At 55.5% G+C, this 230,686-nt stretch carries 202 protein-coding genes, 1 tRNA gene, 3 rRNA genes, 1 other RNA gene, 4 pseudogenes and 1 other annotated feature (2 of these 212 cut by a window edge); of the genes and pseudogenes, 139 read left to right on the top strand and 72 right to left on the bottom strand.

Features of this window, described 5'->3' with window-relative positions:
• Positions 1 to 226: the end of an anti-sigma factor family protein gene (locus AC3WS9_RS05405; RefSeq protein WP_492487167.1), read on the top strand. The gene continues 563 nt to the left of window position 1, outside the view; 226 of the gene's 789 nt are visible here — the last part of the coding sequence; its start codon lies beyond the left edge, outside the window; it ends in the stop codon at positions 224 to 226.
• Here AC3WS9_RS05405 and AC3WS9_RS05410 read toward each other — a convergent pair.
• The 3 genes from AC3WS9_RS05410 to AC3WS9_RS05420 form a co-directional block, all read right to left on the bottom strand.
• Positions 221 to 772, bottom strand: coding sequence for a YceI family protein (locus tag AC3WS9_RS05410; RefSeq protein ID WP_492487169.1), 552 nt, complete (start codon positions 770 to 772; stop codon positions 221 to 223). The two genes, AC3WS9_RS05405 and AC3WS9_RS05410, sit on opposite strands and share 6 nt — an antisense overlap.
• 1,223 nt (positions 773 to 1,995) lie before the next feature.
• Positions 1,996 to 2,352, bottom strand: a complete 357-nt coding sequence (locus AC3WS9_RS05415; protein WP_285150805.1) for a hypothetical protein — start codon at positions 2,350 to 2,352, stop codon at positions 1,996 to 1,998.
• 149 nt (positions 2,353 to 2,501) lie between these two features.
• The gene (locus AC3WS9_RS05420; protein ID WP_492487172.1) at positions 2,502 to 6,524 is read right to left on the bottom strand and encodes an Ig-like domain-containing protein; all 4,023 of its coding nucleotides are present in this window, start codon (positions 6,522 to 6,524) and stop codon (positions 2,502 to 2,504) included.
• A 454-nt stretch (positions 6,525 to 6,978) separates the two neighbouring features.
• On the opposite strand from AC3WS9_RS05420, the gene AC3WS9_RS05425 reads away from it, so the two are divergent.
• On the top strand, positions 6,979 to 7,842 hold the full coding sequence (locus tag AC3WS9_RS05425) for a LysR family transcriptional regulator (RefSeq protein WP_285144904.1): 864 nt from the start codon (positions 6,979 to 6,981) through the stop codon (positions 7,840 to 7,842).
• Positions 7,843 to 7,868: 26 nt separating this feature from the next.
• Here the strand turns inward: AC3WS9_RS05425 and AC3WS9_RS05430 are convergent, their stop codons facing one another.
• Positions 7,869 to 8,483: a helix-turn-helix domain-containing protein gene (locus AC3WS9_RS05430; protein ID WP_285144905.1), complete on the bottom strand. Its 615-nt coding sequence runs from the start codon at positions 8,481 to 8,483 to the stop codon at positions 7,869 to 7,871.
• Between the two features lie 251 nt (positions 8,484 to 8,734).
• Between AC3WS9_RS05430 and AC3WS9_RS05435 the strand changes: the two genes are divergently transcribed.
• The 9 genes from AC3WS9_RS05435 to AC3WS9_RS05475 all read left to right on the top strand — a co-directional run bounded on the left by AC3WS9_RS05435 (position 8,735) and on the right by AC3WS9_RS05475 (position 19,437).
• Positions 8,735 to 10,792: a hypothetical protein gene (locus tag AC3WS9_RS05435; RefSeq protein WP_492487175.1), complete on the top strand. Its 2,058-nt coding sequence runs from the start codon at positions 8,735 to 8,737 to the stop codon at positions 10,790 to 10,792.
• An 18-nt stretch (positions 10,793 to 10,810) separates the two neighbouring features.
• Positions 10,811 to 11,938 (top strand): hypothetical protein, encoded by a 1,128-nt coding sequence (locus AC3WS9_RS05440; RefSeq protein ID WP_492487177.1) that lies wholly within the window; start codon positions 10,811 to 10,813, stop codon positions 11,936 to 11,938.
• 150 nt (positions 11,939 to 12,088) lie between these two features.
• On the top strand, positions 12,089 to 13,036 hold the full coding sequence (locus tag AC3WS9_RS05445) for a hypothetical protein (protein WP_492487179.1): 948 nt from the start codon (positions 12,089 to 12,091) through the stop codon (positions 13,034 to 13,036).
• 174 nt (positions 13,037 to 13,210) lie between these two features.
• On the top strand, positions 13,211 to 14,200 hold the full coding sequence (locus AC3WS9_RS05450; protein WP_285154511.1) for an Ig-like domain-containing protein: 990 nt from the start codon (positions 13,211 to 13,213) through the stop codon (positions 14,198 to 14,200).
• Between the two features lie 58 nt (positions 14,201 to 14,258).
• Positions 14,259 to 14,621: a putative holin gene (locus tag AC3WS9_RS05455; protein WP_282494207.1), complete on the top strand. Its 363-nt coding sequence runs from the start codon at positions 14,259 to 14,261 to the stop codon at positions 14,619 to 14,621.
• 10 nt (positions 14,622 to 14,631) lie between these two features.
• Complete coding sequence (locus AC3WS9_RS05460) at positions 14,632 to 14,877, top strand: hypothetical protein (protein WP_282494208.1); 246 nt, start codon at positions 14,632 to 14,634, stop codon at positions 14,875 to 14,877.
• Between the two features lie 213 nt (positions 14,878 to 15,090).
• Positions 15,091 to 18,306, top strand: a complete 3,216-nt coding sequence (locus AC3WS9_RS05465) for a molybdopterin cofactor-binding domain-containing protein (protein ID WP_492487182.1) — start codon at positions 15,091 to 15,093, stop codon at positions 18,304 to 18,306.
• Positions 18,307 to 18,318: 12 nt separating this feature from the next.
• Positions 18,319 to 18,777 carry a (2Fe-2S)-binding protein gene (locus AC3WS9_RS05470; RefSeq protein ID WP_492487184.1) on the top strand — a complete coding sequence of 153 codons (459 nt, stop codon included), beginning with the start codon at positions 18,319 to 18,321 and terminating at the stop codon, positions 18,775 to 18,777.
• Between the two features lie 81 nt (positions 18,778 to 18,858).
• A complete protein-coding gene (locus tag AC3WS9_RS05475; protein WP_492490302.1) occupies positions 18,859 to 19,437 on the top strand; it encodes an NTP transferase domain-containing protein in 579 nt (192 codons plus the stop codon).
• A 170-nt stretch (positions 19,438 to 19,607) separates the two neighbouring features.
• On the opposite strand, the gene AC3WS9_RS05480 is transcribed toward AC3WS9_RS05475, so the two are convergent.
• Positions 19,608 to 21,080, bottom strand: coding sequence for a nucleobase:cation symporter-2 family protein (locus tag AC3WS9_RS05480; protein ID WP_282494212.1), 1,473 nt, complete (start codon positions 21,078 to 21,080; stop codon positions 19,608 to 19,610).
• Positions 21,081 to 21,551: 471 nt separating this feature from the next.
• Between AC3WS9_RS05480 and ygfT the strand changes: the two genes are divergently transcribed.
• Both ygfT and AC3WS9_RS05490 read left to right on the top strand, forming a co-directional pair.
• The gene (gene ygfT, locus AC3WS9_RS05485) at positions 21,552 to 23,492 is read left to right on the top strand and encodes a formate-dependent uric acid utilization protein YgfT (protein WP_492487186.1); all 1,941 of its coding nucleotides are present in this window, start codon (positions 21,552 to 21,554) and stop codon (positions 23,490 to 23,492) included.
• On the top strand, positions 23,489 to 23,956 hold the full coding sequence (locus AC3WS9_RS05490) for a 4Fe-4S dicluster domain-containing protein (RefSeq protein WP_492487188.1): 468 nt from the start codon (positions 23,489 to 23,491) through the stop codon (positions 23,954 to 23,956). Before ygfT ends, AC3WS9_RS05490 begins: the two co-directional genes overlap by 4 nt.
• Before the next feature lie 52 nt (positions 23,957 to 24,008).
• On the opposite strand, the gene ssnA is transcribed toward AC3WS9_RS05490, so the two are convergent.
• Both ssnA and ygfK read right to left on the bottom strand, forming a co-directional pair.
• Positions 24,009 to 25,343 carry a putative aminohydrolase SsnA gene (gene ssnA / locus AC3WS9_RS05495; protein ID WP_492487190.1) on the bottom strand — a complete coding sequence of 445 codons (1,335 nt, stop codon included), beginning with the start codon at positions 25,341 to 25,343 and terminating at the stop codon, positions 24,009 to 24,011.
• On the bottom strand, positions 25,340 to 28,444 hold the full coding sequence (gene ygfK, locus AC3WS9_RS05500; RefSeq protein ID WP_492487191.1) for a putative selenate reductase subunit YgfK: 3,105 nt from the start codon (positions 28,442 to 28,444) through the stop codon (positions 25,340 to 25,342). Before ygfK ends, ssnA begins: the two co-directional genes overlap by 4 nt.
• A gap of 405 nt (positions 28,445 to 28,849) precedes the next feature.
• On the opposite strand from ygfK, the pseudogene AC3WS9_RS05505 reads away from it, so the two are divergent.
• Positions 28,850 to 29,629: pseudogene (locus AC3WS9_RS05505) on the top strand (XdhC family protein); the annotation flags it as partial.
• Positions 29,630 to 29,646: 17 nt separating this feature from the next.
• Here the strand turns inward: AC3WS9_RS05505 and arcC are convergent.
• The 5 genes from arcC to ygeW are packed head-to-tail and all read right to left on the bottom strand — an operon-like array spanning position 29,647 to position 35,762.
• The gene (arcC, locus tag AC3WS9_RS05510) at positions 29,647 to 30,579 is read right to left on the bottom strand and encodes a carbamate kinase (protein ID WP_492487193.1); all 933 of its coding nucleotides are present in this window, start codon (positions 30,577 to 30,579) and stop codon (positions 29,647 to 29,649) included.
• Positions 30,576 to 31,997, bottom strand: coding sequence for a dihydropyrimidinase (gene hydA / locus AC3WS9_RS05515; protein ID WP_492487195.1), 1,422 nt, complete (start codon positions 31,995 to 31,997; stop codon positions 30,576 to 30,578). Before hydA ends, arcC begins: the two co-directional genes overlap by 4 nt.
• A gap of 53 nt (positions 31,998 to 32,050) precedes the next feature.
• Positions 32,051 to 33,262: a YgeY family selenium metabolism-linked hydrolase gene (locus AC3WS9_RS05520; RefSeq protein WP_282494219.1), complete on the bottom strand. Its 1,212-nt coding sequence runs from the start codon at positions 33,260 to 33,262 to the stop codon at positions 32,051 to 32,053.
• Positions 33,263 to 33,316: 54 nt separating this feature from the next.
• Complete coding sequence (gene dpaL, locus AC3WS9_RS05525) at positions 33,317 to 34,516, bottom strand: diaminopropionate ammonia-lyase (RefSeq protein ID WP_492487197.1); 1,200 nt, start codon at positions 34,514 to 34,516, stop codon at positions 33,317 to 33,319.
• Positions 34,517 to 34,574: 58 nt separating this feature from the next.
• Positions 34,575 to 35,762 carry a knotted carbamoyltransferase YgeW gene (gene ygeW / locus AC3WS9_RS05530; protein ID WP_285144921.1) on the bottom strand — a complete coding sequence of 396 codons (1,188 nt, stop codon included), beginning with the start codon at positions 35,760 to 35,762 and terminating at the stop codon, positions 34,575 to 34,577.
• 474 nt (positions 35,763 to 36,236) lie between these two features.
• Between ygeW and AC3WS9_RS05535 the strand changes: the two genes are divergently transcribed.
• A complete protein-coding gene (locus tag AC3WS9_RS05535) occupies positions 36,237 to 38,006 on the top strand; it encodes a sigma 54-interacting transcriptional regulator (RefSeq protein ID WP_492487200.1) in 1,770 nt (589 codons plus the stop codon).
• A 253-nt stretch (positions 38,007 to 38,259) separates the two neighbouring features.
• Positions 38,260 to 38,805, top strand: coding sequence for a fimbrial protein (locus AC3WS9_RS05540; protein WP_492487202.1), 546 nt, complete (start codon positions 38,260 to 38,262; stop codon positions 38,803 to 38,805).
• A 192-nt stretch (positions 38,806 to 38,997) separates the two neighbouring features.
• On the opposite strand, the gene ssrA is transcribed toward AC3WS9_RS05540, so the two are convergent.
• Together ssrA and smpB are read right to left on the bottom strand one after the other, a co-directional pair.
• Positions 38,998 to 39,361, bottom strand: a transfer-messenger RNA (tmRNA) gene (ssrA, locus tag AC3WS9_RS05545).
• A gap of 99 nt (positions 39,362 to 39,460) precedes the next feature.
• Entirely contained in the window at positions 39,461 to 39,943 is a 483-nt protein-coding gene (gene smpB, locus AC3WS9_RS05550; protein ID WP_282494223.1) for an SsrA-binding protein SmpB, read from the bottom strand.
• 162 nt (positions 39,944 to 40,105) lie between these two features.
• On the opposite strand from smpB, the gene AC3WS9_RS05555 reads away from it, so the two are divergent.
• Positions 40,106 to 40,543: a type II toxin-antitoxin system RatA family toxin gene (locus AC3WS9_RS05555; RefSeq protein WP_282494224.1), complete on the top strand. Its 438-nt coding sequence runs from the start codon at positions 40,106 to 40,108 to the stop codon at positions 40,541 to 40,543.
• Complete coding sequence (locus AC3WS9_RS05560) at positions 40,533 to 40,820, top strand: RnfH family protein (protein WP_492487204.1); 288 nt, start codon at positions 40,533 to 40,535, stop codon at positions 40,818 to 40,820. The genes AC3WS9_RS05555 and AC3WS9_RS05560 overlap by 11 nt, the downstream gene beginning before the upstream one ends.
• 62 nt (positions 40,821 to 40,882) lie before the next feature.
• Here the strand turns inward: AC3WS9_RS05560 and bamE are convergent, their stop codons facing one another.
• From bamE to nadK, 3 genes are all read right to left on the bottom strand, one after another.
• On the bottom strand, positions 40,883 to 41,224 hold the full coding sequence (gene bamE, locus AC3WS9_RS05565) for an outer membrane protein assembly factor BamE (RefSeq protein ID WP_015960091.1): 342 nt from the start codon (positions 41,222 to 41,224) through the stop codon (positions 40,883 to 40,885).
• Between the two features lie 137 nt (positions 41,225 to 41,361).
• Entirely contained in the window at positions 41,362 to 43,023 is a 1,662-nt protein-coding gene (gene recN / locus AC3WS9_RS05570) for a DNA repair protein RecN (protein ID WP_492487206.1), read from the bottom strand.
• A gap of 85 nt (positions 43,024 to 43,108) precedes the next feature.
• Complete coding sequence (nadK, locus tag AC3WS9_RS05575; protein WP_015960089.1) at positions 43,109 to 43,987, bottom strand: NAD(+) kinase; 879 nt, start codon at positions 43,985 to 43,987, stop codon at positions 43,109 to 43,111.
• A 121-nt stretch (positions 43,988 to 44,108) separates the two neighbouring features.
• Between nadK and grpE the strand changes: the two genes are divergently transcribed.
• On the top strand, positions 44,109 to 44,702 hold the full coding sequence (grpE, locus tag AC3WS9_RS05580; protein ID WP_282494227.1) for a nucleotide exchange factor GrpE: 594 nt from the start codon (positions 44,109 to 44,111) through the stop codon (positions 44,700 to 44,702).
• A 49-nt stretch (positions 44,703 to 44,751) separates the two neighbouring features.
• Here the strand turns inward: grpE and AC3WS9_RS05585 are convergent, their stop codons facing one another.
• A complete protein-coding gene (locus AC3WS9_RS05585; protein ID WP_100779245.1) occupies positions 44,752 to 46,041 on the bottom strand; it encodes an HlyC/CorC family transporter in 1,290 nt (429 codons plus the stop codon).
• Positions 46,042 to 46,059: 18 nt separating this feature from the next.
• Positions 46,060 to 46,851 carry a cytochrome C assembly family protein gene (locus tag AC3WS9_RS05590; protein ID WP_282494228.1) on the bottom strand — a complete coding sequence of 264 codons (792 nt, stop codon included), beginning with the start codon at positions 46,849 to 46,851 and terminating at the stop codon, positions 46,060 to 46,062.
• Between the two features lie 166 nt (positions 46,852 to 47,017).
• Here AC3WS9_RS05590 and ffh point away from each other — a divergent pair, with 166 nt between their 5' ends.
• The 7 genes from ffh to AC3WS9_RS05625 all read left to right on the top strand — a co-directional run bounded on the left by ffh (position 47,018) and on the right by AC3WS9_RS05625 (position 52,481).
• Positions 47,018 to 48,379: a signal recognition particle protein gene (ffh, locus tag AC3WS9_RS05595; protein ID WP_154128876.1), complete on the top strand. Its 1,362-nt coding sequence runs from the start codon at positions 47,018 to 47,020 to the stop codon at positions 48,377 to 48,379.
• A 148-nt stretch (positions 48,380 to 48,527) separates the two neighbouring features.
• Entirely contained in the window at positions 48,528 to 48,776 is a 249-nt protein-coding gene (gene rpsP, locus AC3WS9_RS05600) for a 30S ribosomal protein S16 (RefSeq protein WP_014171249.1), read from the top strand.
• A 15-nt stretch (positions 48,777 to 48,791) separates the two neighbouring features.
• The gene (gene rimM, locus AC3WS9_RS05605) at positions 48,792 to 49,331 is read left to right on the top strand and encodes a ribosome maturation factor RimM (RefSeq protein ID WP_100779247.1); all 540 of its coding nucleotides are present in this window, start codon (positions 48,792 to 48,794) and stop codon (positions 49,329 to 49,331) included.
• 31 nt (positions 49,332 to 49,362) lie between these two features.
• A complete protein-coding gene (trmD, locus tag AC3WS9_RS05610; RefSeq protein ID WP_282494229.1) occupies positions 49,363 to 50,130 on the top strand; it encodes a tRNA (guanosine(37)-N1)-methyltransferase TrmD in 768 nt (255 codons plus the stop codon).
• Between the two features lie 44 nt (positions 50,131 to 50,174).
• Entirely contained in the window at positions 50,175 to 50,522 is a 348-nt protein-coding gene (gene rplS, locus AC3WS9_RS05615; RefSeq protein ID WP_095282974.1) for a 50S ribosomal protein L19, read from the top strand.
• 129 nt (positions 50,523 to 50,651) lie between these two features.
• Positions 50,652 to 51,056 (top strand): DUF2946 domain-containing protein, encoded by a 405-nt coding sequence (locus AC3WS9_RS05620; RefSeq protein WP_492487211.1) that lies wholly within the window; start codon positions 50,652 to 50,654, stop codon positions 51,054 to 51,056.
• Between the two features lie 57 nt (positions 51,057 to 51,113).
• Positions 51,114 to 52,481 (top strand): PepSY-associated TM helix domain-containing protein, encoded by a 1,368-nt coding sequence (locus tag AC3WS9_RS05625; RefSeq protein ID WP_492487213.1) that lies wholly within the window; start codon positions 51,114 to 51,116, stop codon positions 52,479 to 52,481.
• Positions 52,482 to 52,485: 4 nt separating this feature from the next.
• Here the strand turns inward: AC3WS9_RS05625 and AC3WS9_RS05630 are convergent, their stop codons facing one another.
• From AC3WS9_RS05630 to AC3WS9_RS05645, 4 genes are all read right to left on the bottom strand, one after another.
• Positions 52,486 to 52,971, bottom strand: coding sequence for an OmpA family protein (locus AC3WS9_RS05630; protein WP_285144988.1), 486 nt, complete (start codon positions 52,969 to 52,971; stop codon positions 52,486 to 52,488).
• 15 nt (positions 52,972 to 52,986) lie between these two features.
• Complete coding sequence (dgcN, locus tag AC3WS9_RS05635) at positions 52,987 to 54,207, bottom strand: diguanylate cyclase DgcN/YfiN (protein WP_492487215.1); 1,221 nt, start codon at positions 54,205 to 54,207, stop codon at positions 52,987 to 52,989.
• Positions 54,200 to 54,646 carry a regulatory sequestration protein YfiR gene (gene yfiR, locus AC3WS9_RS05640; protein WP_492487216.1) on the bottom strand — a complete coding sequence of 149 codons (447 nt, stop codon included), beginning with the start codon at positions 54,644 to 54,646 and terminating at the stop codon, positions 54,200 to 54,202. Before yfiR ends, dgcN begins: the two co-directional genes overlap by 8 nt.
• Positions 54,647 to 54,880: 234 nt before the next feature.
• Positions 54,881 to 55,255, bottom strand: coding sequence for a DUF2799 domain-containing protein (locus tag AC3WS9_RS05645; protein ID WP_492487218.1), 375 nt, complete (start codon positions 55,253 to 55,255; stop codon positions 54,881 to 54,883).
• Between the two features lie 212 nt (positions 55,256 to 55,467).
• On the opposite strand from AC3WS9_RS05645, the gene aroF reads away from it, so the two are divergent.
• From aroF to AC3WS9_RS05660, 3 genes are read left to right on the top strand one after another with little or no spacing between them, the layout of a single operon-like run.
• Positions 55,468 to 56,538 carry a 3-deoxy-7-phosphoheptulonate synthase AroF gene (aroF, locus tag AC3WS9_RS05650; RefSeq protein WP_282494236.1) on the top strand — a complete coding sequence of 357 codons (1,071 nt, stop codon included), beginning with the start codon at positions 55,468 to 55,470 and terminating at the stop codon, positions 56,536 to 56,538.
• 10 nt (positions 56,539 to 56,548) lie between these two features.
• Complete coding sequence (gene tyrA, locus AC3WS9_RS05655; protein WP_492487220.1) at positions 56,549 to 57,670, top strand: bifunctional chorismate mutase/prephenate dehydrogenase; 1,122 nt, start codon at positions 56,549 to 56,551, stop codon at positions 57,668 to 57,670.
• A gap of 60 nt (positions 57,671 to 57,730) precedes the next feature.
• Positions 57,731 to 58,603 carry an SMP-30/gluconolactonase/LRE family protein gene (locus AC3WS9_RS05660; protein WP_492487222.1) on the top strand — a complete coding sequence of 291 codons (873 nt, stop codon included), beginning with the start codon at positions 57,731 to 57,733 and terminating at the stop codon, positions 58,601 to 58,603.
• Here AC3WS9_RS05660 and pheA read toward each other — a convergent pair.
• From pheA to bamD, 4 genes are all read right to left on the bottom strand, one after another.
• On the bottom strand, positions 58,600 to 59,760 hold the full coding sequence (gene pheA / locus AC3WS9_RS05665) for a bifunctional chorismate mutase/prephenate dehydratase (RefSeq protein WP_282494239.1): 1,161 nt from the start codon (positions 59,758 to 59,760) through the stop codon (positions 58,600 to 58,602). The two genes, AC3WS9_RS05660 and pheA, sit on opposite strands and share 4 nt — an antisense overlap.
• 30 nt (positions 59,761 to 59,790) lie before the next feature.
• Positions 59,791 to 59,916, bottom strand: a sequence feature (Phe leader region).
• Positions 59,868 to 59,915, bottom strand: a complete 48-nt coding sequence (gene pheL, locus AC3WS9_RS05670; protein WP_261628237.1) for a pheA operon leader peptide PheL — start codon at positions 59,913 to 59,915, stop codon at positions 59,868 to 59,870. It overlaps the preceding feature by 48 nt.
• Before the next feature lie 103 nt (positions 59,917 to 60,019).
• Entirely contained in the window at positions 60,020 to 60,361 is a 342-nt protein-coding gene (gene raiA / locus AC3WS9_RS05675) for a ribosome-associated translation inhibitor RaiA (protein WP_095282963.1), read from the bottom strand.
• Positions 60,362 to 60,630: 269 nt separating this feature from the next.
• Positions 60,631 to 61,368, bottom strand: coding sequence for an outer membrane protein assembly factor BamD (bamD, locus tag AC3WS9_RS05680; protein ID WP_095282962.1), 738 nt, complete (start codon positions 61,366 to 61,368; stop codon positions 60,631 to 60,633).
• Positions 61,369 to 61,498: 130 nt separating this feature from the next.
• Between bamD and rluD the strand changes: the two genes are divergently transcribed.
• The 8 genes from rluD to AC3WS9_RS05720 all read left to right on the top strand — a co-directional run bounded on the left by rluD (position 61,499) and on the right by AC3WS9_RS05720 (position 72,915).
• Complete coding sequence (rluD, locus tag AC3WS9_RS05685; RefSeq protein WP_282494240.1) at positions 61,499 to 62,479, top strand: 23S rRNA pseudouridine(1911/1915/1917) synthase RluD; 981 nt, start codon at positions 61,499 to 61,501, stop codon at positions 62,477 to 62,479.
• Positions 62,476 to 63,207 carry a purine nucleoside phosphorylase YfiH gene (gene yfiH / locus AC3WS9_RS05690; protein ID WP_285150021.1) on the top strand — a complete coding sequence of 244 codons (732 nt, stop codon included), beginning with the start codon at positions 62,476 to 62,478 and terminating at the stop codon, positions 63,205 to 63,207. Before rluD ends, yfiH begins: the two co-directional genes overlap by 4 nt.
• 129 nt (positions 63,208 to 63,336) lie before the next feature.
• Positions 63,337 to 65,910, top strand: coding sequence for an ATP-dependent chaperone ClpB (gene clpB / locus AC3WS9_RS05695; protein WP_282494242.1), 2,574 nt, complete (start codon positions 63,337 to 63,339; stop codon positions 65,908 to 65,910).
• A gap of 456 nt (positions 65,911 to 66,366) precedes the next feature.
• Positions 66,367 to 67,907, top strand: a 16S ribosomal RNA gene (locus AC3WS9_RS05700).
• An 85-nt stretch (positions 67,908 to 67,992) separates the two neighbouring features.
• Positions 67,993 to 68,068, top strand: a tRNA-Glu gene (locus AC3WS9_RS05705).
• A 216-nt stretch (positions 68,069 to 68,284) separates the two neighbouring features.
• Positions 68,285 to 71,190: ribosomal RNA gene (locus AC3WS9_RS05710) — 23S ribosomal RNA — on the top strand.
• Positions 71,191 to 71,286: 96 nt separating this feature from the next.
• Positions 71,287 to 71,402: ribosomal RNA gene (rrf, locus tag AC3WS9_RS05715) — 5S ribosomal RNA — on the top strand.
• The 16S, 23S and 5S rRNA genes sit together here with 1 tRNA gene alongside, the layout of an rRNA operon.
• Before the next feature lie 217 nt (positions 71,403 to 71,619).
• Entirely contained in the window at positions 71,620 to 72,915 is a 1,296-nt protein-coding gene (locus tag AC3WS9_RS05720; protein ID WP_282494143.1) for an MFS transporter, read from the top strand.
• On the opposite strand, the pseudogene AC3WS9_RS05725 reads toward AC3WS9_RS05720, so the two are convergent.
• Positions 72,912 to 73,055 (bottom strand): annotated as a pseudogene (locus AC3WS9_RS05725) (YfiM family lipoprotein); the annotation flags it as partial. The gene AC3WS9_RS05720 and the pseudogene AC3WS9_RS05725 sit on opposite strands and share 4 nt — an antisense overlap.
• A 172-nt stretch (positions 73,056 to 73,227) precedes the next feature.
• On the opposite strand from AC3WS9_RS05725, the gene AC3WS9_RS05730 reads away from it, so the two are divergent.
• The 4 genes from AC3WS9_RS05730 to AC3WS9_RS05745 all read left to right on the top strand — a co-directional run bounded on the left by AC3WS9_RS05730 (position 73,228) and on the right by AC3WS9_RS05745 (position 75,850).
• Positions 73,228 to 74,454: a tyrosine-type recombinase/integrase gene (locus AC3WS9_RS05730; protein WP_492487227.1), complete on the top strand. Its 1,227-nt coding sequence runs from the start codon at positions 73,228 to 73,230 to the stop codon at positions 74,452 to 74,454.
• Positions 74,451 to 74,675 carry a helix-turn-helix transcriptional regulator gene (locus tag AC3WS9_RS05735; protein WP_492487229.1) on the top strand — a complete coding sequence of 75 codons (225 nt, stop codon included), beginning with the start codon at positions 74,451 to 74,453 and terminating at the stop codon, positions 74,673 to 74,675. Before AC3WS9_RS05730 ends, AC3WS9_RS05735 begins: the two co-directional genes overlap by 4 nt.
• Positions 74,676 to 74,722: 47 nt before the next feature.
• A complete protein-coding gene (locus tag AC3WS9_RS05740) occupies positions 74,723 to 74,977 on the top strand; it encodes a helix-turn-helix transcriptional regulator (RefSeq protein ID WP_492487231.1) in 255 nt (84 codons plus the stop codon).
• 285 nt (positions 74,978 to 75,262) lie between these two features.
• A complete protein-coding gene (locus AC3WS9_RS05745) occupies positions 75,263 to 75,850 on the top strand; it encodes an HIRAN domain-containing protein (protein WP_492487233.1) in 588 nt (195 codons plus the stop codon).
• Positions 75,851 to 75,879: 29 nt separating this feature from the next.
• Here the strand turns inward: AC3WS9_RS05745 and AC3WS9_RS05750 are convergent, their stop codons facing one another.
• Complete coding sequence (locus AC3WS9_RS05750) at positions 75,880 to 76,059, bottom strand: YlcI/YnfO family protein (RefSeq protein WP_492487234.1); 180 nt, start codon at positions 76,057 to 76,059, stop codon at positions 75,880 to 75,882.
• A gap of 190 nt (positions 76,060 to 76,249) precedes the next feature.
• Here AC3WS9_RS05750 and AC3WS9_RS05755 point away from each other — a divergent pair, with 190 nt between their 5' ends.
• The 18 genes from AC3WS9_RS05755 to AC3WS9_RS05840 all read left to right on the top strand — a co-directional run bounded on the left by AC3WS9_RS05755 (position 76,250) and on the right by AC3WS9_RS05840 (position 88,776).
• On the top strand, positions 76,250 to 76,561 hold the full coding sequence (locus AC3WS9_RS05755) for a host cell division inhibitor Icd-like protein (protein ID WP_492487236.1): 312 nt from the start codon (positions 76,250 to 76,252) through the stop codon (positions 76,559 to 76,561).
• Complete coding sequence (locus tag AC3WS9_RS05760) at positions 76,554 to 76,889, top strand: hypothetical protein (RefSeq protein WP_492487238.1); 336 nt, start codon at positions 76,554 to 76,556, stop codon at positions 76,887 to 76,889. The genes AC3WS9_RS05755 and AC3WS9_RS05760 overlap by 8 nt, the downstream gene beginning before the upstream one ends.
• Before the next feature lie 5 nt (positions 76,890 to 76,894).
• On the top strand, positions 76,895 to 77,155 hold the full coding sequence (locus AC3WS9_RS05765; protein WP_492487240.1) for a hypothetical protein: 261 nt from the start codon (positions 76,895 to 76,897) through the stop codon (positions 77,153 to 77,155).
• Complete coding sequence (locus AC3WS9_RS05770) at positions 77,152 to 77,424, top strand: DUF4222 domain-containing protein (RefSeq protein ID WP_492487242.1); 273 nt, start codon at positions 77,152 to 77,154, stop codon at positions 77,422 to 77,424. The genes AC3WS9_RS05765 and AC3WS9_RS05770 overlap by 4 nt, the downstream gene beginning before the upstream one ends.
• Complete coding sequence (locus tag AC3WS9_RS05775) at positions 77,414 to 78,772, top strand: helicase RepA family protein (RefSeq protein WP_492487244.1); 1,359 nt, start codon at positions 77,414 to 77,416, stop codon at positions 78,770 to 78,772. The genes AC3WS9_RS05770 and AC3WS9_RS05775 overlap by 11 nt, the downstream gene beginning before the upstream one ends.
• A 336-nt stretch (positions 78,773 to 79,108) precedes the next feature.
• Positions 79,109 to 79,321 (top strand): hypothetical protein, encoded by a 213-nt coding sequence (locus AC3WS9_RS05780; protein ID WP_492487246.1) that lies wholly within the window; start codon positions 79,109 to 79,111, stop codon positions 79,319 to 79,321.
• A 98-nt stretch (positions 79,322 to 79,419) separates the two neighbouring features.
• Positions 79,420 to 79,725: a phage tail assembly protein gene (locus tag AC3WS9_RS05785; protein ID WP_492487248.1), complete on the top strand. Its 306-nt coding sequence runs from the start codon at positions 79,420 to 79,422 to the stop codon at positions 79,723 to 79,725.
• Positions 79,726 to 79,873: 148 nt separating this feature from the next.
• Positions 79,874 to 81,712 carry a phage tail tape measure protein gene (locus tag AC3WS9_RS05790; protein WP_492487249.1) on the top strand — a complete coding sequence of 613 codons (1,839 nt, stop codon included), beginning with the start codon at positions 79,874 to 79,876 and terminating at the stop codon, positions 81,710 to 81,712.
• Positions 81,713 to 81,723: 11 nt separating this feature from the next.
• Positions 81,724 to 81,972 (top strand): hypothetical protein, encoded by a 249-nt coding sequence (locus AC3WS9_RS05795; RefSeq protein WP_492487251.1) that lies wholly within the window; start codon positions 81,724 to 81,726, stop codon positions 81,970 to 81,972.
• A 233-nt stretch (positions 81,973 to 82,205) separates the two neighbouring features.
• Positions 82,206 to 83,411, top strand: coding sequence for a phage major capsid protein (locus AC3WS9_RS05800; RefSeq protein ID WP_492487253.1), 1,206 nt, complete (start codon positions 82,206 to 82,208; stop codon positions 83,409 to 83,411).
• A 56-nt stretch (positions 83,412 to 83,467) separates the two neighbouring features.
• Positions 83,468 to 84,019: an HK97 family phage prohead protease gene (locus AC3WS9_RS05805; protein ID WP_492487255.1), complete on the top strand. Its 552-nt coding sequence runs from the start codon at positions 83,468 to 83,470 to the stop codon at positions 84,017 to 84,019.
• Complete coding sequence (locus tag AC3WS9_RS05810; RefSeq protein WP_492490303.1) at positions 84,019 to 85,224, top strand: phage portal protein; 1,206 nt, start codon at positions 84,019 to 84,021, stop codon at positions 85,222 to 85,224. The genes AC3WS9_RS05805 and AC3WS9_RS05810 overlap by 1 nt, the downstream gene beginning before the upstream one ends.
• On the top strand, positions 85,208 to 85,759 hold the full coding sequence (locus AC3WS9_RS05815) for a hypothetical protein (RefSeq protein ID WP_492487257.1): 552 nt from the start codon (positions 85,208 to 85,210) through the stop codon (positions 85,757 to 85,759). The genes AC3WS9_RS05810 and AC3WS9_RS05815 overlap by 17 nt, the downstream gene beginning before the upstream one ends.
• A gap of 51 nt (positions 85,760 to 85,810) precedes the next feature.
• Positions 85,811 to 86,116, top strand: coding sequence for a head-tail connector protein (locus tag AC3WS9_RS05820; protein WP_492487259.1), 306 nt, complete (start codon positions 85,811 to 85,813; stop codon positions 86,114 to 86,116).
• The gene (locus tag AC3WS9_RS05825) at positions 86,116 to 86,469 is read left to right on the top strand and encodes an HNH endonuclease (RefSeq protein ID WP_492487261.1); all 354 of its coding nucleotides are present in this window, start codon (positions 86,116 to 86,118) and stop codon (positions 86,467 to 86,469) included. The genes AC3WS9_RS05820 and AC3WS9_RS05825 overlap by 1 nt, the downstream gene beginning before the upstream one ends.
• The gene (locus tag AC3WS9_RS05830; protein ID WP_492487263.1) at positions 86,466 to 86,609 is read left to right on the top strand and encodes a hypothetical protein; all 144 of its coding nucleotides are present in this window, start codon (positions 86,466 to 86,468) and stop codon (positions 86,607 to 86,609) included. Before AC3WS9_RS05825 ends, AC3WS9_RS05830 begins: the two co-directional genes overlap by 4 nt.
• Before the next feature lie 128 nt (positions 86,610 to 86,737).
• Positions 86,738 to 87,091, top strand: coding sequence for a phage terminase small subunit P27 family (locus AC3WS9_RS05835; RefSeq protein ID WP_492487264.1), 354 nt, complete (start codon positions 86,738 to 86,740; stop codon positions 87,089 to 87,091).
• 11 nt (positions 87,092 to 87,102) lie between these two features.
• Positions 87,103 to 88,776, top strand: coding sequence for a terminase large subunit (locus AC3WS9_RS05840; protein ID WP_492487266.1), 1,674 nt, complete (start codon positions 87,103 to 87,105; stop codon positions 88,774 to 88,776).
• Positions 88,777 to 88,866: 90 nt separating this feature from the next.
• Here the strand turns inward: AC3WS9_RS05840 and AC3WS9_RS05845 are convergent.
• From AC3WS9_RS05845 to trxC, 5 genes and pseudogenes are all read right to left on the bottom strand, one after another.
• Positions 88,867 to 89,064: pseudogene (locus tag AC3WS9_RS05845) on the bottom strand (YfiM family lipoprotein); the annotation flags it as partial.
• Positions 89,065 to 89,107: 43 nt separating this feature from the next.
• The gene (gene pssA / locus AC3WS9_RS05850) at positions 89,108 to 90,463 is read right to left on the bottom strand and encodes a CDP-diacylglycerol--serine O-phosphatidyltransferase (RefSeq protein ID WP_492490304.1); all 1,356 of its coding nucleotides are present in this window, start codon (positions 90,461 to 90,463) and stop codon (positions 89,108 to 89,110) included.
• 110 nt (positions 90,464 to 90,573) lie between these two features.
• Positions 90,574 to 93,237, bottom strand: a complete 2,664-nt coding sequence (locus AC3WS9_RS05855; RefSeq protein ID WP_492487268.1) for a bifunctional acetate--CoA ligase family protein/GNAT family N-acetyltransferase — start codon at positions 93,235 to 93,237, stop codon at positions 90,574 to 90,576.
• Positions 93,238 to 93,272: 35 nt separating this feature from the next.
• Positions 93,273 to 93,971, bottom strand: a complete 699-nt coding sequence (gene tapT, locus AC3WS9_RS05860) for a tRNA-uridine aminocarboxypropyltransferase (RefSeq protein ID WP_285146923.1) — start codon at positions 93,969 to 93,971, stop codon at positions 93,273 to 93,275.
• 69 nt (positions 93,972 to 94,040) lie between these two features.
• Positions 94,041 to 94,460 carry a thioredoxin TrxC gene (gene trxC / locus AC3WS9_RS05865; RefSeq protein WP_100779268.1) on the bottom strand — a complete coding sequence of 140 codons (420 nt, stop codon included), beginning with the start codon at positions 94,458 to 94,460 and terminating at the stop codon, positions 94,041 to 94,043.
• A gap of 206 nt (positions 94,461 to 94,666) precedes the next feature.
• Between trxC and AC3WS9_RS05870 the strand changes: the two genes are divergently transcribed.
• Positions 94,667 to 95,767 (top strand): tRNA/rRNA methyltransferase, encoded by a 1,101-nt coding sequence (locus tag AC3WS9_RS05870; RefSeq protein ID WP_282494148.1) that lies wholly within the window; start codon positions 94,667 to 94,669, stop codon positions 95,765 to 95,767.
• An 86-nt stretch (positions 95,768 to 95,853) separates the two neighbouring features.
• Here AC3WS9_RS05870 and ung read toward each other — a convergent pair whose 3' ends face one another.
• Positions 95,854 to 96,543 carry a uracil-DNA glycosylase gene (gene ung, locus AC3WS9_RS05875; RefSeq protein ID WP_492490305.1) on the bottom strand — a complete coding sequence of 230 codons (690 nt, stop codon included), beginning with the start codon at positions 96,541 to 96,543 and terminating at the stop codon, positions 95,854 to 95,856.
• A 314-nt stretch (positions 96,544 to 96,857) separates the two neighbouring features.
• Here ung and grcA point away from each other — a divergent pair, with 314 nt between their 5' ends.
• Entirely contained in the window at positions 96,858 to 97,241 is a 384-nt protein-coding gene (gene grcA, locus AC3WS9_RS05880) for an autonomous glycyl radical cofactor GrcA (RefSeq protein WP_100779271.1), read from the top strand.
• A gap of 52 nt (positions 97,242 to 97,293) precedes the next feature.
• Here grcA and srmB read toward each other — a convergent pair whose 3' ends face one another.
• Positions 97,294 to 98,625, bottom strand: coding sequence for an ATP-dependent RNA helicase SrmB (gene srmB / locus AC3WS9_RS05885; RefSeq protein ID WP_285146921.1), 1,332 nt, complete (start codon positions 98,623 to 98,625; stop codon positions 97,294 to 97,296).
• A gap of 131 nt (positions 98,626 to 98,756) precedes the next feature.
• Between srmB and trmN the strand changes: the two genes are divergently transcribed.
• Positions 98,757 to 99,494 carry a tRNA(1)(Val) (adenine(37)-N(6))-methyltransferase TrmN gene (gene trmN / locus AC3WS9_RS05890; RefSeq protein WP_492487272.1) on the top strand — a complete coding sequence of 246 codons (738 nt, stop codon included), beginning with the start codon at positions 98,757 to 98,759 and terminating at the stop codon, positions 99,492 to 99,494.
• Here trmN and nadB read toward each other — a convergent pair.
• Positions 99,479 to 101,098 carry an L-aspartate oxidase gene (gene nadB / locus AC3WS9_RS05895; protein ID WP_282494151.1) on the bottom strand — a complete coding sequence of 540 codons (1,620 nt, stop codon included), beginning with the start codon at positions 101,096 to 101,098 and terminating at the stop codon, positions 99,479 to 99,481. The two genes, trmN and nadB, sit on opposite strands and share 16 nt — an antisense overlap.
• 324 nt (positions 101,099 to 101,422) lie before the next feature.
• On the opposite strand from nadB, the gene rseD reads away from it, so the two are divergent.
• The 12 genes from rseD (at position 101,423) to acpS (ending at position 110,838) form a co-directional block, all read left to right on the top strand.
• The gene (gene rseD, locus AC3WS9_RS05900) at positions 101,423 to 101,527 is read left to right on the top strand and encodes a rpoE leader peptide RseD (RefSeq protein WP_228483504.1); all 105 of its coding nucleotides are present in this window, start codon (positions 101,423 to 101,425) and stop codon (positions 101,525 to 101,527) included.
• A complete protein-coding gene (rpoE, locus tag AC3WS9_RS05905) occupies positions 101,524 to 102,099 on the top strand; it encodes an RNA polymerase sigma factor RpoE (RefSeq protein WP_095282946.1) in 576 nt (191 codons plus the stop codon). Before rseD ends, rpoE begins: the two co-directional genes overlap by 4 nt.
• A gap of 31 nt (positions 102,100 to 102,130) precedes the next feature.
• Entirely contained in the window at positions 102,131 to 102,784 is a 654-nt protein-coding gene (gene rseA / locus AC3WS9_RS05910) for an anti-sigma-E factor RseA (protein ID WP_095282945.1), read from the top strand.
• Positions 102,784 to 103,737 carry a sigma-E factor regulatory protein RseB gene (gene rseB, locus AC3WS9_RS05915; RefSeq protein ID WP_282494152.1) on the top strand — a complete coding sequence of 318 codons (954 nt, stop codon included), beginning with the start codon at positions 102,784 to 102,786 and terminating at the stop codon, positions 103,735 to 103,737. The genes rseA and rseB overlap by 1 nt, the downstream gene beginning before the upstream one ends.
• Positions 103,734 to 104,210, top strand: coding sequence for a SoxR-reducing system protein RseC (gene rseC, locus AC3WS9_RS05920; RefSeq protein ID WP_282494153.1), 477 nt, complete (start codon positions 103,734 to 103,736; stop codon positions 104,208 to 104,210). Before rseB ends, rseC begins: the two co-directional genes overlap by 4 nt.
• A 185-nt stretch (positions 104,211 to 104,395) precedes the next feature.
• Entirely contained in the window at positions 104,396 to 106,195 is a 1,800-nt protein-coding gene (gene lepA / locus AC3WS9_RS05925; protein WP_282494154.1) for a translation elongation factor 4, read from the top strand.
• 16 nt (positions 106,196 to 106,211) lie between these two features.
• Complete coding sequence (gene lepB, locus AC3WS9_RS05930; protein WP_282494155.1) at positions 106,212 to 107,174, top strand: signal peptidase I; 963 nt, start codon at positions 106,212 to 106,214, stop codon at positions 107,172 to 107,174.
• A 221-nt stretch (positions 107,175 to 107,395) separates the two neighbouring features.
• On the top strand, positions 107,396 to 108,076 hold the full coding sequence (rnc, locus tag AC3WS9_RS05935; RefSeq protein WP_095284345.1) for a ribonuclease III: 681 nt from the start codon (positions 107,396 to 107,398) through the stop codon (positions 108,074 to 108,076).
• On the top strand, positions 108,073 to 108,978 hold the full coding sequence (gene era, locus AC3WS9_RS05940; protein WP_282494156.1) for a GTPase Era: 906 nt from the start codon (positions 108,073 to 108,075) through the stop codon (positions 108,976 to 108,978). Before rnc ends, era begins: the two co-directional genes overlap by 4 nt.
• A gap of 10 nt (positions 108,979 to 108,988) precedes the next feature.
• Positions 108,989 to 109,699, top strand: coding sequence for a DNA repair protein RecO (gene recO / locus AC3WS9_RS05945; RefSeq protein ID WP_492487277.1), 711 nt, complete (start codon positions 108,989 to 108,991; stop codon positions 109,697 to 109,699).
• Between the two features lie 27 nt (positions 109,700 to 109,726).
• Positions 109,727 to 110,458 (top strand): pyridoxine 5'-phosphate synthase, encoded by a 732-nt coding sequence (pdxJ, locus tag AC3WS9_RS05950; RefSeq protein ID WP_285146916.1) that lies wholly within the window; start codon positions 109,727 to 109,729, stop codon positions 110,456 to 110,458.
• On the top strand, positions 110,458 to 110,838 hold the full coding sequence (gene acpS / locus AC3WS9_RS05955) for a holo-ACP synthase (protein WP_285146913.1): 381 nt from the start codon (positions 110,458 to 110,460) through the stop codon (positions 110,836 to 110,838). Before pdxJ ends, acpS begins: the two co-directional genes overlap by 1 nt.
• On the opposite strand, the gene AC3WS9_RS05960 is transcribed toward acpS, so the two are convergent.
• Positions 110,835 to 111,095 (bottom strand): YfhL family 4Fe-4S dicluster ferredoxin, encoded by a 261-nt coding sequence (locus tag AC3WS9_RS05960; protein ID WP_015960043.1) that lies wholly within the window; start codon positions 111,093 to 111,095, stop codon positions 110,835 to 110,837. The two genes, acpS and AC3WS9_RS05960, sit on opposite strands and share 4 nt — an antisense overlap.
• 56 nt (positions 111,096 to 111,151) lie before the next feature.
• Positions 111,152 to 112,000, bottom strand: coding sequence for a MurR/RpiR family transcriptional regulator (locus AC3WS9_RS05965; protein WP_285149774.1), 849 nt, complete (start codon positions 111,998 to 112,000; stop codon positions 111,152 to 111,154).
• 116 nt (positions 112,001 to 112,116) lie between these two features.
• On the opposite strand from AC3WS9_RS05965, the gene murQ reads away from it, so the two are divergent.
• From murQ to tadA, 4 genes are read left to right on the top strand one after another with little or no spacing between them, the layout of a single operon-like run.
• Complete coding sequence (murQ, locus tag AC3WS9_RS05970; RefSeq protein WP_282494162.1) at positions 112,117 to 113,010, top strand: N-acetylmuramic acid 6-phosphate etherase; 894 nt, start codon at positions 112,117 to 112,119, stop codon at positions 113,008 to 113,010.
• A 13-nt stretch (positions 113,011 to 113,023) separates the two neighbouring features.
• A complete protein-coding gene (locus tag AC3WS9_RS05975; protein ID WP_285146911.1) occupies positions 113,024 to 114,385 on the top strand; it encodes a PTS transporter subunit EIIC in 1,362 nt (453 codons plus the stop codon).
• 3 nt (positions 114,386 to 114,388) lie between these two features.
• Positions 114,389 to 115,024 carry a phosphatidylglycerophosphatase C gene (yfhb, locus tag AC3WS9_RS05980; protein ID WP_285146910.1) on the top strand — a complete coding sequence of 212 codons (636 nt, stop codon included), beginning with the start codon at positions 114,389 to 114,391 and terminating at the stop codon, positions 115,022 to 115,024.
• 24 nt (positions 115,025 to 115,048) lie between these two features.
• On the top strand, positions 115,049 to 115,588 hold the full coding sequence (gene tadA, locus AC3WS9_RS05985) for a tRNA adenosine(34) deaminase TadA (RefSeq protein WP_492487281.1): 540 nt from the start codon (positions 115,049 to 115,051) through the stop codon (positions 115,586 to 115,588).
• Here tadA and mltF read toward each other — a convergent pair.
• Positions 115,476 to 117,041: pseudogene (gene mltF, locus AC3WS9_RS05990) on the bottom strand (membrane-bound lytic murein transglycosylase MltF); the annotation flags it as partial. The gene tadA and the pseudogene mltF overlap by 113 nt on opposite strands.
• 251 nt (positions 117,042 to 117,292) lie before the next feature.
• Between mltF and purL the strand changes: the two are divergent.
• From purL to glnB, 5 genes are all read left to right on the top strand, one after another.
• Positions 117,293 to 121,180: a phosphoribosylformylglycinamidine synthase gene (purL, locus tag AC3WS9_RS05995; RefSeq protein WP_492487283.1), complete on the top strand. Its 3,888-nt coding sequence runs from the start codon at positions 117,293 to 117,295 to the stop codon at positions 121,178 to 121,180.
• Positions 121,181 to 121,751: 571 nt separating this feature from the next.
• Positions 121,752 to 123,185, top strand: coding sequence for a two component system sensor histidine kinase QseE/GlrK (gene qseE, locus AC3WS9_RS06000; RefSeq protein WP_282494172.1), 1,434 nt, complete (start codon positions 121,752 to 121,754; stop codon positions 123,183 to 123,185).
• Positions 123,182 to 123,946, top strand: a complete 765-nt coding sequence (gene qseG, locus AC3WS9_RS06005; protein ID WP_492487285.1) for a two-component system QseEF-associated lipoprotein QseG — start codon at positions 123,182 to 123,184, stop codon at positions 123,944 to 123,946. Before qseE ends, qseG begins: the two co-directional genes overlap by 4 nt.
• Positions 123,943 to 125,280 (top strand): two-component system response regulator GlrR, encoded by a 1,338-nt coding sequence (gene glrR, locus AC3WS9_RS06010; protein WP_282494174.1) that lies wholly within the window; start codon positions 123,943 to 123,945, stop codon positions 125,278 to 125,280. Before qseG ends, glrR begins: the two co-directional genes overlap by 4 nt.
• Before the next feature lie 80 nt (positions 125,281 to 125,360).
• The gene (gene glnB / locus AC3WS9_RS06015; RefSeq protein WP_002914032.1) at positions 125,361 to 125,699 is read left to right on the top strand and encodes a nitrogen regulatory protein P-II; all 339 of its coding nucleotides are present in this window, start codon (positions 125,361 to 125,363) and stop codon (positions 125,697 to 125,699) included.
• Between the two features lie 105 nt (positions 125,700 to 125,804).
• Here the strand turns inward: glnB and hmpA are convergent, their stop codons facing one another.
• Positions 125,805 to 126,983, bottom strand: coding sequence for an NO-inducible flavohemoprotein (gene hmpA, locus AC3WS9_RS06020; RefSeq protein WP_492487292.1), 1,179 nt, complete (start codon positions 126,981 to 126,983; stop codon positions 125,805 to 125,807).
• Positions 126,984 to 127,287: 304 nt separating this feature from the next.
• Between hmpA and glyA the strand changes: the two genes are divergently transcribed.
• Positions 127,288 to 128,541, top strand: a complete 1,254-nt coding sequence (gene glyA, locus AC3WS9_RS06025; protein ID WP_095282924.1) for a serine hydroxymethyltransferase — start codon at positions 127,288 to 127,290, stop codon at positions 128,539 to 128,541.
• Between the two features lie 92 nt (positions 128,542 to 128,633).
• Here glyA and AC3WS9_RS06030 read toward each other — a convergent pair whose 3' ends face one another.
• Positions 128,634 to 129,056: a DoxX family protein gene (locus tag AC3WS9_RS06030; RefSeq protein WP_285149780.1), complete on the bottom strand. Its 423-nt coding sequence runs from the start codon at positions 129,054 to 129,056 to the stop codon at positions 128,634 to 128,636.
• Between the two features lie 171 nt (positions 129,057 to 129,227).
• Between AC3WS9_RS06030 and AC3WS9_RS06035 the strand changes: the two genes are divergently transcribed.
• Positions 129,228 to 129,722 carry a DUF2569 domain-containing protein gene (locus tag AC3WS9_RS06035; RefSeq protein ID WP_492487294.1) on the top strand — a complete coding sequence of 165 codons (495 nt, stop codon included), beginning with the start codon at positions 129,228 to 129,230 and terminating at the stop codon, positions 129,720 to 129,722.
• A 90-nt stretch (positions 129,723 to 129,812) separates the two neighbouring features.
• On the opposite strand, the gene chiQ is transcribed toward AC3WS9_RS06035, so the two are convergent.
• The 5 genes from chiQ to AC3WS9_RS06060 all read right to left on the bottom strand — a co-directional run bounded on the left by chiQ (position 129,813) and on the right by AC3WS9_RS06060 (position 136,507).
• Positions 129,813 to 129,995 (bottom strand): ChiQ/YbfN family lipoprotein, encoded by a 183-nt coding sequence (gene chiQ, locus AC3WS9_RS06040; RefSeq protein ID WP_282494177.1) that lies wholly within the window; start codon positions 129,993 to 129,995, stop codon positions 129,813 to 129,815.
• A gap of 27 nt (positions 129,996 to 130,022) precedes the next feature.
• A complete protein-coding gene (locus tag AC3WS9_RS06045) occupies positions 130,023 to 131,441 on the bottom strand; it encodes an OprD family outer membrane porin (protein ID WP_492487296.1) in 1,419 nt (472 codons plus the stop codon).
• A gap of 72 nt (positions 131,442 to 131,513) precedes the next feature.
• Positions 131,514 to 133,706, bottom strand: a complete 2,193-nt coding sequence (locus tag AC3WS9_RS06050; RefSeq protein ID WP_492487298.1) for an alpha-galactosidase — start codon at positions 133,704 to 133,706, stop codon at positions 131,514 to 131,516.
• Positions 133,703 to 135,094: an MFS transporter gene (locus AC3WS9_RS06055; protein WP_285149784.1), complete on the bottom strand. Its 1,392-nt coding sequence runs from the start codon at positions 135,092 to 135,094 to the stop codon at positions 133,703 to 133,705. Before AC3WS9_RS06055 ends, AC3WS9_RS06050 begins: the two co-directional genes overlap by 4 nt.
• A gap of 213 nt (positions 135,095 to 135,307) precedes the next feature.
• Positions 135,308 to 136,507, bottom strand: coding sequence for an ROK family protein (locus AC3WS9_RS06060; protein ID WP_285149785.1), 1,200 nt, complete (start codon positions 136,505 to 136,507; stop codon positions 135,308 to 135,310).
• Positions 136,508 to 136,622: 115 nt separating this feature from the next.
• Between AC3WS9_RS06060 and AC3WS9_RS06065 the strand changes: the two genes are divergently transcribed.
• The 4 genes from AC3WS9_RS06065 to AC3WS9_RS06080 all read left to right on the top strand — a co-directional run bounded on the left by AC3WS9_RS06065 (position 136,623) and on the right by AC3WS9_RS06080 (position 143,474).
• On the top strand, positions 136,623 to 139,895 hold the full coding sequence (locus AC3WS9_RS06065; protein WP_492487301.1) for a DUF5107 domain-containing protein: 3,273 nt from the start codon (positions 136,623 to 136,625) through the stop codon (positions 139,893 to 139,895).
• Between the two features lie 70 nt (positions 139,896 to 139,965).
• The gene (locus AC3WS9_RS06070) at positions 139,966 to 141,408 is read left to right on the top strand and encodes a sugar porter family MFS transporter (protein WP_285149787.1); all 1,443 of its coding nucleotides are present in this window, start codon (positions 139,966 to 139,968) and stop codon (positions 141,406 to 141,408) included.
• Entirely contained in the window at positions 141,408 to 142,253 is an 846-nt protein-coding gene (locus tag AC3WS9_RS06075) for an aldose 1-epimerase (RefSeq protein ID WP_492487303.1), read from the top strand. The genes AC3WS9_RS06070 and AC3WS9_RS06075 overlap by 1 nt, the downstream gene beginning before the upstream one ends.
• A gap of 72 nt (positions 142,254 to 142,325) precedes the next feature.
• Entirely contained in the window at positions 142,326 to 143,474 is a 1,149-nt protein-coding gene (locus AC3WS9_RS06080; RefSeq protein WP_285149789.1) for a 3-phenylpropionate MFS transporter, read from the top strand.
• Here the strand turns inward: AC3WS9_RS06080 and csiE are convergent.
• Positions 143,469 to 144,746 carry a stationary phase inducible protein CsiE gene (gene csiE, locus AC3WS9_RS06085; protein ID WP_492487305.1) on the bottom strand — a complete coding sequence of 426 codons (1,278 nt, stop codon included), beginning with the start codon at positions 144,744 to 144,746 and terminating at the stop codon, positions 143,469 to 143,471. The genes AC3WS9_RS06080 and csiE overlap by 6 nt on opposite strands.
• 125 nt (positions 144,747 to 144,871) lie before the next feature.
• Between csiE and AC3WS9_RS06090 the strand changes: the two genes are divergently transcribed.
• Both AC3WS9_RS06090 and AC3WS9_RS06095 read left to right on the top strand, forming a co-directional pair.
• Positions 144,872 to 145,510 (top strand): DUF1007 family protein, encoded by a 639-nt coding sequence (locus AC3WS9_RS06090; protein ID WP_282494187.1) that lies wholly within the window; start codon positions 144,872 to 144,874, stop codon positions 145,508 to 145,510.
• Complete coding sequence (locus AC3WS9_RS06095) at positions 145,501 to 146,481, top strand: nickel/cobalt transporter (protein ID WP_492487308.1); 981 nt, start codon at positions 145,501 to 145,503, stop codon at positions 146,479 to 146,481. The genes AC3WS9_RS06090 and AC3WS9_RS06095 overlap by 10 nt, the downstream gene beginning before the upstream one ends.
• 61 nt (positions 146,482 to 146,542) lie before the next feature.
• Here AC3WS9_RS06095 and suhB read toward each other — a convergent pair whose 3' ends face one another.
• Positions 146,543 to 147,349, bottom strand: coding sequence for an inositol-1-monophosphatase (suhB, locus tag AC3WS9_RS06100; RefSeq protein ID WP_282494189.1), 807 nt, complete (start codon positions 147,347 to 147,349; stop codon positions 146,543 to 146,545).
• A gap of 135 nt (positions 147,350 to 147,484) precedes the next feature.
• Between suhB and trmJ the strand changes: the two genes are divergently transcribed.
• The 11 genes from trmJ (at position 147,485) to sseB (ending at position 156,227) form a co-directional block, all read left to right on the top strand.
• Positions 147,485 to 148,219 (top strand): tRNA (cytosine(32)/uridine(32)-2'-O)-methyltransferase TrmJ, encoded by a 735-nt coding sequence (gene trmJ / locus AC3WS9_RS06105; protein WP_285146889.1) that lies wholly within the window; start codon positions 147,485 to 147,487, stop codon positions 148,217 to 148,219.
• Between the two features lie 202 nt (positions 148,220 to 148,421).
• Positions 148,422 to 148,913, top strand: a complete 492-nt coding sequence (gene iscR, locus AC3WS9_RS06110) for a Fe-S cluster assembly transcriptional regulator IscR (RefSeq protein WP_282494191.1) — start codon at positions 148,422 to 148,424, stop codon at positions 148,911 to 148,913.
• Positions 148,914 to 149,033: 120 nt separating this feature from the next.
• Positions 149,034 to 150,248 (top strand): IscS subfamily cysteine desulfurase, encoded by a 1,215-nt coding sequence (locus AC3WS9_RS06115; protein WP_492487311.1) that lies wholly within the window; start codon positions 149,034 to 149,036, stop codon positions 150,246 to 150,248.
• Between the two features lie 22 nt (positions 150,249 to 150,270).
• Entirely contained in the window at positions 150,271 to 150,657 is a 387-nt protein-coding gene (gene iscU, locus AC3WS9_RS06120; protein WP_005120408.1) for a Fe-S cluster assembly scaffold IscU, read from the top strand.
• 13 nt (positions 150,658 to 150,670) lie between these two features.
• Positions 150,671 to 150,994, top strand: coding sequence for an iron-sulfur cluster assembly protein IscA (gene iscA / locus AC3WS9_RS06125; protein ID WP_282494193.1), 324 nt, complete (start codon positions 150,671 to 150,673; stop codon positions 150,992 to 150,994).
• Positions 150,995 to 151,070: 76 nt separating this feature from the next.
• Positions 151,071 to 151,586 carry a co-chaperone HscB gene (gene hscB, locus AC3WS9_RS06130; RefSeq protein WP_492487314.1) on the top strand — a complete coding sequence of 172 codons (516 nt, stop codon included), beginning with the start codon at positions 151,071 to 151,073 and terminating at the stop codon, positions 151,584 to 151,586.
• Positions 151,587 to 151,601: 15 nt separating this feature from the next.
• On the top strand, positions 151,602 to 153,452 hold the full coding sequence (gene hscA / locus AC3WS9_RS06135; protein ID WP_492487316.1) for a Fe-S protein assembly chaperone HscA: 1,851 nt from the start codon (positions 151,602 to 151,604) through the stop codon (positions 153,450 to 153,452).
• A 1-nt stretch (position 153,453) separates the two neighbouring features.
• Positions 153,454 to 153,789, top strand: a complete 336-nt coding sequence (gene fdx / locus AC3WS9_RS06140) for an ISC system 2Fe-2S type ferredoxin (protein ID WP_282494196.1) — start codon at positions 153,454 to 153,456, stop codon at positions 153,787 to 153,789.
• A gap of 11 nt (positions 153,790 to 153,800) precedes the next feature.
• Complete coding sequence (gene iscX / locus AC3WS9_RS06145) at positions 153,801 to 154,004, top strand: Fe-S cluster assembly protein IscX (protein ID WP_100779311.1); 204 nt, start codon at positions 153,801 to 153,803, stop codon at positions 154,002 to 154,004.
• A 63-nt stretch (positions 154,005 to 154,067) separates the two neighbouring features.
• Entirely contained in the window at positions 154,068 to 155,354 is a 1,287-nt protein-coding gene (gene pepB / locus AC3WS9_RS06150) for an aminopeptidase PepB (RefSeq protein ID WP_492487318.1), read from the top strand.
• 96 nt (positions 155,355 to 155,450) lie between these two features.
• The gene (sseB, locus tag AC3WS9_RS06155) at positions 155,451 to 156,227 is read left to right on the top strand and encodes an enhanced serine sensitivity protein SseB (RefSeq protein ID WP_285146882.1); all 777 of its coding nucleotides are present in this window, start codon (positions 155,451 to 155,453) and stop codon (positions 156,225 to 156,227) included.
• Positions 156,228 to 156,245: 18 nt separating this feature from the next.
• On the opposite strand, the gene AC3WS9_RS06160 is transcribed toward sseB, so the two are convergent.
• The 4 genes from AC3WS9_RS06160 to AC3WS9_RS06175 form a co-directional block, all read right to left on the bottom strand.
• Positions 156,246 to 157,016 carry a MurR/RpiR family transcriptional regulator gene (locus tag AC3WS9_RS06160; RefSeq protein ID WP_492487320.1) on the bottom strand — a complete coding sequence of 257 codons (771 nt, stop codon included), beginning with the start codon at positions 157,014 to 157,016 and terminating at the stop codon, positions 156,246 to 156,248.
• Complete coding sequence (gene sseA / locus AC3WS9_RS06165) at positions 157,016 to 157,861, bottom strand: 3-mercaptopyruvate sulfurtransferase (protein ID WP_492487322.1); 846 nt, start codon at positions 157,859 to 157,861, stop codon at positions 157,016 to 157,018. Before sseA ends, AC3WS9_RS06160 begins: the two co-directional genes overlap by 1 nt.
• Before the next feature lie 88 nt (positions 157,862 to 157,949).
• Positions 157,950 to 159,317 carry a 6-phospho-alpha-glucosidase gene (locus AC3WS9_RS06170; RefSeq protein WP_492487324.1) on the bottom strand — a complete coding sequence of 456 codons (1,368 nt, stop codon included), beginning with the start codon at positions 159,315 to 159,317 and terminating at the stop codon, positions 157,950 to 157,952.
• Positions 159,318 to 159,328: 11 nt separating this feature from the next.
• On the bottom strand, positions 159,329 to 160,873 hold the full coding sequence (locus AC3WS9_RS06175) for a PTS transporter subunit EIIC (protein WP_492487326.1): 1,545 nt from the start codon (positions 160,871 to 160,873) through the stop codon (positions 159,329 to 159,331).
• A gap of 281 nt (positions 160,874 to 161,154) precedes the next feature.
• Between AC3WS9_RS06175 and AC3WS9_RS06180 the strand changes: the two genes are divergently transcribed.
• From AC3WS9_RS06180 to AC3WS9_RS06235, 12 genes are all read left to right on the top strand, one after another.
• Complete coding sequence (locus AC3WS9_RS06180) at positions 161,155 to 166,104, top strand: alpha-2-macroglobulin family protein (RefSeq protein ID WP_492487328.1); 4,950 nt, start codon at positions 161,155 to 161,157, stop codon at positions 166,102 to 166,104.
• A 1-nt stretch (position 166,105) separates the two neighbouring features.
• Positions 166,106 to 168,430, top strand: coding sequence for a peptidoglycan glycosyltransferase PbpC (gene pbpC / locus AC3WS9_RS06185; RefSeq protein ID WP_492490306.1), 2,325 nt, complete (start codon positions 166,106 to 166,108; stop codon positions 168,428 to 168,430).
• Between the two features lie 155 nt (positions 168,431 to 168,585).
• Positions 168,586 to 169,017 carry a nucleoside-diphosphate kinase gene (gene ndk / locus AC3WS9_RS06190; protein WP_107703118.1) on the top strand — a complete coding sequence of 144 codons (432 nt, stop codon included), beginning with the start codon at positions 168,586 to 168,588 and terminating at the stop codon, positions 169,015 to 169,017.
• Between the two features lie 165 nt (positions 169,018 to 169,182).
• Positions 169,183 to 170,349: a dual-specificity RNA methyltransferase RlmN gene (gene rlmN / locus AC3WS9_RS06195; RefSeq protein ID WP_282495513.1), complete on the top strand. Its 1,167-nt coding sequence runs from the start codon at positions 169,183 to 169,185 to the stop codon at positions 170,347 to 170,349.
• Between the two features lie 298 nt (positions 170,350 to 170,647).
• Positions 170,648 to 171,661: a cytoskeleton protein RodZ gene (gene rodZ, locus AC3WS9_RS06200; protein WP_492487331.1), complete on the top strand. Its 1,014-nt coding sequence runs from the start codon at positions 170,648 to 170,650 to the stop codon at positions 171,659 to 171,661.
• Positions 171,662 to 171,687: 26 nt separating this feature from the next.
• Positions 171,688 to 172,806, top strand: coding sequence for a flavodoxin-dependent (E)-4-hydroxy-3-methylbut-2-enyl-diphosphate synthase (gene ispG / locus AC3WS9_RS06205; RefSeq protein ID WP_282495511.1), 1,119 nt, complete (start codon positions 171,688 to 171,690; stop codon positions 172,804 to 172,806).
• Positions 172,807 to 172,897: 91 nt separating this feature from the next.
• On the top strand, positions 172,898 to 174,172 hold the full coding sequence (hisS, locus tag AC3WS9_RS06210; RefSeq protein ID WP_282495510.1) for a histidine--tRNA ligase: 1,275 nt from the start codon (positions 172,898 to 172,900) through the stop codon (positions 174,170 to 174,172).
• Positions 174,173 to 174,185: 13 nt separating this feature from the next.
• Entirely contained in the window at positions 174,186 to 174,806 is a 621-nt protein-coding gene (locus tag AC3WS9_RS06215) for a YfgM family protein (RefSeq protein ID WP_285146872.1), read from the top strand.
• 10 nt (positions 174,807 to 174,816) lie between these two features.
• Positions 174,817 to 175,995: an outer membrane protein assembly factor BamB gene (bamB, locus tag AC3WS9_RS06220; protein ID WP_285146871.1), complete on the top strand. Its 1,179-nt coding sequence runs from the start codon at positions 174,817 to 174,819 to the stop codon at positions 175,993 to 175,995.
• A 110-nt stretch (positions 175,996 to 176,105) separates the two neighbouring features.
• A complete protein-coding gene (gene der, locus AC3WS9_RS06225; RefSeq protein ID WP_100780837.1) occupies positions 176,106 to 177,581 on the top strand; it encodes a ribosome biogenesis GTPase Der in 1,476 nt (491 codons plus the stop codon).
• Between the two features lie 73 nt (positions 177,582 to 177,654).
• On the top strand, positions 177,655 to 178,686 hold the full coding sequence (locus AC3WS9_RS06230) for a Gfo/Idh/MocA family oxidoreductase (RefSeq protein WP_492487335.1): 1,032 nt from the start codon (positions 177,655 to 177,657) through the stop codon (positions 178,684 to 178,686).
• 42 nt (positions 178,687 to 178,728) lie between these two features.
• On the top strand, positions 178,729 to 178,944 hold the full coding sequence (locus AC3WS9_RS06235; RefSeq protein ID WP_285146869.1) for a zinc ribbon domain-containing protein: 216 nt from the start codon (positions 178,729 to 178,731) through the stop codon (positions 178,942 to 178,944).
• A gap of 121 nt (positions 178,945 to 179,065) precedes the next feature.
• On the opposite strand, the gene xseA is transcribed toward AC3WS9_RS06235, so the two are convergent.
• Positions 179,066 to 180,439, bottom strand: coding sequence for an exodeoxyribonuclease VII large subunit (gene xseA / locus AC3WS9_RS06240; RefSeq protein WP_492487337.1), 1,374 nt, complete (start codon positions 180,437 to 180,439; stop codon positions 179,066 to 179,068).
• Between the two features lie 159 nt (positions 180,440 to 180,598).
• Here xseA and guaB point away from each other — a divergent pair, with 159 nt between their 5' ends.
• Both guaB and guaA read left to right on the top strand, forming a co-directional pair.
• A complete protein-coding gene (gene guaB, locus AC3WS9_RS06245; RefSeq protein WP_282495504.1) occupies positions 180,599 to 182,065 on the top strand; it encodes an IMP dehydrogenase in 1,467 nt (488 codons plus the stop codon).
• Positions 182,066 to 182,127: 62 nt separating this feature from the next.
• Positions 182,128 to 183,705, top strand: a complete 1,578-nt coding sequence (guaA, locus tag AC3WS9_RS06250; RefSeq protein WP_285146928.1) for a glutamine-hydrolyzing GMP synthase — start codon at positions 182,128 to 182,130, stop codon at positions 183,703 to 183,705.
• A 132-nt stretch (positions 183,706 to 183,837) separates the two neighbouring features.
• On the opposite strand, the gene AC3WS9_RS06255 is transcribed toward guaA, so the two are convergent.
• Positions 183,838 to 184,008, bottom strand: coding sequence for a YfgG family protein (locus AC3WS9_RS06255; protein ID WP_282495503.1), 171 nt, complete (start codon positions 184,006 to 184,008; stop codon positions 183,838 to 183,840).
• 368 nt (positions 184,009 to 184,376) lie between these two features.
• Between AC3WS9_RS06255 and AC3WS9_RS06260 the strand changes: the two genes are divergently transcribed.
• Positions 184,377 to 186,614, top strand: a complete 2,238-nt coding sequence (locus AC3WS9_RS06260; protein ID WP_492487339.1) for an EAL domain-containing protein — start codon at positions 184,377 to 184,379, stop codon at positions 186,612 to 186,614.
• A gap of 10 nt (positions 186,615 to 186,624) precedes the next feature.
• On the opposite strand, the gene ppx is transcribed toward AC3WS9_RS06260, so the two are convergent.
• The 4 genes from ppx to purM all read right to left on the bottom strand — a co-directional run bounded on the left by ppx (position 186,625) and on the right by purM (position 192,138).
• Positions 186,625 to 188,166: an exopolyphosphatase gene (gene ppx / locus AC3WS9_RS06265; protein ID WP_282495501.1), complete on the bottom strand. Its 1,542-nt coding sequence runs from the start codon at positions 188,164 to 188,166 to the stop codon at positions 186,625 to 186,627.
• A gap of 3 nt (positions 188,167 to 188,169) precedes the next feature.
• On the bottom strand, positions 188,170 to 190,230 hold the full coding sequence (gene ppk1, locus AC3WS9_RS06270) for a polyphosphate kinase 1 (RefSeq protein WP_282495500.1): 2,061 nt from the start codon (positions 190,228 to 190,230) through the stop codon (positions 188,170 to 188,172).
• A gap of 232 nt (positions 190,231 to 190,462) precedes the next feature.
• A complete protein-coding gene (gene purN, locus AC3WS9_RS06275) occupies positions 190,463 to 191,104 on the bottom strand; it encodes a phosphoribosylglycinamide formyltransferase (protein WP_492487341.1) in 642 nt (213 codons plus the stop codon).
• Complete coding sequence (purM, locus tag AC3WS9_RS06280; protein ID WP_282495498.1) at positions 191,101 to 192,138, bottom strand: phosphoribosylformylglycinamidine cyclo-ligase; 1,038 nt, start codon at positions 192,136 to 192,138, stop codon at positions 191,101 to 191,103. The genes purN and purM overlap by 4 nt, the downstream gene beginning before the upstream one ends.
• Before the next feature lie 270 nt (positions 192,139 to 192,408).
• On the opposite strand from purM, the gene AC3WS9_RS06285 reads away from it, so the two are divergent.
• The 4 genes from AC3WS9_RS06285 to AC3WS9_RS06300 all read left to right on the top strand — a co-directional run bounded on the left by AC3WS9_RS06285 (position 192,409) and on the right by AC3WS9_RS06300 (position 196,856).
• Positions 192,409 to 193,839 (top strand): 6-phospho-beta-glucosidase, encoded by a 1,431-nt coding sequence (locus AC3WS9_RS06285; protein WP_282495497.1) that lies wholly within the window; start codon positions 192,409 to 192,411, stop codon positions 193,837 to 193,839.
• 215 nt (positions 193,840 to 194,054) lie between these two features.
• On the top strand, positions 194,055 to 194,681 hold the full coding sequence (upp, locus tag AC3WS9_RS06290; RefSeq protein ID WP_023308769.1) for a uracil phosphoribosyltransferase: 627 nt from the start codon (positions 194,055 to 194,057) through the stop codon (positions 194,679 to 194,681).
• Between the two features lie 87 nt (positions 194,682 to 194,768).
• Entirely contained in the window at positions 194,769 to 196,058 is a 1,290-nt protein-coding gene (gene uraA / locus AC3WS9_RS06295) for a uracil permease (protein ID WP_095282874.1), read from the top strand.
• Between the two features lie 96 nt (positions 196,059 to 196,154).
• Complete coding sequence (locus AC3WS9_RS06300) at positions 196,155 to 196,856, top strand: DnaA inactivator Hda (RefSeq protein ID WP_282495522.1); 702 nt, start codon at positions 196,155 to 196,157, stop codon at positions 196,854 to 196,856.
• A gap of 69 nt (positions 196,857 to 196,925) precedes the next feature.
• Here the strand turns inward: AC3WS9_RS06300 and AC3WS9_RS06305 are convergent, their stop codons facing one another.
• The 3 genes from AC3WS9_RS06305 to celB are packed head-to-tail and all read right to left on the bottom strand — an operon-like array spanning position 196,926 to position 200,632.
• The gene (locus AC3WS9_RS06305) at positions 196,926 to 198,353 is read right to left on the bottom strand and encodes a leucyl aminopeptidase family protein (protein ID WP_492487344.1); all 1,428 of its coding nucleotides are present in this window, start codon (positions 198,351 to 198,353) and stop codon (positions 196,926 to 196,928) included.
• A 2-nt stretch (positions 198,354 to 198,355) separates the two neighbouring features.
• Complete coding sequence (locus AC3WS9_RS06310; RefSeq protein WP_492487346.1) at positions 198,356 to 199,309, bottom strand: glycosylasparaginase; 954 nt, start codon at positions 199,307 to 199,309, stop codon at positions 198,356 to 198,358.
• A 3-nt stretch (positions 199,310 to 199,312) separates the two neighbouring features.
• A complete protein-coding gene (gene celB, locus AC3WS9_RS06315; protein ID WP_285158461.1) occupies positions 199,313 to 200,632 on the bottom strand; it encodes a PTS cellobiose transporter subunit IIC in 1,320 nt (439 codons plus the stop codon).
• Positions 200,633 to 200,790: 158 nt separating this feature from the next.
• Here celB and AC3WS9_RS06320 point away from each other — a divergent pair, with 158 nt between their 5' ends.
• Positions 200,791 to 201,615, top strand: coding sequence for a transposase family protein (locus AC3WS9_RS06320; protein WP_492487348.1), 825 nt, complete (start codon positions 200,791 to 200,793; stop codon positions 201,613 to 201,615).
• On the opposite strand, the gene arsC is transcribed toward AC3WS9_RS06320, so the two are convergent.
• Positions 201,612 to 201,971, bottom strand: a complete 360-nt coding sequence (arsC, locus tag AC3WS9_RS06325) for an arsenate reductase (glutaredoxin) (protein WP_492487350.1) — start codon at positions 201,969 to 201,971, stop codon at positions 201,612 to 201,614. The two genes, AC3WS9_RS06320 and arsC, sit on opposite strands and share 4 nt — an antisense overlap.
• A gap of 12 nt (positions 201,972 to 201,983) precedes the next feature.
• Positions 201,984 to 203,447: a beta-barrel assembly-enhancing protease gene (gene bepA / locus AC3WS9_RS06330; RefSeq protein ID WP_492487352.1), complete on the bottom strand. Its 1,464-nt coding sequence runs from the start codon at positions 203,445 to 203,447 to the stop codon at positions 201,984 to 201,986.
• Positions 203,448 to 203,668: 221 nt separating this feature from the next.
• On the opposite strand from bepA, the gene AC3WS9_RS06335 reads away from it, so the two are divergent.
• Entirely contained in the window at positions 203,669 to 204,730 is a 1,062-nt protein-coding gene (locus AC3WS9_RS06335; protein WP_282495490.1) for an AI-2E family transporter, read from the top strand.
• Positions 204,731 to 204,814: 84 nt separating this feature from the next.
• Here the strand turns inward: AC3WS9_RS06335 and bcp are convergent, their stop codons facing one another.
• Positions 204,815 to 205,285 (bottom strand): thioredoxin-dependent thiol peroxidase, encoded by a 471-nt coding sequence (gene bcp, locus AC3WS9_RS06340; protein WP_100779347.1) that lies wholly within the window; start codon positions 205,283 to 205,285, stop codon positions 204,815 to 204,817.
• Positions 205,285 to 205,845, bottom strand: a complete 561-nt coding sequence (locus tag AC3WS9_RS06345) for a glycine cleavage system transcriptional repressor (RefSeq protein ID WP_282495489.1) — start codon at positions 205,843 to 205,845, stop codon at positions 205,285 to 205,287. Before AC3WS9_RS06345 ends, bcp begins: the two co-directional genes overlap by 1 nt.
• Positions 205,846 to 205,990: 145 nt before the next feature.
• On the opposite strand from AC3WS9_RS06345, the gene dapA reads away from it, so the two are divergent.
• The 6 genes from dapA to ypfH all read left to right on the top strand — a co-directional run bounded on the left by dapA (position 205,991) and on the right by ypfH (position 212,501).
• Positions 205,991 to 206,869 carry a 4-hydroxy-tetrahydrodipicolinate synthase gene (dapA, locus tag AC3WS9_RS06350; protein WP_282495488.1) on the top strand — a complete coding sequence of 293 codons (879 nt, stop codon included), beginning with the start codon at positions 205,991 to 205,993 and terminating at the stop codon, positions 206,867 to 206,869.
• 16 nt (positions 206,870 to 206,885) lie between these two features.
• Positions 206,886 to 207,920 (top strand): outer membrane protein assembly factor BamC, encoded by a 1,035-nt coding sequence (gene bamC, locus AC3WS9_RS06355; RefSeq protein ID WP_492487356.1) that lies wholly within the window; start codon positions 206,886 to 206,888, stop codon positions 207,918 to 207,920.
• A gap of 108 nt (positions 207,921 to 208,028) precedes the next feature.
• Complete coding sequence (gene purC / locus AC3WS9_RS06360) at positions 208,029 to 208,742, top strand: phosphoribosylaminoimidazolesuccinocarboxamide synthase (RefSeq protein WP_095282862.1); 714 nt, start codon at positions 208,029 to 208,031, stop codon at positions 208,740 to 208,742.
• Positions 208,743 to 208,862: 120 nt separating this feature from the next.
• Positions 208,863 to 209,732 (top strand): KPN_02809 family neutral zinc metallopeptidase, encoded by an 870-nt coding sequence (gene ypfJ / locus AC3WS9_RS06365; protein WP_282495486.1) that lies wholly within the window; start codon positions 208,863 to 208,865, stop codon positions 209,730 to 209,732.
• 26 nt (positions 209,733 to 209,758) lie between these two features.
• The gene (locus tag AC3WS9_RS06370) at positions 209,759 to 211,732 is read left to right on the top strand and encodes a tRNA(Met) cytidine acetyltransferase TmcA (protein WP_492487358.1); all 1,974 of its coding nucleotides are present in this window, start codon (positions 209,759 to 209,761) and stop codon (positions 211,730 to 211,732) included.
• Positions 211,733 to 211,805: 73 nt separating this feature from the next.
• A complete protein-coding gene (ypfH, locus tag AC3WS9_RS06375) occupies positions 211,806 to 212,501 on the top strand; it encodes an esterase (protein ID WP_492487360.1) in 696 nt (231 codons plus the stop codon).
• Between the two features lie 68 nt (positions 212,502 to 212,569).
• On the opposite strand, the gene AC3WS9_RS06380 is transcribed toward ypfH, so the two are convergent.
• From AC3WS9_RS06380 to AC3WS9_RS06390, 3 genes are read right to left on the bottom strand one after another with little or no spacing between them, the layout of a single operon-like run.
• Positions 212,570 to 212,782, bottom strand: a complete 213-nt coding sequence (locus AC3WS9_RS06380; RefSeq protein ID WP_492487362.1) for a YpfN family protein — start codon at positions 212,780 to 212,782, stop codon at positions 212,570 to 212,572.
• A 25-nt stretch (positions 212,783 to 212,807) separates the two neighbouring features.
• Positions 212,808 to 213,935 (bottom strand): succinyl-diaminopimelate desuccinylase, encoded by a 1,128-nt coding sequence (gene dapE / locus AC3WS9_RS06385; RefSeq protein WP_492487364.1) that lies wholly within the window; start codon positions 213,933 to 213,935, stop codon positions 212,808 to 212,810.
• A 10-nt stretch (positions 213,936 to 213,945) separates the two neighbouring features.
• The gene (locus tag AC3WS9_RS06390) at positions 213,946 to 214,293 is read right to left on the bottom strand and encodes an ArsC family reductase (protein WP_282495482.1); all 348 of its coding nucleotides are present in this window, start codon (positions 214,291 to 214,293) and stop codon (positions 213,946 to 213,948) included.
• A 390-nt stretch (positions 214,294 to 214,683) separates the two neighbouring features.
• On the opposite strand from AC3WS9_RS06390, the gene ypfM reads away from it, so the two are divergent.
• Positions 214,684 to 214,743, top strand: coding sequence for a protein YpfM (gene ypfM / locus AC3WS9_RS06395; protein WP_100780840.1), 60 nt, complete (start codon positions 214,684 to 214,686; stop codon positions 214,741 to 214,743).
• A gap of 114 nt (positions 214,744 to 214,857) precedes the next feature.
• On the opposite strand, the gene acrD is transcribed toward ypfM, so the two are convergent.
• Both acrD and narQ read right to left on the bottom strand, forming a co-directional pair.
• Positions 214,858 to 217,971, bottom strand: coding sequence for a multidrug efflux RND transporter permease AcrD (gene acrD / locus AC3WS9_RS06400; protein ID WP_282495481.1), 3,114 nt, complete (start codon positions 217,969 to 217,971; stop codon positions 214,858 to 214,860).
• Positions 217,972 to 218,101: 130 nt separating this feature from the next.
• On the bottom strand, positions 218,102 to 219,793 hold the full coding sequence (narQ, locus tag AC3WS9_RS06405) for a nitrate/nitrite two-component system sensor histidine kinase NarQ (protein WP_492487366.1): 1,692 nt from the start codon (positions 219,791 to 219,793) through the stop codon (positions 218,102 to 218,104).
• Positions 219,794 to 219,971: 178 nt separating this feature from the next.
• Here narQ and aegA point away from each other — a divergent pair, with 178 nt between their 5' ends.
• The 3 genes from aegA (at position 219,972) to AC3WS9_RS06420 (ending at position 223,755) form a co-directional block, all read left to right on the top strand.
• On the top strand, positions 219,972 to 221,948 hold the full coding sequence (gene aegA, locus AC3WS9_RS06410) for a formate-dependent uric acid utilization protein AegA (protein WP_492487368.1): 1,977 nt from the start codon (positions 219,972 to 219,974) through the stop codon (positions 221,946 to 221,948).
• Positions 221,949 to 222,014: 66 nt separating this feature from the next.
• On the top strand, positions 222,015 to 222,587 hold the full coding sequence (gene nudK / locus AC3WS9_RS06415; protein WP_285146844.1) for a GDP-mannose pyrophosphatase NudK: 573 nt from the start codon (positions 222,015 to 222,017) through the stop codon (positions 222,585 to 222,587).
• Positions 222,588 to 222,711: 124 nt separating this feature from the next.
• Entirely contained in the window at positions 222,712 to 223,755 is a 1,044-nt protein-coding gene (locus AC3WS9_RS06420) for a DUF1176 domain-containing protein (protein WP_492487370.1), read from the top strand.
• 136 nt (positions 223,756 to 223,891) lie between these two features.
• Here the strand turns inward: AC3WS9_RS06420 and AC3WS9_RS06425 are convergent, their stop codons facing one another.
• Entirely contained in the window at positions 223,892 to 224,578 is a 687-nt protein-coding gene (locus AC3WS9_RS06425; protein WP_492487372.1) for a helix-turn-helix domain-containing protein, read from the bottom strand.
• Positions 224,579 to 224,962: 384 nt separating this feature from the next.
• Between AC3WS9_RS06425 and AC3WS9_RS06430 the strand changes: the two genes are divergently transcribed.
• From AC3WS9_RS06430 to AC3WS9_RS06455, 6 genes are all read left to right on the top strand, one after another.
• Positions 224,963 to 225,526, top strand: coding sequence for a fimbrial protein (locus AC3WS9_RS06430; protein ID WP_285146841.1), 564 nt, complete (start codon positions 224,963 to 224,965; stop codon positions 225,524 to 225,526).
• A gap of 74 nt (positions 225,527 to 225,600) precedes the next feature.
• On the top strand, positions 225,601 to 226,137 hold the full coding sequence (locus tag AC3WS9_RS06435) for a fimbrial protein (RefSeq protein WP_285146840.1): 537 nt from the start codon (positions 225,601 to 225,603) through the stop codon (positions 226,135 to 226,137).
• Between the two features lie 56 nt (positions 226,138 to 226,193).
• A complete protein-coding gene (locus AC3WS9_RS06440; protein ID WP_285146927.1) occupies positions 226,194 to 226,847 on the top strand; it encodes a fimbria/pilus periplasmic chaperone in 654 nt (217 codons plus the stop codon).
• A gap of 4 nt (positions 226,848 to 226,851) precedes the next feature.
• The gene (locus AC3WS9_RS06445; protein ID WP_492487374.1) at positions 226,852 to 229,464 is read left to right on the top strand and encodes a fimbrial biogenesis usher protein; all 2,613 of its coding nucleotides are present in this window, start codon (positions 226,852 to 226,854) and stop codon (positions 229,462 to 229,464) included.
• Positions 229,464 to 230,501, top strand: a complete 1,038-nt coding sequence (locus AC3WS9_RS06450) for a fimbrial protein (protein WP_492487376.1) — start codon at positions 229,464 to 229,466, stop codon at positions 230,499 to 230,501. Before AC3WS9_RS06445 ends, AC3WS9_RS06450 begins: the two co-directional genes overlap by 1 nt.
• A 21-nt stretch (positions 230,502 to 230,522) precedes the next feature.
• A protein-coding gene (locus tag AC3WS9_RS06455) for a fimbrial protein (protein WP_285154409.1) crosses the window boundary here: on the top strand, positions 230,523 to 230,686 show its 5' end (the start). The gene runs 376 nt beyond the window's last position; 164 of the gene's 540 nt are visible here — the first part of the coding sequence; its start codon is at positions 230,523 to 230,525; the stop codon falls past the right edge of the window.

A 230,686-nucleotide genomic window follows, 5' to 3' on the forward strand; every position in this document is an offset into this window, starting at 1 on the left:
CACGGCGATCGCTCAGATCGTCTGGATGCATGCGGATTTCGGGCCGATGGCGCTGTGCATTTCCCCCCTTGAGCAGGGGGATGTGACCGATATCAGCAACGAACAGCGGCACGGGATGAATGTTGCCTGGTGGCGCGACAGGGACTATCAGTTTGTGCTGATTGGTCGCAACCCGGCGACGCAGCTTAAAGCCAGCGCGCGTCAGCTGCAGCTGGCGCTGCTATGAGGCGCTGGCCTGGATCTCAATTTTGATATTGATGCGGTCATCCACCACCATCGCGAATTTATCCATCTGATAGGCGGATCGCGAGATGGCGGTGGTGGCGTGCAGAGAGATGGACTCCTGCGCTTTGTGCTCTTCTAGCGTTGCCTCCAGGATCACCGGGCGGGTAATGTCCCTGACCTTGAGTGAGCCAAACACCCTGAAACGCCCGTCGCCCAGCGTGACGATTCGCGTGCTGTTGAACTGAATCGTGGGGTAGCGCGCGGCATCGAAAAACATATCGCTCTTGAGCTGCCAGGTGAGCAGGCGGTTGGACGCCACCAGCGTCGAGACGGGGATGGTGACCTCGATGCGATCGCTGAACTCATTCTTCGGATCCAGGGTGACGTTCCCGGTCACGCCGTTGAGATTGGCCCAGGAGAGGATTCCGCCGAAGGCGCGCCACGAGAGGGTAATGGGGGTGTTCTCGGTATTGATGACATAGCTGACCGGCTGCGCGTAAAGGGCAGGAGAGAGCAGGGCGAGCACAAATATCAAAGAGCGAATCATCGGGCGGATCTCCAGTATGCGGGCAAGGGGTAAACGCACGGGGAGGGAGATTTATTCGGGGTGAGGGGAAATAAAGTTGAAACTTTCGCTGTTTGCGCCGGGTGGCGGCTACGCCTTACCCGGCCTACGAAACCCTCCGAACTGGTCTTTGTAGGCCCGGTAAGCGCAGCGCCACCGGGCAATTCAGGCCGCAGCGGTGTTTGCGCCGGGTGGCGGCTTCGCCTTACCCGGCCTACGAAAACCATCCGGTCTGGCTTTTGTAGGCCCGGTAAGCGCAGCGCCACCGGGCGAATTGAGGCCGCAGCGGTGTTTGCGCCGGGTGGCGGCTTCGCCTTACCCGGCCTACATAACGCTCCGAACTGGACTTTGTAGGCCCGGTAAGCGCAGCGCCACCGGGCGAATTGGGGCCGCAGCGGTGTTTGCGCCGGGTGGCGGCTACGCCTTACCCGGCCTACGAAACCCTCCGAACTGGCTTTTGTAGGCCCGGTAAGCGCAGCGCCACCGGGCGATTGAGGCCGCAGCGGTGTTTGCGCCGGGTGGCGGCTACGCCTTACCCGGCCGACAAAAACCTCCGAACTGGCTTTTGTAGGCCCGGTAAGCGCAGCGCCACCGGGCAATTCAGGCCGCAGCGGTGTTTGCGCCGGGTGGCGGCTTCGCCTTACCCGGCCTACAAAACTCTCCGGACTGGCTTTTGTAGGCCCGGTAAGCGCAGCGCCACCGGGCGAATTGGGGCCGCAGCGGTGTTTGCGCCGGGTGGCGGCTACGCCTTACCCGGCCTACGAAAACCATCCGGTCTGGCCTTTGTAGGCCCGGTAAGCGCAGCGCCACCGGGCAATTGGGGCCGCAGCGGTGTTTGCGCCGGGTGGCGGCTTCGCCTTACCCGGCCTACAAAACCCTCCGAACTGGCCTTTGTAGGCCCGGTAAGCGCAGCGCCACCGGGCAATTGGGGCCGCAGCGGTGTTTGCGCCGGGTGGCGGCTTCGCCTTACCCGGCCTACAAAACCCTCCGAACTGGCCTTTGTAGGCCCGGTAAGCGCAGCGCCACCGGGCAATTGGGGCCGCAGCGGTGTTTGCGCCGGGTGGCGGCTACGCCTTACCCGGCCTACGAAACCATCCGGTCTGGTCTTTGTAGGCCCGGTAAGCGCAGCGCCACCGGGCAATTCAGACCGCACCGTCCTGCAAATAAAAAAGGCCGCGATGGCGGCCTTTTCGGGGAGAGATAACTTACTCGGTGACTTTCTTTTCCAGAGAAGATGCGCCTTCTTTGGTTTTATTCCAGCCTTTCTCGGTCCCTTCTTTGGTGGCATCCCAACCTTTCTCGGTACCTTCTTTGGTTTTGTGCCATGCCTTCTGGGAATCCTCACTCACCTTGCTGCCAAAGCTCTCGCTTTTGCCTTCAGCGGCGTGCTGGTTTTTGAGCTTCAGCTCTTCACCTTTGTTCTGCTCTTCATGCAGTTTTTGCTTCGCGTCGTTAGCGTTCGCTTTCGCGGCGGCAACGGTGTCGTCGGTTGCGTGTGTGGTTGCGGCAAAAACAGGGGAAGCCAGCAGAAGTGCAGATAATGCGATGATTGTCTTTTTCATAATATCCTCAATTCACGTTATTCATGTTATGAGCGTGATTAAGGATGGCACGAGCGAAGCGGCATGGCTTTAGGATAAAACTGTAAGTGGATCAACGGGGTCTGAGTCTGGCGTCCGCCCACTCTGCGAACGCCAGTCTTCTCTGCTGCTTAGAACGCCAGGCACACCTCGTCCATATTGTCGGATGGGATGTTCTCGTTCACGTAGCCATCACGCCAGTGGACGAAAATGCGGGTTTCGTGAACGCCATCCTCCGCCGCCCACATCGACTGGGCGGTACTGGCCGTCGACCAGTTGCTGTAAGTGCTCAGATCGCCCCATTCTCCCCACAAACTGCCGACCGCGCGCACACCCTGACTGCTGGGGGGCACATCGGACAGTAATTTGTAACCCGGGATGGTCATGCCTTTATTGAGACAGTCCTGATCGGCGACCGTCGGATCTTTCGATGACCGCGCGATGTTAGTAAACCAGTGATCGAGGTGCACGACATAGGTGAGCGGCTGCCCCTGGCCGGATTTTGGCGTGGCCGTCAGGGTCACGGTTTTCATGTCGACGGTCGGTGGCGACACCATAACGTACTTACCGGGCGTGCTGTCCGGGCGTAGCCAGCTGTTATCACTGGTGTAGGTATAGTTGGCGTTGTTCGCCGTTGTACCGCCGATCTCCAGCGTAAAGCTCCCCGAGAGGAAGCCGGTTTTCGGGAACCCGGCGTCAGGGGCAAAACTCTTGCCGTTCGCGGTCAGGGCGGTGATCTGATCCTGGGTAAACTCCCCGGTGGTGCTTTTCCCGGCATCCAGCGTGTAATCGGCGGATTTCGCCGTCACCGTCACCACTTCCGGCGTTACATCCGTTTCTGTGACCTCTGCTTCGCCGTTCCCATCCGTATTCACCGTGGTGGCGCTCAGCACGCCATGACCCGTGGTGCTAAAGGTGACCGGTGAATTCTGTACCGGCGCCCCTTTTTCGTTGGTCACCGTCGCCGTGAAGTAGATCTGCCCGCTGCCGTCCGCCCTCTGCGGGCTGCGGTATTGCTGGATCGCCGTCACGCTGTGCGAGGTGAAGCTCACCGTCTGCGACGCCGTGGCCTGGTTGGCGAGGGTGGCGGTGATGTTCACCGCTTCCCCGACGGTATCAGTGACGGTCACCTGTGACTCACCGGTGATGTTCGTCTGGCTGGTCGGCTCAACGGAAGCCGTGGTGGTACTGGTGCTCCAGGTGAGGGTCTGGTTCGCCAGCGTATGGCCCAGCGCATCCGTGACCACCGCTTTGACCACGTCTGCTTTTTGTCCGTCGGCTAACTGCCCATCTTTAAGCATCGCAAGCGTCACTTTGGCGGAGGCGACATCGGCGACAAACTGACTTGCCACACTTTTATGCTCGCCGTTGGCCAGGGTGGCGGTGAGATTAACCGACTCGGCAATGGCATCCATGTAGTCCACGCTGGCTTCGCCGTCTTTATTGGTCTTGCTGGTGGCGGGGGCGGTGACTGAGGCGCTGTCGAACGTCCAGGTCACCACGGCATCTTTCACCGGGTTATTGTGACTATCCATCACCACGATTTTTGCCGTGTCAGGCGTTTTGTTATCCGCCGGGCTGCCGTCCTTCGTCACCTGCAATGAGGTGATGAGCGCGTGCTCGCTGTCTGCGACAAACACCGAGTCCTGAGTTTCAGTGGCGCCATTTTTCAGGGCCACCTTCACGCCTACGGTCTCGGCTTTGGTGTCGGTGAGGGTGATTGAGGCTTTACCGGCGGCATCGGTGGTGCTTTCCGGCGCTGACCCGACCGCCGTGCCGGAGAGCGTCCAGGTCACTTTCTCACTCGCGACCGGGTTGTTAAAGCTATCGGTCACGATGACCGTGGCGCTGTTGTTGGCGGTACCGTTCGCTACCGCGCCGCCGGTGACGGTGTAAGTTTTAATCTGCTCGCTGTTGGCATCCGGGACGAAGAGCGACGCGGTGCTGGCTTTTTCGCCGTTGGCGAGCGTGGCGGTCAGCTGGATGGTTTGCGCGATCTTGCTGGTGTAGCCGATCTGCGCTTTACCCGCGCTGTCGGTGGTGCTGGTACTGGCGGGCAGGAAGGTGGTGCCCTGCGGGGTCGCGCTCCAGGTGACCAGCTGGTTAGCGAGCGGATTGCCCTGGCCGTCAAGCACCGTCACCTCTGCGTGGTCGGCATCGGTGCCGTTCGCCAGCGCGCCGTCCTTCGTCACCTTGAGGTCGTGTAACGTCGCGCTTTCGCTGTCGGCCACGAAGGTCGCCTGCGTCTGCTTGCTGTCGCCGTTGCTGAGCGTGGCGGTGAGCTGCACGTTTTCTGCTACCGTGTCGCTGAATGAGACGCGCAGCTCTCCTTTGTCATCGGTCTGGCCCGGCGTCGCCGCGCGCGCTTTGGCTGGTGCGCCAAACGCGACCGTCGATTTGTCCGCTTTCACCGTTACCGGCTGGTCTTTGACCGGATTTCCGGAGGGATCTTTTACGGTTATCAGCGCGCTGTTTTGCGTTTTGCCATTGGCGGGGCTGTTATTGACGGTGACGCTAAAGTCGGTGATTTTGGCCTGTTCGGCGTTGACGACAAACAGCAGCGTTTTCTGGTCGGACAGATCGCCCGAACTGACCGACAGAACGGATTCACCCGGCACCAGGGAGGTGGCTTTGACGTGCGCCAGCCCCTCGGCATCCGTGACCGCCTGAGATTCCGCGATCTTCGCCGGGGCCTCAAGCGCCCAGGCGACTTTCGCGTTCGCCACCGGATGATCGTTGATGTCCGATACGCGAACGGTGGCATCGTCCGTCGTCTGGCCGTTGGCGAAGCTGCCGTTTTTATCCACCGTCAGCACCAGTTTCGCCGCTTTGACCTCGTTAAAGTGCGACGGCAGAGTGGTGGAGGCGCTGCCGCTGGTGGCGGTGACGTTAACGATTTCATTCTGAGCATCAGAAATATTAATCGTCATCATCCCCTCGGCATCCGTTGAGCCGGCGGTTCTGTCCAGCTTCGCGTTGCCGGATGTGGACCAGGCCACAGGCGCGCCTTTGACCTTATCCCCTTTGGCATCCAGCGCCTGGACCTGGAGCGTGTTCTGCGCCAGACCATCCGCCGGGCTGTAATCCGTGAGGGCCGTCATCAGCAGGGTGGTCACGCCCTGAGTCTCTTTCTTCTGATATTGCATCACGATCTGGTTGTTACGCTCGACCACATCGTAACGGCTTCCCGCCAGGCTGCGCTGCAGCGCCACGTTGTCCGGGGAGAGCTGATAACGCCAGTCGTGGCCAAAGTCGAATCGCATATCGACCTGAAACTGCATATCGTTCATGTCGTCCTGACCGCGGCGATAGTTGGTGCCCACGGTGATCAACGGAACGGGGGTGTAGTTCACGCCGAGGGTGACGGCAGACGGATTTTTTTGCAGGTCATCTTTATCAAACAGTGCCACTTTATCGCCGTAGTACTTTTCATAAATGACTTTTGCGCCCAGCTGCGGAAGTGCGGGGAGATATGCTTCGGCCCGAATATCAAAGCCATCGGCAGGTTTTTCGTTGTAGTCGTCAAAGTCGCGGGAGCTGTGCCACTGGGTGGTGCCCAGATAGCCGTTGGCCGAGAGTTTCAGGAAGTTGGTCCAGGCTTCTGCCCCGAACCCCACGCGGCGGTTTTTGCCGGTCATGTCATCATCAAAGAAGGCGTTGCCGCCCAGCATCCAGTTGTCGAGATAAAAAGTTCGCACCCCCATCCCGAGGTTGGTCGTCAATCGATCGTCGGGTTTACGCAAACCAAACTGGCTGAACAGCATCGATTTTTTGTCATCGTAAAGCGGAACCAGCAGATCCAGCGAGCTTTGATCCCAGTTGCCGTCCTGGTCGACATTCAGCTGTACTTTCGCTGTGCCAAACTGGCTGAGCCACGCCTGCGCGGAGGACGACGCCGAGGAGGTGACGCCGGAGACCAGGTTGCCTTTAGCCTGAGAGAGGCTTTGCTGGAGATTATTTGCCGCCAGCGTGCTGGCCACCTGATTAATATTGTCGCTCAGGGAGGCGTATTCCTGCCCGTCATCCTTGACTTCCCCGGCGCTGGCAGGAAAGACGGTAAAAAAAGGAAAAATAATCTGTAGCGCAATTTGCGTCCATATCAGCCACTGCCGAATATAGCCCGCCGGAGTCGGCGGGATTCTTTTTTTATACATGCGAATATAACCTATTTACAAGAATCACTGCGGTGAGTTGGATAAAGCTTTTGCCAGAGCGGAGGCTCAGAGAGACATTGTTTAATGCCACGTCGATAAATACAGTTGTCTTTAATAAAATATTAGCCCCGCCATTTTCACCACACTATTTACCACACTGACCTGCAATAAAAAAACGCTACATGACGCACTTCCAGATTTGAACGTGAGATGTTTAAAATTATTTCCGAGAAGCCAGGTTAATCCGCGCGACATTAACGATATCCGAAAATTCTTAGACCGGTCCAATCTTGCACCGGTTTGGGCAGAAGTTGCTCATATAACCTGGACTAACATGATAATTTACATTTATCAAAGGCACAGAGAGAAAATAAACAGCATTTGCTATTCCATCACACATCAATATGATGATGCGGACTGCAATGAATTTTAGGGTAGATAAGGGGAAAGACTGATGCACTTCTTATTAACAAAGAAACTGAAATATTTCATGACGGTAATGGAGAAGCGATGTCTAAACAAAGCTTGTGAAGAACTTTTTATTACACGTTCACCTTTGGGTAAAACGATTAACGAACTCGAAACACTCTTTGGAGAAAAACTATTTATTCGCCAGCATGGGCTGTTTAAGCCAACGGAATATGCGCTCGAGATATACGAGCAAACCGAGCCTTTATATCGAAAGATAATGCATATTGAAGACCGGCTGGGGACCACGCGGAAAAAGAATGTCACACAGATTATCCTTGACAGCTCGTTCCCTGATAACCCCGCAGATATTATTGAGTCCAGCCTGAAAAAGAGCCTGTTACCTTATCAACTGAGCCGCAGGAAAATTACACAAGAGGATTTTGATGCCGGAGAGTTGGGCCACAATACGTTGATCGTCAGTAACCATCATTTTCCCGTTCCGCCAACCGTCGTCGCCCAGAGCCACAGCAGCAGCGCGTTATTATTGATAACCAACAGCGAGCTCAAAAACGACCCGGAAAAACTGGCAGAGATACCGCTGCTGGTCAGGGAAAATATGGTGACCAGCGCGCAGATGCGTCTGTCCGGGGTGCTGGAGAAGGCGGTGCATTTCACCCCGCGGATCCGCGGTGTCAACGGCTCCATCCTTGACTTCCTGCTGATGTCAGCCAACGGCACGGGGTACATGCTGTTGCCGCTCACCACCTGTGAGATGATGAACATCAACCGCAGTCATACCATCTTGCTCGATGACATCAGAATAACCACCTACTTTTATTCGCGCCGGAGCGCTAAGCACAACGAAGAATTAACTAATATCATCAAGCACATTAGCAAATTGTTCTAATAACGATCACGAGCGCTCGTGTTAATTTAGAATTTATTTGGCAATTTAGTGCACCCGGTTAACTTACCGCGCACAATCGTGATATAGCCTCCTTTCCGTAATTCATTCAGAATCGCCATCACTCCGCTTTTTGCATAACCCGTTCTGACCACAATATATTGACAAACATTCTCTTTCTGACATAACGCAGGTTGACTGTTTAGTTTTCCCAAATAGAACTTCACGCTGTCATAGACGCTGCCGTGGGTCATCATCTCTATTTTAGAGTAAAGTTGCCAGGTGCTGTATTCCAGAATCTGGACCAGGCTATACCAAAGGTCTTTCTCGCCGATGTATTGATAAAAATCGCTACGTCTGCAGGTGATATAGGAAAAGTTACTGTCCTGGCTAAGACGCATCTTATTAAATACGCCAGAGGAGCAGATTTTTATGATGTAAGGGCCTTCAAAAGAAGCCATGATAATGCCATCTTTCTCACGAACCAGTGAAATATACCCTTCAATAACCATTAATACGCAGTCGTCATCGAGCAGCGTCCGGTCGTTTTCGCCTGGATTGTAAACGCTAATTTTTGTCGTCAGATGGGTGTTATTAATAAAGTGGTTGATTATATCGTTGACATGCTTTCGGGGAATATTCATCAGGCTTCCGGTCGTTGAGTATCCTTGAAAACATTCTATCGGAGAAAATCCGAAAAGCGACAAAAAGCACGATGTGATAAAACCGCTAAGATGTAAGTCAATATTACAAAGATTGCCAACTCTTACACTCATCGAAACGGTAGCTGTGCAAAAAATGCATTTCTCGCTATTCATTTCTGCCCCATTCGTCCTCTCCTGAATCCTTATAGTGCCTCTGTCACGAACTCATCATTTTCCTAAAAGGGATATTTATGCCTGTAAAAACTTTATATGCGCCATCATTTCCGCAAATGGAAAATGATGGCGTGATCAACCTGGCCGAGCTCGCCACATCGGGTGTGCTTATTAATATTGCCGAGTATGAAAATGCGGCACCGGGTGATTTTCTCGAGCTGTGGTTTGAAAGCGTGGCCATTGATTCCATTGGTCTTGGCGAAGGCCCGATGGGGCAATATTTCCCGTGGCCGTCGGCGATCAACCCGCAGGCCGCGCTGTTGCTCCCCGACGGAGTCTACAAGGTGCAATACAACCTGGTGGACGCGGCGCAAAACAGCTTCTGGTCGAACATCGGCAAAGTGATTATCGACAGAACCTCCACCGGCACGCTGCCTCCGCCACTCTTCCCGGAAGCGGGGGCCGATAACAGCCTCGACTACGACGACGCCATGAGCGGCGGCGGCACCCCGGTCACCATCCCTAACTATCCTGGCATTGCCGTGGACGATAACGTCACCCTGTTCTGGGTCGGGACGCGCGACGGAAAAGTGATTCAGGAGAGCATCACCAGCGTTTCGCATACGGTTCAGGAGAGCGAGCTGGGCGGGTTCAACGTCACCATCAGCACGGCGTTTATCATTCCGGAAAATATGGACAGCGCGCGCGCCTGGTATGTCGTGACCCACACGGACATCCGCAATGAGCGCTCGGAAAACGGCTTCGTCAACATCAATACCTCCAGCGGCAACACTCTGCCGCCGCCGGTCTTCATTGAAGGTGACGATGAGTGGATCGATGCGGACGAAGCGGCCAGCGATAACGGCACGCCGGTGCAGATCCCTTCTTATCCGGCCATCAGCGTGGGCGATACGGTCACTACCCACTGGCAGGGCTACTCGCAAAATGGCGATCCGGTCGCCGGGACGGATTGGCAGTTTATTACTCTGGTGAAAGAGACAGATCTCAGCGGCGGCTTTGTGGTTAACATCCCGACCGCGGAGATCCTGCCGATCGGCATCGGATACGGCATCTGCTACTACAACGTGCTGTTTGCCTCCGGTGAGCAGGGCAGTTCCCTCGCCGCCGAAATTGGCGTCGACGTGACCCATAGCCTCGAACTGCCGGCTCCGACGGTGCCGGAAGCCCTGGATGACGGCGTCATCACGGAGACGGATGCGATGAGCAACGGTGGCACGCCGGTCGATGTCAGCTATCCGTCGATGGCGGAAGGGGACAGCGTCAGCCTGTTCTGGTCTTGCTATACAGGAACGGATATCACGCCGGTGCCGGGCACGGTCTATTCCGCCACCCGCAGCGTCACGGCGGATGAAGCCCGACTGCAGACAATGACCTTCACGGTGCCTTCGAAATACATCACCCCAACGGGCAAAGGTTACGCCGTCGTTAACTACACGGTGAACTTCCACTCCGGCGGGATTGGCTACTCCGACGACAGCGTGGCCAACATTGATACCGAGGGCGATGTCATCACCGGATCAAGCTATCTCGGCGGCTCGACCGGCTACGCGCCGTGGAATAACACCGTGATTCAGGGATGCTTCGTGAAGTATCTGGCGATGGACAACGGCGTGCCGCTGCGCAATGTCGCCGTGGAGTTCAGCCTGTTCGGCAATAACTACTTCACCAACAACAAACTTAAAACCATCACCATCAATACCGACTTCCAGGGGTATGCGCAAACCAATATCTCCGGGAGCGACACGCTGAACAACACCATTACCGCGCAGATTATCGGCAGCTCAATTCCTGCTTCCACGGTGGGCTTTGAAACCGAGCGCACCAACGATATTACCGTCCCACTCCTGACCAGCGAACCTTATATCCCTGGCACCGGCAATCGTGAATTCAAACTGTCCGTCAGTGAAGAGGCGGGCAACTTTACCCTGAGTACCAATAACAACGCCGATATTTATATCGATGGAGTGAATAAAGGAGGTCTCGTTACCGACCTGAACGTCAATGTCAGCAGCCCGGTGATATTCAGTATTACCGCAAATAATCTTAACAACACAGCAATTACCGTCTCTCGGGTGAATCCTTCCGACGGCAGCTATTGCACTTATTATTTCTAATCTCAAGAGAAGATAAAAATGGATGAATTAAAAGCAAGCGCAAAGATCCCTTCTTTACAGGCGCAGATGCAGTGGATGGCGGGTACGCCGCAAACCAGCTCAACCTCCACGTCACGCATGCTGTATAACTTTAACAACGCCAACAATACGCTCAACCGTGAGCCGGGCGCTATGCCGGGCGTCGTTGAAGCCAATACCGCTCAGCAGGAATCCACTATTTGCGACCCGCAAACCGGTAAATGGGTTTTATTCTTCGACGGCAATAATATCTATGATGGCTACCATAATCTGGTTAATCCGGATTATAAGCTCGATACGCTGGATCACACTTACCTGACCAGTATTATTGCGCCGAGCTGCTCGGAATCCATTCCCACCTATTATGTTTTCTATGTGGATCGCTCAACCAAGCATCTCAACTATGCCATTGTGAATTTCCCGTTCGGCCTGGGCGGGAAAGCGAACTGGGTGGGAACCCAGTCGTTGAATAATGACAATGGCGTGGCGACGCCGTTTGGCCTGGCCTGTGTGAACGAGAATGAGTTCTGGGTCTTAACCCTGGCCAATGCGAACACCATGGTGGCTTACAAGTGCGATACCACCGGCGTCAGCACCACCGCGCCGGTGCATATCATGCTCTCGCCGTTCTCCAGCATTACGGCCGCCGTGGACTGCAAAACCAGCTCGATTGTGACCTTCGGCAATAAGATCGCTGTCACCGTCAATAACCAGATCATGGTGGGCGAACTCAAAGTATCGACCGGTTTCTCGGTTATCAATCAGGCGCTGGTCAGCAATTCAACGGCCACCCTGACACCTGATTTCAACGCTTCCGCGACCAAGCTCTATTTCCTGAAAAAGCTGGATAGCGCCAAGAAAAACCAGGTGTGGGTGTATGAGATTGACAGCCAGGCCTCTTACTCTGCTGATTCCAGCTATGTGTACGGCTATCAGTATCTCTCCCTGAAGCTGGCGCCAAACGGCACGGTTTACGGCACGAACCTGTTTACCAGCATCGACCCGGTATTAACCATCACCGAAATCCCGGAAACAGGGGCAATTGAAGTGACGGAAATGCTGAACCAGGACATTAACAGCTCCGCGACCTTCGGCAATATTCAGTATCAGATCAACGCCCTGAAATAAGCGTCCTCACCCTTGCCATTCGGTAAGGGTGATTTTTCATTCCAGTAGAAATGAGAGGATATTATGACTTTTAATTCTGAAACGTATCAGCAATATTGGTTTCCTGGCAGCGCTAATCACCGCAGTATTTTTGACTTCACGAATGATGTGATGCAAATAGAATCTCCGGGGTTCCCGCTGGTTCCGGTGGATTCGGATAACTTCGGTAATGTCATCACGCTGCCGGGCGGCACAGGATATTATATTCTGGGTAAATACCTGATGGATTCGACGTTTAAAACTGTCGCCGATGCCAGCGGGTTATTTGATAGTCTGCCTGCCAATGTGGCTAACTGCGCCTTTGCGCCCGATGCCAGCGCGGCGGATGATGCCCACCTGTATTTCATCGACAGCGTTGGCCTGAACTACGCCCATATCAAGCGCAATCTTATGAATGACTCCTCGGTGGACGCGAAGGCCATTATCGCGCTGCCCGTCGAGGCGATGATCAGTTCGCCGCTGAGTATTGTGGGTGATACCGCCAACGGCGGCTGCTGGCTGTTCTACGTGGCTGAAAAAGAGGGCATGTACAAGCTGGTGAATGTCTATTGCAAAGATAATCAGGTGGTGAGCCACAGCGCGGTCTTCCTGCCGTGCGGCGGCGTCCCAACCTGTATCGATATCAGCAAAAACAACATCGCTATCCAGCGGAATAATGCCAGCCTGGTGTACGGTCAGTTCACCATCGCCGGTAACGTGCTGGATGTTCATTTGACTGAATCGGTGACGGGTTTGAGCACCGTATTTATCCAGAGCGCCTTCTCCGTCGACGGGAACACGCTATTTTACGTCACCGAGGAGGATAAAAAGCACGTGCTGAATGCGCTGAATCTGACTACCGGCGGTGTGACCAAATCCTTCACCACGGGGAAATATATCGCCCTGAAGCGCGGCCTGGATAATATTATCTATGGTCTGTCGGTGAAAACGACCAGCTCTTCCACCGTATTAACCGTCACGCCTAATACGGCGGCGGATGATTTTAGCGTGGCAGAGTTTTTCTCATCGGTAAACGGGGGCTATTTCCCATCGACCGGCTGGAGTAATAATCCGTTCTAAATATGACTGCCTTTCTTTAGCCGCTGTTTTAATCAGCGGCTTTTTATTGCGCGCTATTCAGAAAACTATTTATTGCCCGTTGGGTGACTGTATTAAGCGCAACGCTGTGCGGTGTGGCTGTTTATTATGGACCCCGATACAGATGGTATCGTTTATATTAATAAGGTAAATAGTATGGCTAACACCGTTTCAAAATTAAGCGCCACCCCAAACCCAATTGCTAACGATGGTTCTCAGGTCTCTACCGTTTCTGCAACCATTTTGACCGATGGTAAACCTGCGGTAGCGGATATCGTTGTGAACTGGGCTGCTGTAGGCGGGGCGCTCTCTGACGTGACATCAAAAACTGATACATCAGGTATCGCTAAGATCGACATTACCGCCACCGTTGGTGCGAGTACCGTCAGCGTGACGGCGACCACTGCGGATGATCTCGTGGGCCGCAAATACGTCATCAACACCTATACGCCGCATGTTGCGCCGACAATCACCAATGCTAACGCCGATGATTTATTCACTCTCGATCATTACGATCTGCAATTTGGTGTGCAGGCGGAAATTCCAATTTACGACAATATTGAACTCAACCAGATTGTCACTTTCTACTGGGGCGAGGCTGACAGCCGTGAATTTATTATTACCGACACGGTGCATCCGCCATTCATTATTGATGTGACCAACGAAATGTCGCCAGATTGCCTTAAAAATGGCACTTACAGCGTCTATTACTCTTCCACGACCCAGTCCGGAAATACGGTGAACTCTTCACCGGTGCCGGTTGTGGTTTCCGACGACGGTCAGGTTATGCCAAGTCTGGCTAAACCGGTGGTGGCTGATGCCGATCCGTGGATTAACATCAGCGACGCGGGCGACGGCGTTGACGTTGAAATTCAGTACTCAAGCATCGCGGCGGGTGATTCTGTCACCTACTTCTGGTCAGGCTTTGACGAGCAGGGCCGCCTGATCACCCAGACTGAAGCCACGGGCAACGCCGCGGTTGTCGACGGACAGACCAAAGTGGTCTTCACCGTGGATAATCAGTACTTCTATCCAAATGGCGCCGGCTATAAAGGCTACGCCGAAGTCTATTACACCGTTCAGCCTGCGGCGAGCACCAGCGTTCTGCTTTCTCAGACACTGTCCTGCCTGGTTGACACTCAATAATCACCCTAATCATCGTCCCGGCTTAGGCCGGGACTGACTCATTTAAAGGGGAACTACTATGGATTTGTTGACTTCTCTTTCGTCACTTCCTTTTTGGAATGAGATGCCGATGACATTATTGACTCAATATGAAAGTATTTCGTTACTGGCCGGAGCGGCCTGCGGCGCCATTATTTATACCGTTAATATCAAATATGTGAGCTTTTGGCAGCGCAGCGCTTATTTCGTGGTCTCCTTTATTTTAGGCGTCAGCTGTGCCGAAAGCACAACCAACCTGTTAAACAAAGGCATGGATAAATTTATCAGCCCGGCACCGGAACTGAACAAAACATTTACCGCCGCATTAACCGCAGCCATCGCCGTCAGACTGATTAATACCATCATTGATATTTTACTAAAACGCTTAGCAGACAAAAAATAAAGGTGTCATCATGGATTATCTCGCTCTCTATGAAATAACCGCGCTGCTGATTATTCTTATCCGATTGATTACCCTACGCAGAAATCACCCGGTAAAACTCAGCGTGCTCAGTGTGACCTACTGGCTCGCTATTGTCGTCTGTTGCATGTTAATCGTGAGATTGCTGGACGGGCGAATAGTGGCAAGCCGGGCGCAGCTGGCTTTTATCGTGCTGTTTGGCGTGATTGCCTGGGTTGATAAGATCTTAAAGAACTAACCTCCTTCCCGATAGAGATAGTTTTATCATAGTGATACGCGTTTTCTCCATTTGATAGGGGCGCGTCGTGCCCCTCGATCCCCCGTTACCCCCTCGCACGATTTTTTCTGAATTGACTTCACAGAACACCATTCAAATTCCCTCTGCCACGAGAGATGGCACAGCCATTGCTTCATCACCCTATCTTTTTTCTGTTAGCGGAGAGGAAACAACATGGAAACATTGCTGGTTGGCAATGAGGTGCCGCGGGTAGACGGGCTTGCGAAGGTGAATGGCAAGGCCGTGTACGGCGATGACATCAGAATGAAGAATATGCTGTATGGCGCATGTCGATATGTCGATATTCCCGCCGGGCGAATTGATTCTGTGGATTTGTCGGAGGCGGAAAAGGTCCCTGGGGTGATAAAAATCGCCACCTGGAAAGATATTCCCGGTCAGCGCAGCCTGGGCGTGATTATTCCCGACTATCCCCCGATTATCGATCGTGAAATCGCCTATCGCGGCGATGTGATTGCCGTGGTGGCTGCCGAATCTTATGAAGCCGCCTGTCTTGCGGTCGACAAAATCAAGGTAACTTACACCCCCTGGGAACCGATTACCTCTCCCGAAGAGGCGATGAAACCGGGAGCCCGGCTGATTCACAGCGAGCTGGACAGCAATATCATTAATCACCATCACACGGTGAAAGGCGATATTGACGCCGGGTTTGCCGCTTCCACGCGCATTTTTGAACGTGAATATGAAGTCGGGTTCCAGGAACACGGCTATATCGAACCGGAATCCATCACCGCGTATCTGGATGATAACGAGCAGATCATGACCATTTCCGGCTCGATTCAGAATGCGCACCGTATTCGCGGCATCGTGGCCAAATATCTCGACCTCCCGCAGGCCAAAGTGAACGTGAAACGCTCGGTACTGGGCGGTTCGTTTGGCGGCAAAGATGACATCATTGATAACCTGGCATGCCGCGCGGCGCTGCTGGTTCATCTGACGGGACGTCCGGTGAAGTTTACCTACAACCGTGAACAGTCGATGCGGGAAAGCTATAAACGCCACCCCTACAAAATGAAATACCGCATCGGGCTCGACGACGACGCCCACATTCAGGCGATGAAAATCGAGATTATCGCCGACGGCGGTAGCTACTCCGGACAGACGGTGTTTGTGACCTGGCGCAGCTCGGTCCAGGCGGCAGGCCCGTACAACATTCCTAACGTGCGCGTCGATGTGACGGGCGTCTATACCAACAATAACTACACCTCGGCCTATCGCGGCTACGGCGCACCGCAGGTGATTTTTGCCAACGAATCCCTGATGGATGAAGTGGCGGAGATCATCGGGTTGTCGCCGGTGGAATTCCGTCTGCGCAACGTGTTGCAGCAGGGTGATACCAGCATGGCCGGGCAGGTCTTCGATAAACACAAGGTTTCCGCCGAAGAGGTTCTGCAAAAATCGCTGATTAAGGCCGAGTTTGAAGCGAAGCGGGCGCACTACCGGGAGCTCAATGCGCAGGGCGGCCCAATTCGCTACGGCATCGGGTTTGCCCTAAGCCATCGCGGCTGCTCGCTGGGGGCGGAAGGGCTGGATGCGTCGTCAGCGCTGATGCAGGTGAATGCGGACGGCAGCGTTAACATCTCCACGTCGGTGTCGGAGAACGGGCAGGGGCTGCAAACCACCATGTCGCTGCTGGCGGCGGAAGCCTTTGGTATTGGGCTTGATCGGGTGATGTTCAGCGAACCGGCGACGGCGATGATTGCCGATGGCGGCTCGACTGTTGCCTCGCGCGGCACGCTGATGGGCGGACAGGCGATTCTGAGCGCGGCGAATAAGATCAAAAAACGCATGGCGGCGGCGATCAAAGAGACGCTGAAAGCCGGAAGTGATGAGGATCTGGTCTGGCGGGAAGGGCGCGTGTTCCATCGCCATCATCCTGAGCACAGCCTGAGCTTCCAGCAGGTGGTCGACATGACCAAAGCCACCGGCGCGAATCTGTCATCCTACGGCTGGCACGTGGCTCCGGATATTCACTGGGACGAGGAAAAAGGGAGCGGTAGCCCGTATTTTACCTGGGTTTACGGCTGTCAAATCGCCGACGTGGCGGTGGACACGCGCACCGGCAAGGTGACGGTGAATAACGTCGTGGCGACCCATGACGTCGGCAAAGTCATCAACCCGGTCGGGTTTGTCGGCCAGGTTTATGGCGGCGTCCTGCAGGGGATGATCGGCTACGGCATGCTGGAAGATTTCAACACCGAGCACGGCGTGGTGAAGTCGGAAAACTTTGATACCTACCTGCTGCCGACCATCAAGGATATGCCGCACATCGACGTTATCGCCGTTGAGAACCATGACAACGCTGGGCCGATGGGGGCAAAAGTGATCGGCGAGCCGGTGCTGGAGCTGGGTGCGGCCGCGTTAAACAATGCGGTGAGTTTTGCCATTGAACGCCACAACCGCACTCTGCCGCTGACGCTTGAGCAGGTCAGACTCGGTTACAACCTGAAAAAACCGGAACGTCAGAGCGAGCTGATGCTCGACTCCGAAGAGAAAAAGCAGATCCACCGTCTCAATTCCGTTTCGTTAAAAATCCCTCACACCCTGGAAGAGGCGCTCACTCTGCTGGCTGACACTAAGGCTGTGCCGATTGCGGGTGGTACCGATGTGCTGGTTCAGGCGCGCATGAAATCAGAAGGCGTGCCGCTGGTCAATATCGCGGCATTGCGGGAGCTAAAAGAGATAGCTGATGTGAACGGCGGCGTGTCGGTCGGGGCGGGCGTTTGCTTTAGCGACCTGGTCAAACATCCGCTGATTCAGGCGCGCTATCCGCTGCTGGTCACGGCCTGTCGCACGGTTGGCTCACTGCAGCTGCGCAATCGCGCGACTATTGGCGGCAACATCGTCAACGCCGCGCCGTGCGCCGATTCGCTGCCGCCGCTGATTATCTACGATGCAGAAGTGGAACTGCGCAGCCTGCGGGGCGTGCGCCGCATGCCGGTCAGTCAGTTTGTCACCGGCGGGTATCGCACCTGCCTCGAACCGGACGAACTGGTGACGCATATCCATCTTCCGGCCCCGATGAAACAGCCGCTGACTACGCGGTATCTGCAGCTGGGGCGGCGGAACGCCCTCAACATCACCCGCCAGAGTTTAACCGGCCAGTTCCACGTGGATGCGGCGGGGATCATTCAGGTCTGTCGGCTGGTGGATGGGGCGCTGATGAGCAAGCCGCAGCGTTTGACGGTCGTCGAGCAGGCCCTTGTGGGGCAACGTCTGACGGCTGACACCATTGCGCATGCGGAGCAGGTGCTTCATACCCTGATCGAAGGCGCAATTGGCGGGCGCTGGTCTGCCCCGTACAAGATTCCGGTATTTATCGATATGTTCCGGCAGATGCTGCTGGAAGTGATGACAGAGCAGAGCAAATAAGGAGCCATGACCATGAATCATATTGAGCTTATTGTGAATGGCATTCGCGTTTGTCGTGATGTCGAAGACAACCAGCGCCTGATCGATTTTCTGCGTGACGACCTGCAGCTGACGGGCACCAAAGAAGGGTGCTCCGTCGGGGAGTGCGGCGCCTGTACGATTGTTGTCGATGGCAAATCGGCGTGCTCATGCCTGCTGCTGGCCGCCCAGTGCGACGGGGCAGAGATTGAGACCGTCGAAGGGCTGTATCGCGATCCGGTCGGCAAGCGCCTGCAAAATGCCTTTGTCCGCCACGGCGGCGTGCAGTGCGGCTTTTGCACGCCGGGCGTGCTGATGAGCACCAAAGCGCTGCTGGACGTGAACCCCACTCCTGACGATGACGAGCTGAAAGAGGCGCTGGAGGGCAACCTCTGCCGCTGCACCGGATATCAGCCGATCATCACCTCCATTAAAGCCGTCCTGAAAGGGTAAGTCGAACCGACACCGCCGCGCAGGCGGCGGTGTAAACGGAGGAGAAGAAGGGTGAGTACCAGGCAAACAAAAGAGTGCGTCATGCTGGCGGCGGGTCTCTCCAGCCGGATGGGAAAGTGGAAACTGATGATGCCCTGGGGCGACGGGACAATCCTTGATAGCGCGCTTGCCAGCGCGTTATCGTTTTGCGATCGCGTGATACTGGTGGCCGGACATCGCGGCAATGAGCTGGCGCTGTACTACCAGGATCATCCGCGCATCGACGTTATCCAGAACCCTGACTACGAGGCGGGGATGTTCTCCTCCGTTCAGTGCGGGGTGGCTGCGGTGACCTCTGCACGCTTTTTCCTCGCGCTAGGCGATATGCCGGAAGTCACTCCCGACGTTTATCGCACCCTGTGGTCTGGGGGAGATCGGGACGTCTGTTTGATCCCCGGACACAACCGAGGCAAAGGGCATCCCATTTTGTTGCCCCAGCGAGCCATAGCGCTGATCGCACACGCGCCGGAAGGTACCACGCTAAAAGACGTAATCAATCAGATCGAAACGCACGTGGTGAGTGTGGGAGAGCAGGGCATTCACTGGGATGTCGATACGCCAGCGCAGTATTCGCAGGTCGCGCAATGGAGTGGTCGAGCCTGCACGATGACTTCAAAGTAATCTTTTTCTGCATCGCCCCGGTGGCCTGCCTGCCGGGGCGTTTTTTTTGGCTCGTTAAAAGAGTAACCCGAAGCTGAAGCGGCTGCTCAGCCCCAGGTCGATGGCCTGCTGAACGGCGGGAACCGCCAGCAGCGCCAGAATGATCGCCGCAACAAAAAGTCGCGTTGCCATCACTTCTCTTCCTGCTGCAGGAGCTGCTGCTCTTTTTGCACTTTGCGCAGCAGGAGCCACATCCGCACGGTTCTCACCGCCATATTACGCGCCGCCGAGCTGGGCGGGAGCGGGTCTGGCACCAGTGCGTCGTGGGAGACGCGGAAAGGCACACTCCCGTTTAGCGTCAGGTTGGCGACAATCGCCGTCAGCGTCCCGATGGTGATCCCGCTGTGCAGGAACAGCTGAACCATCGGCGGGAACTGGCTAAACAGATTGGGCACCAGCACCGGCATCATGCCGAGGCCCAGGGTCAACGCCACCACCATCCCGTTGTTGTTATTGCGGTAGTTCACCTGCCCCAGCGTGCGAATGCCGGACACGGCCACCATCCCGAACATCACAATCCCCGCGCCGCCGAGAACTGGTTTCGGGATCAGCACCACCAGCGCCGCCATTTTGGAGAAAATGCCCATCAGCACCAGAATCATTCCCGAGACGGAAACCACATAGCGGCTGCGAACGCCCGTCAGGCCGATCAGCCCGACGTTCTGCGCAAAGGCGGCGTAGGGGAACAGATTGAAGAAGCCGCAGAAGGTGGTCGCCAGCCCGCAGGTGTTAAGGCCATTGCGCAGCATCACCGCATCCACTTTTTTGCCCACGATATCGCCCGTCGCCATCATCGACGACATGGTTTCCACCATCACGACCACCATCACCATCGACAGCAGCGCGACGGGGATAATGTGAAACTCAGGCTTCGCGAAGGGCATCACCGTCGGCAGGTGGATCCACGGGGTGGTATGGACGAGGCTGAAATTGAGCGGCTTGAAGAAACTCCAGAGCACAGTACCGATTACCAGCCCGATCAGCACGGAGGTGTTTTTAATCACCCCTGAGGCGAAGGTGTAAATGTTGAGGATAATCACCAGGGTGATGGCCCCCATCAGCAGGCAGAACAGATTGCCGAATCCGGGCATTTCGCTTGAGCCGCCGCCAATCCAGCCTCCCGCCACGGGCATAATTGACAGGCCGATCAGCGTGACGATCCCGCCCATCACCACTTTCGGGAAGAAGCGGACCAGGCGGCTAATCCAGGGCGCGCAGCAGAGAATGAAAATCCCGGAGACAATCACCGCGCCGGAAATCCCGCCGATGCCGTACTGCTTGCCGATCAGCACCATCGGGATCAGTGCGGCAAACGTACACCCCTGAATCAGCGGCAGTTTACAGCCCAGCCACTGGGTCGCGCCCATGGACTGAATGATGGTGGCGATGCCGCAGACAAACAGATCGGCACTGATCAGTAGAATAATATGTTCGGGGGGAAGCCCCACCGCGCTGCCCACCACGAGCGGCACCGCCACCGCACCGGCGTACATCACCAGCACGTGCTGCAAACCGTAGAGGATCATTTGGGTTATGGGCAGAATTTCGTCAACCGGAGCGGTTGATCCTGTGGCTCGTGGAGCCGGAATGGCCATGTCTTTCATAAAAAGGTTGTCTCCTGTACGACCCCAGCACACCAATTGGGTTGAAAGCTGAAGTTACGATTCGAAGGCCTTAGCCTCCCTGCGCTGATGAGATCACCAGCATGTTGCGCACACGGAGAGTGTTATGCGTAAGCTGTGCCAGAAATGAATGCGCAAACCCGTGATGAATATATTCTGTGAATTAAATCACGCGTCGTTGGAAATAATGAAATGCCCTGAAATAAGTTTGCGAGGCGAATTCCAATACATACTCTCTGGCGATATCACATTGAGAAGAATTATCTCTCATAATGGTATGGTCATCGCAGATAGCGTCCATATTTTCAAAAGGTTAACGTTTTAAATATTCGGGTTGTCGAGCGAGTTTTTGATATGGCTCGCAAAATGGCGTTTCGAAAAATCCCTCAACCAAACATCGCCTGATAATTGCATAGCGTCCCTGAGTCATTTCAGAATAATAAAGGGAAGCAAATGAATAAATTTATTGTCGCGGATGCGGCGAATTGTATTGGCTGCCATGCCTGCGAAGTCGCCTGCGTTCTCTCCCATCACCAGGATAGCTGGCCGCAGCAGCGAAGTGATTTTCTTCCACGCATTCATGTCATTTTTAAGCGCGGTGCCAGCAGCGCCACCACCTGCCATCACTGCAATGACGCGCCCTGCGTCGCCGTTTGCCCTACCCAGGCGCTGTTGTTCGCCAACGACAGCGTGCAGTTCCGCCAGGAGGCGTGCATCGGCTGTAAAAACTGCGTCATCGCCTGTCCGTTTGGGGCCATTGAGATGGTGGCGAACGACGAGTCATCGCCGCTGCTGGCGCAAAAATGCGATCTGTGCAGTGAAAATGCCTCCGGGCAACAGGCCTGCGTGGCGAACTGCCCGACGCAGGCGCTGCGCCTGGTAGACGAAAAGGCGCTTAACCAGCTCAGGCGCGATCGGCAAATCCGCTCGGCGCTGGGGCAACAGCAGGAGCCGCATCACGGCATCCGACGCCAGGAGATGTTGAACAAACCGCCGCGCATCGGGGCGAAAAAGGTCGATGCCGAACAGCGCAAACAGCATTTCGACGAGATTTACCGCCCGCTTGCAGAGTGCGATGCCGGATATGAAAGCGAGCGCTGCCTGAGCTGCGCGCAAAAAGCCTGGTGCAACTGGACCTGTCCGCTGCATAACGCGATTCCGGATTTCATCCGCCTGGTGAATGAGGGCAAAATTATTGAGGCCGCCGAGCTGTGTCATCAGAGCAGCTCGCTGCCGGAAATCTGTGGCCGGGTATGTCCGCAGGATCGGCTCTGCGAAGGGGCCTGCACGCTGAAAAACGAAGGTGGATCGGTGGCGATTGGCAATCTTGAGCGCTATATCACCGACACCGCCCTGGCGATGGGCTGGCGACCACAAATCGGCGAAGTGGTGCCGCGCAAAGAGCGGGTGGCGGTGATCGGGGCCGGGCCTGCGGGGCTGGGCTGTGCCGATATTCTGGCGCGCGCGGGCGTGCAGGTGGATGTGTTTGATCGTCACCCGGAAATTGGCGGGCTGCTGACCTTTGGCATTCCGCCTTTCAAACTCGATAAACATATTCTTGCGGTGCGGCGCGAAATTTTCAGTGAAATGGGGATTCGTTTTCACCTTAATCAGGAGGTGGGCCGCGATATCGCTTTCAATGAGCTGGTGGACAACTATGACGCCGTGTTCCTCGGCGTGGGCACCTACGGCCTGATGGCCGCTGGGCTGGAGGGGGAAACGCTGCCGGGCGTCATTCAGGCGTTGCCTTTCCTGATCGCCAGTACCCGCGAAGTGATGGGCCTCGAAGAGGTGGCGGAATACCCGCTGACCGAAATCAAGGGCAAACGCGTGGTGGTGCTCGGCGGCGGTGATACGGCAATGGACTGCCTGCGTACTGCCATCCGCCGGGGGGCGGCCAGCGTCACCTGCGCCTATCGCCGCGATGAGCAAAGTATGCCCGGCTCGAAGAAAGAGGTCGGTAACGCACGCGAAGAGGGCGTGGAGTTTCAGTTTAACGTGCAGCCGCGCGTTATCCAGTCCAACCGCAAAGGCCAGGTGAGCGCCATTGGGCTGATCCGCACAGAAATGGGCGAGCCCGGCCCGGATGGACGCCGCCGTCCGCAGCCGGTGGCCGGGTCGGAATTTGAACTGTCTGCCGACGTGCTGATCATGGCCTTTGGTTTCCAGGCGCACGATATGCCGTGGCTGCGCGGGAACGGGATCGCGCTCGACCGCTGGGGGCAAATTTGCACCGGCGGGAAAGATCGCGGCACGACGCAAACCAGCAACGACAAGGTTTTTGCGGGCGGAGACGCCGTTCACGGCGCGGATCTGGTGGTCACGGCGATGGTGGCCGGACGTCAGGCGGCGCAGGAGATGCTGACGCTGTTTAAGCGTAAGGAGGAAGCATGACGCGTTTTATTTTTGCCAGCCCGGAAGCCTGCATTGGCTGTCGGACCTGCGAACTGGCCTGCGCGCTGGAGCACGGCGCGCCGGGCGGTAAACTTCAGCCGCGACTTACCGTGCTGCGCCTGGATACCCTGAGCGTTCCGGTGATGTGTCATCAGTGCGAGAACGCACCCTGCGTGGCGGTTTGCCCGAGCGGAGCGTTATCGATGGGGAGAGAGCGGGTTGAAGCCGATGCCGGAAAATGTATCGGCTGTCAGCGCTGTGCGGTGGTTTGTCCGTTTGGCGCGATCACCATTGAGATTAAGGCTGGGGAATTACCGGCGATGGTGAAATGCAGTCTGTGTGCTGGCAGGGAGCGCGGCCCGGCCTGTGTCGAAGCCTGTCCGACGGCGGCGCTGAGTCTCATGACTGAACAGCAGCTGGTGGCGCTGCGACAAAAGCGCCAGGCCGATACCGTCAGTTGGTGAAGGCTGGCGCGAAAAAATCCCCCCGCTGCGTATCGCCGGGGGGATTTTTTTATCAGGACAGGTTATCCATCCGCGCCCAGAGTTTCTTCGCCACCCTTCGTGCTTCGGCGAAGATCGGTTCGCAGTCGAAGGTAAACTGCCGATTTTCATAGATCATCACGCCGTTGACCATCACACCACTCACGCTGGCAGACCCCATGCCGAAGGCGATATGCCCGGCGATGTTTTCGGCAATAAGCGGCGTCGGAGGCTGATAGTCACACACCGTCAGATCCGCTTTGAAGCCCGCTTCAAGGCGGCCAAAGCGAGCGTTGAAGTTGCGGTTCAGCAGCTCGTTGCCGTTGCTCAATGCGCGGGCAAAGCTGTCCGGCCACAGCGGCCCGCCCGCGTCGCGGTGTTTGAAGAAGGCAAACTTCATCTCCTCAAACATATCGGAGCCAATGCCGTCGGTCCCTAACGCCAGATTGCGTATTTCGAGTAAATGTTGGTTATACCCGACGTGGTTGTTCATATTGGAGCGGGCGTTGTGCACCAGAAAACCGTCGCTGGCATTCAGCAGCGCAATATCCGTTTCGGAAAGATAGAGGCCGTGGGCGACCAGCGTTTTGCTGTCGAGCAGGTCGAATTCGGCGAGGCGCACCAGCAGATCTTTCCCGTAGCGGTGATGGCTGTGCGAAACGTCATACCCGTCTTCGGCGGCGTGAATATGCAGGCCGCGCCCGGTGATTTTGAGCGCTTCTTTCAGCATTCCCAGCCCTTCATCGGGGACGGTAAAGGGCGCGTGAGCCCCAATGTGCGCCTCAACCAGATACGGCTGCTCGCCTTTTTTTCGAGCCGCGTCGATCTCCCCGGCGAAGCGAATGTTCTCTTCGACACCGGCTACCAGCTCTTTGGTGCCGCCGTTACGATCGGTAGTTTCGAAACAGGTCATACCGCGCAGGCCGACTTTCAGGAAGGCGTTACGCAACTGGCTGAGTGAACCGCCGATGTAATCAGGCGAGGCGTGGTGATCAATCACCGCGGTACAACCGCTGCGCACCGCCTCCAGCGCGCAAATCAGCCCGCTGTAGTAGAGCGACTCTTCGTCCAGCGCGCGATCGAGACGCCACCACAGGTTTTTCAGCGTTGAGATAAAATCCGGGCAGGGAGGGATCGTCGCCTGAATGCCGCGCGACAGACCCGAGTAGAAGTGATTATGCGCGCAAACCATCCCCGGCATGACGATTCGCCCGTTCATCTCTTTGCTTTTCGCCTGCGGATAGCGCGCGGCGAGCGACGGACCGACCTCCAGAATGACGTCGTTTTCAATGGCGATGTCGACGTTTTCCCACACTTTCGCCGGATGCAGCTGCACGCCCGTCGCATTTTTCAGAATGATAATACTCATACTTCAACGCCTCCCAGCAGATAGCTGTGGTGCTGATGGACATGGCTGATGATGCGACAGAGCGCGCTCAGCTCCGGTGGAACCTCGGTGAACTGGCTGTCCTGGCCGATCGCGAGCTGCCAGGTTTGGTCGTTCTGCCGGACGTGTACGCTGTGGTTGTCGACGAAGAAACCGGGGTTGCTGCTGTGCAGAAAATCCTGCATCAGGCTGAACACCGTAACTTTGTCTTTGTACGGTTTTCCCTGCCACGGACAGAACTGCGCGCAGTTCCCGCATTCGTTGCAGTACGCATCGAGATGCAGCGTCTGATAGCGGTTCTGGAAGCCCGGTACGGCGATGGAGACGTTGGCGCGGTTCGGGCAGACGTCGACGCACTTACTGCAGATATAGTTGCATTCGAGACAACGGCTGGCCTCCTGGGCAACAAACGCATCGCTGTCGTCTTTGCTGATTTCAGCGATGGCAATCGCCCCTTTGCGCTGATAAACCTGCGCCGGATCGACGTTGTTCCAGTGTTTGTTGGCGTGAGAACTGGCGATATTTTCCCGCGCCAGGATCACGTCCGTCGCCCGCCGGGCATTGCCGATGGCGGCGACGATGGAAGACGGACCACGCTGGACATCGCCAATCAGGAACACGCCCGGTTTGCGGGTCTCCCCGTCGGCATTGACCTCTGGCCAACCCTGTGCGTCCAGCGGAATACCCATCGCGGCCAGCGCGTCGGTGTCCTGCTGTTCCCCGATGGCGGTGATCAGCGTATCGACCTGCATGGTGCGGGTTTCAGCGGTGTCGACCGGGCGGCGACGGCCTTTTTCATCGGGTTCGCCGAGCGTCATCACCCGCACGACAAGCGTCCCATCGGCGTTAAATTGCTCCGGATTGCTCAGGAACTGGAAGGCGACGCCATCATGCAGGGCTTCTTCATACTCTTCCCGCCAGGCCGGCATCTCCTGCTGTGAGCGGCGATAGACGATGGTGGCTTTTTCTACCCCCGGTACGCGCAAGGCCGCACGGGCGCAGTCCATCGCCGTATTCCCCGCGCCGACAATGGCCACGTGTTTGCCGAGATGCAGAGTATCGCCGCGGTTAAATTCGCGCAGGAAGTCGAGGGATTTGCGCACGTTCGGGTTATCGCCGCGCAGCTTCACGCCGCTGTTTTTGTTGGTTCCTGTGCCGACCAGCACATAGTGGAAGCCCTGCTGCTGGAGTTTTTCCACGCTCAAATGCGGGTCGCAGCCGTAGACAATTTTCACCCCGTGGTCGACCACAAAATCGATGTCATGCTGGATGAGTTCGCCCGGGATGCGGAACTGAGGAATGATGTTTTTGACCACGCCACCGGCGTTCTCTTCGCGTTCAAACAGTGTCACCGGATGTCCGGCGCGAGCGAGGAAGTAGCCCGCCGCCAGCCCCGCGGGACCCGCGCCGATCACGGCGACCGGATGAAGTGAACCGGAACCCGCGGGTTTGTGCCAGCGACGCTGATACTCCTCCCAGCCTTTTTCGAGGGCGATTTTTTTCAGTTCGCGGATGTTGAGTGCGCTGTCGTAATCGAGGCGCGTACAGTTGTACTGGCACTGGTGATCGCAGATATGACCGGTGATGGCGGGCAGGGCGTTGCGTTGATAGATCAATTCGAGCGCGTCGGCATATCGCTGCTGCCCCAGCAGGCTGATGTATTCCGGAATGTCCTGCTTGATGGCACAGGCGTTGACGCAGGGGGCGACGTAGCAATCGAACATTGGCAGCGGTTCGGCGACTTCAATGCGGTCCTCCGGCTTCCAGCTTTTCTGGGTATAGGCCATGGTCGTCGCTTTTTCGGCCAGCGCGTTCAGGCGCGCGACGTCAATCTGCGGCATCTCCCAGCAGTTGGAGGACTCCAGCTCATGCAGGCAGGCGGTCAGGCGCAGGTAGCCGCCGGGTTTGAGCAGATCCGTCGCCATGGTGATCGGGCGAATCCCGGTTTCGAAGATCTCGCGGATATTAACCTGGCTGGCCCCGCCGGAGTAGGAGATGGGCAGCTTGCCGTCGAACTCGCGCGACAGCAGCGCCGCAACGTTGATCGCCAGCGGGAACAGCGCGCGCCCGGACATGTACATTTCACCGCCCGGCAGCGCGCCTTTGTCGTTGAGGGTGCCGAGGGTGTTGGTGAGTTTCACCCCGAAGCCCAGCGAGCGCGTTTTGGCAAGGGAAACCAGGCGGTTGAGCATCTCCAGCGCCCGGTCAATTTTGAGATCGTGCTCGAAGGATTCTTCGCTAAGTTTGATATACCCGAAGCCGCAGGCGTCGAGAATTTCGCGCACGCGCGGGTAGCCTAATAGCGTCGGATTGAGCTTCACGAAGGTGTTGAGGTTTTTCTCTTCCAGCATGTAGCGGCAGATGGCTTCGATTTCATCCGGCGGGCAGCCATGCATGGTGGACAACGTGATGCTCTGCACTAACTTGCCCGGAATGCGCTGGGCCAGCGTCGCAAGGTGATATCGCTTCGCTGCCGGATTGACGCGATTAATAAAGGACTCATCCTGCAACCAGCGGGTGAGTGTGTTGCGATATTCGGCAAATTTAGGCTGGGCGGAGGCATCGATCATATTATCGATAAACTGCTGCATCGGCGGCTGCTTAATTCCCTCGAGGTTATACCCGACGCTCATATTGAAAATAAAGGATTTGCCATTTTCGACGGGAGTGAGGGGGAACAGTTCTTCCAGCAGATGCAGAATAAACCACGCCTTGAGATATTCATCCCAGGCTTTCAGAAGGGTGAATTCCGTTGACCATTCGGTGTTAAAACATTCGTCTTCCGCATCGATGCAGGGTTTTTCCAGTTCCAGGCGGTCGAGTATTTGCACGGTTTTCAGTTCGATAAACCGCCCGCCGGTCAGCCAGGAGGTAATGATATTCTGCGCCAGCTGGGTGTGCGGCCCGGCGGCGGGGCCGACGGGAGTTGCGCAGTTTTCGCCAAACACGCTCAGGCTGTGCGGTGCTTTCTGCTGATAAAACTGCTGTTCTGGAATACCAAAAATGGAATGCTGGCTCTGGTATTCATCAAAAATGCGCGTCAAGAGTTCCTCAAACGGAACGGGACGCATAATATCCCCCATAACCTTCTCCTTAATTTGTCAGAAAGACATTGCTCGTGTTGTGATAATTCCAGTGAATGAGGAGAAGGAGAGCAATAATCACACCACCTGTTAGCTCACGGCCCGTGATTGAATAAATTTGTGAACCAGATCGAAAGTCGGAGGCAATAGGATAAATAATTCCCCGATGCCTGATGCGAATTAAAATCACTCTTTTTTAAGCCGAGGTTTTATTTCTCAAAAACAGAAGTGAGCTATCAGAATGATAATAGTAAGCACCGAGGGATTATCGCGGCAGGACGAAAAGGGGACTGAAAAGGCAAATAAGCCGACGATGCTCACGCTTTAGCACGTCAGGGATGAAATCAGCACAAACCTTGCATGGCAAAAAGGATTGAGATCAAAGGAATAATCATCGAGGTCGTTATGAATATTTTCGCAGAAGCCGCACGGCTTGAAGATCAAAACCGGGCGTTTGCGCTGGCGCAAATCGTCGACAGCCGCGGCTCTACTCCCAGACATTCCGCCCAGATGCTGGTCCGCGATGATGGCTCTATCCTGGGGACCATTGGCGGGGGAATGGTGGAGCGGAGGGTGATTACCGAAGCGCTGGAGGCGATGCAGGAGAAGGCCTCGAGAATGTTTCACGGGCGCATGGCGCGCAACGGCAGCGACGCAGTGGGGTCTGACTGTGGCGGGGCGATGTCGGTTTACATCAGCGTGCATGGCCTGCGCCCGCGTCTGGTCTTGATCGGTGGCGGTCACGTGAATCGGGCGATTGCGCACGGAGCGGTGCTGCTGGGTTTTGACGTTGTGGTGGCGGATATTCACGAAGAGAGCCTGAACCCGGACTACTTTCCGCCATCGACCACTTTGCTGCATGCCCCCACGTTCGGAACTGCCGTTGAACAACTGGCGATTTGCCCGGAAAACTTTGTGCTGATCGCCACCAATAACCAGGATCGCGAGGCGCTGGATAAGCTGATTGTGTTGCCGGTGGCCTGGCTTGGGCTGCTGGCCAGTCGGCGCAAGGTGCAGGTGTTTGTCCGCCAGATGCGGGAAAACGGCGTGGCGGAAGCGGATATCGCCCGTCTGCGCGCTCCGGTGGGGTATGACATTGGGGCCGAAACGCCGAATGAAATTGCCATCAGCGTGCTGGCGGAACTTTTGCAGGTAAAAAATCAGGCCCCTGGGGGCCTGATGATGGCAGAGGCGGTTGCTGATTAACCTTCGATAATCGTCCCGGTTTTACCTTCAATGCCCTCTTTGGCTTTGCTCAACATAGTAATGAGCGCCTGACGACCGGGACGCGAACGGGCGAAAGAGGCGGCCGCTTCCACTTTGGGCAGCATGGAGCCTTTGGCGAAATGCCCTTCGGCAATGAAGCGCTCGGCATCGCTCAACGAAAGCTTCTCTAACCACTGTTCGTTAGGCTTACCAAAGTTGATGGCAACCTTCTCCACGGCGGTGAGGATAATCAGCATATCGGCGTCGATCATCGCCGCCAGTCGCGCGCTGGCCCAGTCTTTATCGATTACCGCGCTGGCACCGCGCAGATGGTTGCCCTCACGAATCACCGGAATTCCGCCGCCACCGGCGGTGATCACCACCTGACCGGCGTTCATCAGCGCTTTTACCGTCTCTTTTTCGATAATATCCAGTGGCTTCGGCGAGGCGACGACTCGGCGGTAGCCGCGCCCGGCGTCCTCTTTCATGGTATAGCCCTGGCGGGTGAGCGCGTCGGCTTCGTCTTTGCTGAAGAAGGATCCGATGGGTTTTGTCGGGTTGCGGAAAGCCTCGTCGTTGGCATCCACTTCCACCTGAGTAATCAAGGTGGCGACTGGAATGGGCATGTTGCGACCGAGCAGCTCTTCACGCAGGGCGTTTTGCAGATCGTAGCCAATGTAACCCTGACTCAGGGCCACGCAGACGGACATCGGCAGCATCGGGGTGTGGGCTTCGGTTCTGGCGGCAGCTTCGAAGGCGAGATTGATCATCCCTACCTGCGGACCGTTGCCGTGGGTGACCACCACCTGATGACCCTGCGCGATCAGGTCCACAATCGCCTGCGCCGTTTGCTTCACGGCCTGCATTTGCCCGGCAAGATTGTCGCCCAGGGCATTCCCGCCCAGGGCGAGAACAATTTTTTTACTCATTGATTCCTCTCATTGAAATGTGTTCCCGTGGCGGGAGCGTGCTTAGCGGAAAAAGGCTGACGGCGGATAAAGCGGCCCTGTCCGGCACTGCCGGTAAATTTACCGTTGTGATAAATCACCCGGCCTCGGGAGAGGGTCTGGCGAATCGCGCCCTGGCAGATAAAGCCTTCCCACGGTGAATAGTCGGCATTGTCGTGCAGCATCTCGTGGCGGATGGTGGTGGTTCTTTTCGGATCGATGATCACCACGTCGGCATCCGATTCGGGGGCGAGCAGCCCTTTCTGCGGCCACATGCCAAACAGTTTTGCCGGATTGGTGCTGGTCAGGGCGACGAAGCGCTCCGGCGTAATACGCCCGGTCATCACCCCGTTGGAGAACATCAGCAGCAGGCGGTTTTCAACACCCGGCAGGCCGTTCGGGCAGCGGCTGAAATCACCACCGGAGATCTGCTGGCGCTGGGCCATCGAGAAGGTGCAGTGATCGGTCGCCACCACGTCAATTCCACCATCGGCAATGCCGCACCACAGGGCGTCGTTGTTGCTGGCATTACGCAGCGGTGGGCTGAGAATAAACTTCAGCGCGTCGTCGCGTTCATAGCAGCGGTCGTCGAGCAGCAAATATTGCGGGCAGGTTTCGACCCACACCGGCTGATGACGAGCGCGGGCGAGGCGTAAATAGTCCAGCCCCAAACCGTTGGAAAGATGCACGATATACAGCGGCGCGTTACCTGCGAGCTGGGCAAGATTGATCATCCTGGCGATGGCTTCGGCTTCACACTCCACCGGACGGCTCAGGGCGTGATAGCGTGGGGCGGTTTTCCCGGCGGTGATAAACTCGGCGCGTTTTTGCTTGATGGCCGCGTCGTTTTCCGGATGGACGGTGGCGAGCGCGTGGGCGCGGTGCAGATGGTGCAGCGCCTGTAAAACCTCGTCGTCGTTCAGTTTGTACTGATAGGTCAGATAAAGTTTAAAACTGCTGATACCCGCCTCAACCATCATCGGAATTTCATCGAGAATGGCGGCGTTAATGTGCTGGATGACGCCGTGAAAACTGTAGTCGATCACTGCTTTGTAGGCGGCGTAGCCCTGATAGGCCTCAAGCTGATGACGCAGTCGACAGCCCGACGGGCCAAATCCCATATGATCGACAATGGTGGTCGTCCCGCCACAGGCGGCGGCGCGGGTGCCGGTGAAAAAATCATCGCAGCTGCGTGCGAGGCCGGTATCAATATTAAAGTGGGTATGAACATCGACCCCGCCGGGCATGACGTAGCACCCCTCGGCGTCAATAATCTCGCAGGTCGGCTCAACCTCAATACGTGGGGCAAGGCGTTTAACCCGACCCCCTTCGATCAACAGATCCTGCTTTGCCTGTCCGTCGGCGTTGACGACAAGGCCATTTTTAATCAACAGGCGCATAGAAAACCCCAGACTCCCGCCGTGGACGCGGCGGGAGGTGATGCGAAAAGCGATTATTCGGTTGCCAGCCAGCTCAGCGGGATAGCGGCATACATGGCGGCGCAGGTAACCAGGTGTGATTTCCAGGTTTTCTCGTTCGGCGCGTGCGCTTCCGGCTCTTTGCCTGGACCAAAGCCGATCACCGGAATGCCGTGACGGCCCATGATCGAGACGCCATTGGTGGAGAAGGTCCACTTGTCGACGACCGGCGCTTTGCCGAACAGGCCTTCATAGGCGTTGCTCAGGGCGCGGACGGTGAAGTGATTCTCTTCCACTTTCCAGGTCGGGAAATAGCACTCGGTAGGGTAGACCAGACCGGTCCATGAAGGACGGTCGTAGTTGTACATGGAGACGACTGCACCGGCTTTTTTGACCGCTGGCAGGGCGCGGATCTCTTCCAGCGCGCCTTCCCAGGTTTCGCCCCAGGTCAGACGGCGGTCGATGGAGACGGCACAGCTGTCCGCCACCGCGCAGCGGCTTGGCGAGGTGAAGAAGATTTCGGAGACGGTGAGGGTGCCTTTGCCGAGGAATTCATCGTTGCCCAGGTTGTGCGAAAGCCCCTGCAGATCGTTGAGGATTGGGCCCATTTTGAAGATGGCGTTGTCGCCGCGTTCCGGCGCAGAGCCATGACAGCTGACGCCCTGAACGTCGACGCGAATTTCCATGCGTCCGCGCTGGCCGCGATAGATCTGGCAGTCGGTGGGCTCGGTACTGACCACGAACTCCGGGCGGATGCCGGACTGTTCAATGATGTATTGCCAGCACAGGCCGTCGCAGTCCTCTTCCTGCACGGTGCCGGTCACCAGCAGGGTGTACTCATCTTCCAGCCCCAGATCCTTGATGATTTTCCCGGCGTAGACCATGGAGGCCATGCCGCCTTCCTGGTCGGACGCGCCGCGCCCGCCGATCAGTTCATCAGTTTCCATGCCTTTATACGGGTCAAAGTTCCAGTTTTTGATGTTGCCGATGCCGACGGTATCGATGTGAGCATCCATTGCCACCAGACGCGGGCCGTGGCCGATATAGCCGAGCACGTTGCCCATCGGGTCGATTTCCACTTTGTCGAATCCGACTTTTTCCATCTCTTCTTTGATGCGGTGCACGACGCGCTTTTCATCGCAGCTTTCGCTCGGGATGGCGATCATGTCGCGCAGAAAACGTGTCATATCGTCCTGATAATGTTTTGCTTTTTCAGTAATCAGTTTGAAAGGAATTTGCTTAGCCATTGAGTTGTTCTCCAGTCCTTGTTTTCCCGTGTTTCGGGATGAAATGAATATGCGTTACCGCGCTGCCGGATGTTTGCCTTCCCAGACCACTTCCCGGTAGTGCTTCGCGTCTGTGTCGCCTTCGGTACTGATCGCCAGCACCACGGAGTGACTGTCCAGCCCGAGTTTTTGCATTAGCGCATCGCGGTCGGGATGGCAGTGAATGACGGCAAGTAGCCCCACGCCGACGGCCCCGGATTCACCGGAGATAATGGCGGGGTCGTTGCCGAGAGGATTGCCCAGCACCCGCATCCCCAGCGCCGCGACGCTGTCCTGGCAGGAGACGAAATGGCTGGCGCAGTTGCGCAGGATCTCCCAGCCCAGCGGATTGGGTTCACCGCAGGCGAGGCCCGCCATAATGGTGGCCATATCGCCGCCAACATTGACGATGTCGCCTTTCACGCCGGAGCGATAAATGCAGTCGGCCTGGTCCGGCTCAACAATGACTGAGGTCAGCTCATGTGCGCCGTAAACGTTGGTCAGATAACCGAGCACACCGCCGGCCATCGCGCCAACACCGGCCTGTAAGAAGACGTGTGTCGGGCGGGCAATCCCCAGGGAGGACATCTGGTCGGCCGCTTCGTCGGCGAGCGTCGCGTAACCCTGCATAATCCAGGTCGGGATTTTGGTGTAGCCTTCCCACGCGGTGTCCTGCACCACTTCCCAGCCGTTTTTTTGTGCCATCTGTAGTGTGAAGCGGACGGTATCGTCGTAGTTCATGTCGGTGACGATGCACTGCGCGCCGAGGCGAAGAATGGCATCAACGCGCTCCTGCGCGGAGCCTTTCGGCATGTAGATCACCGCATTTTGCCCAAGCTGTTTTGCCGCCCAGGCCACGCCACGTCCGTGGTTGCCATCGGTAGTCGTGGCGAAGGTCATCTTCTCTTTGATACTGTTTTTCAACGTATTGAAGGAGAGGGCGTTGATATCTAGCTGGTATTTTTCACACAGCAGTTGGGCGATGGCGTACGAACCACCTAGCATTTTGAAGGCGTTGAGGCCGAAGCGCTGCGATTCGTCTTTGACCAGAATTTTGTGCACACCGAACAGGGCGGCCAGGTCATTCAGGGCATACAGGGGGGTTGGCCTGTAACCGGCTATTTTTTGATGGAACTGACGGGCCTGCTGCGCCTGCTGGCGAGAGAACAGCGACGAGTGTTCCCCGGTAAAAAAATGGTTGTCGGCAATATCCATCTTCATTGAGAAAGTAGACATAGGCGATCCTTCTCCCTGGTGTAAAAGAGACGGCTGGCGGGTCTGCCAGCCGGGTGAATTATTTGATGCGTTTCTGCCCTTCGCTGAGCAGCTCAGCCAGAAGCTGGCCAGGTTTGGCGTATTTGCGGCACAGGATCATTGAGGCGATGATGTAAGGTTTCCAGCTCGCCTCTTTGTAGGTGGCGATACGGTATTTTTCGAAGACCGCTTCGGCCACTTCACCTTCGGCACATGAAACGCCGGTGATATCCGCAGGCAAACAGTGCATGTACAGGGCATCGCCCTCGTGGGTTTTCGCCATCATCTCTTCGGTGCAGTGCCAGTCTTTGTGTTTAGCATTTTGCGCCAGGCAGGCTTTCTCCAGGGCTTTCAAACCGTCGTGATCGTTGGCACGCAGCAGCTCGGTGCGTTTTTCCATGACCTTGTAAGGGGCCCAGGATTTCGGATAAACAATGTCTGCGTCTTTGAAGGCTTCGGCCATATCCGTCACCTGACGGAAGCTGCCACCCGAGGCTTTGGCGTTGCTTTCGGCCACTTCGAGCACTTCTGGGATCAGGTCGTAACCTTCCGGATGTGCGAGAGTGACGTCCATACCGAAGCGGGTCATCAGACCGATAATCCCCTGCGGCACGGACAGCGGTTTGCCGTAGCTTGGGGAGTAGGCCCAGGTCATGGCGATTTTTTTGCCTTTCAGGTTTTCCAGCGAGCCGAAATGCTCGCGCAGCCAGGCCAGATCGGCCATCGATTGGGTCGGGTGGTCGATATCACACTGCAGGTTGATCAGCGCCGGACGCTGCGGCAGAACGCCCTGCTGGTGGCCGTCATCCAGGGCTTCGCCGACTTCACGCATATAGGCGTTACCCGCCCCGAGATACATGTCATCACGGATCCCGATGGCGTCCGCGCAGAAGGAGATCATGTTGGCCGTTTCGCGAACCGTTTCCCCGTGGGCGATTTGCGATTTCCCTTCGTCGAGATCCTGCTGAGCAAGGCCTAACAGGTTTAACGCCGAGGCGTAGGAGAAGCGGGTGCGCGTTGAGTTATCGCGGAAAACGGAAATCCCCAGTCCGCTGTTGAACACTTTGGTGGCGATGTTTTCGGCGCGCAGCCCTTTGAGCGCCGCGGCGACATCCAGCACCTGTTTCAGCTCATCCGGAGATTGCTCCCACGTCAGCAGGAAATCCTTCTCATGGAGGTGAGAATTAAGCTGATTGATATCCTTAATCAATTCGTTGACAGTTTTCATTTTCAATCCTGATTGTAAGTAACGAGCTTAATGATTGCTGTGCGGTCGGATGTGCGGGGGTACCGAAATAGCGACAGCCAGCGCTAATGCACAACAAGCAATTAGTGCGCCAGATCTAAATTGCAGAACTGTCAGGCGTGAAAGGGTGATGATTTTGCGAAGCTAATCACGAATTTGTTTGAGATGAATGTAATACCAGGCGAGAGAGTCAGGAGAAGGTTTAATGGCATTGCAATGGGGCCGGGTTGATCAAGTGAAATTAGGCTGAGTGTCTTCGCGAAATTGATAAAAGGCCGGTGCTAAATATCATAATGATATGAAAATGTGATAAGGGCTGCATATTTTTGGCTACGAAGCGGGAAACAAAACTCTCTATGTCAATTCCTGCTAAAGAGAGCGTAGTATCATTGTGGAAAAGACGTGGCATGACGCTTTCGGATATGTCGCCCGATGCACAATATGAAAAGGTTGATTATGACTTCCTCTAATGCACCCTCTATTCTTATGCAAATTCAGCCTACGATTCAACAGTTTGCAAGGATGCTCTCAAGCGTGCTGCAGCTTGAGGTGGAGATTGTTGATAATACTTTGTGTCGGGTCGCCGGAACGGGGGCGTATGGTAAATTTCTGGGGAGAAAACTCAGCAAAAACTCCCGGTTATTATGTTACATAATAGAAACAAAAAAAGAGAAGGTGGTGACGCATTCGCGTTTCGATCCCCTGTGTACCGATTGCTCTCATAAAGAGAATTGTAAAGAGAAGGCGTTTTTGGGAACGCCGGTAATATACCAGGATCAATGTGTCGGAGTCATTAGCCTGGTGGCGCTGACCTGCGAGCAGCAGGAGCGAATTAATGACAATATTCAGGCGTTTTCTGATTACGTTCGACATATCTCTTCCATATTTGTCGCACGACTTTTACAAGATCAGGCGGGCAGCGACAATATTCAGAAGCTCTTCACCACTATGATTGAAAATATGGACCAGGGCGTTCTGGTGGTGGGGCGCGATCAGAAAGTCATCTGTGCGAATCAGGTGGCGTTAAAGATCATGGGCGCCACGCACAACAATATTATGGGAAAAAGCATCCATTTCAGCCCTCTGACTTTTGAAGGTAACTTCAGACACGGCCACATGCAGCACGTCATCTCCATTGAGGATAAGAAGGAGCTGATTATCGGCCAGCTGCATGCGGTGCAGGATCAGTGGCTGTTTTTGATGGCGTTTCATCAGTCTCACTCTTCTACTGATTTGAATCATGTTCAGGAGGGGCCGCAGATTGAGGCGATGGTGGGAGAGTGCCCGCCGATGCGGCAGTTAAAAACGCTCATGAGCCGTGTAGCGCCGAGCCCTTCCAGCGTAATGATTGCCGGAGAGAGTGGCACCGGTAAAGAGGTGGTCGCCCGTGCGATTCATAAGCTTAGCGACCGCCGGGACCAGCCGTTTATCGCCATCAACTGCGCCGCTATCCCGGAACAGCTGCTGGAGAGCGAACTGTTTGGCTACGTGAAGGGCGCCTTTACTGGCGCGCTCGCGAACGGTAAAACCGGACTGATTCAGGCGGCAAATCATGGGACGCTGTTCCTCGATGAGATTGGCGATATGCAGCTGTCGCTGCAGGCAAAACTGCTGCGCACCATTGAGTCTCGGGAGATTCAGCCAGTCGGGGCCAGCCATCCGCTGCCGGTGGATATCCGCATTATTTCGGCCACCAATCAGAATCTCGAGCAACTCATTAGCAACGGAAAGTTTCGCGAGGATCTTTACTACCGCCTGAACGTTATTCCGCTTAATCTGCCGCCGCTGCGTGAGCGGCAGGAGGATATCGAGCTGCTGATCCACTATTTCCTGCATCTGCATACCCGTCGCCTGAACCTGGTCTATCCCGGCGTCGCACCCGACGTTATCGCCTTTCTGAAAGAGTACCAGTGGCCCGGCAACATTCGTGAATTGAGCAATTTGATCGAGTACCTGGTGAACGTCGTGCCGTCCGGCAGCGTGATTGATATTTCATTACTGCCGCCAAATCTGGTGAGCAGCAGGAGAGTGGCCGAAGCTCAACTGCCTGGATCGAGTACGACTTCCGAGGATGAGAGCGTGACAGTGTTGGAGGAGATGGAGAGGCAGATGATCCGTGGCGCGCTGAGTCGTAACAGCAATAAAAAGCAGGCTGCAGATGAGCTGGGGATTGGGATTGCGACGCTGTATAGGAAGATTAAGAAGTATGAGATGGCAAATTTGTAAGAGACCGTTCTCGTTCAGAGATCTTTAACGCAAGCGCCCGTTCGGGCGCAATAACTCTTTAGCCAAAAATAACCTCCCCTTTATTTAATCCAGAAATGGATCAAATACCCGCGTCCGTAAGACACACAATCACCGCAATATTATATTCTCGGATTCGGTGTAAACGCCTTTGAATTTAATAGGGAAATACATTGTGTAGCAAGATTTAGTGTATTTCGCCTATTATTAAAAATTAAATATATAAGGACTGTATATGAACAAGCGAATTTTAGGTTTAGCCATTTCAGCACTGTTTTTGATTGCGACGGCACATGCTGAAGATATAGATACATCTGCCACCATCGATATTGCCGGTAATGTCACGGGAACTCCTGACACCAGCGCGTCGTGTACGGTGAATGTCTCCAAGGCACTGGTTAATCTAAGCACTGATGTGACAAACCTGCGCGAGCAGGGCGTAAAAACGACGCCAGATGAAGGGGTTTCACTGTCCGTAACCGGTGATCAGGGGTGCCACAATTTGCTGCTGGATAGCCGCATTGCCTATAAATTTGTCGGGACTGCCGATGAAGCAACCGGGAAAGTTCTGGCAAATACCGACACAACCGAAGGGGCCGCTCAGGGTGTCGGCGTCGGTGTTTACGATCAGGAAGGTAATGTGGTGAATGTGAACACCGATTATTTCCGCGCCAATCTTTATAATACGATTGTTGGGCTGGGCCTGGTGAAATTATCCGGGCAAACGCCAACTCAGGGCACAGTGAAAAGTGCATTAACGATCGAAATATTACGCCTGTAGTGGTGAATTGATTATTGGTGACGGTGTTATTTGACATAACCGTTAATGCTCTATGAAGTGCCAGGCTGAGTTGCGATGAGATTCGGTTTTAAACTCTCGTGACAGATTTTAGCCACAAAAAAGCCCGCAGGCTTTCGCGTGCGGGCTTTCAGGACTTCGTATCAGGCTCTGGTGACCTTCAACCAAGAATTTTGGTGGAGCTGGGGGGATTTGAACCCCCGTCCGAAATTCCTACATCCTCGGTACTACATGCTTAGTCAGTCTTTACATTCGCCTGGCACCTGCGGATTGACACGCCACTACCAGACTAGCCTGATTAGTTTTAACACTTCAGCCCCAGGCAGGACATCCGTGCGATCTCTTTTGGGTTTGACCTCTCTTTGATCCCCGTCTTAAGAGCGGAAGCTAGGGAGAGAGGGCTCTTAGCAGGTTATTAAGCTGCTAAAGCGTAGTTTTCGTCGTTTGCGACTATTTTTTTGCGGCTTTTTACGAGGCAAACCGCCCCTCGGCATGCACCTTGGGTTTCGCAAATCCCGTCGAATCCAGAATCAGCCCCAATGTGTTGAACTCAGTATACCAGAACTGGCATCGGTGATGCCAGCGTGGAACGATAAGTTCTTAAATCACTGCGAAAAGTACAAAATTCAGGCAGAAATTATCGGCCTGCGTGCTTCATGATACGCGCTTTGTCGACCTGCCATTCACGGTCTTTCACATCGTCACGTTTGTCGTGCTGTTTCTTACCTTTTGCTACGCCAATTTTCACTTTGCACCAGGCGTTCTTCCAGTACAGAGACAGGGCGACGACGGTGTAGCCTTCGCGGTTAATACGGCCAAAGAGTGAAGCCAGTTCGCGCTGGTTCAGCAGCAGTTTACGCGTGCGCGTTGGGTCGCAAACATAGTGCGAAGAGGCGACGGCCAGCGGTGTAAAGTTCGCACCAAACAGGAAGGCTTCGCCATCAATCATGATCACATAGCTGTCGCTGATGTTGGCTTTCCCTGCACGCAGGGATTTGACTTCCCAGCCCTGCAACGCAAGGCCAGCTTCGAATTCTTCTTCAATGAAATACTCATGGCGGGCACGCTTGTTCAGCGCAATGGTTGCCGAGCCAGGTTTATGTGCTTTTTTCTTCGTCATAAGTGTCGTGAAGCCATAGGTAATCTGAGTTCAAAAAGTAACCTCATTGCGATTGTGTCCTGTGAGGTCCAACGCGCTATCTTAGCACGAGATAAGCCTTAGCGTTTTTTTAACAGGGGATAAATGTTATTATTTGTCCGTTGTGTGACCATGGAAAATGCTATGCCTCAGATTAGTCGTACTGCGCTTGTCCCCTACAGTGTGGAACAAATGTACCAGTTAGTGAATGACGTTCAGTCCTATCCGCAGTTTATTCCGGGATGTACCGGTAGCCGGGTGCTGGACGCTGGCCCGACGCAGATGACTGCTGCGGTAGATGTGTCTAAAGCAGGGATCAGTAAGACGTTTACCACCCGAAATACGCTGACCGATAATCAAAGCATTTTGATGCATCTGGTGGACGGCCCGTTCAAAAAGCTGATGGGGGGCTGGAAGTTTACGCCACTGAGCGCAGATGCCTGCCGCATCGAGTTCCATCTGGACTTTGAGTTCACTAATAAGCTGATCGAACTGGCGTTTGGCCGCATCTTTAAAGAGCTGGCCTCGAACATGGTCCAGGCGTTCACTGTCCGCGCCAAAGAGGTTTACAGTGTCGCCTAAAATAACGGTGGAAGTGGCGTATGCTCTGCCGGAGAAGCAGTATCTGCAGCGCGTGAAGCTGGAAGAAGGTGCCACCGTTGAAGAAGCGATTCGCGCCTCTGGTTTGCTGGAGCTGCGCAGCGATATCGATCTGAGCAAGAATAAAGTGGGGATCTACAGCCGTCCGGTAAAACTGACGGATGTACTGAACGATGGCGATCGCGTTGAGATTTATCGTCCGCTGATTGCCGATCCTAAAGAACTGCGCCGCCAGCGCGCGGAGAAAGCTGCGAAGTAGTACGAAACAGCGTAAGAAACAAAAAAGGTGCTCAGTGAGCACCTTTTTGCATTTCTGAAACCTTACTCTTTGGTGAGCGCCGGTTTGTTGTCGATGTTGGTCAACACACCGCTGCTGTTGAAGGTCAGGGTCAGCGTCTGCTGAGTCACGCCTTCATGGCCAGGCTGCTGGCGGAAAACATAGAACCAGGTGTTGGTGCCGAATGGATCGGACATCATCGGGGTTCCCAGTGCATAAGCGACCTGCTGTTGTGTCATGCCGACACGAACTTTAGACACATCGTTAGGTGTGAGGTAGTTCCCCTGGTTGATGTCAGGACGGTAAACCACTCGCTCCAGAGTGGAACAACCTGCGGTCAACATCAGAAGAACCGCTGCGACAGCGGTCAGCGTTTTACAGCGCATGTGATTTGATTCCTTTTCGGGCCCGAGCAATACGCGGCTCATATGTTATATGCCGATGATAATAGACCTTGCCCCACTTTGAAACCGGTCTGACGGCGTTTTTGTTGTTCTGTATGACCCTGAGATCCCGAAAAAGTTTATGCGGCCAGCAGTTCTTTCGCATTCGCCAGCGTGTTGCGCGTCACTTCGCTGCCGCCGAGCAGCCGCGCCAGCTCTTGCAGGCGCGCCTTTTTATCCAGCGGGTGCATGTGGGTTTCCGTCATTTCACCATCGGTTTCTTTGCAGACATAGAAATGATGATGCCCACAACCCGCCACCTGCGGCAGGTGGGTCACGCACATGACCTGAGTTGACTCGCCCAACTGACGTAACAGTTTGCCAACGACGGCAGCGGTCGGGCCGCTAATCCCCACGTCCACCTCATCGAAAATCAGCGCCGGAGTTTCCATTTTACGTGCGGTGATCACCTGAATCGCCAGGGCGATACGCGACAGTTCACCACCCGAAGCGACTTTAGAAATTGCCTGTAACGGCTGGCCGGGGTTGGTGGTCACGCGAAACTCAATGCGGTCCGCGCCTTCGGCGGTCAGATGATTGACTTCAAATTTGACGTCAATGGTAAAGACGCCGTGCGGCATCGACAGCGCATGCATACTGTCGGTGATGTGCTGGCCCAGCTCCTGCGCATAGTGCTGACGCACTTCGTGAAGCTGCTTCGCCGTAGCCAGCGCCTGCTGATGGTGAACATTCACCGCCAGAGAGAGCGTTTCCAGCGAGTCGGCCTGATCGTCCAGCTGCTGCTGTTCATCCAGCAGTGACTGGTGATAGTTCGGCAACTCTTCCGGCGTGACGTAGTGCTTACGCGCGAGTGAGATCTGACGGGAGATACGTTGCTCCAGCTCAAACAGACGATTCGGATCGAGGTCCAGGCGTTCGCAATAGTGACGTAATTCCTCTCCCGCTTCGGAAATCTGAATCGCCGCTTCTTCCAGCATATCGAGTACGCTGGACAGTTTGCTGTCGAGACTGACCAGTTCAGTGACCTGCTGGCGCACGATATAGAGCTGGCTTTGCAGGTTGATATCTTCGCCATCAGCCAGCAGATTCAGCGCCTGTTGGCTGGTCGAAATGAGATGACCGCTATTCGCTAGCCGTTTGTACTCTTCGTCAATCTGCTCAAATTCGCCCGGCTGTGGGTTAAATTCATTGAGCTCTTTCAGCTGGTAGTTCAACAGCTCAGCGCGCGCGGCCCGTTCCTGGCTTTGCTGCTGATGCAGTGCCAGTTCGCGGCAGCTCTGGTGCCACTGGCGATAGTGCTCGGCCATCAGCTGAGTGAGCGCGTACTCACCGGCATAGCCATCAAGCAGGGCTTTTTGTTGTTCAGGTTTAATAAGCTGCTGATGCGCGTGCTGGCCATGAATTTGAATCAGAAGCTGACCCAGCTCGCGGAGCTGAGAGAGGGGCACCGCTGTGCCGTTGATAAAACCACGGGAGCGCCCATCGCTGCTGATGACGCGGCGAAGTAAACACTCACGTCCATCCTCGAGTTGATTCACTTCGAGCCAGCGCAGCGCGGCAGGGGTATCTTTTAAGGAAAAGCGCGCGCAGAGATCGGCGCGATTAGCGCCCGTACGCACGATGTCGCCTTCTGCGCGACCGCCGAGACACAACCCGAGCGCATCAATGGCAATAGATTTACCTGCACCGGTTTCACCGGTAATGGCCGTCATTCCACTCTGAAAGTCGATCTCAAGCTCACGAACAATGGCGAAGTTGCTGATGGTCAGTTGTGCCAGCATAATTGTTTTCCTGTATGAAAAACCATAACTGTATTTTCATACAGTATAAACTGGTTTTATATACAGTAAAGTGCTGGATGCGAATTTAGAACAATTTTTTTGACCAGCCAAGCTTCGAGCTTAATGTGTTGAAATAGCTGTAGTCTTTTGGGTGAATCAGATTCAGGTGGTAATCGCAACGCCGGATCAGGACATCTTCTCCCTCCTGAATCGGCAGGGCAATCTGGCTGTCGCAGCTGATTTCAAGGTCGTTTCGGCGGTGCGAGAAACGCAGACGAATGGTGCTGCTGCTGTTAATGACCAGCGGGCGAGCCGAAAGGGTATGCGGGAACATCGGTACCAGGGTGATGGCATCCAGCGAAGGTGTCAGAATCGGTCCACCAGCAGAAAGGGAATAGGCGGTAGAGCCGGTCGGCGTGGAGATAATCAGGCCGTCTGAGCGCTGAGAGAAGGCAAAGACTTCGTCGATATAAACTTCGAACTCAATCATATGCGCGACTTTGCCCGGGTGCAGAACCACTTCATTTATGGCCGTGCTGATCCGTTTTTGGCAGTCCTGCTGGCAAACCTGCGCTTCGAGCAGAAAGCGTTTTTCGCTGATGTAGTGACCATCCAGGACATCGGCCAGCTGTTGGTGAGCGTTGTCGGGGTCGAGGTCGGTCAGGAAGCCCAGGTTGCCACGGTTGATGCCGATGACTTTGATGTCATAGCGCGCCAGCGTGCGGGCGGCTCCGAGCATGTTACCGTCACCGCCGACCACGACGGCGAGATCCGCCTGCTGACCGATCTCCGCCAGCGTACCGGTCTTCACATTTTTAAGCTGCAGTTCCTGCGCAATTTGCTGCTCCACCATCACTTCATAACCTTTCGCGCACAGCCAGCGATACAACATTTCATGTGTCGTCAGCGCGGTAGGGTGACGTGGATGTCCGACAATCCCAATACACTTGAAATGATTATTCATTTTCTGGAGGTCCTTGTGCCGAATGATGGTGACAATATGCTTTGTTCCCTTGAATCCCGGAAACTGATCCCCATAATAAGCGAAGTTAGCGAGATGAATGCAGAAAAACGCGGAGAAATTCATGAGTAGTAAAGAACAGAAAACGCCTGAGGGGCAAGCCCCGGAAGAAATTATCATGGAACAGCACGAAGAAGTTGAGGCTGTAGAGCCGGATGCTTCTGCTGAGCAGGTGGATCCGCGCGATGAAAAAATTGCGAATCTGGAAGCTCAGTTAACTGAAGCCCAGAATCGCGAGCGCGAAAGCGTGCTGCGTATCAAAGCGGAAATGGAAAACCTGCGTCGCCGTACTGAGCTTGACGTGGAGAAGGCGCATAAGTTCGCGCTGGAGAAATTCGTCAACGAGCTGCTGCCGGTGATTGATAGCCTGGATCGTGCGCTGGAAGTGGCTGATAAAGCCAATCCGGACATGGCGGCGATGGTCGAAGGCCTCGAGCTGACGCTGAAATCTATGCTCGACGTGGTGCGTAAGTTCGGTGTGGAAGTGGTTGCCGATACCAACGTGGCGCTGGACCCTAACGTCCACCAGGCGATTGCGATGGTGGAATCTGAAGAGGTGACGGCAGGCAATGTGCTGGCTGTGATGCAGAAAGGTTACACGCTGAACGGTCGTACGATCCGTGCCGCGATGGTGACTGTCGCGAAAGCGAAGGCGTAATTTGCCTCTGTAGTGCCGGGTGGCGCCTGCGCTTACCCGGCCTACAACATTACCGTTCGGCCACGCTATCCCGCAGCGGTTTGACCGGGATAACTTTCACCTGTTTGATCATATTGTCCTGCACGTCCAGGATATCAATATCGTATTGGCTGATGCGCACACGGGTGCCAGACGCCGGGATCTCTTCCAGTGCTTCCAGAATCATACCGTTAATCGTGCGAGCGTCGTCTTCCGGCAGGTGCCAGTTGAAGGCTTTGTTGAGCTCACGCACATTGGCGCTCCCGTCGATCAGCACCGAACCGTCGTTTTGCGGCGTGACCTCTTCGGCAAGCGATGGCGACATTGACGTCGTAAAATCACCGACAATCTCTTCCAGAATATCTTCGACCGTTACCAGCCCCTGAATATCGCCATACTCGTTGACCACCAGGCCGACTTTCTTTTTATTGCGCTGGAATTTTACCAGTTGGGTACTCAGCGGTGTGCCTTCGGGAATGATGTAAAGCTCATCGGCAGCGCGGAGCATCACCTCTTTGGTGAACTCTTTTTTCTCGGTCATCAGGCGATAAGCTTCGCGCACGCGCAGCATGCTGATAGCGTCGTCGAGTGAGTCACGATAAAGCACGATGCGGCCATGCGGGGAGTGGGTCAGCTGGCGGACGATGGCTTTCCAGTCGTCGTTGATATCAATCCCGACGATTTCATTGCGCGGCACCATGATGTCGTCAACGCTCACTTTTTCGAGATCCAGCACCGACAGGAGCATGTCTTGATTGCGGCGAGAAATCTGCGAGCGGGATTCGTGCACGATGGTGCGCAGTTCGTCTTTGCTCAGGGCACTGCTGATCACCACGTCGGCTTTAATGCCGACCATCCGCATCAGCAGGCGCGTGACCATGTTCAGCAGCCACACCAGCGGCATCATCAGGATCAGCAGCGGTCCCAGCAGGAAGCTGCTCGGATAGGCGACTTTCTCGGGATAAAGTGCGGCAATGGTTTTTGGCAGGACTTCGGCAAACACCAGCACGACGAAGGTCAGCACGCCGGTGGCGATGGCGACGCCCGCGTTGCCGTAAAGACGCATCCCGACGATGGTACCCAACGCAGAGGCGAGAATATTGACCAGGTTGTTGCCGATCAGCACCAGGCTAATCAGACGATCGGGTTTACGCAGCAGCTTTTCGACGCGTCGGGCGGCACGGTTGCCCTGTTTAGCGCGATGACGTAACCGGTAGCGGTTGAGGGTCATCATGCCGGTTTCCGAACCTGAGAAATAGGCGGAGATAACCACCATGACGATCAGCGTAACGATCAGCGTGGTGGTGGAGATGTGTTCCAGGGGGAACTCCTTTGTTGCTTAGCCGACGAACTGCTGTATGACGCGACTGCCAAAATAGGCCAGGGTCAGGATGCCAGCGCCCGCTACGTTAAACCAGACGACGCGACGACCGCGCCAGCCCTGATGATAATGGCCCCATAACAGGACAATATAGACAAACCACGCAATGATGGAGAGCACCGCTTTATCGATATTCTCAATGCTGAACAGATTCTGCATATAAAACAGACCCGTACATAGCGTCAGCGTCAGTAGCACCACACCGATCTGCGTGATGTGGAACATCTTACGCTCAATGACCATCAGCGGCGGCATTTCCTGGTTGAAAACCAGTTTTTTGTTTTTCAGCTGGTAGTCGATCCACGCCAGTTGCATTGCGTAGAGCGCCGCAATGATCAGCGTCGCGTAGGAGAAGAGCGACAGACCGATGTGCACCATCATGCCCGGTGTGGTTTCCAGGTGGGTGATGAATTCATTGGGGACGAAAGTGGCGAACGCCAGGTTGATCAGCGCGAAAGCGTAGACAATCGGCAGTAACAGCCAGCCGCGATTCTTGGAGGCGACAATGGTCATCACCGTACAGATCATCAGACTGACCAGCGAGCCAACGTTAAGAACGCTCAGGTTTTGTACGCTGCCATCGCCCGGAATAATGCGCGATTCCAGCGCAAACGCATGGCTGACCAGGGCGATCACTGCCGACAAAATAGCCATGCGCCGCCAGCCGCTGTTTTTTTGCAGCAGGCCAGGAATAATCAGCGCAAGGCTGCAAGAGTAGGCAACAAGGGCGATCAGTGCGAAAACAGGCATATAGGCGTCGACAGTTGTCTTAATAAGAAAGATAAGCAGTATAACGTTACGTGACGCGCGCTCCAACCGTTGCATAACAACAAAGACGCCTTCATGTTATACTCCGGCAAAATTCTATGTACGTGTCGCTGTCGCGACCTAACGTTTCTACCTCAGGCGAGAGACAATGTTTGATAATTTAACCGATCGTTTGTCGCGCTCGCTGCGCAACATCAGCGGCCGTGGGCGCCTTACCGAAGACAATGTGAAAGAAACGCTGCGCGAAGTGCGCATGGCGTTGCTCGAAGCCGACGTGGCGCTGCCCGTTGTGCGCGAGTTCATCAGCCGCGTAAAAGAGAAAGCGGTTGGTCATGAAGTGAACAAGAGCCTGACCCCGGGTCAGGAGTTCGTCAAAATTGTTCGCAACGAACTGGTTGCGGCAATGGGCGAAGAGAACCAGGTCCTGAACCTGGCCGCGCAGCCACCTGCGGTGGTGCTGATGGCCGGTCTGCAGGGTGCGGGTAAAACCACCAGCGTCGGTAAGCTGGGTAAGTTCCTGCGCGAAAAGCACAAGAAAAAAGTGCTGGTGGTCTCTGCCGACGTCTATCGCCCGGCGGCGATCAAACAGCTTGAAACCCTGGCAGAGCAGGTCGGCGTGGACTTCTTCCCATCCGACGTTGCCCAGAAGCCAGTGGATATCGTCAATGCTGCGCTGAAAGAAGCGAAGCTGAAATTCTACGACGTGCTGCTGGTGGATACCGCCGGTCGTCTGCACGTCGACGAAGCGATGATGGACGAGATCAAACAGGTTCACGCCGCGATTAATCCGGTTGAAACCCTGTTTGTTGTCGATGCGATGACCGGCCAGGATGCGGCGAATACCGCGAAAGCGTTTAACGAAGCGCTGCCGTTAACCGGCGTCGTGCTGACTAAAGTGGACGGTGACGCCCGCGGTGGTGCGGCGCTCTCTATTCGTCATATCACCGGTAAGCCGATTAAATTCCTCGGTGTCGGCGAGAAAACCGAAGCGCTGGAGCCGTTCCACCCGGACCGTATCGCCTCCCGTATTCTCGGCATGGGCGACGTGCTGTCGCTGATCGAAGATATCGAAAGCAAGGTTGACCGCGCGCAGGCTGAGAAGCTGGCGAGCAAGCTTAAAAAAGGCGACGGTTTCGATCTGACCGACTTCCTCGAGCAGCTCCGCCAGATGAAAAACATGGGCGGCATGGCAAGCCTGATGGGCAAACTGCCGGGCATGGGCCAGATCCCTGATAACGTGAAAGCGCAGATGGATGACAAAGTGCTGGTGCGTATGGAGGCGATCATCAACTCGATGACGCTGAAAGAGCGTGCGAAGCCTGAAATCATCAAAGGGTCGCGCAAACGCCGCATCGCCGCCGGTTGCGGCATGCAGGTGCAGGATGTTAACCGCCTTCTGAAACAGTTCGACGACATGCAGCGCATGATGAAGAAAATGAAGAAGGGCGGAATGGCGAAAATGATGCGTGGCATGAAGGGCATGATGCCCCCAGGCTTCCCGGGCCGCTGATTGGCCTGGCTTGCCTGCCATTTACAGCTGACTGAGTAACTGTTGATTGCATTTTCCCCAGAAATCAGTAAAATTTTCGGGCTTTTAATATGACACTGGGCTCCGTTCCTCGATGGGGCCCTGTGTTTTATTCACACAAGAGGATGTTATGGTAACTATTCGTTTAGCACGTCACGGCGCAAAAAAGCGTCCGTTCTACCAGGTTGTTGTGACTGACAGCCGTAATGCACGCAACGGTCGCTTCATTGAGCGCGTTGGTTTCTTCAACCCGATCGCTAGCGGTTCTGAAGAAGAAACCCGTCTGGATCTGGATCGTATCGCTCACTGGGTTGGCCAGGGCGCTACTGTTTCCGATCGCGTTGCTACGCTTATCAAAGCAGCAAACAAAGCAGCTTAATCTGTCACGGTGGTCATGATGAGCAATAAAGCACCTGTTGAACCGATCGTATTGGGAAAAATGGGTTCTTGCTACGGTATCCGTGGTTGGCTCAGAGTGTTTTCCTCCACTGAAGACGCTGAAAGCATTTTTAACTACCAGCCCTGGTTTATCCAGAAAGGTGGTAAGTGGGAAGCGGTCGAGCTGGAAAGCTGGCGTCACCACAATCAGGATATCGTGATCAAGCTGAAAGGCGTTGACGATCGCGACGCGGCGAATCTGCTGACCAATTGCGAAATTGTCGTCGATTCATCGCAGCTGCCTTCGCTGGAAGAGGGTGATTACTACTGGAAAGACCTTATGGGTTGCCAGGTGGTCACCACTGAAGGCTATGGCCTGGGCAAAGTCATCGACATGATGGAAACCGGGTCAAATGACGTTCTCGTCATTAAGGCAAACCTGAAAGATGCATTTGGCATCAAGGAGCGGCTGGTTCCGTTCCTCGATGGGCAGGTTATCAAGAAAGTCGATCTCACTACGCGAACTATCGAAGTAGATTGGGATCCTGGTTTTTAAATTCTCCGGATAAACGGTAAAAGACGGCGCTATGTGGATTGGCATAATTAGCCTGTTTCCTGAAATGTTCCGCGCGATTACTGATTACGGGGTAACTGGCCGGGCAGTAAAAAAAGGCCTGCTGAACATCGAAAGCTGGAGTCCTCGTGACTTCACGCATGACCGGCACCGTACCGTGGACGAACGTCCTTACGGCGGCGGACCGGGGATGTTGATGATGGTGCAACCCTTACGGGATGCGATCCATACAGCAAAAGCCGCGGCAGGTGAAGGCGCGAAGGTGATTTATCTGTCACCTCAGGGACGCAAGCTTGATCAAGCGGGCGTAAGCGAACTGGCCACGAATCAGAAACTGATTCTGGTATGTGGTCGCTATGAAGGGATAGATGAGCGCGTAATTCAGACCGAAATTGATGAAGAATGGTCAATCGGCGATTACGTTCTCAGCGGTGGTGAGTTACCGGCAATGACGCTGATTGACTCCGTTGCCCGGTTTATTCCGGGTGTACTGGGCCATGAAGCATCAGCAACAGAAGACTCTTTTGCTGATGGATTGCTGGACTGTCCACACTATACCCGCCCTGAAGTGTTAGAAGGGATGGAAGTACCGGCGGTATTGCTGTCGGGGAACCATGCCGAGATACGTCGCTGGCGTTTGAAGCAGTCGCTGGGCCGAACCTGGCTTAGAAGACCTGAACTTCTGGAAAACCTGGCTCTGACTGAAGAGCAAGTAAGGTTGCTGGCGGAGTTCAAAAAAGAGCACGCACAACAGCAACATAAACATGATGGGCAAGCGTAATACGCTCCCGATATATCAGTTTACCCAGGATAAGAGATTAAATTATGAGCAACATTATTAAGCAAATTGAACAAGAGCAGATGAAGCAGGACGTACCTTCATTCCGTCCGGGTGATTCCGTGGAAGTGAAAGTATGGGTTGTTGAAGGTTCCAAAAAACGTCTGCAGGCATTCGAGGGCGTGGTTATCGCTATTCGTAACCGCGGTCTGCACTCTGCATTCACTGTTCGTAAAATTTCCAACGGCGAAGGTGTTGAGCGTGTCTTCCAGACTCACTCTCCAGTAGTTGACAGCATTACTGTCAAACGTCGTGGTGCTGTACGTAAAGCTAAACTGTACTACCTGCGTGAGCGTACTGGTAAGTCTGCTCGTATTAAAGAGCGTCTGAACTAAGACTCGCTTAAGCAACATCCTGTTAAAAGGGCTGGCCGCAAGGTCGGCCCTTTTTTATCTAAATCCGCTCCGCTTGTTAACCCTCTCGTCATAAATCATTTACAATACCCGCTCTCTAGCGGAGGGTAAGTGAAGAACGCACTGCATCAGTCAGCCTTGAAACGCGCAGCGGCCTGGACCGCGCTGTTTGCGATCCTGCTGATCGTGGTGGCACCTCTCATTTCCATTTCGCTGCAAAAAGATCCCATGAGCGCGATGCCAGGGATGCACCATGATATGAGCCAGGTGTCGATGGCAGAGCATCATGGCGAGACGTCGCACTCAATGCCGCTCGATCACGCCGAAGCCTGTGGCTATTGTGTGCTTCTGGCCCATGTGCCGGGCGTGATGCTGGCGCTGATTGTGCTGCTGTGCGCGGTATTGCTGCGCCAGCGCGTGAAACCACCGCGACAGGCGGTCAGTCACTGGCATTTTTTCCCCTGGTTGTATCCTGATACCCGCGCTCCGCCGCTGCTGTCTGCTTTTTCCCTGTAAACCATAAAGAATGCGCTTTTGCGCATCGATAACGTTTTGCCTGCACAAAGGAAAAGTATGACTGCTATTACGCCACGCGCAGCATGGGGAAACCTGCTGCGACGCCTCCATTTTTATATCGGGTTGTTTGTCGGCCCGTTCATTTTTTTCGCTGCGCTGACGGGGACGCTCTATGTGGCGACGCCGCAGCTCGAAAATCGGCTGTATCAACATGCGCTTCATACCGACACCGTCGGGGAAGCTCAACCGCTGGCTGAACAAATTGCGGCGGCAGAAAAAGCGATTGGGAAAGACCTGCGCCTGCAGGCTGTCCGCCCGGGGATGATAGCCGGGGAGACCACGCGGGTGATGTTTGCCGACCCGATGCTTGGGCCGTCGGAAAACCGGGCGATTTTTATCGATCCCGTGAGTCTGGAAGTCCGCGGTGATATGACAGTCTACGGCACCAGCGGGATTTTGCCGCTGCGCCAGAAGATTGATTATCTACACAGCTCGCTGATGCTGGGCGATGTCGGGCGTTTGTACAGCGAGCTGGCCGCCTCCTGGATGTGGATCGCTGCACTCGGCGGGATAGCGCTGTGGTTTTATACCCGTCCGAAGCGGCGTATTAATAACCGATTCCAGAACCGCCGTCGTGTGCACGTCGCGCTCGGCTGGGGGCTGCTGGGCGGAATGTTACTGTTTTCAGCCACCGGGCTGACCTGGTCGCAGTGGGCGGGTGGAAACGTCGATAAGCTGCGTACGGAGATGAACTGGCTGACGCCGCAGGTCAACACTCAGCTGCGCGGTCCTGCGGCAGAAGCCGATCCTCACGCCGAACATCGCGGGCATCACGACGGGATGATGATGCCTGAAATGGCGATGGATCTGACGCTGTTTGATAACGTCCTGCACGCGGCGAGAAATGCCGGGATTGATGCGAACAAGCTCGAAATCCGCCCCGCGAAAAGTTCAGACAAGGCATGGACCGTCACTGAGATCGACAGGGGCTGGCCAACGCAGGTCGATGCCGTGGCCGTTGATCCGCACTCGATGCAGATCCTCGATCAGACGCGTTTTGCGGACTTCCCGCTGATGGCAAAACTAACGCGTTGGGGCGTGGATTTCCATATGGGGATCCTGTTTGGCCTGGTGAATCAGCTGGTCCTGATCGTCTTCGGCGCAGCGCTTTGCGTGTTGATCGCATGGGGATATCGGATGTGGTGGATGCGTCGTCCGGCGCACGCTGCCGGGAATCCGGTGCTCACGCTGTGCCAATGCTGGCTGGCACTCCCCGCCAGCGGGCGAGGAGTGACACTGTTTATCAGCGTGATGCTGGGAATGATGATGCCGGTGATGGGGTTCAGTCTGGCCTTTTTCGTGCTGATTGACTGGCTGCGCTGGCGCGCGCAGTCGATTCTGTCCCTGTCTGAATCCACCAAATAATGGCCTAAGGCGTGCTGATGACTACCGCAACGCGGCGGTTTTCAGCGCGTCCTTGTGAGGTTGCGTTACTGGCGACCGGGTACTTTTTACCTAATCCCTGCGTGGTGAGGTTGCTGCGCGGGATATTGGCCCCTTTCGCCCAGGCATCTGCCACGACGTTAGCACGTTTCAGCGAGAGAGATTCGTTGTAACTCTCTTCACCGTAGTTGTCCGTATGTCCGTCCATGCGCGCGTGGACCAGGCCCGTTGCGGCCAGTCTGGTCGCCATGGTCTGGATCTGCTGCTCGCTCTCAGGTCGTAGCTGGTATTCGTTTTTACCAAACAGGATTTTGGCCGACAGGCCGAGGGACCAGTCGCCGTTCATTTCGTTAAAACCGTAGGATTTCATCGCCGCGATCTGTTCTGCGTTGAATTTACCCTGAGGCGGGGCCTGGCAGCCTGCCAGAATCGTTGAGGCCAGTAAGACTGGAGCGAGATATCGCCTTAACATAACGTGTTCCTTTTTTTACGAAATTAATGTCGGACGCTGGTGTTTCACCTGATACATATTGCGGTCGGCTTGCTCCAGTAATGCCTCAACGGAGGTATTTTCCCACGCCAGAGCAAAGCCTATGCTGAGTGACATTTTTGCCGTATGCCCGTTGTGCAGGTCGTAGGGCAGAAGGAATTTCTGCGAAAGCGCAGTGCAGATCTGCTTAACGTCTTCCGGGGAGTGAATGCCGTAGAGGATCATGGCAAATTCATCGCCGCCCAGACGGTAAGATTGATAACGTTTCCCGCCAAACTCCACCATACGGCTGGCCACTTCAATCAGCACGCAATCGCCCGCCGCGTGACCCCAGGTATCGTTGATCTGCTTAAAGTTATCGCCATCCAGGAACAGCAGGGCGGAATTCATTTGGGCGGAAGAGTCGTTCATCAGCGCCGCAATGCTGCTGCGAAAAGCGGCGCGGTTCGCCAGCCCGGTCAGCGGATCGTGCATCGCCGTGCGCATCAGCTGTGCGTTTCGCGCCTGTAGTTTGAGCTGCCACTCTTCCATTTCATCGAGCAGGCTGTTGAAGTCCAGACCAAAACGGTGAAACTCTTCGATGCGCTCGTCTTCTACACGACGCGCGAAATTACGGTTCGTTTTGACGTCATGCACCACGTCGGTGATGTTTTGCAGGGCCGTGACGATCCCGTCATGCAAAGAGCGGGTGATGGTCAACGCCACAAAGGCGGCGAAGAGAATACATCCCGTCAGGACGGCAAATGAGGTCAGGATGAAGTGGCTGATCAAGCTGTCGCGCGCGGTAATGCGAACTTCCCCGATAACCTTGCCGTTATGCATGACGGGCTGGGTTGCCGGGACAGGGAACAGCCAGCGGCTGACCAGGGGGCTCAGCGTGTCGGTATTCTCGTCAGGGTTCCACGACCAGTAGGCAAACTGATTACGGCGGGCGTCGAGCACCTCGGCGACGGAAAACTGGCCCTGTTTCCCCAGCGTCGCGAGCGTTTCGCTGGCGGCAGTCGCATCATTAAAGACTAACGACGCTTCCAGGCTGCGGCTCATGGTGGCGCTGGTTAATTCGAGATTTTTTTGCGCATATTGTTTCAGCGTCACAACCGAAGCAATACACAATAATAACCATATTAGCGTCATGGTGATAACCACGCTAATCATGCTAATACGCTGCAGCGTTCTTTTAAACGTTGGGCGTGGCGTTGTAGAAAGTTCCTTATTCATGCTTCTTATTCCGGGCAAGCATTAACACATCCGGATTCACTCTTACGCCACTGCGAGACAGGGCATCCAGATTGACGGAGAATCTCACTGTTTCTTCATTAATTATCAGGCAGAAAGCACTGCCAATAATGCATTTCGGGTTTTGTTCGGCGATTAATAGTAACGCCCGGCCCTGATAATTCCTGAATAATTGAAGTTGATTAGCAGGCGATTCATTTCCAAAATAAACGGCATCGCAGGTGGCATTTAATGCCTCAGTCTCATTGTGAACAATCAGCGGAACGTAGGGTAACGCCGCAGAGTCGCTGTCGCTGAGCGCCTGTGTAAAACGGGACGACGAGAAGATGCAGAGCTTGGGCTGGCCAGAAAGCGACGGCCAACGGGTGTAGCTGACGATGCCAGAAACGATGGAACGCACTGACTTGTCTTTTTCTGTCATGGCTGCCGCGAAAGTCTGTCCGCCGACAAGGCATAACATGAGCGCCAGAATGAGGTGGCACAAAGGGAACGTAAAAAAATGTCTCACCAGAATCCGCCATACCGCTCTGGAAATATATGTCCTTAAATATTGCGGGCAGAATACCATTGTTTACCTGAACAGTCATTATGTGGAATTTTTGGTGACTTAAGTTAAATCTTATTCGCAACTAAATGAAATGGTTATGTTATTAAATTAATTAAGCCGTGAGCCGCGCATCCCTTCATCCATTCCATTTTGCCAGGATTTGCGTAACAGGTCTGCATTTTCTGTCGTATCGCAGCTTGCAGGAAATACTTTCCCGGATACTCCCCAGGCGTAGACAAAATCCTCAGTGCATATTTTTTTCTGCCCGTCGGCATAGCCACGCAGGTATTCGTTACGATCAACGTCAGGATCGTTGAAATTATCGGCGAGGGTTTCGTTACTTTTGATCGACACGCCATTCATGGCATCTTCTTTACCGGCCGTGAACCAGCTGGTGCCCGTCCAGGTGGGCTGGAAGGTGTAGGGGTTAATCTGACAGCCTGTCAAAAATAGTGCCAGCAAGGCGAAAACCGTTGGACGCATAATCATTCTCCTTTTTCTTGAGCATAGCCTGGCAAGAGAGAATCGTTGTGTAATTTTAAGTTTACGGATTAATCGAATGTTTTTTGCCTTAAAGCGCCCATTGTAACGTAATGTTTACGTATTTTGGATTGAAATCTTTACTCGATGTGATATTGTGTGTTCACCTCATCGAGGAAACCACTATCGCAAACGAGCATTACAGGATCGCCATCATGCAAAAAGACGCGCTGAACAACGTACATATTACCGACGAACAGGTTTTGATCACGCCCGATCAGTTGAAGCAGGAATTCCCGCTGAGCTCTGAACAGGAAGCGCAGATCGAGCACTCCCGCCAGACTATCTCCAACATCATTGCCGGTCGCGATCCGCGTCTGCTGGTGGTATGCGGGCCTTGCTCCATACACGATCCTGAAACCGCGATTGAATACGCTCGTCGATTTAAAGCATTAGCAGAGGAGGTCAGCGATAGCCTCTACCTGGTCATGCGCGTCTATTTTGAAAAACCTCGTACCACCGTGGGCTGGAAAGGGTTGATTAACGATCCGCACATGGATGGCTCGTTTGATGTGGAAGCCGGTCTGAAGATTGCGCGTCGTCTGCTGGTGGAGCTGGTGAACATGGGGCTGCCGCTGGCGACTGAAGCACTCGATCCGAACAGCCCGCAATACCTGGGCGATCTGTTTAGCTGGTCCGCGATTGGTGCGCGCACCACAGAATCACAGACTCACCGCGAGATGGCCTCTGGTCTGTCGATGCCGGTTGGGTTTAAAAACGGCACTGACGGAAGTCTGGCAACGGCGATCAACGCCATGCGCGCTGCGGCGATGCCGCACCGTTTTGTCGGGATCAACCAGGCCGGCCAGGTTTGCCTGCTGCAAACTCAGGGCAACCCGGATGGTCACGTGATCCTGCGCGGCGGCAAAGCACCGAACTACAGCCCGGCGGATGTTGCGCAGTGCGAAAAAGAGATGGAACAGGCGGGACTGCGCCCGGCTCTGATGGTAGATTGCAGCCATGGTAACTCCAATAAAGATTACCGTCGCCAGCCTGCGGTAGCGGAATCCGTTGTCGCGCAAATCAAAGATGGCAACCGTTCGATTATCGGTCTGATGATTGAGAGTAATATCCACGAGGGTAATCAGTCATCCGAACAGCCGCGCAGCGCCATGAAACACGGCGTTTCCGTCACGGATGCGTGCATCAGTTGGGAAGCGACTGACGCGCTGCTGCGTGAGATCCACAAAGATTTGAACGGCCAGCTGGCGACGCGTCTGGCTTAAGAGGTTTGTTATGGTTGCAGAATTGACCGCACTACGCGATCAAATTGATGAGGTGGATAAGGCGTTGCTGGATTTGCTGGCGCGCCGGATGTCACTGGTTGCTGAAGTCGGGGAAGTCAAAAGTAAATACGGTTTGCCGATTTACGTGCCAGAGCGCGAAGCGTCGATGCTGGCATCCCGACGTCACGAGGCCCAGTCGATGGGCGTTTCTCCCGATCTGATTGAAGATGTCCTGCGTCGCGTGATGCGTGAATCCTACTCCAGCGAAAACGATAAGGGCTTTAAAACCCTCTGTCCGTCGCTGCGTCCGGTGGTGATCGTCGGCGGCGGCGGTCAGATGGGGCGTCTGTTTGAGAAGATGCTGACGCTTTCTGGCTACCAGGTGCGCATTCTTGAAAAAGAAGACTGGGCGCGTGCGCCAGAGCTGATGGCCGATGCGGGCATGGTGATCGTCAGCGTGCCGATTCATGTGACCGAAGAGATTATCGGCAAGCTGCCGCCTCTGCCGGAAGATTGTATTCTGGTGGATCTGGCCTCCGTGAAGAACGGACCGCTGCAGGCGATGCTGGCAGCCCATAACGGACCGGTGCTGGGCTTGCACCCGATGTTCGGTCCGGACAGCGGCAGCCTGGCGAAACAGGTTGTGGTTTACTGCGACGGTCGTCAGCCGGAAGCATACCAGTGGTTCCTGGAACAGATTCAGGTGTGGGGCGCACGTCTGCACCGCATCAGCGCGGTAGAGCACGATCAGAACATGGCCTTCATTCAGGCGCTGCGCCACTTTGCGACCTTCGCTTACGGCCTGCATCTGGCGGAAGAGAACGTGCAGCTGGAGCAGTTGCTGGCGCTCTCCTCGCCGATTTACCGCCTGGAGCTGGCGATGGTCGGGCGTCTGTTTGCCCAGGATCCGCAGCTGTATGCGGACATTATTATGTCGTCAGAGAATAATCTGGCGCTGATCAAACGCTACTACCAGCGCTTTGGTGAAGCGATAGCGCTGCTGGAGCAGGGCGATAAGCAGGCCTTTATCGACAGTTTCCGCAAGGTTGAGCACTGGTTCGGCGATTACGCGAAGCGCTTCCAGAGCGAGAGCCGAACCCTGTTACGCCAGGCGAACGATAGTCGCCAGTAATCCGATGATGTATATACTAAAAGCCAGCACTGCTGGCTTTTTTCATTTTGGGGATTTGTCATGGCTGAACCGCAGGTTTTATTCGATTACACCGGGCACTTACCGGAATGCCCGACCTGGAGCGAGAGCGAGAATGCGCTCTATTGGGCCGATATTCTGGAAGGCGAAATCCATCGCTATCATCTCTCTTCTGGTCAACACTCTGTTCTCTCCTTCCATGAAGAGGTCGGCTGTTTTGCCTTACGCGAAAAGGGCGGGTTTATCGTCGCGATGCGTAACGCGATCTGGCTGACGGATAAGCATGGCCTGCTCCAGCGTAAAGTCTGCGATAACCCGTCGAATCCTCAGCTGGCTCGTTTTAACGATGGCGGAACCGATCACCTCGGGCGTTTTTATGCCGGCACGTTTTGGGGGCCGGGCGATTACAACGGCGCGATGCTGATGCGCATTGATAACGACCTGACGCCGAAAGTGATCCAGTGTGATATTCACGGGCACAACGGCCTCGCGTTTAGTCCGGACAAACGGTGGATGTTCACCTCCGACACGCCGAATCGCGTGATCTACCGTACTCCCCTGAATGAGCAGGGCGAGCCGGGGACGCGTGACGTTTTTCGCCGGTTCGGGGAGGGCGAAGGAATTCCTGATGGGGCAGCGATGGATGTCGAGGGCTGTTACTGGAGCGCGTTGTTTGATGGCTGGCGTATTGCGCGATTCTCACCGCAGGGCGAACAGCTGGAAGAGTATCGCCTGCCGGTGCGTTGCCCGACGATGGTCTGTTTTGGCGGCAATGAGATGAAAACGCTGTTTATCACCACTACGCGCGAAAATATGGATAGTCAGGAAGTGGCGGACTATCCGCTCTCCGGGGCGATCTTCACCCTGCCCGTCAGCGTGGCAGGGATGAAGAAAAGCCGGTTTGTCGAACGTTAAACCGGATCGACCGGCACCACGTTTTCGCCCGGATAGCAGCCCAGTACTTTCATTGAGCGGGTGATTTCGCCCAGTTCGCGCAGGGCGTTCTGCATGGACGTTGATTTCAGGTTGGCCTGGATATCGAGATAGAACATCTCTTCCCACGGATTTCCGTTAATCGGACGGGATTCCAGCTTGGTCATGATCAGATTGTGATTACGTAACACCAGCAGGGCTTCAACCAGGGCACCTGCCTGCTGGCCGGTTGCCATCAGCAGCGTTGTTTTCGCCGGAACCTGATCGGACACATCAATCGCCTTACGCGCCAGTACCACGAAGCGGGTAATGTTCTGCGTCTGGTTCGCGAGGTTGCGCTCCAGAACCTGCAGGCCATACAACGCACCGCCCGCTTCGTTGCCGAGCGCGGCAACACGTGGAGAGTTCGCCTGCGCCACCTTTTCCATCGCCGCTGAGGTGCTCTCGGTGTACTCAATTTTCCAGTGCGGGTAGCGATTCAGGAACTGGCTACACTGCTGGAACGGCTGCGGATGGCTGTAGACCGTATCAATCTGGCTGAGATCGGTTGAGCCAGAAACCAGTACGCAGTGATCAATCGGAATGTTCAGCTCGCCAACCAGCGACAGGCTGGTGTGCTGGAGCAGGTCATAGACATCGTTAATGGCGCCGGAGCTGGTGTTTTCGATCGGCACGACGGCGTAGTCCGCTTGTCCGGTTTCGACCTGATTAAAGATATCGGCAAATTTCGCGCAGCCGCTTTCAATGAACTCTTCGAAATGGCGGGCGGCATACTGGCGCGCCGCCAGATGCGAGTAAGAGCCTTTTGGTCCGAGGAATGCCACGCGCGCGGAGTGCGGATTGGTTTTATTCAGATGTTGTTGCAGCAGCGCTTGCTGGGTCAGGACGGAATCTTCGATGATCAGCTGGAACAGGCGAGTGATGTAGTGGGCATCAAGATGGTGTGCTTTACCCAGCTCGATCAGGCGCTCCAGCAGATCGCGCTCACGATCGATGTCGCGCACCGGGCGGTGGGAGTCCAGCTTGGCTTTGCCCACTTCGACCGCGAGGGTACGGCGTTCGGCCAGCAGCGCCAGCAGTTTTTCATCCAGTGCGCTGATTTTTACTCGCAGATCCAGTAACGGGTTTTCCGATGTCATAGCGTTGCCTATTTTCGTTTATTGTTATCAATAAAAAAGGCCCCCCGGTGTGGGAGGCCTTGTTGTTCGTCTTCGCATTCTTTATCACACGACGAAACGCCTCCCATTCAGGGGAAGGTAAAAAAGAATGCGAAGAAAAACGGAGTGTGTGTCATGAGTTCATCCTGTGATTGAGACCTTTAAAGTACCCGTACTGTTTTCATCCTGTCAATAAAAAACGCGCCCGGAGGCGCGTTAGCGGGACACTCAATTTAAAGGATTACTCTTCTTCAACTTCTTCGGCATAGCTTGCGTCTTTCACCGAGGTGGTGGCACGACGGGCTTCGCCTTTGTGTTGCACTTTATTGAGCTGCCGTTCCAGCTTGTTGATCAAATCGTTGATAGCGGTGTACATATCTTCGTGTTTCGCGCTGGCGACCAGATGGCCGTTAGGAGTATTGATAGTTGCGTCAGCGGTAAAACCCTGTGGTTCCTTAGACAGAATGATATGCGGGTTAATCAAATGAGTTTGCCATTTATCCAGTTTGGCGAGACGGTCTGCGACGTGCTGGCGGATTGCCGGAGTAATTTCCATTTGTTTACTGGTAATGTTCATTGTCATAAATTTTACCTCTTGTCTTTCCGTCTTGGTGATTCCAGCATACCTGTCCTAATGTCAAAATGTGTGATCTAAATCACGTTATTTTGTCACTTTTTGTCAAGGAAGCTTTTTTGTGAGGAAAGACAGGAACAGGCGAATTTTACCTTGTCGAACTCAGGAATTGCGGCCATAGTTGATAGGATTGGTCGGTACGAAACCGCTTCTGCGAGTGACCATAATGGATAAAAAAACGGCAGCCCTTGGGCTGCCGTTTTGCATTTGGGGAACGATCAGGTATTGCTGCTGTTAGCGGCAATGATCTTCGCGACTTTTTCAGCCTGCGCGTTCATCTGCATCTGACGGTATGCGTTTTCCATCAGCTTCAGGCCATCGCGAGTGGCCTGGGTATCCGGGTAATCACGCAGCATGCCTTCGACGCGGTTAACCACGGCAACCCATGCACCACGACGCGTGTAATACTCCGCGACGGAGTACTCATATTTGGACAGGCGATCTTTCAAGAACACCAGACGCTTGGTGGCATCGGTGATGTACTGACTGTTCGGATAGCCACGCACCAGCTTGGAGAAGTCATTGAAGGCGTCACGCGCGTGCTGCGGGTCACGGTCAGAACGATCAACACCGAAGAAACCCTGCAGGGCACTGTCATCCAGAGCCATGTTGGTTAGGCCGCGCATGTACATGACATAATCGATGTTCGGATGAGTCGGGTTCAGACGGATGAAGCGATCGATGGCAGCCTGAGCCAGCGGCAGATCGGCATTTTTGTAGTAGGCGTAGATGAGATCTAATTGTACCTGTTGGGAATACGGACCAAATGGATAACGATTATCCAGCGCTTCCAGTTGCGTTATCGCCTGTTTCCAGTTACCGTCCTGCAGTTTTTGTTGTGCAGTCGCATAGATTTCATTCGGCGGATTGTCAGGGACCTGTTCATTTGAACCGGAGCAGCCCACCAAAGCCAGGCTCAACGTGGCCGCTGCCACCAGATATTTCATGCGCGTCATGACGTTTTGACTTTCCTCAAATGTTTGTCCGGGAGAATCTCTTTCCTGCTCCCGATTAAGACCAGCTACAATAGCACACTATATTATACGGCAAAGCCGTAAAACCCAACGTTAAACGAAGAAGCAGTCTATGGCACAACGAGTAGAACTCACCGCAACAGTCTCCGAAAATCAGCTCGGTCAACGCTTAGATCAAGCTTTGGCCGAAATGTTCCCTGATTATTCGCGTTCACGCATAAAAGAATGGATTCTTGACCAGCGCGTGCTGGTTAACGGCAAAGTATGGGACAAGCCAAAAGAGAAAGTGTTAGGTGGGGAAGCCGTCGCCATCAATGCTGAAATAGAAGAAGAAGTCCGCTTCGAGGCGCAGGATATCCCGTTAGAAATCGTCTATGAAGATGACGACATTCTGGTGATCAACAAACCGCGCGGCCTGGTCGTGCATCCTGGCGCCGGTAATCCTGATGGCACCGTACTGAATGCGCTGCTTCATTATTATCCGCCGATTGTTGACGTACCGCGTGCGGGCATCGTTCACCGTCTGGATAAAGACACCACCGGTTTGATGGTGGTCGCGAAAACCGTTCCTGCCCAGACCCGTCTGGTGGAGTCGCTGCAGCTGCGTGAAATCACCCGTGAATATGAAGCCGTGGCGATTGGTCACATGACGTCCGGCGGCACGGTAGAAGAGCCGATCAGCCGTCACCCGACCAAGCGTACCCATATGTCGGTGCATCCGATGGGGAAACCTGCGGTAACGCACTACCGCATCATGGAACATTTCCGCATTCATACGCGCCTGCGTCTGCGTCTGGAAACGGGCCGTACTCACCAGATCCGTGTGCATATGTCCCATATCACCCATCCGCTGGTGGGCGATCAGGTTTACGGTGGCCGTCCGCGTCCGCCGAAGGGCGCATCGGAAGAGTTTATCAGCACCCTGCGTAAATTCGACCGCCAGGCGTTGCATGCAACGATGCTGCGTCTCTACCACCCGATCACCGGTATCGAAATGGAATGGCATGCGCCAATCCCACAGGATATGGTCGATCTCATCGCTGCGATGCGCGCAGACTTTGAAGAACATAAGGATAAAGTGGACTGGTTATGACCAAACTGATTGTCCCGGAGTGGCCAATTCCTGCAGGCGTGGCAGCCTGTAGCTCAACCCGTGTGGGTGGCGTGAGCCACGATGCATGGGCGTCATTGAATCTGGGGGCTCACTGCGGTGATAACCCTGAAGACGTTGAAGAGAATCGCAAGCGCATGTTTGCGGCAGGGAATTTGCCGTCAAAACCCGTATGGCTTGAGCAGGTGCACGGCAAAGACGTGTTGAAGCTGACGGGGGAACCCTATGCTTCTAAACGTGCCGATGCGTCCTACAGCAATACGCCCGGGACAGTCTGTGCCGTGATGACCGCCGACTGTTTGCCGGTTCTGTTTTGCAACCGTGCGGGCACCGAAGTGGCCGCAGCCCATGCCGGATGGCGGGGGCTGTGCGCGGGTGTGCTGGAAGAGACGGTCGCCTGCTTTGATGATGCTCCAGGCAATATCATCGCATGGCTCGGTCCGGCCATCGGTCCGATGGCTTTTGAAGTCGGCCCTGAAGTGCGGGAAGCCTTTATCGAACAAGATCCGCAAGCCGTCAGCGCGTTCCAACCGACAGGGGATAAATATCTGGCCGATATCTATCAGCTTGCCCGTCAGCGTCTGGGCAATGTCGGTGTGACGCAGATCTTCGGTGGCGATCGCTGTACCTTCACCGAAAAGGGTGATTTTTTCTCTTATCGTCGCGACAAAACCACAGGTCGTATGGCAAGTTTCATTTGGCTGATATAACCTAACGAATCAAGACGATCCGGCACGCGCCGTTTTCTTTTCGCATAATTCAGGTCATTAACCTTGAATAATTGAGGGATGACCTCATTTAATCTCCAGTAGCAAATTTGACCTGTTATGGGAGGAGTTATGCGTCTGGATCGTCTTACTAATAAATTCCAGCTTGCTCTCGCCGATGCCCAGTCTCTCGCACTGGGGCACGACAACCAATTTATCGAACCTCTTCATTTAATGAGCGCCTTGCTGAATCAGGAAGGGGGATCGGTACGTCCTTTACTTACGTCTGCTGGCATTAATGCTGGCGAGCTGCGCACGGCTATCGATCAGGCACTGAGCCGTCTGCCACAGGTGGAAGGCACCGGTGGGGATGTTCAGCCTTCTCAGGATCTGGTGCGCGTGCTGAATCTTTGCGACAAGCTGGCGCAAAAACGTGGGGACAACTTTATCTCGTCGGAACTCTTTGTTCTGGCGGCGCTTGAATCACGCGGTACGCTGACCGATCTGCTGAAATCATCCGGTGCGACAACCGCCAGTGTGACTCAGGCGATTGAAAAAATGCGTGGAGGTGAAAGCGTGAACGATCAGGGAGCCGAAGACCAACGTCAGGCTTTGAAGAAATATACGGTCGATCTGACTGAGCGTGCGGAACAAGGCAAGCTCGATCCAGTGATCGGTCGTGATGAAGAGATTCGCCGTACCATTCAGGTACTGCAGCGTCGTACCAAAAACAACCCGGTACTGATTGGGGAACCGGGCGTCGGTAAAACCGCCATCGTCGAAGGTCTGGCCCAGCGTATTGTTAACGGCGAAGTGCCGGAAGGGCTGAAAGGCCGCCGTGTGCTGGCGCTGGATATGGGTTCGCTGGTGGCGGGTGCAAAATACCGCGGTGAATTCGAAGAGCGTTTAAAAGGCGTGCTTAACGATCTGTCGAAACAGGAAGGGAATGTCATTCTGTTCATCGACGAATTGCACACTATGGTTGGTGCCGGTAAAGCCGATGGCGCAATGGACGCCGGGAATATGCTGAAACCGGCTCTGGCTCGCGGTGAACTGCACTGCGTCGGCGCAACTACGCTCGATGAGTATCGCCAGTACATTGAAAAAGACGCCGCGCTGGAACGTCGATTCCAGAAAGTGTTCGTGGCTGAACCGACGGTGGAAGACACCATCGCCATCTTGCGTGGTCTGAAAGAGCGCTATGAGTTGCATCACCACGTGCAGATTACGGACCCGGCGATTGTGGCGGCTGCCACATTGTCTCATCGCTATATCGCTGACAGACAACTGCCGGATAAAGCCATTGACCTGATTGATGAAGCGGCATCCAGCATTCGCATGCAGATAGACTCGAAACCGGAAGAGCTCGACAGACTCGACCGCAGGATCATTCAGCTCAAGCTTGAACAGCAGGCGCTGAAGAAAGAGTCTGATGAGGCGAGTAAAAAACGTCTGGATATGCTCAATGAGGAGCTGGACGACAAAGAGCGTCAGTATTCCGAATTAGAAGAAGAGTGGAAAGCTGAGAAAGCGTCGCTTTCGGGCACCCAGACGATCAAGGCTGAGCTTGAGCAGGCGAAAATTGCCATTGAGCAGGCGCGTCGCGTGGGCGACCTGGCGCGTATGTCTGAGCTGCAGTACGGTAAAATTCCGGAACTGGAAAAACAGCTGGAGATGGCGACGCAGTCAGAAGGCAAAACCATGCGTCTGCTGCGTAATAAAGTGACGGATGTGGAAATCGCCGACGTGCTGGCGCGCTGGACGGGGATCCCGGTTGCCCGCATGCTGGAAGGTGAACGCGAAAAACTGCTGCGGATGGAACATGATCTCCATCACCGTGTCATCGGCCAGGATGAAGCCGTCGAAGCGGTATCGAATGCGATTCGTCGTAGCCGCGCGGGTTTGTCCGATCCTAATCGTCCGATTGGTTCGTTCCTGTTCCTGGGGCCGACCGGTGTGGGTAAGACCGAACTGTGTAAAACTCTGGCGAACTTTATGTTCGATAGCGACGACGCGATGGTGCGTATCGATATGTCCGAGTTTATGGAGAAACACTCCGTCTCGCGTCTGGTCGGTGCGCCTCCAGGATATGTCGGATATGAAGAAGGGGGTTACCTGACTGAAGCGGTTCGTCGTCGTCCTTATTCCGTCATCTTGTTAGATGAAGTGGAAAAAGCGCATCCGGATGTTTTCAACATCTTGCTGCAGGTTCTGGACGATGGTCGTCTGACTGACGGGCAGGGGAGAACGGTCGATTTCCGCAACACCGTGGTGATCATGACCTCCAACCTGGGTTCCGATTTGATTCAGGAACGTTTCGGCGAGTTGGATTACGGTCATATGAAAGATCTGGTGCTGGGCGTGGTTAGCCATAGCTTCCGTCCGGAGTTCATTAACCGTATCGATGAAGTTGTTGTGTTCCACCCGCTTGGGGAAAAACACATTGCTTCTATCGCGCAGATTCAGTTGCAGCGTTTGTATAAACGTCTCGAAGAGCGTGGGTACGAGATCCATATCTCCGACGACGCGCTGAAACTGTTGAGTGCGAATGGTTACGATCCGGTTTACGGGGCGCGTCCTCTGAAACGTGCTATCCAGCAGCAGATCGAAAACCCACTGGCACAGCAAATCCTTTCCGGGGAGCTGATTCCAGGGAAAGTCATTCGTCTCGAAGTGAACGAAGACCGAATTGTGGCCGTGCAGTAATTCACAAAACCTGAAAAACGAGCCCTCCGGGGCTCGTTTTTGTTTAAAAACCAGGCGAAACTCAATGTCTGGGATATGATTTGCCTGGAAAGTGAGCAGTCAGTCATTATTTTCTGATTTACACTTGCAGCCTCAGAATAACTCCCTATAATGCGCCTCCACTGACACGGAACAACGGCACGCAAGCCGCCGTAGCAGCAGGGGTTCAGCGATGAACGCCGACAGAGAAAAGCGAAATTAAACGCTTGACTCTGAATGAGGAAAACGTATTATACGGGACCTCGCAACGGTGAGCGAAAGCCGCGTTGCACTGCTCTTTAACAATTTATCAGACAATCTGTGTGGGCACTCAAAGTGACATGGATTCTAAACGTCGAAAGACGCTAAATGAATACCAAAGTCTCTGAGTGAACATACGTAATTCATTACGAAGTTTAATTCACGAGCATCAAACTTAAATTGAAGAGTTTGATCATGGCTCAGATTGAACGCTGGCGGCAGGCCTAACACATGCAAGTCGAGCGGTAGCACAGAGAGCTTGCTCTCCGGGTGACGAGCGGCGGACGGGTGAGTAATGTCTGGGAAACTGCCTGATGGAGGGGGATAACTACTGGAAACGGTAGCTAATACCGCATAACGTCGCAAGACCAAAGAGGGGGACCTTCGGGCCTCTTGCCATCAGATGTGCCCAGATGGGATTAGCTAGTAGGTGGGGTAATGGCTCACCTAGGCGACGATCCCTAGCTGGTCTGAGAGGATGACCAGCCACACTGGAACTGAGACACGGTCCAGACTCCTACGGGAGGCAGCAGTGGGGAATATTGCACAATGGGCGCAAGCCTGATGCAGCCATGCCGCGTGTATGAAGAAGGCCTTCGGGTTGTAAAGTACTTTCAGCGAGGAGGAAGGCATTGTGGTTAATAACCACAGTGATTGACGTTACTCGCAGAAGAAGCACCGGCTAACTCCGTGCCAGCAGCCGCGGTAATACGGAGGGTGCAAGCGTTAATCGGAATTACTGGGCGTAAAGCGCACGCAGGCGGTCTGTCAAGTCGGATGTGAAATCCCCGGGCTCAACCTGGGAACTGCATTCGAAACTGGCAGGCTAGAGTCTTGTAGAGGGGGGTAGAATTCCAGGTGTAGCGGTGAAATGCGTAGAGATCTGGAGGAATACCGGTGGCGAAGGCGGCCCCCTGGACAAAGACTGACGCTCAGGTGCGAAAGCGTGGGGAGCAAACAGGATTAGATACCCTGGTAGTCCACGCCGTAAACGATGTCGACTTGGAGGTTGTTCCCTTGAGGAGTGGCTTCCGGAGCTAACGCGTTAAGTCGACCGCCTGGGGAGTACGGCCGCAAGGTTAAAACTCAAATGAATTGACGGGGGCCCGCACAAGCGGTGGAGCATGTGGTTTAATTCGATGCAACGCGAAGAACCTTACCTACTCTTGACATCCAGAGAACTTAGCAGAGATGCTTTGGTGCCTTCGGGAACTCTGAGACAGGTGCTGCATGGCTGTCGTCAGCTCGTGTTGTGAAATGTTGGGTTAAGTCCCGCAACGAGCGCAACCCTTATCCTTTGTTGCCAGCGGTTCGGCCGGGAACTCAAAGGAGACTGCCAGTGATAAACTGGAGGAAGGTGGGGATGACGTCAAGTCATCATGGCCCTTACGAGTAGGGCTACACACGTGCTACAATGGCGCATACAAAGAGAAGCGACCTCGCGAGAGCAAGCGGACCTCATAAAGTGCGTCGTAGTCCGGATTGGAGTCTGCAACTCGACTCCATGAAGTCGGAATCGCTAGTAATCGTAGATCAGAATGCTACGGTGAATACGTTCCCGGGCCTTGTACACACCGCCCGTCACACCATGGGAGTGGGTTGCAAAAGAAGTAGGTAGCTTAACCTTCGGGAGGGCGCTTACCACTTTGTGATTCATGACTGGGGTGAAGTCGTAACAAGGTAACCGTAGGGGAACCTGCGGTTGGATCACCTCCTTACCTGAAAGAACCTGCCTTTGTAGTGTCCACACAGATTGTCTGATGAAAAGTAAATAGCAAGGCGTCTTGCGATTGAGACTTACACGTCCCCTTCGTCTAGAGGCCCAGGACACCGCCCTTTCACGGCGGTAACAGGGGTTCGAATCCCCTAGGGGACGCCACTTGCTGGTTTGTGAGTGAAAGTCACCTGCCTTAATATCTCAAAACTGACTCTCGAGTCATGTTTGAGATATTTGCTCTTTAAAAATCTGGATCAAGCTGAAAATTGAAACGACACGCTGCGTCTGTTCTCCGTAATAAGAACAGAATGACGGTGTGTTCGAGTCTCTCAAATTTTCGCAACACGAGATGTTTTACGAAACATCTTCGGGTTGTGAGGTTAAGCGACTAAGCGTACACGGTGGATGCCCTGGCAGTCAGAGGCGATGAAGGGCGTGCTAATCTGCGATAAGCGTCGGCGAGGTGATATGAACCTTTGACCCGGCGATACCCGAATGGGGAAACCCAGTGTGTTTCGACACACTATCATGTCATGAATACATAGTGGCATGAGGCGAACCGGGGGAACTGAAACATCTAAGTACCCCGAGGAAAAGAAATCAACCGAGATTCCCCCAGTAGCGGCGAGCGAACGGGGAGGAGCCCAGAGTCTGAATCAGCGCGTGTGTTAGTGGAACGGTCTGGAAAGTCCGACGGTACAGGGTGATAGTCCCGTACACAAAAATGCACACGCTGTGAACTCGAAGAGTAGGGCGGGACACGTGGTATCCTGTCTGAATATGGGGGGACCATCCTCCAAGGCTAAATACTCCTGACTGACCGATAGTGAACCAGTACCGTGAGGGAAAGGCGAAAAGAACCCCGGCGAGGGGAGTGAAAAAGAACCTGAAACCGTGTACGTACAAGCAGTGGGAGCCTCTTTATGGGGTGACTGCGTACCTTTTGTATAATGGGTCAGCGACTTATATTCTGTAGCAAGGTTAACCGTATAGGGGAGCCGAAGGGAAACCGAGTCTTAACTGGGCGTTAAGTTGCAGGGTATAGACCCGAAACCCGGTGATCTAGCCATGGGCAGGTTGAAGGTTGGGTAACACTAACTGGAGGACCGAACCGACTAATGTTGAAAAATTAGCGGATGACTTGTGGCTGGGGGTGAAAGGCCAATCAAACCGGGAGATAGCTGGTTCTCCCCGAAAGCTATTTAGGTAGCGCCTCGTGAACTCATCTTCGGGGGTAGAGCACTGTTTCGGCTAGGGGGCCATCCCGGCTTACCAACCCGATGCAAACTACGAATACCGAAGAATGTTATCACGGGAGACACACGGCGGGTGCTAACGTCCGTCGTGAAGAGGGAAACAACCCAGACCGCCAGCTAAGGTCCCAAAGTCATGGTTAAGTGGGAAACGATGTGGGAAGGCACAGACAGCCAGGATGTTGGCTTAGAAGCAGCCATCATTTAAAGAAAGCGTAATAGCTCACTGGTCGAGTCGGCCTGCGCGGAAGATGTAACGGGGCTAAACCATGCACCGAAGCTGCGGCAGCGACGCTTATGCGTTGTTGGGTAGGGGAGCGTTCTGTAAGCCGTTGAAGGTGTCCTGTGAGGGATGCTGGAGGTATCAGAAGTGCGAATGCTGACATAAGTAACGATAAAGCGGGTGAAAAGCCCGCTCGCCGGAAGACCAAGGGTTCCTGTCCAACGTTAATCGGGGCAGGGTGAGTCGACCCCTAAGGCGAGGCCGAAAGGCGTAGTCGATGGGAAACAGGTTAATATTCCTGTACTCGGTGTTACTGCGAAGGGGGGACGGAGAAGGCTATGTTAGCCGGGCGACGGTTGTCCCGGTTTAAGCATGTAGGCGGAAGGTTTAGGTAAATCCGGACCTTTTTTAACGCTGAGGTGTGATGACGAGGCACTACGGTGCTGAAGTAACAAATGCCCTGCTTCCAGGAAAAGCCTCTAAGCATCAGGTAACATCAAATCGTACCCCAAACCGACACAGGTGGTCAGGTAGAGAATACCAAGGCGCTTGAGAGAACTCGGGTGAAGGAACTAGGCAAAATGGTGCCGTAACTTCGGGAGAAGGCACGCTGGTGTGTAGGTGAAGTCCCTGCGGACGGAGCTGAAACCAGTCGAAGATACCAGCTGGCTGCAACTGTTTATTAAAAACACAGCACTGTGCAAACACGAAAGTGGACGTATACGGTGTGACGCCTGCCCGGTGCCGGAAGGTTAATTGATGGGGTTAGCTGTAAGGCGAAGCTCTTGATCGAAGCCCCGGTAAACGGCGGCCGTAACTATAACGGTCCTAAGGTAGCGAAATTCCTTGTCGGGTAAGTTCCGACCTGCACGAATGGCGTAATGATGGCCAGGCTGTCTCCACCCGAGACTCAGTGAAATTGAACTCGCTGTGAAGATGCAGTGTACCCGCGGCAAGACGGAAAGACCCCGTGAACCTTTACTATAGCTTGACACTGAACACTGGTCCTTGATGTGTAGGATAGGTGGGAGGCTTTGAAGCGTGGACGCCAGTCTGCGTGGAGCCGACCTTGAAATACCACCCTTTAATGGCTGGTGTTCTAACGTAGACCCGTAATCCGGGTTGCGGACAGTGTCTGGTGGGTAGTTTGACTGGGGCGGTCTCCTCCTAAAGAGTAACGGAGGAGCACGAAGGTTAGCTAATCCTGGTCGGACATCAGGAGGTTAGTGCAATGGCATAAGCTAGCTTGACTGCGAGAGTGACGGCTCGAGCAGGTGCGAAAGCAGGTCATAGTGATCCGGTGGTTCTGAATGGAAGGGCCATCGCTCAACGGATAAAAGGTACTCCGGGGATAACAGGCTGATACCGCCCAAGAGTTCATATCGACGGCGGTGTTTGGCACCTCGATGTCGGCTCATCACATCCTGGGGCTGAAGTAGGTCCCAAGGGTACGGCTGTTCGCCGTTTAAAGTGGTACGCGAGCTGGGTTTAGAACGTCGTGAGACAGTTCGGTCCCTATCTGCCGTGGGCGCTGGAGAATTGAGGGGGGCTGCTCCTAGTACGAGAGGACCGGAGTGGACGCATCACTGGTGTTCGGGTTGTCATGCCAATGGCATTGCCCGGTAGCTAAATGCGGAAAAGATAAGTGCTGAAAGCATCTAAGCACGAAACTTGCCCCGAGATGAGTTCTCCCTGACCCTTTAAGGGTCCTGAAGGAACGTTGAAGACTACGACGTTGATAGGCTGGGTGTGTAAGTGCAGCGATGTATTGAGCTAACCAGTACTAATGAACCGTGAGGCTTAACCTTACAACGCCGAAGATGTTTTGGCGAAAGCAGAGACGAGATTTTCAGCCTGATAACAGATTAATCAACCGGCCAAAGCGGGTTGATAAACAGAATTTGCCTGGCGGCTTTAGCGCGGTGGTCCCACCTGACCCCATGCCGAACTCAGAAGTGAAACGCCGTAGCGCCGATGGTAGTGTGGGGTCTCCCCATGTGAGAGTAGGGAACTGCCAGGCATCAAATAAGTGAAGAGGCCATCCGGAAGGATGGCCTTTTTGCGTTTTTGTCGTTAAATACCATTCCTCGAACTCCTCCTAATCGCTTATCCTGCTAAGTAAATGTGTGATGTAAATCACAATGTTAAATATAACAAAAATATAACATTTCATTTACTAAATGATTGGGGCATTCAGCGCCCAACACGCTTAAGTCTTATGGCAGGAGCACAGTAAAATGGCCGAAAGCATCACATCGAACGGGACGCTGGCTGACAGTGATACCCGACGCAGGGTATGGGCGATCGTCAGTGCCTCATCGGGTAATCTGGTCGAATGGTTCGACTTCTACGTTTACTCATTTTGTTCCCTCTATTTTGCCCATATCTTTTTCCCGTCCGGAAACACCACGACTCAATTGCTGCAAACCGCAGGGGTATTTGCTGCCGGATTCCTGATGCGCCCGATTGGCGGCTGGCTGTTTGGCCGTATTGCAGACCGGCAGGGGCGTAAAACCTCCATGCTGATCTCCGTTTGCATGATGTGTCTGGGATCGCTGGTGATCGCCTGTCTGCCAGGGTATGACACTATCGGTACATGGGCACCCGCACTGTTGCTGTTGGCTCGTTTGTTCCAGGGGCTCTCCGTCGGTGGGGAATACGGTACAAGCGCGACGTATATGAGTGAAGTCGCCGTTGAAGGACGTAAAGGTTTTTACGCTTCCTTCCAGTATGTCACTTTGATCGGCGGACAACTGCTGGCCATTCTGGTGGTCGTTGTTCTGCAGCAAATCCTGACCGATGAACAGTTACATGCCTGGGGATGGCGAATTCCGTTCGCGATGGGGGCCGTTCTGGCTGTCGTCGCGTTGTGGCTGCGTCGTCAACTGGATGAAACCTCGCAAAAAGAGGTGAGGGCACTGAAAGAAGCCGGATCGTTGAAAGGATTATGGCGTAACCGGAAAGCCTTTGTGATGGTATTAGGGTTTACCGCTGGCGGTTCCCTGAGTTTCTACACCTTCACGACGTACATGCAGAAGTATCTGGTCAACACCACCGGGATGCACGCGAATGTGGCCAGTGTTGTTATGACTGCCGCACTGTTTGTGTTTATGCTCATTCAGCCATTGATCGGTGCGCTGTCAGACAGAATTGGGCGGCGGACATCAATGCTTATCTTTGGCGGATTATCTGCCCTTTGTACTGTCCCAATCCTGACCGCGCTGCAACACGTTTCCTCTCCCTATGCCGCTTTCGCACTCGTCATGGTGGCGATGGTGATCGTCAGTTTTTACACCTCGATCAGCGGAATATTAAAAGCAGAAATGTTCCCCGCTCAGGTCCGTGCGCTAGGTGTGGGATTGTCTTATGCCGTGGCGAATGCACTCTTTGGCGGCTCGGCGGAATATGTCGCGCTAACACTGAAGTCGGTCGGCAGTGAAAGCACCTTCTTCTGGTACGTCACTGTGATGGGCGTGCTCGCATTTATTGTCTCCCTGATGCTACACCGCAGAGGGAAAGGGATCCGTCTTTAATAGTGAGCCAGTTGCCACACCGCATAGCCGGTTGTGGCACCTGCGACATCCCAGGCAAAATCTTTCCAGCTCCAGCCGCTCCCCGCAGGGCGGCTATCCCATAACTCTTTTGACGCGCCAAGACTGACAGAGAACATGAGCATACAACATATGCAAAACAGGGATTTAAGGGCGTCCGGATTTGTTCGTTAAGTCGTTGATTAAAAAATATATTGTGATAATTAACGTTCGAATATGATCGCTCTTGTTTGCCCTGTTTCGGGTCACTGTGTATTGCAGTGTGTATTGCTTTTGTGTTTGCGAGGAAAGGAAATGGCAGCGGAAAATAAGCTGAGCGAGAAGCGATTAAAAAGCCTGCTGGGTAAGTCACTGGACAAACAGCAGATGATTTCCGACGGTCGCGGAATGTCGGCCAGGGTGAGTAAAAACGGGGCTATCAGCTTTGTGATGTTTTACCGGTTGGGTGGCAGGGATACCGCCCCGGTGTGGTTGACGCTGGGAAAATACCCGGATATGCCGCTGAAAATGGCGCGTGAGAAGCGCGACGAGTGCCGGACGTGGTTAGCGGAGGGGATCGACCCGCGCCACCGTATCGGCCTGATCACCGAGGAATCACAAAGGCCGGTCACCGTAAAAGATGCGCTGGAATACTGGCTGGAGTATTACGCCAAACCGAAGCGGCGCACCTGGGAAATCTGCGAACAGCGATTTGAACGCTACATTTACCGCCGTATTGGTGATGTGCCATTAACGCTGTGCACGGCTGCTATGTGGGTGAAGTGCTTCGATGAAGTGAGAAAAACAGCGCCGGTGGCCGCCGGGCATACTTTCCGCGACGTGAAGCAAGCCCTTAAATTTTGCCGGGTACGCCGTTACGCCATTTCCAATGAGCTGGAGGATTTTACCGTTATGGATATGGGGGAGCGTGCGAAAAAAAGAGATCGCGTGCTCACCGCTGACGAAGTGCGCGATGTTTGGTATTGGGCGAACGTCGAGGAAGGCAACGACAAATTAACCCCCTTAAACCGGGTAACGCTGGTTATTTTGATGGTGTTTGGCTGCCGTGGCCGCGAGTTGCGGGAATCCACCTGGAGCGAGTGGGATTTTGAAAACTGGATCTGGACGGTACCCAAAGAGCACAGCAAAAACGGGCGTGAGATTACTCGACCGGTGCCGCCGCAGATCAGGCAGTGGCTTGTTAACCTTCGGGCCATTGCTGAGGAGGAAGGGACCGAACGATTATTAAACGGCGATTTTGCAAAGCAAACCGTTATGAGCACGGTGGGATGCCGATTTTATCGCAAGTTCAAGCATGAAAAACCGTGGAGTCTGCATGACCTGCGCCGCGTTCTGGCAACCAACTTGAATGATATGGGGGTAGATCCTCATGTTGTCGAGCAACTGCTGGGGCATGCCTTGCCGGGTGTTATGGGTATTTATAACCGCAGCCAGTACATGGTTGCCAAGCTCGACGCGCTAACCCGCTGGGTGGATTACCTGAATGGGCTGATTGAGCCTTTAAAATTGAGGGCGGCATGATGTTTAAATTTATGAGCAAAGAGGAGCTGGAGTTAATGCCGGAGTTAGACCGGGTGATCCGTGAGCCGGAATGTTTCTGGATGACTGGCATTCCTGCATCTACTCGCGCCTTTATGGAGAAGCGGGGGGAGTTTCCTAAACACCTTATTCTCGGGCCTAAAATCTGCGCCTGGCGGCTTTCCGAAGTACAGGAATGGATAAAGACCAGGCCAACCAAATAAATTAAACCAATCAGCAAACAGAACCCACCAGACCGGTGGGTTTTTTTATGGGAAAAAATCAGATGAAAAAATATATCGAACCGACCGACGAACAGCGCCGCAATGTTCTCACCGCTTACGGCGTGCCATTTGATCGCATTATCCGGGAAAAAGAGCGCCGCCAGATTACCGCCGTCAGTCGTACAACAGCATGGGAGCTGGAGCAGGAAAGCGCCTACCCGCAGCGCCGAAAAATCGGCAAGGCTGGCACCGGCTGGCTGTTAAGTGATCTGCTTCACTGGATGCGCACGTTATCAGAATAAATCACCAAAAAATGAGGATTCCCACGACGATCGGATAACACAAAATATCGCCAAACAGCACAGTGACAGGAAAAAAAAGCCCCGTAATGGGGCTTTGCTTGATGGGTGCTTGATTCACTCAGCTAAACTTTTAGCCGAGTGAACTGCGCCGTTGCCGCAGTTAGATGCCGGGGTATACGGCACCGCCGCCGACCCCAGATAATGCTGGTGGTATAGTTAGCACACAAAATATGCAAAACCCTATTTATAAAGGTGGTTAAATATGCTTTTTTAACAGGGGGTTATATGCGCTATAGCTGCGAGATCGCCGGAATACATGCCGAAAATGAAGACGGTACAGAAAGAAAAAAAATTGTCCGTAAGTATCTCGATCCGGAGGGGGATCGATATGCAAAACCCGTATTAGTACGTGAAAAAAATAACCGGCACGATAAAAACGCCATTGCGGTTTACATTGTGGTTAATGGAATTTGGGATGATAAAAATCTGCAAATAGGTTATCTCGACCGCGAGACGGCTAAAGAAGTTGCTTATTTTTTGGATGCTGGTGGAAGGGTGAGTAATGTTGAGATCGGTCGAGTATGGTTGCCTGATAGCCCACATGCCAATCCTTATGTACATATACGATTTGAAACGAGCTGGAGCCAGGAAGATATTAATCATCAGCAGGAAGAAAAGCGCCGTATTGAACGCGAAAGAAGGGAGGCGCGAAGGCTGGCAAAATTGGAGGAAGAAGAACGCGCAGCGCGTGAGGAAGAACGGCGAAGGGCCGAGCCTGTAGGGATGAAAGCCGTTGGTGAGGTTTACGGAATAGGGCCATACATCTGGCTTATCGTGATCATCTTCCTGATAATTTGTTACTCATTATCATAAGACAAGGCCGGGGAATCCCGGCCTTTTTCTTACTCCGCATCCTGCTTTTTACGGCGCTGGCGTCGCTTTATCTCACCCTGCATTGCAGTAACGATAAATTGCCCGGTTGTTTCACCTTCCAGCTTTACATCCTCCATACCTTCTACAACTTCATGAGGTACTCGTGAGGCTAATTGTGTTGATTTGTTATTGCTTCTACCCGTTGCCATGTCTAGCTCCTAATCAATCAGGTGCTAACCACTATAGCAGAAAAAATAATAAAAAAAAGCTTGCAGGTGCTCACCACCTTGGAATATTGTAGGTGCTCACCACCTGTATAGGTGATTGAAAAGACGAAGCCCGGCAGTGCGCTAACACTGGCCGGGCCTCTAACCACAATCCAAACAGAGAGTAAAAATTATGGCTTGTATACAGCATACCGAAACCCGCCCGAAATTTACATGGCTATTCCCGGGTAAGCCAAAAGGTGAAGATTTCACCGGCGCACCTGTAACCCTGCGCACCGAAGCAGACGACGAGCAGACAGCGCGTGACGCGTTTCCCGCTTGGTGCCTGACGTTCGCCGCGAAGATCCGCACCGATTGCCCTGTTACCTGCAGCTGGGTAGCCGGTCATGACAGGTGCTTTTCCTGGATGATTATTGGCAATGAGCACGATCCGGAAGAAATGGTCCGTCATTTTGAAAGCCTCAAAGGTGATCACCATGACTAAATCACTGTTACCGCCTGGCCAGAAAATCCGTGTGCTGACGACCATCGAGAATGGCGTGGCCAGCGAAATGCTGGTGAGGGAATCTGAAATCGTGGCATCCATCCCGGCATTTGTCGAACTGGCCGCAAAAGCTGGGCTGATCGTCACCAAGGCAGAGCAGATAGAATCGACTGCCGCTGCGCTCGAGCGCGCTAACGAAGCGCGAGAAATGCTGTGCAAATGGAGTGAATCCATCACCGATAAGGCGGAAACCATCGTAATTTGGGAAATTATCGAATTGGTGAGCGAGGCTATTTCCAGTCTGAAAAAGATTAATATCGAGGAATAAAAACCATGATTAAAAAATTATTCCGGCGTCTCGCTGGTGGCCGCGCTCACCCAAAAATCGTGTTTACCTGCCGGGGTATTAAATCGGAACTCGTGGCGACGGTGAATATTCACAAAGAAAACCGGTTCAACCTGGTGACGCTGCTCAACCTGCCGGGAGTCCAAATTGATTTCGTGAGCTGGCGCACCTGGCGGATCACCAGCACAGCAAAAACGCAGGAGCTTTCCCGCGTCCATAACAAATTAATCAGCAGGGGAATGCTATGAGCAACGGACCGCAAAAAATCGAAGTTAACAGTCGCTGGGTAGACGGCTGGGGCAAAAAAATCACTGTCATTGAGTCTGACGGGTTCCGCATCCTGTTTTTGCGCGATGGTTATGCGCACCCATGCCGCATGACGGATTACCGCTTCACGCGGGAATTTAAACACCTGCCGAATGAGTCGGCGGAATCGGCAGACGCAGCGAAAGAAAACGTTCTGGAAAAAGTCCAGCAACTGAAAAGCAAATTGCAGGAGGCGAAAAATGCTGGCTAAAAAATTCCCCGATGCTGTTTTCACCTGCCTGTATCGCTGGATGCAGCACGGCGGCGAACTGGACCGCCTCACACTATCGGCAGCCATTAAGCAGACCGAACCGGGGGAACCGGTGGGCGAGCTGGTGCGTCAGCTGGAGACGATCCGCCAGGAGGGTTACAACTACATTCTTGACGAGGGCTATCTTGATGCCATGCGCCCGGAGCGCGCGCAACAAAAGCGCCTCACGCTGGTTTCTGATTTTATCGGCGCTGACGCGGCCGCCGGGCTGCTGACTGACGACCGCATCACGGCGTTATTTCCGCCCGTTCCCGCTGGTGGCAAAAAAACAACGCTGCCGCTGAGCGTGGGATCCAACGGATATGATCGCGAACTGGCTTACACCATGAAGGGCTATTTGCCGGCTAACAGCCTGTGCAGTATTTACGGGCCCAGCGGGAGCTACAAAAGCTTTCTGGCGGTGTCGTGGGCCTGTCATATTGCCGCCGGGCATAAGTGGGCGGGGAGGGCGGTTAACGGCGGTTCTGTGCTGTACGTGGTCGGTGAGGGGGGCATAGGTATCCCGCGCCGTATCCGGGCCTGGGAGAACATCCACAACAATACGAATCGCCTTACCAATCTGTATCTGGTAAACCGTCCTGTGTTCCCGGTAAGCAAAGACGAGGTTAGTGAGGTGATCGCCGCTGCGCGTGATATCAAAGCCGCCACCGGGCAGCCAGTGGGCTTTATCGTTCTGGATACCCTTGCCCGTTGCTTTGGCGGTAATGACGAGAACGACGCTCGAGATATGGGGGCTTTTGTTCAGGGCTGTGACGCAATCAAACAGGCGACGGGCGCTACGGTGCTGGTGGTCCATCACTCTGGTAAGGATGGCAGCAAGGGGGCGCGAGGCTCGAGCGCGTTCCGGGCATCCCTCGATGCGGAGTTCAGTGTAAGGCGTGAGGGTGAGGGCGGGGCTATCATTCTGGCCTGCACCAAAATGAAAGACGCGGAGGAACCACAGGAGGCCGCTTTTGACCTGCGCCCGGTGGAGCTGTTTACCGATTGTGATGGTGAGCTGGTTGTGTCGCTGCTGGTGCATGACGTGCCACGCGAGGCGCGTGATATTGATCCCGCGCTGGTGGAGGTCAACAACCTGACCGGGAACCATGCGGCGCTATGGCAGTGTATCCGCAGCCGTAAGGCCAGAGGTGAACCGTGCAACCGGGAGGTACTACGTGATGACATGATCGCAATGGTTGGAGAGAACGGGCGCAAAGGCTTTAACCGCTGGATTGAGAAACTGGTGCGTGATGAACTGGTGGAGATAACCGCCGGTGGTGAAATTATCATGCTGGGCAGGGAGTAAAAAAGTGCGCGGAAAGTGCGCGAGGTGCGCGGAATTAATCAAAAAGGCCCACTTTGCGCACTTTTTGCGTATATACACAGGAAAAGTGCGCGGAATGATAAAATTACTCCAGCAACCCGCGCCACTGCTGGTTTTTCAAGGTGCGCACTAGGGGGTATTTTGCGCACCTAAGTGCGCGAATTTAAAAGTGCGCGGAAAGTGCGCGAGGTGCGCGGAATGGCCGGGAGAAATCCCGGCTTTTTTACATCCGTGTGATGGTTATCGTTTCTCATGGTTGATAAATGAATGTTTATCGGAAATACTAATTATGTGATTCCATACAGTATCGAGGTCGCTATGAGCGAGAAGAAAAAGAGCCTAACAGTAATGCTTGATCCCGAAATCACAGCACACCTGATGATCGCTCAGGAGCTAACGATTGAAAAAATGAAATCTGGTGGTGTGTTTGGTCGGGCCGCCGTTCCATCGCTGGGCTTTATTGCCCGTCAAGCGCTCCGCACCGCGTTAAAAATCCCGGATAGCAAGAATGACGATCCCTATAAAAATTGAAGGCGTGATGGCTGATGTATCGGAACTGATACGCGGCCGCCAGCCAAATCCGCTTTACCAAAAACCCAATGACATTTTAATAACTGGAGCAAGAAGCAATGAAAACCAAAGAAACCGCAGCGGAAACCATGGACCCAAATACAATCATTCTGAAAAAGCCGGTAATGGCACACGGTGAGGAAATCACAAAGATCACCCTGCGCGAGCCTACCGGGGAAGATATTCAAAAACATGGATTCCCTTTTACTGTAAATAATGAAGGGAATGTAATTTTAATCGGAAGTAAAACAATTGATTATATCAGTACCTTGGGGGCCATTCCTCCTTCGGCGGCAAAAAATATGTCAGCTAGTGATATCAATGATTCAGCATGGGTAATTGCTGGTTTTTTCCTACAGGGCTGATGGCTGACGAATTATTGTTCCGCTGCATGGTATGCGCTAGATTTTGGCGCATATCACCCCTGGACATATTAAAAGAGCCACTGTCAGCTATTTTTTTTCTAGAAGAAAGTGCAAGTAAAATACTTGAATTAGAAAAAGGAAAATAAAAATGTCAGATAGTTTTCAATTAAAAGCGATCATTACTGGCGTTGATAAATTAACTCCTACAATGAGGAGGATGAATAAACAATATCAAGCCGCCTTAAATGAGATGCAGGCAAAAACAAGAGCACAACGATCCAGTGCCGTAAAAATGACAGAAAATATAGCACTAGGAACCGTTGGAGCTATGACCGCTGTTAGTGCTGCATTTGCGAAACAAGAAACGGCAGCAACCGATCTCAAGATTTCCATGATGAACGCCAGTGGTTCGGTTGGCGTTGATTTTGACAAGCTGAATAAAAAGGCTGTCGAGTTTGGTAATAAGCTGCCGGGGTCAACGGCTGATTTTCAGGAGATGATGCAGACGCTTGTAAGCCAGGGCGTGCCAGCGCAAAAAATTCTTGATGGCGTGGGCGAGGCCGCTGCTAATCTGGCGGTGGTTCTGCATGAAGCCCCGAAAGAGGCCGCGCTGCAAATGGCGCAGCTACAGGATGCCACAAAAGCCACCGGGGAGCAGATACTAAACCTTTCCGATATGGGTCAGCGTATGGCATTCCTGGGCGTTTCTATGGACTCCACTGTCTCATATTTCAGTAGTGCATCATCAGCGCTGCAACTCATATCAAAAGACGGCGAAGCCGCTGCGCGTGCGCTAGCCCCCCTTACTGTAGAGCTCAGTAATGCTTCTATTGAAGCTGGGGCGGCTGGTAATGCTACCCGTAAAATGATGAACGCCACTCTTAACACAAAAAAAATAAATCAGGCCAACCATGCGTTAAAAAAACACGGCATTCATCTGAATTTTGTTAGCAAACAGGGTAAATTCCTCGGTATTAAAAACTTCATTGCTCAGGTAGAAAAGTTAAATAAATTAAGCGATACAGCAAGAACCGCAGCACTAGGTAAAATATTTGGCGATGATGCCGAAACCATTAGCGCATTAATGGCAGTAATGAAAAATGGTGTTAAGGGTTATGAAGAAATTCAGAAAAAAATGCAGGATCAGGCAAGTTTAAATCAGCGTGTTGATTCCAGTCTGGACACCTTAACGAACAAATTTGACGCGATGAAAGGATCGGCTGAGAACGCCGCCGCTTCAATCGGTAAGGTTTTCGCCCCTCAAATGAAGGATGCTACTGGATATTTAAACGATTTTTCCGTTGCTCTTGATGATGGTGTAAAGAAATACCCAAAAGCGGCGAGAGAATTTGGTGATGTAGCAGTGTCTATTACCGGCGTTGCTGTTGCCCTGCGAGCTGTTAAGTTTGCTATGGGGCTTTTGGCGCTTAACCCATATACAGCTACAATTCTTGCGCTTGCTGGCGCTGCCGGTTACTTAATAGCGAACAGAGAGGAGTTATCTCAGATTTATGATAAAAATAAAAAAACGTCGAAGACAGCAGCGGCAGCGCAAAAGGTAACTAAAAAATATGCTTTCGGAGAAACAAAAAAAGTAGAGCCACTGGTATACGATCCTTTTGGGTTCAACCGTCCCCGATCGCCTCAGACTAGTGGCATGGGGATAATGCCTACTGGCGAGATAAATAAATTAATACCTTACGGGCTATTCGACAAAGTAAAAGGATTTGCTTCTGATGTGGGAATATCCACCGGCGCGTTTCCTTACGCGCTTACAAACCGTGCAAGCGCTCCAGGCTATAACTATGGTGGGGATGTTAATTTATTAGGTGGAGGGCAAAAATTAATTCAAAGTGAAATGGTTGTTCGCTTCGAGAATGCGCCGCCTGGAATGCGAGTTTCAGAGGTGAAAACCAACGCACAAAACTCAACCGTCAGAACGGATGTTGGCTATAGCCCATACAGTTTAATGCGCGGCAATTATTAGCGAGAATAAAAATGAACCACAAAGAAATTGCAGAATTTAGAAAATTTCACGGTGTAGGTGATTTTGTTCAAAACATGAACACGGAAGAATACAAAGACGCACTGGAAAAAGATGCCGTGGTGCAGGTAGATCCGCATGGCTTTATTGTCGAATCGTTTTCCGGCATGTCTCTTGCTGCTGACGAAGAACAATTAAACTTATTGATTGCTTATCTTGAGGGGATGCGCACTGCCGTAAACGGAAAAAAGCTGTCAGCCTAATGTAAATTAATCGTTCGATATTGTTTGTTATCTATCGGATATAGATTATCTACATTAGTGGTTGTTGTAATATTTATTAACCTGTTTTATTAATTAATGTGGCACTCAGACGTGAGCCGCCACTGATCGCCCGGCTTCCTTTCCCGCTCTCGCGGGTTTCCTTTTCCGGGCGATCATCCCTCCTTTCCGCGCTGGTTTCACGTCTCAATCCCTAATTGTCATGAGAAACCAGAATGCAAAAACTAATTGAATTACGCCGTAAAAAATCAGAGCTAGCGACACAGTTGCGATCCATCCTTGAAAAGGCTGATACCGAAAAACGCAGCCTGACCACCGAAGAACGCACCCAATTTGATGATCTGAAAAAGCAGGCCGAAGAACTTCGATCAGATATCGAGCGTTACGAAGTGCTGGCAGAAGAAGAGCGCGAACAGGCTGCTACCAAAAAGCCAGGGGAAACCCGCAGCGGCGGTCCGACTAATGAAGAACTCCGCTCATACATCATGACGGGTGACACCCGCTCAATGTCCACCACCGTTCCCGCCGATGGTGGTTACACCGTTATTCCTGAGCTCGATACACAGGTAATGCGTATCCTCCAGGATGATAGCGAGATGCGCGCGATCTGCACCGTGAAAAAAATCGGCTCAAACGAGTATAAAAAACTTGTTTCCGCCGGTGGCGCGGTGGTGAATCACGGCGCGGAAGGAACGGCAGTTACCGAAACCAGTACACCGAAACTGGAAGAGGTGAGCATTAAAATTTATCCGATTTACGCCTATCCAAAAACCACACAAGAAATTCTCGATTTCAGTGATATCGATATTCTCGGATGGTTGAGCGAAGAGATCGGGGATAAATTCGTTGAGACCGAAGAAGATGATTTGGTTAATGGTGATGGGGCCGGGGAGTCCAAAGGATTGCTGGTATACACCCGCGACACCAAAGACGATAAAACCCGCGCTTTCGGTACACTTCAAAAAATGGTAGCCGCCAGCGCAACGGCAGTCACCGCCGATGAGCTGATCGACTTCCGCGCCACTCTCCGCAAAAAGTATCGTAAAAACGCCGTGTGGGTAATGAACTCCACCGCCGCCGCGCAGCTGCAAAAACTGAAAAACGATAACGGGGATTATATCTGGCGTGACGGTCTGAAAGCAGGTGATCCGGATACGCTGCTGGGCCGCCCGGTTATCTACGTTGAAACCATGCCAAACATGGCCGCAGGTAAAGCGCCGATTGCATTTGGTGATTTCAAGCGTGGCTATTACATCATTGACCATGAAACAGGTGTACGCACCCGGCCTGACAACATCACCGAGCCCGGATTTTACAAAGTCTACACCGCCAAATACCTGGGCGGCGGTGTAGTGGATTCCAGCGCCATTAAAATTCTTGAAATGGCAGCTGTAGCCGGTGTGCAGGGAACACAGAAATAAATAAAACCATCCGAGGGGCTACGGCCCCTTTCTTGTTTGTGGTCATTGGTGAAAACATGAATAAAGATTTTGAAATCCGATCCGCCGCCGTCAGCGTGGAAGAAAATAAGCTGGTGGGGTATGTGGTGCCGTGGAACAGCCGATCCCAATTAATTTGGGGGGAGTTTTACGAAGTATTCGCCCCATACGCGTTTAAAGAGAGCCTGGCAACCGGTAATGATGTCCGGGCGCTGTATGAGCACGATTACAAAGGGCTGCTGGGTCGCACAAACTCCCGAACGCTAAAACTCAGTGAGGATAACACCGGCTTACGCTTTGAACTGGATCCGCCTGATACGCAAACCGGGCGCGACCTGCTGGCGCTGGTGGGCCGGGGTGATATCTCTGGCATGTCGTTCGGATTCCGGGCGACACAAGAAACATGGGATTTTAAACAGGATCCCTATCTGCGAACCGTCACCGCCGCCGAGCTGCTGGAAATTACCTTCACCGCTACGCCAGCCTATACCGAAAGCGACGTGGAGATCGCCCGGCGTTCTATGCAGCTGGCCCGCCAGCAGAATGAACCAGGCACCGCCCGGCTGTGGGCCGACCTGCTGGAGCTTTGATTATGCGCTTATGGCCTTTCGGAAAGCGGGAAGAACCCCGCAGCATGACCATTGATGACGCGATAGCATTGCTGGGGGGCGGTAACACCAACTCCGGGGAAGTGGTAAACGCCAGCACAGCGGAAAGCCTCCCGGCGGTTATGAACGCCGTAGCCGCTATCAGTGAGGCTGTAGCAACGATGCCGTGTTACCTGTACAGCATGAAGGGGAACACCAAAGAGCGCGTAACAGGTGCGGCTATAAGTCGCCTGGTAGACCAGCACCCGAACGACTGGCAAACGCCATTTCAATTCAAGCGCACCATCATGCGCCATTGCCTCTTAACCGGTAACGCTTACGCCGTTATTGAGTGGGGCCGGGACGGGCAACCGAAATCATTAACCCCGATTCCTTCCCGATCAGTGACGTTGCGCCGCGTTAAGTCCCTGAATTACGTTTATGACGTCGCCTTGCCTGATGGTCGGATAAAAACATATATGCCTGGCGAAATGTTTCATTTGCGCCATATGTCTGACGATGGCTGGCTGGGTAAATCTCCGGTGACGGTCTGCCGCGAGGCGATTGGGTTGGGGCTGGCGCAGCAGCGCCACGGATCCAGCGTGATGAAAAACGGCTTAATGGCGTCCGGCGTCCTCACATCACCTGAATGGATGGACGGCGCAAAAGGAGCGAAGGTCGCAAAAACCATTGAAGGATATCAGGGGGCTAAAAACGCCGGAAAGGTGCCCATCCTCGACGGTGGAATAAAGTTCGAAGATTTGGGGATGAATAACCAGGATGCAGAATGGATCGCCAGCCGCACTTTTACCATCGGTGATATTTCCAGAATTTTTAATATCTCCCCGATATTCCTGCAGGATTATAGCCACAGCAATTACAACAACTTTACCGAAGCTACACGGGCATTTTTAACGCAGACCCTGCGCCCCTGGCTAACCAATCTTGAACAGCAATTAAAAAAATCTCTGTTCCTGCCGGAGTCGGATTTTATCGAGTTCGACACCTACGACCTTTTGCGAGCAAATCCGAAAGAGCGTTTTGACTCATACGCCGTTGCGATTAAATCCGGGTTTATGAATCCGAATGAGGCCCGCGCGCGTGAGGGCATTTCCCCTTATGCCGGTGGTGATGAATTTAGCCAGGCATGGAAACAGGTCAGCACCAAAGACGATCAGGAGAAAAAAGACGATGGCAAAGATAAATAATCCGCTGGGCGGTACTTATGTTCACGTTGATTTTGAGGGAGATGCGCGCATTGACTTTGACCGCCGGAAAGTTCGCAAGGCGTTCCAGGTTATTGGCGAGGTGATCCAGCAATCTGCGAGAGATCGTGTCTCCTCTAAACGGGGTTCCTTGCCTGGAGAAGATCCGGGCTGGGAATCGGGAAAACTTTATAAATCCATCGGCTTTTTTGTTCCGAGTATGACCAAAAATCGCCCCGGTTTTATGGTGAAGATCTCCCCCAATCAGCGCAAGGGTAAGGGCATGACGCCATTTGCCAAAGGCGAGGAATATTACCCGGCGGATCTGTTTTTTGGTGTCAAGCGCGGGGCGCGACGAGTCCACGACGAACACGGCAAGCGCAGCCATAAAAAAGGCGCTGCCGGTGGTTCTGGTTGGCGCATCGCGCCGCGCGGAAACTTCATGGTAGAGACGCTGAACGACAAAAGGGCATGGACAGAAAAAGTTTTATTTAGCGCGCTCAAATCAGCAGTGAAGCCGGGAAGGGGTAAGCCATGAAATACAGCATGATGGATGACAGCACGGTGTATCTGCAAAGAGGGTCAATTCATGGAAATTGAAGAGCTAATTGGCATGGCTGAGGTAAAACTTCATTGCCGTGTTGAACTGGATTTTACTGATGATGATACAGAATTATCGTTATTACGATCAGCGGCGCTGGTCGCCTGCCAGAAACATATCGGTAAAAAAATCGGTACAGATATCGAGTGGGATGACGGGCTAAAGGTGGGATGCCTGATGTATATCAGCCACCTGTATGAGAACCGCGCGACAGTGGTTGATTTTGAACAATCAATAGTTCCTCTCACCGTTGATTCTCTCTGGAGTGTCTACCGTGATCCGGGGGTGCATTAATGCCCTGGCAACCGCTGCGCCGCTGTACCTTTCCCGGCTGCCGAAATCGAGTGGTGTCTGGCCGGTGCGCCGACCACCAGCCAAAGGAAGCACGAGGAACGGCAGCACAACGAGGCTACAACCATCGCTGGCAGGTATATCGCGCCCAATACCTGCGCGCTAACCCACTGTGTGTGATTTGCCAGCGTGAGGGGAGATTCACCCCGGCGACCGTTGTTGACCACATCACACCAATCACCGGCCAATCGGATCCACTGTTCTGGAAGCTATCCAATCACCAGCCACTGTGCCGAGAGTGCCACGACTGGAAAACCAAAGTGATTGATAAGCGAGGCTATGGAGCGAAATCATGAACCAACAAGAAGCCGAGCGACTGACACAGGCACTGACCCGCAGCCGCGATGACCACGCCAGACGACGCCAGCGGCGGCAGGGCGAACGCATGACCGAGCGTGACCGGGACATCAAGGGGGCGATGAAGAACCGCCCCTGACAGCGCCCCGGAGGGGGCGGGGGTAGTTCGAGCAGAAGGCAAGGCCCGCCAGACCGCGCGCCCCTCGAATTTTTACGCACGCCAATTTTTTTAATTTGCAGAAAGTTTTTAAAACGGGGTTTCATATCATGGCAAGACCACCAAAACCGCCCGCGTACTTGGATGAAATTGCGGTGCAGCAGTGGAAACTAAAATCAAAGCAACTTTCCGAACGTGACGATCTGACGGCCGCCGACTGGAGCAACTTAGAACTGTATTGCGTCAACTATTCGCTTTACCGGAAAGCCGTTGAAGATATTGCCCTGCGCGGGTTTTCTGTTGAAGGCTCGCGGGGCGCGACAACGAGCAACCCGGCATTAAAGGCCAAATCAGATGCAGAGCGCATCATCATCAAAATGTCCAGTTTGCTGGGGTTCGACCCGGTATCACGCCGCCGCAATCCGCCAGAAAAAGACGAGAATGACGGCTTCGACGACGTGTAAGGCTGGCTCACATGGAGGTAAAACACGCCTGGCACCAGTACGCCATCGACGTAAAAGAGGGGGAAATACCCGCCTGTGATGCCCTGAAGCAGGCCGTAACGAGGTACTTTTCGGACTTAATCAGCCCGGTTTATGTGTTCGATTACGACGCGGTTGAGCGTTTCGTTAAATTTTCAGGGTACTGCCCGCATGTTAAAGGCCCGCTGCGCGGCAAGCCGATCGAGCTGGAACCGTGGCAACAATTCGCATTTGCCAACATCATGGGGGTAAAAGTCAGGGCGACGGGCCGCCGTAAGTACCGCAGCGCCTTTATCATGATCCCCCGCAAAAATGCGAAGTCCACAAAGGCCGCGATACTGGCTAACTGGTTTTTGCTGAAAGAGGGAGGCCAGCAGGATATTTACACCGCGGCGGTGAGCCGGGATCAAGCCCGTATTGTCTTCGATGATGCCCGGCAGATGTGTTTGCTTTCCGCGCCGTTCAAAAAGCGCCTGGCAATCCAGCAGCACAAAATTGTACATCCGAAAACTAACAGCCTGCTCAAGCCGCTGGCAGCGAAAGCGGCGACGATTGAAGGCACAAACCCCAGCCTTGCCATTATCGACGAATACCACCTTCACCCGGATAACTCGGTTTACTCCGCGCTTGAATTGGGTATGGGCGCCCGGCCCGATGGTTTGCTCTTCGCTATTACGACCGCCGGCACCAGCACCGTTTCAGCCTGCAAACAGCTTTATGATTACTGTAAGCGGATCCTTTCAGGAGAGGAGGAAAACGAGAGTATTTTTGCGCTGATATACGAGCTGCAGGATGAAAAAGAGATAGATGATCCAACGCAGTGGGTAAAGGCTAACCCTAATCTTGGGGTTAGTGTGCTGGTGGATTCTCTGATTTCGACCATTCAGAAAGCGCGGGGGATTCCGTCTGAGTGGAACGAAATGCTAACCAAACGCTTTAATATCTGGTGCAACGGTACTACCGCATGGATGGGGGCTGGTGCGTGGGCGGCCTGCAGGGTGGACTTTTCCGCTGATGATATGATGGGCGCAGAGTGTTATGCCGGGCTGGATTTGTCATCCACCGACGACATTACCAGCGTGTGCTATTCCTTCCCGCATGGCGACAACGTGCGAATAATGGCGCGGCATTACATCCCGGAGAGTGTTCTGGAGGACTCCGGCAACAAAAACCGCAATATCTATCAGGCATGGGTTAGGGATGGATGGCTCATCCCCACGCCGGGAAACTGTATCGACTATGACCGAATCAGGGATGATATTTTTTCCGATACCGATCGCTATGATATTAAGCTGGTGGGTTTTGACGTCTGGAATGCAACACAACTCAGAACGCAACTGCAGGGGTACGGGCTGGATGTAGAGCCGTTCCCGCAGACTTTCGCACGATATAACCCTGTAGGAAAAAGCCTTGAGGTATTCGCCGCCCGCAAGCGTATCGAGCACAACGGGGATCCGGTGCTGGCCTGGGCGATGGGTAACGTAGTGATGATGGTTGACGCTAACCACAATATCAAACCGAACAAACTGAAAGCGCCGAACAAGATAGATCCGGCAGTGGCCTGCATGATGAGTTTTGGCACATACCTACTGGAACACGGTGAAGTTGATGTGCCAATGAGTGAAGAGCAGAAAGCTATGATGGAAAAATTGAGGGGTGGGCTTTAATGCTGTGTATTGCAGTGTGTATTGCTTTATAGAGAGATGGATAACGCATTGCACATAAAAACACTTACATAGCATACAGTTAAAAAAACTTGCAATAGATACCATGAACCCGTAAACGGCGCTACGATCGCGGCTATAGCCCTGATGTTGTGCGACTTCATTCCCGGCGGCAGAGAGCATTGCCGAGGCGATAAAGTGCTGGGCCTTATCCTGACCTTGCCAGCTGTCATTGGCCATATGGCTACAGCCTGAAAGCAAGAGGGGAGAGAGCAGGAGGAAGATTCGCATAACGGACTCCAAAAAAAGCCCCGTCGATGACAGGGCTGGTTCGTTACAGAATACGGCTGATGAGGCGGTCGATACGAATACGACGTAACCGGCGGATAAGCTTACGCACTTTCACCGGATAATCGGCAATGCTCTGCAAATCGCGGTAGTGACGCACGGTCGTCGTATGGGTACGAATCAATTCGAGCTCGCGCTCGCGCTGGGCCGAAAGCTCATGCCGAGGATCGTGGATCAGAATGGCGTTTTCCAGATCCAGACGCCATGCGCGCGGGTTGAGGTTATTCCCGGTCAGCAGCATCCAGTCATCGTCAACCCACATCCCTTTCAGGTGATAGCTGTTGTCCTCATCTTTCCAGAGGCGCACCACCAGCTGGTCGGTATTAACGTAATACTGCAGGCGGCTCAGGAAACGACGGAGGTTGATCTCATACAAGTACGGCAGCGCACCGATGATCTTAAACGGCTGATCTTCAGGGATGAAGAAGTCGTTCGCGGTTTTGTCCCCGACGATGATTTCGACCTTTTTACCATCGCGCAGCAGCTGAATAATATTGCGGACCAGTATCGCCGGTAAGTTGAAGTACGGCGTACAGATCGTCAGCTTCTGCTCTGTGCACGGCATCAGATGGTAGATGGTCTTGTTCAGCAGGCTGGATTTGCCCAGACCGACTAAAGGTGTCACGGAGAGCTGTTCGTTATCCGCATCCCCCTGGAAATGATAGACCGCATCGCGCAGTTCCTGGCGGAACAGACGGATATCGTTTTTGATTTCCGGGCTTTTTGGACGATGAGGATCGTCAAGGCGATTCACGCCACGACCATGCACCAGGTATTGGTCGACCCAGTTGAACATGATGTCCGCCATCTGCGCATTGCGGATCAGATGGTAACGGTCATAGCGATACTTATCGAGCTGATGCAGGTAGACATCATTAAGGCTCGCACCGCTGTAAAGGACGCTGTCATCAATGATGAAACCTTTGAAATGCAGAACGCCAAGGGCTTCACGCGTGTTGACGGGTACACCGTAAACGCGCACGTCGACGCTTGGGTTTTCCTGCGCCATACGGCAGTACCAGTCCGCATTGGTGTTGGACGCCGCCGCACCAATTCGACCGCGTTGCGCACGATGCCAGTCAACCAGGATACGAACGTCCAGTTCCGGGCGCTGGCGTTTAGCTTCATAGACCGCGTTTAAAATCGCGCGTCCACCTTCATCCTGTTCAAGATAAAGCGCCACAATACAAATACGTTGTGTGGCACTCGCAATCTTTTCCAGAAGCGTCTCCCTGAAATGGGCGGGAGCGTAAAAGAACTCGACATCATCAACTGACTGAGAAATCTTCGGTAGTTGAGCAAGGTGTTGTTGATGTTTGTTACGCTTAAATTTTGACAACATCACAGTGCGTATCTTCTCTGTTCATTGAAGGGTTATCTGGCATCTGCAGACAACATAAGCGGACAATGATACCACCAGTACTTGCTAAAGTGGTCAACATTTCCAGTACCTTACTCCTGGGCTGACATCGATGCCAGACGGAGCGAGAGGGCGACAATCCCTTCGTCCAGCTGAATATCCACGTCGAATCCGAGTTTGCGCGCCAGGGTAATCATGCCGCGGTTATGGGGCATAGTAATGCCATTCAGGCAGAGCAAACCGTGATCTCGGGTATAGCCAATCAGTTTTTCCAGCAATCTCCGCCCAAGTCCAAGACCTTTTAGATCGGAGCGAACCAGCACGGCAAATTCCGCATCCACATTGTCAGGATCGGAAATCGCCCGCGTGACCCCGAGGATCTCATCGCCTTCATCCCGATGACGAACGGCTACAAATGCCATTTCCCGATCGTAGTCGATCTGGGTCATATTGGCTAAATCTTCATGGGTAAATTCGCTGATTTCACTGAAGTAGCGATAGTACAAATCTTCTTTGGTGACTTGCGCGATGAAGGCCCGCAGCTGCGGCTCATCTTCGGGCAGGATAGGGCGAAACAGCACCTGCTCGCCATTTTTCATCTCCACCCACTCTTCCAGTTGCAGGGGATACGGGCGGATCGCCAGTCGGCTTTCGCGATCGCCCGTAAACGGCGCGATATCCAGCGTCACGTCCAGGGCGATAAATTCATTGCCCGACGCCAGAAGCGGATGGATATCCAGCCGCTGGATCTCAGCGCAATCGACAATCAGGTTTGAAACCTGAACCAGGAACTGGCTCAGCCCGGCGATATCCAGAGGCTGGAGCGCGCTGCGTCCGCGAATTTTTTTACTCTTAATCGCCTGAATAACCAGGTAACGCGCCAGATTCATGTTCAGCGGCGGGAGCGCGACGACAGCCTGCTCTTCCGGTCGCCACTCCACACCGCCTTCTCCCAGCATAATCAACGGGCCAAAGACCGGGTCGTGCTCCACAACCACTCTGAGTTCCTGCGCCCCGGCGCGGTTCGCCATGCTCTGCACCAGCAGCCCGTGGACTCGCGCCTGCGGCCAGGCCATTTTGACGCGATCGAAAATTGCCTCGGCGGCCTGCTGCACTTCCGCCGCAGTACGCAGATAGAGCATCACCCCCTGCACATCCGACTTATGCGGAATATCAGGTGAGCGGAGCTTCAGCGCCACCGGATAACCAATCTGTTCGGCAATATGCACCGCCTCGGCGCTGTCACTCGCGATCCAGGTCGGCAAGGTTTTCATGCCGTAGGCATCCAGAATCGGTTGTACCTCATGGGTATCCAGCGACGACGCCCCGTCTTCAATGGCCTGGCGCAGCAGATTGTGGGCTTCGGTCGCATTGGCCGCCAGATTATCGGGCAACGCCGGGGTTTCTCTGAGCTGCTTCTGGTTGCGGCGGTATTCCACCATATGCATAAATGCGGTGATAGTGCCTTCCGGCGTGCGGTAGGTCGGCAATCCCGCTTCGCTGAACAGGCGGCGCGCTTCCTGCGAGGAGTATTCCCCACACCAGTTGGTAAGCAGGGTGACATATTTTCCGCGCGGATGGTTTTTAACGGCATCGATCAGCGCGCGTGCGCTCTGGCTGCCGGGCGCCGCGGCGCTGGGGGAATGGATCACCATCAGAGCATCGATGTCCTGACTGTCCAGCAGTATCGAGATAGCCTTGATATACCGCTCGCTGCTGGCGTCATCCCGCAGATCCAGCGGATTGCCCGGCGTCACGCTCACGGGCAGGGCGTCACGCAAATGTTGCAGCGTCTCTTCGCTGAGCGTGGCGAGTTTCCCGTTGCGTAACCACAGTTCATCAAGAGCGAGCGCTGCCGGTGCCGCGCCGTTACTGACAATCATCAGCTTTTCACCGCGCAACGGGCGCATATGGCTCAGCGTTTCGACCGCCGAGAAAAGTTCATGGGTATCCTGAACGCGCAGCAAACCGGCGCGCTGAATGGCGGCGTCCCAGGCAGGGTCCATGCCCGAGTGGGATTGCAGCAAACGCTGCGCCGCAGGGCTACGGCCACTTTTGATGACCAGGATCGGTTTGTTACGCGAGGCGCTGCGCGCGGCGGAGACAAAGCGTCGCGCATCGCTCAGATGTTCGAGATACAAAAGGATCGCGCTGGTTTTACTGTCGCGCGCCAGGAAATCGAGCAGTTCATCGACATCAATATCCAGGCTATCGCCCAGTGCGATGAAATACGAAAAGCCCATTTCGCGCTGCTGCGCCCAGTCGAGAATGGTGTTGGACACGGCGGCAGACTGAGAGATAAACGCCAGTTTGCCTTTGCGAATTGGCACCGGGGAGAAACTGGCGTTCAATCCCTGCCACGGAGCCAAAAGCCCCAGACTGTTAGGCCCGAGCAAGCGCATCTGATATCGGCCCGCGCAGGCCAGTAATTCTGCCTGCTGTTCCGGTGGCGAAGAGAGAATGATGCAGGTTTTACACCCTTTCTCACCCAGTGCTTCCAGCAGGGTGAGATTGCGTTTGGCATGAGTACAGAGGATGGCGAGATCGGGGACGAAGGGCAGGCTTTGTATGTCAGGCCACGCCAGCACGCCCTGAACGGCTTTATACGCTGGGGTGACGGGCATGACCGGGCCATTGAATCCACCGGCCAGCAGGTTGCGCATCATTAAATATCCCGCGCGATCGGGCTTCATGGAGGCACCGATCACGGCGATGGATTTAGGGCGGAGTAGCGCTTCTAGCCCTAGCTGGCTCATACAAGTCTCCTGTAAACGCGAGTGACCTGATGATTTTAAACGCTTTCCGGCTCTTCTGCTGTGATGCTGGCCTGATGTGTGGGTTTTCCTGCCAGATAGCGCTCGCGGAAGCAGGAAAAATGGTTGCCCAGCGCGGTCGCGGCCGACGTATCCTGCGCCAGATCCAGCAGGGCGATCGCCACTTCTGCCGTACAATATTGCCCCTCGGCGTGGGCTTCGCGCAGGCGATAGGCGGAAACGCGTGAAAGATCGACGGAGATCACCGGCAGCGCATCCAGATACGGGCTCTTGCGGAACATTTTCCGCGCTTCGGTCCAGGTGCCATCCAGCATAATGAACAGCGGCGGTTTGCCTGTCGCAGGCGCAGAAATCACCTCGCGGTTTTCACCGGCATAAGATGCAGGGAACACCACCATGGGCTGATAGTCGGGGCTGGCAACCAGATCGAGCAGCGCCTGCGGCGGCTCGGTGCGCGACCACTGAAACGCAGCGGTATTCGGCAGAATGTCGGCGATCAGACGCCCGGTATTGCTGGGCTTCATCGGCTCGGTATCGAACATCACCAGGCAGAAACGGCTTTGCGCGTGGCTGGTAGTCAGGGTGTCGCACAGGCACTGCTTTTGCGGTAAAAGACAGCGCTGACAGCGGCGAACACGGTTGCCACGAGCAAGAAAAGGGCGGGTCGCACGCGCCAGGCGTTCGGCGCGCAATTGAAGTACGGCGTTATCAGTCATGGAAGAGGCGCAGAAAAAACGCCATTCTCGCAGAGGGAGGAACGGGGCACAAGCGGTGCCCCGTGAATGTCAGAGAGTTTCGTTCAGCCAGCTTTCAAAAGGCGCTTTTGGCACGGCACCATTGAGCATATCGACGACTTCACCCTTTTTGAAAATCATGATGGTCGGAATACTGCGGATGCGGAATCGGGCGCTCAGTTCGCGTTCCGCTTCGGTGTTCACTTTCACAAAGCGCATTTTCCCGCTGCGCTCTTCGGCGACGTCTTCAAATATAGGCGCAAAGTTACGGCATGGGCCGCACCAGGGCGCCCAGAAATCCACTACGACCGGCAGATCGTCTTTCAGTAATTTATCGAGAGTTTCGCCGGTTGCGTTAATCACGTCGCCATCGAAAAGCTCATGACCGCAACGCCCGCATTTCGCCCCATCATCAATTCGGTCATCCGGAATGCGATTGAGGGCCTGGCAGTTGGCACATACGGTATTCATAACTAACCTCTGATAGAGCAGTGGGACAAAGCGGCAAAATGCCGATAATGTTTCTGATATGTTACACATTATCATTGAGGTTGTTTGAAACGACAATGCGTTTTATTCAATGGGAACAATAGTCACAGGCTTTTGTATGAAATAATGGCTATGCGCTGACACATCGGGTAATCTGCGCGCTTCGCGCAGCGCTGGTGGAGAAAAGCATGAACGACGAACTGAAGAATAAAAGCGGCAAGGTCAAAGTGATGTATGTCCGCAGTGATGATGATTCTGACAAACGCACCCAAAATCCGCGTACCGGAAAGGGTGGGGGCCGTCCGGGTCCATCTCGTGCAGACGGTGGCCGTCGCCCCGCCCGCGATGACAACAGAAGTAACCGCGGTGATGACCGCAAACGTGATGACCGTAAGCGTGACGATCGCCGTCGCGACGACCGTCCACGCGATGATTTCCCACGTGATGCATCCCCATGGCGCACGGTTTCCCGTGCTCCGGGCGAAGAAGCGCCGGCAAAAGCCGATCACGGTGGAATCAGTGGTAAGAGCTTTATCGATCCGGAAGTTCTGCGTCGTCAACGCGCAGAAGAGACCCGTGTCTACGGCGAGAACGCCTGTCAGGCCCTGTTCCAGAGCCGTCCTGAATGCATCGTTCGCGCCTGGTTTATCCAGAGCGTCACGCCGCGTTTCAAAGAAGCCCTGCGCTGGATGGCGGCGAACCGCAAAGCCTACCATGTGGTAGATGACGCGGAGCTGACCAAAGCTTCCGGTACCGAGCATCACGGTGGCGTCTGCTTCCTGATCAAAAAACGTAACGGCACCACGGTGCAGCAGTGGGTCAGTCAGGCGGATGCCGATGACTGCGTGCTGGCGCTGGAAGATGTGGGTAACCCTCACAATCTGGGTGCGATGATGCGTAGCTGTGCCCATTTCGGCGTGAAAGGCGTGTTGTTGCAGGATGCGGCGATTGTCGAATCCGGTGCGGCGATTCGTACTGCCGAGGGTGGGGCGGAACACGTACAGCCGATTACGGGCGAAAGTGTTCTGGATGCCATCGAAGAGTTCCGCCAGGCGGGTTACTCTATCGTGACCACCTCCAGCCACAAAGGTACGCCGCTGTTTAAAGCGACGCTGCCGCGCAAGATGGTGCTGGTGCTGGGTCAGGAACGTGATGGTCTGTCTGATGCGGCACTCTCTACTGCCGACCTGAGCGTCTCAATCGACGGGACAGGCAAGGTAGAAAGCCTCAACGTTTCCGTTGCAACCGGCGTCCTGCTGGCTGAATGGTGGCGTCAGAACAAAGCCTAGCTTTGATATGCCCGGTTAGCATCTCGCTGCCGGGCATTTTGCCGGATGGCGGCTACGCCTTATCCGGCCTACTCATTGATTAATCGTTATTCGCTTTCTGCGGGTAACACGGGCATCCAGTCAATCGGCGCTTCGTTGCGTTTTTCCAGCCATTCATTCGCCAGCACAAAGTGGTTACAGCCAAAGAATCCGCGATGAGCCGACAGCGGCGAAGGGTGTGGCGCTTTCAGCACGTGATGACGCTGAGTATCAATGATCGCCCCTTTCTTCTGCGCATGTGCGCCCCAGAGTAAAAACACCACCCCTTCACAATGTTCGTTAATCAGGCTGATGACTTTATCCGTAAAAGTTTCCCAGCCCAGGCAGGCATGAGAATGCGCCTGTCCAGCGCGAACCGTTAACACCGTATTGAGCAGCAGCACGCCCTGACGCGCCCAGCTCTCAAGATAGCCATGTGCCGGACGGGTAAACCCAGGCATCGAGCCTTCCAGCTCTTTATACATATTCAGCAGCGACGGCGGGGTGGCAATCCCAGGACGTACCGAGAAAGCCAGACCATGCGCCTGTCCCGGACCGTGGTAAGGGTCCTGGCCGAGGATCACCACTTTCACATCATTCAGTTCGGTATAACGGAAGGCGTTAAACACATCTTTCTGCGGGGGATAGATCGTCTGACCGGATTGCCGCTCTGTGGCCACCGTGCTGAGCGTATTCACAAAATAGGGCTGCTGCTTTTCATCTGCCAGCACGTCATGCCATGTCAAAGGGGTTGTCATCATGCTCTCCTGCATCTCTCAATTGCGCCTAGCTTAACCCTTTAAGAGAGGGGAGCAAAATTCCGCGCGAAATTTGCGTCTAAGTCTTTCAATTTAATTTGAATTACTCAAAAAAGAGCGGTTCTGCGGTGGTCGTAAATTGATATAAAACAATAAAATCAAACCACACACTTTGTGTGGTCGCAGTTTTTGTTGATTTAAATCAAAGAATCATGGGGTGGCGGCTGATATATATACACTCAAGCAACAATGGTTTTACCAATTGGCCGTGAGAGGCCGACATCCATAAATTAATGTAGCCCTGGAGGCATAACATGATTACAGGTATCCAGATTACTAAAGCTGCAAATGACGATCTGCTGAACTCTTTCTGGCTGCTGGACAGCGAAAAAGGCGAAGCGCGTTGTGTGGTCGCGAAAGCCGGTTTTGCTGAAGACGAAATCGTGCCGGTTAACAAACTGGGCGAAATCGAATACCGTGAAATCCCAATGGACATCCAGCCGGAAGTTCGCGTGGAAGGCGGTCAGCACCTGAACGTTAACGTTCTGCGTCGCGAAACCCTGGAAGATGCGGTGAAGAACCCAGAAAAATACCCGCAGCTGACCATTCGTGTTTCTGGCTACGCGGTACGCTTCAACTCTCTGACCCCAGAACAGCAGCGTGACGTTATTGCACGTACCTTTACTGAAAGCCTGTAAGGCTTGAGGTTTTGGGGGAAATAAAAAGCCGGGTGATTAACCCGGCTTTTTTTTACTCTTCGTTTTGTGAAGTCGGCGGCGTACCGCTTGGCTTACGACGCTTACCAATGTTTTTGGCATCGCGATGGCGGTTCTTCACGCGCGGCTTCTCTTTCGCTTCTTCTTTTTTCTTCTCGGCACGTTTCGCGAGCACTTTCTTGGACGGTTTACCCGTCATCTTCTCGCTCGGCGCACGCGTGGTAGGACGCAGTTCATCAATGACGCGGGCTTTCACCGGCTCTTCGATGTAACGACCCACTTTCAGCAGCAGCATGTAATCGTGCGCTTCGACCAGAGAGATCGCGGTGCCTTTACGGCCCGCACGACCGGTACGACCGATACGGTGCAGATAGGTATCGCCCGTACGCGGCATGTCAAAGTTAATAACGTGGCTGACATCTGGGATGTCGATACCGCGTGCCGCCACGTCAGTGGCAACCAGCACGTTGACGCGACCTTCGGTCAGACGTTTAATCCCCTCGGTACGCTTCGCCTGCGGCATATCGCCTTCAAGGTAACAGTTGTCGATACCCGCGGAACGCAGCATATTCGCCAGCTCATGCACACGCTCGCGCTTACGCACAAACACGATGGTACGCGTGGTGTCATCTTGTTTCAGCAGGTGCTTGAGCAGCTCGACTTTGTGCTCAAGGTTATCGGCGCGGTAATACCACTGGTGGATCTTCTTGCGCTCACGCGTGGACGGCGTAGCGGATACTTCAGCCGGCTCATTCAGCAGACGCTCGGCGAAGTCTTTGATCGCGTCACCTTCCAGGGTGGCGGAGAAGAGCATCGTCTGTTTGCGCCAGCGCGTTTCGCCCGCAATGTGCTCGATGTCCTGCGCAAAACCGAGTTCCAGCATACGGTCTGCTTCATCGAGGATCAGCGTTTCCACCGCACGGCAGTCAAAGTTTTCTTCTTTGATGTACTGCATCAGGCGTCCGGTTGTCGCGACCACGATATCCTGGTTCTCACTGAACACTTCGGCGTGGTTCATATAGGCGACACCACCGGTGATGGTGGCGATATCCAGATGCGTATTCGCGGCCAGTTCACGCGCATGCTCTGCCACCTGCACGGCTAATTCACGTGTCGGCGTCAGGATCAGGATGCGCGGTGGGCCAGATTTCTTGCGAGGAAAGTCGATCAGATGCTGCAAGACAGGCAGCAAATATGCCGCCGTTTTACCGGTGCCTGTCGGCGCAGAACCGAGTACATCACGGCCTTCTAACGCAGGCGGAATAGCAGCCGCCTGGATGGCAGTTGGGCGTGTGAAGCCTTTATTCTGGAGAGCTTCCAGCAGGCACTCATCGAGTTCAAGTTCGGAAAAAGTCGTTACAGTCATGTTCTACCTCTGTGTGGGGCGCTGATTATAGACGTTATGGCTGCAATCTTCATCTGTTTGTGGATATCCCTTTTCCGCCACTTCGCTTTCCCCTATGCTAATCCGGTTTTATTTAAGAAGGTTGCTTTGACATGTCTCAACCCAAAGCGCAGCTGCGCCGCGATGGTTTTACGTTTAAACAGTTTTTTGTGGCTCACGATCGCTGTGCGATGAAAGTCGGTACTGACGGTATCTTACTGGGTGCGTGGGCGCCCGTCGCGAAGGTTAAGCGAATTTTGGATATTGGCGCAGGAAGCGGCCTTTTGGCGCTGATGCTGGCGCAGCGCACGGAGCAGCATGTCACTATCGATGCGGTCGAACTCGACGCGCAGGCTGCCAGTCAGGCCAGTGAGAATGCCGCCGAATCCCCGTGGGCGTCTCGCGTCCGGGTGGAGTGCGCCGATATTCTTACCTGGGCGCCCGAGCAAACGGCGCGCTACGATCTGATTGTCAGCAACCCGCCTTATTTTGAACCGGGCGTCGAATGCGCCACGCCGGAACGCAACCAGGCGCGATACACCGGCTCGCTCGATCATCAGGCGCTGCTCATGACCGCGGCGAATTTGATCTCCGAAGAGGGATTTTTCTGCGTCGTGCTGCCCGAAAGCACCGGCAATGCCTTTATCAAAAAGGCGCTGGAGATGGGCTGGTTCCTCCGCCTGCGCACCGACATTGCCGATAACGAAGCCAGGCTTCCGCACCGCGTGTTATTAGCGCTCTCGCCAAAAGAAGGGGAGTGCTTCAGCGACAGGATGGTGATCCGTGGGCCAGATCAGTGTTACTCAGAAGCCTACACTGCGCTGACCCAGGCATTTTATCTGTTTATGTGAGCGAGCGGGGCGAGTACCGATGGACCGGATTCCGCCAGCTGATCGGGGTAGTCCAGCGTGTAATGCAGGCCCCGGCTCTCTTTGCGCATCATCGCGCAGCGGACAATCAGCTCCGCCACCTGCACCAGATTGCGCAGCTCCAGCAGATTGTTGGAGACGCGGAAGTTGGCATAATACTCGTCAATCTCCTGCTGCAGCATCGTAATCCGGCGCAGCGCACGCTCCAGACGTTTCGTGGTGCGCACGATCCCGACGTAATCCCACATGAAGAGTCTCAGCTCATGCCAGTTGTGCTGAATGACGACCAGCTCATCCGGATTATCCACCCGGCTTTCATCCCAGGCAGGGAGTTGATCCACCTGACGGGCGTACGGCATCCGTTTGGTAATATCTTCCGCGGCTGACCAGCCGTAAACCAGACACTCCAGCAGCGAGTTAGACGCCATGCGGTTCGCGCCATGCAGCCCGGTGTAGCTCACCTCGCCGATAGCGTACAAGCCATCCACATCAGTACGGCCATGATCGTCCACCATCACGCCACCGCAGGTATAGTGCGCGGCGGGCACAATCGGCACCGGTTCTTTGGTGAGATCGATCCCGAGGCCCAGCAATTTCTCATAGATCGTCGGGAAGTGCTGGCGCACAAAATCCGCGGGCTTATGGCTGATATCGAGATACATACAGTCGACACCGAGACGTTTCATCTCGTGGTCTATCGCGCGGGCCACGATGTCACGCGGGGCAAGCTCGCCGCGCTCGTCGAAGTCAGGCATAAATCGCGTGCCGTCAGGGCGCTTCAAATGCGCACCTTCACCCCGCAGGGCTTCCGTCAGCAGGAAATTGCGCGCCTGAGGGTGAAAGAGGGCGGTTGGATGGAACTGGTTAAACTCCAGATTGGCGACGCGACAACCTGCGCGCCATGCCATCGCAATTCCGTCCCCAGAGGAGATATCCGGATTGGTCGTGTACTGATAAACCTTGGATGCGCCGCCTGTTGCCAGAACCACAGATTTCGCCCGGCAGGTTTCGACCTTCTCTTTATTGCGGTTCCACACCCAGGCTCCGACGACGCGGCGCGTGCCCGGCAGGCCAATTTTATCCGAGATGATCAGATCCACCGCATTGCTGCGCTCTAGCACCTGAATATTGGGATGATTGCAGGCTTTGCTGACCAGCGTGTTTTCAACTTCTTTGCCGGTGGCATCGGCGGCATGCAGGATGCGCCGGTGGCTATGGCCGCCTTCGCGAGTGAGATGATATCCCTCTTCGCCATTGGGCTGAACGTGGGTATCAAACAGCACGCCCTGGTCGATCAGCCACTGTACGCAATGACGTGCGTTGCTGGCGACAAATTCCGCGGCGTGTTCATCGACAATGCCCGCGCCCGCGATCAGCGTATCTTCCACGTGCGAAGCAATGCTGTCGGTTTCATCAAACACCGCAGCGATGCCGCCTTGCGCGTAGAACGTCGAGCCTTCGCTCATCGGCCCTTTGCTCAGGACGATCACTTTCTGATGCGAGGCCAGTCGCAGCGCCAGAGAGAGGCCGGCCGCGCCGCTGCCGATAATCAGTACATCACAATGCAGTTCAGGAGTTGTGTTCATGATGTTTGTTTAATTTACTAAACAGTGTTTGGCCAGAATAGCACCCGAATGCGATGAATCGCACGTTTTTTTTGAGTGGTGTTGCGCAGCCTAAACATAAACGCAAGCTCAAAAAACACGTAAAAGAACGAAAATATTTTGCGAAGCAGATCGTTAGCTTCAGATTATGTGGTGAAATAAACCCTGTGTTGCGGTACTCTTCTGGCTGCAAAAATGCCATTTCTTATCAGAAACTGGGTACGTATCGTTAACAGACTTATAATGAGAGAAAATGAACAGTCTGCGACACGATGGACAAAAACAAACGCGTAACGGAACTTATTGATGAATAGACCCTCTAACCTCGTGCTTGCTCACATTGCAGTGTTTTTAGAGTGGCGTTTCGATAACGCGTGGAATTTAGGTTTGGGGAGACATTACCTCGGATGAGCGAGCAGTTAACGGACCAGGTCCTGGTTGAACGGGTCCAGAAGGGAGATCAGAAAGCCTTTAACTTACTGGTAGTGCGCTACCAGCATAAAGTGGCGAGTCTGGTGTCCCGCTACGTGCCGTCAGGAGACGTTCCTGATGTGGTACAAGAGTCTTTTATAAAGGCCTATCGTGCGCTGGATTCTTTCCGGGGAGATAGTGCTTTTTACACGTGGCTGTATCGTATTGCAGTCAATACAGCAAAGAATTATCTGGTCGCTCAGGGCCGTCGTCCGCCGTCTAGTGATGTGGATGCCATTGACGCTGAAAACTTCGAAAGCGGCGGCGCGTTGAAAGAAATTTCGAACCCTGAGAACTTAATGTTGTCAGAAGAACTGAGACAAATCGTTTTTCGCACGATCGAGGCACTCCCGGAAGATTTACGCATGGCAATTACCTTGCGGGAGCTTGATGGACTGAGCTATGAAGAGATAGCGGCCATCATGGATTGTCCGGTCGGAACGGTTCGTTCGCGAATCTTCCGTGCGCGAGAAGCTATTGATAATAAAGTTCAACCGCTTATCAGGCGTTGACGATAGCGGGATACTGGAAAAGGTATTAGGCATGCAGAAAGAAAAACTTTCCGCTTTAATGGATGGTGAAACGCTGGACAGTGAGCTGCTCAACGAGCTCTCTCACTCTCCCGAGATGCAAAAGACCTGGGAGAGTTACCATCTCATCCGCGACTCTATGCGCGGTGATACGGGCGATGTTCTCCATTTCGATATCTCTGCCCGCGTAATGGCGGCAATTGAGAACGAGCCTGTACATCAGACCACTCCGCTGATTCCTGAAGCCCAACCTGCGCCGCATCAATGGCAGAAGATGCCATTCTGGAAAAAAGTGCGTCCGTGGGCCAGTCAACTCACCCAAATGGGTGTGGCTGCATGCGTATCGCTTGCAGTTATCGTTGGCGTCCAGCACTATAACGGTCAATCAGAAGCTAACCAGCAGCCTGAAGCGCCAGTGTTCAACACACTGCCGATGATGGGTAAAGCAAGTCCGGTTAGTTTGGGTGTGCCAGCCGCCGATGCATCAGTCAGCCCGGGCCAGCAACAGCAGGTTCAGGAACAGCGTCGTCGCATTAATGCGATGCTGCAGGACTATGAGTTGCAGCGTCGTCTGCACTCTGAGCAGCTCCAGTTTGAGCAGGCACAGACCCAGCAGGCTGGTGTGCAAGTGCCAGGAAACCAAACTTTAGGAACGCAATCGCAGTAATGAAGCAACTTTGGTGCGCCATGTCCTTAGTGGCGGGTAGCCTGTTCTTCTCTGCCAACGCCTCGGCTGATTTATCGTCCGGGGCGTTGTTGCAGCAGATGAATATGGCGAGCCAGTCACTCAACTACGAGTTGGCCTTTATCAGTATCAACAAGCAGGGTGTAGAGTCGTTACGCTACCGCCATGCCCGACTTGATAACCAGCCGCTCGCCCAGCTTTTACAACTCGACGGCCCGCGCCGTGAAGTTGTTCAGCGCGGCAATGAAATCAGCTATTTCGAGCCAGGCCTTGAGCCGTTTACGCTCAATGGCGATTACATTGTCGATTCGCTTCCGGCTCTCATCTATACCGATTTTAAACGTCTGTCCCCTTACTACGATTTCATCTCCGTTGGCCGTACGCGTATCGCGGACCGGCTGTGCGAAGTGATTCGCGTCGTGGCGAGAGATGGCACGCGTTACAGCTACATCGTGTGGATGGATGCGGAAAGCAAGCTCCCTATGCGCGTCGATCTGCTCGATCGTGACGGCGAAACGCTGGAACAGTTCCGCGTCATCTCCTTCACGGTGGATGGTCAGGTGGGCAACAGCATGCAGAATCTGGCGAAAGCGAGCCTTCCGCCGCTGCTGTCAGTGCCCGCGGGCGATACGGTGAATTTCAACTGGGTGCCATCCTGGATCCCGCAAGGGTTCAGCGAAATCTCCAGCAGCCGTCGCCAGCTGCCGACCATTGAAACGCCGGTTGAGTCTCGTCTCTATTCTGATGGCCTGTTCAGCTTCTCGGTGAATATCAACCGTGCGACGGCAAACAGCAGCGATCAAATGCTGCGCACTGGCCGTCGGACCGTGAGCACCACTGTGCGCGACAACGCCGAGATCACCATTGTGGGTGAACTTCCCCCGCAAACGGCGAAGCGCATTGCTGACAGCATTAAATTCAGGACCGCACAATGATTAAAGAATGGGCCACCGTGGTCTCCTGGCAAAATGGCGTCGCGCTGGTGAGCTGTGACGTGAAAGCGTCTTGCAACAGCTGCGCCTCCCGCGCGGGGTGCGGCAGTCGCGTGCTTAATAAGTTAGGGCCGCAGACATCACACACGATCTCTGTGCCGAGCGAACAGCCGTTGACCGTCGGTCAAAAGGTCGAGCTGGGCATTGCCGAAGGCAGTCTGTTGGGTTCCGCGATGCTGGTGTATCTCTCGCCGCTGGTGGGCTTGTTTGTGGTGGCCGGAATTTTCCAGATGCTGTTTGGCACCGATCTCGCGGCGATGAGCGGCGGAGCACTCGGTGGCGTGGGCGGTTTTATGCTGGCGCGCGGGTTTTCTCAGAAGCTCGCACAGAAAGAAGCCTGGCAGCCCATTATCCTCAGCGTGGGGCTCCCGCCGGACATGCTTCGCGTTGAAACGCTTTCTTCAGAAGCCCGGTAATTCATCGGGCTTTATCTTTATTTACATCCCTGAAAAGAAAACGTCCTTCCTTGACGCTATGCTTGGCTTGAAGAGCATTTCCTGGTGACGAAGATGTAGTGTAGAATGCTGCGTTTTCGCACTGAAAAACGTCAGGCTAAGAACAGCGGCCTCCAGGAATTCGTAAGGCATAATTATTTAACTATATGAAGAACATACGTAACTTTTCGATCATTGCTCACATTGACCACGGTAAGTCGACGCTGTCTGACCGTATTATCCAGATTTGCGGTGGCCTGTCTGATCGTGAAATGGAAGCCCAGGTACTGGACTCCATGGACCTGGAACGCGAACGTGGTATTACCATCAAAGCGCAGAGCGTGACGCTCGACTACAAAGCCCTTGATGGTGAAACCTATCAACTGAATTTCATCGACACCCCAGGCCACGTTGACTTCTCCTATGAAGTTTCTCGTTCGCTGGCGGCCTGCGAAGGCGCGCTGCTGGTGGTCGATGCCGGGCAGGGCGTAGAAGCTCAGACCCTGGCGAACTGCTACACCGCGATGGAAATGGATCTCGAAGTGGTGCCGGTTCTGAACAAAATCGACCTGCCCGCCGCCGATCCTGAGCGCGTAGCGGAAGAGATTGAAGACATCGTCGGTATTGATGCCGCTGATGCCGTGCGCTGCTCCGCGAAAACCGGTGTCGGTGTACCTGATGTGCTGGAACGCCTGGTGCGTGATATCCCGGCACCAGAAGGTGACGCAGATGCGCCGCTGCAGGCACTGATCATCGACTCCTGGTTCGATAACTACCTTGGCGTTGTCTCCCTGGTCCGTATTAAAAACGGCACCATGCGTAAAGGCGACAAAATCAAAGTGATGAGCACCGGCCAGGTGTACAACGCTGACCGTCTGGGCATCTTCACGCCGAAACAGGTTGACCGTACCGAACTGAAATGCGGCGAAGTAGGCTGGCTGGTATGTGCGATCAAAGACATTCTGGGCGCGCCTGTGGGCGATACCCTGACTCAGGCACGTAATCCAGCGGACAAAGCGCTCCCGGGCTTCAAAAAAGTGAAGCCACAGGTTTATGCGGGTCTGTTCCCGGTCAGCTCTGACGATTATGAAAACTTCCGTGACGCGCTCGGCAAGCTGAGCCTGAACGATGCTTCCCTGTTCTATGAACCAGAAAGCTCTACCGCGCTGGGCTTCGGCTTCCGCTGTGGCTTCCTGGGTCTGCTGCACATGGAGATCATTCAGGAACGTCTGGAGCGTGAATACGATCTGGATCTGATCACCACGGCACCGACCGTAGTGTATGAAGTTCAGACCACCAGCAAAGAGGTTATCTATGTCGACAGCCCGTCCAAGCTGCCGCCACTGAACAACATTGAAGAGCTGCGTGAGCCAATCGCGGAATGTCACATGCTGCTGCCGCAGGAGTTCCTCGGCAACGTCATTACGCTCTGTATCGAGAAGCGTGGCGTGCAGACCAACATGGTTTACCACGGTAACCAGGTGGCGCTGACCTATGAAATCCCGATGGCGGAAGTGGTGCTCGACTTCTTCGACCGTCTGAAGTCCACCTCTCGTGGCTATGCGTCACTGGACTACAACTTCAAACGTTTCCAGGCGTCCAACATGGTGCGTGTGGATGTGCTGATCAACGGCGATCGCGTGGATGCGCTGGCGCTGATCACCCACAACGATAACGCCCCGTACCGGGGCCGCGAACTGGTCGAGAAAATGAAAGAGCTGATCCCGCGTCAGCAATTTGATATCGCGATCCAGGCTGCCATTGGCAACCACATTATTGCCCGCTCAACGGTGAAACAGCTGCGTAAAAACGTCCTGGCGAAATGCTACGGCGGTGACGTTAGCCGTAAGAAGAAACTGTTGCAGAAACAGAAAGATGGTAAGAAACGTATGAAGCAGGTCGGTAACGTCGAACTGCCGCAGGAAGCGTTCCTGGCCATTCTGCACGTGGGCAAAGACGGAAAATAATCCTTAAGGAGTTGGCATGGCGAACATGTTTGCCCTGATCCTGGTCATTGCGACCCTGGTGACGGGGCTGTTGTGGTGTCTGGATAAGTTTATCTTTGCTCCGAAACGTCGCGAACGTCAGTCTGTGACGGGTGAACAGCTGGATGCGAAAACCCTGAAGAAAGTCGGCCCGAAACCGGGCTGGCTGGAAACCGGTGCTTCCGTCTTCCCGGTGCTGGCGATTGTTCTGGTGGTCCGTTCGTTTATCTATGAACCTTTCCAGATCCCGTCCGGTTCGATGATGCCAACGCTTCTGATTGGCGATTTTATTCTAGTCGAGAAATTTGCCTACGGCATTAAAGATCCGATCTACCAGAAAACGCTCATCGAAACCGGTCATCCTAAACGCGGCGATATCGTGGTCTTCAAATACCCGGAAGATCCGCGTCTGGACTACATCAAACGTGCCGTCGGCTTGCCGGGCGACAAAGTGAGCTACGATCCTGTGGCGAAAGAAGTGACCGTTCAGCCTGGCTGTAGCTCCGGTACGGCGTGTGAAAACGCGCTGCCGATCACCTACTCCAACGTTGAGCCAAGCGACTTCGTGCAGACCTTTGCCCGTCGTAACGGCGGGGAAGCGACCAGCGGTTTCTTCCAGCTGCCGAAAGGCGAAACCAAAGAGAACGGGATCCGTCTGGTTGAGCGTAAAGAGACCTTGGGCGACGTGACGCACCGTATTTTGACCGTGCCGATCGCGCAGGATCAGCTGGGTATGTACTACCAGCAGCCAGGCCAGCAGCTCGCCACCTGGATTGTTCCGCCAGGACATTACTTCATGATGGGTGATAACCGCGATAACTCCGCGGACAGCCGTTACTGGGGCTTTGTTCCGGAAGCCAATCTGGTCGGTAAAGCGACCGCAATCTGGATGAGCTTCGAGAAGCAGGAAGGGGAGTGGCCGACCGGCGTTCGTCTGAATCGCATCGGCGCAATCCATTAATTCCTGATATTTGCACACGTAACCCTCTTAAATGAGGGTTACGTGAATTATTTAAGAGATAATCTCTCCTGGCTAACGACATACCCTGTCGTTGTGTATAGAATATTCCCCCGAAGTTTAAGGTTGGCGCTGACTCAGTGCCACGGCACACGAAACCGCGTTGGTCTTATCAGGTCGGTTTCGTGTGCTGCATTTTTGACGCATTCATTTACTGGTATCGCATGAACCCCATCGTAATTAATCGGCTTCAACGGAAGCTGGGCTACACTTTTCAGCATCAGGAGTTGTTGCAACAGGCATTAACCCACCGCAGTGCCAGCAGCAAACACAATGAGCGCCTCGAGTTTCTGGGTGACTCCATTTTAAGTTACGTGATCGCCAATGCGCTTTATCACCGCTTCCCTCGTGTGGATGAAGGTGATATGAGCCGTATGCGCGCCACGCTGGTGCGCGGCAATACGCTTGCCGAAATTGCACGTGAGTTTGAACTGGGCGAATGCCTGCGACTCGGGCCGGGTGAACTGAAAAGCGGTGGTTTTCGCCGTGAATCTATCCTCGCGGATACTGTCGAAGCATTAATCGGTGGTGTTTTCCTCGACAGCGATATTCAGACGGTTGAGCAACTCATTCTGAACTGGTATCAAACGCGTCTGGACGAAATTAGCCCGGGCGATAAACAAAAAGATCCTAAGACTCGTTTGCAGGAATATCTGCAGGGTCGCCACCTTCCTCTGCCATCCTATCTGGTGGTGCAGGTTCGCGGCGAAGCACACGATCAGGAATTTACCATCCATTGCCAGGTTAGCGGCCTGAGTGAACCGGTGGTTGGCACAGGTTCAAGCCGTCGTAAGGCGGAACAGGCTGCCGCCGAACAGGCGTTAAAAATGCTGGAGCTGGAATGAGCGAAGAAAAGAGTTACTGCGGTTTTGTTGCCATCGTCGGACGTCCGAACGTTGGCAAATCAACGCTGCTGAATAATCTGCTTGGGCAGAAAATTTCTATTACGTCCCGTAAGGCGCAAACCACGCGTCACCGTATCGTCGGTATTCACACCGAAGGCCCGTATCAGGCGATTTACGTCGATACCCCAGGCCTGCATATGGAAGAGAAGCGCGCGATCAACCGCCTGATGAACAAAGCGGCGAGCAGCTCCATCGGTGATGTGGAACTGATCATCTTTGTGGTCGAAGGCACCCGCTGGACGCCGGACGACGAGATGGTGCTGAACAAACTGCGCGACGGCAAATCGCCGGTTATTCTTGCGGTCAACAAAGTTGACAACGTGCAGGAAAAAGCCGATCTGCTGCCGCACCTGCAGTTCCTGGCAAGCCAGATGAACTTCCTCGACATCGTGCCGCTGTCCGCGGAAACGGGCATGAACGTCGACACCATCGCCGGTATCGTGCGTAAACATCTCCCGGAAGCGATTCATCACTTCCCGGAAGATTACATCACCGACCGTTCCCAGCGCTTTATGGCTTCTGAAATCATCCGTGAAAAACTGATGCGTTTCCTCGGAGCCGAACTGCCGTACTCCGTGACCGTGGAAATCGAACGTTTCCAGACGAACGAGCGCGGCGGTTACGACATCAACGGGCTGATCCTCGTTGAGCGTGAAGGTCAGAAGAAGATGGTGATCGGCAACAAAGGCGCCAAAATCAAAACCATCGGCATCGAAGCGCGTAAAGACATGCAGGAGATGTTCGAAGCACCGGTTCACCTGGAGCTGTGGGTGAAGGTGAAATCCGGCTGGGCTGATGACGAGCGCGCATTGCGTAGTCTCGGTTACGGCGACGACGTATAAGACAACGAACATGACTGAAGGCTGGCAGCGCGCATTCGTCTTGCACAGCTGTCCGTGGAGCGAAACCAGCCTGATGCTGGACGTCTTCACGGAAGAATCGGGTCGCGTGCGCCTTGTCGCAAAAGGCGCACGTTCCAAACGCTCTAATCTGAAGGGCGCGTTACAACCCTTCACTCCGCTGCTGGTTCGCTTTGGTGGACGCGGCGAAGTCAAAACCCTGCGCAGTGCCGAAGCCGTCTCCCTGGCGCTTCCTCTGTCGGGCATCACGCTCTATAGCGGTCTGTACGTCAACGAACTCATCTCCCGCGTCCTTGAACACGAAACCCGCTTCTCTGAACTCTTTTTCGATTATCTCCACTGCATCCAGGCGCTGGCTGGCGCAACGGGCACGCCCGAACCCGCATTACGTCGCTTTGAGCTGGCGCTGCTCGGCCATCTTGGCTACGGCGTGGATTTTCTCCATTGCGCGGGGAGCGGCGAATCCGTGGATGACGCCATGACCTACCGCTATCGGGAAGAGAAGGGGTTTATTGCCAGCGTGGTGATTGATAACGCGACGTTCACCGGGCGGCATCTCAGGGCGCTGTATGAACGAGAATTTCCTGACCAGGATACCTTACGCGCGGCAAAACGCTTTACCCGAATTGCCCTCAAGCCGTATCTTGGTGGTAAGCCTTTAAAGAGTCGCGAATTATTCAGGCAGTTTGTGCCAAAGCGTTAACGAACAATGAGAAAACCGAGGATTGTCATGGCTGAATTACTGTTAGGCGTCAACATCGATCACATTGCCACGCTGCGTAACGCGCGAGGCACTGCTTATCCTGATCCGGTTCAGGCGGCATTTATCGCCGAGCAGGCTGGCGCTGACGGCATTACCGTTCATCTGCGTGAAGACCGCCGCCATATCACCGATCGCGACGTTCGTATCCTGCGTCAGACGCTGGATACGCGTATGAATCTGGAGATGGCGGTGACGGAAGAGATGCTGGCGATCGCCTGCGAAACCCAGCCGCATTTCTGCTGCCTGGTGCCAGAGAAACGTCAGGAAGTGACTACCGAAGGCGGGCTGGATGTTGCCGGTCAGCGTGACAAAATGACCGATGCCTGCAAACGCCTCGCCGATGCGGGTATCCTGGTCTCCCTGTTTATTGACGCCGATTTCGAGCAGATCAAAGCCGCAGCCGACGTCGGTGCGCCGTACATCGAAATTCACACCGGCTGTTACGCGGACGCGAAAGATGAAGCCACCCAGGCCAAAGAGCTCGATCGTATTGCCAAAGCGGCCACCTACGCGGCGAGCCTCGGCCTGAAAGTTAACGCCGGTCACGGTCTGACCTATCACAACGTCAAAGCGATCGCTGAAATTCCGGAAATGCACGAGCTGAATATCGGCCATGCGATTATCGGGCGCGCAGTGATGAGCGGTCTGAAAGAGGCCGTTGCCGAAATGAAACGCCTGATGCTGGAAGCGCGTCAGTAATGGCGATTCTTGGCTTAGGTACGGACATCGTTGAAATTTCCCGCATCGAAGCGGTGATCGCCCGTAGCGGCGATCGCCTTGCCAGACGGGTGCTCAGCGACAACGAATGGGCCATCTGGGAAGCGCACCAACAGCCGGTGCGTTTTCTGGCGAAGCGCTTTGCGGTCAAAGAAGCCGCCGCAAAAGCGTTCGGCACCGGGATTCGTAATGGACTGGCGTTTAATCAGTTTGAAGTGTTTAACGATGAGCTGGGAAAACCCCGTCTGCGGTTATGGGGCGAGGCGCAAAAACTGGCTGAAAAACTCGGTGTGAATCACATGCACGTTACGCTGGCAGACGAACGTCACTACGCCTGCGCCACGGTAATCATCGAAAGTTAGACTTTGTCCGCGTGGTGCATCAGCACGAACTTATCCCACAGCTGCTCTTCTGATTCGGCGTGCGCCGGATCTTTCAGAATAGTATTGGGGATCGGGCAGACTTTCTGGCAGGTCGGCGTTTCGTAATGGCCGATGCACTCGGTGCAGCGGTCGCTGTTAATCTCATAGATGCTGTCACCCATCGAAATGGCCTCATTAGGGCATTCGGGTTCGCACATATCGCAATTGATGCATTTTTTGGTGATTAACAGCGCCATCAGGAAAATCTCAGAAACATCACAAACAGGGCGGGCATTATACGCTCATTCCCTGTTCAGACCAGTTTTTTTACCAGCTCTTCACTGTGACGAATGCGCTCTGGCGCATGCTCAAGATCCTGCTGGACCAGCGCTACAAACAGCAAATCCGTCAGCATCATCTGCGCGCTGGTGGAGGAAATGGCCGCGCTGCGGGTGGCCTGCTCCTCGGCGATGGTATACAGGCATCGCGTAGCCCGTTGCTGCAGCGCATTCGGCGTAAAGCCGGTAATGGCGAGGATTTTCCCCCCAACGCGCAGCGCCTCGTCGGACGCCAGATTGATCTCGCGACGCTCCCCGGAGTAGGAGATGGCTAACAGCAGGTCGTCAGGCGTCATCGCCTGCACGGTAGAGAGCAGGGCGTGCATGTCCTGTTCAACCACCGCGTTATAGCCGATTTTGGTCAGCTTCCAGCCAAAGTTACGCGCCACCAGTCCGGATGCGCCAATGCCGGTCAAAATGATGCGCCGCGCGGCGCGCAGCATCCCCACGCTCTCCAGTAATTTCTCTTCACTGTTCACATCCAGCGTAGCGTGCATCGCCGTGACGTTTTCTTTGATCAGTTTTTCGCCGACCAGACGCATCGGATCGTCGCCGCGGATTTGGTTGTGCAGCGGCATAGACTGCGGATTCGGGTTGTTGACCAGCGCTTCGCTGATCGCCAGCTTCAGCGCCGGAAAACCTTTAAAACCAATCTTTTGGGCGAACTTTACCACGCTCGACTGACTCACACCGGCCTCGCTGGCCAGCTGCTGAGAACTCAGATGACGCGCACGATCGGGCTGCGCCAGCAGGAAGTCCGCCAGTTTTTTATCGCTCTGGGCAAAGCCCGCGTAACGCTGGCGAATACGAATTAAACAGTTCATACGCCTCCTGGCGAAATGTGATTGCTGCTGCAAAACAGAGTTTTGCTCGCCTGAATGAATTTTATATTCCATTATAGTACGGTTAATATGAATTAAAAATTCCTGAGGTACAAAAGATGAATCTTGGCTCACTCGTTTCCGAAACCCGTAATCCACAAACCATGGATCTCGACGCGCTCTCCACTCTCGACCTTGTTAACCGTTTTAATCAACAGGATACGCTGGTCGCGCTGGCAGTGAAAGAGACATTGCCCGAGGTGGCGAAAGCGGTCGATGCCGCCGCCGCCGCTCTGAAAGCCGGTGGACGCATTATTTACATGGGCGCGGGGACCAGCGGACGTCTCGGCGTGCTGGACGCCTCTGAATGCCCGCCAACCTTCGGCGTGCCGCATGGGCTGGTGGTCGGGCTGATTGCCGGGGGGCCTGGCGCGCTGCTTAAAGCGGTCGAAGGGGCCGAGGACGACAAACAGCTGGGGGCCGACGATCTTATCGCCATCAACCTGACCGAAAACGATCTGGTGGTTGGCCTGGCGGCCTCCGGGCGCACGCCTTATGTCATTGGTGGCCTGGAGTATGCGAACCAGTTGGGCTGCACGACGGTGGCCATCTCCTGTAATCCTGGTTCACCGATTGCTCAGGTGGCGGCCATAGCTATCTCGCCGGTCGTCGGACCGGAAGCCCTGACCGGCTCCACGCGCCTGAAATCAGGCACCGCGCAAAAACTGGTGCTGAACATGATCTCCACGGGCGCGATGGTCAAATTCGGCAAGGTCTACCAGAACCTGATGGTGGACATGAAAGCCACCAACATCAAGCTGGTGGACCGCGCCTGCCGCATGGTCGTTGAAGCCACCGGAGCCAGCCGTGAAGAGGCGGAAGCCGTTCTCCAGCAAACCGACCACGACGTTAAACCGGCCATTCTGATGATTCTGAGCGGACTGGACGCCACAGCGGCGCGAGCAAAACTGGAAGCCCATCAGGGATTCTTGCGCGCGGCATTACAAAACTAACACTGAGGCGTATATGGAAAAAACAGCAGCGCTCGCCAGCGACATCCTGCAGGGGATTGGCGGAGAGAAAAACATCCGCCGTCTCGAAAACTGCATGACGCGCGTGCGGGTCGAAGTTCAGGACGACGATCAGCTCGATCTGGCGCGTCTGAAAAAGCTCTCCGGCGTCAGCGGCTACGTGAAGCAGGGCGCACAGCACCAGCTGATCGTCGGACCGGGCAAAGCCGCGCAGGTCGTCGATGCGATGCGCGCCTTGATGACCGGGGAAAGCGCTGCAGCTTTAAGCGATGTCGATCGCAACAAAGCGCAGGCCAAAGCCAAATACAAAGCCCCAATGAGCGACGCGCTGCGCCAGCTGGCCAACGTCTTTATCCCCCTGATCCCGGCGTTTATCGCCTCGGGTCTGATTACCGGGATCATCAATATCCTCAAGCGCCCGGATATCGTCGGGGATTTTGCGACCCACTATCCAAATATGCTCGGCATTCTGGGCATATTCGGCAGCGCGGTGTTTGCCATCATGAACATTCTGGTGGGGGTCAACGCGGCGAAAGTCTACGGCGGTTCGATGGCGATGGGAGGCGTGATGGCGGGGATCCTCTCCAGCCCGCAGCTCGCGCAAATCACCCTGTTCGGCGAGGCGCTCCAGCCAGGCCGCGGCGGCGTCATCGCAGTGCTGCTGGTGGTGGCCCTGATGTGCTGGATCGAAAAACGGCTGCGCAACCTGCTGCCGGGCTCGATTGAACTGATCCTCAACCCGCTGCTGACCACGCTTATCACCGGTACGGTCGCCATTGTGGCGCTCCAGCCGCTGGGCGGCCTGATCTCCGAGGCGATTGCCCACGGCGCGACGATGGCTATCGATCGCGGCGGACTGTTGGTCGGCGCGGTACTGTCGGGGACTTTCCTGCCGCTGGTATTAACCGGGCTGCATCAGGGACTGGTGCCGATCCACGTTGAGCTGGTCCAGGCCCACGGGTATAACGCACTGCTGCCAATCCTGTCGATGGCGGGGATGGGGCAGGTCGGTGCTGCGGTCGCCATTCTGATGAAAACCCGTAACGAACGTCTGAAAAAAGTGATCAAAGGCGCGATGCCGGTTGGGTTGCTGGGCATCGGCGAGCCGCTGATTTTCGGCGTCACGCTGCCGCTCGGCAAGCCGTTCCTTGCCGCCTGTATCGGTGGCGCAGTGGGCGGCGCGTTGATCAGCTACTGGAAAGTGGCGACGGTTATCACCTTCGGGATCTCCGGATTACCGCTGGCATTAACCATCGTGACCGGAAAAGTCATGCTCTATCTGTTAGGCTGTTTAGTAGCAGTCATCGCCGGGTTCCTGATGACCTGGCTGTTAGGGTTCAACGATCCAGAGGAGTAAGGTTTGGTTAATCACGAGCGTCGCGTTGTCTTTTTCGATTTGGATGGAACGCTACATCAGCAGGATATGTTTGGCACATTTATGCGCTATCTGTTGCGTCGCCAGCCCCTGAACGCACTGCTCGTGCTGCCACTCCTGCCGGTTATCGGGATTGCGCTGCTGGTAAAAGGGCGCGCGGCGCGCTGGCCCATGAGTCTGCTGTTGTGGGGTTGCACCTTTGGTCACAGCGACGCGCGGCTTAAACAGCTTCAGCAGGATTTCGTCCACTGGTTTCGCGGTCACGTCACCGCGTTTCCGGTGGTTCAGGATCGCCTGACGCAATATCTCAACGCCAACGACGCCGATATCTGGCTGATTACCGGCTCGCCGCAGCCGCTGGTGGAGCAGGTCTATTTCGACACCCCCTGGCTGCCGCGCGTCAATCTGATTGCCACCCAGATGGGCCGCGCTTACGGCGGCTGGGTACTGACGCTGCGCTGTCTGGGCCATGAGAAAGTGGTGCAGCTCGAGAAGAAAATCGGCACGCCGCTGCGTCTTTACAGCGGCTACAGCGACAGCAAGCAGGATAACCCGCTGCTCTATTTCTGCCAGCACCGCTGGCGCGTCACGCCGTCGGGCGAACTTCAGCAACTGGAATAGTGTTAACCATAACGGGTGTGTATAATGCCGCCCGCTTTCCAACTGGAGTACCTTTCGTTGTCTGACCTTGAACTCAACCATGAATACTGGATGCGCCACGCGCTCTCCCTTGCAAAACGCGCCTGGGATGAGGGCGAAGTGCCCGTGGGTGCCGTTCTGGTGCATAACAATCAGGTGATTGGCGAAGGGTGGAACCGTCCGATTGGCCGCCACGATCCGACCGCGCATGCGGAAATCATGGCCCTGCGTCAGGGCGGGCTGGTACTGCAGAATTATCGTTTACTCGACACCACGCTGTACGTCACGCTCGAACCCTGCGTGATGTGCTCCGGCGCGATGGTTCACAGCCGCATCGGCACGCTGGTGTACGGCGCGCGGGATGAAAAAACCGGCGCGGCGGGGTCACTGATGGATGTGCTAGGACACCCTGGTATGAACCACCAGGTGCAGATTATCGGCGGGGTGCTTGCACCAGACTGTTCGGAGCTATTAAGCGATTTCTTTCGAATGCGCCGTCAGCAGAAAAAGCAACAAAAGGCAGAACTGAAGTCGTCGGGTGATTAAGCTCATTCGGTGACACCACCGGATAGCTCTGCGCCAGCTGATTCGCCTCTATCACTTCCTTCTCTTTCTCCAGCAGATACCCTTCCAGGCTTATCTGGTACTTACGGATATTTTCCACATACGCGTAGGCCTCGTGCCCGCGCGCATAGCCGTATGTGAGTTTGTTATACCAGGGCTTTTGGCTGAGCAGCGGCAGACGCTGTTTAACGTCAGACCAGCTGTCAGGATTACCTTTGGTTTTGGCGGTCAACGCCCGCGCGTCGAGCATGTGCGCGTAACCCATGTTGTACGCCGCCAGCGCAAACCAGATCCGCTCCTCTTCCGGCACCGTCTCCGGCACTTTCGCCATCATATCCTGCAGATAGCGCGCGCCGCCGCTGATGCTCTGTTCCGCATCGGTACGGTCCGTCAGACCGAGGCTTTGCGCAGTATTCTTGGTGAGCATCATCAGGCCGCGCACGCCGGTCGGGGAAGTCGCCTGCGCGTCCCAGTGGGATTCCTGATAGGAAATCGCCGCCAGCAGACGCCAGTCGATCTCCTGGGCGTATTTCTCAAACAACGGCTGGAGATCCGGCAGAACGCTATCCACCGCGCGCAGGAAGCTGCGGGTATCGACGTAATCGAAATCTCCGCCGTGGCCGAGATATTTCTCCTCAAGGCGTGCGAGCGTGCCGTCTTCGTTCATTGAATTGAAGAAATCGAGCATCGCGGCGGAGAGGGTTTGATCCTCGTCGAGAGGGCTAAACCAGGTGACGGGCTGTTCGTCGGTCACATCCAGCGCCACCGCAATCTCCGGGTGCACGCGCTGGAACAGACTGATCGCCACCGAATCGGCGATGGTGTACGCCAGCTTTTTATCTTTTACCTGTTCCAGCAGCGCCGTGGTGCCGAGCTTCTCGTCGACCTTCCAGCTGAGATCGGGGAATTTCTTCTCTTTGAGGGAGCGCAGATCCTCAATCACCACATGCCCGGGCGCGATGGTGAGCTGCTGATCGGTCAGAGTGGCAAGAGTGCGGGGGCGCAAACTGCCGACGCGATAGACCAGCTGCTGCGAGACGGAATAGTAGGTTGGTCCTGGCTGATAGCTTTTGCTGCGCTCGCTGTTATAGACCAGCCCGGCGGCCAGCATATCGGCATCGTCGTTATCCAGGTCGTCAAACAGCTGGCTGATATTCTGGCGAACGGTGATTTTGAGCTTCACGCCGAGGTAGTCGGCAAACTGCTGCGCCAGCTCGTAATCGAGACCAGTGATTTTGCCGTTCACATTGTTGTAGGTCAGCGGAGAGCTGATCGTACTGACGCGCAGCTCCCCCCGCGATTGGATCGCGGCGATACGGTTTTCGGCTTTGCCGAACCAGGGGATAGAAGGCCAGAGGGCCGCTGCCAGCAGCAATGTCACAATGCCGATGAGCAGATAATTAATCTTTAATTTTTTCAATTAGTTAATTCTCTGCGCCGTGCGTTGCCTCAGTGTGCTGTAGCCATGTTGATTATAAGGTTTGCCATTGATTGAGCGGCATTTTGCGCAAACTTGCGTCAGTTGGCAACAAATTAGAGAGACAGGTCACACCGATGGATAAAAAGGCGAGATGATTTTATTTCGACGCAAACGGTTTCGTCGGCGCTCAGGATTCTCTATAATGACGCCCGTTTTCCCCTTGCGCACACTGTAAGCGCCTCAGGCGCTTCGAAGACGAGAGACTTATGATGGAAATTCTGCGTGGTTCGCCTGCACTGTCTGCCTTCCGTATCAACAAACTGCTGGCACGTTTTCAGGCAGCCGACCTTCCGGTAAGCAATATTTACGCTGAGTATGTCCATTTTGCTGACCTGAATGCTCCCTTAAATGCGCAGCAGCGCGAGCAGCTTGAACGTCTGCTCAAGTATGGCCCGAGCCTGAGCAGCCATACGCCAACCGGCAAACTGGTCCTTGCGACGCCTCGCCCTGGCACCATCTCCCCCTGGTCTTCTAAAGCCACTGACATTGCTCACAACTGCGGCCTGAGCCAGATCAATCGTCTGGAACGCGGCGTGGCGTATTACGTTGAAGCCTCAACCTTGACCGCGGAACAGTGGCAGACCGTCGCCGACGAGCTGCACGACCGCATGATGGAGAGCGTTTTCGCGACGCTGGATGACGCACAGCAGCTCTTCGCTCACCATCAGCCTGCGCCGGTACAGAGCGTGGATCTGCTGGGCGAAGGCCGTCAGGCGCTGATTGATGCCAACCTGCGTCTCGGCCTGGCACTGGCCGACGACGAGATTGACTACCTGCAGGATGCGTTCGTGAAGCTGAACCGCAATCCGAACGACATCGAACTCTACATGTTCGCGCAGGCCAACTCCGAGCACTGCCGCCATAAGATTTTCAACGCCGCCTGGATTATCGACGGCGAAGAACAGCCGAAGTCGCTGTTCAAAATGATCAAAAACACCATGGAACAAACGCCTGACCACGTGCTGTCTGCCTATAAAGACAACGCGGCGGTGATGGAGGGTTCCGAGGTAGGCCGCTTCTTCGCCGACCGCGAAGCAGGGCGCTATGACTTCCATCAGGAGCCAGCGCATATCCTGATGAAAGTCGAAACACACAACCACCCGACGGCGATTTCCCCGTGGCCGGGTGCGGCGACCGGTTCCGGCGGTGAAATCCGTGACGAAGGCGCAACCGGACGCGGCGCAAAACCGAAAGCGGGCCTGGTCGGTTTCTCCGTCTCCAACCTGCGTATTCCTGGCTTTGAACAGCCTTGGGAAGAGGATTTTGGCAAGCCGGAGCGTATCGTCACCGCGCTCGACATCATGACCGAAGGTCCACTGGGCGGCGCAGCGTTTAACAACGAATTTGGTCGCCCGGCCCTGAACGGCTACTTCCGTACCTATGAAGAGAAAGTCGACAGCCACAACGGTGAAGAGCTGCGCGGCTACCACAAGCCGATCATGCTGGCGGGCGGGATCGGTAATATCCGCGCCGATCACGTGCAGAAAGGTGATATCACCGTCGGCGCGAAGCTGATCGTCCTCGGCGGCCCGGCGATGAACATCGGCCTGGGCGGTGGGGCGGCTTCTTCAATGGCATCCGGTCAGTCTGACGCGGATCTCGATTTCGCCTCCGTGCAGCGCGACAACCCGGAAATGGAACGTCGCTGCCAGGAAGTGATCGACCGCTGCTGGCAGCTTGGTGACGCCAACCCGATTCTGTTTATCCACGACGTCGGCGCGGGCGGTCTGTCTAACGCCATGCCGGAGCTGGTGAGCGACGGCGGACGCGGCGGCAAATTCAACCTGCGCGACATCCTGAGCGATGAGCCAGGCATGAGCCCGCTGGAAATCTGGTGTAACGAATCCCAGGAGCGCTACGTGCTGGCGGTCTCTCCGGATCAGCTGCCGCTGTTTGACGCACTGTGTCGTCGCGAGCGCGCACCTTACGCGGTCATCGGTGAAGCAACGGAAGAGCTGCACCTGAGCATGAAGGATCCGCATTTCGACAATCAGCCGATTGACCTGCCGCTCGACGTGCTGCTGGGCAAAACGCCGAAGATGACCCGCAACGTTGAAACCCGCAAAGCCGCGGGCAAAGCGCTGGATGTGCGCGGTATCTCGATTGCTGACGCGGTGAATCGCGTTCTGCACCTGCCAGCCGTCGCAGAAAAAACCTTCCTCGTGACCATCGGCGACCGCTCGGTGACCGGTATGGTGGCCCGCGATCAGATGGTCGGCCCGTGGCAGATCCCGGTGGCGAACTGCGCGGTGACTACAGCGAGTCTCGACAGCTACTACGGCGAAGCGATGGCGCTGGGCGAACGTACCCCGGTGGCGCTTCTGGACTTTGCCGCCTCTGCCCGTCTGGCGGTCGGTGAAGCGCTGACTAACATCGCAGCGACGCAGATTGGCGACATCAAACGCATCAAACTCTCCGCGAACTGGATGGCCGCAGCCGGTCACCCTGGCGAAGACGCTGGCCTGTACGAAGCGGTAAAAGCGGTGGGTGAAGAGCTCTGCCCGGCGCTGGGTCTGACCATTCCGGTCGGCAAAGACTCCATGTCGATGAAAACCCGCTGGCAGGAAGGCAGCGAGCAGCGCGAGATGACCTCTCCGCTGTCGCTGGTCATCACCGCCTTTGCCCGCGTGGAAGATGTGCGTCACACCATCACCCCGCAGCTGGTCACGGAGGATAACGCCCTGCTGCTGATTGATCTCGGCAAAGGCCACAACGCCCTCGGCGCGACCGCGCTGGCGCAGGTTTATCGTCAGCTGGGCGACAAACCGGCAGACGTGCGCGATGTGGCGCAGCTGAAAGGCTTCTACGACGCCATTCAGGCGCTGGTGGCCGAACGCAAACTGCTGGCCTATCACGACCGCTCAGACGGCGGCCTGCTGGTGACGCTGGCGGAAATGGCCTTTACCGGCCACTGCGGCGTGGAAGCGAACATCGCCACGCTGGGCGAAGATCGTCTGGCCGCGCTGTTCAACGAAGAGCTGGGCGCGGTGATTCAGGTGCGTGCGGCGGATCGCGACGCGGTCGAAGCGCTGCTGGCGAAACATGGCCTGGCGGATTGCGTGCACTATCTTGGCAAAGCCGTCACCGGCGATCGTTTTGTTATTGAAGCCGATGGTCATGCGGTCTTCAGCGAAAGCCGCTCACGTCTTCGTATGTGGTGGGCAGAGACCACCTGGCAGATGCAGCGTCTGCGCGACAACCCGGAATGCGCGGACCAGGAGCATGAAGCGAAAGCGAATGACAGCGATCCGGGCCTGAACGTGAAGCTCTCTTTCGACATCAACGAAGATATTGCGGCACCGTACATCGCGACCGGCGCGCGTCCGAAAGTGGCGGTCCTGCGCGAGCAGGGCGTGAACTCCCACGTCGAAATGGCCGCAGCGTTCCACCGCGCGGGCTTCGACGCCATTGATGTTCACATGAGCGATCTGCTGGCAGGACGCACCGGCCTGGACGACTTCCAGGCGCTGGTGGCCTGCGGTGGTTTCTCTTACGGCGACGTGCTGGGCGCAGGTGAGGGCTGGGCGAAGTCCATCCTGTTCAACAATCGCGTGCGCGATGAGTTCGAAACCTTCTTCCATCGCCCGCAAACGCTGGCGCTGGGCGTGTGCAACGGTTGCCAGATGATGTCGAATCTGCGCGAACTGATCCCAGGCAGCGACGCCTGGCCGCGCTTTGTGCGTAACCAGTCCGACCGCTTCGAAGCGCGTTTCAGCCTGGTGGAAGTGACCCAAAGCCCGTCTCTGCTGCTGCAGGGGATGGTGGGCTCGCAGATGCCAATTGCCGTTTCTCACGGCGAAGGCCAGGTGGAAGTGCGTGATGCGGCACATCTGGCGACGCTCGAAAGTAAAGGGCTGGTAGCACTGCGCTTTGTCGATCACTTCGGCAAAGTGACGCAAACCTACCCGGCAAACCCGAATGGCTCTGCAAACGGCATTACCGCCGTGACCAGCGAAAGCGGCCGCGCCACCATCATGATGCCGCACCCGGAGCGCGTGTTCCGCACCGTGAGCAACTCCTGGCACCCGGAAAACTGGGGCGAGGACAGCCCGTGGATGCGCATCTTCCGTAACGCGCGTAAACAGTTAGGCTAATCAGCCAGTTGTTGCCGGGCGGCACTGCGTTTGCCCGGCCTACGATTAAAGCCCTGTAGGCCCGGTAAGCGTGAGCGCCACCGGGCTTTTTTATGTCTGTCGCAAAATTGCGACAAACCCATAACATGGGTGTCTCCAAAAGGAGACGTATAACGCATTGATTTATAAAGGGCATGAAAAGGCGGTAAGAAGCTGTATCTATTTAGCGACACTTAGCCTGGAAATTGTTCAGCCATCAATTAACGCGTTAATGCCATAAAACTGTTATTTTACAGTAAGATAATAATTTGTTTTGCATTCTGGCACGGCTGTTGCATAATATTAACCAGTGGCTCATTCACCCTCTTATGTCAGCCCCTTCGGGAAGCGCTACATAAACTTCGAATGACGCACAACAAGGTGCCTGCCGTCCAACTACTGATTATAGCGATGCTTTATCAGACCCAGGGCGAAACGTCGAGTAAGGCACCGCCTCATTTCACAACAAAGCCGGGTTTTTACCCGGCTTTGTTGTATCTAAAGGGCTGACTCAGTTAGCATCACTCAACACCCACATTGAGAGAGTCATGCGTTGAAACGCTGGTCAATTTTCCCTCGCTCCCTGCGACAGCTCGTTATGATGGCATTCTTGCTGATCCTGTTACCGCTGCTGGTTCTGGCCTGGCAGGCGTGGCAAAGCCTCAATGCGCTCAGCGCCCAGGCGGCGCAAACCAACCGCACCACGCTGGTTGATGCCCGCCGCAGCGAGGCGATGACCAACGCCGCGCTGGAGATGGAGCGCAGCTATCGTCAGTACTGCGTGCTCGACGACCGCACGCTGGCGAAGGTCTATCAGAACCAGCGCAAACGCTACAGCGAAATGCTGGACGCCCATGCAGGCGTGCTCCCCGATGACAAACTCTATCAGGCGCTGCGCCAGGATCTGAACGACCTGGGGCAGCTGCAGTGCAAAAACAGCGGCCCGGATGAGGTCGCTACCGCTAAGCTCGAAGCCTTTGCCAGCGCCAACACCGAGATGGTGCAATCCACTCGCGCGGTGATTTCATCTCGTGGGCTGCAATTACAGCAGGAGATCGCTGAGCGCGGTCAGTTCTTTGGCTGGCAGGCGCTGGTGCTGTTTCTGGTCAGCCTCGGGCTGGTGCTACTCTTTACCCGAATGATCATCGGCCCGGTGAAAGGCATCGAACGGATGATCAACCGTCTGGGGGAGGGCAAGTCTCTCGGCAACACCGTCGTATTCAAAGGGCCACGCGAGCTGCGCTCCGTTGGGCAGCGCATCATCTGGCTCTCGGAACGTCTTCAGTGGCTGGAATCTCAGCGTCATCAGTTTTTGCGTCACATCTCTCATGAACTGAAAACACCTCTCGCCAGTATGCGCGAAGGTACCGAATTGTTGGCCGACGAAGTGGCCGGGCCGCTGACCACCGAACAAAAAGAGATTGTCGAAATCCTGGATGACAGCAGCCGCAACTTGCAAAAGCTGATTGAACAACTGCTTGATTACAATCGCAAACTGGCCGACGGTGCCGTCGAACTGGAAAAAGTGGAGATAGAACCGCTGGTCGATATGGTGCTCTCCGCCCACAGCCTGCCTGCGCGAGCTAAAATGATGCATACCGAGCTGGATCTCCAGGAGCCAGTCTGTTTTGCCGAACCTATGCTATTAATGAGTGTGCTGGATAATCTTTATTCCAATGCGGTGCACTATGGTACTGAATCCGGTAACATTTATATTCGCAGTTTTACCCACAATTCACGGGTCTGTATTGACGTCGCCAACACCGGTAGTCCTATTCCGGATGACGAACAGAAGATGATTTTTGAGCCCTTTTTCCAGGGAAGTCATCAGCGAAAAGGTGCGGTAAAAGGGAGCGGTTTGGGCTTAAGCATTGCCCGCGATTGCATCAGGCGCATGCACGGGGAGTTGTACATCTCCCACGACGACCGCGCGGATGTCTGTTTTCGCATTGAGCTGCCCCTTGAGCCGGAAAAATCAATGAAATGAATCTAAGTCTGGTGAGTATGTCACACGTCTTTTTCCGCGCGTTTAGCGCGACGTTTTCCAGCAAAATTTTACGAATCGGTCTGCCATGCTTACTGCTGGCGGGCTGTGTGCCGCACACGCCAAAAAGCGCGATCAGCGATAAACAAGACGACAAATACCCTGAGCATCAGCTGGCGGATTTCCTGTCGACCGACTGCGATAACATCTGGCAGCTCAGCGGCCATGATGTCGAATCCAACCCGCTGTTCTGGCTGCGCGGCATGGATTGCGCCGAGCGTTTAGCCCCCGCCGTGGCCCGCGCGCAGGCTCATCAGTGGGCCGACGACACCTGGCAGGACACCTTCAAGCGCGGCATCCTGCTGGCTAATGCCAAAATCAATCCGGTTGAGCGTCGCAACAATACTTCGCGTATGGATGCGCTCAGCCCGCAGATCCCCGCGCAAATTCGCCCGCTGTATCAGCTGTGGCGCGACGGGCAGGTACTGCAGTTACAGCTCGCCGAAGAGCGTTCGCGCTACAGCAAGCTGCAACAGTCTGCGGACGGCGAACTGGATACCCTGCGCCAGCAGCAGCAATATTTACGCTCCCAGCTTGATACCACCACCCGCAAGCTGGAAAACCTGACGGATATTGAACGGCAGCTCTCCACCCGCAAGCCCTCCAGCAACTATTTGCCGGATAATACAAAAGGCACTGCGCAGCCCGCCAAATCGCCGGAGCAGGAGAGCGAGACGCCGAAACAAGAGGACGAGAAGCCATGACAAGCCGCAAACCTGCCCATCTCCTGCTGGTGGATGACGATCCCGGCCTGCTCAAGCTGCTGGGAATGCGTCTGGTCAGCGAAGGTTACAGCGTGGTCACCGCCGAAAGCGGCGCGGAAGGGCTGAAAGCGCTGGGCCGTGAGAAGGTCGATCTGGTGATAAGCGATCTGCGCATGGACGAGATGGACGGGATGCAGCTGTTTGTCGAAATCCAGAAGCTGCAGCCGGGCATGCCGGTGATTATCCTCACCGCTCACGGCTCAATCCCGGATGCGGTCGCCGCCACCCAGCAGGGCGTATTCAGCTTCCTGACCAAACCGGTGGACAAAGACGCGCTTTATAAAGCTATTGACGATGCGCTGGAACACTCCGCCCCGTCGGTGGATGAGAAGTGGCGCGAATCGATTGTCACGCGCAGCCCTATAATGCTGCGCCTGCTGGAGCAGGCGCGGATGGTCGCCCAGTCGGACGTCAGCCTGCTGATCAACGGCCAGAGCGGGACCGGGAAAGAGATTCTGGCCCAGGCGATCCACAACGCCAGCCCGCGCAGTAAAAATGCCTTTATCGCCATCAACTGCGGCGCGCTGCCGGAGCAACTGCTGGAATCGGAACTCTTTGGCCATGCGCGCGGAGCCTTTACCGGCGCGGTCAGCAGCCGGGAAGGGCTGTTCCAGGCGGCAGAAGGCGGCACGCTGTTCCTCGATGAGATTGGTGACATGCCCGCGCCGCTGCAGGTGAAGTTGCTGCGCGTGTTGCAGGAGCGCAAAGTGCGCCCGCTCGGCAGTAACCGGGATATCGACATCAACGTGCGCATCATTTCCGCAACGCACCGCGATCTGCCGAAAGCGATGGAGCGCAAAGAGTTCCGCGAAGATCTCTACTATCGCCTCAACGTCGTGAACCTGAAAATCCCCGCACTCGCCGAGCGTTCAGAAGATATTCCGCTGCTGGCAAACCATCTGCTGCGTCAGTCGGCCGATCGGCATAAACCTTTCGTACGCGCGTTTTCAACCGATGCGATGAAACGTCTGATGACCGCCAGCTGGCCGGGCAACGTGCGTCAGCTGGTGAACGTGATCGAGCAGTGCGTGGCGCTCACCTCTTCGCCGGTGATCAGCGATGCGCTGGTGGACCAGGCGCTGGAGGGCGAAAACACGGCGCTGCCGACCTTCGTCGAAGCGCGTAACCAGTTCGAGCTCAACTATCTGCGCAAGCTGCTGCAGATCACCAAAGGCAACGTCACCCACGCCGCGCGCATGGCCGGACGTAACCGCACCGAGTTCTACAAACTGCTGTCGCGCCACGAGCTGGAAGCGAACGATTTTAAAGAGTAGTACCGCAAAATTTGACTGACTATGATACTGTGAGCAATCGATTACGAGGCTACAGACAGGCGAGCGTTTAAGGACCCACCATGAAAAAGATTGATGCGATTATTAAACCTTTCAAACTGGATGATGTGCGTGAAGCGCTGGCGGAAGTCGGTATCACCGGGATGACAGTCACCGAAGTGAAAGGCTTTGGTCGCCAGAAAGGTCATACCGAGTTGTACCGTGGCGCAGAGTACATGGTGGATTTCCTGCCGAAAGTGAAAATCGAAATTGTGGTGACCGACGATATCGTGGATACCTGCGTGGATACCATTATCCGCACGGCGCAGACCGGTAAAATCGGTGACGGCAAGATCTTCGTCTTTGATGTGGCGCGCGTGATCCGTATTCGTACGGGTGAAGAAGACGACGCGGCGATTTAACCCTTAGCTCCGTTGTGATTGCCGGGTGGCGGCTTCGCCTTACCCGGCCTACAAAATCTCAGCGAGTAGGCCGGGTAAGCGCAGCGCCACCCGGCTTTGTTTGGCTTACAGAACCTTATGCGGACCAAAGCATTCGTAATGAATCTGCTCTGCATTCACACCCAGCTCAACCAACTGACCCGCTGCAAACTGCATAAACCCGACCGGACCGCAAAGATAAAACTGCATCGCCGGATCGCTGAACAACCCTTCCTGAGTCCGTAAATCCATCAGCCCTGCGCTATCAAACCGGTCTCCGCTTTCAGGCTGATTAAACCAGACGTGAGACGCGAAGCGCGGCAGCGTGGCACCCAGCGTTTTCACTTCGTCAGCAAAAGCATGTACCTGGCCGTTTTGTGCCGCGTGGAACCAGTTAACCTGCGCACTGTGGTTTGACGCCGCGAGGGTATCCAGCATCGCCAGCATCGGCGTTTGTCCGACACCCGCTGAGATCAGCGTCACCGGCGTATTCGTTTCCACCGCCATAAAGAAATCACCCGCCGGAGCCGCCAGATGCACCACATCACCAACGCTGGCGTGGTTATGCAACCAGTTAGAGACCTGACCGCCGTCTTCACGTTTCACCGCAATGCGATAGCCTTTGCCGTTCGCTTGACGAGTCAGAGAATATTGACGAATTTCCTGATGCGGGAAGCCTTCAGGCTTCAGCCACACGCCGAGATACTGGCCCGGCTGATAATCCGCGACCGGCTGCCCGTCGACCGGCTCAAATTCAAAGCTGGTGATAAGCGCGCTGCGTGGGGTCTTCTCCACGATACGGAACGCGCGCGTGCCTTCCCAGCCGCCGTTTTTTGTGGCGTGCTCGCTGTAGATCTGCGCTTCACGATTGATAAACACGCCGGCCAGCACGCCGTAGGCTTTACCCCAGGCGTCCAGCACGTCCTGACCCGGGCTGAACATCTCGTCCAGCGTCGCCAGCAGATGGCCGCCGACGATGTCATATTGCTCGGGCTGAATCTGGAAGCTGGTATGCTTCTGGGCGATTTTCTCAACGGCAGGCAGCAGCGCAGCCAGATTTTCAATATTGCTGGCATAGGCGGCGATGGCGTTAAACAGGGCTTCGCGCTGATCGCCGTTGCGCTGGTTGCTCATGTTGAAAATCTCTTTGAGCTCCGGATTATGCGCAAACATACGATCGTAAAAATGGGCGGTGAGTTTAGGGCCGGTTTCGACCAGCAGGGGAATGGTGGCTTTCACTGTAGCGATGGTTTGAGCGTCTAACATAGCAACTTCCTTTGACGGTTATTTTAATGATGTATTTTAAATGCATCTTATAAAAAATAACCCTGTGTTGTAAATGGTTCTTTGCATCATGAAATAGTTGCATCACAAACCTGAAAAGAAATCCATTGAAAAGCACGAGGTCTTTATTCCTCAAACCCTTGCGTGGCGTGGAGGTAAACGTTTGCGTAAAATCCTTTGTCAAGACCTGTTATCGCAACACTATTCGGTTATACTGTTGCCCGTCGTCTATCAGGACAGCCTTTTTTAGGCCAAATTTTATTGTTAGCTGAGTCAGGAGATGCGGATGTTAAAGCGTGAAATGAACATTGCCGATTATGATGCCGAACTGTGGCAGGCTATGGAGCAGGAAAAAGTACGTCAGGAAGAGCACATCGAACTGATCGCCTCCGAGAACTACACCAGCCCGCGCGTGATGCAGGCGCAGGGTTCTCAGCTGACCAACAAATATGCAGAAGGTTACCCGGGCAAGCGCTACTACGGCGGTTGCGAATACGTTGATATCGTTGAACAACTGGCGATTGACCGTGCAAAAGAGCTGTTCGGCGCAGACTACGCTAACGTTCAGCCGCACTCTGGTTCTCAGGCTAACTTCGCGGTCTACACCGCGCTGCTGCAGCCGGGCGATACCGTTCTCGGTATGAACCTGGCGCAGGGTGGCCACCTGACTCACGGTTCCCCGGTTAACTTCTCCGGCAAACTGTACAACATCATCCCTTACGGTATTGATGAGTCCGGCAAAATTGACTACGAAGACATGGCGAAGCAGGCGCAGACCCACAAACCGAAGATGATCATCGGTGGTTTCTCTGCTTACTCCGGCGTGGTTGACTGGGCAAAAATGCGTGAAATCGCAGACAGCATCGGCGCATACCTGTTCGTGGATATGGCACACGTTGCTGGTCTTATCGCGGCAGGCGTTTACCCGAACCCGGTTCCACACGCGCACGTCGTGACCACCACCACCCACAAAACCCTGGCGGGTCCGCGCGGCGGCCTGATCCTGGCGAAAGGCGGTGACGAAGATCTGTATAAGAAACTGAACTCTGCCGTGTTCCCAAGCGCACAGGGCGGCCCGCTGATGCACGTAATCGCGGCCAAAGCAGTGGCGCTGAAAGAAGCGATGGAGCCAGAGTTCAAAGTCTACCAGCAGCAGGTTGCCAAAAACGCCAAAGCAATGGTGGAAGTGTTCCTGAACCGCGGCTACAAAGTGGTTTCTGGCGGCACTGAGAACCACCTGTTCCTGCTGGATCTGGTGGACAAAAACCTGACCGGTAAAGAAGCTGATGCCGCGCTGGGTCGTGCTAACATCACCGTCAACAAAAACAGCGTTCCAAACGATCCGAAGAGCCCGTTTGTGACCTCCGGTATCCGTATTGGTTCTCCGGCTGTGACTCGCCGCGGTTTCAAAGAAGCCGAAGTGAAAGAGCTGGCTGGCTGGATGTGTGATGTTCTCGACAACATCAACGACGAAGCTGTGATCGAACGTATCAAAGGTAAAGTGCTGGATATCTGCGCACGTTTCCCTGTGTACGCGTAAGTTATTGCTTCAATTAAAAAAGGCCGCGTAAGCGGCCTTTTTTATTGTCTGCGAATGTAGGCCCGATAAGCGAAGCGCCATCGGGCAGGGTTTTACCGACGGTCAATCGATATCGCCCCCGGCCCGGTTACCGCCAGTAACAGAAACGCCCCGGCAATACTGACGTTCTTGTAGAAGTTAATCATGTTCGGCATCACCGCATCGCCGCTCATATCCCAGTAATGGTGACCAATCACCGCCGTCCCCAGCGTATAGAAGACGAATAACACCGCCAGCGGTCGGGTAAAGAATCCGAGCACAATCAAAATCGCGGCGGGCACTTCCATGATCACCGCAATAATCGCCGCCAGCATCGGCATCGGTGCGCCGAGGGACGTCATATATTGCACCGTTCCATCAAACCCGGTCATTTTCGGAATACCAAAAATAATAAACAACACAACAACCGCGATACGTGCAATCAGCAGAACCAGCGAGCGGGACTGACCGAAATCGAAATAGCGTAGAGTGTTCATGGCAGGCTCGTTATTGAGGGGGCATATTTTAAAGCTAATACACAACTCGTGAAATCGCCATTCGTGTTTTGATCCCGAATCAGACAAATGAGTGATTTTAATTCCTGAGACTGCGGCATTGCATACGGGAGGTGTGTAAAATCCGCTTTTTTCTTTGGTAAGGGAATACACATGCATTGCATTGAATGTCAGCAGCAGGAAGCCAATAAAGGGTCAGGGCTTTGCGACCCGTGTGAACGTGTTTTTTTGAAGCAAATTAATGGATTTCTGTATCTTCCCGCTGCGGGATTAACGATTAACCTCGGCCTGTTACTCTTAGGCGTGCTAGGGATTATCGCGGCGATGATCGGTGTCTGGCCCTATGCCAACAGGATAAACTGGTTTGATGCTGGCTATATGGCCTTGACGATACTTCACTTCGTGATAACCGTATGTGCAAGCTGGTGCTTTTTTAAAAAGAAAAAACATACTCGCATCTTGATGATTGCTTATTATCTGGCCGGAATGATATCTGTTCTCTATTATTATGGTATTCCAGTCTGTTTTTACGACGCAAAGATGAATAGCAAAGATATCTCTTTTGCAACGACATCTGTAATAGCGGCAGTCATCTGGATACCTTATTTCCTGAAATCAGAACGCATTAACGAGGTATTCTGTCGCTAGTGCGTCCTTTATAAATACCCGATACCGATCATTTTTTCTGTATCGGGTAAATACTTCCGCCATAAGACCAAATAATCAGCCGCTTAACCCTTAGCGCGTATCCTCCATCACCCTCTCACACTTCGCCTCGCTTTCCGCGCCGTTCCCGCTTTTGGCGGCCTGAATACAGGCCTGATAATCCGTCGGCGAAATGGTCTCCGGGGTCCGTTCTGACGGTGGGGTCTGGCAGCCTGCCAGCAGTAAAATGCTCATCACTATGCCACTTATTTTCATCACTTTTCTCCTGTGCAGTGTCGGCGATTAAAAGATCGTGAATGGCGCAATCACGTTAAATTTGATATCGATTTCGTCCTGGAACATGTTGTTGTAACCGCCGCTGTAGTTGGGGTTACTGCCGTGGTTGTCGTAGTTGATGTAGTGCAGATTAAACAGCGTGCCTTTCAGGCGGCCGGTCTGCACCGTGTGGGCGATATTGAATGTCCAGGCGGATTCATCGATGCGCTGGCTCTGATCGGCCAGTTTGCCGTCGACGGTACAGGTAGTGCAGGGTTTACCGTTCCAGCCGTAGGCGTAGCCCGCGCCAATCGCCCAGCCGGGCAGATCGTAATTTTTCAGGTCATAGGTCACTCCGGCGAAGGCCGAGGTTTCCCCGTTGGCATCAAAGTCAGAGGCCGCATCCCACCAGATATCCAGTCGTCCGTTAGAGCTCGCATAGGCTGGGGTGATACGTTGCAGTAAGAAGCCCTGATTGCCGTCTGCTTTTACGGTCTGGGCTTCGAGGCGAAAATCCAGCGTATCCAGGGTGTAACCGAGGGTGATGCCCTGCAGCCAGGCCAGGCCGTCGTACTCATCGTTGACCGAACCGTAGGCGGCGATGGTGTTATCGCCCACTTTGTCTTTAGCGCCGTAGAACTGATAGCTGACGCGAAGGTCATTTCCGGCCACCGGGAAGCTGTACGATACTTTGCCGAAATACTGATCCATAAAATCCGCCGCCTGAGCCATCGAGGCCTCCAGCACCAGCTTGTTTTTAAAGTCGTACCGCAGGCCAAGGGAGTGAACGTAATCGATTTTGGTGGTGTTATCCGCTGCCCGGAACTCGTACATCTCCGTGTACCACGGGGCTTTGTATTTATCCGACCACAGGTAAGAACTCGACAGCGCGCCGTGCTCGCCAAAGTCCCAGTTACCGCCAATCTCTGCGCCCTGATAGGCACCGGGCACAAAGCCCCAGTGCACGGCGAGCAGCGTCTGGCCGGACGGCTGAATGTAGCCCGCGCGCATCCAGTAATCGTCATACTTCATTTTCAGGGCTGCTTTATAGAGGTTGAAACCGCCCTTATCGCCGGACCAGTCCTCGCCCCAGCGCTGATTGGCCGAGCTGAGGCTGATTTCGTTCGGATGCGCCGCACTGCCGGTGGCGAGGTTGGCGGCGGCAAAACCGGCCACGTCGAGCCCAATCAGATCCGCCGCATACCCGGAGACGAAATCGAGATTGGCGTTAAAGGTGGCATGGTGGAGATCTTCCACGTAATGCCCATAATCCTCGCTGCCGACGGTCATATCGCGCTTATCGCGATAGCGCTGGGAATAGTAAATCCCGCCGGTGAGATGGGAATCATCAACAAATCCCTCCGCCTTCGCGGGGGCTGAAAAGGTCAGTGTGGTCAAGCTCACAAACAGGGCGGCAAGCAGCGCAGTAGGGCGCAAAAAGTGCATAGGGTTACTCCTCTTCCATGTGAAGATCGATAATCAGAACAGCACGATGAAGGGGGCGGACGCCCCCGAATGTTAAGGCTGACGCCTTAAGTGCCAGATGCGGCTGACGTAATCCCGGCTAAGCGGCGGGTCGACGAAGATCCCGCGATACATCAGCTCATCTCCGCCCAGAAGCCGATCGTCCAGTTTGTACTGCGCGTCAGGATCCAGCCCGGCGAGGTGAATTTTGCGCAGGGGGGCCGAGGCGCGGCTCACCAGTGAAAAGGCCATCAGCAGGGCTTCGCTGCGATCGGGGGAGACGAACATCCAGGCGGCGAAATCCGGGTTTTCCCAGGGCGAGATTAGCCGCCAGAAGGTGCCGAACTGCAGCAGTTCGCGGTGCTGTTTGTAGAAATCGATTTGCTGGCGCACGGCGTCATCGCGCTCGGCGTTGCTGTGCATCAGGTCGAGCATCAGACCGTAGTTCCCGCTCATGGCGACGGCCCCGCGCATCTCCATGCTGGTGGATCGCCCCATCTGATGATTAGGCACTTCGGAAACATGGGCGCACTGCATAACCGGCGGGTAGAGCATGCTGGTGGCGTACTGGATGTGCACCCGCGAGGCCGCATCCGTATTGTCGCTGACCCAGGCCTGCGGCATATAAAACAGCATCCCCGGATCGAACCGCCCGCCGCCGCCCGCGCAGCACTCAAACAGAATGTGCGGGAAGCGGGTGGTCAGCGCCTCGAGCAGGGCATACAGACCCAGCATGTAACGATGCGCCGTCTCCTGCTGCTGTGCGGCCCGCGCCGTCGACGAGCCGACTTCGGTCATGTTGCGGTTCATATCCCACTTGATGTAATCCACGGGATGGCTGGCGAGAAAAGTGCTCAGCTGTTCAAGAATATTGTCGCGCACCTCCGGGCGGCCCAAATCCAGGATGTACTGGTTCCGCCCTTCGGACAGCGGCTGATCGCCCGCATTCAGGATCCAGTCCGGGTGCTTCGCAAACAGCTCGCTTCGCCCCGACACCATTTCCGGCTCAAACCACAGGCCGAATTTCATCTCAAGGGCATGGACCTGGTCGATCAGCGGGCGCAGGCCGTTGGGGAATTTCTGCCGGTTCACAAACCAGTCGCCGAGCGACGACGTATCTCCATTGCGCTCGCCGAACCAGCCGTCGTCGAGCATCAGCAGCTCCACGCCCAGCGCTTTGGCGTTGTGCGCAAAGCGAAGCAATTTCTCTTCATTGAAATCGAAGTAGGTCGACTCCCAGTTGTTGGCTAGAACCGGGCGGGTCTGATGGCGATAGGGGCCGCGCACCAGATGGTCGCGATAGAGTGTGTGTAGCGCATGGGAAAGCCCGTTCAGCCCCGCGTCCGACCAGGCCAGCACCGCCTCTGGCGTCTGGAAACTGTCGCCGGGCTGCAGCTCCCAGCCAAAACCATGGGGGTTAATCCCGAGCTGAACGCGGGTCTGTTGATACGCATCCACTTCCGTGCGGGCGGTAAAGTTGCCGCTGTAGACCAGATGCAACCCCCACGCTTCGCCCTGCATTTCGCTAGTCTGCGGACGAACCAGGCCAATAAACGGCTGCTGATGAGTACTGCTCGCGCCGCGCTTGCTGTCGAGCACCGTTATGCCGGGGTTCAGCGGCTGACGATGCAGCTGACGCTCTCTCGCCCACGCGCCGGGGAACTGGATCTGCTCAAACTCGCTGTCGGGGAAATCCAGCGAACAGCTCAGGGCGCGCAGCAGGCGCAGCGGTGTGTCGCCAGGGTTTGTGATCCGCGCGTGGCGCGTCACCACCGGCAGATCGCGAAAAATCGTGTAGCTGAGTTCGACCTGCAGGAGCGTGACGGGATCGGCCATGGTGACGATCAGCGTTTGTGCCTCCTCCGGCGAACTGACCCATGTCGCAGGCAGCCCGTCGAGCGCGAGTTTGCCCGGCAGGATCCGATGCGAGACGTAGTGCAGATTCGACACCTGATGCCCGTCGGCATAGCGCACTTCAAAGGCCGGTTCGCGATAGTCGCCCGCGCCGTGACCGGGATACTCCTGCAACACCGTATCCAGCGAAAAGGTTCTGTCCGGCCAGCCCGCCGGCGCGGGGGAGAATGATGACCGGTCGAGCGTCGGGTAATCATGCGGCTGTGAACAGTCGGCAATACGTTTCCCCCAGTAGCAGTGAACCAGGTAACGCTGATGCGCAATCCCGATCACATAGCTTGTCTGGCTGTTCTGCAGGTGGAAAAACTGTTTCTCAGGGTTCCAGATAATCATGCTTTCACCTCGACTGAGGACGCGGCGTTACGCTGATGGATATCGCTCAGAATTTCGTAGAAGCGTTTTTCCGTAATTTCGTAGCGGGCCAGCGGGACCAGACTTAACAGAGTTAGTACGCCCGGAATAAGGGTAAATAACAGGCCAATCCACATGGCGGTTTCGCTCGCCTGAACCTGATGCGGAATATATCCGGCCCATGAAAGCATAAATCCGCCGATTGCGCCGCCAATGGCTCCGGAGAGTTTGGTTTTAAAAATATTGAGGGAAAAGACCATACCTTCCGAGCGGTTACCGCTGCGCCATTCACCGTATTCCACACAGTCTGCGACCATAGAATAGAGGGAGATTTGTCCAATTCCGCCGCAGAAGGGCGCTAAGGCACCGACGATAAAAATCATTATGATATTTGACTGGAAAAAGAATAACAGCATACAGGCCAAAGCCATGACCGCGCTGCTGTAAATAGCCGTATTCTTTTTGCCTATTTTGGCAGAAATAAACGGAGAAACGACGGCGCCTAACACCTGCGCAATCATTGAGACCGTCAGGAAAACCCCTAACATCATTTCGGCATTTAAATTATAGATAAAGAAGTAAAGCTGAAAGGTCCCGCGGATCACGCCAATCATCTCTAATAAGAACATCCCGATGAGTAATAAGCGCAGCGGGCGGTGCTGCTTTAGAAGCGTCCAGAATCCTTTAAAACTCTGACGCTCTTTGCGCGGCACCGTATGCTTTTCTTTGACGCCGAAAAAGGTAATCAGCATGCAAACCAGAAACACCACGCTGTAAATAATGGCGACCGCCCACCAGCTTCCGACATACTTCACCAGCCACAGCGTCGAGGCGCTGACGGAGAGGAAGCCAAAGGTGGCAATGGTTCTGGGGATAGTAATCACTTTGGTGCGCTCGGTGGGGTTCTGCGTGATGGCGGCAGACAGCGACCAGTAAGGAATATCGATAATCGCGAAACAAATACTCCACAAAATATAGGTCGAGTAGGCGTAGACCAGCTTTCCCGCCTCAGAAAGATTCGGACTGAGAAAACAGGCGACGGTGGTCAGGGAAACCAGAATACTGCCGACCAAAATCCACGGGCGGAATTTCCCCATTTTTGTGTGGGTATTATCCACCAGAATACCGAGGGCGATATCCGTCGCGCCATCCACAAGACGAGCGATTAAAAACAATAATCCCACCGCCGCGGCTTTGATGCCAAAACTGTCGGTGTAATACAGCATCAGGTAGATAGCAATGAAGGCATACATCACATTTGCCCCAAAGCTTCCCATTCCGTATGAAATAGCGGTGCTCCAGGAGACTCTGTCGCTCGCGAAATTATCCTTATTCACGCTCTTTTGTTCATTGACTTGTGCTAATTCCATTCTGAAAACTCCTAATTGCCAGGAAGCGTGGATTCATTTTATTGAACCCGGAGAGAATTGAATGCTGGCAATTGTAGGAGGCAAAAATGAAACGGACTTTGCGCGGGAGTTTATATTTCAGTAAACACGGATTACTAATCGAAACGCTAAAACACTATTTGTCGAAATAAAACATTCCTCCGGTAAATATATTAAATGAAAAGCTGAATCGCGTTAGCCTTCATTTTCCAGCGCGGCTTCGGCATATAAATAACCAATGCCCATCACCTGTTGGGCGCGGGTTAAACCGCCGAAGTTAATCTGGGTGGCATTGCGTTTTAAGCCGTCGCTGTGATCGAAAGGATTAAAACCGATGCGCTGTTTAATCGCCTCAAGCCAGCTCTCGCCGAATCCGCAGCTGCGGCCATAAAACCAGATTTGATTAATGTTCAGAATATTGAGGAAGTTATACAGGCTCAGGCCAATCGCATGGGCCGACTCCTCCACCCAGCGCATCACGTGTTCGTCCCCCGCATGCCAGGCTTTGACCAACTGCTGCGAACTCAGGGTTTCAGGATCCTGCTGAGGGGAGGCAGGGTGGTTTTTGAGCCAGATCCGCGCCTGCTTTTTCAGGGCCGAAAGCGAGGCCACCGTCTCAAGGCAACCGTAGCGACCACAGTCGCACATCGCCCCATCCGGGTTAACGATGGTGTGCCCGATCTGCCCGCTGCCGTACAGATTCCCGCGATAGATCTGCCCGTTGATCACAAACGACGAGCCGATGCCGTAATCGACGTTAATCACGCAAAAATCCTCGCGGTTCTGGGCGTTTTGCCACTTCTCCGCCAGGGCCAGCATCACGCAGTCGTTATCCAGTTTCACCGTCACGCGCAGCTTCTCTTCCAGCAGATATTTGATCTCCACGTTCCCGCGCCACGGCGCTTGCGGCATGGTTTGTGACACCCCGGTCACCGGGTCGACCTGGCCGTGAATGCCCAGCGCCAGATTGATGGTTTTTCGCGGCCAGTTTCTGGACTGCTGCTGCCAGATGGCTTCAATCGCCGCCAGCAGGGCCTGCGGCGTGGGGGCGGAGATGGCGCGGCGCTCAAACTCACCCAGCGCCGACAGCTGCGCATCGCAAAGCTGGCTTTCGATGCTGGTGGGGGTCACATTCATGCAAAGAATGTAATCGCCCTCCGGCGGGATTTGATAACTGCCGCCGTTCAAGCCTCTGCTGCTCAAATTTTCGCTGGAGTGGCTCAGTTTCCCGTCCTCCACCAGCTCGTCGAGAATTTTGCTGACCGCAGGAATCGACAGACCGGTAAATTGCGCGAAGCGCGATTTACTCAGCTGCTTGTGTTTCCACACCAGTTTCAGCAGGGTCTGGCGATTGAGCTGTCGCACCCGCTGATTGTTCAGACCTGACTCCTGCATTTCACTAAACCTCGTTAACTGTATTGCGTGAGCTTTGAGCAATTAAAACATATCACTCTCCGCCAGACTGTTGCCATCCCCTCATTCACTAACATTTGTTTACTGGAGAATGGCTATGTACGGAGTTGTTAAAGTCTGGCAAGAAACTCTCTCTCTCCCCACCTGGACCACAGGCAGCGAAGACACCAACCCGATGTTTCTTGAAAAGCGGGTCTATCAGGGTTCGTCCGGCGCGGTCTATCCCTATGGCGTCACCGACACCCTGACGGGCAAACGCGAAATGCGCGAGTACCAGGCGGTGTGGATGGAGAACGACTTTATCCGCATTATGCTGCTGCCGGAGCTGGGCGGACGAATTCACCGTGCTTATGACAAAGTCAAAGCGCGCGATTTTGTTTATTACAACGAAGTGGTTAAACCTGCGCTGGTGGGCTTGCTCGGGCCGTGGATCTCCGGCGGGATCGAATTCAACTGGCCGCAGCACCATCGCCCGACCACCTTTATGCCCGTCGATGTCACCATCCAGCCCGCCGACAACGGTGCGCAAACCGTCTGGATGGGCGAGGCCGAACCGATGCGCGGCCTGCAGGTGATGACCGGTTTTACCCTCTATCCGGATCGCGCCCTGATTGAAATCACCGGCAAAGTGTTCAACCCCAACGCCACGCCGCGCCACTTCCTGTGGTGGGCCAACCCGGCGGTGAAGGGCGGGGATGATCATCAGAGCGTCTTCCCGCCGGACGTAACGGCGGTCTTCGATCACGGTAAACGCGACGTCTCTGCCTTCCCGATTGCTCATGGAACCTACTACAAAGTCGACTACTCGGCGGGCGTGGATATCTCGCGCTACAAAAACGTGCCGGTGCCGACATCCTACATGGCCGAGAAATCTGACTACGATTTTGTCGGGGCGTACCACCACGGCGAGCGCGGCGGCCTGCTGCACGTCGCCGATCACCACGTGTCACCGGGCAAAAAGCAGTGGACCTGGGGCTATGAAGAGTTTGGCCGCGCCTGGGATCGCCATCTGACGGATGAAAACGGCCCGTACATCGAGCTGATGACCGGCGTCTTTACGGATAACCAGCCGGATTTTACCTGGCTCGCGCCGTATGAAGAGAAAGTGTTCGTGCAGAATTTCCTGCCCTACAGCGATCTCGGCATGGTGCAGAACGCCAATACCCAGCTGGCGTTAAAACTGGAGCGCCACGCGCCGCAAATCGAGCTGGGGATTTACGCCATCGCGCCGCTGGAGGACGTCAGTCTCGAACTGAGCGCCGAGGGTCAAACGCTCTGGGAAACGCGCCTCAGCCTGATGCCGGGCGAGAGCCACCAGCAGACGCTGGCAGGCCACGACGCGCGTTTAACCCTGACGGTGAAAGACGCCTCGGGCCGCACGCTGCTGAGCTATCAGGAGCACATTCCCGAAGAGACGCCGCTGCCCGCACCGGCCACCGCACCGGCGCTCCCGGAAAACATCGTCAACGGCGATGAACTCTATTTCATCGGCCAGCATCTGGAGCAGTACAACCACGCCAGCCGTTACGCGGAGGATTACTACCGCCGCGCGCTGGAACTCGATGCGCATGACTATCGCAACAACGTCGCCCTCGGCACGCTGGCGCTCAACCGCGCCGACTGGGCGCTGGCGCAGCAGTGCGCCGAGGCGGCGCTGGTTCGCGCGCATCGTCTGAATAAAAATCCGCGCGATGGCGAGGCCAGCCAGCTTCTGGCAACGGCGCTGGAGCGTCAGGGCGATAACGACAACGCCTGGGATCACTACTACAAAGCCTCGTGGAGCGGCAACTGTCGCGACGCGGCGTTCTGGTCCCTGGCGCGTCTGGCGATGAAACGCGGTGACTACCCCGACGCGCTGGAAAAAGTCGAGGTCAGTCTCGGGATCAATGCCAGCAATAACCTGGCGATGGGGCTCAAGGCGCTGGCGCTGGCAAAACTCGGGCGCGAAGTGGACGCGCTGGCGTTTATCGATGCCGGTCTGCACACCCATCCTCTCAGCTACGCCCTGCACTATGCGCGCTGGGCGATCGGTCAGGATGACGTCGCGCGGGAAAAACTGCGTCAGGTGACAGGCTGTCGCGGGGCCAACGCCTGCGTGCTGGCGGGCTGGTTAACGTCGATGGGGATGAGCGATGCGGCGCGCGAGGTGCTGGATCTGCTCGACAGCCAGGAGACGCTCCCGCTGCTGTGGCGCGCGGCCTTAAGCGAAAACCCGGATGCCCGCGCTCGTTACCTTACTGCCGCGCGGCGCTGCGAATCCAATCGCGTGCGTTTCCCGAACGCCCTCGACGAAGTGCAAATGCTGCAAAGCCTGCAGGACGATCCGTTTGCCCGCTATCAGCTGGGCTGTTTCTGGTACAGCAAACGTCGCTATGACGAGGCGGTGGCCTGCTGGCAATTCACTCTGCAACGGGAGCCGCAGTTCGCGCCTGCCCAGCGTCTGCTTGGCATTTACGCCTGGAACAAACAGCACGATCTGGCGCTGGCGCAGCAATATCTGCAGCGCGCCGTCGAGCTGGAACCGGAAAATCCGCGCTTCCTGTTTGAACTCGACTACCTCAATAAACTCACCGGGCAGCCGGTAGCAAAACGCCTCGCCATGCTGACTGCGCGGCAAAGCGTGGCGCTGAAACGCGACGATCTGACGGCGGAACTGCTGAGTCTGTGGAACGGGACCGGGCGCTATGCCGAGGCGGCAAATGTTCTCAAAACCCGTGAGTTCCACCCGTGGGAGGGCGGGGAGGGCAAAGTCACCGGCCAGTATCTACTCAACCAGCAGCATCGCGCTTTGCAGCACATTGCCAGCGGGGATTTTGCTGAGGCGATAAACCTGCTGCAGGCCGCGCTCCGCTACCCGCATAACCTCGGGGAAGGGCGTCTGCCGGGACAAACGGATAACGATATCGGGTATCTGCTCGGGTACTGCCACGCGCGGCTCGACAGCCAGGCCGAGGCGCAGCGCTGTTTCACCCGCGCGGCGCAGGGCGGATCGTCGCTCGATGCCGGGCGCTACTATAACGACCAGCCTGCGGATTATCTCTTCTGGCAGGGAATGGCAATGCGCGCCCTGGGCGACAGTGCTGCGGCGGAGCGTCACTTCAACGGGTTCCTGGCCTGGGCGAAAGCGCATCACGACGAGGTGCCTGAGGCCGATTTCTTTGCCGTGTCGCTGCCGGATCTGGTGGTGCTCGACGCGCCCTCCGGGCTACAGCATCAGCAGCACTGCCTGTTTATCGAGGCGCTCGGACACGCGGGACTGGGGGATTTCACCGCCAGCCAGCGGTGCCTCGATACCCTGTTAACCCTGAATCCGGCGCACGACAAAGCGCATTTCGTTCAGCACGCGCAGGCGGCTGGCATTTTTCACTAACTGACACGACAGGCGGGGAAACCCGCCTGTTAACCCTCTGTTCCCTGCATTCCCTTAAAGAGGAATCACGATGAATAATGACGCACAGACACAACTGAAAATGGGCTACGTCTGGACCATCTGCCTGGTCGCCGCCTGCGGCGGGCTGCTGTTTGGCTACGACTGGGTGGTGATCGGCGGGGCCAAACCCTTCTATGAAGCCTGGTTCTCGATAACCGATCCGGCCCAGTCCGGCTGGGCGATGAGCTCCGCGCTGGTGGGCTGTATTGTGGGCGCGCTGATCTCCGGCTGGTGCGCTGACAAACTGGGGCGTAAGCGCCCACTCATTCTCTCGGCTTTGCTGTTCAGCATCTCGGCGCTGGGCACGGCGCTGGCGAGCAATTTTGAGATTTTCGTGGTGTTTCGCATTATCGGCGGTATCGGGATTGGGCTTGCCTCGGCGCTCAGCCCGCTCTACATCGCTGAAGTTAGCCCGGCGGAAAAACGCGGTCGCTTTGTGGCGATCAACCAGCTCACCATCGTGGTCGGCGTGCTGGCTGCGCAGCTGGTGAACCTGATGATCGCCGAGCCGGTAGCGGCAGGGGCAACGCAGGAGACCATCCTCCACAGCTGGAACGGGCAAATCGGCTGGCGCTGGATGTTTGGCGCGGGGCTGGTGCCCGCTCTGGCCTTTTTACTGCTGATGTTCTTCGTGCCGGAATCCCCGCGCTGGCTGATGAAAGTCGGCAAACCGGAACGCGCGCGCGCCATGCTGGAACGTATTGGCACCGCGCAATACGCCAGTCAGACGCTGAAAGAGATCGCCCATACGCTGGAAAAAGACACCCAGAAAGTCTCTTACTCGACGCTGCTGCAGCCGCAGATCAAACCGATTGTGATCATCGGAATGGTGCTGGCGATGTTCCAGCAGTGGTGTGGGATCAACGTGATTTTCAACTACGCGCAGGAGATCTTCGCCTCCGCCGGGTTTGATATCAACGACACGCTGAAATCGATTGTGGCGACGGGCATTATCAACCTCGTCTTTACCGTCGCCGCGCTGCCGCTGGTGGACAAAATTGGTCGCCGCAAGCTGATGCTGCTGGGTGCATCGGGCCTGACGATTATCTATGTGCTGATCGCCAGCGCTTATGCGATGAACATCATGGGCTGGCCGGTCCTGCTGCTGGTGCTGGCGGCGATAGCGATCTACGCCCTGACGCTGGCCCCGGTCACCTGGGTGCTGCTCTCGGAAATCTTCCCCAACCGCGTGCGCGGCCTGGCGATGTCCCTTGGTACGCTGGCCCTGTGGGTGGCCTGTTTCCTGCTGACCTACACTTTCCCGCTGCTCAATGCCGGGCTGGGCGCGGCGGGCAGCTTCCTGCTCTACGGCGTGATTTGTGCGGCCGGGTTCCTCTATATTCTGCGTAACGTCCCGGAAACCAAAGGCGTGACCCTCGAAGCGCTGGAAGAACAGCTGGAGAAACAGCACAGCAAAACCGCTCACGCGGCGAATGCCGGGCGGGTGCACTGATGACTGACTCATTACTGCTGCAAAACGCGCATCTGCGCCTTAGCGTCAATCCGCAGGGCGGCGGGCTGCGCGAGCTGTTTTCCCTCACACATCACACGCCCGTTCTGTGGGATCAGGGCGACAGCGCGCTGTTCCCGATGCTGCCGCTGGCCAACCGCGTCGCCGGGAATCGCTTTTCGTTTCGGGGACAAGAGATTGCGCTGCCGCACAGCCCGGTTGATGATGAGTTCTTCCTGCACGGCAACGGCTGGTTCGAGCGCTGGTCCGTCGAATCCGTCTCCGACACGGAGTGCCTGCTTCTGCTTCGCAGCCAGCACTCCTGCGGTTTCGACTATCTGGCCGGGTTGCGTTACGAGTTGCGGGAAAATGTTCTTCGGGCGGAGCTGACGCTCACGCACCTCGGCCAAAACCCGATGCTCTACGGTCTCGGCTTTCATCCGTGGTTTGTGTTTGATGAGGACAGCCGCGTGCAGTTTTCCGCCAGCGGCTACTGGCCGGAAGGGGAGAAACATCTGCCGCTGGCGTGGCAGGGGGAGATTCCACCGGCGATCGACTTCAGCGATGCAAAACACGGCGAGAGCGGCTGGCTGAATGTCGGCTATTCCGGCTGGAACGGCGTGGCGCAGATCCAGCGCGATGTGATGACGGTCACATTATCATCGCAAACTCCGTGGCTAATGCTGTTTCGAATGTCGGGTGAATCATTCTTATGCCTCGAACCCCAGAGCCATCCGGTGAACGCCCATCATCAGGCCGGACAGCCAGGATTAGTGGCGTTAGGCCGGGGGGAAAGCACCCGTCTGGCGATGGAAATTGCCGTCGATACGGCGATAAGTTCCTGTTAATCGGCTGTTAATACACGCTTGCGCCAGCCCCTTTTTAGCGCCAGACTAGCGCCTCCAAAACGGGAGGGATTCATGGGTTTGCATTCCACGCGCTGGCTGGCGCTCAGCTATTTTACCTACTTCTTTAGCTACGGTATTTTTCTGCCTTTCTGGAGCGTGTGGCTCAAAGGTATCGGCCTGACGCCGGAAACCATCGGCGTGCTGCTGGGCGCAGGTCTGGTGGCGCGATTCCTCGGCAGCCTGCTGATTGCGCCGCGCGTCAGCGATCCCTCTCTGCTGATTAAAGCCATGCGCATTCTCGCGCTCCTCACACTGGTCTTCCTCGCGGGCTTCTGGGTCAGCCAGCAGTTTGCCTGGCTGATGGTGGTAATGGTCGGCTTTAACCTCTTCTTCTCGCCGCTGGTTCCGCTGACGGATGCCCTGGCGAACACCTGGCAAAAACAGGTGACGATGGACTACGGGCGCGTGCGCCTGTGGGGATCGGTTGCCTTTGTGATTGGTTCGGCGCTGGTCGGCAAGCTGGTCAGTCTCTATGACTATCGGGCGATTCTGGCGCTGCTCAGCGTGGGTATTGCCTCGATGCTGCTGGGCATGCTGCTGCAACCCTCGGTCAAACCGCAGGGCGAAAGCCGCCATCAGGAGAGCACCGGCTGGGCTGCGTGGAGCACACTGATTAAGCAAAGCTGGCGTTTTCTCGCCTGCGTTTGTCTGTTGCAGGGCGCGCATGCGGCGTACTACGGTTTTAGCGCGATTTACTGGCAGGGCGCGGGGTATTCCGCCTCGGCGGTCGGGTATTTATGGTCGCTCGGCGTGGTGGCGGAAGTCATCATTTTTGCGCTGAGTAAAAAGCTGTTCCGCCGCTTTGGCGCGCGCGATCTGCTCCTGCTCTCCGCCGTGTGCGGCGTGCTGCGCTGGGGGATCATGGGCTGGACCACCGAGTTGCCCTGGCTGATTGTGGCTCAGATCCTGCACTGCGGGACCTTCACCGTCTGCCATCTGGCGGCGATGCGCTACATCGCCGCGCGTCAGGGCAGCGAAGTGATTCGTCTCCAGGCGGTCTATTCGGCGGTGGCGATGGGCGGCAGTATTGCGGTGATGACGGTGTTCGCGGGCTTCTTGTATCAGCATCTCGGCCACGGCGTGTTCTGGGTAATGGCGCTGGTGGCGCTGCCGGCTCTGGTGGTTCGTCCCAAAGTGGCAGCGCAAAACGTGGCGTTATGATTCCAGCATGGCGCGAATATGTTCCTGCTGCTGTGGGTTGAGCGTCTCAACGGCGTGGATCAGCGGCGGCGAGAACAGCGGCAGGGCGGTGGCGTAAGGGGTAATGATCAGCGCCGCCTCGCGCGGTGCGCCCTCTTTCTGGAACGTCTGAAGCGACACATAGCGGATGTTCAGCGGCAGCAGCGTCAGTTCGCGCAGCTGCCCCTCAATCAGCACTTCGCAGGCTTTATCATCCCCCGTCAGTAACACGACCTGCTTCTCATGCAGGTCCGTTTCCTGCATCAGCCAGGCACCAAAAATCACGGCCACCAGGCTCATCTCTTCATCAGAAAAACGCAGCCCGAATTCCGCTTCCACTTCAAACAGCACGTCCCTTGTGGTGCGCATCAGGCGCGGGTACAGGCGACCAATCTCTTCCGGCAGGCTGTTGTCGATCCCGATGCCAAACAGCGAGCGATCCAGCGCCTGGGAAAGGTGGATGTAGAGCTGATCCGTCAGCCCCTGTTCGTCGCTAAAGCGCATTCCCGTCTGGCCGCGAAAACGGCCAATCATCCGTGAGATGGCGTGGCGCAGGCGTTGGTCCAGCTGATGGGCATCGCGCAGCGGATCGGGGGTGCGCAGCATCATAAACAGCAGCGACAGAAACAGCGGCTCATCCGCATGCGGGCTTTGGTGCACGCGGCGCTGCCAGTGGCGGACAATCTCCTGCGCCGCCAGGTATTCACCGCGCGAATGCGCCCAGTGGCGCTGCACGGGGGACAACTGCGGCGTCTGCCCCAGATGATGCTGGATCAGGCAATATTGCAGGTAGAGCTGCAAAAACTGCACGTCGCGGCATTCGAAGTGGCGCTGCAGGCGACGCGAACAGAAGCCGATCAGCGCCCGCAGGTTGGTGTCGTCGTACAGCGTGCGCGCGATGCCGAGCTGTTTAAGCTCCGTTTTAAGCGCCGGGGTAAACTGTTGGCTAATAAAATGCGGGCAAAGCCGCAGTGCCCGGCGCAACCAGTGCAGCAGGCATAAGCGTTGATCGAGCGTCGTACCTTCAATTCGGAAGCTGCCGTCATGATGCGTCACGATGTTCAGCCGGTGATAGCGCTGGATCTCATCGCGCGTCTCGGCTATATCTTGCCGTGCGATGTCGTCGTCGACCCCATTGATATCGATAATGCTTTGCGGGGTGACGGCAAAACCTGGCAGGTAAAGCATCAAAAGCACCTGGCAGCGGCGCTGCGAACTGGAAAGCACAGATGGGTTTTCGAGTGTCGTCATCATCTGTCGGGTATCCAGTAGGGGTATTCGATAAGAATAGCTAAAGGATGTGCGCAGGAAAGCGCACCCGCGGGTCTTTCCGTCAGGAATGCGGGAGAACATCACAGAATTTTTGACGTGAGGAATAGATGCAAATAGTTAAACACAGCGCGACGGCGCTATTTTTGGCGGTTTTATCTTCTGCCGCTGCCGCGCATCCTCACAGTTTTATCAGCCTGCAGACGGAAATTGTCGCGGATGATACGCACCTCAGCGGGCTGAAAATGCGCTGGACGATGGATGAAATTACATCAGCCGATCTGCTTTATGACGCGGGCAATGCGAAACCGGGCGATGAGATCTGGAAAAAGCTGGCGGCGGAGGTGATGGCGAATGTGCTCGGGCAGCACTACTTCACCGAGTTCTGGCACAACGGCCAGAAAGTGAAATTCCTCAATCGGCCCACCACCTACGGGATGGAGCGCGACGGTCATCAGGCGGTGTTAACCTTTATTCTGCCGCTGGCGGAACCGCAGCCGCTCGCCGGGCAGAAATACACGTTTTCGACCTTTGACCCGAGCTACTACGTCGACATGAGCTATGCCGAGGACAAAGACGCGACCCTTCCCGCCGCGCTGCAAAAGCGCTGCAAAATTGCGGTCCATACGCCAACGCCGAGCGAAGAGACGATGAATTTTGCGCTGTCCCTCGATAAAGCCGACGCGCCGCCGGAGGATATGGATTTGGGTAAACAGTTTGCGCAGCAGGTGACCGTCCAATGTCAGTGATTGTCTCCTCACTCAGTAAAAAACGCCGCTGGCTGCATCTCTGGCCGCTATTCCTGTTTCTGATTCTGGCCGCCGTTGGCGCATTGTGGCTCTGGCAGGCGTGGCCGCAGGTGATGATGAAAAGCATCATCTGGCAGCGCGAGGTTAATCAGCAGATGAGCGGGCTGCTCAAGGCGGTGGCGGAGAATCCGACCAAAGCGGGTGGTTCGCTGCTGATCTTCAGTTTTCTGTACGGCGTGCTGCACGCCCTGGGGCCGGGCCACGGAAAAATTGTGATCACCACCTGGCTTGCGACCCATCCTTCAAAGCTCAAATCGAGTATTGGCCTGACGCTCGCCTCTTCTTTATTGCAGGGGCTGGTGGCAATTGCGCTGGTGGTTGTGGTGCTGACGGTGCTGCAACTCCCGGCTCGCCAGCTGCACATGAGCAGCTTCTGGCTGGAGAAGGGCAGTTATGCCCTGGTGGGTGTGCTGGGGCTGTTGCTCTGCTGGCGAGCGGTCAAAAAACTGCGGGCCTTGCTGCAAAAAACCAAATTCAAAGCGTTTACGCCGCATCATGTTCACGATGCACACTGTGGCTGCGGGCATCAGCATTTGCCGACGCAGGAGCAGCTGCAAAGCGGGGACGACTGGCGCGCGCGGCTGGTGATTATCCTGTCGATGGGGATGCGTCCCTGTTCCGGGGCGATCATGGTGCTGCTGTTCAGTAAGGTGATTGGGGTGTTTAGCTGGGGCGTGATCTCCGCGCTGGCGATGGCGGCGGGAACGTCGCTGACGATTACGTCGCTGGCCTTGCTGGTCCACAGTTTTCGCCAGCTGGCGGTGAAACTGAGCGGCAACAAAACGCCGGTACTGTGGCGGCAGGTGGGCTGGACGACGCTGGCGTTGGCGGGAGGCGTGATTTTACTGGTGGCGGCGGTGACGATGTGGGTCAGCGCGGTGCCGGTGGGGCGGGGGTTACGACCGTTTTAAAGGGTGCGGCCTGATGCCCTCACCCTAACCCTCTCCCACAGGGAGAGGGAACCGAAAGGAATTAACGCTTCAGCGCTTCACTCAGTTCGTCACGCATGTTCGCCAGCATCGCTTTCACTACACGCGGGTTACCGGCAACAATGTTACCGCTCATCATGTAGTTATGACCGCCGGTGAAGTCGCACACCAGGGCGCCTGCTTCACGGGCAATCAGTTCGCCTGCTGCAAAATCCCACGGCTTCAGGGCGATTTCGAAATAACCGTCAACGCGGCCCGCGGCAACGTAAGCCAGATCCAGCGCAGCAGAACCGGTGCGACGGAAATCCGCGCATTCGGTGTAGAGCTTGCCGAGGATCTTCATGTAGGTCTGAGCGTGTTGTTTGGCTTTGAACGGGAAACCGGTCGCCAGAATAGTGCCATCCAGATCGCGAGAGTTGCTGCCGCGCAGACGGTAGCCGTTCAGCTGTGCGCCCTGACCACGGGTTGCGGTGAACAGTTCGTTACGCATTGGATCGTAAACAACGGCCACTTCAGTACGGCCTTTGATGCGTACAGCGATAGAAACAGAGAAATGTGGGAGGCGTTTAACGAAGTTGGTGGTGCCATCCAGTGGATCGATTACCCATTGAACATCCTGATCTTCGCCTGTCATTTCACCGCCTTCTTCAGCGATGATGGTGTGCTGCGGGTAAGATTTGCGAATGGTTTCGACAATAATCGCTTCTGCGGCTTTATCGACGTTAGTCACAAAGTCATTGCTGCCTTTCTGGCTGGTTTCTACAGAATCTGGTGTTTCGTAGTGTTTGGCAATTACATTACCCGCCTTGCGCGCTGCGCGCACGGCGATGGTCAACATAGGATGTTGCATCGGTTACTCTCACTGGATGTTAAAGAACAGGGAAACGAAAACGGCCCAGAGTATAGCAGCGAGTTCGGATCATGTCTCTCGTTTATGATAATATGGCCGAATATTCTTCAGACACTGGCTTTCGAAAAACTCATTATGCTGCAAAACATCCGAATCGTACTGGTCGAAACATCGCACACCGGCAATATGGGCTCTGTCGCCCGCGCTATGAAAACCATGGGTTTAACCAATCTGTGGCTGGTCAATCCGCTGGTGAAACCAGATTCTCAGGCCATCGCCCTGGCAGCAGGCGCGAGTGACGTGATCGGCAACGCGCAGATCGTTGATACCCTCGACGAAGCGCTGGCGGGCTGTAGCCTGGTGGTCGGTACCAGCGCGCGTTCACGTACGCTGCCGTGGCCGATGCTCGATCCGCGCGAATGCGGCCTGAAAAGCGTCGCCGAAGCTCAGCAGGCACCGATCGCCCTGGTGTTTGGCCGTGAGCGCGTGGGTCTGACTAACGACGAGCTGCAGAAGTGTCATTATCACGTGGCGATTGCCGCAAACCCGGAATACAGCTCCCTGAACCTGGCGATGGCGGTGCAGGTTATCGCCTACGAAGTACGTATGGCATGGCTGGCAACTCAGGAAAAAGGCGTCAGCGCCGAGCAGGAAGAAGAGGCCGCGTATCCGCTGGTGGACGATCTGGAGCGTTTCTACGGTCATCTGGAACAAACGCTGCTGACCACCGGTTTTATCCGCGCGTCGCACCCAGGCCAGGTGATGAACAAGCTGCGCCGTCTGTTTACCCGCGCTCGCCCGGAAACGCAGGAGCTGAACATTCTGCGCGGGATGCTGGCGTCGATTATTGAGCAGAAGAATAAAGAGTAATGCGCACGATTTTGTAGGCCGGGTAAGCGAAGCGCCACCAGGCAAGGCTTTGAGCGCACATATGGCTAAATACCTGACTAAAACAGTCAAGTAAATAGTTGACCAATTTAGTCGGGAATGTCAGACTTGGCCCTGCTATGCAATACCCCCCATTTTACAATAAAAAACCCCGGGCAGGGGCGAGTTTGAGGTTAAGTAAGACATGAGACTGACATCTAAAGGGCGTTATGCTGTGACCGCGATGCTGGACGTTGCGCTCAACTCTGAATCGGGCCCGGTTCCGTTGGCTGATATTTCTGAACGTCAGGGAATTTCCCTCTCTTATCTGGAACAGCTGTTCTCCAGATTGCGTAAAAACGGATTGGTTTCCAGCGTGCGCGGCCCAGGCGGCGGCTATCTGCTGGGTAAAGACGCGGGCAGTATTGCAGTAGGCGAAGTCATTAGCGCTGTTGATGAGTCGGTAGATGCGACCCGTTGCCAGGGCAAAGGCGGCTGTCAGGGCGGCGATAAATGCCTGACCCATGCGCTGTGGCGCGATCTGAGCGACCGTCTGACCGGCTTCCTGAACAACATCACCCTCGGTGAACTGGTGAATAACCAGGAAGTTCTGGATGTATCTGGCCGCCAGCACAGCCATGAATCACAACGCAGCACCCGCGGACAAGACGCGATCGACGTTAAGTTACGCGCTTAAAAAAACGATAAGATTTTTCGAATCAGGCCGGGGCGTTAGCTCGCCCCGTCTACTCGGTCGTACATCCAGCCGGTTAGCCTGATTCCTTGCATTAGAGCGATGTACGGAGTTTATAGAACAATGAAATTACCGATCTATCTCGATTACTCCGCAACCACGCCGGTGGACCCGCGTGTTGCCGAGAAAATGATGCAGTGTCTGACCCTGGACGGAAACTTTGGTAACCCAGCTTCCCGTTCACACCGTTTTGGCTGGCATGCTGAAGAGGCGGTTGATATCGCCCGTAATCAGATTGCTGAGCTGGTTGGTGCCGACCCGCGTGAAATTGTTTTCACCTCCGGTGCGACCGAATCCGACAACCTGGCGATTAAAGGTGCGGCCAACTTCTATCAGAAAAAAGGCAAGCACATCATCACCAGCAAAACCGAACACAAAGCCGTGCTGGACACCTGTCGCCAGCTCGAACGTGAAGGTTTTGAGGTCACCTATCTCGCCCCACAGAGCAACGGTATTATCGACCTGAAAGAGCTCGAAGCGGCCATGCGCGACGACACCATTCTGGTGTCCATCATGCACGTTAACAACGAAATCGGCGTGGTGCAGGATATCGCGACCATCGGCGAACTCTGCCGTGCGCGCGGCATCATCTATCACGTAGATGCCACCCAGAGCGTGGGCAAACTGCCTATCGACCTGAGCCAGCTGAAAGTGGACCTGATGTCCTTCTCCGGCCACAAAATCTATGGCCCGAAAGGTATCGGCGCGCTGTACGTTCGTCGTAAGCCACGTATCCGCATCGAAGCACAGATGCACGGCGGCGGTCACGAGCGCGGCATGCGTTCCGGTACGCTGCCTGTTCACCAGATCGTCGGCATGGGTGAAGCTTACCGTATTGCAAAAGAAGAGATGGAAAGCGAGATGGCGCGTCTGCGCACGCTTCGTAACCGTCTGTGGGACGGCGTGAAAGATATGGAAGAAGTATATCTTAACGGCTCCCTCGAGCAGGGCGCTCCAAACATCCTCAACGTCAGCTTCAACTATGTTGAAGGCGAATCGCTGATTATGGCTCTGAAAGACCTGGCGGTCTCTTCTGGTTCTGCCTGTACGTCTGCAAGCCTTGAGCCATCCTACGTGCTGCGCGCGCTGGGCATGACCGACGAGCTGGCACACAGTTCTATCCGTTTCTCTTTAGGTCGCTTCACTACCGAAGAAGAGATTGACTACACCATCAAGCTGGTTCGTAACTCCATCGGCCGTCTGCGTGACCTTTCTCCACTGTGGGAAATGTTCAAACAGGGCGTGGATCTGAACAGCATTGAATGGTCACATCACTAATCGGTACGAAGGAGAATTCAACATGGCTTACAGCGAAAAAGTTATTGATCATTACGAGAACCCACGCAACGTTGGCTCTTTCGACAACAGCGACGAAAGCGTTGGTAGCGGCATGGTCGGCGCTCCGGCTTGTGGCGACGTGATGAAGTTGCAGATTAAAGTCAACAATGAAGGTATCATTGAAGACGCACGTTTCAAGACTTACGGCTGCGGTTCTGCGATCGCATCCAGCTCCCTGGTCACCGAGTGGGTGAAGGGCAAGTCTCTGGACGAAGCACAGGCAATTAAAAACACTGATATTGCTGACGAACTCGAACTGCCACCGGTGAAAATTCACTGCTCTATCCTGGCAGAAGACGCGATCAAAGCCGCCATTGCGGACTATAAAAGCAAACGTGAAGCAAAATAATTGAGGTTTGAGTATGTCGATTACCCTTAGCGACAGCGCTGCCGCGCGAGTAAGCGCCTTTCTGGCGAACCGTGGTAAAGGCTTTGGCCTGCGACTGGGCGTACGTACCTCCGGCTGTTCCGGTATGGCTTATGTACTGGAGTTTGTTGACGAACCGGCGACGGATGACACCGTGTTTGAAGACAAAGGCGTGAAGGTAGTAGTCGATGGCAAGAGCCTGCAATTTCTCAACGGCACTCAGCTGGATTTTGTGAAAGAAGGCCTGAACGAAGGCTTTAAATTCACCAATCCGAACGTAAAAGACGAGTGCGGTTGCGGCGAAAGCTTCCACGTTTAACTGCGCGTTAACCGAAACCCCACCGTGGCCTGGCTACGTGTGGGGTTTGTTCTAACTGGCTAACCCTGAGATTGTTATGGATTACTTCACCCTCTTTGGGTTGCCCGCCCAGTACCCGATCGATATCCAGGCCCTGACGGTTCGTTTCCAGGATCTGCAACGTCAATTCCATCCGGATAAATTTGCCAGCGGGTCACCGGCGGAGCAACTGGCTGCGGTTTCGCAGTCGGCCACCATCAACCAGGCGTGGCAAACCCTGCGCAGCCCGCTCTCGCGCGCAGAATATCTGCTTTCACTCCACGGTTTTGATCTGGCGAGTGAGCAACACACCGTCCGCGACACGGCTTTCCTGATGGAACAGTTGGAGCTTCGCGAAGAGCTGGATGAGATCGAACAGGCGAAAGACGAAGTCCGTCTTGAAAGCTTCATCAAACGGGTGAAAGCGATGTTCGATACCCGCCATCAGCAGATGGTTGAACAACTGAATAACGAGACGTGGGACGTGGCGGCGGACACTGTACGCAAGCTGCGTTTTCTCGATAAACTGCGAAGCAGTGCTGAACAACTCGAAGAAAAGCTGCTCGATTTCTGATTTTGGAAGCTTAACATGGCCTTATTACAAATTAGTGAGCCTGGTCTGAGCGCCGCACCGCACCAGCGTCGTCTGGCGGTGGGCATTGATTTAGGTACCACCAATTCTCTCGTCGCGACCGTGCGCAGCGGCCAGGCCGAAACCCTGGCAGACGCCGAAGGGCGTCACCTGCTGCCTTCCGTGGTTTACTACAAGCAGCATGGCCACTCCGTGGGATACGACGCGCGCGCCAATGCCGCGAAAGACCCCGCCAATACCATCAGCTCGGTAAAACGCATGATGGGCCGCTCGCTGGTCGATATCCAGACACGTTACCCGCACCTGCCGTATCAGCTGCAGGCCAGTGAAAATGGCCTGCCGATGATCGCAACCGATGCCGGTTTACTCAACCCGATTCGCGTCTCTGCTGACATTCTGAAAGCGCTGGCCGCCCGTGCGACCGCCACGCTGGAAGGCGAACTCGACGGCGTAGTAATTACCGTTCCGGCCTATTTTGACGACGCTCAGCGTCAGGGCACCAAAGACGCCGCGCGTCTGGCTGGGCTGCATGTGCTGCGCCTGCTCAACGAACCGACCGCTGCGGCGATTGCCTACGGCCTCGACTCCGGTCAGGAAGGGGTGATTGCCGTTTACGATCTCGGTGGCGGCACCTTTGATATCTCCATTCTGCGCCTCAGCCGCGGTGTGTTCGAAGTGCTGGCGACCGGTGGCGATTCTGCCCTCGGCGGCGACGACTTCGACCATCTGCTGGCGGATTACATTCGCGAGCAGGCGGGCATTGCCGATCGCAGCGACGTCCGCGTGCAGCGTGAGCTGCTCGACGCCGCTATCGACGCCAAAATCGCGCTCAGCGACGCGCAGTCTGTCACCGTTAACGTGGCGGGCTGGAGCGGGGAAATCACCCGCGAGCAGTTCAACGAACTGATTGCCGCGCTGGTAAAACGTACCCTGCTGGCCTGCCGTCGCGCGCTGAAAGACGCTAACGTCGAAGCCAGCGAGGTGCTGGAAGTGGTGATGGTGGGCGGTTCAACCCGCGTACCATTGGTGCGTGAACGCGTCGGCGAGTTCTTTGGCCGCACGCCGCTCACCTCCATCGACCCGGATAAAGTGGTGGCGATTGGCGCCGCGATTCAGGCGGACATTCTGGTCGGCAATAAGCCGGACAGCGAAATGCTGCTGCTCGATGTGATTCCGCTCTCTTTAGGGCTGGAAACCATGGGCGGCCTGGTCGAGAAAGTGATCCCGCGTAACACCACCATTCCGGTGGCGCGCGCGCAGGAGTTCACCACTTTCAAAGACGGTCAGACGGCGATGTCCATCCACGTAATGCAGGGTGAGCGCGAGCTGGTTCAGGATTGCCGCTCGCTGGCGCGTTTCGCGCTGCGCGGTATCCCGGCGCTGCCTGCTGGCGGAGCGCATATTCGCGTCACCTTCCAGGTGGATGCAGACGGCCTGCTGAGCGTCACGGCGATGGAAAAATCGACCGGCGTGGAGTCTTCTATCCAGGTGAAACCGTCCTACGGTCTGACCGATGGCGAAATCGCCTCCATGATTCAGGATTCAATGAGCTATGCCGAACAGGATGTGAAGGCACGTATGCTGGCGGAGCAGAAAGTCGAAGCCGCGCGCGTGCTGGAAAGTCTGGAAGGCGCACTCACTGCTGATGCCGCGCTGCTAAGCGCCGCAGAGCGCCAGGTGATTGACGAGGCCGTTGCGCAGTTACGCGCCGTGGCCGAAGGCGATGACGCTGACGCAATAGAACAAGCGATTAAAAACGTTGATAAGCAAACCCAGGATTTCGCCGCACGCCGTATGGACCAGTCTGTCCGTACCGCGCTGAAAGGCCAGTCCGTGGACGAGGTTTAATATGCCAAAGATTGTTTTTCTGCCTCATGCGGACCTCTGTCCGGATGGCGCAGTTCTGGAAGCTGAGACCGGCGAAACTATCCTCGACGTTGCCCTGCGGGGCGGTATCGAAGTGGAACACGCCTGTGAAAAATCCTGTGCCTGCACCACCTGCCACTGCATCGTGCGTGAAGGTTTCGACTCCCTCGCGGAAAGCACCGAAGACGAAGACGACATGCTGGATAAAGCATGGGGTCTGGAGCCAGACAGCCGTTTAAGCTGCCAGGCGCGTGTCACCGATGAAGACCTGGTGGTCGAAATCCCGCGTTACACTATCAACCATGCGCGTGAGCACTAACAGGGGGTAGTATGGGACTGAAGTGGACCGATAGCCGCGAAATCGGCGAGGCGCTATACGACGCCAACCCGGATCTCGATCCGAAGACCGTACGATTCACCGATATGCATCAGTGGATCTGCGACCTGGAAGATTTTGACGACGATCCCAGCGCATCCAATGAAAAAATTCTGGAGGCGATTCTGTTAGTCTGGTTAGATGAAGCAGACGTTTAGTGGAAAGATCATACGGGCTGCCTCTGGCGGCCCGTTTGCTAGTTGCTAATAAGGAAAAATAAAATGACCGAAGCGATGAAAATTACGCTCTCTACACAGCCTGCGGACGCACGCTGGGGCGACAATGCCACCTACAGCATTAATAATGACGGCATTACCCTGCACCTGAACGATTCCGATGACTTGGGCCTGATCCAGCGCGCCGCGCGTAAAATTGACGGTCTGGGCATCAAGCACGTCACGCTGGCTGGAGTTGGCTGGGACACGGATCGCAGCTGGGCATTCTGGGCGGGCTACAAAGGCCCGAAAGGCACCCGTAAAGTCGAGTGGGCAAACCTCGATGAAGCCGCGCAGAAAGAGCTGGAAAACCGTCTGACCATCATCGACTGGGTGCGCGACACCATCAACGCCCCGGCGGAAGAGCTCGGTCCTGAGCAGCTGGCGCAGCGCGCGGTCGATCTGCTGTGCAAAGCGGCGGGCGACAAAATGTCGTATCGCATCACCAAAGGTGAAGATCTGCGTGAGCAGAATTACATGGGCATTCACACCGTGGGTCGCGGCTCCGAGCGTCCACCGGTCCTGCTGGCACTGGATTACAACCCAACCGGCGATAAACAGGCTCCGGTCTTTGCGTGCCTGGTCGGGAAAGGCATTACCTTTGATACCGGCGGCTACAGCCTGAAGCAGAGCGCCTTCATGGACTCCATGAAATCCGACATGGGCGGCGCAGCCACCATCACCGGCGCGCTGGCGTTTGCTATCACTCGCGGTCTGAACAAGCGCGTGAAACTGTATCTGTGCTGCGCCGACAACATGGTGAGCGGCAACGCCTTCAAGCTGGGCGATATCATTCGCTATCGCAACGGTAAAAACGTTGAAGTGATGAACACCGACGCCGAAGGCCGTCTGGTGCTGGCCGATGGCCTGATTGACGCCTCCGCGCAGAAACCAGAGCTGATCATCGACATGGCGACCCTGACGGGTGCGGCGAAAACCGCCCTGGGCAACGATTATCACGCTCTGTTCAGCTTCGACGACAAACTGGCCGCGCGTCTGCTGGCGAGTGCCGCCGCTGAGAACGAACCGTTCTGGCGCCTGCCGCTGGCGGAATTCCACCGCAGCCAGCTGCCGTCCAACTTTGCCGAGCTGAACAACACCGCCAGCGCAGCCTACCCGGCGGGCGCAAGCACTGCGGCAGGTTTCCTGTCCCACTTCGTTGAAAACTATCGTGAAGGCTGGTTGCACATCGACTGTTCCGCGACCTACCGTAAAGCGGGCGTCGAGCAGTGGTCTGCGGGTGCCACCGGTCTGGGTGTGCGTACTATTGCGAATCTGTTGACGGCTGAATAATTGGCTTAATGCCGGGTGGCGCTGCGCTTACCCGGCCTACAAAACCCGTAGGCCCGTGCAAGCGCAGCGCCGTCGGGCGAAAAACGTAACGAAACTATGTCCGAAACCAAAAACGAATTAGAAACTTTGCTGGAGCAGGCGGCGACTGAACCCGCCCACCGTCCGGCATTTTTCCGCACCCTGCTGGAGTCTACCGTCTGGGTGCCGGGAACCGCGGCGGAAGGCGAGCAGGTTGTCGAAGACAGCGCGCTGGATCTGCTGCACTGGGAGAAAGACGACGGCACTTCCGTCATCCCGTTCTTCACCTCGCTGGAAGCCCTGCAGCAGGCGGTCGAAGACGAACAGGCGTTCGTGGTCATGCCCGTGCGCACGCTGTTTGAAATGACGCTTGGCGAAACCCTGTTCCTCAACGCCAAACTCCCGACCGGAAAAGAGTTCACCCCGCGCGAAATCAGCCATCTGATTGGCGAAGAGGGCAACCCGCTGAGCACGCAGGAAGTGCTGGAAGGCGGCGAAACCCTGCTGCTCTCCGAAGTGGCCGAACCCCCGGCGCAGATGATCGACTCCCTGACCACGCTGTTTAAAACCATCAAGCCGGTGAAACGCGCGTTTCTCTGCTCGATCAAAGAGAGTGCCGAAGAACAGCCCGTTCTGCTGATCGGCATTGAAGCGGACGGTGACATCGAGGAGATCATTCAGGCGGCTGGCAGCGTGGCCACCGACACCCTGCCGGGCGACGAGCCGATTGATATCTGTCAGGTCGTGAAAGGTGAGAAGGGCATCAGCCACTTTATTACCGAGCACATCACGCCGTTCTACGAACGTCGCTGGGGCGGCTTCTTGCGCGATCTGAAAACCACCCGCATTATCTGAAGCGGTCGGGGTGAGCACTCACCCCGTCGCTTCCAGCAACAGCAAATCCATCAGCAGCACCAGATTCGATTCAAACGACGTCACCCCTGCGGCCTCGGCGGCGAAATGCACCGCTTCGTCATACAGCGCGAAATGCAAATCCGCCATTCCGGCCAGGGTATTTGCTGACGCGCGGGTAAAGGCGATCACCGTCATGCCGACGTTTTTGGCGATCCGCGCTTTATCCAGCACCTGCTCCGTCTCGCCGCTGCGCGACACCGCGATAAACACCTGATAGCGCGCGGCGTTACTCAGAAAGATATTCCGGCTGTCGCCCGGTCCGGAAATAAACGCCGTTTTGCCCAGCACCTGCAGCTTTTTGGTCAGGTACTCGGCGAACAGATAGGAAAACCCGGCACCGTACAGGAAGAAACTCTCTTTCTCGCGCAGCAGCGTCGCAAACTGACGGCGCTTATCTTCCGTTACCCACTGAAAGGTCTGCTGATAGTTGGCGATAAACTGACTGAACAGGGCGGGCAGCTGCGGTAAATCCTGAGCCTCGCTCGCAATGTGCGGTGTATCGGTGAGTAACTGTTTGCAGTGCCAGATGAACTCGCTAAAGCCGCTAAACCCCAGCTTCTGGCACAGGCGCATGATGGTCGCCGTTGAGACGAAGGTCGCCTGCGCCAGCTCGCGTACCGTGATATTGCCCACCAGCAGCGGATGCTCCGTGAGATGGGCCAGGACGCGATATTCCGCGCGGGTCAGAGACTCCCCGCGCGTCAGTAGCGTTGCCAGTCGGTTATCCATTATTGAGCGGGTTCGATCGGCAGATCGTCCCGTGCGCCCCATTCGCTCCACGCCCCGTCGTACAGCGTCACGTCGGTCACGCCGAGCGTTGCCAGCGCCAGAATCACCACGCAGGCCGTGACGCCGGAGCCGCAGCTCGCAATCACCGGTTTGTGCAAATCCACACCCTGACGCTCAAAAATCTCGCTCAGTTCGTCGGTGGTTTTCAGCTCGCCTTCAAACACCAGATCGCCCCACGGCACATTGAGCGCGCCAGGAATATGGCCGCGTTTCAGGCCGGGACGCGGTTCGTCTGCCTGAGCATTAAAGCGGGGAGCCGGGCGGGCATCGACGATTTGCGCCGTTTTCTCGTGGCTGGCGAGCAGGACGTCGGTCAGCCGTTTCACCACGCTCGCGTCAAGCGTGGCGTCAAAATCACCTTCCGCAAGCGAAACATCACCCTGCTGGAGCGGCAGTTCGTCGCGCTGCCAGCCCGCCAGTCCGCCGGCCAGAATCGACACATTCTCGACGCCGAAGGTTTTCAGCATCCACCACGCGCGCGGGGCGGAGAACAGATTGCCCTCGTCGTACACCACCAGGTGTTTATCGCGGCTGATGCCCAGCTCACGCATTGCCACGGCAAAAGCTTCCGGGCGCGGCAGCATGTGGGGCAGGGGAGAGGTGTGATCGGAGAGGGCTTCGATATCAAAAAAGACCGCGCCCGGAAGATGTCCGGCGCGGTACTCCGCGGGAACGTCGCGATGCTCCTGGCCTGGCGGGGCCATGCGCGCATCGAGGATTTGCACTTCCGGATCGTCGCTGTGTTCGATAAGCCAGTCGGCTGCGACAAAATATGAGGTGGACATGGGTGCCTCCATTTTTTCCTTAAAAAAGGATTGTCGGTGTTTTATCTGACACCGACAAGCACACCACGTTCAACTCGCGAGCAAGCCCTTATTTTTTCACCGCTTCGCCGTCCTGCCACGCTTTTTGCAGCGCAGGCCAGTAGTCGCGGTTGGCCTCGATCATCTCATCGAGAATGGCTTTCGCATGCTCCATCGTCGGCACGGTGCGGTTCAGGGTAAATGCCTGCAACGCTTTTTCGTAGCTGCCTTCGATGGTCGCTTCCACCAGCAGTTGCTCAGAGGCGAGCTGCTGCTGGAGCAGCGTCTGATGGAACAGCGGAACCTGGCCCACGCGAATCGGCTCTGGCCCTTCGGAGGTGATATAGGCCGGGACTTCCACCACCGCGTCGTACGGCAAGTTGGTGATCGCCCCACGGTTTTCGACCATCACCAGATGGCGCTGACGCAGGTTGAACGCCAGCGAACGCGCCACATCGACAATAAACTCGCCGTGCACGCCGACGTGGAAAGCGTCGGAGAGAATACCGGTACGTTTGTACTCTTCCGCCGCCGCGAACAGCTTTTTCTCGCGCCCGTTCATCACTTCGTTGGCGCGGGTGTAGTCCGGGTTCTGATGCTCCACAATCTGGTTTGGCATCAGGTAATACTGCAGATACGGGTTCGGCAGGTATTCCGGGAAGTTATCCATGATCGGCTTAATGTTGCGCCAGGTTTTTACCCACGACGGGTCCGAGTGCTGCGGGTCGGTTCTGGCGGCATCTTCCGTCAGCAGGCCGTATTGCGCGATGTGACGGCGCAGCTCGGGCAGTCTGTCGACGCCGTCCACCAGTACGCGGGTAAACCAGCCGAAGTGGTTGAGGCCAAAATAGTCCACTTCCAGCTTGTGACGATCCACACCCAGAATCGCGCCCATATTACGCATCGCCGCCACCGGCATATCACAGATGTTCAGCACGCGGGCGTTGGGACGCAGGCGGCGTACGCCTTCCGCCACAATCGCCGCCGGGTTAGAGTAGTTCACGATCCAGGCTTTTTCGTGAGCGTAACGCTCGACCAGATCGATCAGCTCCACCATCGGCAAAATCGTGCGCAGACCATAGGCCAGCCCGCCGGGGCCGCAGGTTTCCTGGCCGACCACGCCGTGGCGCAGGGGGATCTTCTCATCCTGCTCGCGCATTTTGTACTGCCCGACGCGCATCTGAGCGAAGACAAAGTGTGCCCCGCTGAAAGCCACTTCCGGGTCGTGGGTAACGGTAAATTTGATGCTCTGACTGTGGTCGCGAATCACTTTTTCGACCACTGGCGCAATGGTGTCCTGGCGCGCGGCGTCGATGTCGTACAGGCGAATTTCCGCCAGCGGGAAATCCTGCAGCTGGACCATCAGGCTTTTCACAATGCCCGGCGTGTAGGTGCTGCCGCCACCGGCAATGGAGAGAATAAAGGGAGGTTTAAACATGTTTGGCTCCTTCAGAGAAACGTCTCAACGGCTTCTCGCATTTTTTTGACGTGCAGCCCGTAGACCACCTGAACGTTGTTACCTTGCTTGATAATGCCTTTCGCGCCCGTCGCCTTGAGGCGTGGCTCGTCGATGATGTCGACATCTTTGACGGTGACGCGCAGTCGGGTGTAGCAGTTATCCACCACTTCAATATTTGCTCGCCCGCCGAGACCGACCACGATGGACTCGCCCAGTCCGTCGTTGCTGCCTTTCGCCTGATACTCTTGCTTGCTGTACAGACGGGTTTCCTGTTCGTCATCCTCACGGCCCGGCGTTTTCATGTTGAAGCGCAGGATCAGGAAGCGGAACACGATGAAGTAGAGGGCGAACATGATCATCCCGACCACGATGTACATCGGCCAGTTCGACTTCTCCGTGCCCAGCGGCAGGTTGTAGAGAATGAAATCGATAATGCCGTTGGCACCGATGGCGTGGACGCCCAACAGGTAGAACAGCATCATGCCGAGACCGGTCAGCACCGCGTGAACCACAAACAGCAGCGGGGCGACGAAGAGGAAGGAGAACTCCAGTGGTTCGGTCACGCCGACCAGCAGCGAGGTCAGCGCCGCCGGGATCAGAATGGCTTTCGCCAGCGCTTTACGCTCCGGTCGGGCAGTGACGTACATCGCCAGCGCCGCGGCGGGGAGACCGAACATCTTGCTGATCCCACGCGCATCCCACACCACCGTGCTGCTGAGCTGTTTCACTTCCGGGCAGGCCATTTCGGCGAAGTAGATATTCCGCGCGCCCTGATAGACGGTGCCGCACACCTCCTGCGTCCCGCCCAGCTCCGTATACAGGAACGGGGTATAAACCAGGTGATGCAGACCCGTTGGCACCAGAATGCGCTCCAGGAAACCGTAAATTGCGACGCCAAACGGACCCGAACCTTTAATGGCAAGCGCCATGGCGCTGATCCCGTGCTGGGCAAAAGGCCACAGCTCGCTCATCACCACGCCGAGGACCATCGACACCGGCAGCATCACAATGGCCACGAAGCAGTGCCCGGAGTAGATCGCCATCGCGCCGTTAAACTGTACGCCGGAGTATTTGTTGTACAGGTATCCCGACAGAGCACCGGTGAGGATCCCGGCGAACACGCCCATCTCCAGCACCTGAACGCCTAATACCATACTCTGCCCGGCGGCTTTCATCTGATCGGCGGGGGCCAGATGCCCTTGCAACTGGAGCGTCACATTCATGGCATTGATAAACACTACAAAGGTCACCAGGCCTATCAGCGCCGCGTAACCTTTGTCACGCGTGGCGAGGCCAATGGGAATGCCGACCGCAAAGACCAGCGCCAGATTCACAAGCACCGAGACCGCCGATTTAGCAATCAGCTGTCCTGTGTGTTGAATCAGAGGATGGCCGAGAAACGGCACATACTCGGCAAGATTACCGTTACCCAATACGTTGCCGAAGGCGATAAACAGCCCGACAATCGGTAAGATAAGTACCGGTCCGTACAATGATTTTCCGAAATTTTGTAGGGCGTTCACGGCTCGTTTCATGGCTATCTCTCTAAGTGAACCGCGCACTCAGGGTGCGTCTGAGTATTAAGCTAGCAGGTGGCGCGTCAACTTATCCAGCTATCTTATTGTTTTAAAAACAAATGACGCGAAAGGTAACATGTAACCTTCGACACTGTGATCCCGGTGGCTGCCGCGCGTTTTCCGCGAGCAATGTGCGAGGCGCTTTCCAGATTCTAAAATTGGACTTTTGTATTAGTGAAACTTGCGGATAATACTTAGTCGGACGACGACTAACAGGCTCCACGGACCAGGGATAAAGGATGACACCGTTTCGCTTAGCTGCGCTCTCTCTCGCGCTACTTACCACGTTTACGCTCGTCGGTTGCGATAACAACGACGATAAACCTCAGGCGGCTGCACCAGCCGCTTCCGCGCCCACACCGAAAACGCCTGAAAAACCGGATGCTGAAAAGCTCGCGAAGCTGGCTTCGCAAAGTGCAGGCAAAGCCCTGACGCTGCTCGATGCTTCCGAAGTGCAGCTCGATGGCGCATCTACCCTGGTTCTGACTTTCTCCGTCCCGCTAAATCCCGAACAGGATTTCGCCCGCACGGTTCACGTCGTCGATAAAAAGAGCGGCAAAGTGGATGGTGCATGGGAACTGGCTCCCAATCTGAAAGAGCTGCGTCTGCGCCATCTGGAGCCGAACCGCAATCTGGTGGTCACCGTTGAGCGTGACTTGCAGGCGCTTAACAAAGCCACCTTCGGCATTGATTACGAAAAAGCGATCACCACGCGGGATATCGAACCGACCGTCGGCTTTGCCAGCCGCGGCTCGCTCCTGCCGGGCAAGGTTGTCGAAGGCCTGCCGGTGATGGCGCTTAACGTCAACAACGTGGATGTGAACTTCTACCGCGTGAAGCCCGAATCGCTGGCCTCATTCGTCAGCCAGTGGGAGTACCGTAACTCCCTGACCAACTGGGAATCTGACAATCTTCTGAAGATGGCTGAGCTGGTTTACACCGGACGATTCGATCTCAATCCGGCGCGTAACACCCGTGAAAAGCTGCTGCTGCCGCTGCGCGATATCAAACCGCTGCAACAGTCCGGCGTTTACATCGCGGTGATGAATCAGGCGGGGCATTACAACTACAGCAACGCCGCCACGCTCTTTACGCTCAGTGACGTCGGTTTATCCGCGCACCGCTATCACAATCGTCTCGATATTTTCACTCAGAGCCTGGAAAACGGCGCGGCGCAGTCCGGCGTTGAAGTCCTGTTGCTCAACGATAAAGGCCAGACGCTGGCGCAGGGCACCAGTGATGCTGACGGCCATGCGAAGCTCGAAACCGACAAAGAGGCAGCGCTGATTCTGGCCCGCAAAGACGGCCAGACGACGCTTCTGGATCTCAAACTCCCGGCGCTCGACCTGGCGGAATTTGATATCGCCGGTGAGCCAGGTTACAGCAAGCAATTCTTCATGTTCGGCCCGCGCGATCTCTATCGTCCGGGTGAGACGGTGATCCTCAACGGTTTGCTGCGCGACAGCGACGGCAAACCGCTCCCGGACCAGCCCGTCAAACTCGAAGTGCTGCGTCCGGATGGACAGGTAGCGCGCACGGTGGTGGCCCAGCCGGAAAACGGTCTCTATCGCTTTAACTATCCGCTGGATAGCGGCGCGCAAACGGGGATGTGGCACGTTCGCGCCAACACCGGCGACAACCAGCAGCGACTGTGGGATTTCCACGTCGAAGATTTCATGCCTGAGCGCATGGCGCTGAATCTGACCGGTCAGAAAACCCCCGTTTCGACCCAGGATGAAGTCAATTTCGATGTTGTCGGCTACTACCTGTACGGCGCACCGGCTAACGGCAACAGCCTGCAGGGGCAACTTTTCCTGCGTCCGCTGCGCGAGGCGGTGAGTGCGTTACCGGGCTTCCAGTTTGGTGATATCGCTGAAGAGAACCTCAGCCGCAGTCTGGATGAAGTCCAGCTCACCCTGAACGATCAGGGGCGCGGCCAGGTCTCGACGGAAAGCCAGTGGAAAGAGACCCACTCGCCGCTGCAGCTGATCCTCCAGGCCAGCCTGCTTGAGTCGGGCGGTCGTCCGATCACCCGCCGCGCGGAGCAAGCTATTTGGCCGGCCGATACGCTGCCAGGCATTCGTCCGCAGTTTGCCAGCAAAGCGGTGTATGACTATCGCACCGACACCACGGTGAACCAGCCGATTGTCGATGAAAACGGCAACGCCAGTTTTGACATTGTCTATGCCGATGCCAGCGGGGCCAAAAAAGCGGTCTCGGATCTTCAGGTTCGCCTGATCCGCGAGCGTCGCGACTACTACTGGAACTGGTCGGAAAGCGACGGCTGGCTGTCTCAGTTCGATCAAAAAGATCTGGTGGAGGGCGAGCAGGAACTGACGCTCAAGGCCGATGAAACCGGCAAAGTCACCTTCCCGGTGGAGTGGGGTTCTTACCGTCTGGAGGTCAAAGCGCCTGACGAGATGGTCAGCAGCGTGCGCTTCTGGGCGGGTTACAGCTGGCAGGATAACAGCGACGGCACCGGCGCGGCGCGCCCGGACCGGGTGATGCTGAAACTGGATAAACCATCCTACCAGCCAGGCGACACCATAAAACTGCACATCGCCGCACCTGCCGCAGGTAAAGGCTACGCGATGATCGAATCCAGCGAAGGCCCACTGTGGTGGAAAGAGATCGACGTTCCGGCCAATGGCCTGGATATGGCTATTCCAGTCGACAAAGCCTGGAAGCGTCACGATCTGTATCTCAGCACGCTGGTGGTACGTCCGGGAGATAAATCTAAATCAGCGACGCCTAAACGCGCCGTCGGTCTGCTGCATCTGCCGATGGGCGACGAAAACCGTCGTCTGAATATTGCCCTCGATACTCCGCAGAAAATGCGCCCTAATCAGACGCTGTCGGTGAAAGTGAAAGCCAGCGTGAAAGAGGGCATTGTGCCGCAGAAAGTGAACGTCCTGGTTTCTGCGGTGGACAGCGGCGTACTGAATATCACCGATTACGACACTCCCGATCCGTGGCAGGCTTTCTTCGGTCAGAAACGCTATGGCGCAGACATCTATGATATCTACGGTCAGGTCATCGAAGGACAGGGTCGTATGGCGGCGCTGCGCTTCGGTGGTGATGGCGATGAGCTGAAACGCGGCGGTAAACCGCCGGTGAATCACGTCACCATTATCGCTCAACAGGCGCAGCCTTTGGCACTGGATGCGAACGGTGAAGGGACGATCAGCTTACCGATTGGCGATTTCAACGGTGAGCTGCGTGTCATGGCCCAGGCCTGGACCGAGGATGATTTTGGCAGTAACGAAGGCAAAGTGATTGTCGCCGCGCCGGTGATTACTGAGCTGAATACGCCGCGCTTCCTGGCAAGCGGTGATGCCACCAGGCTGACGCTGGATCTGACCAACCTGACCGACAAACCGCAGACGCTGAATGTCGCGCTCACCGCGTCGGGCTTAATGTCGCTCGAAGGCGCACAGCCGCAGCCTGTTCAACTGGATCCGGGCGTGCGTACCACACTGTTCATTCCAGTGCGTGCGCTGGAAGGCTACGGCGACGGTGAAATTACGGCTCAGGTGACCGGCCTTCAGCTGCCGGGCGAAACCTTCGCGCCGCAGCAGAAGAGCTGGAAAATCGGCGTGCGTCCGGCATTCCCGGCGCAGACGGTCAATACCGGCGCGATGCTAAACCCTGGCGAAAGCTGGACGGCTCCGGCGCAGCATATCACCGGGTTCTCTCCGGCCACGCTGCAAGGGCAACTGCTGCTCAGCGGTAAACCGCCGCTCAATCTGGCGCGCTATATCCGCGAACTGCAGGCGTATCCGTATGGCTGTCTGGAACAAACCGCCAGCGGCCTGTTCCCGTCGCTCTACACCAACGCCGCACAGCTGACCGCGCTCGGCATCAAAGGTGATACGGATGACAAACGTCGCGCGGCAATTGATATCGGGATCTCCCGCTTGCTGCAGATGCAACGCGATGACGGCGGTTTTGCCCTGTGGGATAAAAATGGTCCGGAAGAGTACTGGCTGACGGCCTACGTTACCGACTTCCTGGTCCGTGCGGGTGAGCAGGGTTACAGCGTGCCAGCCGACGCGGTGAACAATGCAAACAGCCGCCTGCTGCGCTATCTGCAGGATCCAGGCATGATGTCTATTCGCTACAGCGATGACACGCAGGCGAGTAAATTTGCCGTACAGGCGTATGCCGCACTGGTGCTGGCGCGCCAGCAAAAAGCACCGCTCGGCGCACTGCGTGAAATCTGGGAGCGTCGTGCGCAGACCGGTTCGGGCCTGCCTCTGATGCAGCTCGGGATGGCATTGAAACTGATGGGCGATGCGCCACGCAGCCAGCAGGCGCTGGATCTGGCGATGAAAACCCCGCGCAGCGACAGCAAAAACTGGATGGCGGATTACGGCAGCCAGTTGCGCGATAACGCCCTGATGCTCTCCCTGCTGGAAGAGTACAAGCTGCTGCCGGACGCGCAAAACACGCTGCTGAATACGCTCTCTCAGCAGGCGTTCAGCCAGCGCTGGCTCTCGACTCAGGAAAGTAATGCCCTGTTCCTTGCCGGACGTTCGCTCCAGACGATCTCCGGTGCCTGGCAGGCGACCACCAGTCTTTCTGACAAAGCGCTGAGCAGCGACAAGTCTCAGGTGCAAAATGTGACTGGCGATCAGCTGGGCACGCTGCAGGTAACCAACAGCGGTACCACGCCGCTGTGGGTGCGCCTCGATAGCACCGGTTATCCGGAATATGCACCGCAACCCTCGTCCAACGTTCTGCAAATCGAGCGCCATATTCTGGCGACCGACGGCAGCACCAAATCCCTCTCTTCCCTGAAGAGCGGTGAGCTGGTACTGGTCTGGCTGGAAGTGAAGGCCAATCAAAACGTACCGGATGCGCTGGTGGTTGATCTGCTCCCGGCAGGGCTTGAGCTGGAAAACCAGAATCTCGCCAGCAGCAGCGCCAGCCTTCAGGACAGCGGCAGCGAAGTGCAGAACCTGCTCAATCAGATGCAACAGGCCGATATTCAGCACATGGAGTTCCGCGACGATCGCTTTGTCGCGGCGGTTCCGGTGAACGAAGGCCAGCCGGTAACGCTGGTGTACCTGGCGCGTGCTGTGACGCCGGGAACCTACGAGGTGCCGGTGCCGATGGTAGAATCCATGTATGTTCCCCAGTGGCGGGCAACGGGTGCCGCCAGCGGCCCGCTGATTGTCGTTCCGTAAGGTGAGATTATCCCGACTCATTCGCTCCCGTTGGCTGTGGCTGGCGGGAGCGATTCTCGTTTTATGGGGGCTGATTGTCGTCGCCGATCGCCTGTGGCCATTGCCTTTGAAAGAGGTCAATCCGGCGCGCGTGGTGGTCGATGAAAAAGGTACGCCGCTGTGGCGGTTTGCCGACAGCGACGGGATCTGGCGCTATCCGGTTACCATCGAAGAGGTTTCGCCTCGCTATCTCGATGCCCTGATCCAGTATGAAGATCGCTGGTTCTGGGATCATCCGGGCGTCAATCCGTTCTCCGTATTGCGCGCAGCCTGGCAGGATTTAAGCTCCGGCAAAGTGGTCTCGGGCGGCAGTACGCTTACCATGCAGGTGGCGCGACTGCTCGATCCGCATCCGCGTACCTTTGGCGGTAAAGTGCGCCAGCTCTGGCGGGCGATGCAGCTGGAGTGGCATCTTTCCAAACGCGATATTCTCACCCTCTACCTCAACCGCGCCCCCTTTGGCGGAACCTTGCAGGGCGTCGGGGCGGCCAGTTGGGCCTATCTTGGGAAATCACCGGCGCAGTTAAGCTACTCCGAAGCCGCGCTGCTGGCGGTACTCCCGCAGGCGCCGAGCCGTCTGCGGCCGGACCGCTGGCCGGATCGCGCGGAAGCCGCACGCAACAAAGTGCTCGAACGCATGGTGACGCAGGGCGTCTGGAGCGCGCAGCAGGTGAAAGAGTCGCGTCAGGAGCCGGTCTGGCTGGCCCCGCGGCAAATGCCGCAGCTGGCGCCGCTGTTCTCCCGCATGATGCTCGGTAAAAGCCGTGACAACAAAATTGTCACCACGCTGGATGCCTCGTTGCAACGACAGCTCGAAGAGCTGGCGATGAACTGGAAAAGTCGCCTGCCGCCGCGCAGTTCTCTGGCGATGATCGTGGTCGATCATACCACCATGAAAGTGCGCGGCTGGGTGGGATCGGTGGACATCAGTGACGACAGCCGGTTTAGCCACGTCGATATGGTGAGCGCGATCCGATCGCCGGGATCGGTGCTCAAACCTTTTGTCTATGGCATGGCGCTGGACGATGGCCTGATCCATCCCGCCTCGTTATTGCAGGATGTTCCCCGCCGCACGGGTGACTATCGGCCGGGCAACTTCGACAGCGGATTCCACGGCCCTGTGAGTATGAGCGAAGCCCTGGTGCGCTCCCTGAATCTGCCTGCCGTGCAGGTGCTGGAGGCCTACGGTCCTAAACGTTTCACCGGGATGTTAAGCAACGTCGGATTACGTCTGATCCTTCCGGCTGGCGCGCAGCCGAACTTGTCGCTGATCCTCGGCGGGGCGGGGGCGCGGCTGGCCGATATCACCGCAGCCTACAGCGCCTTTGCCCGTCAGGGTAAAGCGGGGCAGCTGCGCGTACAGCCGGGCGATCCGCTCATCGAGCGCCCGCTTCTTTCGCCGGGGTCGGCGTGGATCATTCGCCGAATTTTAGGCAACGAAGCACAGCCGCTGCCGGATGGCGCACTGCCGCAGGTTGCTCCGCTGGCGTGGAAAACCGGGACCAGCTACGGTTATCGCGACGCCTGGGCGATCGGGCTCAATGCGCGCTACATCATTGGCATCTGGACCGGGCGCCCGGACGGAACGCCGGTTGCCGGGCAGTTTGGTTTCGCCAGCGCCGTGCCGCTGCTGAACCAGGTAAACAATATGCTCCAGTCAAATTCGACGGTCGACGAGGGGCGTTTACCGCGCGATCCGCGACCGGCCTCGGTCAGCCGTGGGGTGATCTGCTGGCCGGGTGGGCAATCCCTGCCGGAAGGGAGCGAGAACTGCCGCCGTCGTTTGGCGACCTGGCTGCTCGACGGGAGCCAGCCGCCAACCCTGTTATTGCCGGAGCAAGAGGGGATTCGCGGGATTCGATTCCCGGTCTGGCTGGATAGCGAAGGCAAACGCGTCGAAGCCGATTGCCCTGGTGCGCAGGAGAAAATCCTCGACGTCTGGCCGCTACCGCTTGAACCCTGGCTGCCTGCGTCTGAGCGCAGAGCCGCGCGCATCCCGGCGTCGTCGGCTGTTTGTCCGCCGCTGTCGCAAGATTCCCCCGCGCCGCTGATGCTGTCCGGTGTGCGTGAAGGGGCGTTGATAAAACGCCTGCCCGGTGAGTCACGCGTTTCGCTTCCGTTACAGGCCATCGGCAGCGATAGCCAGCGCTGGTGGTTCCTGAACGGGGAACCTCTCAATGTTAAAGGACGTGCTTACACTTTACAGCTTGATAAAGCAGGGGATTATCAGTTACTGGTATTGGATGAGACGGGGCAAGTCGCCACGGTGAATTTCACCCTCCAGTAGCGAAACGTCCGTCTGAGATGTGACCTGTTGCTAAAACTCGTCTTATTTTAAAAAAATGTTACTTCGAACCATAGGCAATGGCGTTTTTGCTCTCTATAATCCGCGCCATCTATACAGACGTATGCAAAACAACAGAACATAACACAGAGGTTATCATGGCTATTGAACGTACTTTTTCCATCATCAAACCAAACGCGGTGGCAAAAAACGTTATTGGCAGCATCTTTGCTCGCTTTGAATCTGCAGGGTTCAAAATCGTTGGCACCAAAATGCTGCATCTGACCGTTGAACAGGCTCGCGGTTTCTACGCTGAGCACGACGGCAAACCTTTCTTCGACGGCCTGGTTGAGTTCATGACTTCCGGTCCAATCGTGGTTTCCGTGCTGGAAAGCGAAAACGCAGTACAGCGTCACCGCGATCTGATGGGCGCAACTAACCCGGCTAACGCACTGGCTGGCACTCTGCGTGCTGACTACGCGGACAGCTTCACCGAGAACGGCACCCACGGTTCCGACTCTGTTGAATCTGCTGCGCGCGAAATCGCTTACTTCTTCGCAGAAGGCGAAGTGTGCGCACGTACCCGTTAATTCCTCAGGGAAGGGTATAAATTTCGTAAATGCCGCGTGCAAACGTGGCATCCCTGCGCCAGACTTTGTACAATGCAACGCCCCGGAAGAGCAGACAGCCTACCGGGGCGTTTCTTTTCAACCCTCCACGGGCCATAACGTGTAACAACGAGGCCGGAAAATATTATGTCTGAACTAGTTAACACCTCTGAAGTCGCCATTGCCGCGGTTCCTACTAAAAATGGAAAAATTAACCTGCTGGATCTGAACCGTCAGCAGATGCGCGAGTTTTTCAAAGAGATGGGCGAGAAGCCGTTTCGTGCCGACCAGGTGATGAAATGGATGTACCACTATTGCAGCGACAACTTTGATGACATGACGGACATCAACAAAGTGCTGCGTACCAAACTGAAAGAAGTGGCTGAAATCCGCGCACCGGAAGTGGTGGAAGAGCAGCGCTCTTCGGACGGCACGATCAAATGGGCGATTGCGGTAGGCGATCAGCGCGTTGAGACGGTGTACATCCCCGAAGAAGACCGCGCCACGCTGTGCGTCTCTTCTCAGGTTGGCTGTGCGCTGGAGTGCAAATTCTGCTCAACGGCGCAGCAGGGCTTTAACCGTAACCTGCGTGTGTCCGAAATTATCGGCCAGGTCTGGCGCGCGGCGAAAATCGTCGGCGCGGCAAAAGTCACCGGTACGCGTCCAATTACCAACGTGGTGATGATGGGCATGGGCGAGCCGCTGCTGAACCTGACCAACGTCGTTCCGGCGATGGAAATCATGCTCGATGACTTCGGTTTCGGCTTGTCCAAACGTCGCGTGACCCTCTCCACCTCTGGCGTTGTCCCAGCGCTGGATAAACTGGGTGACATGATTGACGTGGCGCTGGCGATCTCCTTGCATGCGCCGAACGACGAAATTCGTGACGAAATTGTACCGATCAACAAAAAGTACAATATCGAAACCTTCCTCGCCGGCGTGCGTCGCTACCTCGAGAAGTCCAACGCCAATCAGGGCCGTGTGACCATCGAGTACGTGATGCTGGATCATGTGAATGACGAAACCGATCATGCGCATCAGCTGGCTGAACTGCTGAAAGACACACCGTGCAAGATTAACCTGATCCCGTGGAACCCGTTCCCGGGTGCGCCTTATGGTCGCAGCTCCAACAGCCGTATCGACCGTTTCTCCAAGGTTCTGATGGAGTACGGTTTCACCACCATCGTGCGTAAAACCCGTGGTGATGATATCGATGCCGCCTGCGGTCAGCTGGCCGGCGATGTGATTGACCGCACCAAGCGTACGCTGCGTAAGCGCATGCAGGGTGAGGCGATTGACGTCAAAGCTGTGTGATTATTATGCGTCACGGTGCAGATTTACGTCGTGACGCATTAGCTTACTGAATATTCAGTCAGCCAGATTGTGATTGCTGAATAATTACGGTGCGTTTCAGACGACTTTAAGGCAGTATGTAACGTCGCAACAACAGTTTAGCCTCATGAGAAGCGCTTCACTGTCAACTAAGGCCGGACCGTCTTATACTAACTGTCTGTCTAAGGTTAAATGACCAGAAGTTTCGCGGTGCGGGTGGCATTGTGACTCACCGGCGCCTGAACCCTAATTTACACGTACCAGTAAGTAGTTGTAGCGAATGAATACTGAAGCCACTCACGACCAAAATGAAGCACTCTCCACCGGCGTTCGTCTTCGCAACGCCCGTGAACAACTCGGACTCAGCCAGCAAGCTGTTGCAGAACGCTTATGCCTGAAGGTTTCCACGGTTCGCGATATTGAAGAAGATAAGGCTCCGGCCGATCTCGCTTCAACGTTTCTGCGTGGTTACATCCGCTCTTATGCAAAACTGGTGCATATCCCTGAAGAAGAACTGTTGCCAATGATGGAAAAACAGGCACCGGTACGTGCGGCGAAAGTCGCGCCGATGCAGACCTTCTCTCTGGGCAAACGTCGTAAAAAACGTGATGGCTGGCTGATGAGTTTTACCTGGCTGGTGCTGTTTGTGGTGATTGGTCTGACGGGCGCATGGTGGTGGCAAAACCACAAAGCGCAGCAGGAAGAGATCACCACCATGGCCGATCAGTCATCTGCAGAGCTTAACAATTCCGGCAACGACGGCGCGCAAAGCGTGCCGTTAAACACCGACAGCAGCACCACCTCTGGCGAGCCGCAAACAGCGGCTACCGATTCTCAGGCTGTTGAACCTACCCAAACGCCAGCGCCGGTGACCACTCCGGATCAAACGACGGCGCAAAACGCCGTTGTTGCGCCTTCTCAGGCGAATGTGGACACCGCTCCGGCGGCAACGACCACACCAGCTGCTACGGCTAACACTGCTCAACCCCTGCCGACTGACCAGGCGGGCGTCGCGGGCACCACTGCAGCCGATCCAAACGCGCTGGTGATGAACTTCTCTGCCGACTGCTGGCTGGAAGTGACTGACGCGACAGGCAAAAAGCTGTTCAGCGGCCTGCAGCGTAAAGATGGCACATTAAATCTAACGGGTCAGGCGCCGTATAAGCTTAAAATCGGTGCTCCGGCAGCGGTACAGATCCAGTATCAAGGAAAACCTGTCGATCTGAGCCGTTTTATCAGAACTAACCAGGTTGCGCGTCTTACCGTTAATGCCGAACAATCTGCAGCACAGTAACAGGCGAGTAACGCGGGAGACAATTCATGCATAACCAGGCTCCGATTCAACGTAGAAAATCTAAACGGATTTACGTTGGGAATGTGCCGATTGGTGATGGTGCACCCATTGCCGTCCAGTCGATGACCAACACCCGTACCACGGATGTTGAGGCGACGGTCAATCAAATCAAAGCATTAGAGCGCGTAGGCGCGGATATCGTCCGCGTCTCTGTGCCCACCATGGATGCCGCTGAGGCGTTCAAACTCATCAAACAGCAGGTCAACGTTCCGCTGGTTGCCGATATTCACTTCGATTACCGAATCGCGCTGAAAGTCGCGGAATATGGTGTGGATTGTCTGCGTATCAACCCAGGTAACATCGGCAGCGAAGAGCGTATCCGATCCGTTGTTGACTGTGCTCGCGACAAAAATATCCCTATCCGCATCGGCGTCAACGCCGGGTCGCTGGAAAAAGATCTGCAGGAAAAATACGGCGAACCGACGCCGCAGGCGCTGCTCGAATCCGCGATGCGTCATGTGGATCACCTCGACCGTCTGAACTTCGATCAGTTCAAAGTCAGCGTAAAAGCCTCTGATGTGTTCCTCGCCGTGGAATCTTATCGTCTGCTGGCGAAGCAGATCGAGCAGCCTCTGCACCTCGGGATCACCGAAGCGGGCGGGTTGCGCAGTGGTTCTGTGAAATCGGCGATCGGCCTTGGTCTGCTGCTTTCCGAAGGGATCGGCGACACCCTGCGTGTTTCCCTGGCGGCGGATCCGGTTGAAGAGATCAAAGTCGGTTTCGACATTCTGAAATCCCTGCGCATTCGCGCGCGCGGGATCAACTTCATTGCCTGTCCAACCTGTTCGCGTCAGGAGTTTGACGTGATTGGTACGGTCAACGCTCTGGAGCAACGTCTGGAAGATCTGATCACGCCGATGGATGTCTCCATTATCGGCTGTGTCGTGAACGGTCCGGGTGAAGCGCTGGTGTCAACGCTCGGTGTGACCGGCGGCAACAAGAAAAGCGGCCTTTATGAAGATGGTGTGCGTAAAGATCGTCTGGATAACAACGACATGATCGATCAGCTGGAAGCCCGTATCCGCGCGAAAGCGACAATGCTGGATGAAGCCCAGCGCATCAGCATTCAGCAAGTTGAAAAATAACGTGATGGGAAGCCAAAGGCTTCCCATGTATGATTGAACCCTGGATTAATGAATCTTCGGGTTCTTTTTTGTATATAGAAAGAGAATAAACGTGGCAAAAAACATTCAAGCCATCCGCGGCATGAACGATTATCTGCCTGGCGAAACCGCCATCTGGCAGCGCATTGAAGGCACACTGAAACAGGTGCTCGGCAGCTACGGTTACAGCGAAATCCGTTTGCCGATTGTAGAGCAGACCCCGTTATTTAAACGTGCGATCGGCGAAGTGACCGACGTCGTTGAAAAAGAGATGTATACCTTTGAGGACCGCAACGGCGATAGCCTGACTCTGCGCCCGGAAGGTACAGCGGGCTGCGTACGCGCCGGCATCGAACATGGTCTCCTGTACAATCAGGAGCAGCGCCTGTGGTATATCGGCCCGATGTTCCGCCACGAACGTCCGCAAAAAGGCCGCTACCGTCAGTTTAATCAGCTGGGTGTTGAAGTTTTTGGTCTGCAAGGGCCAGACATCGACGCCGAGCTCATCATGCTCACCGCGCGCTGGTGGCGTGAGCTGGGGATCTCCCAGCACGTTGCGCTGGAGCTGAACTCTATCGGTTCCCTCGAAGCGCGTGCGAACTACCGTGATGCGCTCGTCGCGTTCCTGGAACAGCACAAAGATAAGCTGGATGAAGACTGTCAGCGCCGCATGTACAGCAACCCGCTGCGCGTTCTGGATTCCAAGAACCCGGAAGTGCAGGCCCTGCTGAACGATGCCCCGGCGCTGGGTGACTATCTGGATGAAGATTCCCGCGAGCATTTCGCTGGCCTGTGCAAACTACTGGAAGATGCAGGTATTGCCTATACCGTGAACCAGCGTCTGGTGCGCGGTCTGGATTACTACAACCGCACGGTGTTTGAGTGGGTCACCACCAGCCTCGGATCGCAGGGTACTGTCTGTGCAGGCGGTCGTTATGACGGTCTGGTTGAACAGCTCGGTGGTCGTGCCGCCCCTGCGGTCGGCTTCGCGATGGGTCTTGAGCGACTTGTTTTGCTGGTTCAGGCAGTTAATCCGGAATTTAAAGCAGAATCTGTTGTCGATATATACCTGGTGGCTTCAGGTGCGGATACGCAGTCTGCAGCAATGCAGTTTGCCGAACGTCTGCGCGATGCGCTGCCGGGCGTTAAGCTGATGACCAACCACGGTGGTGGCAACTTCAAAAAGCAGTTTGCCCGTGCCGACAAGTGGGGCGCAACTATCGCACTGGTGCTGGGCGAGTCCGAAGTGGCTGCTGGCGAAGTGGTGGTGAAAGATCTGCGCTCTGGTGAGCAAACAACCGTAACGCAGGACAGCGTTGCTGCGCACTTGCGCGCTTTGACTTGGTAAGAGGAAGAACAGCGTGGAAATGTACGAGAACGAAAACGACCAGGTTGATGCGATTAAGCGCTTCTTTGCCGAAAATGGTAAAGCTCTGGTGGTTGGGGTGATTTTGGGCGTCGGTGCGCTGATGGGCTGGCGTTACTGGAACAGCCATCAGGCTGATTCCGCGCGCGAATCTTCCCTGTCGTATGAAAATACTGTGAGCGCTATTCGCGCCGATCAGCCACAAACGCTGGCTGCCGCAGAGAAATTTGCAGCTGACAACAAAAACACCTACGGTGCACTGGCTGCGCTGGAAGTGGCTCAGCAGTTTGTGGATAAAAACGAACTGGATAAAGCGGTGGCTCAGCTGAATCAGGGACTGGCTGCGGCCAGCGACGATAATCTGAAAGCGGTCATTAATTTACGCCTCGCCCGTATTCAGGTTCAGCAGAATAAAGCCGACGATGCGCTGAAAACGCTCGACACCGTGAAAGGCGAAGGTTTTGCAGCGATTGTTGCTGACCTGCGCGGTGAAGCTCTGCTGAGCAAAGGCGACAAACAAGGCGCGCGCAGCGCGTGGGAAGCGGGCGTGAAAAGTAACGCCTCTCCTGCACTGAGCGAAATGATGCAGATGAAAATAAATAATTTGTCCGTCTGAGAGGGACCCGATGCAATTGCGTAAATTACTTCTGCCAGGACTGCTTTCCGTTACGTTATTGAGTGGCTGTTCACTGTTCAGTGGCGAAGAAGATGTTGTCAAAATGTCCCCGCTGCCGACGGTTGAAAACCAGTTTACCCCGTCTACCGCGTGGAGTTCTTCCGTAGGTAGCGGTATTGGTGATTTCTATTCCAACCTGCATCCGGCGTTTGCCGATAGCGTGGTCTATGCGGCTGACCGCAAAGGCACCGTGCGCGCGTTTAACGCGGACGACGGCAAAGAAGTCTGGTCTGTGAATCTGGCCGAGAAAGACGGTTGGTTCTCCCGTACTCCGGCGCTGCTCTCGGGTGGCGTGACCGTTTCCGGTGGCCATGTTTATATCGGTAGCGAAAAAGCGCAGGTTTATGCGCTGAACACCAGCGATGGTTCTATCGCATGGCAGACTCGCGTAGCGGGTGAAGCCCTGTCTCGTCCGGTTGTTAGCGACGGCGTGGTGCTGATTCATACCAGCAACGGCCAGCTGCAGGCGCTGAACGAAGCTGACGGTGCGGTGAAATGGACCGTGAACCTGGACATGCCAGCCCTGTCTCTGCGCGGCGAATCGGCACCGGCGACAGCCTTTGGTGCAGCCATCGTCGGTGGTGACAACGGTCGCGTGAGCGCCGTGCTGATGCAGCAGGGTCAGATGATCTGGCAGCAGCGTATCTCTCAGGCAACCGGTCCGACTGAAATCGACCGTCTGAGCGATGTGGATACTACGCCAGTTATCGTCGACAACGTGGTTTATGCCCTGGCTTACAACGGAAACCTGACGGCGCTGGATCTGCGCAGTGGTCAGGTCATGTGGAAACGTGAGCTGGGTTCAGTGAACGATTTCATCGTCGATGGCAACCGTATCTACCTGGTTGACCAAAACGACCGCCTGCTGGCACTGAACACCGATGGCGGTGTGACGTTGTGGACGCAAAGCGATCTGCTGCACCGTCTGCTGACCGCGCCTGCGCTGTACAATGGCAGCCTGGTCGTCGGTGATAGCGAAGGTTATATGCACTGGATCGATCCGGAAACGGGCCGCTTCGTGGCGCAGGAAAAAGTCGACAGCTCCGGTTTCCTGACCGATCCGGTTGTGGCTGACGGCAAACTGCTGATTCAGGCAAAAGACGGTACGCTCTACGCGATCACGCGTTAATCGTCTCGTTTGTAGTATAATAAACGGCTCCTGTTAACTCAGGGGCCGTTTTGACTTTTATAAAAACGCCGCAACTGCGACGTTTATTTGAATTTTATGAGGCTTCAAACATGGTACCTGTGGTCGCGCTTGTCGGGCGCCCGAACGTTGGAAAATCCACTCTTTTTAACCGTTTAACACGCACCCGTGATGCGCTGGTGGCGGATTTCCCGGGGCTGACTCGTGACCGTAAGTACGGTCGTGCTGAAGTGGAAGGTCGCGAGTTTATCTGTATCGATACCGGTGGTATCGACGGTACAGAAGACGGTGTGGAAACGCGCATGGCAGAGCAATCTCTGCTGGCGATTGAAGAGGCGGACATTGTTCTGTTCATGGTAGACGCACGTGCGGGCCTGATGCCTGCCGATACGGCTATCGCCAAACACCTGCGCTCCCGCGAAAAACCTACCTTCCTGGTGGCGAACAAAACTGACGGCATCGATGCCGATCAGGCGGTCGCGGATTTCTGGGCCCTTGGCCTGGGTGAAATCTACCCGATTGCTGCGTCTCATGGCCGCGGCGTCACCAGCCTGCTCGAAACCGTTCTGCTGCCTTGGGTTGACGAAGTGAACCCGCCGGAAGAAGTGGACGAAGATGCCGAATACTGGGCACAGTTCGAAGCCGATCAAGAGGGCGCAGAAGAAGAGCCTGAGGATGATTTCAATCCGCAGGATCTGCCTATCAAACTCGCTATCGTCGGTCGCCCTAACGTCGGTAAGTCCACACTGACTAACCGTATTCTCGGCGAAGACCGCGTTGTGGTTTACGACATGCCGGGCACCACCCGTGACAGCATCTACATCCCGATGGAACGCGATGAGCGCGAATACGTGCTCATCGACACCGCGGGCGTGCGTAAGCGCGGGAAAATCACCGATGTGGTGGAAAAATTCTCCGTTATCAAAACCCTGCAGGCGATTGAAGATGCCAACGTGGTCATGCTTGTCATCGACGCGCGCGAAGGTATCTCCGATCAGGACCTGTCCCTGCTGGGCTTTATCCTCAATAGTGGGCGCTCACTTGTTATCGTCGTCAACAAATGGGACGGCCTGAGCAACGAAGTGCGTGAGCAAGTTAAAGAGATGCTGGACTTCCGTCTGGGCTTCATCGACTTCGCACGCGTGCACTTCATCTCTGCGCTGCACGGCAGCGGCGTGGGCAACCTGTTCGAATCCGTTCGCGAAGCCTACGACAGCTCCACTCGTCGTGTAAGCACCGCGATGCTGACCCGTATTATGACCATGGCCGCAGAAGACCATCAGCCGCCGCTGGTGCGTGGCCGTCGCGTGAAGCTGAAATATGCTCACGCAGGTGGTTACAACCCGCCAATCGTGGTGATTCACGGTAACCAGGTGAAAGACCTGCCGGATTCCTACAAACGCTATCTGATGAACTACTTCCGTAAATCGCTGGACGTGATGGGCACGCCTATCCGCATCCAGTTCAAGGAAGGGGATAACCCGTTTGCCAACAAACGTAACACCCTGACGCCGAACCAGATGCGTAAGCGTAAACGTTTGATCAAGCACATCAAGAAAGGCAAGTAATTGCGAAATCCAAAACCCGACTCCGTCGGGTTTTTTGTCTTTTGTCTCCCGACAGTTATGAGTGGAGTGAAACATGCGGTTAGGTTTTATTGGGCTTGGCGCCGTAGTGGAGACGGCCTATTTACCGGCGTTACGCCAGATTTTTGGTCATACAGTCAGCTGCCTGGGCTATGATCTTCGCCCCGAGCGTGAGCTGGAAGGCGTGACGCGCTGCCAGACTCTGGAACAACTGCTGGCGACTCCGCTGGATACCCTGTTTATCACCACCTCGTCACTGCATCACCTCGACGCGCTGGAGCAAGCCTTAGCCTCGCCAGTTCAACGTATCGTGGTGGAAAAACCGGCGGTGGCTACGCTGGCGCAAATCGAAAGACTTAAAGCGCTGCTCGCCGAACCTGAAGCCGCGTCTCGCGTGCTGGCGCTCGATCACTGGATGGCGCGCACGGGGGCTATACCGGTCGCGCAGGGCCAACTTGATGAGATCGTCAAAATCGAGGGTTTTCTGCAGGAGCCAAGCGGTTTCAACGCGGCGGGCGAGCCAATCGCGCTGAACTTTGCCACGGGCGAGCCGGATACCCGTCAGCTTGAGCATCCTGATGGGGTGATTATTGATATTGGCACTCACGTTCTGGCCATGATGCGCGATACCCTGCGTGGTCTGGGGGGAAGTGGTGAATTGTCGTTGCAGTTAATCTCGGCAAAAGACAGGCTTGGCCGCCCGATAGCCAAAGGCGATCTGCACACCGCGGAAGGCGAAGCGCATCTTCGTGGGACCGTGAGCGGTATTCCGGTCGATATCTGGCTCAATAAATACGCCGGACCCGCTGGCGGACAGAAAGGGATCCGGCTGCATTTGCGCGATGGTCGAATCATTAGCCATGACAGGCGCGGCGCTGAGGATGTGATTGAGTTGATTGAGGATGAAAACGTGCAGCGCTGGACGCGTCCAGGCGCAATCTACGCGCACTGTCTGGTAGAGCATATTCTGGGTGAGAAAAGCCTGTACGAGTGCGCGCCAGAAGAGGTGAGCCTCACCACGCAGCGTCGGCTGGAAGAGGTCGAATTGCTACTGCAATTACAGCAGCAGCTGCGTGGCCCGCACTGAGCGGCGTGGTAAAATAACTCAAAACCTTTTTAAGGAGTCACGATGTCTGTTATCTGTCCGGATTGCCATGCAGAGCTGGAACCCGTCAACGGAATGGCGCACTGCGAAACGTGCGATAAAGATATCGCGCTGCAAGCGCTATGCCCCGATTGCCATCAACCGCTGCAGGTGTTGAAGGCCTGCGGCGCGGTGGATTATTTCTGCCAGAACGGGCACGGGTTGATTTCGAAGAAACGCGTGGAGTTTAAGCCGGTATAAACCTGCAGATTCTGCCGGATGGCGCTGCGCTTATCCGGCCTACGGTTTTGCGGGTTTTATGGGTTTTGTAGGCCGGGTAAGCGAAGCGCCACCCGGCAACATCAGATACGTCAAAGCCGGTTTAAACCGGTTTTTTCTTGCGCGTCTTTTTAGCGGGCGTTATCCCTTTCACTTCGCTTTCTACCCAGCCGTCGGCCAGACGGGTGGTGAGCACATCACCGGCTTTCACCTGTTTGGTCTGCTTCAGTACCGTGCCGTCGGTCGCCGTGGTCACACTGTAGCCGCGCGCCAGCGTCGAGAGCGGGCTAACGGCTTCCAGATGTGTCACCGCGTTGCCAAAACGCTCACGGGTGCTGCTCAGACGGGCACGGATATTCTCACCCAGACGATACTCAAGCTGCTGCATACGGGTTTGCGCGCGGTAGATGCGCGGCTGTGGGTTTTGCTGATTCAGGCGCTGGGTCATGCGCTGCTGACGTGAAACGGCGCGCTTAAGCTGATTATCCAGCGCAAAGTTCATCCGCTGGCGCAGACGTTCAAGCACCGTTTGCTGACGCGCCAGGCGTAGCTGCGGGTGCTGCTGTTGCAGGCGGTGTTGAAGCTTTGTGAAACGACGATTGCGGTTAGCGAGGAAATAGTCCATCGCCATCTCCAGACGCTGCTGTCCGTTCTGCAACTGGCGCAAGAGTTCCAGCTGGTTCCGGCTGACGATTTCAGCGGCAGCCGACGGCGTAGGCGCGCGCATATCCGCGACAAAATCGGCGATGGTAACGTCGGTTTCATGGCCGACGGCGCTGACGATCGGAATCTGGCTTTCAAAAATCGCCCGCGCCACGCGCTCGTCGTTAAAACTCCAGAGATCTTCCAGCGAACCACCGCCACGCCCGACGATTAACACGTCGCACTCCTGACGCGCGTTGGCTAACGCAATGGCGCGCACAATCTGCCCCGGCGCATCATCGCCCTGAACGGCGGTCGGATAAATAACGACAGGCAGCGACGGATCGCGACGTTTGAGCACGTGCAGAATATCGTGCAGCGCCGCACCGGTTTTAGAGGTAATCACCCCCACGCAATGGGCAGGTGAGGGCAGGGATTTTTTGAACTGCTGATCGAACAAGCCTTCTGCCGAAAGCTTTGCTTTTAGCTGCTCGTATTTCTGCTGTAGCAAGCCTTCGCCCGCGGGCTGCATGCTCTCGACGATGATTTGATAATCACCGCGCGGCTCATACAGGGTGATATTGGCGCGAACCAGAACCTGCTGGCCGTGCTGAGGGCGGAACGTGACCCGACGATTGCTGTTGCGGAACATCGCGCAGCGCACCTGAGCGGTGTCGTCTTTCAGGGTAAAGTACCAGTGCCCGGATGAAGGTTGCGTGAAATTAGAAATCTCTCCGCTGATCCAAACCTGTCCCATTTCCTGCTCGAGCAGCAAACGAACCGATTGATTGAGGCGGCTAACGGTATAAATTGAGGGGCTTTGGGAGGATAACATGTGAGCGGGATCAAATTCTAAATCAGCAAGTTATTCAGTCGATAGTAACCCGACCGGAGGTAATCGCAAGCATTTTTTATAAAAAAGTGTAGATGCAATCGGTTACGCTCTGTATAATGCCACGGCAATATTTAACCACCCAGGTCAGAGATATTGCCCATGCTACGTATCGCTAAAGAAGCACTGACGTTTGACGACGTCCTCCTCGTTCCCGCTCATTCCACCGTTCTGCCGAATACTGCCGATCTCAGCACGCAGTTGACGAAAACCATTCGCCTGAACATTCCTATGCTCTCTGCGGCAATGGACACCGTGACTGAAGCGCGCCTGGCTATCGCTCTGGCACAGGAAGGTGGCATCGGCTTTATTCACAAAAACATGTCTATCGAGCGTCAGGCGGAAGAAGTTCGCCGCGTGAAGAAACATGAATCCGGTATCGTTTCCGACCCACAGACCGTTCTGCCAACCACCACCCTGCACGAAGTGAAAGCGCTGACCGAGCGCAATGGCTTTGCGGGCTACCCGGTTGTGACCGAAGACAACGAACTGGTCGGCATCATCACCGGTCGTGACGTGCGCTTCGTGACCGACCTGAACCAGCCTGTCAGCGTGTACATGACGCCGAAAGAGCGTCTGGTCACCGTGCGAGAAGGTGAAACCCGTGAAGTCGTGCTGGCTAAAATGCACGAAAAACGCGTTGAGAAAGCACTGGTTGTCGACAGCAGCTTCCACCTGCGCGGCATGATCACCGTTAAAGATTTCCAGAAAGCAGAACGTAAACCAAACGCCTGTAAAGACGAGCGTGGCCGTCTGCGTGTGGGCGCTGCGGTAGGCGCTGGTGCGGGCAACGAAGAGCGTGTGGATGCGTTGGTTGCAGCAGGCGTTGACGTTCTGCTGATCGACTCCTCACACGGTCACTCCGAAGGCGTTCTGCAACGTATTCGTGATACCCGTGCGAAATACCCTGACCTGCAGATCATCGGCGGTAACGTGGCAACGGGCGCAGGCGCTCGTGCTCTGGCAGAAGCCGGTTGCAGCGCGGTGAAAGTGGGTATCGGCCCTGGCTCTATCTGTACTACCCGTATCGTAACCGGCGTGGGCGTTCCGCAGATCACTGCGGTTTCCGACGCGGTAGAAGCGCTGGAAGGCACCGGTGTTCCTGTTATCGCCGACGGCGGTATCCGCTTCTCCGGCGACATCGCGAAAGCGATCGCGGCAGGTGCTGCGGCGGTGATGGTCGGCTCTATGCTGGCCGGTACCGAAGAATCCCCGGGCGAAATCGAACTCTTCCAGGGGCGTTCTTATAAATCTTACCGCGGTATGGGCTCCCTGGGCGCGATGTCCAAAGGCTCTTCTGACCGTTACTTCCAGACCGACAACGCCGCTGACAAACTGGTACCAGAAGGTATCGAAGGTCGCGTCGCGTACAAAGGGCGTCTGAAAGAGATCATCCACCAGCAGATGGGCGGCCTGCGTTCCTGTATGGGTCTGACCGGCTGTGGTACTATCGATCTGCTGCGTACTAAAGCGGAATTCGTGCGTATCAGCGGTGCAGGTATCCAGGAAAGCCACGTTCACGACGTGACGATCACCAAAGAGTCCCCGAACTACCGTCTGGGCTCCTGATAAGTTTCCGCGCCCGGCTTAATGCCGGGCGCTTTGTTTCACTTGCCTCGGAATTAGCGTCAATAATGGAAAACATTCATAAACATCGCATTCTTATCCTGGATTTCGGCTCTCAGTACACACAGCTGGTGGCACGTCGCGTGCGCGAACTCGGCGTTTACTGTGAGCTGTGGGCGTGGGATGTGACGGAAGCACAAATCCGTGAGTTCAACCCAAGCGGCATCATCCTTTCCGGCGGCCCGGAAAGCACCACCGAACACAACAGCCCGCGCGCACCGCAATACGTGTTTGAAGCTGGCGTTCCGGTCTTCGGCGTGTGCTACGGCATGCAGACCATGGCGATGCAGCTGGGCGGCCATGTAGAGTCCTCTAACGAGCGTGAATTTGGCTACGCGCAGGTCGAAGTGTTGACCGACAGCGCCCTGGTTCGCGGCATCGAAGATTCCCTGACCCCAGAAGGCAAACCGCTGCTGGACGTATGGATGAGCCACGGCGACAAAGTAACCGCGATCCCGTCCGACTTCGTGACCGTTGCAAGCACCGAAAGCTGCCCGTTTGCCATCATGGCGAACGAAGAAAAACGCTTCTACGGCGTGCAGTTCCACCCGGAAGTGACCCACACCCGTCAGGGTATGCGCATGCTGGACCGCTTTGTTCGCGATATTTGCCAGTGTGAAGCCCTGTGGACGCCAGCAAAAATCATCGACGATGCCGTTGAGCGTATCCGCAAACAGGTTGGCGACGATAAAGTGATCCTCGGCTTGTCCGGCGGCGTGGACTCCTCCGTCACCGCGATGCTGCTGCACCGCGCGATCGGCAAAAACCTGACCTGCGTCTTCGTGGATAACGGTCTGCTGCGTCTGAACGAAGCTCAGCAGGTGATGGACATGTTCGGCGACCACTTCGGTCTGAACATCGTTCACGTTGAAGGCGAAGAGCGTTTCCTGTCCGCATTAGCAGGTGAGAACGATCCGGAAGCCAAACGTAAAATCATCGGTCGCGTGTTTGTTGAAGTGTTCGACGAACAGGCGCTGCGTCTGGAAGACGTAAAATGGCTGGCGCAAGGCACCATCTACCCTGACGTGATCGAATCTGCAGCTTCCGCAACCGGTAAAGCGCACGTCATCAAATCTCACCACAACGTGGGCGGCCTGCCGAAAGAGATGAAGATGGGTCTGGTTGAACCACTGCGTGAGCTGTTCAAAGACGAAGTGCGTAAGATCGGTCTGGAACTGGGTCTGCCGTACGACATGCTGTACCGTCACCCGTTCCCGGGTCCAGGTCTGGGTGTGCGCGTGCTGGGCGAAGTGAAGAAAGAGTACTGCGACCTGCTGCGTCGTGCGGATGCTATTTTCATCGAAGAGCTGCACAAAGCCGACCTGTACAACAAAGTGAGCCAGGCGTTCACCGTGTTCCTGCCAGTCCGTTCCGTTGGCGTGATGGGCGATGGCCGTAAGTACGACTGGGTTGTCTCCCTGCGTGCCGTCGAAACCATCGACTTCATGACCGCACACTGGGCGCACCTGCCGTACGACTTCCTGGGCCGCGTATCCAACCGCATCATCAACGAAGTGAACGGGATTTCCCGTGTCGTTTATGACATCAGCGGTAAGCCACCGGCGACGATTGAGTGGGAATAAGTTTCCCTCTGTGATCAAAAAAACCTCTGATTATTCAGAGGTTTTTTTATGCCTAAATTAATTATTCACCCATTTTTGACGGTATGGATGACGGTATAAATTAGGGGGAATACCCGACGTTGCGCGAGTGGGCTATCGGATTGCAGCATCCAGCGGCTGACTCACCTGCTGAGACTGAATTTTGTCCTGATGATGGTACCAGGCACCGATGGAGGAATAGACGAAGCGGCCAAAGAAAAACAGGAAGCTGATAAGCAAGATAATGCGGGTCATTCGAGTGTTAAATCGATGTCGTTTGTGCATACGCGTTGCCTGACTCACTGTATTTTCCTGGGCATACCCTTTTGGGCGATGGGACTATTAAGTCACAGTGGGCGTCAAGGGTCAATTACGAATTGTGTAAAAAATCGTCAATGTAATAATTAGTTGATGTTATCGATAGCGATGCAATTATTTACCGCATTGATAGAAAACGGAAAACCTCAAGGAAAAATTGTAATATTTGATCTTTTAATGCACTGGTATTGATTTGAATCAATTCTTACCCGGCATTGATCACTAAAATCCTCCCTCCACGATGTTCTCTCTATGAAAGCGGTGTGCGTCAGCTCGTCAGGTTAGATGCCTGTCTGCAACTACCCTCAGGATCAAACGGTCTCAACCAGGCGTCTATGAACACTCTATTATTCCTGAAGCAGCACAAAGACCGGTGGTGGGCGCTCCCCCTTATTTTGCCTGTCATTTTTCTGCCCATATTTAGTTTTGCCAGCACCTATACTCATTTAAATGGCGGGATCATTGCCCTCTATTACATGCCGCTGGCATTCCTGCTCACCCTATTACTGTTTTTCGGCCTGTCGGCCCTTCCGGGCATCATCCTGGCGCTATTTCTTCGCTATCACTCCACGAGCGGTATTTTTGAAACGGCGGCGGTTATCTGTCATTTTATCGTTCCCCTGACGCTCAGCTGGGGCGGATATCGCGTGTTTTCTCCTCCGCGAAATATGGTGGCCTACGGCGATGCAAAGCTCATGGCGCTGCGACTTTTCTGGCAGGTATTGTGCCCGTCGGCGCTGTTTTTGGTGCTGTTCCAGTTTGCGGTCTATCTTGGGATCTACGAGACTCGCCAGAGTATGGCGGGGCTGAACCCGCTGACCATACGCACTCTGGTGAATTTTCAGGGGCTGCTGGTGGGTGGGCTGACGGGCGTGCCGCTGAGCTATCTGCTGATCCGGATCATCCGCCATCCGCGCTATTTAAGGGCGCTGATGTCACAGATCCGAACGCAGATCGACAAGAAAGTGACCGTAACGGAATTTATCCTCTGGCTCGCGGCGCTGGGCGGTTTGCTCTCTCTCCTTTTGATCCCCTTGAGCGATACCAGTACCATTTTCAGCACCAACTATACGTTGTCGTTGCTGATGCCGCTGATGCTGTGGGGCGCGATGCGGTTTGGCTATAAGCTGATGTCTCTTATCTGGACGCCAGTGCTGATGGTCGCCATTCACTATTTTTACCGCTATATCCCGTTGGGCCAGGGTTACGACATCCAGCTGGCGATCACCTCGTCCAGCTATCTGGTGTTCTCTTTTGTAGTGATTTACATGTCGATGCTGGCCACGCGTCAGCGTGTGATCACCCTTCACGCAAGACGTCTGGCGTTTCTCGACCCGGTGGTTCATATGCCGAACCTGCGCGCAATGACGCGGGCACTGACGAAATCGCCCTGGTCAGCGCTCTGTATGCTGCGGATTCCGGAGCTCGAAGTGCTGGGCCGTAACTATGGCGTGCTGCTGCGCATCCAGTACAAGCAAAAACTGGCCGAGTGGCTCAAAAGTTCGCTTCAGCCGAACGAGTGTGTCTACCAGCTTTCGGGCTGCGACCTGGCGATTCGGCTGAACACTGAATCTCACGCGCTGCGCATTGAAGAGCTCGACAAGAAGATTAAAGAGTTTCGTTTCATCTGGGACGGAATGCCGCTGCAGCCGCAGGTGGGCATGAGCTATTGCTGCGTGCGCTCCCCGGTGAACCATCTCTATTTGCTGCTGGGTGAGCTGAGCATCATTGCCGATTTATCGCTATCCACTAACCATCCTGAGAATCTTCAGCAGCGCGGCGCCATGCATCTGCAGCGCACGCTGAAAGACAAAGTTGCGATCATGAACCGCCTGCAATGGGCGCTTGAGCAAGATGAATTCAGATTAATGGCGCAACGGGTGCAGGGGACCCGCGGCGATCATTACCACGAAATTTTGATACGCATGCCAGGGGAGAACGGCGCGCTGCTCTCGCCAGATAAATTCCTGCCTGTGGCGCTGGAGTTTGGTTTGTCGTCGCGCGTCGATTTATGGGTGCTGGAACGTACGCTGCAATTTATGGCCGAGCACCGTGACAGATTGCCAGGGCAACGTTTTGCCGTAAATCTGTCGTCCTCAACCATCTGCCGGTCACAGTTCCCGCTCGACGTTCACCGGCTACTGAAAAAGTACGGTATTGAAGCCTGGCAGATGATCTTTGAGATCACCGAAAGCAGCGGGTTTGGTAATGCCGATCTCGCCAGGCAGACCGTTAAACAGCTGCAGAAGATGGGTTGCCGGGTTGCCATTGATGATTTTGGCACCGGATACGCGAGTTATGCGCGCCTGAAAAGCATCGATGCCGATATGCTAAAAATTGATGGCAGCTTTATTCGCAACATCGCTGACAACAGCCTGGATTACCAGATTGTGGCGTCGATGTGCCATCTTGCACGCATGAAGAACATGCTGGTGGTGGCTGAGTATGTGGAAAGCGAAGCGATTCGCAGCGCGGTGAATGCGCTGGGGATCGATTATCTGCAGGGGTATTTGATTGGAAAACCTGAGGCGCTTGAAACACTGATTGATTCTCAGGCGCCATCCGACGCCTGAGAACAGAGCATTACGCCGCGACGTCCGGCGACTGCTCTTCTTCAATTTTCAGCAACCAGCCGGTCACACCTTCCCAGTACTGCTGCTCTTTTTCGAGATCCAGCAGTACCAGCGCATTCTGGCTAAACCAGTCGTGCGGGAAACTGAGCGTCCAGTGATGGTCGTCGGTTTTCAGAATTAGCGTCGGCGGTGTGGTGGTGGCCTGACGCTGGTTATTCAGCAGTACGCCTAAGCGCAGCAGCTGGATCAGCGGCAGGAACTGTTTTTTCTTGAACAGCGTGAAGCGCGGCAAATCGTCCAGTTTAATCGCTTTACGGTGATAACGCACGAGGGTCGCCATCATCGTCTGCTGCTCCTGGTTGAAGCCCGGCAGATCGCTGTTTTGCAGAATATAGGCGGAGTGGCGGTGCATGCCGCTGTGGTTAATATTCAGGCCCACTTCATGCAGCATCGTTGCCCATTTCAGCAGAGCAGCCAGCTGCGGGTGCGCCAGCTTCGGATTCTGTGCTTCCCACTGCTCGTAAATATGCGTGGTGGTTTCCAGAACACGCTTCGCCTGTTCACGGTCGATGTTGTACTGATTCGCCAGGCTTTGCGCGGTACGGCTGCGGATATCCTGATGACGGAAACGGCCTTCCATTTCGTACAGCACGCCTTCGCGCAATGCACCGTCGGACAGGCGCAGCTCGCGGATTGCCAGCGCATCGAAGACGCCGCACAGGATCGCCAGGCCTGGCACAAACACCGCTTTACGCTCGTCGGACAAGCCCGGCAGGCTCAGAGCATCAAAGCTTTTATGTTTCAGCACCTCTTCGCGCAGTAACTCCAGGCGCTCCGGGGTGATAATCCCGTCTTTTTCGCCCATCGCCAGCAGCACTTCATGCGCTGCCTTGATGCTGCCAGACGCTCCGAGGGCAACGTTCCAACCCTGAATGCGATACTGCCAGGCGAGGGATTCCAGCTTTTGTACCGCCGCCATTTTCGCGCGCTGGAAGTTTTCCCGGTTTATGGTGCCGCCAGGGAAATACATCTGCGCAAAGCTGACGCAGCCCATACGGCGGCTCTCGACCAGCTTAGGCTCGAAGTCTTCGCCGATGACCAGCTCAGTGGAACCACCGCCGATGTCGATCACCAGCTTGCGGCCTTTTTCCGGCTGAGTGTGTTCCACACCCATGAAAATTAGACGCGCTTCTTCGTTACCCGAGATGATTTCAATCGGGTAGGGGATCACTTTTTCCGCGCGTTTGAGAAACTCCGGCGCGTTCAGCGCCTGGCGCAGGGTGTGCGTTCCAACGATGCAAACGCTCGACGCTGAAAAACCCTGCAAGCGTTCGGCGAACAGCGACAGGCAGGCTAAGCCGCGCTCCATCGCCTCTTCGCTGAGCATATTTTTGTCGTCAAGACCATCGGCGAGATGAACGCGCTGCTTGAGGCGCCCGATGATCTGCATGGCTCCATCCACCTCGCGGGCGATGACCATATGGAAGCTGTTAGAACCTAAATCGACCGCAGCAAACTCCTGCGGGCGTGGCGTCTTATCATTTATCGGCATAGGTTAATCAGGTTGCTCGAGTGATTTGATATAGTCGTAAATCGCCAGCTGTGAGCGCACTTTACGGCGGTTGCCGCGCTGCACGTAGCGGTTACTCAGTTCTTTGTCGATATAGCGAGCCTTCACTGTGTCGCTGAGTTGCAGCTCAATAATATCGAGGATTTGCTGCTTGAGACGCGGGTCCAGCAGCGGGGTGGCGACTTCAATTCGGTAATCAATATTACGCGTCATCCAGTCCGCGGAAGAGAGATAGACCTGTTTATCGCCACCATTTTCAAAAATATAGATCCTGTCGTGTTCCAGATAACGGTCCACGATGCTGGTCACGCGAATATTGTCGCTGATGCCTTCCAGTTCTGGAATCAACGAGCACATGCCGCGGATCAGTAAATTCACCGGTACACCGGTGCTGGAGGCCGCATACAGGCGATCCACCAGACCTTTGTCGACCAGGTTATTCAGTTTGAGCGTGATACCCGATGGCTCACCTTTTTGCGCAGCGGCGATCTCTTTGTCGATCATCGCGTACAGCAGGCGGCGCGAGTTCTGCGGGGAGACCAGCAGATAGTCGAAGCTCACCGGGCGGTACGGGTTTTCGATGAAGTTAAACACCCGACGCACTTCGTTGGTGATGCGCGCGTCGGCGGTCAGCAGCGAGTAGTCCGTATAGAGTCGCGCGGTTTTCTCGTTAAAGTTACCGGTCCCGATGTGGGCGTAGCGCACCACGTCGTCGCCTTCTTTTCGGGAAATCAGGAACAGCTTGGCGTGAATTTTCAGGCCAGGTGCGGAGAAGATGACGTGTACACCGGCTTCCGTCAGACGACGCGCCCAGTGGATGTTTGCCTCTTCGTCGAAACGCGCCTGCAGCTCAACCACCACCGTCACTTTTTTACCGTTGTGCGCGGCGTGGATCATTGCATCAATAATGCGCGAGTCTTTTGCCACGCGGTAGATGTTGATTTTGATCGCCAGCACGTTCGGGTCGAACGACGCCTGCCGCAGCAGTTCCAGCACGTGCTCAAAAGTGTGGTACGGATAGTAAAGCAGTACGTCGCGCTCGCGGATGGCGTCGAATCCGTTACGGAATTTATCGAACCAGATATGGCGCAGGCGCGGCAGCGGTTTGTTGACCAGATTGGCTTTGCCGACGTTCGGGAAGCCAATAAAGTCTTTAAAGTTGTGGTAACGCCCGCCCGGCACGATGGAGTCGTAGCGGGAGATGGTCAGCTTGTCACGCAGCATTTCGACCATCGCATCCGGCATGTCGCGCTGATACACAAAGCGCACCGGTTCGGCGGTCAGACGCTGTTTCAGGCTGGAGGACATCAGCTCCATCAGGCTGGCTTCCATCTCGTGCACCAGGTCGTACTCGGCGTCACGGGTCATTTTCATGGAATAGGCGTTCAGCGCGTCGTAATCGAAGAAGCCTTTGAAAATGTCGTCGAGGCAGTAGCGCAGGATGTTATCCAGCAGGATCATCGGCTTGCGGCGGCGCGGCGTTTCCGGCGGCAGGTTCACAAAGCGCGGGACTTTGTCTGACGGGATCTCCAGCAGCGCGTAGCGAATGGAGTCGCCGCGAATAATCTCAACCGCCAGATAGGTGTAGTCATCTTTCAGGAACTGCACCAGATCCGTTTCGCGATTGATAAGAATAGGGGTGATGTGCTGGCGCAGATAGTGTTTGAAGTAGTGGCGCAGCCAGGTTTGTTGATTGGCGGAAAGTTGACGTTCATTAATCAGGAAGATTTGGTTGCGTGCCATCTCGAGCAGCAGCTCGTTATACAGACCGTCAAATTCCTGGTCCGCTTTCAGGACGCGCGCCTGGATTTTTCCCAGCAGATGGCGTGAATGGGAGTTCAGACCTTGCTCTTCGCTGATGATGATCCGCCGTTTCAGTTCGGCAAAACGGACCTTGTAGAATTCATCCAGGTTATTGGAATAAATACCCAGAAAACGCATACGCTCAATCAGCGGATTGCTTTTATCAGCCGCTTCCTGAAGCACACGTTCGTTGAACGCCAACCAGCTTAGCTCTTTCTCGATGTATAACTTTTCCTGACCCATTACAACTTACACTCCGTTTCAATCACGGGACGCAGCAAATCCGTCTCGATTCTATTATGGCGAGCTTTGACACGAGATGTCCAACTGTGCCAGAAAAGTATGACAGTTAATTTTTTTTCTGGGGGAATTTAGGGAGTTGGTGGGGGATAAAGGCGCGTCGGGTGGCGCTGCGCTTACCCGACCTACAAAAACCATAGGCCCGTGCAAGCGCAGCGCCGCCGGGCAAAACAGACTACTCGTCCGCCGCATGTCCCTGCGCGGGCAGCTTCACGCCATCCAGCCAGGCGGCGTTATCACGCATCTCAAGACGCCCGTCGACAAACCAGCTCACCACTAACGGATAAATGGCGTGCTCCTGCGTCTGGACGCGCTCGGTGATGTCGTCTTCGTCGTCGCCATCAAACACCGGAATTTTGGCCTGCAAAATCACCGGCCCGCCGTCCAGCTCGTCGGTGACGAAATGCACGGAGGTACCATGCTCCTCATCGCCATTTTCCAGCACCTGACGGTGGGTGTGCAGGCCCGGATATTTCGGCAGAAGAGAAGGGTGGATGTTCAGCAGGCGGCCGGAATAGTGAGAGACAAACACCGGGCTTAAGATGCGCATATACCCGGCCAGCACCACGACATCCGGCGCATAGGCGTCGATCTCATGCACCAGTTCCCGGTCAAAGGCTTCACGACTGGCAAACTGTGAGGCTTCCAGCGCGTGCGCCGGGATATGGGCATCCCGCGCACGCTCAAGGCCGAACGCATCGGCCTTGTTGCTGAATACTGCGCGAATGGTGCCATTGATCTGTTTCTGTTTGCAGGCGTCGATGATTGCCTGCAAATTGCTTCCGTTACCGGAAATGAGCACCACAATATTTTTCATTCAATGACCACGCGCTGTTCGGAATCAGAAGCTTTGATGATACCGATTTTCCACGCGTTTTCACCTTTCGCCTTCATCAGTTCAACGGCTTTATCCGCTTCGCTGGCAGGCAGGGCAATCAGCATGCCGACGCCGCAGTTGAAGGTGCGATACATTTCGTGCTGGCTGACGTTGCCCGCGGTTTGCAGCCAGTTGAACACGGCTGGCCACTGCCAGGAGGACTCGTCGATCACCGCCTGCGTATTGTCAGGCAGCACGCGCGGGATATTTTCCCAGAAGCCGCCGCCGGTCAGGTGCGCAATGGCGTGAACGTCAACGTTCTCGATCAGCTCAAGAATGTTTTTCACGTAGATACGGGTCGGTGCCAGCAGGTGATCGGCCAGCGGTTTGCCTTCGAGCTCGGTGGTTTCCGGGTCGCAGCCGCTCACTTCGAGGATCTTACGCACCAGGGAGTAACCGTTCGAGTGTGGGCCGCTTGAGCCAAGGGCAATCAGGACATCGCCATCGGCCACTTTGCTGCCGTCGATAATTTCTGATTTTTCTACCACGCCGACGCAGAAGCCCGCGACGTCGTAATCTTCACCGTGGTACATGCCCGGCATCTCTGCGGTTTCGCCGCCGACCAGCGCACAGCCAGACTGCAGACAGCCTTCGGCGATACCGGTAATCACGCTGGAGGCCGTATCCACGTCCAGTTTGCCGGTCGCATAGTAGTCGAGGAAGAAGAGGGGTTCAGCACCCTGCACCACGAGGTCGTTCACACACATGGCCACCAGGTCGATCCCGATGGTGTCGTGGCGTTTGAGATCCATCGCCAGACGCAGCTTCGTGCCCACGCCGTCAGTGCCAGAAACCAGAACAGGCTCACGATATTTTTGCGGCAGTGCGCACAGCGCGCCAAATCCACCCAGACCACCCATCACTTCAGGGCGGCGAGTCTTTTTGACCACACCTTTGATTCGGTCAACCAGCGCATTACCTGCGTCAATATCAACACCGGCATCTTTATAGCTGAGAGAAGTTTTGTTGGTCACGGCTTAAGTCCCCACGCATAGCATAGTAAGAAAAATCGGCGCAATTCTAACAGTCCAGGCAAACGTTTGCGAGCCTATTCTGCGGTCAAAAAAAGTCGCTGAAAATTTACACATTTTTGCATTGGGCGAGGACAAACTTGATACCGTTCACGAAAATGAAACCGGTTTCGGCAATCTGCTTGCAACAGGCTAAGCCATTGCACATGATTTGACTGAAACCGGTTTCTGTAATTGTTTTTGCAGAAAATAACGCAGAATGAGGGAAAAGGCATGCCAGGATTTAAAGAAGGTTTTCTGTGGGGCGGCGCGGTGGCGGCGCATCAGCTGGAAGGTGGCTGGAAAGAGGGCGGTAAGGGGATAAGCGTCGCGGACGTGATGACGGTCGGGGCGCACGGCGTACCGCGTGAAATCACCCAGGGCGTCATCCAGGGCAAAAACTACCCGAACCACGAAGCCATCGATTTTTACCATCGCTACAAAGAAGACATCAAACTTTTCGCCGAACTGGGCTTTAAATGTTTCCGCACCTCCATTGCCTGGACGCGCATTTTCCCGAAAGGCGACGAGCTGGAGCCTAACGAAGCCGGTCTGAAATTCTACGACGACCTGTTCGATGAATGCCTGAAACACGGCATCGAGCCGGTGATTACCCTGTCGCACTTTGAGATGCCTTTCCATCTGGTGACCGAATACGGCGGCTGGCGCAACCGTAAGCTGATCGACATGTTCGTGCGTTTCGCCAGCGTCTGCTTTAAGCGTTATCAGCACAAAGTGAAGTACTGGATGACCTTCAACGAGATCAACAACCAGGCCAACTTCCACGAAGATTTCGCACCCTTCACCAACTCCGGCCTGAAATACGAAGAGGGTGAAGATCGCGAGCCGGTGATGTTCCAGGCCGCGCACTATGAGCTGGTGGCCAGCGCCCTGGCGGTGAAAGCCGGACGTGAAATCAATCCGTCCCTGCAAATCGGCTGCATGATTGCCATGTGCCCAATCTATCCGCTGAGCTGCGCGCCAAACGACATCATGATGGCAATGAACGCCATGCACCGTCGCTACTGGTTCACCGACGTGCACGTGCGCGGAAAATATCCGCAGCATCTGCTGAACTACTTTGAGCGCCGCGGTTTCGAGCTGGATATTACCGACGAGGACATTGCAGCTCTGAAGCAGGGCTGTGTCGATTACATCGGCTTCAGCTATTACATGTCCTTCGCCACCAAAGCCACGCCGGATAATCCGCAGCTTGATTATGACGAGAGCAAAAGCCTCGTTTCCAACCCGTACGTGCAGAAATCCGACTGGGGCTGGCAGATTGACCCGGTGGGCCTGCGCTACTCCCTGAACTGGTTCTGGGATCACTACCAGCTGCCGCTGTTTATCGTTGAGAACGGCTTCGGAGCGATCGACGTGCAGGAGAGTGACGGTACGGTCAATGACCAGTACCGCATCGATTATCTCGACGCTCATATCCGCGAAATGAAAAAAGCGGTCGTCGAAGATGGCGTGGATCTGATGGGTTACACCCCGTGGGGTTGTATCGATCTGGTCTCTGCCGGAACCGGCGAAATGAAAAAACGTTACGGCTTTATTTTTGTTGATAAAGACAACGAAGGTAACGGCACCCTGAACCGCAGCAAGAAAAAATCTTTCGACTGGTATCAGAAGGTGATCGCCACTAACGGCGCAGACCTGTAATCGCCCGGCGGCGCTGCGCTCTCCCCCCTGTAAGCCGGGTAAGCGCAGCGCCACCCGGCAAAACTCCCTTCTTTTTTTTCCTGTTTTATACTCACTATCGCTCCCTAATCCACTTTGCTTGATCGGCATCAAGCAAGATGGGTATGGCGAACCCGGAAAAAAGCGGTATAATCCGGCGATTTTTTTTGCGGTAGCCACCTCAGAGGAGAATGAGAATGAAGATTGTGGAAGTGAAACACCCACTCGTTAAACACAAGCTGGGCCTGATGCGTGAGCATGACATCAGCACGAAGCGTTTTCGCGAACTGGCCTCTGAAGTTGGAAGCTTACTGACTTACGAAGCGACGTCTGACCTGGAAACTGAAAAAGTGACCATCGAAGGCTGGAACGGCCCGGTTCAGGTTGAGCAGATCAAAGGTAAGAAAATTACCGTGGTGCCAATCCTGCGCGCAGGTCTGGGCATGATGGAAGGCGTGCTGGAGCACGTACCGAGCGCGCGTATCAGCGTAGTCGGTATCTACCGTAACGAAGAAACTCTCGAACCCGTCCCGTATTTCCAGAAGCTGGTGTCTAACATCGACGAGCGTATGGCGCTGGTCGTTGACCCAATGCTCGCCACCGGCGGCTCCATGATCGCCACCATCGACCTGCTGAAAAATGCCGGCTGTAACAGCATCAAGGTGCTGGTACTGGTTGCGGCACCGGAAGGTATCGCGGCGCTGGAAAAAGCGCACCCGGACGTTGAGCTGTATACCGCCTCTATCGACCAGGGGCTGAACGAGCACGGGTACATCATCCCGGGGCTCGGCGATGCCGGCGACAAGATTTTTGGTACGAAATAATCGAATAACGATAAAGAAGCCGACTTTGATAGTCGGCTTTTTTTTGAATAAAACACAAACAACTCACAATACTTAGAGGAAAACACTATGACGCGCCGTACTATCGGGGTGAGTGAAAGACCGCCGCTTTTGCAGACGATCCCGCTTAGTTTGCAGCACTTGTTTGCCATGTTTGGCGCAACCGTACTGGTGCCCATCCTGTTTCACATCAACCCGGCCACCGTACTGCTGTTCAACGGCGTCGGCACGCTGCTGTATCTTTTCATCTGTAAAGGCAAAATCCCGGCGTATCTGGGCTCCAGCTTTGCGTTTATCTCCCCGGTCCTGCTGCTGCTGCCGCTAGGCTACGAAGTGGCGCTGGGCGGGTTTATCATGTGCGGCGCGCTGTTCTGCCTGGTGGCTTTCATTGTGAAGAAAGCCGGGACCGGCTGGCTGGACGTGATGTTCCCGCCTGCGGCGATGGGCGCAATCGTTGCCGTCATTGGTCTCGAGCTGGCGGGTGTGGCGGCGAACATGGCCGGTCTGCTGCCAGCGGACGGACAATCCCCGGAATCCAAAACCATCATTATTTCGCTGGTGACTCTGGGCGTAACCGTATTCGGTTCGGTGCTGTTCCGCGGTTTCCTGGCGATTATCCCGATTCTGATTGGGGTGCTGGCGGGCTACGCGCTCTCCTTCGCAATGGGCGTGGTGGATACCTCCCCGATTGCCCAGGCGCACTGGTTCGCGCTGCCAACCTTCTACACGCCACGCTTTGAGTGGTTTGCGATCTTCACCATTCTGCCTGCCGCGCTGGTGGTGATTGCCGAGCACGTCGGCCATCTGGTGGTGACGGCGAACATCGTCAAAAAAGATCTGATCCGCGACCCTGGCCTGCACCGTTCGATGTTCGCCAACGGTCTGTCGACCATGATCTCCGGCTTCTTTGGCTCCACGCCAAACACCACCTACGGTGAGAACATCGGCGTGATGGCGATTACCCGCGTCTACAGTACCTGGGTAATCGGCGGAGCGGCGATCTTTGCGATTCTGCTCTCCTGCGTCGGGAAACTGGCGGCGGCGATCCAGATTATCCCGGTTCCGGTGATCGGCGGTGTCTCTCTGCTGCTGTACGGGGTGATTGGTGCGTCCGGTATTCGCGTGCTGATTGAATCCAAAGTGGATTACAACAAAACGCAGAATCTGATCCTGACCTCCGTTATCCTGATCATCGGCGTGAGCGGCGCGAAGGTGCACATCGGTGCGGCAGAGCTGAAAGGGATGGCGCTGGCGACTATCGTTGGCGTGGGCCTGAGCCTGATCTTCAAGCTGATCTCTGTGCTTCGCCCGGAAGAAGAAGTGCTGGACGCTCAGGAGAGCGAAAAAGCATCACATTGATCCTGAATCCGGGCGGACGATCCGCCCGGTTCTCTCATCGCGGGTTCCGTGATAAACTCCCTCCCGATTTTATGTGAGACCTTAATCGAGGTATTTCTGAACGGACCGGCACAGCTCTCTCTGCCACTTTATCTTCCTGACGACGAAACTTTCGCGAGTTTCTGGCCGGGCGATAACCCCTCTTTACTGGCTGCACTGCAAAACGTGTTACGCCAGGAGCACAGCGGATACATTTATATCTGGTCACGCGAAGGCGCGGGACGCAGCCATCTGCTGCACGCCGCCTGCGCGGAGCTTTCCCAGCGCGGCGACGCGGTAGGCTACGTGCCGCTGGATAAGCGCACCTGGTTTGTCCCGGAAGTGCTCGACGGCATGGAACATCTTTCGCTGGTCTGCATCGACAATATCGAATGCATCGCCGGGGATGAGCTGTGGGAAATGGCGATGTTTAACCTCTACAACCGGATTCTGGAGTCGGGGAAAACCCGGTTACTGATCACCGGCGATCGCCCGCCGCGACAGCTGAATCTCGGATTACCGGATCTGGCGTCTCGTCTCGACTGGGGACAAATTTACAAGCTGCAGCCGCTCTCCGATGAAGACAAACTCCAGGCGCTGCAGTTGCGCTCGCGGTTACGCGGGTTTGAGCTGCCGGAAGACGTGGGACGTTTTCTGTTAAAACGGCTGGATCGCGAGATGCGCACGCTGTTTGATACGCTGGATCAGCTCGACCACGCGTCCATCACCGCCCAGCGCAAACTGACCATTCCGTTTGTGAAAGAGACGCTGAAGTTATAGAGCCGTAGGCCGGGTAAGGCGAAGCCGCCACCCGGCTTTGTTGCCCGGCGGCGCTCCGCTTGCACGGGCCTACGATTTGATATCCGCTAACAAATGCTCGACTAATAACGGAATCGGCCGTCCCGACGCCACGCTTCTCCCGCCTTCACGCCACAACGCGGTTCCGCTGATATCCAGGTGCGCCCACGGAATCGTCGGCGGACAAAAATGGTGCAACAGCCACGCCGCTGACGCGCTGATCGCCGCGTTATTGGTCGGGGTATTGCACAGATCGGCAATCGTACTCTCCGTCTGCTTTTTCAGCCGCGCGTCCAGCGGCAAGGACCACACTTCGTCCCCGCTTCTGATCCCTGCCTGGGTCAGATGATCCCGCAACAGACCGTTCTGCGTCATCAATCCGCTCAGCTCATAGCCCAGCGCTTTCACCACCGCACCAGTTAACGTTGCCATATCAATGATGTACTGCGCCTGCGGATGCCGCTGGCTGGCCCAGGCGATGGCATCGGCCAGCACCAGCCGTCCTTCGGCGTCCGTATTGTTGATCTCCACCGTCAGACCGTTACAGGCGCGCGCCACCGTTCCCGGCTGCATGGCGTCCGGGCCGATGGCGTTTTCCGCCAGCGCCAGCACGCCCATAATCCGCACGGGGAGTTTGAGTTCAGCCACCGTGAGCATCAGCCCCAGCACATTCGCCGCGCCGCACATGTCGTACTTCATGGTGTACATGCCCGCGCCTTCTTTCAGCCATAGACCGCCCGTATCAAAAGTGATCCCTTTGCCGACGTAACATCGAACCGGACCGTCATTTGTGCCGTCGTAGTGAATCGCCAGCAGGCGCGGCGGGCAGGTGGCCCCTTTGCCCACGGCATGCAGCAGACCAAGACCTTGTTCCACGATCTGTTTTTCATCGAGCACTTCGCAGCGCAAGGCAGGGAAGGCGGCACAGAGCGTTTGGGCTTCGTCGACCACATATTGCGGCGTGCAGCGATCGGACGGGGTATCCGCCAGACGACGCGCGGCGATCATTCCGTTGGCGATGGCCTGCTGCTGCTGGATGATTTTCGCCAAACGCTCTTGCTGTTCAGGCAGACAAAGCGCGGCGACCTGACGAATCCGAAGTGTAGAGTCGTCTTTTTTCTTCAGCTGCAAATCACTGAGTTTATGCGCCTGGTTGAACAGAAAACGCAGCACCTGAACCAGCACGGTGTCGTGAATGTCGCTGACGTCTATCACCACATTCTCGCTGACGGGGGCGGCAAACAGCGGACGCAGGGCGTTCACTAATCCGTCGGTCTGCGCATCCTGCCACAGGGCGTCCGGCAGCAGGGTGATGCGAGCGAAGGGCGCGCAGCCGAAGCGCGTATCCGCCACGCTTGTGAGTTCACGCATTTCACGAATCAGGGCGGTATCCGGCAGCAGCGCGCAGGACGGGCGCGCCAACAGATGTGTCTCAGGTTTTGCTGCTGCAAGAGTGGTAATCAGCTCACAGGTGATCATGGTTATTCCTCAATCGGGGCGCGGATCCGCGCGGCATAGGCCAGCATCCATTCGTCATCCACGGCCTGATAGTGGGTTTTCTCGCGCAGGCGTTCGGTGCGGAAAACGGTTAACGGCTGAGTGGCGGTAGCGACCACAAACGAGAAGGTTTTGATATTGGTCGCTGCACCAAACTCGCCTTTGTTGTTCATGCACACCACCGAGAGATCGCCCACGCGGCCAAAGCGCGACATCAGCTTATCTTCCAGCTCGAAGACCACGGAATCTGCGGCCTGCTGCGGCGTCATGCCTTGCGCCATGCGGCGGACAATTTCGTAGCTGGTGCAGCCTTTCATCAGGTCTTCACCCACGCCAGTGGCGGTGGCCGCCCCCGTTTCGCTGTCGCAGTAAAAACCTGAACCGATGATCGGTGAATCCCCGATGCGCCCGCGTTTTTTCATAAACAGGCCGCTGGTGGAGGTGGCAACGCTCATCGAACCCTGCTTATCGAGCCCGATAATGCCGACGGTGTCGTGGCCGTCATAGGGGCTTAAGCCCTTATCCAGCGTTTCGCGACAGCGCTTGCGGTAGTGCTGCATCGCCCGGTCGGTGAGCATGTTTTTGTCCGAAAAGCCCTGACTGAGCGCCCACTCGCGCGCGCCCTGGCCGACCAGCAGGCTGTTGTAGCGCTGGCGGCTGAGCGCCTGAGCGACCCGCACCGGGTTGGCGATATCCACCAGGTTGCCCACTGCGCCGAAGGCCAGGGTGTCGCCGTCCATATAGGCGGCGTCGAGTTCCACCTCGCCATTTTCGGTAGGCAGCCCGCCGTAGCCGACGGACTTGTAAAACGGGAAGTCTTCAACGGTGGCAACGGCATCCACCACCGCCGTCGAAACCGGCTTCCCCGCAGCCAGCGCAGACGCAGACTCCGTCACTCCTTCCAGCGCCATTCGCCAGGTTGCGATAATTCCCCACATGCTTTACTCCTGTTTAGCCAGTGTGGCTTCGGGTTGCGTCGCGGTGGCGATTTCCGCCGCGCGGTACTGTTTGTCCAGAATGCGCATAAACGGCAGATAGAGCATCGCGCCGATCAGCAGGTTGAGCAGCTGCATCACGCTGCCGCTGATGTGCCCGGTGACGATAAATCCGCTGATCACCGGCGGCAGCGTCCAGGGAATAAACACCCCGGTCGTCACGGCGACGGCGCCAATTTTCATCGCCGCATACTGCACGGTGACTAACACCAGCGGCACCAGGTTAAACGGAATCAGCATGATCGGGTTCATGATCACCGGCAGGCCGAACAGAATTGGTTCGTTGATGTTAAACACCGACGCGCCCGCACCGAGTCGCGCCACTTCGCGCATGTTTTTACTGCGGGCAAAAATCAGCATCGCAATCACCAGCGACAGCGTGGCACCCGCGCCGCCCATCCAGATCATGTCGAAAAACTGTTCGGTAATAATGTGCGGCGGCGTTACACCCGCCTGAATGGCGGCGATGTTGTCGGTCTGGTTCTCCATCCACAGCGGACGGATGATGCCGTTGATCATCGACCCGGAGTTAATGCCCACGGACCACAAAATGGTGATGCTGAACACCGTCATCAGCGCGCCGAAATAGGAGGTGCCGTAGTGACGCACCGGCGTGGCGACCACTTCATAGATGAACTGATGGATGGTGTGGTAATGGGTGTTTTCAAACAGGATGCGGATCACCAGCACCAGGATCATCACCACCAGGGCGGGGATCAGCGCGGCGAAAGACTCCTGCACCGCGGGCGGTACCCCCTCTGGCATTTTGATCACCAGGTTTTTGCGCTTCAGCCAGCAGAACAGCTCCGTCCACAGCAGCGAGCCAATCATCGCCACGAACAGCCCTTTACTGCCAATCCACTCGACCGGCATCACGGTAATGCCGCCGTTCTCCGCCACTTTGATAAACGGTGTCAGGATCAGGAAGCTGACCAGCGCCAGGATCCCGCACGAGATGCGGTCTTCGCCATAATGCTCCGCCAGACGGAAGGCGACCAGGAAGCTGATAAACAGCGACATGGTGGAGAAGACGGCGTTAAACGGGATCTCGATAATCGAGCTCCAGCTTTCGCCGAAGGCTGACGACATAAATTGCTGATAGGTCTGATTCGGAAACGACGAGATCACCAGCAGGATCGACCCGACGATGATAAATGGCATGAATGAAACGTACGCGCCACGAATGGCCCCCAGATGACGCTGCTGAGCCGTTTTGGCCGCCAGCGGCATCAATTTTGCTTCCATAAATCCCAGAACATTGTTCATTGTGAACTCCGTACAAGATCGAGTGACGTTGTTTGTGTTATGTCTGAGGATTATCAGCGAAGCGTTGCGACCGAAAGGTGAAACAGGTCACAATGTAATCGCGTTGTTAATATAAATCTCACAAGATTGGTTATAAGAAATTCCACTGAGGATTCGGGATGGAAATTAAACTGCACGCCAATGCCACCACCACACCGCGCACCCGTCGCTATCTGCAGGAGTCTGATAAAAGCGACAGAGAGCTGGCCGTGGAGCTGGGTATTTCGGTCACTACCGTCCGGCGCTGGCGCAAGCGCGAGCAGGTTTCAGATAATCATACGACGCCAAAAGTGATATACAAAGCGATGAGACAAGAGCAGGTGTCATTGATTAATGCCCTGCGCGACGCCACCGGTGCGCCGCTGGACGAACTTTTGCTGCTGGTAAATGAAGGACTGGGGATCAGCGTTTCGCGCGCGACGCTCAATCGCTATCTGAAGCCCGCTGCGGCATCACGCCAGGGCGCGCCACTGCAGGGTACAAAGGCGCTAAAAGCGGGTCTTATGCCGCAGCGGCTGGAACTGCATCATCTCCCGCTCTCGCTGCATATGGATGACGGCGGCGAGCAACATCTCCTTTGGGCGCGGGAGCCGATCAGCGGCTGGTGTTTCGCCCGGCTTTACGCGGGAATTTCGCCGCAGCTGGTGGCGAACTGGGCGAAAGAGCTGCTGAAAGCCTGCCCGGCTGATATCCAATCCGTTGAGACTTTCGGTTTAACCACGCGTTTAAACCTGGACGGTGTGGTGATAAAAAACAGCGCGGCGAAGCACAGTGCGGTGCAGGTGACGGTCCCGCTCGGCGAGATTATTCCGCGGGTGAATGTGGAACCTGCAGGGCAACTGCTGATGCGGATCGGGGAGTTTTACAATCAGGGCAAAGCGCAGAAAAAGCTGGGAGACACGACGCCGCAGGCTTTTCTCGAAGCGCTGCGGCGCACTGATTAGTTGAGGATTTCGAGCACATCTTCCGGCGGACGGCCAATGCGCGCTTCACCGTTGGCGACCACAATCGGGCGTTCCATCAGCTTAGGATTTTCGACCATCACCTGAATCAGGTCCTCTTCAGACAGGTGGCTGTCATCAAGGTTTAAGGACTTATACAGATCCTCTTTCTGGCGCATCAGTTCCCGAGCGCTCGCCATACCCAGCATGTGCAGGAGCTCGCGGATGGTGGCGGCGTCCGGTGGGGTGTCCAGATACAACACCACTTCAGGGTCAATGCCGTTAGATTTCAACAGGCTCAGAGTGTCGCGGCTCTTGGAGCAGCGAGGGTTGTGATAAATTTTTACCGCGTCTGACATGACTTCTCCTTATTACATCTTCTCGTACGGCTTGAAGCGTTGCTGCAACCCGCGCAGCTGATCGATTCGGGCGTCGTAACGTGCCTGCTGTAGGCTGCCGAGTTTGACCTGCGAACTGGCACTGCTTAACAGGGAAATCGACTGATCCAGGCGCCCTACCAGGGCAAAACCTTCGGCGCGCGCGGCCAGCTCCTGATCGCGGTTGCCGAGCTGCGCTTCGGTCTGCGCCAGCAGATCCCAGCCGTTTTGATCGTCTTTATGATCAAACGTATAGCGATTCAGAATCGTCGCCGCGTCCTTAGGCTGACCGCCCTGTAAGTAAGCGTTCGCCAGGTTGAGCTGCAACACCGGATTGCTGCGCAGATCTTTGGCGTTTTTCAGGCGGTTAATCGCGTCACTGGTTTTCTTCTGCCCTAAATCGATATCGGTCGAGAGATCCAGATACCAGGCGTTGTTCGGATCGGCGGCCAGCAGCGGCTGGAGTGCTTTGCGCGCTTCATCGTATTTGCTGGCTTCCATCGCCTGCAGCGCACGGCCATACTGCGCCGCGTTCTGCTCGCGGACGTTGCCTTTTGTAAGTGCATCGAGCAGTTCGCCCGTCAGCTGGTTACGCCCGGAGTTGTACATGCCGAGGGTTCTGACCTTCGCCATGTAGAAATCCTGCGACGACTGAACGACGACCGGACGCATCTGATTGGCGCGGTTACGCGCATCGGAGAGACGGCTTTCCGGCAGGGGGTGGGTCAGCAAAATTTCCGGCGGGCGGGTGGAGTACCGCGCCTGGTCGAGCAGTTTTTCGAGGAACGAAGGCATCGCCTGCGGATCAAACCCGGAGCGCTGGAGCACCTGAATGCCAATGCGGTCCGCTTCCTGTTCGTTCTGCTGGGTAAAGCTGATCATCCCCTGGCGCGTTCCGGCGAGCGTGCCGGTCAGCGCCGCCATCCCGGCCTGCGGGCTGGCCATCGCCAGAAGAATCGAGCCTAAGGCACCGACCCAGGTCAGGGGCGCATTCTTTTTCTGATCTTCCATCGCACGCGCCAGATGGCGCTGGGTGACGTGGGAGATTTCGTGCGCCATCACCGACGCGAGCTGGCTTTCGTTATCGGAATAGCGGAATAACGCCGAATGCAGCACCACGTTGCCGCCGAAGAAGGCGAAGGCGTTGATTTCGTCGTTATTGATTAAATAGAAGTGGAAAGGGGTTTTGACCGAATCGGCGTGGGCCACGAGGCGCATGCCGAGCCCGTTGATATATTGCACCAGCAGCGGGTCATTGATCAGCGGCGCGCTGCCGCGGAGCTGACGCACATAGTAATCACCCATCTGCATCTCTTGCCCGATGGAGAGCGTGCTTCCTGCTGAGGTACCCATGTCCGGCAATGTATCGGCGGAGTCAGCGAAAGCTGGCGCCATTTGGCCGACAGTCAGCGCGGCAATCAGCGTTGCAACCAGAGTTTTTTTCAACTGCCTGAACATAACCTCTGCCCTGTATTTTGGATGTAGCCATTTGACCGAAGAACGTGCATATCGTTCACCTTCAACTGCTCTGCGAGTGTAGCCGTGTTAGGGCGTGAAGAAAATCCCCGACGTCGGCCTTTTGCGTTTCGTGACGCCGCGTCAAAAATGGAAAGTCTTTTGTGTGACAGTTAGATACAATTCGCCTCTCGCTCCAGCCATCAGATTCAGGGAAGGGTTGTATGCTCGAAATGTTAATGCAGTGGTATCGGCGTCGTTTCAGCGATCCCGAAGCCATTGCTTTGCTGGTCATTCTGGTCGCCGGGTTCGGTATTTTATTCTTCTTCAGTGGCCTGCTGGCGCCGCTTCTCGTTGCCCTGGTGCTGGCCTATCTCCTCGAATGGCCGACGGTGCGGCTGGAGAAAATCGGCTGCTCTCGCCGCTGGGCGACCAGCATCGTGCTGATCCTGTTCGTCGGGATTTTGCTGTTGATGTCCTTCGTGGTGATGCCCGTGGCCTGGCAGCAGGGGATTTACCTGATCCGCGATATGCCGGGGATGCTGAATAAACTCTCCGATTTTGCCGCCACGCTGCCGCGACGTTATCCGGCGCTGATGGACGCGGGCATTATTGATGCGATGGCGGAAAACATGCGCGCCCGCATCATGACGATGGGCGATTCGGTGGTGAAATACTCCCTCGCTTCGCTGGTGGGGCTGCTGACGCTGGCGGTCTATCTGGTGCTGGTGCCGCTGATGGTCTTCTTCCTCGTGAAGGACAAAGAGCAGATGCTCAACGCCGTGCGCCGCATTCTGCCGCGCAACCGCGGGCTGGCGGGGCAGGTGTGGAAGGAGATGAACCAGCAGATCACCAACTACATTCGCGGCAAAGTGCTGGAGATGATTGTGGTCGGCGTCGCGACCTGGATTGGCTTCATCATCTTCGGCCTGAACTATTCCTTGCTGTTGGCGGTGCTGGTGGGCTTCTCGGTGCTGATCCCCTATATCGGCGCGTTCGTGGTGACGATTCCGGTGGTCGGCGTGGCGCTGTTCCAGTTTGGTCTCGGCACTGAGTTCTGGAGCTGTTTCGCGGTGTACCTGATTATTCAGGGGCTGGATGGCAACCTGCTGGTGCCGGTGTTGTTCTCGGAAGCGGTGAACCTGCACCCGCTGGTGATTATTCTGTCGGTGGTGATTTTCGGCGGTCTGTGGGGTTTCTGGGGCGTGTTCTTTGCGATACCGCTGGCGACGCTCATTAAAGCCGTGGTTCACGCGTGGCCGGATGTGCCTGCCGTGGAAGAGTAAATTTGCCGGGTGGCGCTGCGCTTACCCGGCCTACAATGTTAAAAAAGGCAACCTCTCGGTTGCCTTTTGCATTGTACTTGTGAATCACGCGTTCGCTTTCAGCCAGTCGAGCACCACGTCGTGGTGGTTGCTGGTTTTGAAATCATCAAACACATGTTCAACTTTGCCATCGGCATCGATCAGGAAACTGATGCGATGAATGCCGTCGTAGGTTTTGCCCATAAAGGTCTTCTCGCCCCAGACGCCAAACTGTTCGCAGACCTGATGGTCTTCATCGGAGAGCAGCGTAAAGTTCAGCAGCTCTTTTTCAGCGAAACGTGACAGTTTTTCTGATTTATCGGTGCTGATACCCAGCACGTCGACCCCAGCTTTTTTCAAATCATCCATGTTATCGCGTAAACCGCACGCCTGTACGGTACACCCTGGCGTCATGGCTTTCGGGTAGAAATAGACCAGAACACGCTGTCCCTGGAAGTCGGTCAAATTTACTTGCTCGCCGTCTTGATCGGGCAGGCTAAATTTCGGTGCGATGTCACCGGCTTTCAGTGGATTCATTACTCAACTCCATCCTGTTCGTGCTGCGAATAATTGACGACGTTTATACTGCCTTGTGCATTGAGTTCTGTACAGAGTGCTTTGAACGCTTGCTCAATATTTGATGCGTCGTGTGAGGCAGGGCTGTGTGCGGTGATCTGAATGAACAATTTTGGTACAGGCCCCGGCTGTGTGCGGGAGACCAGTTCGGCGATGTTCATCTGATGGCTGTCAAAGAGAGCCGTGAAACGTTCGATTAAATGCGGGGAGTCGGTGACTTCAACCTGCACCCAGACGGTCGCCGGCATCGCCGGGCGCGGGCGCGCAGTTGTGCGTTTCATCACGATCAGCAAATCCAGCTCCGCGCCTTTAAGCGGTAAAGTGGATTCAATGAGCGTAATCGCGTTCCATGTCCCGGAGAGCAGCATGATAAAGGTGAACTCGTCGCCCAGCATGGCCAGGCGGCTGTCTTCGATATTACAGCCGCAACTGCTGACGTGGCGGGTGATGGTGTTCACAATACCGGCTCTGTCGGCACCCAGCGCAGTGATAACCAGGTAATGTTGTGATGAGGTTGTCAAACCTGTTCTTCCTTTGCGTGGTTAAGTCATCCTAAGGAAAGCATAAAAAAAACGTGCATACAACAGCCTGGACGCCTTACGTCGCTTGCTTTTATTACAGTTCCAAACGTACCATTGAGAATCTTGTTTGCACAGAGGATGGCCCATGTTCACGGGAAGTATTGTTGCGCTTGTTACGCCGATGGATGAGAAAGGTAATGTCTGCCGGTCAAGCCTGAAAAAACTGATTGATTACCATGTCGCCAACGGGACTTCGGCGATCGTTTCCGTAGGGACTACCGGTGAATCCGCCACCCTCAGCCATGACGAACACGGCGATGTGGTGATGATGACCGTCGAACTGGCGGACGGGCGTATCCCTGTGATTGCCGGGACGGGGGCAAATGCCACCGCAGAGGCCATCAGCCTGACCCAGCGTTTCAACAACAGCGGTATCGTCGGCTGCCTGACGGTGACCCCGTACTACAACCGCCCGACCCAGGAAGGTCTGTTCCAGCATTTCAAAGCCATCGCTGAACATACTGACTTGCCACAAATTCTGTATAATGTGCCGTCGCGCACTGGCTGCGATATGCTGCCGGAAACCGTAGGCCGTCTCTCGAAAGTTAAAAATATTATCGCAATTAAAGAGGCGACCGGGAACTTAAGCCGCGTTCACCAGATCAAAGAGCTGGTTTCAGACGACTTTATCCTGCTCAGTGGTGATGATGCGACCGCGCTGGACTTCATGCAGCTCGGTGGTCACGGCGTGATTTCCGTGACCTCTAACATCGCGGCGCGTGATATGGCCGAAATGTGCAAACTGGCTGCGGCGGGTCATTTCGACGAAGCTCGCTTGATTAACCAGCGTCTGATGCCGCTGCACACAAAATTATTTGTCGAACCCAATCCTATCCCAGTGAAATGGGCATGTAAGGAGTTGGGACTTGTAGCGACCGACACGCTGCGTCTGCCGATGACCCCCATTACCGACCACGGTCGCGAAGTGGTCACCGGGGCGCTGAAGCATGCCGGTTTGCTGTAGAGTTTAGGGAGATTTGATGGCTTACTCAGTACAGAAGTCGCGCCTGGCGAAGGTTGCGGGTGTTTCGCTTGTTATGCTCCTCGCCGCCTGTAGTTCAGACTCGCGCTACAAGCGCCAGGTGAGCGGTGATGAATCCTATCTGGATGCAGCGCCGCTTGCTGAACTTCATGCGCCAGCGGGTATGATCCTGCCGATTCAAAACGGCGATTACAATATTCCTGTCACCAACGGCAGTGGTGCAGTGGGCAAAGCGCTGGACATTCGTCCACCGGCGCAGCCTCTGGCGCTGGTGAGCGGTGCGCGTACCCAGTTTACGGGTGACACCGCAACCCTGCTGGTCGAAAACGGTCGCAACAGTACCCTGTGGCCGCAGGTGGTGAGCGTGATTCAGTCGAAAAATTACGCAATTGATAAGCGCGACGACGCGAGTCAGAGCCTGACGACCGACTGGATCGAATGGAACCGTCTGGATGAAGATCAGCAGTACCGTGGTCGTTATCAAGTCTCTGTCAAACCACAGGGTTATCAGCAGGCCGTTACGGTCAAGCTGCTGAACCTGGAGCAGGCTGGTAAGCCAGTGGCGGATGCGGCATCCCTGCAGCGCTACAGCACCGAAATGCTGAACGTGATCGCCTCGGGTCTCGATAAAAACGCGACCGATGCGGCGAACTCCGCGCAGAACCGCAGTGGCGTGACCTTCGACGTGCAGAGCGCCGCCGATGACACCGGTCTGCCAATGCTGGTGGTGCGTGCACCGTTCCAGCAGACCTGGCAGCGTCTGCCAGCCGTGCTGGAAAAAGCCGGTATGAAAGTGACCGACAGCACCCGTTCAACGGGCAGCATGACGGCCACCTACAAACCGCTTTCCGATAGCGCATGGAAAGATCTGGGTGCCAGCGATCCGGGCCTCGCTTCCGGCGATTACAAAATTCAGGTCGGTGACCTCGATAACCGCAGCAGCTTGCAGTTCATCGATCCGAAAGGTCACACGCTGACCCAGTCGCAGAACGATGCGCTGGTAGCGGTCTTCCAGGCTGCATTCAGCAAGTAAAAAAGAGGGCTGGTTAATCCAGCCCTTTTTATTTTCGTGCTACGCAAACGTGTGCGTGGCATAATATCCCGAGATTTTGACCATATCATCACACCAGGAGTAATGAAGATGCAGAAGCAAGCTGAGTTGTATCGTGGCAAAGCGAAGACCGTATACAGCACCGAAAACCCGGATCTGTTGGTGCTCGAGTTCCGCAATGATACGTCAGCAGGGGATGGCGCGCGCATTGAGCAGTTCGACCGTAAAGGCATGGTGAACAACAAGTTCAACCATTTCATTATGAGCAAACTCGCCGAAGCCGGTATCCCGACTCAGATGGAAGCCTTGCTGTCCGATACGGAGTGTCTGGTGAAAAAACTGGATATGGTTCCGGTCGAATGCGTAGTGCGTAACCGCGCCGCGGGCTCCCTGGTGAAGCGTCTGGGCATTGAAGAAGGCATCGAGCTGAATCCGCCGTTGTTCGATCTGTTTCTGAAAAATGACGAAATGCACGATCCGATGGTCAACGAATCCTACTGCGAAACCTTCGGCTGGGTGAGCAAAGAGAACCTGGCACGCATGCAGGAGCTGACCTATAAAGCCAACGACGTGCTGAAAAAGCTGTTTGATGACGCGGGCCTGATCCTGGTCGATTTCAAACTGGAGTTCGGTCTGTACAAAGGCGAAGTGGTGCTGGGCGATGAGTTCTCCCCGGACGGCAGCCGCCTGTGGGACAAAGAAACCCTCGATAAAATGGACAAAGACCGTTTCCGTCAGAGCCTGGGTGGCCTGATTGAAGCGTACGAAGCCGTTGCGCATCGTCTGGGCGTTAAACTCGATTAATTCCCTTGCAGGCCAAAGGATATGCACATCCTTTGGCTTCTTACCCTTGTTTCCTATGGTAATCCGCTCGTTAACCGCCTACGATCACTCTATCAATATGAAGAGAATTTCGAGGTGGTTATGCGCTGGCAAGGGCGTCGTGAAAGTGACAATGTAGAAGACAGGCGCAGCAGTGGCGGCATGGGTCCCTCCATGGGCGGGGGTGGCATGCGGCTTCCCGGCGGTAAAGGTGGCATTGTGCTGCTGCTTATCGTGCTGGTGGCGGGTTACTACGGTGTCGATCTGACCGGTTTAATGACCGGGGAACCGGTGCAACAGCAGCAACAGTCTCAGCGCTCCATCAGCCCGAACGAAGATGAAGCCGCCAAATTTACCTCTGTGATTCTGGCGACCACCGAAGATACGTGGAGTCAGCAGTTCGAAAAAATGGGTCGCACCTACCAGCAGCCAAAACTGGTGATGTACCGTGGCGCAACGCGCACGGGATGCGGTACCGGCCAGTCCGTGATGGGCCCGTTCTACTGCCCGGCGGACAGCACCGTCTATATCGATCTCTCCTTCTATGACGACATGAAACGCAAGCTCGGCGCTGACGGCGATTTCGCTCAGGGCTATGTGATTGCCCATGAAGTCGGCCACCACGTACAAAAACTGCTCGGCATTGAGCCCAAAGTGCGCCAGCTGCAGCAAAACGCCTCCCAGACTGAAATTAACCGCCTGTCCGTTCGCATGGAACTGCAGGCCGACTGCTTCGCGGGCGTCTGGGGCCACAGCATGCAGCAGCAGGGCGTGCTGGAGTCCGGCGATCTGGAGGAGGCGCTGAACGCCGCGCAGGCCATCGGCGACGACCGTCTGCAACAGCAGAGTCAGGGCCGCGTGGTGCCGGACAGCTTCACCCACGGCACATCCGAAGAGCGCTACACCTGGTTTAAACGCGGTTTTGCGAGCGGCGATCCGGCCCAGTGCAACACCTTCGGTAAAGCCATGTGATGTGTTGCGCCAGGGAAGAGGCCGTGATGTTTGACCGTCTGGTTGCAGATCTACAGCGGGAAGGGCATCGTCGACTGCTGGTCATTAGCGGCGACGAAGCGTGGTCCCAGGCGCAGTCTGAGCGGGTTCGTGACGCGCTGGCGGGCGACTGGCTGCGAATGGAGAACGATGCGCCTCAGGCATTAAAGAGTCTGCTCGGGCGTGAATACTGCCACGCGATTTTCGATGCCCGTCGCGGGTTTGACGTCTCAGCCTTTGCGGCGCTCAGCGGAACGCTCCGCGCCGGAAGCCTGCTGGTGTTACTTACTCCGCCTTTCGCGGCCTGGCCTGAACAGCCCGACAGCGATTCCCTGCGCTGGAGCGACAGCGAACACCCCATCGCAACGCCGCATTTTGTCCGCCATTTTTGCCGAACGGTGAGTCAGGATCCCGGCGTGATTCTCTGGCAACAGCACCAGTCTTTCCCGGATATTGCTCTTCCTACTGCACCCGACTGGCAGCCCGCCAGCGGCGAGCCGCAGCGCGAGCAGGCTGAGATTCTGGCGACATTATGTCAGATGCAGTCCGGCGTGGCGGTGGTGACCGCCCCGCGCGGACGCGGGAAATCGGCGCTAGCAGGAATGTTGCTGAGCCGCATTTCGGGCCACGCTATCGTCACCGCTCCGGCGAAAGGGGCGACGGACGTCATTGCTCGCTTCGCGCAGGACAACTATCACTTTATGGCACCCGACGCGCTGCTGGCCTCTGACCAACAGGCAGACTGGCTGATTGTCGATGAAGCCGCCGCGATCCCCGGGCCGCTGCTGGAAAAGCTGGTGTCGCGTTTCCCGCGCGTATTACTCACGACGACCGTGCAGGGCTACGAAGGCACGGGACGCGGATTTTTACTCAAGTTCTGCGCCCGGTTCAGCGGGCTGCAGCATTTCACCCTTTCTGAGCCGATTCGCTGGGCACCAGGCTGCCCCCTTGAACGCGTAGTGGCTGACGCGCTGTTATTTGACGACGTTGTGGATGTGACTCCCAACGGCGCACCCGAGATCCTCGCACTGGAACAAAACGCCTGGGCGTGCCAGCCAAAGCTTGCGGCGGACATCTACAGGCTGTTGTGCTCCGCGCACTACCGCACGTCTCCGCTGGATCTACGCCGGATGATGGACGCGCCGGGCCAGCATTTTGCCGTCGCTCGCGTCGGGGAGAAGCTGGCGGGTGCGCTGTGGCTGGTGGATGAGGGCGGATTAAGCCCTCAGCTGAGTCAGGCGGTGTGGGCGGGCTATCGACGTCCACGCGGCAATCTGGTGGCGCAATCCCTTGCCGCCCACGGCAGTTCACCGCTGGCCGCGACCCTTATCGGGCGACGCGTCACGCGCGTGGCGGTTCATCCTTCGCGTCAGCGCGAGGGCATCGGCCAGGCGCTTATCGCTGATGCAAGCCATCATGCGCAGCAGGATTATGTCTCCGTGAGTTTCGGTTACACCGATGAACTGTGGCGTTTCTGGCAGCGCTGTGGCTTTGTTTTGGTGCGAATGGGAACCCATCGCGAAGCCAGCAGCGGGTGCTACACGGCGATGGCGCTGCGACCTGTCAGCGAGGCAGGGCAGGCGCTATGCGTGCAGGAGCATCACCGGTTGTGCCGCGATGCGCGCATCATTGAGCAGTGGAACGGTGAAAAGATCCCGGTGGACGATCGCTGGGAGACTACCCTTAATGGTGATGACTGGCTGGAGCTGGGCGGTTTTGCCTTTGCCCATCGACCGCTGGCAACCTCTGCGCCGGCCCTGACGCGATTGCTGCTGGCGACCACTCTGCCGCTTCAGGCGCTGCGTGGCAAACTGGAAGAGAACCGAGACGACGCCTTGCTGTGTGCCGATCTCGCGCTTCAGGGTCGCAAACCGCTGCTGGCGCGACAGCGTCAGGAGGCGGCGCAAGCACTTGACTATCTTGATGTCGAACGCGCTCAGCAGCTCAAGACTGACATTTTGCAATGGCAATTTTTTCAATGACTTCTTCAATGAAGTGGCATGGTCATTACCCCACAGAGGCGTAAAATCCTGACTATCAATTAAGGAGACTGCCATGAAACATGACCATTTTGTTGTCCAAAGCCCTTCCAGCCCCGCGCAGCAACTGCTGCTGCTGTTTCATGGCGTCGGTGATAATGCGGTGAATATGGGGCAAATGGGCAGCTGGTTTGCGCCGATTTTCCCGGACGCGCTCATCGTCAGCATCGGCGGCGTAGAGCCTTGCGGCCCTCAGGGGCGTCAGTGGTTTTCCGTGCAGGGCGTGACGGAGGAGAACCGTCAGGCGCGTATCGATGCCATCATGCCGACCTTCATTGAAACCGTGCGCTACTGGCAACAACAGAGCGGCGTCGGGGCCGGGGCGACCGCGCTGATCGGTTTCTCGCAGGGGGCGATTATGTCGCTCGAGAGCGTGAAAGTGCAGCCTGGGCTGGCGTCTCGCGTCGTTGCCTTTAACGGCCGCTTTGCGACCTTACCGCAGAGCGCCACGACGGCAACGACGATCCACCTGATCCACGGCGGAGAAGATCGCGTGATTGAGTTGTCCCATGCGGTCGCCGCGCAGGAAGCGCTGATTCGTGAAGGCGGTGATGTGACGCTGGATATCGTGGATGAACTGGGTCATGCCATTGACGATCGCAGCATGCAGTTCGCGCTGGATCACCTGCGTTTTACCGTGCCGAAGCACTATTTCGACGAAGCGTTAAGCGGTAGTAAGCCGAACGACGACGATATTGTGGAATTTATGTGAGTCATTACCCCTCACCCTGACCCTCTCCCCATAGGGGAGAGGGAACTGTTGGGTGCGGAGTTTGACGATTACTTCTGGTCTTTCTGGTCTTTCTGGTCTTTCTTCGGCCAGTTGTCGTCATCGTCCCACTTATCGTTAAAGTCACGATGCGGGGGAAGCTCAGGTTTGTTGGCGAGGAATTTCTTGTGGTCCACGCGCTTCAGATCTTTGATCACGTTCAGCAGCACGCCTACCAGAAACACCAACACCAGAATCCACCAATATTTAGCCAGCCAGTCCATTCGCTATTCCTTCTCAGAGCAGCCGTCAGGCGACGAGTTGCTCCATGATACGTTGATACATACGAGCCAGTAGCTGCAAATCAGCCGCGTTCACGCATTCATTGATTTTATGAATGGTGGCGTTTACTGGGCCCAGTTCGACAACCTGCGCACCCATCCGGGCAATAAAGCGTCCGTCTGAGGTACCGCCGGTGGTCAGGAGCTGCGGTTTTATTTCATTATAGTGCGCGATAGCGTTAACCACCGCATCAACCAGCTTGCCGCGTTGCGTCAGGAACGGCTGGCCGGAAAGCCACCAGTCCAGGGTGTAGCGCAGTTCGTACTTATCCAGCAGGGCGATGACGCGGGATTTGATCATCTCATCCGTCAGTTCGGTACTAAAGCGGAAGTTGAACTGCACGAAGAGGTCGCCCGGAATGACGTTGTTGCTGCCGGTCCCGGCCTGCACGTTGGCAATCTGCATACTGGTCGGCGGGAAGAATTCGTTGCCTTTATCCCACTCGATGCCCACCAGTTCGTTGAGCATCGGCGCGGCGCGGTGTACCGGGTTATCGGCCAGATGCGGATAGGCGACGTGGCCCTGTACGCCGTGGATCGTCAGGTTGCAGGTCAGCGATCCGCGACGGCCATTTTTCACTACGTCGCCCACCACTTCGGTACTCGACGGCTCACCCACCAGACAATAGTCCAGACGCTCGCGGCGCTCCATCAGGGCTTCTACCACTTTGACGGTGCCATTTTTGGCGCTGGCTTCTTCGTCGGAGGTGATTAAAAACGCGAGGCGATTTTTGTGGTTCGGGTGCTGGGCGACAAAGCGTTCCGCGGCGACGACCATTGCCGCCAGCGAGCCTTTCATGTCCGCCGCGCCGCGGCCAAACAGCATACCGTCGCGGATGGTCGGTTCGAAAGGCGGGTTGATCCAGCGGTCAGCATCGCCCGCAGGGACGATATCGGTGTGTCCGGCAAAGGCCAGCGTTTCGCCCTGGCCGCGCCATGCCCAGAAGTTCTGGGTGTCGCCAAAATCCATACGCTCAACGGTAAAACCAATGGCGCGCAGGCGCTCAATCATTAATGCCTGACAACCTGCGTCGTCCGGGCTAAGGGAGGGACGGCGAATAAGCTGCTGAGTCAGCTCAATGACCGGGCAAGACATAGACTACACCTCAAATGATTTGTGTATAACTGGATTCACTAAAACCCAGCAGCATAGGCTGCCCTGGCGCGCAGAGCAATGGGCGTTTGATGATCGCTGGCATTTCGAGCATTAATTTCGCGGCGCTGTCGGCATCCGTGATGGAATTGCGCACAGATTCATCGAGTTTTCGCCAGGTGGTCCCGCGCGTATTCAGCAGCGCTTCCCAGCCCAGCTCTTTGATCGCAGTATGCAGGAATTCCGCATCCAGGCCGTCGGCGCGATAGTCATGAAAGCGATAATCAACGTTGTTGGCTTCCAGGAAGCGGCGGGCTTTCTTGATGGTGTCGCAATTTTTAATGCCGTACATCACAATCATGGTGAATCCTTTTGTCTTTATTTATAGCGAATGTTCAATTTTTTCGACTTTATATTGTTTAGGGAAATATAACACATTCAGTTTATCGTTAATTCAGCTATGCCGATTAATTCAACTTACAGCTGTTAGCTGAATAGTGTTTCATCTTTTACGCATAAATGTCCAGTCGCGTTAAATTTCCTTTAAAGTCAGTCCAGAATAAGATTATCACCCGCTCGTATGGTTGTTTCTAAATATTGCGATTGGTCACATAAAATTAAAGGAGATAGGGCCATATTTGTCTCAGGGCCAGCACAGCAAGCGGGGGAGCCAATCGTAACCATTGATTAAATTATCTTCACAATGCCGATATATTCTCATAGAATACGCATAATAATAAGAGAGGTTGTTATGATTGAACGTGAACTGGGGAACTGGAAAGATTTTATCGAAGACATGCTTCGTAAATGACATTCAGGAAGAACTGCAAGAGCACTTAATTTAGTTATAAAAATGATGTGATAGTTTTTAAACAAATCACACGTTAAAAAGGCGGCTATCAAAGCCGCCTTTTTTATTGCCTGATTACTCCGGCTTTTCTTTTAGCGGGAAGCGCTGGCGCACCAGCACGAAGAACAGCGGAACGAAGTAAATGGCGAGGATGGTCGCAGAGATCATCCCGCCCATCACCCCGGTCCCGACCGCGTGCTGGCTGCTGGAGCCTGCGCCGGAGCTCGTCGCCATCGGCAGGACGCCAAACACAAACGCCAGCGAGGTCATCAGGATGGGGCGCAGACGCTGACGACAGGCGTGCAGCGTGGACGAGAGCAGATCGTGGCCCTTCGAATTCATCTCATTGGCAAACTCGACGATCAGTATGGCGTTCTTCGCCGATAGCCCGATCACCGTCAACAGCCCCACCTGGAAGTAAACATCGTTCTCAAGACCGCGCATCCAGGTCGCAAGCAGGGCACCAATCACCCCGAGCGGCACCACCAGCATCACCGAGAACGGTACCGACCAGCTTTCATACAGGGCGGCCAGACAGAGGAATACCACCAGCAGGGAGACGGCGTACAGGGCAGGGGCCTGCGCACCGGACAACCGTTCCTGGTAGGACATCGCCGTCCACTCCAGGCCAAACCCGGCAGGAAGCTGATGCACCAGGTTTTCCATGATGTCCATCGCCGTCCCGGTACTCACACCCGGCGCGGCTTCCCCGACGATCTCCAGCGCGGAGTAGCCGTTGTAACGCTCCAGTCGCGGAGAACCGCTCTCCCAGTGGGAGCTGGCGAAGGCGGAGAACGGCACCATGCCGCCGGAGTTATTGCGCACATACCAGAGATTGATATCGTCCGGCAGCATGCGATAAGGCGCGGCGGCCTGAACGTAAACTTTTTTCACGCGCCCGCGATCCATAAAGTCGTTCACATAGCTGGAGCCCCAGGCGGTTTGCAGCGTGTCGTTGATGTCATCGATGGACACGCCCAGCGCCTGCGCTTTACGCTGATCGATATCGACCTGCAGCTGCGGGCTGTCATCCAGACCGTTGTGACGCACGCGCGTCAGCTCCGGATTTTTACCCGCCAGCTCAAGCAGCTGATCGCGTGCGGCCATCAGGGCATCGTGTCCGACACCAGCGTGATCCTGCAGTTCCATATCAAAGCCCGCCGAACTGCCGAGGCCGCTGATCGCCGCCGGGCTGCTGGCAAAGACCCGCGCCTCTTTGATGTGGCTAAAGGCTTTGGTGGCCCGCTCGATAATGGCGAAGGAGGAGCCGGTTTTGCTGTCGCGCTCGTCCCAGTTTTTCAGGCGCACGAACATACGCGCGACGTTCTGCCCGTTCCCTCCCGGGCCGGAGCCGACGGTGGAAAACACCGACACGATATTGTCTTTCTCTTTGGTGAAGAAGTACGACTCGACGTTTTCCACCACTTTCAGCGTCTGCTGCTGAGTCGCGCCGCTCGGGAGCTGCACGGAGGTGATAAACATCCCCCGGTCTTCCAGCGGCAGGAATGAGGTCGGCAGGCGCAGGAACAGGAAGACCATCCCGCCGAGCAGCAGGACGTAAATCAGTATCCAGCGCAGACTGCGGTGGAGGATTTTCCCCACCCCCGCTTCGTAGCGCGCCGCATTGCGGTTAAACATGCGGTTAAACCAGCCGAAGAAGCCTTTCTGCCCGTGCTGTTCGCCCTTGTGTAGTGGCTTGAGGAGCGTCGCGCAGAGCGCGGGCGTCAGGATCATCGCCACCAGCACCGAGAGCACCATAGCCGAGACTATGGTGATCGAGAACTGGCGGTAAATTGCGCCGGTGGTGCCGCCGAAGAAGGCCATCGGCACAAAAACGGCGGAGAGCACCATGGCGATACCGACCAGCGCGCCCTGAATCTGACTCATCGATTTGCGCGTCGCCTCTCGCGGCGACAAACCCTCTTCGGTCATGATGCGCTCGACGTTCTCCACCACCACGATGGCATCATCCACCAGCAGGCCGATCGCCAGCACCATCGCAAACATGGTCAGGGTGTTGATGCTGTAGCCAAAGGCGTACAGCACGGCGAAGGTGCCGAGCAGTACCACCGGAACGGCGATAGTCGGAATCAGCGTGGCGCGGAAGTTTTGCAGGAACAGGTACATCACGAGGAACACCAGCGCGATGGCTTCGAGCAACGTTTTGACCACATCCTCAATCGAGGCTTTCACGAAAGAGGTGGTTTCATAGGCGACTTTGTACTCCAGCCCATGCGGGAAGTACTGAGAGAGTTCATCCAGCCGGTCGATAACCAGCTTCGCGGTCGCCATCTCGTTCGCGCCGGAGGCCAGTTTTACCCCGATACCGGACGCCTGATTGCCGTTGAACCGGCTCAGATAATCGTACTTTTCCGCGCCCATTTCGACGGTGGCGACATCGCCAAGACGCACTTCGGACCCGTCCTGATTCACCCGCAGAGTGATATCGCGGAACTGCTGCGGCGTCTGGAGCAGGGACTGGGAGTTGATGGTGGCGTTCAGCGCCTGTTTATCCACCGACGGCGTACCGCCCAACTGCCCGACAGCAATCTGCGCGTTCTGAGATTTGATGGCGTTGGTCACATCGGTGGCGGTCATCTGGACGCTGTTCAGCTTCGCCGGATCCAGCCAGATACGCATGGAGTACTGCGAGCCATAGGCGTCGATATCGCCGACGCCGTTGATACGGCTCAGCGGGTCCTGAATATTACTCGCGACGTAATCCGAAATATCCTGCTTATCCATCGATCCGTCGGTGGAGACGAAGGCGATGGTCAGAATGTTGGAATCGCCGGTTTTACGCACCGTCACGCCCTGGTTCTGCACCGCCTGCGGCAGCTTACGCATCGCCGATTGCAGCTGGTTTTGCACCTGCTGGACTGCTTCGTCGGGATCGGAGCCGGCGGTAAAGCTCAGGGTCACGGTCGCCTGACCCGTCGCGCTGCTCTGCGACGACATGTACATCAGGTTATCCAGCCCGGTCATGTTCTGTTCAATCACCTGGGTGACGGTGTTTTCCAGGGTTTGCGCCGACGCACCCGGATAGTTCGCGGTGATACGCACGTTCGGCGGGGCCAGATCGGGATATTGCTCAACAGGTAAAGACAAAATGGCGAGAGTGCCGGTCAGACATAAAATAATTGCCAGCACCCAGGCAAAAATGGGGCGATCAATGAAAAAATTCGCCATGAAAATAAGACCTCGTAAGCTTGCATCGTTATTGTTTATTGCCCGCTTAACTCTAGCGGCAAGGCGGATGCCAAACGTGGAGAAAAAAAGGAGTTAGTGTAAATTATCATGCGCATTTACAGCGTATTGTTTACTTTCCGACCTCAGGCTCCGGCGTGCGAAAACGAATACACACCTGGGTTCCGCCGTTCTGCGGCTGCGAGAAACTTAGCGAGCCGCCCAACCGTTCGGCGCGCTCGCGCATGATGTTCAGCCCGTAGTGCCCCGGCGGTTCGCTCGCGTCCCCGATCCCAATTCCGTTATCACGAATATAGACCGTATGCTCGCCGTCTGGTGCGGTGACGCAGCTGACGGTAATCACCGTCGCCTGGGCGTGTTTGATGGCGTTCAGCACCGCCTCACGGACGATTTGCAGCAGATGGACCTGCTTTTGCGCGTCCAGCGCCAGGGACGAGAGACGGCAGTCCAGCTCCAGCTTCGCGCTGGTCTGACTTTGCAGGCCGCCGAGCGCTTCATGCAGGGCCGCCGGAAGATTGGAGTGATTGAGCGTCAGGCGGAAGGTGGTCAGCAGCTCGCGCAGCTGTCGCCAGGCATTGTTCAGCTCGCGTGAGAAATCAGTAATGATGGTCTGCGCCGGGAGGTTATCGTCCGGTACCGCGCGTTTGAGCAGCGTTAGCTGAATGCGCAGGTAGGACAGCACCTGCGCCAGGGAGTCGTGCAGCTCGCGGGCAATGGTGGCGCGCTCCTCCATCAGCAGCAGCTGCTGGAAGTGTTTTTGCGCCTGATTAAAGTAGAGGCCACGCCCGAGCATTGTCGCCACGCTTTTCATCAGCGGCTCTGGCACCACGCTGTCGCTCTGCCAGCGCAGCTCGCCAAAGCGCGTCTCCTGCATCACCACCGGCAGGGTAAAGGTCTCGCGCTCGGCTTTTTTTGTCCCTTCGCACACCTGCCAGTTGTCTCCGGCCTGCAGTTCCAGATAGCTCATGCCGGTATATTCCTGAACGATCTGGATGATGTGGCGGAAACAATGGGTGTCTATCTGGCTGGCATTCAGCGCCTGCGAGCATTTGAACAGCATTTCGAGCTGCTGGTGGGCTTCATTCAGATGGCGGGTTTTTTCTTCAACGGTGCTCTCAAGCGAGCGATAGTGCTTATGCAGCTCGGCGGACATGTGGTTGAAGGTGCGCGAGAGAAGCCCCAGCTCGTTGGGCAGGTGCGTATCCTCGGCCTGAATGTCGAAATTGCCCTGTTCCATTTTCTGGCTGGCGTACACCAGCTGATTGAGTGGAGCGACCACTTCCCGGCGGATCCCGCGCAGCGTCATGATCACCAGCAGTAAAATCCCTAAGCCTCCGGCCAGTGAAATGGCGACCACCAGCTGCATTTTATGTTCCGCGTAGTGCTGAAGGGCGAGCACGAAGGTATCAATACGCTCCACATATTGCTGAATATGGTCCTGATACCAGGTTTTATCCCCCGCTTCGAGATGGCGGTCCATCTCCACCCACGCAATCTGGAGCTGCTGATAGCCGGTTTTCACCGATTCCGGCACGTACCAGCGATCCAGCTCTTTGAGTACCGGGGAGTTGAGGGTGCTTTGCCAGTGAAGGCGATGGTCAGAAAACGCGGTGCTGTTGCGTTCGAGATCGTAGCCCAGCCGGTAGCTCTGCATGCGCAGTGAACCCGCGATATTAATGGCTTCGGCGTCCCGCAGACTGCTGGCGAGCGTCATCAACGCAATGCCGCTGGTCAGCACGGAGAGCAAAATTATCGAGATAAAAGCCTGGGCCAGGCTTCCAGATACAGGACGTTTAACGATCACAACTCGGTTTCCTGAACGTTACTGAAACGCAATTTTACCTGGTATGAAATAAATTGATCTGTCACAGGTAAGTCGTAAATAGTCCCCCGTCCTGGGCAAATGACCATTGCCTGGGACTGACGGGGTGGTCAATATTCATATAAAAAATAGGGTTAATGCTACCAGAACAGGTGCCTTTATGAATCGTTTTATTATGGCCGATAACCTGCAATGTATTGGCTGTCACGCCTGCGAAGTGGCCTGCGTGATGGCGCATAATGATGAGCAACACGTCTTAAGCCAGCGTCAGTTTGTCCCGCGCATTACGGTGCTGAAAGAGGGCAAACGACACAGCGCGGTCACCTGTCACCACTGCGAAAACGCCCCCTGCGCGCAAAGCTGCCCGAACGGAGCGATCGCTAAAAGCCACGACAGCGTACAGGTGAATCAGCAAAAATGCATCGGGTGTAAATCCTGTGCTGTAGCTTGCCCGTTCGGCACGATGGAAATTGTGATCGCCCCCATGGCGGACGGTCAGGTCAAAGCCTCTGCGCACAAATGCGATTTGTGCCACGGCAGGCCGCAAGGCCCCGCGTGCGTGGCGAATTGTCCGGCAGATGCCCTGACGCTGGTTACGCCAGACGTGCTAAATCGGCTGGCAAAAGCGCGCCGTCTGCGTGCGGCCTGTCAGGAGGCGCAGCCGTGGCACAGCGTGGTAACAGAGGCGGCCTCACGGCAAAGCAAAATCCAGCAGATGCAGGCCCTGGACGCGCGCGGGGAACCGGATAAGCTCCGCCCGCAGGAGCGCGCCGACAATTTCGACGAAATCTATTTACCTTTCAGCGCGGACCAGGCGCACCGCGAGGCGGCGCGCTGCCTGAAGTGCGGCGAACACTCCATCTGCGAATGGACCTGTCCGCTGCACAACCACATTCCCCAATGGATTGAACGCGTCAAAGCCGGAGATATCGACGCGGCGGTTGAATTGTCCCATCAGACCAACTGCCTGCCGGAGATCACCGGGCGCGTCTGCCCGCAGGACCGTCTGTGCGAAGGTGCCTGCACCCTGCGCGATGAATCCGGCGCGGTGACCATCGGCAACATCGAGCGCTACATCTCCGACCAGGCGCTGGCCAAAGGCTGGCGGCCCGATATGAGCGGAGTCATGCCTGTCGATAAGCGTATTGCGATTATTGGCGCCGGTCCGGCGGGGCTGGCGTGCGCGGACCGGCTGATTCGGCACGGCGTGAGTGTGACGGTCTACGACCGGCACCCGGAAATTGGCGGGCTCCTCACCTTCGGCATTCCGGCCTTCAAACTGGATAAATCCTTGCTGGCGCGCCGCCGGGAGATATTCACCGCGATGGGGATTCAGTTCGAACTGAACTGCGAAGTGGGTAAAGATCTGCCGATGTCCCAGCTGTTGAACGATTACGACGCGGTGTTTATCGGCGTGGGAACCTACCGCTCGATGAAAGCGGGTATTCCGCACGAAGACTCGCCCGGCGTGTACGACGCTTTGCCGTTCCTGGTCGCCAATACCCGTCATCTGATGGGGCTCCCGTCCCTGGACGCCGAGCCCTTTATCGACGTCGCCGGGTTAAACGTGGTGGTGCTCGGCGGCGGAGATACGGCGATGGACTGCGTGCGCACCGCGCTGCGCCATCAGGCGGCTAACGTCACCTGTGCCTATCGCCGGGACGAGGCCAACATGCCGGGTTCCAAAAAAGAGGTCAAAAACGCCAAAGAGGAGGGGGCGCACTTTGAGTTTAACGTGCAGCCCGTCGAACTGGTGCTGGACGAGGCGGGTCAGGTCAACGGCATTCGCCTGCTGCGCACCGCGCTCGGGGAGCCCGATGCGCAGGGGCGTCGCCGTCCGGTCCCCGTCGAAGGCAGCGAGTTTGTGATGCCCGCCGACGCGGTGATCATGGCGTTTGGTTTTAACCCGCATTCGATGCCGTGGCTACAGGCGCAGGGCGTGAATGTCGATGACTGGGGGCGCATCGTGGCGAGCGTCGAGAGCCGCTATCGTTATCAGACCAGCCATCCGCAAATCTTTGCCGGAGGCGACGCCGTGCGCGGGGCGGATCTGGTGGTCACGGCGATGGCCGAAGGGCGGCACGCCGCGCAGGGGATGATGGACTGGCTGCACATAAAACAGCCCAAAATTCATTAAATCAGCGGGGCGACAAAGCGGATTTCAGGGCGTACTATGAATCACTCATTACGTCCTGGAGCCCGTATGAGCCTGAAAATTGAGATCATCAAAGATAAAATCCTCTCTGAAAATTATTTCGTCCTGCGCAACATTACCTACGATTTAACTCACAAAGGCGAAGTGGTCCGCCACAAGCGCGAGGTCTACGACCGCGGCAATGGCGCCACCATCCTCTTATACAGCCGTGAAAAACAAACCGTCGTACTGATCCGCCAGTTCCGCGTCGCGACCTGGGTGAATGGCAACGCCGACGGGCGCCTGATCGAAACCTGCGCCGGTCTGCTGGATAACGACGAGCCAGAAGTGTGCATCCGCAAAGAGGCCATCGAAGAGACGGGCTTTGAGGTGGGGCAAGTCACTAAACTGTTCGAGCTGTACATGTCCCCTGGCGGCGTGACGGAACTCATTCACTTCTTCATCGCCGAATACACCGACGCACAGCGCAGCCATGCGGGTGGCGGCGTCGAGGACGAAGCCATCGACGTGCTGGAAATTCCTTTCACTCAGGCGCTGGAGATGGTCAAAACCGGCGAAATTCGCGATGGTAAGACGTTGATACTGCTCCAGTATTTACAGCTCTCTGGGCTAATGTCTTGATTAATAAACTATCGGTAAATTGTCTTTCAGATAAATCTATCCGATAAATCCGATTGAGCAATCCCGGCAACGAAACGAACATACCGCCAGTTTTCGAGTTTCTGTTTCCGGGATTGTGCCTTTCATGCGCCACAGCATTCTTCTTATTTTCTTCTTCAGCGTACTGTCTGTGCCTCTGGCCTGGGCGGCACCTGCACAGCAAGCGTTTTCCGACTGGCAGGTGACCTGCAACAACCAGAACTTTTGCGTTGCGCGCAATACCGGTGAGCATCAGGGGCTGGTGATGACCTTAAGCCGCAGCGCGGGGGCTAAAACCGACGCCAATCTGCGCATTGATTTGGGCGGGCTGGAAGCGTCGCCGGTGAAAGAAGCGCCCATCGCGACTCGCCTGCTGCTCGATGGTCAGCCCCTGACGCTGGATGCGCTGCACTGGAAAATTACGCCGTGGCATCTGGTGACTGACGATACCGCGACCATCGCCGCATTCCTGAAAACCATTCAGGAAGGGGAGGCGTTGACGCTGAGAGGCGGCAAACAGATTATCTCGCTGGCGGGGCTCAAGGCGGCGTTGCTGTTCATTGATGCCCAGCAAAAGCGTGTGGGTAGTGAAACCGCGTGGATTAAAAAGGGCGACGAACCGCCGCTCAGCGTGCCGCCGGCCCCGGCGCTGAAAGAGGTGGCGGTGGTCAACCCGACGCCGACGCCCCTGACGCATGAAGAGCTCAACGATCTGCTGGATTACGGCAGCTGGCGGATGAACAACAGCCAGTGCTCGCTGGACCCTAACCGCCGCGAAGTGCGGGTGACGGCCTTAACGGATGACAAAGCGCTGCTGATGATCAGCTGTGAAGCAGGGGCTTACAATACGGTGGATCTGGCGTGGCTGGTGTCGCGTAAAAAACCGTTCGCCGCCCGAACCGTGCGGCTGCGCCTGCCGTTTGTCTCGTCGAGCGAGAGCAGCGAAATGGAGCTGATGAACGCCCGCTTTGACGAGAAAACCCGCGAGCTGACGACCCTGGCATTAGGGCGAGGAATGGGCGACTGCGGGATCCAGACGCGCTGGCGTTTTGACGGCCAGCGTTTCCGTCTGGTGCGGTACGCGGAAGAGCCGAGCTGCGACAACTGGCACGGGCCAGACGCGTGGCCGACGCTGTGGATCACGCGGTAACGTTTTTGCCGCGGTCATGGGGTATGCTCAGCTCGGTTTCATCCATAATTTGCCTGTATGTGTTGTTGGAGTGAACATATCAAAAACAGGCAATTGCACGATTTTAATTATAGTCTCTAACTGCTTTACGATAGACTCAATAAAATTTCGGGAAATTCTTTATAATTCTTATCAGTTTTCCATACTGGATATCCACATACCCTCCATCACGCAAGTCAGCCAGAATTTTCATCATCGTGCTGCGGCTTATATGACTTCTTTCAATGATAAATTTAGCAATACCTGTTTTTAATCGTATTGATTCAGGTAATGCAGCAAGTTCGCAGAGAATCGCACACACAATTCCATAGGGAGTTTGATTGATGAGGCGATTACTGTACCTTACTTCCATATCAGAAATATAAGCATGATAGTTAAGAACATCACGGAGCAGATTGTGAGCGTTAATTATATCAATTGCCATATCCCTGGGCAGGGCATAGATATTACAGTCACCCACGGCGACATATTTGAAAACTTCTTCTTTAAAGCTGGAACCCAACAATCCAAATACAGATGGACCCTCTGCAGTGCCAAAGAGTATTCCTCCTGAGGACTTTCTGATAAAATTCATTTTTCCCTTTAATAACAAAATGACCGAAAGCCCGCCCTTATTTTTATTGAGAAGTTTCAGGTTGATAACACCTCCACCTTCCTGCATGAAGACCGGAGTCGCGGCTGGAAGTAACTTCTCAATGATTCGTTCCACCTCTGCTACAGGTTTTTCCAGGTTAAAGCAGGGATCTTGATAAACGGAAACGCAATTATGTAATGCCGATTTCATTACTCTCTCCAGATAACAGTTTCTAAAATTACAATGTCAGGTAAAACCTCTGCTAAAATAAGCAATATAGAATGATTCAATATTTTGGCTGTCGTATAAATACAGATTATTTTAAACGCTTCATTCACTTATAACAAAGTATCTATAAATGTAGGGTGAAGTGTCTATAATTGGACGGGGTGCTGTACAAAAATGGTTTAAATTTTCTATTTGATAGAAAATAAAAATCTGCATAATTATCGGCGTAACAAATACCTCGTCATGCCAAAATATCATGAATTCCCTGGTGTTCATGTGACGAATTATTTGTGAGCACGAACAATGGTTTAACAATTTTTAGGGCTATTAGTAGATAGCTTATTTAAATAATAAAGGACGATATACATGACTAGTTCACAAAAACTGAACACTTTATTCGCAGCAACCCTTTTGGCTTTATCAGGTTCTGCGCTGGCAGCGGGCACCTCAGTGACCGGTGGTCAGGTGCATTTTAACGGTACCGTTGTCGATGCCGCTTGTTCAGTGGACGAAGACTCCGTCGATTTTAACGTCGATATGGGCCAGGTTCGTACCGCGAAATTTGCAGGTGCAGACGGCAAAGTTGCACCGGGTACCGCGGCGAATCAGAAACGCCCATTCACCATCAAGCTGTCCGACTGTGACACCACTGTCTCCAAAAATGCCGCCATCACCTTCAGCGGTAACGCCCCTGCAGCTATGCCTACCGCTCTCGACAATACCGCCGGTGCGGGTTCAGCCGTGGGTATTGGCATTCAGCTGTATGACAATGTCGGTAAAGCTCTGGCTCTGGGAACGGCGTCTCCAGCCTATGCGCTGATTAATGGTGAAAACTCACTGGTCTTCTCTGCGGATTACATCACCACCGGCACCACGGTGAAACCAGGCGATGTGCAGGCCACCGCGACCTTCAACGTGACCTACTCCTGATCCTGAAAAACTGATTCAAGGATGAAAAAAACGCCAGGGACGGCGTGATGATTCTCTGTTTCAAGGACCTTAAGATGCCGTTTCAGACGCTTACCAGGCAGATGTTTCCTGTTGTCGGCCTGCTTTTGCTCGCCTGTAGCGCCGCCGCGGATGAAACCGGAGGGCAAATCCACTTTAACGGCAACGCCGTAGATGCTGCCTGTGCGGTGAATGCCCAAAGCAGCGACCAGACCGTCGAAATGGGCCAGGTACGTAAAGAGGCCTTCAACGGCGTGGGCAGTTGGGCCGATCCTATTGGTTTCACCCTGACCTTAACTGACTGCAACTCCGCCGTCAGCCAGTCTGCCGGGGTGGCATTTCAGGGCGTTACCGACAGCCACGATCCTCTGGTTCTCGCCATCACTGACGGACCCGGTTCAGCCATCGGCGTCGGTCTCGGGATCTATGACGAACAGGCCAATCTGGTTGTGCCCAACAGTGCTCCACGTTCTTACAAGACCCTGATTGACGGCCAAAACGTCCTGCATTTTATCGCCAAATACCGCGCCACAGCGCGCATCGTCGCCGGTGATGCCAGCGTGGTGGCGAATTTTATCGTTATCTATCCGTAGTTATTGAGGTGAATGTGTTGACTCATCGTTTTATTCAGCCCTTCGCATTAACGGCGATGATGCTCTGTGTCAGCCACACGGCCTGTGCCGGTGGCGTCTCTCTCGGCGGCACCCGGCTTATCTATCCGGCGGGCAGCAGCCAGGTTTCCATGTCGGTCAACAACAGCGATGACAACGCCGTGTTTTTGATCCAGAGCTGGGTGGAAGATGAAAACGGCGCAAGAAGCCCGGATTTCGCAATTACCCCGCCGCTGTTTGTTATTCAGCCGCAAAAAGAAAACACTCTGCGGGTAATGTATATCAGCGCGAAAAACCTGCCTGCCGACCGTGAAACGGTCTACTGGCTGAATATGAAGGCTATCCCTTCAGCTGCCGCGGACACTAAAGGCAAAAACACGCTCCAGCTGGCGGTGCTGAGCCGGATCAAGCTGTTTGTGCGGCCGAAAAATCTGCCGATTAAATCGGTGGATGCACCGGCGCTGCTGCGCTTTCATCGCGTGGGCGCACAATTGTCGATTAAAAACCCGAGCCCTTATTACGTAACGCTGGTGCAGTTTACCGTCGGCGGCGAAAAACTCCCCAACACCATGGTGCCGCCCAAGGAGAGCCTGACGGTTCCGGTTCCGGACAACGCTCAGGGTGAGATAGTCTTTCAGACGGTCAGCGACTTTGGCGCTAACACCGCCGGACAAAAAGGCATAATGGAATAGCATTATGCGAACGAGAATGGACACTCCGTTAACTCCGCCGACGCGTGCCTTCCTCCGTACGCCGGGATGGCGGCAGATAGTGCTGTTGACGTTGGTGTTTTCTCCTGTGACACGGGCGGATAACTATTTCAACCCTGCCTTTTTGTCGGACGATCCGTCGGCGGTCGCCAGCCTTAAACGCTTTGAAAAAGGCAATGGTCACGGGCCGGGGAAATATCGCGTCGATATCTATCTGAACGGGACGTTCGTCTCGACCGAAGACGTCGAGTTCAAAGCGCCTGCCAACAAACAGGGCGATGTCGCGCCCTGCCTGACGCGCGTGCGGCTGGACGCGCTCGGCGTTGAGATGAAAGCGTTTCCGGATATCGCCGCTCTGGCGGAAGATGCCTGTGTGCCGCTGGCGACGATGATCCCCGACGCTCGTACCGATTTTGATTTTGAACAGCAGCACCTGAATATCAGCCTGCCGCAGGCGGCGATGAAGCAGAGTGCGCGCGGCTATATCCCGCCGGAACAGTGGGACGACGGCATCACCGCGCTGCTGCTGAATTATGATTTCACCGGCAGTAACAGCTGGGGCGACAGCGTCAGCAACAGTTATTACCTCAATCTGCAAAGCACGCTGAACATCGGGCCGTGGCGGCTGCACGACTATTCATCCGGCACCTACGACGGGGGGCAGGGCGACGGCAGCGCCAGCCACTGGGAGCACATCAGCACCTACCTGCAGCGCAACATCATCCCGCTGAAGGGAGAGTTGACCGTCGGCGACAGCTATACCCCGTCAGACGTGTTCGACAGCGTCGGTTTTCGCGGTGTGCAGATAGCTTCTGACGACAATATGTTGCCCGACAGCCTGCGCGGTTTCGCGCCAACGGTGCGCGGTATCGCCCGCAGCAACGCCAAAGTGACTGTCAAACAGAACGGCTACGTCATCTACCAAACTTACGTCTCGCCGGGTGCGTTTGAGATCAACGATCTCTACCCGACCTCATCGAGCGGCGATATGGACGTGGAAATTGCCGAAACCGACGGCAGCAAAACCACCTTCTCGGTGCCTTATTCCGCTGTGCCGCTGTTACAGCGCGAAGGGCGAATAAAATATGCCGTGACCGCCGGGCAGTATCACACCAATACCGCCGATCAGGATGACCAGAATTTCGCCCAGGGCACCCTCATTTGGGGGCTGCCGTACGGGATGACGGCCTACGGGGGTATGCAGCACTCGGAAAACTATCAGGCGGAGAGCCTCGGGCTCGGGCTGAACCTCGGCGATATCGGCGCGTTTTCAGCCGACCTGACCCAGGCCAACAGTACGCTTGCCGACGACAGCAAACACAGCGGGCAATCATTGCGCTTTCTGTACGCCAAGTCGCTGAACTCGACGGGCACCAACTTCCAGCTGCTCGGCTATCGCTATTCGACGCAGGGCTTTTATACCCTGGATGACACCACCTACACCCAGATGAGCGGCTATACCATCGACACCCAGGACGGCAAAAAAGACGTCGAGCCGGACTGGACGGACTATTACGACCTCTACTACAGCAAACGCGGCAAAATACAGATCAACATTTCGCAGCAGGTCGGCAGCAACGGGTCGGTGTATGTCACTGGTAGCCAGCAAAGCTACTGGAATACTGACGAAACCGACAATCTGTGGCAGGTGGGCTACAGCGGTAACCTGAATGACGTCAGCTTTAACCTGAGCTACAGCTACAACAAAGCGATGGGCCAGCCGCAGGCCGACCAGCAGTTTGCGTTGGGCATCTCGCTGCCGCTCGGAAAATGGCTTGCCTCTGGCGATAACAGCGACGTGAGCAACCCTCTCAATAACGCTTACGCCACCTACAGCAACAGTACCGATAACCACGGCAAAATGACCCAGTCGGCGGGCGTAAGCGGCACGCTGCTCAGCGACAACAACCTCAGCTACACGGTGCAGCAGGGCTACGCCAATCAGGGCGATGGCACCAGCGGTAACGCGTCGCTGAACTATCAGGGCGGACTCGGCAACGGCAACATCGGCTACAACTACGGCGCAGGCTACCAGCAGGTGAACTACGGCCTGAGTGGGGGGATCGTCGCCCATGCCAACGGCATTACCCTGAGCCAGCCGCTCGGCAGCACCAATGTGCTCATTAAAGCGCCGGGTGCCTCGGGTGTGGATATTGAAAACAGCACCGGGGTCAAAACCGACTGGCGCGGCTATGCCGTCGTGCCGTATGCCACCACCTACCGCCAGAACCGCATCGCGCTCAATACCGATACGCTGGGCGATAAAGTGGATATCGACAATGCCGTCGTTGACGTGGTGCCAAGCGAAGGCGCGCTGGTGGTGGCGAATTTCGCAGCCCACACCGGCCTGCGGGCAATGGTGACGCTAATGCACAACAACAAACCGGTGCCGTTTGGTGCCACCGTCAGCCGCAGTGACGGCGGCAACTCGACCCTCGTCGGCGACGACGGCCAGGCCTATTTGATGGGACTGCCATTGACCGGGGAATTAACCGTCCAGTGGGGGGATGACGTTAAAGAACAGTGCAAAGCGACATACCGGCTTGCCGAGAGTGAAATGAATAAACCGATTAGTCTGTTTACCCTGAGGTGCCAGTAATGAGAGTCTTTTCTGTTATTTTTCTGCGGTTTTTATTTGGCGCTATTTTATTGATCGGTAGCATCGATAATGTCTGGGCAAGCGAAGGTCCCTGTTACCCCTCCCCCTCAACACATCAATTTCATTATAATTTTGGTACCTATGCAATAACGGATATAAATAATAATCACCCCGGTGTATTTATTCAGAACGTTTACCACTGGCACAGTGGCGATAACTATCAAGGTTACTGCGAATGCACCGGGGGTGGTATGACTGATGTAAAATATAAAACGATAACTTCTCTGGCTAATGGGCATGCCTCTGGCTTTTATAAACTCAATGAATACCTTGAATTTTCTATGGATATTCTTTTAGTTAATGGTGATAGCCAGAATTTCGTTCCCATCCCATGGAATAATGTTGCTAACCACTGGACTGAGCCATGCTATGTAGCTCACAGTGTTCATCAGTGGACCACAGGCTCCGAGGGGAAGCTATCGCTCTATATTGCCAAAGCTTTTATTGGTGAAACAGTCATTATCGATGAAAAACTTGTTGATATTTACGCCACCCGTGTGAGCGGCAATTATGGAACTACCCCTATGGCTTCCGTTTATATGGCAGGCATAATAACGGCACCGCAAAAGTGTGTTATTAACGCGGGTCAGATGGTGACGGTTAATTTTGGCAATATCCCCGCAGCGAATTTTACCACCAAAACACAAGCTCCGACTGGCTATTCGCCTAAAACAATCAGCACGGCCATTAAATGCACCAACGTTGATGCCTATGCCAATCTGACAGTGCGCTTTCAGGCGGACGCGTCTCCAGACTACGCCAGTGCAATTAAAACGAATAACTCTGACATCGGGGTCATTATGATGGATACCAATGGCAAACTGACCCTCCCAAATTCAGGTCTAATTCCATTTCATCTGGATGGAAATGCTGAAGCTACGGTGACATTTAAAGCCACGCCCGTCAGCACCACCGGTAAAATTCCAGGCTTAGGAAAATTCACCGCTCAAGCTTATATCCGTGTTGACTATGCCTGATGAAGAGTTAAAGGTTTACTTATGAAAAAAATCATTAGCGTTTTCGCGGGACTATTTTTTATTTCACCGATGCTGGCCTGTCCCGCGTACGCAGATTTAGCACAAATCAACCTGACAATGACGGGTACCATTGTGGACAGCACCTGTGACATCGATACCAACAGTAAAAACCAGACTGTCCATAT

It is taken from the genome of Lelliottia sp. EB106-05-01-XG201 (genome assembly GCF_058791735.1).

Bases quoted from the DNA above. Each gene is read 5' to 3' on its own strand.
- AC3WS9_RS05410 (WP_492487169.1), bottom strand. From the start codon at position 772: ATGATTCGCTCTTTGATATTTGTGCTCGCCCTGCTCTCTCCTGCCCTT.
- AC3WS9_RS05415 (WP_285150805.1), bottom strand. From the start codon at position 2,352: ATGAAAAAGACAATCATCGCATTATCTGCACTTCTGCTGGCTTCCCCT.
- AC3WS9_RS05420 (WP_492487172.1), bottom strand. From the start codon at position 6,524: ATGTATAAAAAAAGAATCCCGCCGACTCCGGCGGGCTATATTCGGCAG.
- AC3WS9_RS05425 (WP_285144904.1), top strand. From the start codon at position 6,979: ATGCACTTCTTATTAACAAAGAAACTGAAATATTTCATGACGGTAATG.
- AC3WS9_RS05430 (WP_285144905.1), bottom strand. From the start codon at position 8,483: ATGAATATTCCCCGAAAGCATGTCAACGATATAATCAACCACTTTATT.
- AC3WS9_RS05435 (WP_492487175.1), top strand. From the start codon at position 8,735: ATGCCTGTAAAAACTTTATATGCGCCATCATTTCCGCAAATGGAAAAT.
- AC3WS9_RS05440 (WP_492487177.1), top strand. From the start codon at position 10,811: ATGGATGAATTAAAAGCAAGCGCAAAGATCCCTTCTTTACAGGCGCAG.
- AC3WS9_RS05445 (WP_492487179.1), top strand. From the start codon at position 12,089: ATGCAAATAGAATCTCCGGGGTTCCCGCTGGTTCCGGTGGATTCGGAT.
- AC3WS9_RS05450 (WP_285154511.1), top strand. From the start codon at position 13,211: ATGGCTAACACCGTTTCAAAATTAAGCGCCACCCCAAACCCAATTGCT.
- AC3WS9_RS05455 (WP_282494207.1), top strand. From the start codon at position 14,259: ATGGATTTGTTGACTTCTCTTTCGTCACTTCCTTTTTGGAATGAGATG.
- AC3WS9_RS05460 (WP_282494208.1), top strand. From the start codon at position 14,632: ATGGATTATCTCGCTCTCTATGAAATAACCGCGCTGCTGATTATTCTT.
- AC3WS9_RS05465 (WP_492487182.1), top strand. From the start codon at position 15,091: ATGGAAACATTGCTGGTTGGCAATGAGGTGCCGCGGGTAGACGGGCTT.
- AC3WS9_RS05470 (WP_492487184.1), top strand. From the start codon at position 18,319: ATGAATCATATTGAGCTTATTGTGAATGGCATTCGCGTTTGTCGTGAT.
- AC3WS9_RS05475 (WP_492490302.1), top strand. From the start codon at position 18,859: ATGCTGGCGGCGGGTCTCTCCAGCCGGATGGGAAAGTGGAAACTGATG.
- AC3WS9_RS05480 (WP_282494212.1), bottom strand. From the start codon at position 21,080: ATGAAAGACATGGCCATTCCGGCTCCACGAGCCACAGGATCAACCGCT.
- ygfT (WP_492487186.1), top strand. From the start codon at position 21,552: ATGAATAAATTTATTGTCGCGGATGCGGCGAATTGTATTGGCTGCCAT.
- AC3WS9_RS05490 (WP_492487188.1), top strand. From the start codon at position 23,489: ATGACGCGTTTTATTTTTGCCAGCCCGGAAGCCTGCATTGGCTGTCGG.
- ssnA (WP_492487190.1), bottom strand. From the start codon at position 25,343: ATGAGTATTATCATTCTGAAAAATGCGACGGGCGTGCAGCTGCATCCG.
- ygfK (WP_492487191.1), bottom strand. From the start codon at position 28,444: ATGGGGGATATTATGCGTCCCGTTCCGTTTGAGGAACTCTTGACGCGC.
- arcC (WP_492487193.1), bottom strand. From the start codon at position 30,579: ATGAGTAAAAAAATTGTTCTCGCCCTGGGCGGGAATGCCCTGGGCGAC.
- hydA (WP_492487195.1), bottom strand. From the start codon at position 31,997: ATGCGCCTGTTGATTAAAAATGGCCTTGTCGTCAACGCCGACGGACAG.
- AC3WS9_RS05520 (WP_282494219.1), bottom strand. From the start codon at position 33,262: ATGGCTAAGCAAATTCCTTTCAAACTGATTACTGAAAAAGCAAAACAT.
- dpaL (WP_492487197.1), bottom strand. From the start codon at position 34,516: ATGTCTACTTTCTCAATGAAGATGGATATTGCCGACAACCATTTTTTT.
- ygeW (WP_285144921.1), bottom strand. From the start codon at position 35,762: ATGAAAACTGTCAACGAATTGATTAAGGATATCAATCAGCTTAATTCT.
- AC3WS9_RS05535 (WP_492487200.1), top strand. From the start codon at position 36,237: ATGACTTCCTCTAATGCACCCTCTATTCTTATGCAAATTCAGCCTACG.
- AC3WS9_RS05540 (WP_492487202.1), top strand. From the start codon at position 38,260: ATGAACAAGCGAATTTTAGGTTTAGCCATTTCAGCACTGTTTTTGATT.
- smpB (WP_282494223.1), bottom strand. From the start codon at position 39,943: ATGACGAAGAAAAAAGCACATAAACCTGGCTCGGCAACCATTGCGCTG.
- AC3WS9_RS05555 (WP_282494224.1), top strand. From the start codon at position 40,106: ATGCCTCAGATTAGTCGTACTGCGCTTGTCCCCTACAGTGTGGAACAA.
- bamE (WP_015960091.1), bottom strand. From the start codon at position 41,224: ATGCGCTGTAAAACGCTGACCGCTGTCGCAGCGGTTCTTCTGATGTTG.
- recN (WP_492487206.1), bottom strand. From the start codon at position 43,023: ATGCTGGCACAACTGACCATCAGCAACTTCGCCATTGTTCGTGAGCTT.
- nadK (WP_015960089.1), bottom strand. From the start codon at position 43,987: ATGAATAATCATTTCAAGTGTATTGGGATTGTCGGACATCCACGTCAC.
- grpE (WP_282494227.1), top strand. From the start codon at position 44,109: ATGAGTAGTAAAGAACAGAAAACGCCTGAGGGGCAAGCCCCGGAAGAA.
- AC3WS9_RS05590 (WP_282494228.1), bottom strand. From the start codon at position 46,851: ATGCCTGTTTTCGCACTGATCGCCCTTGTTGCCTACTCTTGCAGCCTT.
- ffh (WP_154128876.1), top strand. From the start codon at position 47,018: ATGTTTGATAATTTAACCGATCGTTTGTCGCGCTCGCTGCGCAACATC.
- rpsP (WP_014171249.1), top strand. From the start codon at position 48,528: ATGGTAACTATTCGTTTAGCACGTCACGGCGCAAAAAAGCGTCCGTTC.
- rimM (WP_100779247.1), top strand. From the start codon at position 48,792: ATGATGAGCAATAAAGCACCTGTTGAACCGATCGTATTGGGAAAAATG.
- trmD (WP_282494229.1), top strand. From the start codon at position 49,363: ATGTGGATTGGCATAATTAGCCTGTTTCCTGAAATGTTCCGCGCGATT.
- rplS (WP_095282974.1), top strand. From the start codon at position 50,175: ATGAGCAACATTATTAAGCAAATTGAACAAGAGCAGATGAAGCAGGAC.
- AC3WS9_RS05625 (WP_492487213.1), top strand. From the start codon at position 51,114: ATGACTGCTATTACGCCACGCGCAGCATGGGGAAACCTGCTGCGACGC.
- AC3WS9_RS05630 (WP_285144988.1), bottom strand. From the start codon at position 52,971: ATGTTAAGGCGATATCTCGCTCCAGTCTTACTGGCCTCAACGATTCTG.
- dgcN (WP_492487215.1), bottom strand. From the start codon at position 54,207: ATGAATAAGGAACTTTCTACAACGCCACGCCCAACGTTTAAAAGAACG.
- yfiR (WP_492487216.1), bottom strand. From the start codon at position 54,646: ATGACAGAAAAAGACAAGTCAGTGCGTTCCATCGTTTCTGGCATCGTC.
- AC3WS9_RS05645 (WP_492487218.1), bottom strand. From the start codon at position 55,255: ATGCGTCCAACGGTTTTCGCCTTGCTGGCACTATTTTTGACAGGCTGT.
- aroF (WP_282494236.1), top strand. From the start codon at position 55,468: ATGCAAAAAGACGCGCTGAACAACGTACATATTACCGACGAACAGGTT.
- tyrA (WP_492487220.1), top strand. From the start codon at position 56,549: ATGGTTGCAGAATTGACCGCACTACGCGATCAAATTGATGAGGTGGAT.
- AC3WS9_RS05660 (WP_492487222.1), top strand. From the start codon at position 57,731: ATGGCTGAACCGCAGGTTTTATTCGATTACACCGGGCACTTACCGGAA.
- pheA (WP_282494239.1), bottom strand. From the start codon at position 59,760: ATGACATCGGAAAACCCGTTACTGGATCTGCGAGTAAAAATCAGCGCA.
- raiA (WP_095282963.1), bottom strand. From the start codon at position 60,361: ATGACAATGAACATTACCAGTAAACAAATGGAAATTACTCCGGCAATC.
- bamD (WP_095282962.1), bottom strand. From the start codon at position 61,368: ATGACGCGCATGAAATATCTGGTGGCAGCGGCCACGTTGAGCCTGGCT.
- rluD (WP_282494240.1), top strand. From the start codon at position 61,499: ATGGCACAACGAGTAGAACTCACCGCAACAGTCTCCGAAAATCAGCTC.
- yfiH (WP_285150021.1), top strand. From the start codon at position 62,476: ATGACCAAACTGATTGTCCCGGAGTGGCCAATTCCTGCAGGCGTGGCA.
- clpB (WP_282494242.1), top strand. From the start codon at position 63,337: ATGCGTCTGGATCGTCTTACTAATAAATTCCAGCTTGCTCTCGCCGAT.
- AC3WS9_RS05720 (WP_282494143.1), top strand. From the start codon at position 71,620: ATGGCCGAAAGCATCACATCGAACGGGACGCTGGCTGACAGTGATACC.
- AC3WS9_RS05730 (WP_492487227.1), top strand. From the start codon at position 73,228: ATGGCAGCGGAAAATAAGCTGAGCGAGAAGCGATTAAAAAGCCTGCTG.
- AC3WS9_RS05735 (WP_492487229.1), top strand. From the start codon at position 74,451: ATGATGTTTAAATTTATGAGCAAAGAGGAGCTGGAGTTAATGCCGGAG.
- AC3WS9_RS05740 (WP_492487231.1), top strand. From the start codon at position 74,723: ATGGGAAAAAATCAGATGAAAAAATATATCGAACCGACCGACGAACAG.
- AC3WS9_RS05745 (WP_492487233.1), top strand. From the start codon at position 75,263: ATGCGCTATAGCTGCGAGATCGCCGGAATACATGCCGAAAATGAAGAC.
- AC3WS9_RS05750 (WP_492487234.1), bottom strand. From the start codon at position 76,059: ATGGCAACGGGTAGAAGCAATAACAAATCAACACAATTAGCCTCACGA.
- AC3WS9_RS05755 (WP_492487236.1), top strand. From the start codon at position 76,250: ATGGCTTGTATACAGCATACCGAAACCCGCCCGAAATTTACATGGCTA.
- AC3WS9_RS05760 (WP_492487238.1), top strand. From the start codon at position 76,554: ATGACTAAATCACTGTTACCGCCTGGCCAGAAAATCCGTGTGCTGACG.
- AC3WS9_RS05765 (WP_492487240.1), top strand. From the start codon at position 76,895: ATGATTAAAAAATTATTCCGGCGTCTCGCTGGTGGCCGCGCTCACCCA.
- AC3WS9_RS05770 (WP_492487242.1), top strand. From the start codon at position 77,152: ATGAGCAACGGACCGCAAAAAATCGAAGTTAACAGTCGCTGGGTAGAC.
- AC3WS9_RS05775 (WP_492487244.1), top strand. From the start codon at position 77,414: ATGCTGGCTAAAAAATTCCCCGATGCTGTTTTCACCTGCCTGTATCGC.
- AC3WS9_RS05780 (WP_492487246.1), top strand. From the start codon at position 79,109: ATGAGCGAGAAGAAAAAGAGCCTAACAGTAATGCTTGATCCCGAAATC.
- AC3WS9_RS05785 (WP_492487248.1), top strand. From the start codon at position 79,420: ATGAAAACCAAAGAAACCGCAGCGGAAACCATGGACCCAAATACAATC.
- AC3WS9_RS05790 (WP_492487249.1), top strand. From the start codon at position 79,874: ATGTCAGATAGTTTTCAATTAAAAGCGATCATTACTGGCGTTGATAAA.
- AC3WS9_RS05795 (WP_492487251.1), top strand. From the start codon at position 81,724: ATGAACCACAAAGAAATTGCAGAATTTAGAAAATTTCACGGTGTAGGT.
- AC3WS9_RS05800 (WP_492487253.1), top strand. From the start codon at position 82,206: ATGCAAAAACTAATTGAATTACGCCGTAAAAAATCAGAGCTAGCGACA.
- AC3WS9_RS05805 (WP_492487255.1), top strand. From the start codon at position 83,468: ATGAATAAAGATTTTGAAATCCGATCCGCCGCCGTCAGCGTGGAAGAA.
- AC3WS9_RS05815 (WP_492487257.1), top strand. From the start codon at position 85,208: ATGGCAAAGATAAATAATCCGCTGGGCGGTACTTATGTTCACGTTGAT.
- AC3WS9_RS05820 (WP_492487259.1), top strand. From the start codon at position 85,811: ATGGAAATTGAAGAGCTAATTGGCATGGCTGAGGTAAAACTTCATTGC.
- AC3WS9_RS05825 (WP_492487261.1), top strand. From the start codon at position 86,116: ATGCCCTGGCAACCGCTGCGCCGCTGTACCTTTCCCGGCTGCCGAAAT.
- AC3WS9_RS05830 (WP_492487263.1), top strand. From the start codon at position 86,466: ATGAACCAACAAGAAGCCGAGCGACTGACACAGGCACTGACCCGCAGC.
- AC3WS9_RS05835 (WP_492487264.1), top strand. From the start codon at position 86,738: ATGGCAAGACCACCAAAACCGCCCGCGTACTTGGATGAAATTGCGGTG.
- AC3WS9_RS05840 (WP_492487266.1), top strand. From the start codon at position 87,103: ATGGAGGTAAAACACGCCTGGCACCAGTACGCCATCGACGTAAAAGAG.
- pssA (WP_492490304.1), bottom strand. From the start codon at position 90,463: ATGTTGTCAAAATTTAAGCGTAACAAACATCAACAACACCTTGCTCAA.
- AC3WS9_RS05855 (WP_492487268.1), bottom strand. From the start codon at position 93,237: ATGAGCCAGCTAGGGCTAGAAGCGCTACTCCGCCCTAAATCCATCGCC.
- tapT (WP_285146923.1), bottom strand. From the start codon at position 93,971: ATGACTGATAACGCCGTACTTCAATTGCGCGCCGAACGCCTGGCGCGT.
- trxC (WP_100779268.1), bottom strand. From the start codon at position 94,460: ATGAATACCGTATGTGCCAACTGCCAGGCCCTCAATCGCATTCCGGAT.
- AC3WS9_RS05870 (WP_282494148.1), top strand. From the start codon at position 94,667: ATGAACGACGAACTGAAGAATAAAAGCGGCAAGGTCAAAGTGATGTAT.
- ung (WP_492490305.1), bottom strand. From the start codon at position 96,543: ATGACAACCCCTTTGACATGGCATGACGTGCTGGCAGATGAAAAGCAG.
- grcA (WP_100779271.1), top strand. From the start codon at position 96,858: ATGATTACAGGTATCCAGATTACTAAAGCTGCAAATGACGATCTGCTG.
- srmB (WP_285146921.1), bottom strand. From the start codon at position 98,625: ATGACTGTAACGACTTTTTCCGAACTTGAACTCGATGAGTGCCTGCTG.
- trmN (WP_492487272.1), top strand. From the start codon at position 98,757: ATGTCTCAACCCAAAGCGCAGCTGCGCCGCGATGGTTTTACGTTTAAA.
- nadB (WP_282494151.1), bottom strand. From the start codon at position 101,098: ATGAACACAACTCCTGAACTGCATTGTGATGTACTGATTATCGGCAGC.
- rseD (WP_228483504.1), top strand. From the start codon at position 101,423: ATGAATAGACCCTCTAACCTCGTGCTTGCTCACATTGCAGTGTTTTTA.
- rpoE (WP_095282946.1), top strand. From the start codon at position 101,524: ATGAGCGAGCAGTTAACGGACCAGGTCCTGGTTGAACGGGTCCAGAAG.
- rseA (WP_095282945.1), top strand. From the start codon at position 102,131: ATGCAGAAAGAAAAACTTTCCGCTTTAATGGATGGTGAAACGCTGGAC.
- rseB (WP_282494152.1), top strand. From the start codon at position 102,784: ATGAAGCAACTTTGGTGCGCCATGTCCTTAGTGGCGGGTAGCCTGTTC.
- rseC (WP_282494153.1), top strand. From the start codon at position 103,734: ATGATTAAAGAATGGGCCACCGTGGTCTCCTGGCAAAATGGCGTCGCG.
- lepA (WP_282494154.1), top strand. From the start codon at position 104,396: ATGAAGAACATACGTAACTTTTCGATCATTGCTCACATTGACCACGGT.
- lepB (WP_282494155.1), top strand. From the start codon at position 106,212: ATGGCGAACATGTTTGCCCTGATCCTGGTCATTGCGACCCTGGTGACG.
- rnc (WP_095284345.1), top strand. From the start codon at position 107,396: ATGAACCCCATCGTAATTAATCGGCTTCAACGGAAGCTGGGCTACACT.
- era (WP_282494156.1), top strand. From the start codon at position 108,073: ATGAGCGAAGAAAAGAGTTACTGCGGTTTTGTTGCCATCGTCGGACGT.
- recO (WP_492487277.1), top strand. From the start codon at position 108,989: ATGACTGAAGGCTGGCAGCGCGCATTCGTCTTGCACAGCTGTCCGTGG.
- pdxJ (WP_285146916.1), top strand. From the start codon at position 109,727: ATGGCTGAATTACTGTTAGGCGTCAACATCGATCACATTGCCACGCTG.
- acpS (WP_285146913.1), top strand. From the start codon at position 110,458: ATGGCGATTCTTGGCTTAGGTACGGACATCGTTGAAATTTCCCGCATC.
- AC3WS9_RS05960 (WP_015960043.1), bottom strand. From the start codon at position 111,095: ATGGCGCTGTTAATCACCAAAAAATGCATCAATTGCGATATGTGCGAA.
- AC3WS9_RS05965 (WP_285149774.1), bottom strand. From the start codon at position 112,000: ATGAACTGTTTAATTCGTATTCGCCAGCGTTACGCGGGCTTTGCCCAG.
- murQ (WP_282494162.1), top strand. From the start codon at position 112,117: ATGAATCTTGGCTCACTCGTTTCCGAAACCCGTAATCCACAAACCATG.
- AC3WS9_RS05975 (WP_285146911.1), top strand. From the start codon at position 113,024: ATGGAAAAAACAGCAGCGCTCGCCAGCGACATCCTGCAGGGGATTGGC.
- tadA (WP_492487281.1), top strand. From the start codon at position 115,049: ATGCCGCCCGCTTTCCAACTGGAGTACCTTTCGTTGTCTGACCTTGAA.
- purL (WP_492487283.1), top strand. From the start codon at position 117,293: ATGATGGAAATTCTGCGTGGTTCGCCTGCACTGTCTGCCTTCCGTATC.
- qseG (WP_492487285.1), top strand. From the start codon at position 123,182: ATGAATCTAAGTCTGGTGAGTATGTCACACGTCTTTTTCCGCGCGTTT.
- glrR (WP_282494174.1), top strand. From the start codon at position 123,943: ATGACAAGCCGCAAACCTGCCCATCTCCTGCTGGTGGATGACGATCCC.
- glnB (WP_002914032.1), top strand. From the start codon at position 125,361: ATGAAAAAGATTGATGCGATTATTAAACCTTTCAAACTGGATGATGTG.
- hmpA (WP_492487292.1), bottom strand. From the start codon at position 126,983: ATGTTAGACGCTCAAACCATCGCTACAGTGAAAGCCACCATTCCCCTG.
- glyA (WP_095282924.1), top strand. From the start codon at position 127,288: ATGTTAAAGCGTGAAATGAACATTGCCGATTATGATGCCGAACTGTGG.
- AC3WS9_RS06030 (WP_285149780.1), bottom strand. From the start codon at position 129,056: ATGAACACTCTACGCTATTTCGATTTCGGTCAGTCCCGCTCGCTGGTT.
- AC3WS9_RS06035 (WP_492487294.1), top strand. From the start codon at position 129,228: ATGCATTGCATTGAATGTCAGCAGCAGGAAGCCAATAAAGGGTCAGGG.
- chiQ (WP_282494177.1), bottom strand. From the start codon at position 129,995: ATGAAAATAAGTGGCATAGTGATGAGCATTTTACTGCTGGCAGGCTGC.
- AC3WS9_RS06045 (WP_492487296.1), bottom strand. From the start codon at position 131,441: ATGCACTTTTTGCGCCCTACTGCGCTGCTTGCCGCCCTGTTTGTGAGC.
- AC3WS9_RS06050 (WP_492487298.1), bottom strand. From the start codon at position 133,706: ATGATTATCTGGAACCCTGAGAAACAGTTTTTCCACCTGCAGAACAGC.
- AC3WS9_RS06055 (WP_285149784.1), bottom strand. From the start codon at position 135,094: ATGGAATTAGCACAAGTCAATGAACAAAAGAGCGTGAATAAGGATAAT.
- AC3WS9_RS06060 (WP_285149785.1), bottom strand. From the start codon at position 136,507: ATGCAGGAGTCAGGTCTGAACAATCAGCGGGTGCGACAGCTCAATCGC.
- AC3WS9_RS06065 (WP_492487301.1), top strand. From the start codon at position 136,623: ATGTACGGAGTTGTTAAAGTCTGGCAAGAAACTCTCTCTCTCCCCACC.
- AC3WS9_RS06070 (WP_285149787.1), top strand. From the start codon at position 139,966: ATGAATAATGACGCACAGACACAACTGAAAATGGGCTACGTCTGGACC.
- AC3WS9_RS06075 (WP_492487303.1), top strand. From the start codon at position 141,408: ATGACTGACTCATTACTGCTGCAAAACGCGCATCTGCGCCTTAGCGTC.
- AC3WS9_RS06080 (WP_285149789.1), top strand. From the start codon at position 142,326: ATGGGTTTGCATTCCACGCGCTGGCTGGCGCTCAGCTATTTTACCTAC.
- csiE (WP_492487305.1), bottom strand. From the start codon at position 144,746: ATGATGACGACACTCGAAAACCCATCTGTGCTTTCCAGTTCGCAGCGC.
- AC3WS9_RS06090 (WP_282494187.1), top strand. From the start codon at position 144,872: ATGCAAATAGTTAAACACAGCGCGACGGCGCTATTTTTGGCGGTTTTA.
- AC3WS9_RS06095 (WP_492487308.1), top strand. From the start codon at position 145,501: ATGTCAGTGATTGTCTCCTCACTCAGTAAAAAACGCCGCTGGCTGCAT.
- suhB (WP_282494189.1), bottom strand. From the start codon at position 147,349: ATGCAACATCCTATGTTGACCATCGCCGTGCGCGCAGCGCGCAAGGCG.
- trmJ (WP_285146889.1), top strand. From the start codon at position 147,485: ATGCTGCAAAACATCCGAATCGTACTGGTCGAAACATCGCACACCGGC.
- iscR (WP_282494191.1), top strand. From the start codon at position 148,422: ATGAGACTGACATCTAAAGGGCGTTATGCTGTGACCGCGATGCTGGAC.
- AC3WS9_RS06115 (WP_492487311.1), top strand. From the start codon at position 149,034: ATGAAATTACCGATCTATCTCGATTACTCCGCAACCACGCCGGTGGAC.
- iscU (WP_005120408.1), top strand. From the start codon at position 150,271: ATGGCTTACAGCGAAAAAGTTATTGATCATTACGAGAACCCACGCAAC.
- iscA (WP_282494193.1), top strand. From the start codon at position 150,671: ATGTCGATTACCCTTAGCGACAGCGCTGCCGCGCGAGTAAGCGCCTTT.
- hscB (WP_492487314.1), top strand. From the start codon at position 151,071: ATGGATTACTTCACCCTCTTTGGGTTGCCCGCCCAGTACCCGATCGAT.
- hscA (WP_492487316.1), top strand. From the start codon at position 151,602: ATGGCCTTATTACAAATTAGTGAGCCTGGTCTGAGCGCCGCACCGCAC.
- fdx (WP_282494196.1), top strand. From the start codon at position 153,454: ATGCCAAAGATTGTTTTTCTGCCTCATGCGGACCTCTGTCCGGATGGC.
- iscX (WP_100779311.1), top strand. From the start codon at position 153,801: ATGGGACTGAAGTGGACCGATAGCCGCGAAATCGGCGAGGCGCTATAC.
- pepB (WP_492487318.1), top strand. From the start codon at position 154,068: ATGACCGAAGCGATGAAAATTACGCTCTCTACACAGCCTGCGGACGCA.
- sseB (WP_285146882.1), top strand. From the start codon at position 155,451: ATGTCCGAAACCAAAAACGAATTAGAAACTTTGCTGGAGCAGGCGGCG.
- AC3WS9_RS06160 (WP_492487320.1), bottom strand. From the start codon at position 157,016: ATGGATAACCGACTGGCAACGCTACTGACGCGCGGGGAGTCTCTGACC.
- sseA (WP_492487322.1), bottom strand. From the start codon at position 157,861: ATGTCCACCTCATATTTTGTCGCAGCCGACTGGCTTATCGAACACAGC.
- AC3WS9_RS06170 (WP_492487324.1), bottom strand. From the start codon at position 159,317: ATGTTTAAACCTCCCTTTATTCTCTCCATTGCCGGTGGCGGCAGCACC.
- AC3WS9_RS06175 (WP_492487326.1), bottom strand. From the start codon at position 160,873: ATGAAACGAGCCGTGAACGCCCTACAAAATTTCGGAAAATCATTGTAC.
- AC3WS9_RS06180 (WP_492487328.1), top strand. From the start codon at position 161,155: ATGACACCGTTTCGCTTAGCTGCGCTCTCTCTCGCGCTACTTACCACG.
- ndk (WP_107703118.1), top strand. From the start codon at position 168,586: ATGGCTATTGAACGTACTTTTTCCATCATCAAACCAAACGCGGTGGCA.
- rlmN (WP_282495513.1), top strand. From the start codon at position 169,183: ATGTCTGAACTAGTTAACACCTCTGAAGTCGCCATTGCCGCGGTTCCT.
- rodZ (WP_492487331.1), top strand. From the start codon at position 170,648: ATGAATACTGAAGCCACTCACGACCAAAATGAAGCACTCTCCACCGGC.
- ispG (WP_282495511.1), top strand. From the start codon at position 171,688: ATGCATAACCAGGCTCCGATTCAACGTAGAAAATCTAAACGGATTTAC.
- bamB (WP_285146871.1), top strand. From the start codon at position 174,817: ATGCAATTGCGTAAATTACTTCTGCCAGGACTGCTTTCCGTTACGTTA.
- der (WP_100780837.1), top strand. From the start codon at position 176,106: ATGGTACCTGTGGTCGCGCTTGTCGGGCGCCCGAACGTTGGAAAATCC.
- AC3WS9_RS06230 (WP_492487335.1), top strand. From the start codon at position 177,655: ATGCGGTTAGGTTTTATTGGGCTTGGCGCCGTAGTGGAGACGGCCTAT.
- AC3WS9_RS06235 (WP_285146869.1), top strand. From the start codon at position 178,729: ATGTCTGTTATCTGTCCGGATTGCCATGCAGAGCTGGAACCCGTCAAC.
- xseA (WP_492487337.1), bottom strand. From the start codon at position 180,439: ATGTTATCCTCCCAAAGCCCCTCAATTTATACCGTTAGCCGCCTCAAT.
- guaB (WP_282495504.1), top strand. From the start codon at position 180,599: ATGCTACGTATCGCTAAAGAAGCACTGACGTTTGACGACGTCCTCCTC.
- AC3WS9_RS06255 (WP_282495503.1), bottom strand. From the start codon at position 184,008: ATGCACAAACGACATCGATTTAACACTCGAATGACCCGCATTATCTTG.
- AC3WS9_RS06260 (WP_492487339.1), top strand. From the start codon at position 184,377: ATGAACACTCTATTATTCCTGAAGCAGCACAAAGACCGGTGGTGGGCG.
- ppx (WP_282495501.1), bottom strand. From the start codon at position 188,166: ATGCCGATAAATGATAAGACGCCACGCCCGCAGGAGTTTGCTGCGGTC.
- ppk1 (WP_282495500.1), bottom strand. From the start codon at position 190,230: ATGGGTCAGGAAAAGTTATACATCGAGAAAGAGCTAAGCTGGTTGGCG.
- purN (WP_492487341.1), bottom strand. From the start codon at position 191,104: ATGAAAAATATTGTGGTGCTCATTTCCGGTAACGGAAGCAATTTGCAG.
- AC3WS9_RS06285 (WP_282495497.1), top strand. From the start codon at position 192,409: ATGCCAGGATTTAAAGAAGGTTTTCTGTGGGGCGGCGCGGTGGCGGCG.
- upp (WP_023308769.1), top strand. From the start codon at position 194,055: ATGAAGATTGTGGAAGTGAAACACCCACTCGTTAAACACAAGCTGGGC.
- uraA (WP_095282874.1), top strand. From the start codon at position 194,769: ATGACGCGCCGTACTATCGGGGTGAGTGAAAGACCGCCGCTTTTGCAG.
- AC3WS9_RS06305 (WP_492487344.1), bottom strand. From the start codon at position 198,353: ATGATCACCTGTGAGCTGATTACCACTCTTGCAGCAGCAAAACCTGAG.
- AC3WS9_RS06310 (WP_492487346.1), bottom strand. From the start codon at position 199,309: ATGTGGGGAATTATCGCAACCTGGCGAATGGCGCTGGAAGGAGTGACG.
- celB (WP_285158461.1), bottom strand. From the start codon at position 200,632: ATGAACAATGTTCTGGGATTTATGGAAGCAAAATTGATGCCGCTGGCG.
- AC3WS9_RS06320 (WP_492487348.1), top strand. From the start codon at position 200,791: ATGGAAATTAAACTGCACGCCAATGCCACCACCACACCGCGCACCCGT.
- arsC (WP_492487350.1), bottom strand. From the start codon at position 201,971: ATGTCAGACGCGGTAAAAATTTATCACAACCCTCGCTGCTCCAAGAGC.
- bepA (WP_492487352.1), bottom strand. From the start codon at position 203,447: ATGTTCAGGCAGTTGAAAAAAACTCTGGTTGCAACGCTGATTGCCGCG.
- AC3WS9_RS06335 (WP_282495490.1), top strand. From the start codon at position 203,669: ATGCTCGAAATGTTAATGCAGTGGTATCGGCGTCGTTTCAGCGATCCC.
- bcp (WP_100779347.1), bottom strand. From the start codon at position 205,285: ATGAATCCACTGAAAGCCGGTGACATCGCACCGAAATTTAGCCTGCCC.
- dapA (WP_282495488.1), top strand. From the start codon at position 205,991: ATGTTCACGGGAAGTATTGTTGCGCTTGTTACGCCGATGGATGAGAAA.
- bamC (WP_492487356.1), top strand. From the start codon at position 206,886: ATGGCTTACTCAGTACAGAAGTCGCGCCTGGCGAAGGTTGCGGGTGTT.
- purC (WP_095282862.1), top strand. From the start codon at position 208,029: ATGCAGAAGCAAGCTGAGTTGTATCGTGGCAAAGCGAAGACCGTATAC.
- ypfJ (WP_282495486.1), top strand. From the start codon at position 208,863: ATGCGCTGGCAAGGGCGTCGTGAAAGTGACAATGTAGAAGACAGGCGC.
- AC3WS9_RS06370 (WP_492487358.1), top strand. From the start codon at position 209,759: ATGTTTGACCGTCTGGTTGCAGATCTACAGCGGGAAGGGCATCGTCGA.
- ypfH (WP_492487360.1), top strand. From the start codon at position 211,806: ATGAAACATGACCATTTTGTTGTCCAAAGCCCTTCCAGCCCCGCGCAG.
- AC3WS9_RS06380 (WP_492487362.1), bottom strand. From the start codon at position 212,782: ATGGACTGGCTGGCTAAATATTGGTGGATTCTGGTGTTGGTGTTTCTG.
- dapE (WP_492487364.1), bottom strand. From the start codon at position 213,935: ATGTCTTGCCCGGTCATTGAGCTGACTCAGCAGCTTATTCGCCGTCCC.
- AC3WS9_RS06390 (WP_282495482.1), bottom strand. From the start codon at position 214,293: ATGATTGTGATGTACGGCATTAAAAATTGCGACACCATCAAGAAAGCC.
- acrD (WP_282495481.1), bottom strand. From the start codon at position 217,971: ATGGCGAATTTTTTCATTGATCGCCCCATTTTTGCCTGGGTGCTGGCA.
- aegA (WP_492487368.1), top strand. From the start codon at position 219,972: ATGAATCGTTTTATTATGGCCGATAACCTGCAATGTATTGGCTGTCAC.
- nudK (WP_285146844.1), top strand. From the start codon at position 222,015: ATGAGCCTGAAAATTGAGATCATCAAAGATAAAATCCTCTCTGAAAAT.
- AC3WS9_RS06420 (WP_492487370.1), top strand. From the start codon at position 222,712: ATGCGCCACAGCATTCTTCTTATTTTCTTCTTCAGCGTACTGTCTGTG.
- AC3WS9_RS06425 (WP_492487372.1), bottom strand. From the start codon at position 224,578: ATGAAATCGGCATTACATAATTGCGTTTCCGTTTATCAAGATCCCTGC.
- AC3WS9_RS06430 (WP_285146841.1), top strand. From the start codon at position 224,963: ATGACTAGTTCACAAAAACTGAACACTTTATTCGCAGCAACCCTTTTG.
- AC3WS9_RS06435 (WP_285146840.1), top strand. From the start codon at position 225,601: ATGCCGTTTCAGACGCTTACCAGGCAGATGTTTCCTGTTGTCGGCCTG.
- AC3WS9_RS06440 (WP_285146927.1), top strand. From the start codon at position 226,194: ATGATGCTCTGTGTCAGCCACACGGCCTGTGCCGGTGGCGTCTCTCTC.
- AC3WS9_RS06445 (WP_492487374.1), top strand. From the start codon at position 226,852: ATGCGAACGAGAATGGACACTCCGTTAACTCCGCCGACGCGTGCCTTC.
- AC3WS9_RS06450 (WP_492487376.1), top strand. From the start codon at position 229,464: ATGAGAGTCTTTTCTGTTATTTTTCTGCGGTTTTTATTTGGCGCTATT.